Below are 230686 nucleotides of genomic sequence, written 5' to 3' on the forward strand. Positions count from 1 at the left end.
GGCTGGAAATCCAGCCTTTTGCGGCTTTTTCAATCGTATACTGCGTATAATCCGGCCAAGCGACAAGGTGTCCGTTATCGATGAGCACTTCCTCGCCGGGTTTTAAGTTAACCGCATGAATCGCCCCGTAAGAGGAAAGGAACACAGTGCCTCTACCGCTGATCTCTACGATGAAGAAGCCTTCGCCCGACATGAAGCCGCTCATCAGATTCTGCATTTTCGTGTTCACCTGGATACCGGAGGTGCCGGCAAGGAAGCCGTCCTTCTGCACATAAAGCTTGTATGAGCCATCTAGCTCGACAGCCTCAATGTCGCCGATCACAGCAGGGGCGAGCAGAACCTCACCTGATCCACGATTGGGGGTCAATTCTTGGAAGAAGAACTTCTCTCCGCTGAGCATGCGGCCGAGTCCCCTCATGATCCCGCCATCTACGGTTCCTTTGAGTTCGATATTCGGGGACATAGAGACCATCGCGCCGGCTTCTGCTTTAATGTTCTCACCAGCTTCAAGCTGCACGCGCAGCATAGGAAATGCGCCTTTATATAAAATTTCGTGTTTCATCGTAATCCTCCATTTTACTTATTTTTAGATGAACAAATGCCTTTATTTCTCTACGCCCCTTTGGGCCGTATGGTTGCATCCAAGCTGCGATTCGCATACACGAACACCGCGCAGATTAGCAAAATACTCATCGTGACATAGAACACGGAAGTGAAGCCGTACGCAGCTGCCAAATGACTGCCGAGCAGGGGGCCGATTAGATTGCCAAGGAATAGTGAGGACGTATTGAATCCATAAGCGGTGCCTTGAATCTCTGGGGCTGCAAGTTTCATGACCAGTGCGTTCAACGAAGGAATCATGCCACCGATGAACAGCCCGAGCAGGAATCTACCGACCAACAACATAGTGATATTCGTGGCAAAAGCCTGCGGGATAAAAGCGACTGCCGCCATAACGAGGGCAATGACCAGCGTCATGCGTTGACCGATTCGGTCACCTAGCCTTCCCAATGTAGGAGCTCCGAATAAATTGGCGATACCGGTAATTGCGACGATCAGTCCGGCAAAAAAAGCCAAGTGCGCCCCTGTGTATAAGGTCTTGGCATACACCGTTACGATCGGTTCGATGCTCATCATTCCGATCTGTGTGATCAGGGATGCGGCGAACACAGGCAATAAGGGGCGAAACAAACGCCACTGTGTCTTCTGTTTAACTTTTTTGTCAGAAGCGGGCTTCCGTTCCTCCTTGATGAACACCATCACGATAATACTGGCGCATAGCATGAGTCCGCCTGTGAAGAAGAACACATGGTGGTACCCGAGAAAGCTTGCCAGCACACCGCCAATTAAGGGGCCGATGAGTGTGCCTGCAATAGCGCCAGTTTGCAGCGTGCCTAGCGACTTCCCGGAATGCTCTCGCGGTGTCAGAGAGGCTTGCAACGAAACCGCCATCGAGATGAAGCCGGAGAAGAATCCGTTCAGCAACCTCAGCGATAATAGCTGCCAGGGTGATGTGACGATGCCCATGAGTGCTGTTACGATGGCCATACCAAATCCGGCGCGAAGCAGCATGATTTTGCGCCCACGTCGATCGGCAATGGCTCCCCATAGCGGCTGGGTCAAAAAGGAAGTGATGAATTGGGCAGCCACGATCCAGCCTGTCCAACGGACAATATCATCTAGATCATGAACCCCTAATTCCCCGATATAGAGAGGTAAGAACGGTAGAACCAAATTCATGCCACACGTTATGGAGAAGTTCGCGCCCCAGAGTATCCATAATGACTTTTTCCAATGTAAGGGGGTTGCCATGATGAGGACTCCTTATCCTTTTTTTCTCAGTATAGCATAAATGGATCGATCCCAAAGCATCTAGGTCCTTTGTGAAAACTGCTGCCGATAGCTGCGAGGCGACATTCCTTCCAGCTTGGTAAAGCTAGCTGCGAAATAAGCAGCCTGCTCAAAGCCAACCTCCTGAGCAATGTGTGCAATGGGCCGCTCCGTTTGCAAGAGTAAGAGCTTGGCCTGTGCCACTCTTACTTTCAGGAGATAAGTTACGGGTGAGCAGCCGTATTCTTTTTGCATACAGCGAGCGATATAGACAGGATGGAAATTGAGCTCATCGCCGAGTTGTTTAGCAGACACGGATTCGCGAAAGTGCTGCCGTAAGTACGAGGCCGCTTTCTCAGCGCAAGCTCTGGAGGCGGAGGCATGATCTGTCTCACCAGACGCGGCAAGCTGATGCAGGATTTCTTGGAATAGCTGCTGCTGAGCAAAACGAACATTGCCCACATGCGCACGAGGCTGCAGCTGCAAAAGCTGATCGAAGATCTCGTACATTTTCTCAGGGTACTGCAGCGTCGTAAATTGTGGAATACGCATCGTGAAGGGTTCCACGGCGAAAGCTTCTACCACGGCTTCCTCTGGAGCAGGATCCTCTAAGGAGACAGGGGTAACGACAGCAGGATTAATCAACTCCCATGCACCGCCTACATGAAAATGCAGCCAATAGGTGTGAGTTATCTCGGAGCATACCTGTGTCGCGAAGTGATAACGGTCAGGCCGCAAGATGACGGCTTGTCCTGCGCCAACCTCGAATCTGGCATCCTCCTCACCGATGTAGAAGCAGCCGGAAATGGTGATAAGAAGATCAAAGACTTGGATGTTGCTGCGACTAGGGTGCTGTCCTCCCTTTGGAATGGCGTTCAATCCACTCGTGATATAGTGGGGCAGGGGAGGGATCGTGATCTCTAGAAATGCCATGAAAGCCACCTGCTTAATCCAGAATGAAAGTTGGAATTGTATAAGTTTCAGTTGCGATGTTGATACATGAAATCAACTATAACAGCTATAATTTGAACTGACTACTAAGTTTCATTTTCATAATAAATAGAGAATCACACTGGATGGTGGCGTGTACATGAAGGCTGAGAGAAATAAATATTCGTTATGGTTTTTAGCATGGCCTATATTTGTAGAATTACTGCTGCAACTGCTTTTGGGAGCTGTTGATACACTTATGGTTAGCCGCGTTTCAGACGATGCTGTTGCGGTAGTTGGCTTGGCGAACCAGATCTTTCAAGCGGTTATGATTTTATTCATGACCGTGGCCAGCGGTGCAGGTATTCTCATTGCACAGAAAATCGGGGCCAATCAGCAGGAATCTGCACGAACAGTCGGGATTATGGCTGTTACGATAAGCGGACTCATTGGTGCAATTCTCAGTGTGATCCTGTACGTAGAGGCAGTTCCACTTGCGAGGCTGTTTCAATTAGAAGAGCGGTTAATCCCAATGGCACATACGTACATTTCAATTGTCGGCAGTGGCATGGTGTTGACGGCCTTAACAGCTACACTCAGCACAGCGATTCGAAATACAGGAAACACGAAGGGACCGATGATTATCGCGATCGGGATGAATGTGATCCATGTCGTATTGAATTACGCTTGGATCAATGGTGCTTTCGGATTTCCGCAGCTAGGCTTAACCGGGGTTGCGATTTCAACCTTACTGAGCCGATTAGTTGCGACTTGTTTGCTTCTCTATATGTTTGTTTCGATCTTTGAGCGAAGGATTAGATGGCGTGATCTGGGCGTTTTTAACCGAAAACTATTTAGTGAAATTATCCGAATTGGCTGGCCGCTCGGCGTCAATATGTCGTCTTGGGTGTTGTCGCAGCTCGCGATTTATAGCTTTTTGGCAACGATGGGTGCTGCAGCATTGGCAGCTAGAACGTATATGAATACACTTGAATCCATCTGTTTCATGTTAGGTTATTCGATTGCTTTATCCGCACAAATCCAGATTGCGCATCTATTCGGTTCTGGGCAAACGCAGGCGGCGTACAAAGCAGGTTACCGCGGTACGTGGATTGGGCTGGGCTTAGTTGGATGCAACAGCATTCTTCTTTTGATCATCGGAAAAAGCTTCTTAGGCTTCTTCAGTTCAGACAAAGCGATTATTGAGCTGGCCCTTTCTTGTTTAGTGCTAACAGCGATACTGCAGCCAGGCCGAATGATCAATATGGGCTTTGGTAATGCACTTAATGCGATTGGTGATACTCGTTTCAATATGGTGATTTCGCTGTTCTCGATGTGGGGTGTTGCTGCGGGTCTTTCTTATGTGTTGGGTTTGCATTACGGTTTAGGGTTAGCGGGCATTTACATAGCGATGATGTGCGACGAGTATCTTCGTGGTATTCTGGTGGCTATCCGCTGGCGGAGAAAGAAGTATTTGCGTTTGGCAGAAGGACGGACGAAAGGTATTGAAGTAGTAGGGCCGACTCCAAAAGTAGGCTACACAAGCCATCCATAATCTTGTCGGCAATCTAGTACAAAATCAACGAAGACCGTTGTTTGCTTAATTTGGTAGATCAAGAGGTATCGCTTGCACAATACCAATTTTCGATATTTATTAATGGGAACATAACTATCAGTTAACCATGGATTTCTTTCTGGAAAGCTTTCCAATGATTTTGCCGAAATTATAAAATCATTAATTAAATTTTGTGCGGCTGGTGCACTTACATTTGCTAAAAATCGGGCATGTGAAACCAGCATTTCACTTGCCCTATCGGAAATGATGACCGAGTATTGGTTATCTGCGTTTGCCATCTAATACCTCTTTAACAGCTATTTGCATAAGTGAGGCCACATCATCAATGGAAGCGCCTCGCTTCCCGGCAATTCGGTCCTCTTCCACAGCTACCAAATTTTCCCGCAGTCTTAGCATGCTTTCACGTCTGGCAAATGCGACAATATCCATGACGACCAAATCGCCTTCACCATTTTTAGTAAGATAGACAGGTTCCCCAGTTTCTTTACACATTTCAGAAATTTGATTATAGTTTTTTCTTATTGCTGCTGATGGTTTTATATACATAATCACACCTCATTCGTAGCAGTATTATACTTATATAATACCCTTATTATACTACGCAGTAACCTTGGATACTAGCTAATTCCATTGCAATTCAATGGAATTAGGCATTACAAGCATCTATCTCCTACCTTCGGTAAGTACGAAACCGAATATCCTGATTATAGTTGCCGAAGCCTTCCCCATACAGCGTCAACCCACCGACATGCTCGGCATGCTCGGGTACTTCTAATCGTAAGGTCCACTCGTTTCGTGAGATAGGAAGGTCTTGAATGGTAACGGTGGAAAGCAGTTGTCCATCGATAAATGTTCCCGCTTCGGTGATGCGAAGTACCTTCAACCAACCATATTGGTTCGTATAGTCCGACCACCAAGATGGCGTAAGAAGGCCGCGGCCAGCTCCGGAATCGCCAGGGCTCGTCCAATAGCCAAGCCGTGTATCATTGACATAAAAGTGAATATCGGACGGCCAATTGGCTGCGATACCTGGTGCTTCCGAGCCGATTTCAAGCGAGATTTCAATTTCCTCCAAAGTCTGACCTGGCAGCATATAGTTGGGAACGCGATATTCAACGAAGCCCTTGGCGAACCAAAGAATTTTGGCATGCATACGCTCGGGCTCGAAGAAAAATCGTGGGTCATCAAACTGACCAATCACTCGGTCAACTGAAGCTAAACCGCAAGTTGGATAGACCTCATAGCGAGTATAGTGACCTACAGGAACAGATACTTCATTGAATAATCGCTGCTGTTCGGTGGTCTGTGGAAGTTGAATGTCAATGCGCGATAGCGCTAATGTACAGATTTTGTGCGTACCACCTTGCTTACGAACGAGCTTCGTATGAATGAGGCCGCCATTTTCTAGCTTTTTGACATGCATCGTCACGATTGCACTACTGAGGGAAAGACGCTGCGCCAATTCCTTCACGTTCATCTCTTCTTCAGTCAATAATTCCAAAATATGCAGCCGCACATCGCTAGCCAATGCTTCATACAAAGGCAGCCATTTGCGGTCTGTTGTCGTTTGAATCATCCCATCTACGCCTTCTTTCGTATCCTCTGATTAACATAAATATGAATGCAACAAAAACGGGTGAAAGGTATTGATCTTCATCCTTTTTTATTGTTTAATATGAGCTATACATAACGTTTGTATTAACTGATTTGCATTTATATTAATTATACGATGAGGTGAGCAAAATGTCTATGAAAGCAAGCATGATTATTGACAAGGATTTCAAAGTAGGAGAAGTTGATCCACGGTTGTATGGTTCCTTTATTGAGCATTTGGGCCGTGCGGTGTATGGCGGGATTTATGAGCCCGGACATCCGCAAGCAGATGAACAGGGGTTTCGGGGAGATGTGCTGGAGTTAGTTAAAAGCCTGCATGTGCCGATTGTTCGTTATCCCGGCGGGAACTTTGTATCCGGTTACAATTGGGAGGATGGCATCGGACCTGTGGATCAGCGCAAAAGACGTCTTGATCTTGCTTGGCGCACGATTGAGCCGAATTTGATCGGCCTTAATGAATTTATGGACTGGTGCCGCAAAGCGAACACGGATGCCATGATGGCTGTGAATCTAGGAACTCGTGGTCCTGATGAGGCGAGGGACATTATGGAATACGCTAACATCACTGGCGGCACCTATTGGAGTGATTTGCGAATTTCCCATGGCTACCGCACACCGCATAACATCAAAACGTGGTGCTTAGGCAACGAAATGGATGGCCCGTGGCAAACCGGAAGCAAGACGGCGGTTGAATATGGCCGTATCGCCTGTGAAACAGCGAAAGTGATGAAGTGGGTCGATCCCTCAATCGAGCTGGTCGCTTGCGGCAGTTCTAGCTTAGTTATGCCTACCTTCCCTGATTGGGAAGCAACGGTTCTTGAGCATACCTATGATCATGTTGATTATATTTCGCTGCATCAGTACTATGGCAATCGTGATCAAGATTCAGCGAATTTCCTTGCGCAATCCCTAGGCATGGACCGCTTCATTCATACCGTGATTGCTACAGCTGACTACGTTCAGGCGAAAAAGCGCGGCAAGAAGAAGATCAATCTTTCCTTCGATGAATGGAATGTATGGTATCACTCGCATGATGCCGACCGTAAGATCGAGCCATGGTCCATTGCACCTCCGCAGTTGGAGGACATCTATAACCATGAAGATGCGCTTCTTGTAGGCTGTATGCTAATTTCCATGCTGAAACGTGCGGATCGTGTCAAAATGGCCTGCTTAGCCCAACTGGTTAATGTGATTGCGCCTATTATGACCGCGAGTGGCGGCGCCGCGTGGAAGCAAACGATTTATTATCCTTATTTGCATGCAAGTGTGTACGGTCGTGGAACAGTTCTCGTACCGCTCATTAAGTCACCGAAGTATGACACGAAGGACTACACGGACGTACCTTATCTGGAGGCTGTTGCTGTGCATAACGAGGAAGCATCGGAGTTGACTATATTCGCAGTGAATCGTCATTTGTCGGAAGCACTACCTTTAGAGATGGATCTTCGCAGCTTCGGCGGCTTCCAAATCAAGGAGCATATCGTATTGGAGCATGAGGACCTCAAGGCTTCGAATACCTTGGACGCGCAAGATCGTGTGAAACCACATTCCGCAGGGAATGCCACGATTTCTTCAAATGGACACATTGAGGCTGTTCTTGGTAAGGCTTCTTGGAATGTGATTCGTCTTAAGCTGGCGTAAAAATATCAAATAAATTCATATTAAAAGCCGCGAATTTGACCATAATAATGATATGAGAAGCCTTGATCGGTAGGAAAATCGAGGTTGTTCATGTGATGGTGCACGCGGCTCTTCTTTCTTTTCCAATCTACGCTCTGGTATGATGAGAGAAATGAGATTGAAGGAGTTTGCGCACATGAAAATGAGAATAGGTCTAGTTGGCGGCTTCTTGCTGGTCGCAGCATTTAGCTTAACTGCTTGTGGAGATAAACCATCGGCGACACCGAGTGCGAGTGTTTCTGCAAAGGTAGACGTTCCAAAGTTATATCAAAATTACTGTATCTCCTGTCATGGTAATCAATTACAAGGTGGACAAGGTCCCAATATTCAAAAAGTGGGAGAACGCCTCACCGAAGCTGAAATCGTAAAGCGGATACAAAAGGGTGGGGGCGGGATGCCGCCGTTTCAGGTCACGATGAAGGAAGAAGAATTGAAAGCACTCGCAGCTTGGTTAGCTGGGTTAAAGTAATTTACAGATACTGGAATTGTTAAGGTTATATTAAGGTTAGCTACATAATTCCTTCACAATTGACATTTACAATTAGGGGCATGAGGAGAGTGATGTAAGATGCACTTGAATTTGAAGCCCCGGAAGCGTCTTTCGAGTAAAAAGAGCTCAAGCCGTCTGGGAGCATCGATTTCACTAGTTTTATTTATGATCGGTTTACCGATTCTGTCTGTGGTAGGTATGGAATTTCTTGAACGTGGAAATCTAGCTGAAACCATGCAGTGGATTACAGCTAATCAACCATTATTTATGTTAAATGTAGGGTTAACCTTCTGTCTGTTGTCCTTCGTTTACGCCCTCGTAGGTTCCTTGGCAATCTCTGGATCAATCACGACCTTAATACTCGGTCTGATGGCAATTATCTCGTATATGAAAGTGAAAATGATCGGGGAGCCGTTCTTCCCTTGGGATATATTGCTGAACAAAGAGAGTATGGATATTGCTTCATTAGTTACCGGAAAAGCCGCATTAATTCGAATATGCGCTATAGCGGCTGTGATTCTCATCGTCCTTGCACTTAGATGGGTGATCCCGCGTGTTACACTACCTGTTATCGCTCGAATCGGTTTAGGGCTTTTTTCGCTCTATGCCTTGTATGCATTTGGGATCAAAACACCATTAGCTGGCAAAATTTTAGACAACGCAGGTGTTAGTGAAATTGTGTGGGATCAACAGCAAAACTATGCCAACAATGGTCTTACACTAGCATTCACACTGAATGTGAAAAACTCGATCGTTCAAAAGCCTGAAACATACAGTGAGCAAGCAATGGCTGCTGCAGCGGCCAATATTCAAAAGGCTGCGGCTACCGCCAATATTCAAGCGACTGCTGTGCAGCAGGATTCAGGCGTCCGTAAAGCGAAAGCTACCCTTGCTGACGGGAAACAGCCGAATGTCATTTTCGTAATGAGCGAAGCATTCTGGGATCCTACCCTACTAGAGAATGTAACGTTCAGCGAAGATCCGCTTCCGACCATCCACCGTTTGCAGAAGGAGTCAAGTTCCGGATATTTGCTTTCTCCACAGTATGGCGGCGGTACGAGCAACGTGGAATTTGAAGTATTGACGGGGAACTCCATGAGCTTCTTACCTGGTGGATCCATCCCGTATCAACAGTATATTTCGAAGCCAGTTCCAAGTTTGGCTAGTTATTTTGCGGATAAAGGGTACAAGAGCATGGGGATTCACTCTTATGAAGGCTGGTTCTGGGATCGGAATAACGTCTATAAGCAACTTGGTTTTGAATCCTTTAAGAGTAGTGAGCACTTCGACAATCCGGAAACGAAGGGTTACTTTATCTCCGATGCCGAGGTCGCCAGAAACGTGATTACTGAAGTAGATAAAACAGAAAATCCGATGTTTATCTATACCGTTACGATGCAGAATCATGGCCCGTATGATGATCCGCGTTATGGGGAAAATCAGTTCAAAGCCACAGGTAATCTTTCTGCGCAAGCCAAAAGCATTCTAGAAACGTATACGCAAGGTGCGCATGACGCGGATCAAAGCTTGCAAATGATGATTGATCATTTCAAGGATTCGGATGAACCGACGATGATCGTTTTCTATGGTGACCATTTGCCGATGCTTGGCATGGATTATCAGGTGTATAAAGAAGCAGGCTTTATCTCAACAAGTGATGCTAACAAATGGTCGTTGGATGAAATCAAAAAGATGCACAGCATCCCACTAGTGACATGGTCCAACTTCGATATCCCGAAGCAAGACATTCCGCTACTGAGTGATTCTTTCTTAGGGGCTCACGTTCTTGATATGCTTCATATGGAAAAGCCAGCGAATTTTGCTTTGAATGCCGAGTTGGCAAAACAAGTGCCAGGACTTCTTAGCAATTTGATTGTCGATCAAGATGGGCAGTTGCATGCAACAGCGCCGGAATCCGCGGCACCGCTCATCGCCGACTATCGGAACGTACAGTATGACTTGATGTTCGGTAAACAGTACCTGGCCGCTTATGTGGATCATGATTATTTGACCAAAGGTACGCAAACGAGCTACAATGCTGAGTTTGGTGTCCCTGGCGCTGCTCCTCAGTCTGAAGCTCAAGGCAGCCAGGAGGCAAAGCCGGCAAGTGCGCAGTAGTACAAATTGGATAATGGGCCGTCTCTCGATGTTATTGGGGGGCGGTTTTTGGTGTTTAGGCCAACCCCAACCCAACATTTGATTTACCCCCGCCTGACTTGGTGCGCGCGAAGCACTAACTGGAAAACCTCCATCTATTTTTGCGGAAAAGACCAGAAATAACAAAATAGATGGAAAACGTACAGTTAATATTCTTGATATCAGCCATTTCAGCGAAATCTAGCCAAATTAGCTGTAGGAAATCCAGTTAGTCTATCGAAAGTGAGAAAACTGGCTGAAATAGCTGGAGTTTTTACAGTTAAACATTAATTTGTTTTAAACATGCTCACCTCAACATTCTGCCACTCCACCAACAGTAATCGCTATCACTATCTTCCGCCAACCACCACAAACAAGCTAATTTGCTCCAAGATTATTACCTTATCGTATACGCTTACCCATGCTAGAAATAACTGTCCGACGATGATGAAGGTGACTTATCGGGGGGAGATTCAAGTGCCGGATAACTGGGAGCTGCCGTTTCGTGTGATCGCACAAGAATCGAACAGGCTGACGATCGCTTGCAACCGACAAGAACTGAAGGCGATGGACGTCCTGCGGATTGTGAGCAGTTGGGGCGATATGGATGATGTACATATGGAAGAACCGGAATTTGAAGAAGTCATTCAGAACGTGTATCTTTAAAAGAAAGAAATCACTTGGGAGTGGACTGAAACCATGGCGATAGGGAATGAAGAACGAGAGAAGGAAGCGCAGCGCGTCTCTGTGGTGCGATCTAATATTCAGCGACGGATTATAGAGCTGCGCCAAACGGTAGATGACCGCAGATCAGAAGCGACGGCTATTGGCCGTAGCTTCTGGGACGATATTTCCGTCAATGCAGACAATGACGATGATTTGATTGAAACGGCTGCGAGTATGGCTCAGCAGGAGCATGTGCTGCAGGGGCAGGAGCGCAGCTACCGACTAGCACAGGATGCACTTCGTAAACTGGAGCGTGTCGTCGATGCGCCCTATTTCAGCCGAATTGATTTTCAGGAGAAGGGCGAGCAGGAGCGGGAGAAAATCTATATCGGTTTAACTTCATTCATTGATAGTAAGACCGATGAGATTCTTATCTATGACTGGCGGGCGCCGATCGCCAGCTTGTTTTATGACTATCCGCCGGGCCCGGCGACCTACCGCACGCCAGAGATGGACGTTAGCGGCGAGCTATGGCTCAAGCGCCAATACATCATCAAGGCTGGCGAGCTGCAGGATGTGTTCGATACCGGCATCTCGATCGGTGATGAGATGCTGCAGAAGATGCTCAGCCGCAGCGCGGATGAGAAGATGAGCTCCATCGTGACGACGATTCAGCGTGAGCAGAATCAGATCATCCGCGATGATCATCACAAGGTGCTCGTCGTCCAAGGTGCGGCGGGCAGCGGCAAAACGTCCGTTGCGCTGCAGCGCATCGCGTATCTGCTTTATAAGTACCGGACGACACTTAGTGCCGATAATATGATCCTCTTTTCGCCGAATTCACTGTTCAGCGATTATGTTTCTCGCGTCCTGCCAGAGCTGGGAGAAGCGACCATGCAGCAAACGACCTTCCAAGATTATTTAACACATAAATTAACAGATACCGGACTGAAGCTAGAGGATCCGTATGATCAGCTTGAATTTATTTTGACAGGCACCGAACAGGATCCTTTGTACACTGCACGGTTACAGAGCATTACCTACAAGACCTCCGAGGCTTTCCTAAGTGTGATTGAAGCCTATGGGGATAAATTGAAAGAGGGCGGGATCCGATTCGTTGACTTGGCTGTGGGTAAGAAAGTGCTGATCACCGCTGATGAGCTGAGCGAACGCTTCTACGGTAAGCCTTCGATTCTCGCTATCGGTGAGCGCATGGAACAGCTGTCAGAATGGATACTTACGAAGCTAGACGTGTTTCAAGCGGATGTGCAGAAGCGATTTTATCGCAAGCTTGTGCGTGAGCCGAAATACATGGGCTCTGAGCCCGAAATGAAGAAAATGAGCAGAGTCAAAGCGCACAAAGCGATCACGCCGCTCCGCGAAAAAGCACAGAAATTAACCTATGTCGACGTGCTCGGCATGTACAAAGCCTTGTTTACGGATCCGAGCCTTCAACAAGAACTAGTGAGACTTGCTGGTCAACCCTTGCCTGAAGCATGGGCAACGATCAGTGATTTCACGGTGGAGGCGCTCACGCAAGGTCACTTGCGCTACGAGGATGCGACCCCGCTCGTGTATCTCAAAGGACTAGTGGAGGGGCAGCTGCGCGTGGGCACGATCCGCTACTGCCTCGTCGATGAAGCACAGGACTATTCACCGTTTCACTATGCTTATTTGAAAAAGATGTTCCCACGCGCCCGCTTTACACTGCTGGGTGATTGGAATCAAGGGATCTTCACGCACGCGAATGCGACTGTGAGCGAGCTTGTCAGTGCTGGCGGGGGTTCAGACTCCACGCAGCAAGAGCAGGCATACAGCTCGATTAGCGAGCTGATGGGGGAAGACGAGACGAAGACGATCCGTCTCGTCAAGAGTTACCGCTCAACACGCGAAATCACTGATTTCGCGTGTCAGGTCTTACCGGGCGGCGAACCGGTGGAACCGTTCAGCCGCAGCGGCGAAGAGCCGCGCTTGCTGCGCGCAGCAAGCGAGCAAGAGCTGATCCGCCTCGTCGCAGAGGCGGCGGCACTGAGACGCGACGGCGGCGCAAGCTCCGTCGCGATCATTTGCAAGACCGAGCGCGAGACGGAGTCTGCGCACGGGCGCTTGAAGCCGCTGCTGCCGGAGCTCGCGCGGATTAGCAAAGACACGCTGCACTACGAAGCAGGCGTGATGATCCTGCCGGCGTACCTCGCCAAAGGGCTTGAGTTCGACGCGGTTATTCTCTACGACGCCGGGGCAGCTGTCTACGCGGAGGCGAAGGAACGCAAGCTGTTTTACACGGCTTGCACCCGGGCACTTCACTACTTGGATGTCTGTTATCTAGGTGAATTAACCCCTTTTCTTCCCGATTTATAGACATCCGTCCATACCCATCCGCCCTGCCTAACATAGAATGTATGGAGCAACTCAGATCAGGTATAGCAGGCGGAAGGGGGAACTAACCATGTCAAACGTTGGACACTCCAGCACAGCAGTTGTACTGGTATTGTATATTTTGTTGGTTATTATATTGGCAACATTCTATTAATTTAATTGACCGCATAAGCCGCCTTCCGGCCCTTGGAAGGCGGCTTTATTGCGTCTTTGCGCATAATTTTCCAGAAGCGGGAGAACTTAACGATAGCCGTTATTGTATGTCCATCTCATATCAAAGTGGGAGAACCTTATGCCTGTAAATAAACAGATTACTACCATTCAATTATATGGGATCGTGATCATTTCCATTGCGATAACGAATCATGTTCTGCTCATCCCTGTTCTACTGCACTATGGGAAACGAGATTCCTGGTTAGGAGCCTCATTGGCCATTGTACCTATGCTTGTCTGGGCTTTCTTGATCCACTTCTTGGTAAAAAAAACCAAACAAGGTGACTTGATAGCATGGATCAGAATGAGGTTGGGGAAATGGGGGGCGTATCTCATTCAAACGTTCATTACTTTGATCTGTTTTACGCATGCCCTAGTCACGATAAAAGATGTCACCATGTGGACACACGTCACCTACTTGCCCAGAACCCCCCTTATTATAATTTCGTTTATGTTTATTCTATTTTGCTTTTTCGCAGCAAAAGAAGGTATTAAAGCGATTGCGATTGCATCAGGCCTCCTTTTACCAGCTGTTGTTGTTCTTGGTTACTTTGTGATGGGTGCGAATTTTCAATTCAAGGATTACACGCTGCTAACACCGCTTTTCACACACGGATATGGTCCGACACTCCAGTCTATGCTATTAACTTGCAGCGCTTCTTTTGAAATACTAAGTATTCTTATCATGCAGCATCATGTCCGAACGCGTATCCGATTACGAGGATTATTGATACTGACTACGTGTGTAATAGGGCTTACGATCGGTCCATTAACAGGAGCGATCGCCATATTCGGTCCCTTTGAGGCAGCGGACATAAGGTACCCAGCCTTTGAACAATGGCGGATGGTGTCCCTTGGGAAATATATTTCTCATCTAGATTTCTTATCTATTTTTCAATGGATTTCAGGTTCCTGCATGCGTACCTCGATATTGATGTTTATTAGTTTGGATATGATGAAGATTCAGAGAAAATCAACTAGAACCTACATTCTGATTGGAATAAGTCTAGGCTTATTTGCCATCTCGATGTATCCCATATCGGATAACCAAATGGTGGTTTGGCTGCAGAAATATTACTATACGTTAATGTTTGTAGTCGGCCTAGTTCTGCTGTTGTTTTTACTTGTAATTGCGATGCTGCCTATTCGGCGAAAGGAGCAGGATGCCTAAATGAATGAGCAAGATTTCCGTGAATGGTTTGCTCTTTCGGACGATGTTATTTTGAAAACATACCCTGTCATGCAAGGGGATCAAGCCCAGCGTGTCACCATGCTTTATTGTGAAGGCATGGTGAAAAAGGAGTTGATCGATGGTCTTGTGCTGCCGAAGCTTCAGGCTTTTATTAATAGTGATTTTTACCGAAATGAAGATGCCCTTGATGTTAGTTCAATGCTGCAATTAATAAAGTTAACGGGTAAACAACTCATAGAAGAAATGAAGATATCTGTGTATGCGGGTCAGCTGATCTTGTTTTTTGAAAAAACGCAAGAAATATACGCGATGGATATTGCCTCGCCTCCGAATCGAGCACCTGAAGAGTCAAGCACGGAAACATCGATTAAAGGACCACGGGACGGCTTCACGGAAGATGTGATCACGAATATCGCCTTAATCCGCAAACGATTGACGACACCTAGCTTGTGCTGTGAGAAAATAATATTGGGTCGAAGAAGCAACACGGTCGTTGCTTTATTGTATCTCTGCGATGTCATCAATGAGTCGGTCCTGCAAGAAGCAAAAGATCGTCTCCAATCGATTGATGTCGATGCGGTTATCAGCAGCTCACAGCTCGAGGATGCCTTATCTGGGCAAACGTATTCGATCTTTCCCTTGCTGAATTATACGGGAAGACCCGATTTTGTGGCAGATAGTCTGCTTCGCGGCCGATTTGCGATAATCGTGGATGGCTCCCCGATGGTTCTCGTTGCACCAGTCACGTTAACCTATATTTTGAACTCACCTGAAGATGTCCATAATCCCTTCTATTATGTCGCATTCGAGAGATTGCTGCGAATCATCGGTTTGCTTATATCGGTCTTGTTACCAGGACTCTGGATTTCGGTATCCAGCTTTAATTTGGACCAAATTCCGTATCAACTCGTAGCCACGATTTCCTCATCACGATTAGGCTTGCCTTTATCTGGCCCAATGGATTTTATTATCATGCTGACGTTATTTGAACTGTTCCGTGAAGCGGGCGCTCGATTGCCCAAGGTAGTAGGACAAACGGTTACCGTTGTAGGCGGGTTAATTGTCGGGGATGCGGCGATACGTTCTGGAATTACAAGCCCCACTACCTTGGTAGTTACTTCCCTGTCTACGATATCGATGTATACGTTAGTTAATCAATCTCTCGCAGGAACCATTACGGTGTTACGCATTGTTATTCTGCTGATTTCCACCATGTTCGGTATATACGGATTCATGATTTCGCTGATGGGCTTAGTTCTTTTGATGTCAACGCTAGAGTCATTTGGGGTACCTTATCTCTCACCGATTTCACCGCCATTCTTCGGGGAAATGACCACTTCCTTATTTTCGAAGGCTTGGAAGAAGCTTGCACGCAGGCCGATTGAGCTGGGCACGAAGGAAGATACAAGACAAGGCAGTGAATCTTCATGATGAAAATGTGGTTGAAATTAATGGCGGCCGCCTTCGTATTAACTAGCTTGACGGGCTGTTGGGATTTAAAAACGATTCAAGACACGAACTACATGACAGCGATTGGCTTTGATTATAAAGATGGGAAATACATCGTCTACGGGCAAATGCTGGATTTTGCAAGTGTGGCCAAACAAGGGGGAGGTCCATCCGCACAACTGCCGTTGATTTGGGTGGGTAAAGAAGAAGGTGTAACCGTTAGCGAGGCATTCAACAAGCTCTACCGAACGTCTCAGCAACGTGTATTCTGGGGGCATGTCGGTGCGTACTTGTTTTCCAAAAATGCGTTAAATCAAGGAATAAGCAAATTTACAGACGGAAACGTTCGCTATAGTGAAACGAGATTCACTCAGTGGTTTTATAGTACAGACGAGTCAATTGAGGACATTTTCTCCGTTATCCCCTTTTTCAATGTCTCTCCGATGAGTTCCATCTTAATGCAGCCAATAGATAGTTTTCGACAACGTTCTTACATTTCTCCGCATCGGCTGTTTTGGGTGGCTTCGAGATTGCGAGAGCCTGGGGAAACGGTGATGTTGCCGACATTGGACATCGTAGATGAAGTATGGAGGAAAAACAAAAAGCCAGATCCAAAACTAAGGGTGAATGGTGTTTACGCCCTGAATATGCACCGCAGTTTACAATGGTTTTCGGAGGAAGAATTTGTTGGTGCAAGGTGGTTGAATACATACACAATTCGTACCCCAATGGTTGTATATAGAGAGGGGAAAGCGGTTCACACCGTGCTTATTAAACCGAAGTCTCATATCAATATACGAGCGGATGGTGATAAACCCACTTTTGATGTGGAGGTTATAGCTCCGTCTACAATAGCTGAAGTATTCGAAGAGGTTGATGAGGCTGAGTTGAAAAAACTGGTTGCCAAACAAGTAAAGGAAGAAATTGAGCAGACATTTAAACTTGGCAAAAGCAGAGGAATTGATGTATATGAACTGGAGCATATCCTTTATAGGCATGATTTCGCCACATGGGCGAAACTCACCGCTTACGGTGAAAAGCCGCTGTCCGACTATGAGCTCGGTACCATTCATGTAAAACCCAGAATTCTCCACTCAGGCATGTTGAAAACGAATATAAAACAAACACAGTATTAGTAAGCAACGATTCAAAAGAAGCTACCCATCGCAGTTCAGGAGGGGAGCTTCTTTTTCATTTGAGTTCATTTTTAGCCAGTTTAGAAATATTTAAGAATTGTTTTAGGCCAGGTTAATAGGCGGTTTAGTGGCAATTAACTCTTGAGGGCTAAGATAGTCAATATGGAAGCGCAAGTAGCGCGGCCAAATTAGAGAAAGCGTATGGATTACGCGGAGGCAGGACGAGATGAATAAGAAGTTAGCGATGTTGGGTTTAGGTGTAGCAGTTGGCAGCATGATGCTAGTGACTTCCGTATATGCAGGTGTGGGAGAAGCTCCCGGATATGAAGCGTTCAAAACAGCGGTGAAACAAACAGCGACGATTAAGAACGTAACACGCCAAGTGAACGTGTCTTTACAGGACAATGGAGCTTCCTTGCTCCAAGTAAAGTCAACGATCAAAACCGCCGGAGCCGATCAAGTTGGAAGTGCACAAGTGAATGTGCTTAATGGCACGAATGAGCAGCAAACGATTCAATTCTACAGCCAAGATGGCAAGCAGATTATCAAAACAGCGGATTCTGATGTATACAAAGTCATCGAAGGTGACAATGCGCCAGCGAAGTTCAAAGGACATAACAAAGGCAACCATACCGCAGACCCAGAAGTCATCAGCGAAGTGGAAAATGTAGTGGATGCCCTGGTCGGCAACTTGAAAAATTATGTCACGATGGATGACGCAGCTGGTAACGGGAAGGAAATTCATTTCAAGCTTTCCGGCAGCCAGATTTCTCCGATTGTGAATACCGTGGGTTCACTTGTCATCAAACATGGCACGATGGTCAAAGATGAGCCAATGCCAACCAAAGCAAACACACTGGGCATCGACCTTGCCACATTGCGCAACAGCTTGCCGCAGCTTGCTTCCGATATTTCCATGGATGAAGTCGAAGTAAATGCGAGCGTGGATGGGGATGACCACATAACGAGTCAATCTGCACAAATTCATTTGTCTGGTAAAGATGAGCAAGGTGCTGAGCATGATGTTGTGCTGCGCATTGACATGACACTATCTAGCTTGAACTCGACAACGCCGGATACGATCGATTTGAACGGCAAGCAAGTGGAGAACGTGAAATTCGATGACATGTCAGGCCACAAAAAATGGGGCGAAAAGAACTAAGCACTAAGCTCTAAGAAACACCAAAGAGGAGCCGTCAACCTCGGTTGACCTCCTCATTCCCTTTTGAGAGGCGGAACGGCATGAAACACGTCGTTGAACTAAACAATGTAACGAAAATATTCAGGAACCTCCGCGGTATCCATCAAGTCAATATGACGGTGCAGCGTGGTGATATCTATGGTTTTTTTGGGCCAAACGGAGCGGGGAAAACAACCGTCATGAAGATCATGACAGGCCTATCTCAGGCGCAGCAAGGTCAGGTGAAGCTGTTCGGATACGATGTGAAAACGCAGTATGAGCAAGCGATGGCGAAGGTCGGCGTGTTGATCGAAACGGCAGAAGCCTACACCTACATGAGCGGCAGAAGAAATCTGGAGCAAGCAGCGCGGTTGTATCCAGGTGTGAGCAAGCAGCGAATAGACGAAGTGCTGGAGATCGTGGACTTAACCCCTTTTCAGCACGAAAAGGTAGCAGGTTACTCACTGGGCATGAAGCAAAGGCTCGGATTAGCGGCCGCGATGCTCTCAAAGCCAGAACTTCTCATTCTCGATGAACCAACGAACGGTCTCGACATTGAGGGCATGGTTCATATTCGAGAAATCATCCTGCGGTTAGCACGAGAAGAGCGGATCACGTTCTTAATCTCTTCCCACCTCATCCACGAAATGGAGCTGATGTGCAATCGCATTGGCATTATCCATCAAGGGAAGCTCGTCCGTGAGGGACTTGTCTCCGATTTGACCAAAGGCAGCCCATCCTTGGAAGCCGCTTATCTACGGGAAATTCAAGAAGTCAGGGGGCTTGCCGCTAATGCCTAGTATTTTGACAGCAAATGTCTGGAATGAGACGCTGAAACTAGCCTACAAAAAGAAAACCATCTTCTTCCTAGCGGTCACCTTGCTACTGCCCATTCTAGCAGGTATTCTGCTGTCGAGGTTCCAGAATGGTATCGGCATTGGCGCGATCGCGGCGAAGGATTTTCCCATAGTTATGTTGGGCTTGTTTACGACGATTTTCTTGCCTCTGTTCGTGTTCATGGGGGCTGCGGATGTGTTCTCTGGTGAGATGGGGGATCGCACGATGAAAAACATCCTGACCCGACCACTCTCCCGTTTTAAAGTATTCGCATCCAAACAGCTAGCGCTGGCTATCTATATTGCCCTCTATTTAGTCGTGGCGCTCGTTGCATCGATGCTCTCCGCTTTCTTATTTCAGCATTTCGGTGGGATCGGAACACTCGGCAATTGGTTGCTCGCCTACGGCGCTGCTTTCGTACCCCTGCTCGCATTGAGTATCGCCGCGGTATGTCTGGCACAATTTTTTGCGAGCAGCAGCTCGGCGCTGACGGTCAGTATCCTTCTATACTTGGCATTCAAAGTAGCGGCGTTCTTCCTCCCACAACTCGCAACTTACTCACCAACGGCGTACATGGATTGGCATATGCTATGGGTTGGCGGTTCGATGGTGACGAGTAAGATCTTCTCGATCTTTATGTTTTTGGCAGCGTGCAGTATACTATTTTTTACAGCAGGTTATTATTTGTTTGATAAAAAGGAGCTCTGAACCCGATGTCGATTCGCATACGGCTAGTCCTATCCTATATTGCCATGCTGCTTGTACCGCTTGTGCTCTTTGGGCTAGCCGTCATTCTGATCAGCATCGCCACCTTCGGGAGCTTGAAATCCGGCTTCCAAGTGGACTTTTCCCACGGCAATCCGATTAAGCGAGTCGTCGATCAGGAACTGGAGAATGTCGCCTATATGAAAGCGAAGACAGATACCGATCCGGATGCCTTTCTGAAAGAGGAATTTGTGAAGGAATTGGAGGAGCGATTCCATAAAATTAACATGGGTCTGATTATCCGTAAGGATCAAGCGATCACCTATAGCTCTCCTTATCTTAAGCAAGGGGAAGCAGGGGATACCGCAAAGCTACCAGCATTCGGTACGTCTTCAGGGAAATTCCAGCGCAATCAAGGTTCTCTGTGGATAACTAGACAACAGGATTTCTTATTTGCTGATAAAAGTAAAGGAACCGTTTTTATATTCTTGGACGGAGGCCCATTTCAGAAGTATTTGCACCAGTTCTCCAAATCTGTAGCTTTGACATTCTTGTTCATCCTTATCGCTACCAACGGCGTGCTGACTTATTTCGTATCGCGCAGCATTATTCGGCCCTTGCGAGCACTTAAACGTGCAGCAGAAGAGATTAAAGAGGGAAATCTAGACTTTCAGATTGTTCCGCACGGAAATGATGAACTTGGCGAGCTCAGTGTGGCATTTGAAGAAATGCGGCGTAAGCTCAAGAAATCCGTGGAGCTGCAGCTTCAATATGAGGAGAATCGCAAAGAGCTCATCTCGAATATTTCCCATGATTTGAAAACACCAGTCACTGCGATCAAAGGCTATGTCGAAGGCATCATGGATGGTGTTTCGAATTCGCCGGATAAGCTGGATAAATATATACGAACCATTTATAACAAAGCGGCGGATATGGATCGGCTGATTGATGAGCTATTTCTATTTTCCAAGTTGGATCTGGGGAAAGTGCCATTTCAATTCGAGACCGTCGATCTAGGAAACTACGTGCAGGATTGTGCGCAGGAATTGCAATTTGATATGGAGAAAAAAGGAGTCCAGTTTACACTTGCCGATCTGCCACAAGAGCCGATTCTGGTTACAGCAGATCGCGACAAGCTTAGACGCGTGCTTCTAAACATAATAGAGAATGCAGTTAAATACAGTGAAGAAGGCAACTGTCAGATAACGTTAAGCGTGTTGCGACAGGACGAATTCGCCGTTATTCAAATCAAGGATAATGGTCAGGGCATCTCGGAGGAGGCGCTTCCGCATATTTTTGATCGTTTCTACCGCGCAGATCCTTCACGCAATACGGCAACAGGAGGCAGCGGGCTAGGACTGGCAATTGCGAAGCAAATCATTGAAGAGCATAGTGGGCGAATTGGTGCGACAAGCGTGTTAGGGCTGGGCACTACCGTGTTTATGGCCTTACCACTCCATCAGGGGAAGGGAAGCGAAGCATGAGTCGGATTTTGATCGTAGAAGATGAACAAAGCATTGCCGAGCTAGAACGTGATTATTTGGAAATTAACGGGTACGAGGTTGATCTTGAAACGAGTGGTGAACGCGGACTTGAGCGGGCTCTGTCGATCGACTATGATCTCGTGATACTTGATCTTATGCTTCCGATAATGGATGGCTTTGAAATTTGCCGACGTATTCGGAGTGTGAAGGACATTCCAATCGTCATGGTTTCAGCTAAAAAGGAAGACATCGACAAGATACGCGGACTCGGCCTTGGAGCCGATGATTACATGATCAAACCGTTTAGCCCAAGTGAGCTGGTGGCTAGGGTTAAGGCTCATTTGGCCCGGTACGAACGGTTAATGGGACGTCGTGAGTCGAAGAATGATGAGGTTCGCATTCGCGGACTGATGATTGATAAAACTGCGCGGCGCGTGTTCGTGAATGATCGGGAAGTCATGTTCACGACCAAAGAATTCGATCTGCTGACTCATCTTGCCATGAATCCCAATCGGGTATACAGTAAGGAGCAATTGTTTGACCTGTTGTGGGGCATGGATGCCATGGGGGAGATTGCCACTGTGACGGTACATATCCGAAAGCTGCGAGAGAAAGTGGAGCAGGATCCTTCCAATCCACAATATATTGAAACCATATGGGGAGCAGGATATCGCTTCCGAATCTAACTAACTAAGCCTGGGGGAGTTGCCTAACTCTTCTCAGGCTTTTTGGTTTTCGGCATAAACATATTCCCATTTGACAAATGGTTATTTACATCGCCTCTTTGTTAAGATATTGTAAAGGTTACTTAACTAGGGGAGTCAACGATGATGGAATTTACTGTAGATTTGGATATTTTAATGAAACTTGGGATTTCCGCAATTTTTGGATTAATTATTGGATTGGAACGGGAAATTAGGAATAAACCGCTGGGACTGAAGACGTCGCTTGTCATTTGCTTAAGCAGCTGCTTATTAACAATCGTGTCTATCGAATCGGCCAATAAATATGCCGTAGCCGGACTACATGTCATGGATCCCATGAGGCTGGCGGCGCAAGTGGTGAGCGGAATCGGTTTTCTTGGCGCAGGTGTTATTCTTCGCAAGCACAATGATGTCATTATTGGTTTGACAACGGCTGCTATGATTTGGGGAGCTGCGGGCCTTGGAATTGCTGTTGGAGCTGGATTCTATGTTGAAGCCTTTTTCGGACTCATGCTCATTCTCGTCAGCGTAATCGTGTTGCCTTATTTTATTAAAAAAATGGGGCCAAGACCGCTGATCATGAAAGATCTGCGTGTGCGTCTGCTTGTTTCACATGATGGAAACTTAACGACGATTATCAAAGCGATTATTGCCAAAGGGTACAAAATGAAAAGCGTTCATATTAAAGAATTGAACCAAGAACTGCAGGAGCTAAACTTCATCGTTTATGTGGATCGGAAATATGCTTCTGAAGTATATGATGAGATGAAAAGTATGGAATACATCGAGATCGCCGAAGTAGAGACGTTGTAAAAAAGGTAGGGATCGGCGCGAGTAGGCCGATAGAGAAGGACCGTAGGTGGCGATTGAGCTGCCCTCCGGTCCTTTTTCTGCTATTCTTCATCATACTGGTGCTGTTCCGCTCCAATGGAATGAGTTAGGTCGATTTCCCGTATTGGCCGGGAGAAGTGTTGGTAATATTTTTAAACGTACGAATAAAATTGGCATAGTCATTAAAGCCTGACAAATGGCAGGCGTCAGAGACAGAATGTCCCGTGGATAATAACTGTTTAGCCTGAGCCACTCGTTTTAATAAAATATAACGATAAACGGTTCCGCCAGTTTGATGCTTGAACGTACGACTTAGATGGAACTTGTCCACGGATAACTCTTTGGCTATGTGATCTAAGGTTAATTCCTTAAGCAGATTCGTGTCGATGTAGTTCATCACAGATTGAATCAATGACGACGTGATACTTGGGATATGCACATTCGTTTCTCGGAAAACCTCATTGGTAAAAACAAGAATTTGCATCAAATAGGCGTAAGAAAGAACATCACTTCCATATTTAGTTTGACCCAGGACTTCACTTAATTTCGACACAAGGGATCGATAGGCTTCGATTTGCATCTCGCTAAGCTGGACAATATTGTTAAGGCCAGGTTTGCGATTTTGAAAGCAGGAAAGCAAATTCGTTTCGGATGAGCAAAAGGGCAGAACAATTTGCGGTTTAAAATGAAGTGTAATTCGCTCGTAGGGCTGCGACGAGAGATTGCGAATTTTATGGATCTCGTGATTGTTAATAACAACGAGACTGCCTTTTTGCAGCGGATAGCAGAATTGATCGATAAATAATTGAATATCACCATTCAAAAATAAAAATATTTCGTAATTTTCATGAAAGTGAAAGTCATTAATGGGAACGAAAGTAGAATTGGAATGATACGTCATTAAATCTTCTTCTAACATTTCATAATACTTTGAATCCGTCATCAACGTGTTCCTTTCCGGGAATTACCGCATTCTGTTGTTTACAATTACAATAATAATGCCGCGATACAATAATCGCAATATATCTCCCAATAATCGCAAAGAAATTGCATGGAATACGTAATAAACTGAAAGAAAAACGAAGAGAGTTGGGAGACGTATGCTGAAGGCAAGCGATCAACTATGGTTAGAGAGTGTCATTGATAAAATTACAACGAAAATGGACTGGGTTAGCGATAAATCGAGAAATAAGATTCCCTATACAACCATTAATGGCACACATGACAACCGTATTGAAGAGAATCCTAGGGGTTCGATCACAGACGGGATCAATTGGTGGACCAATGGGTTTTGGGGCGGCATGATGTGGCTCATGTATCATGAAACGGGTAATGAAACTTATAAGGAAATTGCCAATATCTCGGAAGATGCGTTGGATGAATGCTTCCGTCAATATTACGGGCTGCATCATGATGTTGGATTTATGTGGCTGCCAACCAGTGTAGCGAATTTTAAAGTAACGAGACAACCGGAATCACATAAGAGAGCCATGCATGCTGCGAACTTGCTTGCCGGGCGCTTTAATTTAGCTGGCGGTTTTATCCGGGCATGGAACGACAACGAAGGCGGAGATACAAGGGGCTGGGCCATCGTAGATTGTCTGATGAATCTCCCGCTTTTGTATTGGGCAAGCGAAGAAAGCAGAGATCCGCGGTTCAAACAAATTGCCATGAAGCATGCCGATACAGCGATGACCGCATTTATCAGACCAGACGGTTCCGTTAATCACATTGTTGAGTTTGATCCGTTTCATGGCGGTGTGGCAGCAACTTACGGAGGCCAAGGCTACGAAGTAGGTTCCTCTTGGACGCGAGGACAGACATGGGCTATGTATGGCTTTATCTCGAGCTATCTGCATACGCAGAAGGAAGAATATTTGCATACGGCAAAGCGTGTTGCGCATTATTTTATGGCCAATATTCCGGACAACGGCATCATTCCAATTGATTTCAGACAACCGAAAGAACCTGAGTACGAGGACTCCACGGCAGCAGCAATTGCAGCATGCGGGCTCATTGAAATTGCGAAGGTCGTTGGTGAGCACGAAAAAGATGTGTATATGAAAGCCGCATTGAAGCTGTTGAAAACATTAGATCAATCGCGTTGCGACTGGACAACAGACTCCGATTGTATATTGATGAATGGTTCGGCTGCGTATCACCATCCGGAACGACATACGGCAATCATCTATGGGGATTACTATTTTATGGAAGCTATTTTCAAATTAAAGGGAAATGATTTGTTTGTTTGGTAGGTAGGTTTGTTGGTAAACGGGCGGAATGGCGGAAAACCATCTCCAACCGTTTTTTCCTTTTTTACAACGATCAACGGTGCAACTATTCAAATTGGGGGGCGAATTATATGCAAGGACGGCTGAAAGGATGGAAACAGCTTGCGGCTGATCGGCGAAAAAGCGTGTTTCTTACGCTCATCATTTCTTATATGATCATTTTGCTGCTTCCCGTTACATTGGGAGGGTTTTTTTATACCCGGATTGAAGCGATCATGATTGAGAATGCCAACAGCTCCAATACTGCCATGCTGGAACAAGTGAAGCGGACGATTGACAGCCGGATGAAAGAAATCGATCAGTTGACGCAACAGATAGCGTTTCATCCGAAGCTTCTCAGAATGCTCGATCAAAGAGGGGACGGAGATGCCGAACAGAACCTAACTTCCTTTATCGATTTTATGGGTGACATGTCACGCTACAGTAAGGTCAACAGTTTCATTGCGGATTCGTACGTCTACTTCAACAATTCAGACATTGTTCTTTCTCCTAAAATGAAAACGGATTCACATACACTCTATCAAGGCATTTATAACTATCAAAACCTAACCTATGATCAGTATAAGAAGCAAATATTGCTTCCATACCATTCCCGCTTTTTTAATCCGTCCGAGGAAATGACGGATGGTCAGGGAAATAGCATCAGAATGATCACTTACGTGCAATCGCTTCCGATTGGCGAAAAGGAACACGTTGCCGGAGCTTTCGTTATTCTCATTAATGAAAAACAGATTACAGAAATGTTAGCCAACATACAAGGCATAGGGGATGAAACGGTGTTCATTCTTGACGCCGACGGAACGGTTTTGATGAGTACAGCCGAGAATGACCAGGAAAACGGTGAGATTATTTCATATTTGAAGAAATTGGACGGCGGGTTGTCAGGTAAGGGATCGCTGGAATATGCCGGAACAGGCCAGGTAAAGGGACAAGGGCAAGGGCTGGCATCAGACATGATGGTCGCGTATACAACCTCCAGCCAAAACGGATGGACGTATGTTTCCGTCGTTCATAAAGCTATTGTGTTATCGCAGGTCAATGCAATAAAAATGTGGGCGATCACGGTTGTGATGATCTGTCTCGCAGCAGGCGGAGTCGTGTGCTACTACATGGCCTACCGTCACTACAGACCGATCCGGGATCTTGTTCACGCTGTAGTTCGCGGTGGGGGAACGAATTCGACCGCAGCCTTTCCGAAAAATGAATTTGAACTCATCAAAGAGAAGGTTCACACGTTGTTCGAGAAGGAGAAGGATTTGGAAACGACGTTGTCCCGCCATGCGCTTGTTGTCCGCACGGAATTCCTTTCCCGTCTCATCCGCGGTCATGTCGATGCGGCGGCGCTTACAGAACAGGATCTTGATTTTATGAACGTTCATTTCGAATCCGGTCTGTTTGCTGTTTTATTGCTCGATATTGACGATTTCAGCGAATTTTCCCAGCAAAATACCGAACGTGAATGGGCGCTCATGCGTTTTATTTTGTCCAATGTGAGCGTTGAACTGCTTGAACATAAAAGCTATCTAATTGAAATGGAACGCGACCGAATAGCGATTCTTGTGAACTTGCCGACCGGCGATGGGTGCGATACGCGTATGGAAGCGTTCGTAGATAACTTGAAGGATATGATGGACAAGCGGTTCAAAACCAAACTCAGCATAAGCGTCAGCGATGTTCACGAGGGGATTGAACGTATACAGGAGTGCTACAATGAAGCCGTCTTTGCGATGGCCTACAAAATGATCAAAGGTCAAAATACGGTGCTGTACTATGAAGATGTGCAGAAATTCGGCCAGTCGACGTACTATTATCCGATGGAAATGGAAGTACAGCTCATGAATGTGGCCCGCAGCGGTGACTTCGTCAATGTCGAGAAAATACTAAACCGTATTTATGAAGTGAATTTCCAATCTGGCGGCATCACACCGGAGATGGGGAAATGTTTGTTTTTCGACATGTTTAGTTCAGTGCTTAAATTATTAGGATCTTTAAATATTGAACACAACCTGGTTTTCAACGATGAGAGTGATCCGGTCCGGATTATTTCCAAATGCGCTACCGCAGAACAAATGGTTGACCAAATCAAACGGTTGTACAAGCAGCTTTGCGAGGTAGTCCAAGAGGAGCGAACTGATCATGGCGAACAATTACACAGAAAAATGACGGACTACATGCAGGAACATTTTCACGACAGTATGTTGAGTCTTACCATGATGGCCGATCATTTCGGCATGAACGCCTCGTATCTTTCCGCTTTTTACAAAAATTACAGTGGGCGGAACGTCAGCGATGAGATGACGGAAATGCGCCTTAATGCTTGCAAACGCTTGTTGGCGGAGTCGACGCTGACTGTCTCGGAAATTGCCCAGCAAGTCGGGTATTCCAGCAACATCGGGTTGACCCGCGTGTTCAAAAAAGCTGAAGGAATCACCCCTGGACAGTATCGGTCAGCGATGAATCACGAATCCGGATAACCGACCCAAAAATTTGATAACAGCCAATCTATAAAACAGATAGCCTATCTCGAAAGCGCATTCTTTCTTCTCAAAGGCTTGCTTGCTATGTTGGAAACAGGCCGTAACCGGTCATACATCTTTTGGAATATGAAAAGGGAGGATCAGATATGCAGAACAATACAAGTAAAAAGAAATGGACTGCAATGCTGCTGATGGCATTGACAGTCAGCTCTTTGATGGCGGGATGCTCTGGCAACAATAACACCGCTGAGCCGAAGGATAGCTCGAACACAGATGGAAGCGGTAACAAGCAAAGTGCAACGGGAGGAAGCAAAAGCGATGTCGGTTACCCGGCACAAATGTCTTATTGGGCTCCTTTGGACGGAAACGTTGCGGCAACATTGAAAAACTACAACGATATAGGCATGTACAAGAAGCTGCAAGAGCTTACAGGCACGAAGGTAGAATTCAAGCATCCGAGCGCGGACTCTACTCAGGCATTGGAGCAATTCAACTTGATGCTGGCCTCCAAGAATTTACCCGATGTCATTGAATATACCTGGACGGAGGTTAGCGGCGGCCCCGAGAACGCCGTTCAAACCGGCACCATTCTCAAATTGAACGATTTGATCGATAAATACGCCCCTAACTTCAAAAAGTATTTGCAGGAACATCCGGATATCGCCAAAATGATCAAAACCGATACCGGCAGTATTTATTCGTTTCCGTTCATTCGCGGTGACAGCAAGCTGATGGTGTTCTACGGACCGATTTTCCGGAAAGATTGGCTGGATAAAGTCCACATGGACGCGCCGACGACAATCGATGAATGGGAGAAAGTGCTGATGGCCTTCCGAGATCAAGATCCGAACGGCAACGGTCAAAAAGACGAGATTCCGTTTTTACTCAAATACAATGAGGTTCGCGATGTCACTCGTAACTCTTTGATCGGAGCGTGGGGAATTGGCGCTCAGTTTTATCAGGTGGACGGCAAGGTGAAATATGGAGAAATTCAGCCGGAATTCAAACAATTTTTGACGACGATGCGCAAATGGTATAAAGAAGGCTTGATCGATCCGGATTTTGCTGCTACGGACGCCAAACTTATGGACGCGAAAGTGACGGGAAATAAGCTGGGGACGTTTTACGGTCTTAGCGGCGGCAACCTCGGAAACTACTTGGGGCTCATGAAGGACAAAAATCCGAGCTTTAATTTGGTCGCCGCTGCTCATCCGACATTGAAGAATGGCGCGACTCCGGTTCTGGGGCAAATGGATAAGCCGTACAAAGGTCTTGGCGCGGCGATTTCGGGCAAAGCGAAAGACCCGGAACAAATCGTTAAATGGCTAGATTACGCATACAGTGAGGAAGGTCATCTTCTGTACAATTTCGGGGTCGAAGGAAAAACGTACGACATGGTGAACGGTTATCCGACCTACACGAAGCTCATTACAGAAAATACGAACGGTTTATCCATGGTTCGGTCGATGGCGCAATGGATGCGCGCCAACTATAACGGCCCGTTCGTACAGGATAAGCGTTATGTCGAACAATATTACAATTTGGACCAGCAGAAAAATGCCCTTAATACGTGGAGCAAAGCAGAGAACGCGATTTTGATGCCGCCACTGACGTTGACGGCAGAAGAAAACAAGCGGTTTTCGTCCATTATGAACGACGTGAACACGTACGCCGGGGAAATGGGCTTGAAATTCATTATGGGGAATGAGCCACTCGATAACTTCGACAAGTTTGTTGATACCTTGAAAAAGTTCGGGATCGACGAAGCGGTTAAGATACAGCAAGCCGCCCTTGATCGTTACAAAGCAAGATAGCAGGCTTCGAAGGCGGCACCGGGAACAAGAAAAGTTCCCGGTGCCGATATTTTAGAACATGAATGGAAGGGGGCTCATTATGGCAAACACGCAAATAAAATCAGCAGCCAGGACGTCCGGTTTGCCGGCAATGGACCGTCCAAGCTTTGGCAAACGCGCGGTGAGCGACTTCAGAAAGAACAAAACGATTTACCTTATGCTTCTTCCTGTAGTCCTTTATTACCTTGTCTTTCATTATGCTCCTATGTACGGCTTGCAGATCGCCTTTAAAGACTACTCGCCAATGAAAGGTTTAACGGAGAGCCAATGGATCGGGTTCAATCATTTTAAAGAGTTTTTCGACAGTTTTTATTTTTGGCGACTGTTGCGAAATACGATACTGTTAAGCGTGTATAGCCTTATTATGGCTTTTCCAGCAGGCATCGTTTTAGCGCTTTTGTTGAATGAGATCAGGAGCCGTGCTTTTAAACGGGCCATCCAGACGATTACGTACATGCCGCATTTTATTTCACTTGTCGTTATCGTCGGCTTCATGGTTGATTTTTTGGAACGAAACGGTTTGATTAACAATTTGCTGACGTCTGTTTTTGGCATTGAACCGATTCCTTTTATGCGGCAGCCGGAATGGTTCCGTACGCTGTATATCTCTTCGGATATTTGGCAAAACGTCGGCTGGAGCTCGATTATTTTTCTGGCAGCGATCAGCAATATCGACCCTTCCTTATACGAAGCCTCAAAAATCGATGGAGCCAACCGCTGGAAGCAAACGTTGCATATTACGATTCCTGGCATGATGTCGACCGTGATTATTTTGCTCATCTTGCAAATTGGTCATTTCATGTCGGTTGGGATGGACAAAATTTTGCTCATGTACAACCCGGCGACTTATGAAACGGCCGATGTCATTCAAACTTACGTGTTCCGTAAAGGAATACTGGAAGCTGGTTACAGTTATAGCGCAGCGGTAGGGTTGTTTAATTCGGTAATTAGTTTCGTGTTACTCATAGTGGCCAACGCCATAGCAAGAAAAACGAGCGAAGCCAGGCTTTGGTAAACGAAGGAGGACATGATGAAAAGAAGCATCGGAGAACATACTTTTGACATAATCAATACTGTGCTGTTAATTTCGCTGTCGATCATAACCATTTATCCGCTTATTTACGTATTGTTTGCATCGCTTAGCGATCCCTCCTTTGTCGTGCAAAACAGGGGATTGCTGTTCTATCCGCACGGATTTACGACGAAAGCTTATCAATTAGTGTTTGAAAACCCCAATATTGGCAAGGCCTATCTGAATACGTTGTTTTACGTTGTGGTAGGGACAGCTATCAACATTTTACTCACATCACTCGGCGCATACGGCCTGTCCAGACAAAACGTCATGTGGAAAAGTACCATCATGTTCCTGATTGTATTCACGATGTTTTTTGATGGCGGCCTCATTCCGATGTACATGTTGGTCGACAATTTGGGGATGCTCGACACCCGCTGGGCGATCATCATTCCTTCGGCGGTTAGCGCGTTTAACTTGATCGTCATGCGCACGGCATTTCAGGCCGTTCCCGTCAGTCTGGAAGAGTCGGCGAGAATCGACGGGGCGAATGATTGGACGATACTGTTCCGCGTTGTGCTTCCGTTGTCTATGCCTGTCGTGGCTGTCATGATTTTGTTCTATGGGGTGTCCCATTGGAATGCCTGGTTTTCGGCGACGATTTATTTACAAACGCGTGAATTGCTTCCATTGCAAATTATTTTGCGGGAAATCCTGATCGCTAACGATACGAGCAACATGCTGACAGGCATTGACACGGGAGATAAAGCGATGGTTGGCGAAACGATCAAGTACGCGACCATTATTAGTTCAACCGTACCCATTTTGTTTTTGTACCCTTTCCTGCAAAAGTATTTCGTCAACGGCGTCATGATCGGGGCCGTGAAAGAGTAAACAGATAAAACGGGATTGGCTGCGTATCCATATGGTCTGCGGCTAATGCCATGTTGAAGGAGAAGAAACCATAGTGAATATACAAGCTTTGTTAAAGGAACCGATTTCCACACGAGAGCTTCTGGCAAATCTCCAGTCCAGATTAGAACCCATGAAATTGAAATCCGCTTACATTTCGGAACATATGCCTGAACTTGCGCGGGAAACGATAGCGAACGCCGAGGAAGCTTACAAGGGGATGATCATACTCCCAGGAACCGGAGGTGTACGCGAATTTGTCGGGAACCCGCCCTGCTGGCTGGAACGAAGGCATAATGATAATGAATTTCTCTGGCAGCTCAATCGGATGACGCATTGGCAAGAGATGTTAGAAGCTTATTCTTTAACGCGAGATGATAAATATGGGCGCAAAGTGATTGAGGAAATGCTGGATTGGATGGAAACAGTTGAAATCCATGAAGACATGGCGGACTATCCAGTCGGATATTTTTCGCAATGCCATCCATTGCGGGCCTTAGAGCTCGGCATTCGGTGCTATAAAACGTGGCCGTTGGTTCTTGAGCATTTAGGACATACCGATATGTTTACGGAGGAAGTGCTAGAGAAGTACCTAGTGGCTGTGTATAAACAAATAAAAATACTGCGCAAGGTGTCTCCGCTTCTATGGCCTAAGGCTGACCATAATCATTTTCTTATGGAATGTCTCGGTATTTTGACCACGGCGCTGTATTTCCCAGAGTTGAAGGAAGCTGAAGAATGGAAGTCTTTCGCAATCGATGGGATCGAAAGATGTGTTTCGGCGCAATTGACGGAAGACGGAGGCCAAATCGAAGGCTGCCCATCCTATCACAATGGCTGCATGTTTTGGTTTGGTCTGGCTGTTGTCCTTGCTAAGCGTTTCCATTTTCAATTCTCGGATCGGTATATGGAGCTGCTGCGCAAAAACATGGATTACTCCATTTATTCATTGCGTCCTACAGGAAAATGCGTCCCCATAGGAGATTCCTATGCGAATCATCTGGCTGTTCTGGGCGCGGTATACGGCTACATGGCATTAGATGATCCAATCTGGCTTGGACTTGCCGCCAATCTGATTGATTATCAGCTGATTGTTCAAGAGGCAAGCAAACATGTATGGCGTGCTTTGGATGTAAAGAAGCTGCATGATGATTTGCGTGCGCTGCAAGACAAGCAGGTTGAGTGCGTCAAATTGACGACGTTTTGGAATAGGACGCTTCATCAAGCGATTATCCGCAGCGGTTGGGACTCCAAGGCGCTGAGCTTTCTGTTTACGTGCAGAAGTCCGGTGCAGAACGAACATGCGCATATCGATTTGATGAGCTTTGACTTTACAGCGCTCGGCAAAAATATGGTTTGCGATCCGGGGTTCTTCTGCTTTCGGGATGATGAGGACCGAAGACAGTTTAAAAGCACTAACTTTCATTCTACGCTTCTCATTGATGAAAGGGACCACTTCGAATACCTGGGTTCATGGAAGTATGGACCGCAAAAGCCAGGGGGAATTTACAATGTGGAAGACAGAGGCTTTTATCAAGTCGCAAGTGCATATCATCTGAATTATGAGCCGGTCGTGCATCATCGCCATATCGCGCTTGTTGATGATCACATGCTAGTCATTGCGGATCAGGTTGAAGGACTGGATCAGCAAGATGTAGAGCGGTATTTTCATTTGGATTTTACGGAAGTAGAGGTGGGTTCAGATGCAATCATTGCCACAAGCGATATTGCGAACCTTGCGATCTATTCGTACCCAAGCGAGGAAGTCAATCTGCTGCCAGGAAGGCTGTCCGATGGCAATGATGTGGCCAGAGCAGCAACAAGAGTAAGGTTCCATGGTAAGCAGAGCGGCACGGCCACTTATCTAACGGTACTTGTCCCTTATAAAGGCGATCAAAGGCCTGTGCTAGATATCCGACTAACGGACGCTGGCTGCTATGAATTTAATTGTGGCGATAGCTATCAAGTGATTGTGAATGACAAGGATATGACGATTCGTAAAGTTAATTGATACAATGCTTAAATCTCACGGATTTTGGGAAAATGAGGTGTAAGTGACATGGAGGAAGTCCGTCTACTGCGTACAAATGAATTTAAGGCAGCCGTTCGCCTGTGCGATTCTGTCTTTCGCGATGCGGAGCAAGTTTCGATGGGCAAGGCGTATCCGAGTGTGTTTTCTCCCGGGTTAGGTCAGTCGTTCGGCTATTTTATTGGTGACCGACTAGTGTCCTTTGCCGGTCTTGTTCCTTCACAGATCCACATCGGGCCAGCTACCTTAAGCTTGTATTCGATTGGTTCCGTATGTTCCGATCCCGATTACACGGGCCGTGGGTATGCCGGAGTAGTTTTGAGAGCAATCAAGGAGCATTGCCTGCAGGCTGGAGCTGCACTTATTGTTGTTTCTGGAGCCGGTGGGATCTATGAACGGATGGGCTCTTGTCCTTTTGGCGATGTGGTAACCTATTGCATCGACGCAACGAGCAAAGACTCCTTACGGAAAATTGCTTCTGCGGAACACTTGCATTTTCGTGAGATGGCACCCTTCGATTGGTTCGAGATTGCCCGGATTGCAGGAGAACGTTCGGTTCGTTACGGGCAGAGCTTGTGGGATTTGGCCGCTTTGATCCATGCAGAACCATTGGCGAGCAACCGCAAGCTTCATCATAAAGTATGGGTAGCCACGGAGCAGGGGCGACTCCTCGGGTATGTAGTCGCATGTGTGCCATCGGCGTCTTATACGCAAACGCGAGGCCGTCCGACGATTATCGAGTGGGGAGGAAAGCCCGACATCGTGGCGGCGATCATTGCAAACGGGTGCGAAAGGGAGCAGTTAGAGGAGATGGAAATCGCCATACCATGGCATGAAAAGGAGCTAACTTTCATGTTCGAGAGTTCTGCCTGTGCGTATAAGCATTCCCGGATGAAAGGAACGGCGATGGTCGTTCATCCTGAAACATTAATCCGCCAGCTTGCTCCTTATTTACAGCAGCAAAACGACGGGGCTTTTCGGCACCTTCAGATAGCAACCCTGTCCGACGGAAGCAGCCAGTTGTCCTGGAAGGGACAGACTATCACTTGCAACGATAAGGAAATTTTGTCGCTGCTATTCGATCATGAGCCGAAGCTTAGTATGTCGGACAAAATCAAGTCAGAGATTCTAGAGCTTTTCCCCGTTCCGTTTCCAAGCACCTCCGGATTGAACTACGTCTGAATTCGGTTTGTTTATGTAGAAACCATAACTATCTAATAATCATCAAACTTAAAAGGACCGTCAGGGTGATTTCCCCTGACGGTTGTTGTCTAGATCGAAACGCCTAGGGATGCTGCAAATTTAAGTCCTAGCTCACGACAAAGTGCTTTTTCATCTTTGCTAGGGTTCAGTTCAACCTTTAGCCCGTCAAATACTTTCTCAGCGCCTAGCTCAGCTAGCTTCTCTTCGAGTGTATCCACCGCTTTGCCAAAATACGTGTAAGAGGAATCAGCAGAACCGAATACGCCGAACTTGCGTCCTTCCAGATTAATGTCATCCATTTCGTCGTAGAAATCTTCATATTCATCTGGTAGGTCGCCATCTCCCCACGTATAAGCTCCGAGCAGAATTCCTTCATACTTCTCGAGCTCACTAGCGTTTGTATCCATGACGTTTTTGAGAACAGGCTCAATCCCTGCCTCTTGAATGCCGGCTGCAATCGCCTCGGCGAGTTCTTCCGTATTTCCAGACATGCTTGCGTATACGATAATAATTTTGGACATGGTGGACCTCCTAATAGGGGATATAATTCCTTGATACAACCTGACGTCAAGCAGATAGAACAGGATTCTGTGCAAGCACGAGCAATCCATTAACTTCCACCATATTAGGTGATAATGATTATCATTGTCAACATAAAATTTTAATATCGACGTACTGTGAAACGGTACGACTATGTATTTAATCATGCTACAATAGAGATATGAGGGGGCTGCGCCATGGAAAATGTTCTACAGCATTTGAAAAACCTTGGCTTCACGGATTTGGAAGCGAAGTGTCTGCACGTACTAGCAGTGAGTGGCACGCAAACTGGCTATGAAATCGCCAAGGGGCTTGGCGTATCGCGTTCGAACGTATATGCAGCTTTACAAAAGCTCGCAGAAAAGGGTGCAGTGCTCACGAGTCATGGTGAACCAACCGTCTATCAAAGCGTGCCGATAGAGGAAATCGGCGAGCGAATGGAAGCGGAGCTGCAAGCCTCCATCCGCTATGTGAAAGAGCATCTGCCCAAGCAAGAGACGCATATGTCTGAGTATTTCAGCTTGGAGGGTGAAACCAAGGTTATCGAACGTATCCGTTCGGAGCTGCGGAAAGCGAAGGAGGAGGCGTTCTGTGATCTGTCTCCAGAGGAAGCGAAGCTGCTGAGGGACGACATACGCGAGGTGTCTGCACAGGGCGTGCGTGTCATCGTCATGCCAACGCGCGATGCGGGAACTGGTTTCTACCCATTTGCACGTAAACGGGGCGAGGGTCTGAAGGGGCAGCAGGGGCGTAAATTCGCGATACTTATTGATCGTAAACTGGCGATTATTGGCACACGCGGCGTCGAAGATCAGGCGGTTGCAATGATAACCGAGCATCCTGCGATGGTGGAGTTGCTGTATAATCATTTTTGCAGTAGTGTCGTGTTACAAGAGCTTCAGCAGGATATGGGTACGAAACTTGAGGATAAATACGGCAAAAATTTCAAAAAAATCATACAAAAACAGATAGATGGAAAAGTGCCTGAACCGAAGAAATCGGATGAGGGCAAAGTGGTTGCGCTTAAGCTCCATACGGGCCATGAGATCGCTGGAGAGTTCGGACATCTTGATGAGGGCGTATCTGGCGGAACGCTTTTGGGCGACGAGAGTGCTAGAGAAGATAATCCGGAGAAATTGGAACAAGGGAAGACTGAACAAGAACAGCAGGAGCAAGGAAAGTCTGGACAAGGGAAGCCTGAACAGGAAAAGCTGGAACAAGGAAAGTCTGGACAAGGGAAGAGGAAAAAGAAGAAATGATGGATCATGAAGTAGATCAACAACGGATACTACTCGCAGCGGAGACGCTCGTGAAGGAAAAGCTAGAGCGCGATAGCAGCGGCCACGATTGGTGGCATATTTATCGCGTGGTGCAGACGACGAAGCGTATAGCCGCCCAGGAGGGCGCTGATGGCTTCGTCTGCGAGCTTGCGGCGTTGCTTCACGACGTCGTCGACGAGAAGCTGAACGCCGACCCAGCCGCGGCGCAGCGCGAGCTGGAGGATTGGCTCGCCGCCAGCGGCACGCCGGCGGCGCAGGTGGAGCACGTGCTGGAGATTATCAGCACGATGTCCTTCAAGGGCGGCGCGCGGCCGCCGATGGCGACGCTGGAGGGCCAGGTCGTGCAGGATGCCGACCGGTTGGATGCCATTGGCGCGGTGGGCGTCTCGCGCGTGTTTGCCTATTCGGGCTGGAAAGGCCGCCCGATTCATGATCCTTCCGTCATCGCACGCGAGCAGATGACGGTGGAGGAGTATCGCGGGGGCAACGACACCGCGATTAATCACTTTTACGAGAAGCTCCTCAAGCTGAAGGAGCTTATGAATACGGCCTACGCGAGGGAGCTCGCGGAGGAGCGGCATCGCTTCATGGAGCTTTATCTGCAGCAGTTCTATGCGGAGTGGGAAGGCGAGCGATAAGATTGTAAGATTAGAATGCCCAAATATTATTATCAGCTGTCAGTGTCATGACTAAAAAAGCGTACTTTACAGATGGAGAAGCCTTGCTACACAAGGACTTCTCTTTTTTTACTTGAAGGAGTGTTTATCACAAGAATTGGTCATTGTCCGAAGGAGTCTGTTCTTAGTAGGATAAATGCATGACAAGTAACCAAAGGTGTACGAACCGGGATAACAGGAGGAATGATTATAGTTATGAGACGAATTAAAAAAAGTATAGCCATATTTCTCAGCATCGTCATAGCGATCAGTTGTTTTAACTTCGTGCAGCCGATTGCTCAAGCTGCTGACACAGACAATATGATTTTGAAAGGAGCAGGCTTTGAGCCTGACGAAATTAATCCAGCCGACACTACTGTTGTTTTTGTACAAGGTCGACCGATGACTGCTACGGTTGGGAAAGAGTGGAAACTTGGATTGAACCACGGCGCACCCAATTATGCCAGAGCTACCTATGATACAACCGAGAAAACGCAAGGAACCCAGTCCCTTCATGTGCAGTATGATAAATCCGCCGGCTATCTAGAGAAAATCACTGATTTGCCTGCGGTTGCAAACGGCAAATACACCATATCTGTGGATATCAAAACAGGCGCCAACACCGATAGTGTAATAGTGCGGACGGAGTTTGTGAAGAGTGACGGAACAGCTAGCAGCACGGTTGGTCGCACTGACCATTTTACAATAGGCGCCAATCAGGCCTGGCAAACCTATACGAAAACCTTCACAGCGCCAAACAACAACGACATCGCCGGTATTAAATTTCTTTTTGCAATAAGTAAGAAACAAACCACCCCTTGGAACACAGGCGAATTTTGGATGGACAATCTCGTGATTAAGCCTGTCCCAACGGCTGTTGATAATGTGAATTTGGATGTATCAGCCCTTACTTTGCTGACAGGAACCGAGCACCAGTTGAACGCCACGATCTCTCCTGCGAGCGCTTCTAACAAAGCAGTCACATGGTCTAGCTCCGATTCATCGATAATTTCGGTCGATGACAATGGCGTAGTGAAAGGTTTAGTAGATGGAACCGCAACAATTACAGCAGTTTCGGTTGGAAATCCAAGCAAGATAGCCACTTGCGTAATTACGGCTAGCAGTCATGTAACGGGGATTAGCCTTGACAGAACCGCCTCAACGATTCCGAAGGGCAAGAATCTAGTACTCAACGCTACCCGTATACCCTTCAATGCAACGGATCCAATCCTATGGTCGTCATCTGATGAAAGCGTTGCCATTGTGAGAGATGGCGTGGTTTTCAGCAAAGGTACGGGAACCGTAACGATCACGGCAACTTCAGGGGGGCATTCAGCCGATTGCCAGGTCACTGTTACCGCGTATACGGAGGATGAATTTGACCGTATGCGAAAACGGTGGTCGGATTACATTTTTTATATAGGCAATGACATCAACGATCCTGAAATCAAGGCCATAGTTAATGAAAGAGTAGCCAAAGGACAAATGTATTGGGAGAAAATGAACAAAAACGCCAACGCTTCCTCCCAGCTCTGGACAGATGCGGATATGGGCAACCTCACAAGAGAGTTCCAAACGTACTACAAATTTCTGTTAGACATGTCCGTGGCTTACGTGACGGAAGGATCGCCTCTCCAATATAATGCTGACTTGTATGGGGACATTATTTTTGGTTTGGATTGGATGGACAGTAACTTGTTCACGACGAGTCCAAAATGGGCGATATCCAACTGGTGGGAAAGAGATATCGGCATGCCTAAGGAAGTGAACAACATCGTAACGCTGCTCTACGATTACCTGCCGCAAGCGAAAATCGACAAGTATATGGCTAAGGTGAAAGTATTTTCACCGACAGCAGATACAGTTGTAACTGGTGGCAACGCTATCGCTGCCAATCGAGTAGACAAAAGTTTAATCGTTATGATGCACGGCATATTAACCAAAGATTCTCTTAGAATCAAAGAAGCCTCCAGCAAGTTGCTTAACGCGAACAGCCAGGTTCTTGAACTTGTTACAACCGGCACTGGCATTTATTATGACGGCTCATTCATTGAGCATAGCAACATCCCATACACGAACAGCTATGGTACCGAAAGCCTTCGCGGTATCAGCGAGATTTTGTATACGATCGGCGATTCGACTTATGGGCCTAACGAGGCCGACGTTAGTCGCGTATATGAGGCAGTCGATACTGCATATTTACCTCAGATGTACAAGGGAATGCTGTTGTATTCAACCTGGGGACGTTCAGCATCAAGGCAAACCAAAGCTGTTGGAGGAAAAAGCGCAAATTCACACGTCAAAGCACTGATTATGCTTGCCCAATCGATAAACGGTTCGTTGTCAACCCATTTTAAGGCTGTTGCCAAGGCGCATTTGCTTGCAAACCCGAAGCTGTTGGAAACGACAAGCCTGTTTGACAGACAATTATTTAAAAGTGTGCTGCAGGATGAGTCTATCGCCCCGGAAGCAGAAGCAACAGGCGCATATACCTTTAATCGTATGGCTCGTACAACAGTGAAGAGAGACGACTATCTGTTTGATTTGGCCATGTATAATTATCGGGTAGCGTCATTTGAAGCTGGCAATCAGGAAAATAGACGCGGTGTACATACATCCGATGGATTCACATATCTGTATAATAATGACATAATGCAATATGCGGAAAACTTCTGGGCAACCGTTGACTACAAGAGGCTGCCCGGGACTACGGTTGATACAAAGCCTATAGAGCATCTCGAGATTCTGGGAACAGGCGGAACTGGTTCCTCTGTCAACCCCAAGATCAGATGGGCAGGCGCATCAAAGCTGGATAATTATGCGGTGGCAGGAATGGCCTTAGATAAAACCGACCTCCAGGATAATACAAAAGGTACTAATGCCAAAGACATGGATTTGACAGCTAAAAAATCATGGTTTGTTTTTGACAATGAAATTGTTGCACTTGGCGCGGGAATTAACAGTTCTAAAGGCCGTGCTATAGAAACGATTGTAGAGAACAGAAGGCTTAATTCTTCAGGAAGCAATACCTTTGTAGTTGATGGGGAGACCAAATCTTCTGCATTAGACTATAGCGAAACTGTTGAAAATCCAAATTGGGCTTATCTGGAAGGAAGAGTCGAGGGCTCCGATATTGGTTATTACTTCCCAGACAGCTCCAATTTAAACGTATTAAGAGAATCACGTACGGAATCATGGAAGACTATAAACGATAACCCTTCCATGTTTTATGATGATACGCCTGTAACAGATAACTATTTGACCATGTATATTGATCATGGAACGAACCCTAGTGGTGCTTCCTATGAATATGCCATTCTTCCTGGTATGAATCCCCAAGAGGTGGCGGCATATTCGGAATCCCCGGGATTTGAAGTTCTGTCCAATACGGCGGATTTACAAGCGGTCAAGCATAAAGCTTTGGGTATTACGGCCCTTAACAGCTTTGTGCGGACTACAACAAGCGCTGGTGGTGTTACTGTCAGCGATGAAGCGTCTGTTATAGTTCGGGAGTATCCGGACAATACATTAAAAATAGCCGTGATGAACCCGACAGTGAATGGCAATAAAGAACTAACCGTCACTGTTGACCGTAAGGCTCTGGGCGTTATCGCCAAAGACGATAACATTACGGTTGAGCAGACAGACCCGCAAATTGTTATTAAAGTAAATCCGGAAATAAATGCGGCCAAGTTTCAAAACACGTGGACGATTCACTTGGCTGTCGCGCCGAAACCAGTGGAATCAGTAGTCTTGGACACAACCGACAAAGTAATGGGGGTTGGCGAGGCTGCGCAGTTGCATGCCGAAGTTCTACCTGCCGATGCTTCTGTTAAAACCCTGCTATGGGCGTCGGACAATGAAAATGTGGCAACTGTCAATGAAGATGGGCTTGTTACGGCTGTTGGAATCGGTTCAACAAATATTAGAGCAACATCGTCAGCCGACAACACCAAATATGCCGTCCGCCCGATCACGGTAACAGATTTGACGGCAGCCGTTATTCCTGAAAACGGCAAATTAACTGTAAGCTTTGGCGAATTGCCCACGGACATTTTGAAAAGCTCATTTAGCGGAACGTTTACGGTGACGAAGGATGGCATTGCAACGGAATCGCCATTGATTCTTCAAACGATGGTTGTTAATGAAGATAAAACCATTACGTTTGGTATTGACAGTGTTCTACCAGATCATATAAGCGATGCGGAGCTTCTGGTAAAAATAAAATATGCGTCAGGCGCGGAGAAAACGGCAAGTCTTACGGTAAACAGGATAATTGTGCCTGTTGCGCCGGTAGTACAGACAAAAGCAGCCAGTAATGTGACTGAGACTTCAGCGACGATCCAAATGGAAATCATTAGCTACGGCAGTAGTCCGATTACGGTTTATGGCGCGGTTTATGGAACTTCTGCGAATCCGGATGGCAGTGAGGGGAACGTTGCGATCAGCGGCACAAGCAGTCCACAGGTGCACGTGTTTGACCTTGTGAACTTAATGCCTGATACGACGTACTATTTCCGAGCCTTTGCCGCTAACGTTGTGGGAACGACCTATGGGAACGATGTGGCGTTCAGGACCGTAGCGTTCGATATTACACCTCCAACGGGAACGCTCAGCATTAACGGAGGAGCAGCAATAACAAGTTCAACATCGGTCACTTTGGCCGTAAACAGTTCCGATGGAGCAGGTTCCGGAAGCGTACAGATGCGTTTTTCCAATGACAACGCAACTTGGAGCTCCTGGGAGGCGGCAGCTGGAACGAAAGCGTGGTTGCTTGCATCGGGAGATGGCACAAAGACGATATACATGGAGTTGAAGGATGCGGCAGGTAATGTAACGGATGTTCCTATCACTGCTTCTATTCAATTGCAAATACCTGTATCGGAAAGCAGCGGTGATGATACAGTAACAGGTCCTCAGACTGAAACGATCCATGTCGGGGGCGGTAAAAACGATGACGGTTCTATCGTTCTAGCAGTCGTCATCAACCGTAAGCCGGATGCAAACGGACAGAAGCGCGATGAAGTCAATTTGACAGCTGAACAAGTGGCCGATACGATCGCTCAACTCGCAGCAACAGGCTCCAACTCCGCCAAAATTGTCATTTCCGATGAGAAGGACGAGGTTGCGGAATTGAATGTGAAGCTCCCCAAAGTGTCTACCGAGCAATTGGCCAAGGCAAACGTAGGGCTCGAAGTTGTTACGGGCAACGTGCGGATTGATATCCCTGGCAGCTCGCTGCAAGGGCTTGGCAATGATACCTACTTCCGCGTTGTACCGATCAAAAAGAAAGAAGAGCATGATGCAGTCGAGCAACGTGCAAAAACTGAGCAAGCCGTGCTCCTAATCGCAGAACTGGGCAGCGCCGAAGTGATCGGTCGTCCGATGACGATCGAAACGAATCTGCAGGGTCGCACAGTAACGCTGACCTTGCCGCTCGGCGACGTGGCGCTTAGCGATGAGCAGAAGAACGATCTCGGTATTTACATTGAGCATAGCGACGGCACGAAAGAATTCGTCCGAGGAGAGATTGTAAAGTTTGACCAAAACGGCGAACTCGGCATTCGCTTCGCAGTGAACAAATTTAGTACATTTACAATTGTGCATATGAAGGGTTGGAACGCTACTTCGGCAATGCCGGTCAAGCAGCGCAATGCTTATATGTCAGGTTATCCTGATGGCACATTTGGACCTGAACGAAGCATCACCCGAGCTGAAATGGCAACGATATTGGCCCGTGCATTCGATAAGTCGACAACGCAAGCAGGCATCGCCTACACGGACGTAGAATCGACACATTGGGCAAAGGAAGCGATTGATCAAGTGGCGAAAATGGGATTGATGTCAGGCTACTCGGATGGCAGCTTCAAATCAGAACAAACGATCACGCGCGCGGAGATGGCGAGCATCGCATCCAAGCTGTTGACGGTGAAGCCTGACGCAGCCGGTGGAAGCTTCGCAGACGTGGTCGATCATTGGGCGCAAGTGGCAATTCATCAAGTAAAGGCAGCGGGAATTATCAACGGTTATGCGGATGGCACGTTCCGTCCGGAGATGAGATTGACTCGTGCTGAAGCCGTAATCATGATCAACAAGCTGCTTGGTCAAGAGCCATTATCTGGCGCGGCAGCAAAATGGTCAGATGTAACGGAGCAGCACTGGGCGTTTAAAGATATACAAGCGGCTTCTGCTAATTAAGTAGTCTTATTTGTCAAACAGCATCCTCTCCTAGAAGGCAATCGCCGACTGGGAGGGGATTTTTTACCACATAAGAATTTATAAGTTTCCGATTCTCGGAAGAACAAATTCTTATTGGCGATAAAAACTACATTTAAAACGCGGTCGCGCATCCTCGAAGTACTTCGATAGAAGTTTTTCTCAATTCCAAGCAATGATGCTGCACAACATGCGACTTCTTTGCTAAACAGAGGTCAATCTTCACCCCATTTCCTCCCCCTCCAACCCGCTACCACGTTTCTTTCCAATATGTGATAAAATAAAAAGAATGATTCATCAACCTCACGAGGAAAGAGATGTTATGACGATGAAAAAAGAAGCAAAGTATATAGCAACGGTTTCACTTGGTGTAATGGGAGCGGGATTTCTGGCTACGCTGCCAACAGCCGTATCCTCCACGGTGTGGGGCACATTCCTGCAAGGCGGGTTCGAGGCAGGGGTTGTCGGCGGCTTGGCCGACTGGTTCGCAGTTAGCGCCCTTTTCCGTCATCCGCTAGGTATTCCCATCCCACACACAGCGCTGCTGCCGAACAATCGGGAGAAGATCACGAAGGCGCTCGTCTCCACGGTACAGAATGAACTGCTGTCCAAAGAAACCATTCGGGCGCGCCTGCAGCAAATCCGTTTCTTGGAGCGCGGCCTAGAGCTGGCAGACAAGCAGCTGGACAATGCGTCCTTGCACAAAGGGCTCACAGCGCTAGCGAAACAAGCGCTTCAAGCGATTGACCTAGAGAAATTAACCCCTCTCTTAGCAGAGGAAATTCATAAAGCGCTCCAAGACGTTGATACAAGCCGACTCGTACGCACCGTTGTGGACAGTATCGAAGATGGCGGCTACGACGGGAAAACGTTCGATTTCGTCCTAGATAAAGCGGCGGCATGGGCAATCAAATCGGACACGCGTGATCAGCTGGGAGCAATGGCGATCAAAGCATTTGAAGGTTTGCAGTCGAATGGCTTCATGGCTTTTGCCGTGAATGCGTTTATTGGTATGGTGAACGAGGAGAAAATTGGCGGTATTATCCAGAATTTCGTGCTCAGCTATATCGAACAAATGCGTACGAAAAACCATCCGCGCAGGGAATCTGTGCTTACGTTCATCCGTAACGAGCTCCACAAGTTAGAGCGTAATGCACAGTTGCTAGCAGAGCTAGAAAAACTGAAAACAAAGCTTCCTGAGTTGTTCGATCTGGATGAGAAGCTAGCGCAGTTACTCGCCAAACTGAAGGATAAAGCGGAAGCCTTCATCGATGAGCCGGACTTTGTTTCTCAGCATGTAGTGCCCATTATACGCAAAATGCTTTCATCCATTCGCGAGAATCCTGATATGCTGCACAAGGGTGAAGACTGGATTCAAGAGCAGATCGCGTCCTACGTGGAACAAAATCACAGTAAAATCGGGCAACTGGTGAAAGAGAACCTAGACAAACTCGACAACGAGAAGTTGACGGTGCTCATGGAAGAGAAGATCGGCAGCGATCTACAATGGATTCGGGTGAATGGTGCGATTTGCGGATTCATCATTGGGTTAGGCTTGGCAGGCTTGAAAATGTTATTCTAAGCGACAACGTGGGGGATGAGAGAGCTTGATCGAGATTAAGGGAGTCAGCAAGACGTTCGTTCAGCGCATCGGCGGGAGTTATAAAGCGTTGGATGACATCACATTGACGATAAATAAAGGGGAGTTCGTCTCCCTGCTCGGCCCATCAGGCTGTGGGAAATCGACGGTTTTGAACCTTGTCGCTGGCTTTGATACGCAGTCTGAAGGCACCATTCAGGTTAATGGGAAAAAGGTAACAGGCGCTGGGGCGGACCGTGTCGTCGTGTTTCAGGAGCATGGTCTTTTCCCATGGCTGACGGTGTTAGACAATGTGGCTTTTGGCCTTAGGCAGAAGGGAATCCCCAAGAAAGAGCGCCACGAGATGGCGATGGAGCAGATCAAATCTGTGCATCTAAGCCGCTTCGCGGATCGATATCCGCATGAGCTTTCAGGCGGGATGAAACAGCGGGCAGCGATTGCCCGAGCACTTGCGATGGACCCGGAAATTTTGCTGATGGACGAGCCTTTCGCGGCATTAGACGAGCAAACACGCCTTATTTTGCATAAGGAATTGGAAGAAATATGGATGCGTACGCGCAAAACGATTCTCTTCATTACCCACAATATTCGCGAAGCAGTCATCCTGTCGGATCGGGTTCTGGTGATGTCCACACGTCCTGGCACGATCAAGAAGGAGTTCTCTGTCAAAGCAGCGAGACCTCGCGACAGCGCAGATTCCGTGCTCCATCATATGGAGGCGTTGATTATGGACGCACTGGCGGATGAGCTGGAGAAAGTTGTGAGAGAGGAGACTGGCGATGAGTACAGCATTAAGAAGAACGATTTTTCTGGTACTGCTTCTGATAGCTTGGGAGGCGGGATATAGGATTTTCGGCTGGGGATGGAAATTCCCTTCGGTTTCGCAGACACTGCAAGCTTTCTATGACGGCATCGTGCATGGGGAGCTGCTGCAGGCTGCTGGAGCGAGTATGCTGCGGCTGCTCATTTCTTTTGCTTTGTCACTCGCGATAGGGACAACGCTAGGTTTTCTATTTGCTAGATATCGCTTGCTCGATGACACGTTAGGCTTCCTAGTCGTTTCTTTGCAGACAATTCCGAGTATTGCTTGGTTGCCTTTTGCTATTATTTGGTTCGGATTAAACGAAACCTCCGTTATTTTCATCACGACACTTGGGGCTACTTGGACGATGGCTTTGGCAAGCCGTACAGGGATCAAGAATATCCCGCCTATTTATTTGCGCGCCGCACAGACGATGGGGACGGGGAATGGCTTTAACCTGTTCCTTCAGGTTATGATTCCGGCTGCTTTCCCTCATTTGATCAACGGTGTACGTACAGCATGGGCATTTGCTTGGCGGGCTCTTGTTGCGGGTGAGTTGATTGCCAAGGGCGCGGGGTTAGGTCAGCTTTTACAAGATGGACGAAATCTCGGAGACACCTCGCTGATGCTCTGTATCGTCATTATTATCGCTGTGCTAGGCACGGTTTCAGACCATTTCTGCTTCAAAAAACTAGAAGATAAAGTGCTAGAGCGCTACGGCCTCGCTGGCTCCAAGTCGTAGGGGAGTGGGCGTGATGACGAGGCGCATCAAAGTACTTCTGCTGTTACTCTTCGCTATGACACTCCTGAGCGCTTGCGAGGAAAAGCTGACAGCATCCGGTAAGCCACAGGTCGTTCGAGTCGGTGTATTCAAAAATGTGACCCATGCCGCCGCCTACATCGCGCTGGAAAAAGGTTACTTTGCCCGCGAATGGGGCGACGAAGTGAAGATCGAAGTGACACCCTTCGATAACGGTTCCGATCTGTCCATCGCGATGGCGACGGGGGATATCGACGTAGGATTCGTAGGTCCAGGACCTGCGACAACTTTTTTCTTGAAAAGCGGTAATTTCCGCGTAGTCTCTGGATCCAATAACGGCGGTGCCGTGCTGGTTGCGAGATCGGACGCAGGCATCCAGACGACCGCAGACTTGCGAGATAAAACCATCGCGATCCCTGCCAAGGGGAATACGAATGAAATTTCGCTGCGTTTGCTGCTTCAGCAAGCAGGCATTTCGCTAGGCAGAGGCAAGGAGAACGCGCATCTCATCGTCCGCTCTCCAGCGGATACGCTGATCTCTTTCCGTCAGAAAGAAATCGATGCAGCCTTAGTCCCTGAGCCCTGGGGAACTCAGATTGAGAAGGCTGGGCTCGGTAAAGTTGTTGCCGATTGGCAGGCGATCCCGCCTAATAATGGCGACTATCCAACAGTTATTATGGTGGCCAGCGATACGTTTATCGCGAAGCATCGTGACATTGTGAAGGGCGCAATTAAAGCGAATCTGGACGGCATCGCGTTTATTCAAAACAGCCCTGACCAAGCTTACGATCTAATTAATAACCAGCTGAAGAAGTACAGCGGCAAGGGCATGGACAAAAGCTTGATTAAAGCCTCGCTTAGCCGCCTCAAGCTGACCACTGACGTTAATGTCAAAGTGATGGAAGAGATGGCAAAGGTGTCTATCGGCGCTAGATACATCAAAGGTATTAAGCCGGAGGAGCTGGATCTTAGCCGGTTTGTGGATCTCTCTATGCTGGCCGAAGTGAAAGCTGGGAAATGAGATCAGGGAAATGAGAAAGAGCTCGTCGCACCTGCCGTTAGGCGGATGAAGACGAGCTCTTTGTATATAATGCTGCTCTAATTTCCACCAGAAGCAGCCTGTTGCTCATTTTTCTGCTGCTTATGCGCTTTGGCATCGATGACCTTGCCGCCTCCGCTTTTATCATGTTGCACCGCAGCTGCATTCATCGCACTACTTCCCTGGAAGATGCCACCCTCCTCGATAATGAAGGACCGCACATCAATATTTCCAATCAAGACTCCAGAGCTTGTGACGATCAGCTTGCCCTTGGTATAAATGTTGCCTTTCACTTTGCCGGCTACGATCACATCGCGAGCGTGGATATTCGATTGAACGACAGCGTTCTCACCAATGGTGATGTCACCGGCACATTCAATGTCACCATTCATTTGACCCTCAATGCGGAGGCTGGCTTCGGACATTATTTTGCCTTCACAGATCGTACTGGCGCCAATTAGTGTGTCTGTACTTTTCGTATCGATTCGTTTCAATTTTGAGCTTCCAATCATTTACGTTCATCCTTTCGATCTGAAATGAGATAAGGTTTAGGGTCAATCTGAATACCGTTTTTATGAACTTCATAATGGAGATGGGAGCCCGTGCTGCGTCCAGTTGAACCAACGAGACCGATATGCTGACCTTTTGTTACAGATTCTCCGCGTTTTACCAATATTTTATTCAAATGCATATACTCCGTTTCAATGCCTCTGCCGTGATCAACAATAATATAGTTGCCAAGCTCGCCATCAAAGCCCACAGCAATAACTTTACCTGCGGCCGTTACGTAGACTGGATCATTGTATTCACCGTCGATATCATAACCTGTATGCATGGAGGGCCTGAATGTAAAAGGATCTATGCGGATGCCGAAGCCGGAGGTAATGCTGTGCGAAGCGATGGGCCATAGTGTAGGTGTAATACTGCGTAAGTGCTCAGCTTCTTTAATTTTGGCTTCGGATTCATTGAGATTGACGAGGAGTGCATTAATATCGCCAACTAATGAAAAAAGCCCTTGCTTCGTGTTGCTAACGAGGGTAGATACATCATCTGTAGTAATAGGTACATCGCTGCCGCCAACATCAACATTCGTTCCATTCACTGGCTTACTGTTCGGGGTGCTTGCTACTTTTTTGCTTGTCCCGTTTACGGTTTCTGGTTGACTCATGAGTTCTATCACATGATCTATTTTCTTAATTTCTTCTAGCTTTACCTTAAATTCATCGGCCTGCTGAGCGAGGTCAATCAAATCAATTTGCAGCTGCTCAATTTCACTTGTTTGATGTGTAATTTGATTAACTAACTGACGTTCTTGTCCATCGAAAGCTTGCTGCATGCTGTTTTGAGTTTGATGGGACAGGGTATTCATTAAGTAAATCGTCACAAAGAAACCGATCAGCACAAGCAGGATCACGCTAGGCACAATATACAGACTACTGTGCGGAAGCTTGAATCTTACGGTATGGCGGTTGGCACCCGGAATGATCATGAAGGTGAGTTCCTTTTTGCCCCAAATGAATTTCAACAGATCCTCCTCACTTTCCGTAACTATGTCCCCCTTCTTGTTTACGATTCTATTCTTCAGTAGGGTGAGTCATGCCTAATTTCTCGAAAATGGGGGAAGATGGTAAGGATGCAGTTCAACTTTTCCTTCCTAGGTAACGTCTATGAAATATCAACTACACATGCAAGTGAAGGGAGCGCGGATGATGTTAAAAAGAACACTGCTGCTGTTGGCAATAACAAGTATCGCCTTAACAGGATGTAAATCTTCTGGACAGGCGAGTGGTCAAGTGACCGTTTCAGAATCACCAATATCGAGTGCCGTGGCTACATCGGAGCCAACAACAAATCCTGCGACACCTGGCGCAGAGCCAACAACCGTGCCTACGAAAGGCAGCGATAGCACATCGCCGACTTTGATGAAAGGGGTAACTGCGTTAAGACTCGCGGATGCTCAAAAGGGCTGGATTGGCGGCAAAGGCTATATCGCTCATACCGATGACGGTGGCGCGAAGTGGAAGGTGCAATACACGGGCATTGGTGAGGTAGGGCAGCTATTTGCCTTGAATGATCAGGAAGCGTGGGCAACGGAGAAAGCAACGGGGAAGCTGTTTAGTACGCAGGATGGTGGAGCCAAATGGTCGACAGTCGGTACCGTTCCCAATCAAGCGTTTCTCCACTTCGTGTCGAAGCAGGAAGCTTTTAGCGGCAATGCACAGTCCGTAGATGGTGGTGTCAAATGGGCGAAGCTTCCAGTTCCTGAAGGTATCAAAGGGGATGCCTATTTTCATGATAATAAGAATGGCTGGGCTGTTCGACAAGCTCAAGATAAGGTCGAAGTGCTGCGTACGCAGGATGGCGGGCAAAATTGGAAATCTGTGATGTCTCGTCCAACCGTTGCGACATTAACAGGAACCGTCATTCGCTCTGCTGGCGCAGATGACGCGTGGATCGAGCTGATTGGGGAATCGGGGATGACACAAACCTCGTATTCGCTGTTTCACACGAAAGACGGCGGGAAGAGCTGGCAGACCGTGCTGGTGAACAGCACGGCAGGTGGAGGACCGGCCCCAGGATTCCCTATGGGGGATACGACGGGGCCGAAGAACACGGGCTCGAAGCCCGGCCCTCTCTACGTCGTGAACACCGACGTAGCGTTCATGGGCGGCAGCTGCCCGGCCTGCGACAAGCCGAACTCCGTCGGCTGGACGAAGGACGGTGGAAAGACCTGGGTGAACGGCACGGAGTCGTTCACGGGGTACGGCGAGCTGCTGCTCGGCATGGCAGACGCGAATAGCGGCTGGCTCATCACGAATGATAATGAGCAGCCGAGCGTCATGTACACCACCCGCAGCGGTGGTGTGAACTGGAACAAGGTGCATACGTTCGATGCACCTTAAACGAAATGCCACCGCGGCTGTCTTCGCGCGGTGGCATTTTTTTTAGTGCAGCTAGCTACTCTCCACACCCAACACACTCCACAGTACATGTCTATTCGTACGCCGCCATATCGCACCCCGGAACTCACTCAGCTACTCTCACACTCATCACACTCCGCACCACATGCCATAACATGCAGCACCAATCGCATCCCGCACCAGTAGTCTACTTGCACGATACATCATGCAACATATGTCTACTCGCACGTCACATCCCACCCCGGACCACACTCAGCTACTCTCCAAACCCATCGCAGCACGGACCACAGCCAGCTACTCTCCACGCCCATCCCACCCCGGACCACACCCAGGTACTCTCCAAACCACATCGCACCCGGAACTCACTCAGCTACTCCCACACTCATCACACTCCGCAGCACACCCAGCTACTCTCCAAACCCATCACTCCCCGAACCACCACCCAGCTACTCTCCACGCCACATCGCACCCCGAACCACACTCAGCTACTCTCCAAACCCATCGCACCACGGACCACAGCCAGCTACTCTCCACGCCCATCCCACCCCGGACCACACTCAGCTACTCTTCACGCCACAGCGCACCCCGGACCACACCCAGCTACTCTCCAGACCCATCGCACCTCGGACCACAGCCAGCTACTCTTCACGCCATATCGCACCCCGGACCACACCCAGCTACTCTCCAAACCCATCACACTTCGCACCATTTGCCATAACACGCACCACCTTCACCGTCAGCATACGACGACCCAAACTCACCGCCGCAACAGATTAAATGGATTTCCTCCATCTATTTCAGTCGGATTTTCGTGTTTTCAGCGATTAGATGGATTTCCTACAGTTAATTGAGCCGAAAGTAGTGGGAATGCTCGAATTCGATGAAATTAGCTGTAGTTTTTCCATCTAAATCCAATTTCGAATGAATTTTGAAGGAAATAGATGGAGGTTTTCCAGTTATTCGAGTGAGGATCGTGACTTCCCGCCAGCCAGCACTCCACAACGGAAGTTAGGATCTGCCGATCTGCTACTCACTCACTCACTCACTCACTCCACCACAACAAACCAACTCACTTCGTAGGCGTATCACTCCCGTTTCCATTCCCATTCCCGTTCGTTCCATTCGTATTCTTCCCATTGAAGAACGTCGATGTTAGATCTCGCAGCTTCTCCATGAACTTCCCGTAGCCGTAACCAGTCAGAAAAGCTATGCTGATACGCGCTGACATCGAGTCGCCAACTTCCAGCAGCATAATGCCGCTCGCGAATAGGATAATCGTGATAATGGCAGAGCCGAAGCACAGGATAGGCCGCATGAGGTACCAGTAGATCCACTGCGTGGTGAGCTCTTGATAATGCTCATGAAACATGCGCAAACCATATAGCGCACCACCGAGCGCTCCTGCAAAGCCGAAGCAAGCATACTCATGATAGAGGACGAAATCAACGCCCAGTATTTTGCGCTCAAAAGAACTGCTGCCAAGCACGGCCATCATCCACAGGCTGCCAACAAACCAGATCATTAAATAAGCAAAAATAGCTTGCTTGCCGAATCGGTGAATGGGATTCATAACAAAACACCGCCCTTACAATGGATACTACCATTGTATGAGCGGTGTTTTTGATGATGCCTGAATATAGGAACGCTTATCCGACTGCTCCAAGTACGCAATGATCGCTGTTGCACAGCTTTGATTTTCCTCATTCTGCTCTTCACGGATGTCCGTTCGCCGCTTCGCAAGCTCGGGATATTGCTCGAGCAGCAATTTAAACCAGTGGTCAATCATCGCGACGGAGGTGATGCGCTGTCCGTAGCCATTTTCCTGGAAATAGGTGCAATTTTTCTCTTCTTGCCCTGGAATCGGGCTATAGAACAGCATGGGAATACCTTTGGCCATTGCCTCTGTACAGGTCATCCCGCCTGGCTTCGTAATCAGTAAATCGGAGATATCCATCAGCTTGCTGATCTCGGTGGTATAGCCAATGAGATGGATGTTCGGCTGACGGAAGACGTCCTCCTCCAACAGCTGGAGACGTGCCTTCTCATTCGTGCCGAGACAGATCAACAGCTGAATATCCTTACTCCAGCTTGCTAAATAAGTCAGCATCTCTTCTTTTTCTTCTTTCTTAAAAACTCCCCAACCGCCGCCCATAACCATGACCGTAGGCATGGCTTTGAGTCCGAATTCCTGCCGAATATGCTCCTTGCTATGAGCTTTGCGGAAATTAGGATGAACCGGAATACCGGTAACCTCGATACGCTTGTCCTGAACGCCACAGTCCATGAGACGCTCTCTAACAAGGGGCGTGGATACCAAATATTTGTCTACCGCTGAGTCGATCCACGTCCCATGAACATCGTAATCGGTGATCACGGTGAAGAGGGGGACATTTAGTCCTGCACGTTTCAATCTAGAGACAATAATGCTTGGAAAGGGGTGCGTACAGACGATCAAATCGGGCTTCAACTGCTTAATAACGGTCTTCGTTCGTGAATAGAAGATGCGATGCAGCACGAGACTGGCTACACGACTCGGCCTTTTATCATAATGATTTCGATAGAGCATACCGTACAGTCTAGGTTGTGATGTTACCGTGCGGCGGTATGCCGAGAAGACCCAAGGTGCTAAGGTAGGATGCAAAAAAGCGCCAAGTTCAATCACGCGGGTAATCATGTCTGACGAGGATTGCCGAAGCTCGCCTGACAGCGCATGAGCAGCTTGTGTATGTCCTTTCCCGAAGCCCTCGGATAATAGCAAAATCCGTTTTTTACGCAAGGAACTCACCTTTCTTTGTAAATCATATCTATCCTAGGTGTGATCTGTTTTTTTCTTAGATGCATAGCATTTGCGACATACTGGAACGTAGCTTTCATTCCCGCCGATCTGGATCTGCTCACCATGGAAGATAGGAACGCCGTCTTTGCAACGCATGTTCATGATTGCCTTTTTATCACAATACCAACAAACGGTTTTAATTTCTTCGATCGTATCCGCCACAGCCAAAAGTGCATTGCTGCCTTCAAATAATTGTCCCATGAAATCAGCGCGAAGCCCGTAAGCGATAACGGGAATATCCAGTTCATCGACGACTTCAATCAACTGAGAGACTTGGGCTTTGTTCAAGAACTGAGCTTCGTCGACCAAAATGCAATTCGGACGCTCGGTCTGCGCTAAAGCGACCATATCCAAATGTTCGTCTACGACGATGGCACCTTTTTGCATACCGATACGGGAAGCGACTTTACCAACACCGAAGCGATCATCCATAACGGAAGTGAGGAGAAGCACCTTTTTGCCCTGTTCCTCATAATTATGAGCTACGCGTAAGACTTCAATCGATTTACCGCTATTCATTGTGCCATAACGAAAGTACAATTTTGCCAAGCTGGGACAGTCCCTTCTGCGGATGTTTATATGGTGAAAAAATAAGTTGCGGCCATGCTATCCAGTTCAGCCAGCTTCACAGCAGCTTGAAAGCTAACTTCAGAGGCGAGTTTTTCGCCAATTAGCGGTTGTTTTCTGTAAACCTTCCCAATCTTGACCTCGATGCTGCCTCGTACGGGTTCTTGGGTAATTTGAATGCGATGAGGCTCATACATGAGCACATGGATCGTTTCGCGAGCCGTTTCATTATTGCTCTGCAGCAACTCCTGAATCAACTCATGATCCATAAGTGCAGGGATTCGATCCTTCATACCTGGATTTGCCTCGCAATGGTGTGCTGTTGCTTTCGCTAGCAATGCATCCATAGCTAGAAACTGCGGGTGCAGGATAAGTCGATGTTCTTCAACAATCGCATCAATAAGTGCCGTGGCTGAAGCCTCATTCGCTTCTATGTAGGGTCCGCGTAAGCGAAGTCCTTTCACTACTTCCGAAGGTGGCAGCGTCTGACGACCCGCATAGTAGGTATCGCGCAGGAAGCTGTCCAAGTGATCGAGTCCAAGAACGGTGGATTTGTTCGTTAGTGGTGTTTCTTGTTTCAAAAGATCAATAATGGCCCGCGGCGAAATGCCGTGCTTGATCAGAATATCGGCGATGATGCCTTGCCCGATTAACTGTTCGGTTTGACGGTGATGATTATACCCAAGTGTCCGCTCAACCGCATGGGAGAAAGGCAGGTGCCCGATATCATGGAGCAATGCCGCAATGCGCAGATGAGGATCTTCTGGGCAAAAGTGAGCCATGAGTGACCAAACGCCAACCGTATGTTCGAATCGTGAATGTGTAAGTGGTGAAAATAGAGCTGATGCTCCGAAATGATGTAAAAACTTCAGGCGGCGTACCGGCTTTGAGCGGAAAAGCTCAATTTCAACCGGATGAGCTTCTAGCTGCCATTGATAAAGAGGCTCAGTAATCATGCCGTCCCCAAAAGTATGCTGTATACTCAAACAGAGCTCCTCCTAAGATGTGGGATCTGGATGTATGTTCTAGCGGTATTAGCTATCATAGCATGAAACATAGAAAGTTTGCTATCACATGCATACCCAGTCGTATTTATATAGGAAATGAGAACATTTATCGTGCCTATACAATATGATTCAACTGGCGATTCTATTAAATTGAAAACCTTTTCAATTTAAATATTTTTAAATTGAACTATAGGAAACCAAGTGTTAATATAATAGAAAAAATATTGAGAATATTTCCTCTACTTATTGCGGATGTAGTCGAAATAGGAAGTCTTACATTTTACCTTTTAGCACTTTAAAGCATGCGTCTAACAAAGTCCAGTGAAAAACGAGGGAAGAAAGGTTGCACAACATGACAATTAATGGATTACCTCCCAAACAGGGATTGTACGATCCGAGGAATGAGCATGATGCTTGTGGTATAGGCTTTGTTGCCAATATCAAGGGTGTCAAATCTCATGCCATCGTCAAGCAAGCGCTTCGTGTACTTTGTAATTTGGATCATCGCGGCGGGCAAGGTTGTGAACAGAATACGGGAGATGGCGCAGGCATTTTAATGCAAATTCCAGACGCGTATTTTCAATCCGCATGCGAACAAGAGAACATTAAACTTCCAATTTCCGGCAGTTATGGCGTAGGTATGGTGTATTTACCGCAAGAATTAGAGGCACGTCAAGCTTGTGAAAGTACCATTGAGCGAATAGTCAAACAAGAAGGACAACAATTTCTAGGATGGAGAACCGTTCCAACCAATAACAGTTCGTTGGGTGATTCTGCAATATCTGCTGAACCGTATGTTCGTCAGGTGTTTATTGGCCAAAGCGCAGATAGTGCGACGAATCTTGATTTTGAGCGCAAGCTGTATATTATTCGTAAGTTATCTGAAAACGCTATCAAAACATCCCATCCGGGATCGCAATTTTACTATTCTAGCTTATCTAGCAGGACGATTGTATATAAAGGGATGTTAACACCTGAGCAAGTGGATGCGTATTACGTGGAGTTGCAAGACGAGAAGGTAGAATCTGCCTTAGCGCTTGTTCACTCCCGTTTCAGTACCAATACATTCCCGAGCTGGGAACGTGCGCATCCGTACCGTTATTTGATTCACAATGGTGAGATCAATACACTTCGTGGTAACGTCAACTGGATGCATGCGCGTCAAGCGATGTGTGACTCTGAATTATTTGGTGAAGATTTTAAACGTATTCTTCCTGTTATTGATACCGATGGTTCCGATTCCCAAATGTTTGATAATACCCTAGAGTTCCTGATGCTTTCAGGTCGTTCATTGCCGCATGCCGCCATGATGATGGTACCCGAGCCTTGGTCCAAACATGAAGGTATGGATGATGATAAAAAGGCGTTCTACGAGTATCACAGCACCTTGATGGAGCCGTGGGATGGTCCTGCAGCGATTGCTTTCACAGATGGCAGTCAAATCGGAGCGATTCTCGATCGTAACGGATTGCGTCCTTCTCGTTATTATGTAACGACAGACGATTTCATCGTGCTTGCTTCTGAGGTTGGTGTGTTGGATATCGAGCCTGAGCGTATTTTGTACAAAGACCGTCTGAGACCGGGACGTATGCTGCTTGTCGATACTGTAGAAGGTCGCATCGTGACGGATGAAGAAATCAAGAGCGGCATCGCTAGCGAGCAGCCGTATCGGGATTGGTTGAATGAGCATCTCGTTTCTTTAGAGGATCTGGAAGAGGCGCCAATTGTACTTGGCTCTGATCATGATACGATTCTGCAGCGCCAGCAAGCTTTTGGCTATACCTTCGAACAATTGCGTAAGACCCTTGAGCCTATGGGCAAAACAGGTGTGGATCCGATCGGTTCCATGGGTACGGATGCGCCACTGGCAGTGCTGTCGGATCGTCCGCAGCTGCTTTATAACTATTTTAAACAATTATTCGCTCAAGTAACGAACCCGCCAATTGATGCGAACTTTGAAGAAATTATTACGGCGCAGGGCACCACGATTGGGCCAGAGCGCAACCTGATTAAGCCGGAGCCAGAGAGCTGCCGTCAAATTCGTTTGAAGTCGCCGTTCCTCTCCAACGATGAGTTGGCGAAGCTGCGTCATATTCAGCGTGATGGTTTCAAAACGGTCACGTTGCCGACGCTTTTCGAAGCCTCAGCAGGCACAGCGGGCCTCGAGAGTGCTATGCAGGCCTTGTACACGGCAGCAGATCAAGCCATTGTCGATGGAGCAACGTTGCTCATTCTGTCTGACCGTGGTGTAGATAGCGTAAACGCGCCGATTCCAGCACTTTTGGCAACATCGGGCTTACATCACCATTTGATCCGTCAAGGCACTCGGACGAAAGTCAGCTTGCTTGTCGAGTCTGGTGAGCCGCGTGAAGTGCACCATTTTGCACTATTGCTCGGCTATGGCGCAGGCGCGATCAACCCTTATCTGGCGTTAGAAACGCTTGATGACATGATTCAGCGCAAGCAGCTAGTTGGTGTTGATCATGAGAAAGCGATCTATAACTACATCAAAGCGGTGACGAAAGGTGTAGTCAAAGTGTTAGCGAAAATGGGTATTTCCACCATTCAGAGCTATCGTGGGGCGCAAATTTTTGAAGCGATTGGCTTGAGCCAAGAGCTGGTAGATAGCTACTTCACTTGGACGTATACGCCAGTGGGTGGTATCGGTATCGAAATGGTTGCGAAGGAAGCCTTGATGCGTCATAGTCGTGCTTTCTCTGAGCAAGAAGGACGCGACCGTGTGCTGGATACAGGCGGCGACTTGCAATGGCGCAGAGATGGGGAAGATCACATCTATACGCCAGAGACTGTGCATGCTCTGCAATCTGCTGTTCGCAGCAACAACTATGCCCAGTATAAATATTTCTCCAAGCTCGTCAAACGTGAAGACGAGAAATATATGGCTCTACGCGGACTGCTAAGCTTCAAAGCAGGACGCACACCGGTTCCGATCGAAGAGGTGGAACCGATCGAATCGATCTTCAAGCGCTTCAAGACGGGAGCCATGTCCTACGGCTCCATCTCCAAAGAAGCGCACGAAACGATCGCGATCGCGATGAACCGCATCGGCGGCAAGAGCAACACCGGCGAAGGCGGCGAGCATCCGGAGCGTTTCACGCCGGATGCGAACGGCGATCTTCGCCGCAGTGCCATCAAGCAGGTGGCGTCCGGCCGCTTCGGCGTCACGAGCCATTATCTCGTCAACGCTGACGAGATTCAGATCAAGATGGCGCAGGGCGCGAAGCCCGGTGAGGGCGGTCAGCTTCCGGGAACCAAGGTGTACCCTTGGGTAGCCGAGGTTCGCGGTGTTACGCCAGGCGTAGGCTTGATTTCGCCGCCGCCCCATCATGATATTTATTCGATCGAGGATCTCGCTGAGCTGATCCACGATCTCAAGAATGCCAACCCACGGGCACGGATCAGCGTGAAGCTGGTATCCGAGGTTGGTGTTGGCACGATCGCTGCCGGCGTAGCCAAAGGGAAAGCGGACGTTGTCCTCATCTCCGGCTACGACGGAGGCACAGGCGCGTCACCGCAGACGAGTATTCGTCACGCAGGACTGCCGTGGGAGCTCGGTCTGGCGGAGACGCATCAGACACTCGTGCTGAACAACCTGCGCAGCCGTATCGTCGTAGAGACGGATGGCAAGCTGATGACAGGGCGCGACGTTGTCGTAGCTGCCTTGCTCGGTGCCGAGGAGTTCGGCTTCGCAACGACTCCTTTAATTACTATCGGCTGCGTGATGATGCGCGTCTGCCACTTGGACACTTGTCCAGTTGGGGTCGCTACGCAAAATCCGGAGCTTCGCAAGAAATTTGCTGGAGATCCGCAGCATGTTGTGAATTTCATGACCTTCATCGCGGGCGATGTGCGCGAGATGATGGCGGAGCTTGGCTTCCGCACAATTGAAGAGATGGTTGGACGTACCGATATCTTGGAGTCCAAGCCAGCTGTCGAGCATTGGAAAGCCAAAGGCGTCGATCTTACGCCGCTGCTGCACCAACCGGATATGGGCGAAGATGTGGGTCGCTTCTGCCAAATGCAGCAAGATCACGGCTTGGATCGCTCCTTGGATATGACAAAGCTGCTTGATATTTGTGAGCCAGCGATTGAGCGCAAAGAGTATGTTCATGCGATTCTGCCAATTACGAACGTGAATCGCGTTGTCGGAACGATCGTGGGCAGCGAAGTCACGCGCCGTCACGGCGTAGATGGCTTGCCGCACGATACGATTCGTTTACATTTTGAAGGATCAGCAGGTCAAAGCTTTGGTGCTTTCGTACCGAAAGGGATCACACTCTCCCTCGAAGGAGATGCCAATGACTATGTAGGGAAAGGATTGTCCGGCGGTAAGCTGGCGATTTTTCCATCGAGTAAGTCGACTTTTGTACCAGAAGATAACGTGATTATCGGCAATACAGCCTTATATGGTGCTACAGATGGGGATGTTTACATCCGTGGTATCGCGGGCGAACGCTTCTGCGTAAGAAACAGTGGTGTGCGTGCCGTCGTTGAGGGTGTAGGAGATCATGGTTGTGAGTACATGACAGGTGGTCGAGTCGTTGTTCTTGGTCCAACAGGGCGTAACTTCGCAGCGGGTATGTCAGGCGGTATTGCCTACGTATTGGATGTGAATGGTGACTTCCAAAGCAAAGTGAATAAAGAGATGGTTTACCTGGAACAGCTGGAAGAAACGTATGAGATGAATGAATTGAAGACGATGATCCAGCATCATGCCACATTTACGGATAGCAGCGTTGCCCACCAGGTTATTCAGCACTGGGATGAGTACGTTTGGAAGTTCGTGAAGGTTATACCGAAGGACTACAAACGGATGTTTGATGCTATCGAGAAAGTGAAACGCTCCGGTCTAAGCCAACAAGAAGCGGTCATGGTTGCTTTCGAGGCGAATATGAGAGATGTTTCCCGTGTCGGTGGAAATTAACGAAACTCAGGAGGGATTAAACGTAAATGGGTAAACCAACCGGTTTTATAGAACACGCTCGTGAAGTGGCATCCGAAGCTTCTCCGCTGGTCCGAATCGGCCATTGGAAAGAGTTTGCGACACCACTAACGCAAGATAAATTACAGGTACAAGGCTCCCGTTGTATGGATTGTGGGATTCCTTTCTGTCATACAGGGGCATTGATCAGCGGCATGGCCGCTGGTTGCCCAGTGAACAACCTCATTCCGGAATGGAATGATCTCGTGTATCGCGGTCAATGGCGTGAAGCCTTGGATCGTCTGCACAAGACGAATAATTTCCCGGAATTTACGGGCCGTGTCTGTCCGGCGCCTTGTGAAGGCTCTTGTACCGTAGGCTTGAAGGATACGCCGGTTACGATCAAAAGCATTGAAAAAGCGATCATCGACAAAGGCTTCGATGAAGGCTGGATCAAGCCTGAACCGCCGGAAACGCGCACTGGGAAGAAGGTTGCGGTTGTGGGTTCAGGTCCTTCCGGACTTGCGGCAGCAGCGCAGTTGAACAAAGCTGGACATTGGGTTACCGTATTCGAACGGGCAGACCGCGTTGGCGGCTTGCTGATGTACGGTATCCCGAACATGAAGCTGGACAAAAAGTATGTCCAGCGTCGTGTAGATCTGCTTGAAGCCGAAGGCATTGCCTTCGTAACGGGTGCTCACGTCGGGGTGAACTACCCGATCGAGAAGCTGCAAGAGGAATTCGATGCGATCGTCCTGTGCGGCGGAGCTACGAAGGGACGCGATCTACCGATCGAGGGTCGCGAGCTCGGCGGCGTGCATCTGGCGATGGAATTCCTGAGCAAGAACACGAAGAGCTTGCTCGATTCCGAGCATGCGGATCGTGAATTCATTTCCGCCGAAGGCAAGGACGTGATCGTCATCGGTGGTGGTGACACAGGAACCGACTGCGTAGGAACTTCCATTCGTCACAAATGTAAGAGCGTGACGCAGTTTGAGATCATGCCGAAGTCACCGGAGACACGTCCAGCGAACAACCCTTGGCCGGAATGGCCAAAGGTGTTGAAAGTGGACTACGGTCAGCAAGAGGCGGCTGCGCTACAGGGCGAAGACCCGCGAACGTACTTAATCAACACGAAGAAATTCGTGGGGGATGAGACTGGCAACTTGAAAGAGCTGCACACGGTTCTGATCGAGTGGCAGAAGAACGAGAAGGGCGCGTTCGTACCTGTTGAAGTGCCTGGCAGCGAGAAGGTTTACCCAGCGCAGCTGGTGTTGATTGCGATGGGCTTCACGGGACCAGAAAACACCGTTTTGGATCAACTCGGCGTAGCCAAAGACGAGCGCTCCAACGCGAAAGCGGATTACGGGAAGTTCGCTACGAACGTAGACGGCGTTTTCGCTGCTGGCGACATGCGTCGTGGGCAAAGTCTCGTGGTATGGGCGATCAACGAAGGTCGTGCTGTAGCGCGTGAAGTGGATCGCTTCTTGATGGGATCGTCGAATTTGCCATAAGATTTGTTAGACTGCTTGCAGGTTGAGAGTTACCTGTAAGCAGTTTTTTGTCATCTAGTGGATACAGCGAGATGGTGCCCATCCGTTGGTTAGCCTCATTAGACTAATAAACGTGAACATTTCCGTAAACTCATGTACAATAGAAGAAAGAGCAGTCTAAGCATTGGCTGCAAGTTGGGCGGAAATGGAGGGAAGCGCATGAGGAAAGATGATCTTCTTACAGCTGAGGAGCTACAAGCATTAATGGTCGGGAATCAGGAGTATTCTGATGAGGTTGGGAGCGATGAGCCAGTCAGGGCACAGGATCTGCATTCTTTGCAAAAGACCGTCATGCTGCTTTCCAAGCAGGTAGAAGAGCTCCAAGCGCAACTTCATGAGCAGTTTGAACTCCAGAATAGACAGCAAGAGCAATTTCTGCGACTATGCAGGCACCAGCTTGAGAACAAACTGCATGAGCAATTGGTCAACACGATTGTTGTCCATCAGCATGCGGCGAATCAAGAAGATCAGATGGAGCTTCAACATACGCCAGTGATATCGGAGGAAGTCAGTCTCAGCGCTGGGCCAGTCCATGATTCGTCAACGGAAGATACGTCGCTCCCCTTTTCAAGAGTAAAGAGCTATAGTAAGATTCGAAAAAGAAAAAAGGGTTTTCTCGAAAAGCTTTTCGAATAGTCGTGTAACAGCAAAGACCGCTTCTTCAGTGATGAAGAGCGGTCTTTGTTTACATGCCAGTAAGGGTACTCTTCCAATTTGCAATAACTGGAAAACATACAGCTATTTACGATGAATTTCCTCGGAAATTCGATTTAACTGTAGAACATGTAGGTAAATCTGCCTGTTTTATTCAAATTGGGAGAAATAGTTGAAATTAACTGTACGTTATCCATCTATTCTACGTTTGATCGGGGAATTCCAAAAATTAACTGCATAAAATCCATCTACCCACCTGAAGCACAGTCAGCTACGGCGTTTCTCATAAAATTCCCCTCGATTAGAGAATCCCCTCATCATGCGCTTTTTTCGAAGCTTGAACCCGGTCTCGTACGTCCATTTTGGAGTAGATGTTGGAGATATAGTTTTTCACAGTCCCCTCGGACAAGAATAGCTTCTCGGCGATCTCACGATTATTGAGGCCATCGGCGATGCTGTGAAGGACCTGCAACTCACGTTCGCTGAGGCCATACGTCTCAATACGAACGCTGCTCTCTTCCTTATCTTCTGAGGAAGCCCCGCTTCCACCGTCACGCGCTTGCTGGACGAGCATTTTGGCAATATCATGCGGAATTAAGGTGCCGCCCTGATGAACCCATTTAATTCCTGCGGCAAGATCTTTGGGATGAATGGCTTTGAGCAAGTAGCCTTCAGCTCCTGCACTAAGTGCATCTACAACGTAGCCTATTTCCTGGAATGTGGTCAAAATAATGACACGTATATGCGGCCAGGTAGCTTTAATCTGACGTGTAGCCTCAACACCATCCATAACCGGCATATGAATATCCATTAGAACGACATCGGGTTGCACTTCTTCACTTAGTTTTACAGCGACATGCCCGTTTTCAGCTAAGCCGACAACCTCAATATCGGGGTCCATGCCCAGTACAATGTGTAAGCTTTCACGTATCAAATCCTGATCATCGACCAGGAGCAGTTTGAGCGGAGCTTGGTTTACAGTCATAGCAAATCCTCCTCACAGCTATTAAAAGGGGTTATAGGGTTTACGGTTTCTATGGTTTCTATGGTTTATAAGGTTTAAAAAGGTTAAACCGATTAAAACGTTGGAAAACGTTTGACAGGAATAAAACAATGGACAACAGTCCCTTGTTCAGGCAGGGAGCGTACTTGCAAAGTGCCTTGCAGCGCCGTTATCCGTTCTTGCATCGCGGCTATACCGAAGCCCATTTTCAATTGTTCGGAGCCAACACCATCATCTTCAATGCGTAGGGAGATTTGGTCATCGGCGTAGGTTAGTACAATTTCAATAGAAGCTGCTTTACCATGGCGCTTGGCATTCGTCAGTGATTCTTGTAAACAACGAATTAAGGAGAGCTTGGTTTGTTTGGGAATTTCGAACTCGTCACTAACTGTCGTGAAGTGAATCTGTGTGCCTGTATGCAAGGCAAATTCATTGGCAAGTCGTGACAGTTGCTGAGATAGCAGCAGATCGCCCTCTTGGGGGACCATCTGATGAATGCTGCGGCGCACTTCTTCTAGACCGCCTCTAGTTACATTGCGCAGGACGTCGAGCTTCTCCTTGGCTTTCTCGGGTGAAACCTCGATCAAATACGAGACGGCGTCCATGCCCATAATGACGGATGTGAACGTATGTCCTACCGTATCATGCAGCTCACGGGCCATCCGATTGCGCTCTTCAACTAAAGTAAGCTGCTCAATTTGATTCGCGTACTGCTCAAGGACGTTATTTTGCTCATGGATCAAATGGTACTGACGTTGGTTCTCACCTAGCAGCTTCTCGGTCTTCTCGTTAGAGGTAACGGCGCGTTGTAAGCTTAATCCGATGGCGAAGAAGAGAACAGCATTCAGGATAAAACTAAATAATTGTCCGACTCCCATGCCGCTATGTAGAAGGAAAAAGTAAGTCACCGGCATGCCTAACATGAAAATAGGAGCGGTCCACCACGCATTTTTTCGATCAGTGAGGAATCCAATGACCATAATTGGGCAATTAATGGTAAGTAAGGCGTCCTGCTTCATCCAAGCCAAATAAATTTGTAGGGGAATACCGGTTAGTAGAACAGCAATCGGATAGCATGTTGGATTGATATAGTGGGGTCGCCAGAATATAAAAGGAGCCCCATAAGAGAGTAATATGGCCAATATGGTCAACATGATGTGGGAAAATGGTTGTTCATAGATGTGAAGGCAGCTATACAGTAAACCAAGCAGTGCAGCGCCGGTCAAGACGATAAACAGTGACCACTCTACACCGTGCCACGGTCTTCTTTGGATCATAGATGAGCTCCTTTTACTAACAGTTCGTATCTTACCATTGTACATAAAATTAGGGAAAAGCCATAGTGAGCGCAGTCATATGACTGAAATATCACTAGGCATGACAGTCGAAGTAAGCTAGGATTGGATTATATTGGTTAAAAAAGAGAGGAGATGTCGAATGTCAGCATCACAAGAGGTTGGTACACCCATTGTACAGGTAGATCATATTTCCAAACGAATTGGTTCTAAGACCATCATTGATAAGCTCAGTTTCGATGTGCCGCGTGGCGAGGTGTTCGGATTTCTCGGGCCCAATGGCGCGGGTAAAACGACTACCATCCGTATGATGGTAGGACTGATGTCGATTTCGGAGGGGGATATCCGTGTTGGCGGGTATTCGATTCGCACGCATTTTGAACAAGCGATTCGTCATATTGGCGCGATTGTAGAAAATCCGGAAATGTATAAATTTTTAAGCGGCTACAAGAATTTGGTTCATTATGCCAGGATGATTCCAGGTATCGGTGAGGAGCGAATTGGGGAGGTGATCGATCTTGTCGGGATGACGAATCGCATTCATGACAAGGTGAAAACCTACTCGCTGGGCATGCGGCAACGACTAGGCATTGCGCAAGCGCTTCTGCATAAGCCGTCGGTTCTTATTTTGGACGAGCCGACCAACGGGTTGGACCCAGCTGGCATACGGGAGCTTCGAGATCATTTGCGTAAGCTTACCCGTGAGGAAGGGATTTCCGTTATTGTTTCTTCGCATCTGTTAGCGGAAATGGAACTGATGTGTGACCGCGTAGCCATCATTCAAAATGGGAAATTAGTTGATGTTAGACTTATCAAGGAATATGTTCAGGAGGATGGCAAACAGCGGGTCGTCTATGAGGTGGACGCGATTGAACAAGCCATGAAGTTAGCTTCTGCTCAAGGGTATCCCGTTGAAGTTATCGATGCGGAACTTGTTATGGATCTCGATAAACAAGAGATAGCTTTGTTGAATAAGCGGTTCGTAGAGGCAGGGATTTCCGTTTATGGCATCCGCAAAACATCGAAGTCGCTGGAAGATCAATTTTTAGAAATGACGGGAAGTGATCCTATTGCTTAATCTCATCAAGAATGAGCATATGAAGATTTATAGTCGACTTCGAACATGGATTCTTGTGGTCTTGCTAATTGTCATCGTCGTGCTCACTGGTGTGTTATCGCATTCCGATACGAACAACAATGATGATAGCTGGAAAACAAGGGCTTCCGAAACGATTGAACACAATAAGACAGAGCTTGCCAATCCGGATATTCCAGAGAATTTTAAGAAGCAGATGCGGGAACAAAGTGCGCTTCAGCAATACATGCTGGATCACAATTACCCACCGATTGATAACACGATTTGGGAAGGCATGCTCACTGCGTCTGGCTTGATTATTGTGGTTACGCTCTTCACAGTCATTATTGCTGGAGATATGGTAGCAGGGGAGTTTACTTGGGGAACCATCAAGCTGCTGCTCATTCGTCCTGCTAGCCGGTCGAAGATCTTATTGTCGAAGTATCTGACAACACTTATTTTTGCAGCCACGTTACTGGTCGTTTTGTTCATTACCGCTCTGATTGTGAATGGCTTCTCCTATGGGTTTGAGCGACTGAGTCTCCCTCATTTAATTGTGAATGCCGCAGGGCAGGTGCTGGAGAAAAACATGCTGTTCTATGTGTTTGCTAACTATGGACTTAAATTAATTGAGCTTGTGATGATCGTTACACTGGCCTTTATGATTTCCACGGTGTTTCGCAGTGCCTCACTTGCGATCGGCCTTAGTATTTTCATTATGTTCGCTGGCCAAATCATTACCTTGTTGTTCTTGCGGTATACGTGGGGCAAATACTTCCTATTCGCGAATACGGATCTCACTCCGTATCTAGAGGGACGGCCGCTAGCAGAGGGTATGACGTTAGGATTCTCCATCACCATGCTTGTGTGCTACTTTTTGTTATTCAACGTACTTTCCTGGGAAATATTCCGTAGACGTGACGTCGCGGCTTAGTGAAACAACTGCGATTGGTGGAGAGAGCCCAATTAACTGGAAAACGTACAGCTATTATTACTGTTTTTCGGTTCGGTAGTTGTTTAACTGGAAAATGTACAGCTAATTCGGCGAATTCGGGACAATTCTTAAGGAATGGACCGAAATAAAGGCATAAAATCCAGTTATTTCAATAAAATGAGCCAAAACAGCTAAATTAGCGACATAAAATCCATCTATTAGCTGAATAAGTCTATAAAGGCGAATCGATCAGGAACTCGTGGTCGTGCACATAGAGCCCAACACAGAAAAAGCCCCAATCCCACCAAGAAAGTGGAGTTGGGGCTTTTATGTGTTGTTGGGGCTAGCGGTGTAAGGACTTTCCAGTGTTGTTGTTGTTGTTGTTGTTGTTGTTGTTGTTGTTGTTTCGATCTTGGACTTCGATCTTTAAACATCAGTCTTGGAACTTCGCTCAGTCATTCATTTCTTAATATACGATTGGATAGCCTCTGGCACTTCGAGTAGCGAGGGCAACTGGTAAAACGCGCCCTGCGGTGTGACGTCGATCGTCCCATTATTAAATACCCAATCATCAGCAACGGGGATATGAATTGCATGGATACCCGCATGGAGCGCTGGCAGCACATCTGTTGTGATGGAATTGCCGATCATCCACGTGTGCTGTCGGTCGAATTGCTTTTCCTGCATCAATGTATTCATAAACTCACGTGTCTTATGCACAGTTACGAAGATACGATCCTGAAAAAATTGGTCAAGACCGACATCCTTGATTTTCTTCATTTGAATGGAAACATCTCCGCCTGTATACAGAAACAAGTTGTGACCAGCTTGTTGAAGGTTGTGAAGGGTTTCATTCATCAGTGGGTATGGCTCGACGGTGTAACTGTAGACCGTGTGACCTAGCTGCATGAGCCAGTCCACCTCTTTGGCACTTACAGGACGGTTGTAGTGCTGCGCGAACCATTGATACGTCTCAACGAACGATTGCGGAAACCGTTCCGGCATAAAGCCGTGAATTTGGATTCCAGCAAGGTCGATTTGTAATTGTTTTTGCCTAATGTCCTGCTTAGTTAGACCATGTCCTGAATACCAAGTAAGCATCAAATCTACGAATTGGTCAATGACAAAGTCAAAATATTTATTGCAATGCACCAACGTGTCATCTAGGTCAAATAGGATGGCTTGTTCTCTCATAGTTTCCGTGTCTCCTACATCAGTTAGAAATGAATTTCCAACTAGTATATCATGTGGAAAGCTTCTATCCTAGCAGTAAGGAATTACATGGCCACGGTGTTGCCTCTATACATATTGTCAGGAGCAGCAACAGGTCGGTTCCCAGTTTCAGTCTCATTGTTTGGTACAGGAACAGGCACGTCCGATTTCGTTTCCATTTTACTGCTGCCTTGGAAGACGCCGCCTTCTTCAATAATGAAAGAAGCTGCACTAATATTGCCATGAAGGGAGCCTGTAGAGGTAATGGTCAGCTTGCCTTTGGTTGTAATATTGCCTTGAACGCTTCCAGCTAGAACCACATCACGCGCAGAGATATTGGATTTCACGACGCCGTGTTCGCCAATAATGACGTCGCCAGCGCAGTCGATATCACCCGTAATTCCGCCCTCAATACGAATGCTCGCTTCTGATTTAATACGGCCTTCAAAGCTCGTTCCCTCACCTATCAGTGTATCGGTTGTATTTGGATTCATGAGGTTTTTTGATTTTTTGAACATGTTAGTTATCATCCTTTCGAATCGATTTGAGGTAAGGCTTGGGATCGACGCTTTCGCCGTTTTTGAGTACTTCATAGTGAAGATGTGCTCCTGTGCTTCGGCCCGTAGAACCGACTAAGCCGATCGTACCGCCTTTTTCTATAGAATCACCTTTGTTAACTAGAATTTTATTTAAATGCATGTACCAGGTGCGTAAGCCCTTGGAATGCTCAATCACAATGTTGTTGCCATGGTAAATGTCCTTACCTGTACTGATGACTTTACCAGCAGCGGTTGCATAGACGGGATCATTCTCATGAGCACCGAAATCAATGCCGGAATGATAACTAGGTATTTTGGTAAATGGATCGGATCGATAGCCGAAAGGGGAAGTAACAACCTTCGTGCTCGTTGGCCACAACGTTGGTGTGATGCGAAGCTGCTCCTGTTTGTCGGCCACTTTCTGCTTCGTTTGTACTAAATTCGTTTGCAACTCTTGTACTTCGCCATTCAGCGCAGTGAAGGAGGCAAGTGTATCTTGACCTAGCTTAAGAATGATATCTTGTGAGACAGGATTGGGGCTGCCACCTACACCTGTTGAAGGGGGAGACTCGCCGACTGTTGGCTGATTGGCATCTTTCTTAGCCTTGCCTTCGGATGAATTGCTTGCAACGGCGACATTACTTGGTTCGTGATCAATGCCAGCAATGGTTTTGAGATCACTCTCTAACTTTTTTACTTCCTCGACTTGGGTTTTCATCTGTTCAGCTTGCTGGGACAGTTGAATGACTTCGTTTTGCAATTGTTCGATGGCCTCATTCTTAGAAGTTAGGGTTGCACTCCATTGCTGGTTGGCACCACTTAGCTTCGATTGCAAGTCACTTGCCTGTTTCACGGTATGTGCATGCATAAAGTAAATCGTTATGGAAATCAGCATTAGCAAGGTAAAGCATGCTGCAGCGATATAGGCAGATAAATGGGAAATGCGAAATCTGACAACCGATTGCGTAGCATCTGGAATGATAACCAGCGTCAGTTTTTTGGGTTTCCACTTAAGCTTCATAAGGACTAAGTTGTCTCCTGTCATGGTTGAATTTGGTAAAGTGAAGTTCTGTACATCATTCGTCATATTTTGCTAAAAACCTGCCTTCCTACCTACTAGTCCTAGTAAAATGAGTCTAAAGTAGGAAGGAATCCTGTCGTATATGATCGAATTTACTAATACAATTACAGAAAGCTGTAGATTTGGAGTGGAGGCACACATGATTAAGCTTGCAGGTATTGACATAGGGAACGATAGTATTAAGCTGGTGCTAGATGGGTCTAGAGAACCACTAGTAATTCCGAATATCATAGCGCCGGGTTACGAAAGACACATTTTGCAAGAAGAAGATTCACCTTGGAAAGCATTGGATGTCGTTATTTATAGTCCAAGCCTTTCACAGCGGAATCAACGTTATTTCGTAGGGCAACTGGCCTTAGAGCACGAGGATAACCTAGAGCTAGAAGACACGGATAATAAAGCATTATCAGATCAATCCCTCATTGTAGCACTGACTGCACTTGCTTATCAGGGTCTCACGAATCAAGCAGCGGGCCCTGGCTACGGCAACGTTGACGAAGTTGAATACACATTGGGTACGGGTTTACCTGTTCGTTCTTTTCCGAAATATAGTCAAACATTTGAACATCGACTTCTAGGTGAGCACGAAGTGACATTCCTTTCCACTCCACAGTTCCATAATCGTAAAATAAAAGTTTCGATCCGCAAAGTAGCTGTCTCTATTGAAGGTGCGGCCGCCATGTTCCATATGGCAACACACGACAGCTTGCAGGTCAAAGACGAAGAAATATACAACGGCTGCATTGGCGTTTGTGAAATCGGTGCCTTGACGACAGATTTCCCTGTCATCAAACGCATGGCGATTGATAACCATTTTAGCCATGGTGAGCAGATCGGGATTGCAACGTATTTGGATGCGATTATTCGTGACGTTGAAGATGCCTACGGCCACTTGTTCCCAAGCCGAGCGAAGCTGGCGCAACGCGTGAAGAATCGTCAATTTACGATTCAGCTTCCAGGCGAAGGCCAAGTAGATATTCGGCCAATCGTAGATCTGCATTTCCGACGTGCCGCGGTACGCATGGTCGAAATGATTAAGAAGCGCTGGCGCAAATGCCCAGATATTCAATGCTTCTACGTGATTGGCGGCGGTGCAACTGCACTGAAGCCGTATATCCAAGACGCGGCAGGAGCAATGAAATTACGTTTCACCAATGATAGTGAATTCTTAAATGTTAACGGCTACTTGAAGGTCGCGAAAAGCCGTTTAAATCAATCTGTTCCTGTTTAACATGTAATCATATGAGGCACTCGCTTAGGCGGGTGCTTTTTCTATTGACGATAAGCATTCCTCCACAAATCAATTCACGGCTGCAACTTTACTTAGTTACTGCTTTCGGCTTGTTTCAGCTTGGTAAGTTCCATATAGGTGGTCAATGTCGTCAACAACAGCGTACTACCGAAGCCTATTGCACAAATCGAACCAATCATCGTAGATCTTTCGCCGAACATAAGGCCAATGAGAACAAATGCTACACAAAGGACCAAAACTAGATTTCCTCCCCATAACCATTGTGTATAGGACATTCGTTGGCTAAGTTTGCCTGAATTTTGTTCGGGATCCTCCTTTACATGTGTTCCTCCAGAGGGAGCGGGAAAAGCATCCGGATATTTCCTTTTTTTCCTATGCCCCGCGATAAGGAGGACGACCATGACGATAGGTTGGTAAGCCAAGACAATTACGGGTGAACTGAAATTGGAGAAACTGAGTAACTCGGTGGTGCTTTTAAAGGAAAGACAAGCACACAAACCTATTAACAGTGCGATAGGTTTGTTAATCATCGGGTAATTTCGATCATTGAAAATGGAGCTAATGCCGAGCAAAAGCGCTAAATAAATGGCGATTGTTTTACATGCAACGGTTGGATACCAGATCATGAGCATGATGAGATCAAGGCGATCTAGAAAATCTGTGACATGAATCGTTTGAACCAGATTAAAGCTAGGATAGGAGAAGTTTGCAGGCATCTTAGGGCCGAGTACGGCAATGATGGCAAATAAAACGAGTGTGAGTAGAAAAAAACCTAGCAGGGAGCCATGGCGAATAGCCGAACGAACATGATTTGCATTGGATAGCATATGTAGAAATGCGCCCAGAATGAAAACATCACCCGCGCTCCCGAGTGTTAGAGCGGAACTAGCTGTCCAGTGCTGAATCGGCATTGTCAGCACAGGCGTTGTTAGCCTCAAATAAAATTCGTTCGTTAAGAGCAACGGCATAATTGTAATCGTAACGACGAAGAGTGGGTAGAACAGGTCATTGACGCGTGCGATAACCTCTACACTCGTTTTACCAAAATACAAAAGCAACAAACAGTTTAGTAAGATTATAATTTCAAGTGGCGTTGTACTCAGTAAAAGGGTAGAACTAAATCTGGATACGGATGAAATATCACGAACGACAATTTGCCAGAAATGAAACAAAATGAGTAGATTCATAACTGTGCCCAGCCAAGGACCTAATAGTTCTTTGGAAATTTCAAAAATGTTCTTATAGGGAAACAGCTTCACCAAATAGCTAAAGAAGCCAGCAATTAGAAAGACATAGAGAATAGAAAGTAAATAGCTAAACCAAGCATCCATTTGATTGATGCGTATCAATTCGTTTTGCAACGTGAGAACGCCTCCGCTGGTGACAATGGAAGAAGCTAGCCAAGAGAGCTGCCGTTGGTTAATGATCCGTTTACTATCGATGAGGAACACCGCCTTTCATCTTAAATGCCAAGAACTCGTATGAACCAAGGAGAAACCACTTGCACGAAAAAATAGGAGGGCATTGGAATACTTACATGGATATATTTCAAGATGAGAAAAAGTAGGATTAAACCGATGGAAAGACCATAGGTTATTTGATTCCCAGTTCCCGTCGTCCGCAGCATCTTGCGATCGATAATGAAAGACCCGACCAAAATGATAAGAAAGCTGATAACAAAGATCCCATCCATCGTCTAAATCCCTCCTTTAGTCACATTGCGGCTAATCACACCTGTATCGGGAATGGAGGCTTTCACAACAATATTAAACTCAGCATCTTTAAAATAACGCTCCCAATCCTTCCCGAATTGTTCGTTCCACTTCTGCGGATGTGTTCGCCAAACAATGAGACCAAGTTGAGCCGAATCCGTGCCTTCCTTTTGCATCTGTTTAATCGTTGCGAGAACTGATAATTTGATTTGCTCTGCGAACTTTGTTTCTACGTTATGAAGGGTATTTGAATTGTACAAATCCTCATCAGTGAGGTCTTCCCTCACAGCACCACGAGCTTCTACGATAATGTCGAACATGACTTTGTCTTCCAGAAGCTTAGGTGATATCTCTGTCTTGCCGCCAACAATGGAGATGGAAATATTTTTGCCATCTTCCAAGGGGAATGTGAGTTGTTGCTCTTTTGCTTGATTTCGAAGCCACAAAAGCCCCGATGCTTCTTTCTTCTTATAAATGCCAACCATCTTATCCCCTTTGAACTGCCCATAACCAACGAATTGGATTTCATGGGATGGCTCTTTAGAGACTTGACCATCTCGAGGTTCCATGTAACTCATGATTGGATCACTGTTAAAGCTTAAGGACATCCCGACATCCTTCATTGTTGTAGGCATAGAACTGCGAGACTTCGCTAATTCACGAAGGACTTCAGCAGGAAAGCGCTCGAATTTCGGCTCCGTATTAAGGAGGTCATAGCCTTTGCCTTTGGTTACGATCAGGTAGCTTGTCATCCGATTCTCTGGTGAACGCGGAAGAACATCGAACAAGGAATTGATGCCAGCTTCCGCTAGCTTTTCACCAATGACGATCGTTCTGCGATGCGAGAGAAAGATGCGTCTTGCCATACGTGTTTGAAGCTTGCTGACTGCATCGCGGAAGGTGAGCCCGACCTCGGAATCAATGTAATAACTTTTCCCTCCAGCGGTGCCGCCACCTCCACCGCTAGCTCCACCCATGGAACCGGGGAGAGGGAACATATAAGTAACACGATATCTGCCGTCATCCTCCAAATCAGCCGATGAAGTAAGAACAAATGCGAGGTCATTGGTCTCTGTACGATCCCAACAACCAGTAAGAAGAGTCGTGGATAGTAGTAAAGTCGCCACTAGCCTAACAGTTTGTTTAGGATGAATCATTGGACTGTTCCTCCTTATTGGCTTTGTGTACGTGGTTGATGCTGCTGCCGTCTAAACCTCCCGCTTTCTTGATTTGTTTCGCAAGAGAATCGTCTTGACTGGTGTTATCTTGAATAGCCATAAACTCCGGACGCTTCCTCAATTGCCACCATGGTGCACGGATCAGGACATCCTTCATATCCGTAGCGGATAAAGGGCCGACAGGAGACAGATAAGGTACTCCGAATGAACGGAGATTCGCCATGTGCCCGATTAAAATCATTAAAGAGAAAAAGATGCCATAGAACCCAAATATGGCGGCAGCAATGAGAATAGGGAAACGCAGCATCCGAATAGCAATCGCACCGTTAAATCGTGGAATGGTAAAGGAAGCTATACCTGTAATCGAGACAACAATAACCATGGGTGCTGAAACGATTCCAGCTTGTACAGCAGCTTGGCCGACGACGAGGGCACCTAAGATCGAGACGGCGGAGCCAACCGCCTTAGGAAGACGTATGCCAGCTTCGCGTAGAGCTTCAAAGGTGATTTCCATGATGAAGGCTTCAACGACCGCCGGGAATGGGATGGCCTCTCGCGATGCAGCGACACTAAGCATTAGTGTTGTTGGTAGTAGTGCTTGATGGTACGTCGTTATCGCAACATAGAGTGCGGGCGTTGTTAACGACAGAAACATGAAGACATAACGAAGCATGCGTAAGAGTGAGCTGATCTGAAATCGCTCATAGTAGTCTTCGCTCGTTTGCATAATTTGAATGAATACAAAGGGCACGATGAGAGCGAAGGGCGTGCCGTCTGTAAGAATCGCAACTCTTCCTTGGAGCAAGGCGGAGGCGATTACGTCAGGACGTTCTGTATATTGCATTTGCGGGAATGGCGAATAGGCATCGTCCTGGATGAGTTCTTCAATCATGCCTGATTCCAAAATGGCATCAATTTTGATTTGCTCTAGTCGTTTGACGACCTCTTCGACTAACGAAGGCATTGCTAAGTTATCCAAATAGCAGATAACCAGGTTGGTATTGCTCTCTTTGCCTACACACATGGATTTCATCTTGAGTCGAGGTGTCTTGAGCTTACGCCGAATCATAGAAGTGTTCGTACGAATACTCTCTACGAAGCCTTCCTTTGGGCCGCGAACGACCGTTTCTGTCTCTGGTTCACCAACAGATCGCTTCTCTGTCCCACGGATGCCGAGCAGAATGGCTTTCGCGTTCCCCTCAACGAGCAGTGCAGCATCACCGCCGAGAACGGAAGTCAGCAAGTCACCATAATTGTCGGAAATCTGCGTTTGTGACACTGGCAGAATGACATTAGCAATTCGCTCAATCGAGGTTTCGCCGCCTCCGATCAGCATGAGTGACTTCATCGTATCGTTCAGAAGTTCCGTATTGGTCAGACCGTCTACGAAAAGCAGCAGTGCAGGGATATGGGGGTCAATTTCGAATTCCCTGACAACGACATCGGAGCATTCCTGAAACATGTCTTTAATAAATTTATGATTCTCATCGAGTAGCAGCGAGAGTTTAGTCTGTTTAAGATCTTCGATAAACGGAATAGCGAGAGCTTGATCCAAATCAGAAGGAAGATTACCTTCGTTGGAGGGGGCAGTTTTACGACTTTGCAGAATGCTTTTCATCAAATATTTAGGTGTTTTGGCCAAGCGAGAGGCACCTCCTGCCATGATCAAGTTGAAGAAATAAGAATGCGTAGATTATGTTCTGCGAAACAACAGGATTTTATTACGAAAGTTGGAAAATTTTATTTGTAAAGGTTTAGTTGGAAAGAAAAGGTATAGCTCAGAAGGACTTGGCAAAAGCTATCTCAGCATGCAGATGTAGGGATAGGAGCTGGTGTTGTTGTTATGGATCATTTTATTACTGTTGTTATTTATCTTTCAGGCAGCTACGATTTTAATTTGTGAATATAAAAGGCCTGCCAAGTCAATAGCGTGGCTGAGTATTCTGTTTATTTTCCCAATTATTGGGTTCATTATGTATTACTTCATCGCAAGGGAATATGCTCGGCGGAAGAAAGTTCATGGTCATAGCAGCGATAATTCGGATATGCAAAAGCTCCAGAGTGCTCCGTACACTGTCAGTCTAGACGCTCAAAAAGGCGGAGACAGCTTCCTGCTGGGTGAACAGCGACTGCGAGAATGGCTGCGTCATGTGCCACATGCACCGATTACAGGAATGAACCAGGTCGACGTGCTGACGAATGCCGACGTGACGTACGAAGCGATGCTTGAAGAGATAGGGAAGGCCCGGGATCATATTCACTTCGAATTTTATACGATTCGTGATGATGCGATTGGCAGGAGGTTTCAAGAAGCATTAATTACGAAAGCGAAGGCAGGGGTAGCTGTAAGGGTCATTTACGATGGTGTTGGGAGTCATGCGCTTTCTAAGGCTTACATTTCTTCATTGAAGCGTGCGGGGATTGCTGTGGAACCTTTCCTAAAGCCATTGATTGCCTTCTTTGATAAACGGTTGAATTATCGGAACCATCGCAAAATTGTGGTTGTTGATGGCCTGGTTGGTTTCGTTGGAGGAATTAATATTGGGAATGAGTACGTTGGCGGGGACCCTAAACTTGGTTTCTGGCGAGATACGCACGTCATGCTGCATGGGGACTCCGTATACGATTTACAGCGTACCTTTCTGACGGACTGGTATTTCGTTAGTGGGGAAAGAAGCTTGGGGGAGAAGCGTTACTATCCAGCTCATTCTGTACAGGAGTCTTCGATCGTTCAAGTCATTTCTAGTGGTCCTGATACCAGATGGGATGCCATTCAAGAAATGTATTTTGCGGGATTGATTGCAGCGAAGAAACGAATTTGGATTACAACGCCTTATTTCATTCCCGATCCGAGCATCATAATGGCCCTTAAATCTGCCGCAATTAGTGGTGTTGATGTATGTATCATTCTTCCATTTGAGGCGGATTCCGCAATTGTCCAATATGCGTCAAAGTCCTATCTACAGGAATTATTACAGGTAGGCGTTCGATTCTATTTGTATCGGAAAGGGTTTATTCATGCCAAAGTGATTATCGTGGATGACATCATGGCAACGGTAGGCACGGCGAACGTGGATATGCGCAGCTTTTTCAGTAACTTCGAATTGAATGCCGTGATGTTTGATGTGAAGGTAATTTCACGTTTGGAGAGAGATTTCGTGATGGATTTGGAGTCATCTACGGAAGTTATACGATCTGAATTTGAGATGAGGTCGCCTGGTGAAAAAAGAAAAGAGAGAATTGCGCGATTGTTATCTCCTTTATTTTGATGAAAAAGAGTAGTTCTAATTAGAACTACTCTTTTAATTTAGTTAGTATAGCATTCAAATTTTGAGGTGGAACACGGTCAATCAGGTCCCCATAGATTCGTAGTCGATTCATGATGGTTAGTTGATTGAACTCGCTAATGCTTGGACGAAGCTCTACTTCTTTCCAAAGCAAAGGAGTGGAAATCGTTGCGTCCTTTCTCGCACGCGGCGTATAAGGAGCAGATAGTGTTTTTCCATACCAATGCTGGAGGTAGTCGATATAGATCTTATCACCGCGATTTTTCTTGAAGCGCTCGATGGTAAACAGCTTCGGGTACATGTTAACCGTGTAGGTTGCGATGAAATGTCCAATTCTTCGGAGCTCTTCGAACGTATAGCCAGGTTGAATCGGAATGTAAATTTGTACGCCTGTTGCTCCAGAGGTTTTGGGAACCGACTGAATTCGCAGCGAATCAAGCACTTCACCGATGATAAGTGCAGCCTCCATGATGCGAGGTTCTTCCTCCAAGGTTGGGTCGATATCAATGAGCCATTCTGCAGGATTCGTCTTCCCGATGTAATGGAAGGAAGGATGAAATTCCAAGCAAGTCAGATTCCCGAGCCAAATGAGCGTAGATAACGAGTCTAAATTCACATAGTTGATGCCATCTAGCGGCGCTAGCTTAACGAAGCTTGGCACTGGATCGGGTGCATTTTTCTGATAAAAGGACTTGTCATCATACCCATGTGGAAATCGAATCGTTGTTAGATGGCGATTACGGCAGTAACGTAGGAGGTAGGGCGAGAGTTCACTTAATGTCGTCAGGTAATCCGCCTTCGTGATGCCTAAATCAGGCCATAGCGGCTTATTCGGATTCGTGATCGTCAACTCGTTGCCCTCCACGAGAAGCTTAGCTTTCTCTGCTTTGAATGCCATAGGCTTGGAATCGCTCCTTCTGAGCTTTTATTTACAATTATTTCCTATGCGAGTGGTTCTCAAACGGAGTCACACTAAAGCTGGACAGCAGATTAGGATATTACCTGCAACCACAGGTACAAACCGATTAACGTGATGAGTAAGGTGGGGATCGTCAGGATTACGCCAGCCTTCATATAACCGCCCCACGTAATTTTCACCCCTTTTTTGGCAAGCACATGGAGCCAGATCAGAGTGGCTAGTGAGCCAATAGGTGTCATTTTGGGCCCCAGATCGGTCCCGATGACATTGGCATAAATCAGGGCTTCTCGGAGGATGCCCTCAGTTTGTGTACCTTGAATGGCTAAAGCATCAATTAGCACAGTTGGCAAATTGTTCATGATGGAGGAGAGGATCGCCGCAAGGAATCCCATACCTATCGTGGCAACAAAAAGCCCTTCACCAGAAATGATGTCGATCAGTTCCCCTAGCGCATCCGTAAGTCCGACATTCTTGAGGCCGTAGACGACCACATACATTCCGATGGAGAAGATGACGACAGTCCATGGAGCTTCCTTCACAATCTGTTTGGTATCCATCACGGCGCTCGTTCTAGCAATAAGGAGGAAGCCGATAGCGGCAGCTCCAACGAGGAAGGAAACAGGAACGTGAATAAATCCACTGCCAATATAGGCGATTAATAGAATGCCGAGAATCCACCAGGACAAGCGGAACAGCCTCAGATCTTTAATCGCTTCCGAAGGGGGTCTCAGCTCCGCGATATCATAGCTTTCAGGAATTTGTTTGCGATAAAACAGGTAGAGAACCAGCAAGCTTGCGCCTAACGAGAACAGACTCGTTACGAACATCCGGCTTGCATAGGTAACGAAATCGATCCCGAAAAAATCCGCAGAAAGGATGTTTACCAAATTACTAATGACAAAGGGCAGTGACGTGGTGTCCGCGATAAAGCCGCTTGCCATAATAAACGGGAGAATGGCGGCATCGGGCAATTTCATAGCTCTGACCATAGCCAATACGATGGGCGTAAGGATCAAGGCCGCACCATCGTTCGCAAAAAAGGCGGAAACCGCTGCCCCGAGCAGGATCACGTAGACGAACATGCGCTTTCCATTTCCTTTGGCCAAACGCGCCATGTGGAGCGCGGACCATTCAAAGAAGCCGATCCCATCTAAGATAATAGAGATGATAATGATGCCGACAAAAGCGAGCGTTGCGTTCCACACGATGCCTGTAACTGTGGCGACATCTTGCAGCGAAACGACTTGGAAAGCGAGGGCAAGCAATGCTCCTGCTGATGCTGACCAACCAATGCTTAAGCCTTTCGGCTGCCAAATGACGAAGGTAATTGTAAGTAAAAAGATGATAATAGCTAAATAAATCATGAGATCCTCCAGATCGACTATTAAATAAACGACGATGTAAATATCTCAAATTTCTGGACTCCTGTATAGATAAAAATTAGTTACATGAAATATCTAACATACATATAAATATTGGCTAAGCCAACGGAGACAAGCATAAGTGGAAAACCATATTTCATAAAAGCAATAAATTTGATGGGGTGTCCTTCTTTTGCAGCCAAGCCAGCGACGATCAAGTTAGCACTTGCTCCGATAAGTGTTCCATTACCTCCAAGACAAGCGCCTAATGCCAAACTCCACCAAAGCGGTTCTAAATTCTCCACCCCCATCGTACCCATTTCCTGAATCATAGGGATCATTGTTGCCACAAAAGGGATGTTGTCTAGAAATGCTGAGGCGATTGCGCTGAGCCATAAGATTAACATAGACGTTGCAATAGGATGACCTCCCGTTAATTCTACGGCTCCAGCAGCTAATTTAGAAATTACTCCTGTTTCTACCAAACCCGACACCAAGACGAAAAGTCCAACAAAGAAAAAAATCGTTGACCATTCAACTTTGGTGAAAGCTTTTTCCATCGAATGTTCCCCCGTCAGTAGCAGTAATAGAAATGCCCCTGCTAAGGCTACTGTCGCGGATTCAAGGTGAAGCAGCTGGTGAAGAAAGAACCCGATGATCGTAATTCCTAGAATGGAAAGACTTTTGGTTAGCAGTTTACGGTCTGTAATGACTTCTTTTTCGTCAATTTGCATGATACTCATCTTTAGCTCAGGAGTAGTTTGTATGTGCTTGCGGAAAAGGATAATGAAGATCGGAATTGTGACCGCCATAATGATGACGACAACAGGTGCAAGATTATTTATAAAGGCCATGAAGGTTAGCTCTTTAACAGCACTCCCAATCATGATGTTGGGTGGGTCCCCGATAAGCGTTGCAGTACCGCCGATATTAGATGCCAGAATTTGCGTAATGAGGTACGGTACGGGATTAACACGCAATTGGCGTGTGATACTGAAGGTGACAGGTACCATGAGCAGTACGGTGGTGACATTATCAAGAAAAGCTGAGCCAATAGCTGTAATAAGTACGAGTGATACCAGAATTCGGACAGGATCACCCTTTGCCTTCTTTGCTGCTACTAATGCGATATAGGTAAATAATCCTGTTTCTGCCGTAATACTTACTATAATCATCATGCCAATTAGGAGTCCAAGAGTATTGAAATCAATATGATGCAGAGCGGAACCTTGATCAACAACACCAAGAACGACCATAAGGACTCCACCAATCATAGCCACGATGGTGCGATGTATTTTTTCGGTGATGATCATGCCATACGTAAGTAAAAAAATGCCAATTGCCAAGATTGCTTGCTGTTCCATAGTTCTAGATCCTCCTGAATATCGAATGTGTGTTTGTTTTTGGGCATAAAAAAAGAGCCCTACCAAGGACTCCTTATGTCGAAAAAGAACATAAGAAGCCCTTGGTGACAGGCTCCTCCATAACGCAACCAGTATAAGATTAGTTTATAAATATGACTAAGTGCACAACTGTAGACCGTAGTGCCTTAAATTTATACTGGTTTTTAAAGTGTGTCAAGCTTAATCGATCGCTTCAAGTAAACTAAGTCTGATTGAAGTTACACAAGCTTACATCCATATTCATAAAAGATTGTATGCTGGGGTGTCTCAATGTGTTGTTGTGGGTCCAAGCCATAAAGCTTACTTTGACAACAAGTTGGGGAGTTATCCAAACCGCTTCTTTCGACCTTTCGGGTTCATTGATGAAGGGACGCTCTTGCGTTGTTATGCTTTGAACCATATCGGTGACATGTTGCCAGTCTTTCACGGTAAGTTTGCCAGTACCCGCGTGGCCAATATACCATAACTGGCCCTGATCATCATATAAGCCTAACAAGAGGGAATTTACGATCTTGCCTCTATAGGTAACACCGCTTACGACAGCATAGAGATCCTTGAAAATTTTTTTCTTCAGCCATCGCTTATCCTTGCCGTTGATGACATAACTGCTTGTCAGGTCTTTAATCACAATGCCCTCTAATTCATGCTGTTTCACAATCGCAAATAGTGCTTCCATATCATCATGATTGGTGACGAGTTGGACGAGGTGGTTTGGTTTCATGATGGATGCTAACTTATTTTGTCTTTCTTTCAGGCTCAAATGCAGTAACCAATCTCCGTTTACATAGAGGATATCAAAGACCATGTAAGTGATAGAGACTTGCTGCATGGCTCGAGTCACTGTGCTGGATTTCCTGGCACTGTCACGTTTCATAATTTCATAAAAGGAGGGTTTACCATCGGATAGTGCGATAATCTCCCCATCCAAAATGACTGAATTTGCTGTACAGAACGCCTGGGGATTCGTTAACTCAGGGTATTGCAGGGTTCGATCATTGAGTCTTCGATTGATTAATTTGGTCGTACTTCCGTCGAAGTACAGCAGCATTCTTACCCCATCCCACTTGATTTGACTCGTAAAATGAGTGCCAACTGGCCAATCATCCGTGCTAACTGGCTCAAATGGGAGGATTGGTTTAAAATCCAACGGTCATAACCCCTTTACATTGTCGTTATCCTACCATTCTTCACCAATTTAGGTTCTTTCAAGCAAGATGACATGGGCGGTCTGTTAAAATGCCCCTGCATTGGCAGTAACTGAATAGCCGTGTGATTTTGAGAGCATAACAATACCTAAATGAATGTGAGAATGAAAGGGGAGTTTTGAATGAATCAACCTTTTCCTGAGGATCCGAGTATAGACAAGGAAGTATTCCATACCTTGGTGTCGACTGAACTCTCCTCGAATATCCTTCATTTGCAAACCGTATTTACAGCTTGTGATGATGTTATGTTCGCGTCGATGCATCTTGCGAGTGGCCTTCAAGCATCCGTCCTGTTTTTACGAGGAATGGTGAATGTAGAGTTGCTTGATGGTTATGTCCTCGAACCTCTTAAGCAAGCTAGTGCAGAAACCGTGGTATCCATGGACAAGGTGATGAACTGCATTTCGGTATCCCAATATAAAGTGCTGCGCATAATTGGTGATGTTATCGATAATGTGCTTGGAGGTAAGGCTGTTCTACTGTTAGACACGATCGAAGGGGCATTATCTATTGAGTTACCGCAATTTGAAGGTAGGGCAGTAGATGAGCCGTTAGCAGAGTCTGTCGTCCGTGGTCCACGCGAGGGCTTTGTAGAATCTTTAGTCGTGAATACGTCATTAATTCGAAAAAGGTTAAAGACACCCGCGTTGAAATTCGTTTCTTTCACTCTCGGCAATTATTCGAAGACAGATGTTACATTGGCCTACATGCAGGGGATTGCCAAGCCAGAAATCATAAGCAAGGTTTCAGAGAGAATCTCCCAAATTAAGCTAGATGGGGTACTTGAGAGTGGCTACATCGAGGAAATGATCGAGAGTAATATCTATTCACCCTTTCCCCAAGTACAAACAACGGAACGCCCTGATGTGGCTGTATCGAGTTTGTTAGAAGGCCGTGTTGTAATTATTACGGATAATACGCCCATTGCTCTCATTGCTCCAACTACTTTCTGGTCCCTCATGCAGTCACCTGAAGATTATTATCAACGCTTCCTGATTGGAAGTCTCATTCGTTGGCTTCGTTATACTTTTTTCCTTATTGCCATGTTGGCTCCGGCGATCTATGTGGCTGTGTTAACGTTTCATCATGAAATGGTTCCTACAACGCTGTTGCTTCGTGTTGCTAAATCTCGGGAGGAGATCCCTTTCCCTGCCTTGGTCGAAGCGTTGATTATGGAAGTTACTTTCGAAGCTTTGCGTGAAGCGGGAGTTCGTCTGCCTAGGCAAGTTGGTTCTGCCGTCAGTATTGTTGGCGCACTCGTCATTGGACAAGCAGCTATCCAAGCGGGCTTAGTATCTGCTCCTATGGTTATGGTTGTAGCCATTACGGGCATTTCTTCGTTTATGATGCCGCAATACTCGGCGGGGATCTCCTTACGAATCCTTCGTTTTCCAATCATGATTCTATCCGGTATCTTAGGCTTATTTGGCCTTATTCTGGGGCTGCTGTTAATCATTAGTCATCTGTGTATTCTCCGTTCTTTCGGTGTCCCATATTTGGCTCCATTTGCCCCCATTTATCCCAAAGGAATTAAAGATGTTTTGTTTCGTGCTCCCACCAGCAAAATGAATACACGTCCTGCCTTTTATGCTGACAACAATAATTTGAAAAGGCAGCCCGAGCATTCAGATGAACGGAATGAGAATTAAGCGGTTAGGAGGGGCTAGCTATGAGGTTATACGTATCCGTTCCTGTCATTTCACTATGTGTCCTGCTCTTAACAGGGTGTTGGGATCGTATTGAGGTGAACGATATGGCTTTTATCATAGCCGCTGGAGTCGACAAGATCACGAAGGATGAAATCGAAGTGACCGTTCAAGTCTTCATACCGAATCCTGCCGCTTCTGCGGGGGAAGGAGGTACCGGGCAAGGTAATGTGTACACGGTATCGACCAAAGGAAACTCGATGCCAGATGCGCTATCGGAATTGCAAAAGAAATTTCCGCGTTATTTCTCTTGGGGGCATGCCAAAGCTTACTTCTTTGGCGAAGAACTGGCTAGGAGTGGGATGTTTGATGATTTCGATTTCTTATTCAGGGATATTCAACCGCGGGAACAGGCTAATTTCTTTATGTGCAAAGGAACAGCTAGGGAACTGTTAGAAGCTCAGAATGACCCCAATACCTATGAAACCTTAATTAAACTTTCGCAGAAGCCATTGATTAAATCTGCAACTATGCATGATATAGAGGAATTATTAACTGGGGAATCCGGTGCCTTCCTACTGCCGGTTGCCAATAGGAGCAAATTAATCACGAATCAAACGAAGAAAACGATTCTGACCGTAGAAGGAATGTCGGTGATTAAGGAAGGGAAACTGGCTTGTTTTCTATCTAGCGATGAACAAATGGGCATTCGGTTGTTTATTCATGAAGATCTGGGCCGTAATATTACACTCACCGAACAAGAGGCGGGGGGAAAAGTCGTGATCAAAATCATTACGACAGATCTCCATCTGAAACCTTCGATTGAGAACGGTATTTGGAAAATGACCGTGCAATTGGACTTAGAAGCGGATGTCGTTCAAAATTCGACCGAGCTCCTCCTCGCTAACGGCTCTGACAATATGAGAAAGTTAGAAGCGCCATTCGATAAGAAGATCAAGGAGATTTTGAGAGATACGTTGCAACAGTTACAACATGATCAAAAGGCGGACGTACTCGGCTTTGCAAGGGCTTTTCATAAAAAATATCCACGGGAATGGAAGCAAGTCAAGGCGAATTGGAGTACCATCTTCCCAACGATGGACGTTCAGCTGGAAGTGAAAAGTACCATACAGAGACCAGGTATATCGAATTTTCCTTCCATGACCGGTCAGCAGAGATAGGTGGGGTTATCAATGAGTGATATGGCATTATCGAATCGGCAAATATTCTGGATGATGGTTAGCATGCAAATTATTATGACGATCCTGCTCACGATTGCTCCTGCAGCACAAATTGCTAAACAGGATGCGTGGATTTCCATTCTACTCGCGACAGTAGTAGGGATGCTCATTGCTTATATATGTGGCAAACTTAGTACGATGTTCCCTGGGTTGACCATAGTCGAGTATAATCGCATTCTACTGGGCAAATGGTTAGGTGGCTTAATTTCAGCCCTCTTCATCCTAGTGTGGCTTGTCATACTTACCGTGATTTTGAGACAATTCAGCTTATTCATTACAGGGACCATTATGCCGAAGACTCCCCTCTATGTCATTCAAATACCGATGCTTCTTGTCGTCTTGTACCCTACCTTGCATGGTGTAGGTGTGTTGGCACGTATTTGTGAAGTTACAGGGCCGATTATCTTACTCTGCGTGTTGGGTCCAATGTTTCTAAGTATTAATCAATTGAAATGGGATCGACTGCTTCCAATTTACTTAGATAATGACATGATGATCCTGATGAAAGGAGCGCTTCCGACAGCCGCGTTCTTAGGAGATTGCATTATGATTATGATGTTGATCGCTTTTGTGGATAAGCGGAAGAACACCGTTAGATATGCGATAAGCGGGGTTATGCTCACAGGTGTGCTTACGGTGCTATCGATAATCGTCAGCATCCTGATGTTCGGTCCTCATGTCGCTGCTGGTTATCCCTATCCGATGCTCATGATCGTCCGTTCCATATCCATTGGCGGTATTATTGAAAATCTGGATGCGATTGTCGTTACGATCTGGATCATGAGTATATTCACCAAACTGGCGCTGTATTTATTTGTAGCGAGTTATGGAACGTCACAACTGCTCGGCATCAGGAATTGGAAGATCGTCACCTGGATTACCGCTATCGTTGTGATGCTTTTAACCTTCATACCTGTGAATTATGAGGAGATTTCGATTATTTTTCCTCAGAAAATAGCTGCTCGTTTCATTTTTCCTATCTTTATGGTTGTATTGCCTGTGGTTCTGCTCATGCTGGCGCTGATGAGGAGTAGGAGGATGAAAATGGCTTCTCGGGGATGAGCTGTTTGGTGAGCAGAGAAGGTAGATGGGAATGGAGTGGAGTAGGGAGTGAGGGGGTAGTTAAGAAGTTAACTGGATTTTCTGATGTTAATTTGATCGAAAATGATGAATTTATGAACATAACTGGATTTCCTACAGCTAATTTCGGAGAAATGTAAGGAATTGATCCAAACAGCAAGAATTAACATCAGGAAATCCATCTAATTGAAAAATCGGGCGGATTTGATCGAAATTAGCTGTAGTTTTTACAGTTAACCCAACTCAACTTAACCAGCTCAACCTACCAAACCAACTCAACCAACTCAACCAACCTAACTCTCAACCCCTTCAGATCAAAAGAAGTGCCCTATCTTGGATGCCAAGATAGGGCACTTCTTAATATAGCTATCAAGTGACAGGCTCTTTGGCCTTTCGCGCTCGTGGCTTAGCCGCGGGCTTTTTCTCCGCTACTGTCGCCTCGGTCACGGAAGCGTCCGCGCCAAGCGTTATTTTGCCATCGGACGGTTTCGTCGCGTTCAAGCTGGCTTGAAGCGCAGCCATGAGGTCGATGACACTCGTTTTTTGCACCTCAGGCGCAGACTGAATCTCTTCACCTGCCACTTTATGCTCAATCGCATCCAGTAAGCGAGCGCGGTACTCGTCTTTATATTTTTCTGGTTCGAAAGGGGTGGAGAGCTGATTGATCAGCATTTTCGCCATCTCCATCTCCCGCTCATTCACGGTAACCTTCTCGGGAAGGTTAGGCACTTGCGAAATCGGACGAATTTCATCCGGATAGAAGATGGTTTCCATGGCAAGGCAGTTATCAATGACACGGATGGCGGCTAGCGAGCTTTTGGAGCGGATGGACACCTTGGCGATTCCGATTTTACCCGTTTGGCGCATGGAATCAAGCAGCAGCATATAGGCACCAGCGCCTGTATCGCCAGGGCCGAGGTAGTACGTCTTTTGAAAATAAACAGGGTCAATATCAGTTAAATTTACGAAGTCCAAAATCTTAATTTCCTTGTTCGCCTCGCCGGAGATTTCCTCCAGCTCATCTTTTTCAAAAAGAATAAAACGCCCGGGCTCAAACTCGTACCCTTTCGAAATTTCTTCCCACTCTACTTCCTTCTCGCAAGTCTGGCACTTTCGGACATAGGATAGCGGGGTAATACACGTTTTGTGAATATAGCGCATAGAGATATCTTTATCCTCTGTGGCCGAGAACATTTTAACAGGAACATGAACAAGCCCGAAGCTGATCGCGCCTTTCCACACGGTATGCATCGATGTAATTCCTCCCCAACATACATAATTGTACTAGTATTCTCTTGATACGTTACCTTTATACGGCAGTTATTTAAGAGAATGGTTAGAGGGGAGTTTGGAGAGTTTATAAATGCAACATGATAACCCAAATAGCGAACCTAAGGAGGGATTACGGATGGCATCAGAATCAAATCTGTCGCAAGACACGAACAATGAAGATAGGGACGATTGTTCTATGGACATTGATCGTATGATTAATGAGGGGCTTGGAGGCGGTAACGTCACCATGCAGGGTGGCTTAATTGAACACTCAACCACGGATACGATGGATTATCCGGAATCCGTACTGGATGAACCATGAATGTTCACCGTGCTCAGGAAATTTTAGCTGCAGATGAGAAAATTGAAGTGGATCTGAACGGTCTGGCTGTCTGGATTGACAGTGTAGACTCGGGGAAAGGCCTAGTCAAAGTACATGCGGAAGGCAATCCCGCAGATGCTCGGGTCGTCCCAGCTAGGGAGCTTGAAGAGGTACACTAAAGGTCCGCATGGGCAAACAAGCCTTCTCCGATAGGGTATCGGGGAGGGCTTTTTCTCAATTTCGTATGCCCTGAGGGGAGCTTTTCTCAACGACAGGTTGCTGTCACCTGCTAGCGAGGACTATAATAGAAAAAGCACGCGCACGCGGAAGAAAGGGATGAGATCATTGGCTCAATCCACATTTAAGTTTCATTCTGAGCATGAAGCAGATACGGATAAACTGGGAACCCTATTATCAACGTATCTACAGCCGGGAACGGTTTTTACATTAGACGGAGATTTGGGTGCTGGCAAAACGAGATTCTCGCAAGGATTCGCCAGAGCGATGGGGATTTCGGAGCATGTAAACTCACCTACATTTACCATTATCAAAGAATACGAGGGAGCTGGACTCCCCTTCTACCATATGGATATGTATCGCATTTCGCAAGAGGAAGCAGATGAGTTGGGATTAGAGGACTATTTCTATGGGGCAGGTGTTACCCTGATTGAATGGTCAAGTTTAATTGAGGATCTGCTGCCACCTGACAGGTTAAGTATTACGATCACCCAAGAGGTTGATCAAACCCGCGTATTTCACTTGATTCCGCACGGTTCGCCGTATGAGAGCTGGTGTGTACAGATGAAGGAGAACGGACATTTACATGACGGAACGGATAACTAATACGGGGCGATGCTTAGCGATCGATACCTCTACATCGGCAATGACAGTTGCTATATTGGAAAATGGACACATGCTCGGGGAAATTAGCTCCCATGCAGAAAGGAACCATTCTCTGGGATTGCTTCCCCACATTCAAGATTTGCTAGCTCGCTTAGGTATGAAGCCGCGAGATCTGCGCTCGGTTGCTGCCGGGCAGGGTCCAGGTTCGTATACAGGCGTGCGGATTGCTGTTTCTGTAGCCAAAACATTTGCATGGTCGTTAGGACTTGACTTGATCGGCGTCTCTAGTTTGGAAGCTATGGCTATTGGTGGTTCTGTACAGAACGACTATGAAGGAACTGGTTTAACATGGGTTGTTCCTCTGATGGATGGAAGGCGTAAGCAGGCTTTTACGGCGGTGTATGCGTATGAGGGGGCGACAGCTGTTACCGCTGTTCGAGAACCGGATGCGACTTGGCATGAAGTGTTGCCTGATGGTATACGAGTTATTGGCGCGTGGACGGAGCAGATTCTTTCGCAAGCTAGTCGTTTAGCGCCTGATCACATACTGTTCGTTGGTGAGACAGCAGGCTTTGCGGCTGAATTGGAGCAGTTTACGAAGGATTTTGCTGGTCATGTGAGCATTGTTCCCTATGGAATTGAAGCGGAGTATATTGGCCTGCTGGCTAATCCAAGATTAGCGCGGGGCGAGAAGGCAGACGTTCATTCGTTTGTACCGAATTACACAAGGCTGCCAGAAGCGGAAGCCAATCTGCTAGCTGGTCTGCAGACGAAGAAAGGGGAACAGTAATCATGGAACAGAGACAGCCGCATGCCATAGAAAATTCATTGGTATTCCGCTCGATGACCATGGAAGACATTCCTTTTATTGTCGAGATCGAGCAGGAAGCGTTCACGACACCTTGGACACGAGGTGCATTTGAGAACGAGCTGACGAACAACCAATTTGCACATTATATGATTATGGACATTGATGGGGAAGTCGCGGGTTATGGCGGCATGTGGCTCATTATGGAGGAAGCACATGTCACGAACATTGCTGTAAAAGATACGTATCGCGGTCGCAAGCTAGGAGAAAGACTCCTGCGTGAGTTGATGAAAACATCTGCATTCCTTGGTGCCATCCGCATCACCCTGGAAGTGAGAACTTCGAACTACGTGGCGCAAAATCTATACGAGAAACTAGGCTTCCGCTCCGTTGGTGTGCGTAGAGGCTATTATACAGATAATCGCGAGGACGCTGTCGTTATGTGGGCGGATCTGCCCAATCGTAGAAAGGATAGTCTCAAAGACTGAGGCTTTCAAATAGGTGAATAGTGTGAGTAGTGAACAAGAAGTAACAAAATCAGTGTATATTCTCGCCATTGAAACGAGTTGCGACGAGACTTCCGTGGCCATTGTAGAAAATGGGAAAATCATTCGCTCGAATGTGATTTCCAGCCAGATCGAAACGCATCAACGCTATGGCGGTGTTGTGCCGGAGGTGGCTTCCCGGAAGCATGTGGAGTCGATCACATGGATGCTGGAGGAAGCCGTCACAGAAGCGGGCGTCTCTCTCCACGAGCTCTCCGCCATTGCCGTAACCGAAGGCCCCGGATTGATCGGGGCCCTGCTTGTTGGCGTTGTCGCGGGCAAAGCGCTCGCTTGCGCCCTAGACCTCCCGCTGATTGGTGTCCACCATATCGCGGGACATATCTACGCCAACCAGCTCGTGCATGAGCTGGTGTATCCTTCGATTTCGCTCGTCGTGTCCGGCGGACACACCGAGCTCATTCTGCTCGAAGGCCCCGGCCAGTTCCGTATCATCGGACGTACGCGCGATGATGCGGCCGGCGAGGCCTACGATAAAATTGCCCGGGCAATGGGATTGCCTTACCCGGGCGGCCCGCACGTGGATCGGCTTGCTCAGGAAGCCGATTCCGAGATCAAAATGCCTCGCTCCTGGCTCGAGGCAGATTCCTACGACTTCAGCTTTAGCGGATTGAAATCCGCGGTGCTGAACGTCGTCAACCAAAGCAAGATGCGCGGCGAGACCGTTCAGGTCGCGCAGATTGCCAAGGGCTTCCAAGCATCCGTCATTGACGTGCTTGTGGAGAAGGCAAGTCGCGCCGTGAAGGAATACGGCGCGAAACAGCTTTTGCTCGCGGGCGGAGTCGCCGCGAACAAAGGGCTGCGCAGCAGGCTCGCCGAGCGCTGCGAGCAGCTGGGTGTGCCGTTGCTGGTGCCGCCGCACCGGCTCTGCACGGACAATGCGGCGATGATTGGCGCCGCCGCTTTCTTGAAGTGGGACAAGCAGGAGTTCGACTCCATGGAGTTGAAAGCCGAGCCTCAGCTCAAACTGGAAGAGTGGTAAATTTGTCGCACAGTCGCCTCCCTTGTGATTATTTCTGTGAGGGCGGGCGAAGGACTTCTTGATGTGATTAGTTAGAAAAAAAACGAACTAAATTAAATCTAGTAGACCCCGATGATGCTTTAATTCGATTTCACCGAACTATTTAGCCGAATTTCGGGGTATTAGCTGGTTTGTGGCATTTTAAGTGTGGGAAATCGAACTAATGTCGATAATCTCCTCCAACAGTCGCAAATAAGCAGGGAAAATCGGACTAAATCGGCTTCTGGGTAAATAGAGCATTTGAAATTTAGTTACTTCTGGAGTATTCGTAAAGGTAATCAAATAAAAATAATTTTCTGATAAGTGTATTGACTTTGAAAAAAGTGCATATTATAATCACAATCAATACTTTCAAACGCAACGAACGGGAATAGTAAGGCAAGATTAGTTTCGCTCAGAGAGCTGTGCATGTGGTGAGAGCACAGACGAAACGTCACCTGAACTCGCCCGGGAGCGGTAGGACTGATAAGGATGCCAAGGATCCAGCACCCAAGTAGGTCTTGACGGTTGACCCCCGTGATCAGGTACATGAGTGGTTTCGAGTGTAACAGCTCGGATCAATTAGAGTGGTACCGCGGAAGGTTCAAGCCTGTCGTCTCTTTTATAGAGATGGCAGGCTTTTTTGGTTGTTCTGAAACAAATGTAAGCTAGGCAAACACATATAATAACGCGATGAACAAGAGTAGTAAGGGCTCCATGTCTCTGGTACAGAAAGCTGCGGGTTGATGCGACGCAGACCGAGAACGCCCCGAACTCGCTTGGAAGCGGTCATCTTGATTGGCTGGCAACAGCTGTTAGGGATGAACGGATGACCTCCGTGATCGGGTGATGTAGCGAGCAGCTTGCTGGCTATATCTGAGGTGGGCTCTTAACGGAGTCAACAAGAGTGGTACCGCGCTGGGTGAAGACCCGTCGTCTCTTATGTGGAGATGACGGGTCTTTTTGTCGTCTGTGGAAAAGTGCGCTGCAGCCACTTTTTACATCTGATAGAATCCGTCGCATCACACCAACACTCGCTGTAACAGTGAAATTCGTGCTTACAGCGCAGAAAACCTATCACATCCGACCAATCCCACGCTGTAACGCTGAAAAACGCGCTTACAGTATCAAGTAGCTCACCAATTGCCCGAATTCACCGCTGTAACAGTGAAATTCACGCTTACAGCATCATAGTCGCTCAATATCTGATCCATACGCGACATAAACATCGCCTTCGGGCATACCTTAGGAGGAATTAACCATGGAAAACAACATAAATACTAATCGACGCATTCGCATTTTTGATACAACACTTCGTGATGGTGAGCAAGCGCCGGGCGCATCTCTCTACCCAGAGGAGAAAATCCGCATCGCGAGACAGCTTGCTCTGATGGGCATCGACACCATTGAGCCGGGCTTCCCGATCTCAAGTCCTGGCGATTTCCAGGCCGTGCAGCAGATTTCACGCGAGCTGCAAGGTGTTGAGATCTGCGGCTTCGCCCGCGCTGTCAAAGCCGACATTGATGCAGCGGTCAAAGCTACGCAGGACGCGGCATCCAGACGTATTCACATGTTCCTGTCCTCGTCGGACATCCACCTCGATTTCCAGCTGCGCAAATCGCGTCAGCAGGTTGTGGAGATGGCTCGTGCGATGGTCGGCTATGCGAAGCAATTCGTCGATCGGATCGAATTTTCGCCGATGGATGCGACGCGCACGGGAGATGAGTTCCTTTTTGAAGTGCTGGAAGCTGTCATCGCGGAAGGTGCGACTATTCTGAACATCCCTGACACAGTCGGCTATGCGCTTCCTGAAGAGTACGGCGCGATGTTCCGCAGAGTGCGCCAAAGTGTGAGAGGCGGTGATACGGTCGAGTATAGTGCCCACTGCCATAACGATCTTGGGCTTGCCGTTGCCAACAGCCTTGCGGCTATTGCGGCAGGTGTCACGCATGTGGAAGTAACGGTGAACGGTGTCGGCGAGCGTGCTGGCAACTGTTCGCTTGAGGAGCTAGTCATGGCGATTGAGACGCGGAAGCATTCGATGGGCGTGGAAACGGGCATCGTGACGAGTGAGATTTTTAACACATCCAAAATGGTCAGCCGTATTATGGGCTTCCCGATCGCGTACAACAAACCGATTGTCGGCCGGAATGCTTTCCAGCACGAAGCGGGCATCCATCAAGATGGACTTCTGAAGAACCGCAATACGTACGAAATTATGGATCCAGAAAAGCTGGGTATCCCACGCTCCATGATTATCCTTGGCAAGCACTCTGGCCGCCATGCACTGAAGCATCGAGTTGGCCAGTTTGGCATCGAGCTTACAGGCGAAGAACTGGATACACTTTATACGCGTTTCAAAGAAAAAGCTGATGAGCAGAAAATGGTCACGGACGACCAACTGATGGAGCTTGTAGGCAGCACGGTTGATGGGCAAATGGAGCCATTCACACTTTCACATATGCAGGTCATATCGAGCAGTGATCGCAATCGTGTAGCTTCTGTTTCGGTCAGAAATAATCAGACGGGTACAGAGAGTGTCTACTCCGGCACAGGGGAAGGCCCGATCGAAGCTATCGTACACTGTCTGCAACAAGCGATCCCGATGGATGTCGAGTTCTCTGATCTTGAGCTGCACTCGTTGTCCACAGGCGAGAAAGCGACTGGCGAAGCTGAGGTCACGATCTCCGTTGGCGGTCAAACTTACAAGAACACAGGGATCGACCAAGATGTCCTTGTTGCGGTAGCCAAGGCGTTCATATCGGCCTGCAATCAAGCCATTCGGATGCAAAATAGCGTGACGTCCGATGGAGGGGAGACGGTCATTACAGCTTCGTAATCGACAGATTCCGTCCGTCTTAGCTAAATTGTAAGAAAACTTAGATATATACACACCTTGTGAGCAAGGTTATGCACACCCCCTGTGTACAATGTGTATAACTTAAAGAAAACCCGAGAAATCAACCTTTTTAGAGGGTGTGTTAGAGGGATAACTTTTTCATAAAAAAATGTGGGTAATGTGGATAACTTTGTGGAAAAATAGTGAAAAGACTGATGGGGGGCGGAAAATGCCTCCCTTTTTCTGTGGATAACGTTGTGTATAACAAATTATGGCCCCATAAAGAACCGTTTAAATTATCGGAACAATTCGTCATTATTTTTTTGTGCATAAGAGGGAGCTAGGAAGTGAGGATGAACAGTTTCGGAGGAAGTTTTCAGGGAATTTCAAGACAAAGTAGTGGATATCTGCTGTTCCTGTGGGTAACTTTGAACATTTTGTGAACTTGTCCACAGGATGGCGTCCGAAATCCCCGAAAATCCGATCGAACAACAAAAAAGCCCACATCATTCGACGTGGACTCCTTCTTTTTAAGCCAATAAAACCTCCCATTCCTCATAGCAAGCTGCAAGTGAGCCCTTACGCTTGTCGACCTCAGCCGTTTTCTCCTGGACAAGCATATAGTCGTTGTACACAGCAGGATCAGCAAGCTCTGCCTCCAGAGCTGTCACTTCTTCTTCAAGTCGAGCAATATCCAGTTCTAGCTGTTCTAGCTTCCGCTGACGACTGCGTTCCTCACGCTTAGCCAACTTGTCCGCCTCGTAACTGCCACCACTAGCAGGCTCTGCTTTCACCGCAGCAACGGAAGATGAACTTCCGGCAGATTTCTTCTCCGCCTCTTTGGCCAGACGCTTCGCTTCCATTTCAGCAAGCTCCGCTTTTTTCTCCACATAGTCGTCATAGTTGCCGAGATAACTCGTTAAGCCATCCTTTTGCAAATCGAGCATGCTCTCTGCCATTTTATTAAGGAAATACCGGTCATGGGAGATGAATAACAGGGTGCCTTCGTAATCCATCAAAGCGGACTCCAACACTTCTTTACTATATAAATCAAGATGGTTGGTAGGCTCATCGAGAATCAATACATTGGCCTTCTGAAGCATGAGCTTAGCGAGCGAGACCCGTGCTTTTTCTCCACCGCTTAATGCCGCAATCTTTTTGAATACGTCTTCGCCGCTGAAAAGAAAACTGCCAAGCACCGTGCGAATACGCGCTTCTTCCAAATGGGGATACGTGTTCCACACTTCTTCCAACACGTTGTTGGACGGATTCAAACCTTTCTGCTCTTGATCGTAATAACCGATCGTGACACCAGCACCCCATTTGAACGTACCAGCGTCTTGTTTGTGGGCACCGATTAAGGTTTTGAGCAGGGTGGATTTCCCGACCCCGTTAGGTCCAATAAGCGCAGCGGTTTCAGAACGGCGAAGCTGGAACGAGACACCGTCGAGAAGACGATTTCGGCCATCATACGAAAGTGAAAGACGGTCTACTTGCAGGACTTCTTTCCCAGAGGTTTGCTCGATTTCGAAAGAGAAGGAGGCACGTTTCAAATCGCCCATCGGCTTATCCAAACGGTCCATTTTCTCTAACTGCTTACGACGTGACTGCGCTCTTTTGGTTGTTGAAGCACGCACAATGTTGCGCTGCACGAAATCCTCTAATTTCGAGATTTCTTCTTGCTGCTTTTCAAACTGTTTCAATTCAATTTCATAATTCGCCTCTTTAATCTCGATAAAACGGGAATAATTGCCCGTATACCGTTTGGATGCATGGCGTTCGATTTCATAAATAGACGTTACCAACGCATCAAGGAAATAACGGTCATGGGATACAACGAGAATAGCGCCAGGATAGCCGCGCAGATAGCCTTCGAGCCACGTCAATGTGGCGATGTCCAAATGGTTGGTAGGCTCATCGAGCATGAGCAGATCGGGTTCTTCCAGCAGCATTTTAGCCAAAGCCAATCTTGTTTTCTGCCCTCCGCTGAGGGTGTTGACCAGGGTCTCTGGTGCGAACTGTCCGAAGCCCATCCCATGCAAAATGCCGCGAATCTTGGCCTCAATTTCATAGCCGCCATGCTCACGAAACCATTCGGAGCGCAGCGCATACCGATTCATGGTGGTTTCATACTTTTTCTCATCGGAGATGAGGTTAGGGTCAGCCATCAAGGCTTCCAGTTCTCGGAGCTCGCGCTCTGTTTCCAATAATGAACTGAATACACTGAGCAGTTCATTCCAAATGGATTTGTCAGTGTTAAGTCCGCTGTTTTGCTTTAAATAGCCGATCTTGGTTTCCTTTGCTTTGAAAAGATCACCGCTATCATAGGACATCTCACCCGCGATGATTTGAAGAAGGGTAGACTTCCCAGCGCCGTTGACACCGACGAGTCCGATGCGTTCCCGATTTTCAATTTGAAGCGTTATATTAGAGAGTACGGAGCGTACCCCATAGCTTTTGGATATGTTAGAAACTTGTAATAGCATGTTGCTGCTACCTCCTGCGTTTTAGATACATATTAATGTAAGAACCTAGTTAAGTTGACCTTTAGTCGCTGTTTCAATCCCATCAAATCATTAGTATACACGAAGAATGAGGGCAACGCCTGCTTAATTTAGACAGGAAATATAGGCCATTCGGCGGGGTCTATGGTACGAGTATAGTTTTTTACTTTATTTATGTTAAAATGGGGGAAACCACTCCTCGCTAGGAAGGGCTGTAGCTTATGATGAACATCCGAGAGCGGAAAATAGAATTACGCAAGGAAATGGAAATACGACGTGCTTCGATTGTTGCCGAGATCCGGGATGAGAAGCAACAACTAATCAACCAAAGAATGGTGAAGCTATGTTCGGATAAGCTGTTTGAACAGGGGCAAATACCGTCCAATTCTCAGCCTACGCTGATGAGCTATATGCCATTTCGTTCTGAACCCGACGTTGCGCCATTAATGGAATGGTGCTGGCAGCAGGGAATTCGTGTGCTGATACCGAAAGTAGTGGCAGATACGAAAACGATGAACTTGCACATCATAAGCCGCTATGAGGACCTCGAAAGTGGTGCTTATGGGATTAGAGAGCCGCGGAGTGATGTTCCCATTGAACATGATTTGGGCACGATCTCCATGATTGTTGTACCAGGTTTAGCCTTTGATCTAGATTTTGGTCGCTTGGGTTACGGCGGCGGCTTTTATGATCGGTTTATGCAGTTATTCGCTGCGCGCGGTTTGAAAAGACCTTTTGCCGTTGCAGCTGCTTTCGATAATCAATTGATTCCTGCTGTTCCTTCTTCTTGGCATGATTTTCGAGTGGATGGCATCGTAACCGAAAGTAAGATGGTGTTCAAAACAGAAACCTAATATAGAGGTGATTGCAGTGCCCGATTCTTCACCATTGACGCATTTTAATGAGCAGGGAAGAGCGCGCATGGTCGACATATCGGATAAAGATGAGACGAAGCGCACGGCCACAGCTCGCTCTACCTTATTAATGAAGTCAGACACGCTTGATTTAATCCTCCAGGGTAAAATGAAAAAAGGCGACGTCCTCGCCGTGGCTCAAGTGGCTGGCATCATGGCCGCCAAGAAAACGTCAGACTGGATACCGATGTGCCATCCTATCGCTTTAACCGGGGTCGATATTCAGTTTACGAATAATGGCATCAATGAACTATACATAGAAGCAACTGTACGTACAACAGGTCCTACAGGGGTAGAAATGGAAGCCCTGACGGCTGTTTCTGCCGCGGCATTAACCGTGTATGACATGTGCAAAGCTGTAGAGAAAGATATGGTGATTAACTCGACCCTGCTTGTTATGAAAACAGGCGGTAAAAACGGGGATTTTCACAGGCAAGACATGAAAGCGTGAGGGGAGTAAGATCCAGCGCCAACATACCGTTAATCGGGTGAGGTTCTGCCTATCACGCAGGTTAGTGGGTTGATCTCATTCAGTGAACAAGGGAGAGGTGACGAAGGATGCACTGGAAAGTTGCGATTTTGACAGCCAGTGACCGCGGTTACCGAGGAGAACGAGAAGACACTAGCGCTCAGGTAATCCGCGAGCTGATTGAAGAGGAAATTCAAGGCGAAATCATCGAGTACCGGGTCGTTCCGGACGAGATGGACGAAATTATGGCTTCCTTAATAGAAATGACTGATTATTATCAAGCTGATTTAATTTTAACAACAGGTGGAACTGGTTTGGCTCCGCGAGATGTTACACCGGAAGCAACGCTCAATGTGATTGATCGTGTTGCACCTGGTTTTGCCGAAGCGATGCGCATGATCTCGATGCAAAAAACGAAGAAAGCGATGCTCTCACGAGCCGTCTCTGGCATTCGCGGACGCACGCTGATCATTAATTTGCCAGGCAGTCCGAAGGGTGTTCAAGAAAATCTGATGGCGATCATTGATCAGCTTCCTCATGCGCTTGGTATTCTAACAGGCAAAGAAGGCGATCACGGGTGAATGGGAAAATGAAGCGTGTAAGCTGCCTCATGATGAATTGCGGAGTAATAGGAACAAGTCAGAAGGTGACTCGTGATGAGTAAAGATACTTCCATGCTGCGCGAGGTCAAAGTGGAAGATGCAATCGGGATGATTCTTCCGCATGATCTCACGCAGATTTTGCCAGGCAAGTTCAAAGGCCGGCTGTTCCGCAAAGGTCATCAAGTGACGGAAGCGGATATTCCTGCCCTGCTCAGCATCGGCAAGGAACATATCTATGTGATGGAGCTGCAACCTGGCTATCTCCATGAGGATGAGGCTGCCTTGCGCATGGCCCGCGCCATTGCGGGAACAGATAAATGTTCGGATCTCAGACTTACTGAGCCGCATGAGGGCAAAGTGAACGTGAAGTCGGAGATTCACGGTTTGGTGAAAATCGATAAAGCGTTCGTGGACAGCGTGAACGCGATTGATGAGGTCATCATGTCGACGATTCGCAGCAACACGGTCGTTCAGGGCGGCGCTTCGCTGGTCGGTACGCGGGTGATCCCGCTGATCGTCGACGAAGCGAAGGTTGCAGAGGTCGAGCGGCTAGCCGCGGCTCGACGTGAGGAAGGCTTCACCTTGCTCGAGGTGAAGCCATTTCGCAAGCTGCGCGTCGGCGTGATTACGACGGGCAGCGAGGTCTTCAAGGGCCGAATTCAGGATAAATTCGGCCCGGTTGTGAAAGAGAAGGTCGCGCAGCTCGGCTCCGTGGTTGTGGACCAACGCTTCGTGTCGGATGACAGCGAAGCGATTGTGGGTGAGATCCACGCGCTGCAAGCGCTAGGCGTGGATCTGGTGCTGGTCACGGGCGGCATGTCCGTGGACCCGGATGATCGCACGCCTGGTGCGATCAAGGCGGCCGGCGCCCGCGTGGTCAGCTACGGCACGCCGATGCTGCCGGGCTCGATGCTGATGATCGCCTATCTAGGCGATCTGCCGATCATGGGCCTGCCGGGTTGTGTGATGCACGACCTGTACACGTCTTTTGATGTGCTGCTGCCGCGCATCTGCGCAGGCGAAGAAATCGTGCGTAGTGACATCACGGAGATGGGCTACGGCGGATTTTATCAATGTTAGAAGAGTATTCATAACGCAACACATAATGGAGATGAAGTCCATGTTTCAAAATATTGGTTTCACCGAGCTTTTATTGATCGCCGTCGTCGCGCTTGTCATATTCGGACCGCAGAAGCTGCCGGAGATCGGCAGAATGCTTGGTAAGACGTTAAGAGATTTCAAGCAAGCGACGAATGAACTCATGAGTGACGAGCCCAAAGCGCCATTAGCATCCAAAACACCAGTTGTACCTGACCCGGTCACACCTGTGGAGGTTGCTAGCGTGGTTGCAATCGATAAAGAGGCAATAGATTCTATTGAGCCATTACCTCAAGGGTCGATAAAGGCGCAAATTATGGCAGAACCAGCAGCCTCGTCTGAGGTGAAACCTGCGGTGACTTTCGTAACGAAAAAGTCCTCTGAGGTTGTTCATGTTATCGGTACGCCAGCTGAAGCTGCAGAGGCCATATCCTTGCCAATTTCGTCATCATCAGTTTCACAAGCAGACAGCGATGTGTTGTCCTCCGCTCCTGCACAAGCCTCGGCCCCTACCCCGGCGCCAGCGCAGCAGTCAGGCAATACAGGCAATTCCCGGCGATTACCGGATTAGTTTTTTTGTCACGCAGATTAAGAAGTGGTTCAGCCTGCAGGCTGTATGCACTAGATTAGGTAGGTGAGTCGGTTGAAGAACGAAGAAATGTCTCTTGTAGAGCACCTTGGCGAGCTTCGCAAGCGAATCATGTGGATATTAGTTGTTCTGGTCATTGGTATGGTGGGTGGGCTCGTAGCTGCTAAACCTATCATTCGGTATCTCAAAAGTATCCCGCCAGCAGATGGCATCGGTTGGAACGTGTTCTCCCCTTGGGATGCCTTGCGTTTGTATATGAATTTTGGGTTAGCTGTCGGTCTTCTTATCACATTACCCGTGATTCTTTACCATATATGGGCTTTCGTTAAGCCGGGCTTGCGGGAGACGGAGCAGAAGGCTTCGCTCCTCTACGTACCTTACGCATTTTTGCTCTTTTTGTTGGGATTATCCTTTGGGTATTGGGTTGTCTTTCCGATGGCGTTTTATTTTACTTCGTCGATTAGTAAGAGTTTAGAAATAACGGAGATGTACGGTGCTGCGCAGTATTTTACCTTCATGTTTAACATCGTTCTTCCGCTTGCGTGTGTGTTTGAGATGCCGATCGTGGTGATGTTTCTCACGAAGATTAAGCTGCTGAACCCGAAGCGCCTGCATAAGTTTAGAAGATATGCTTACATGCTGATGGTTATTCTTGCGACCGTTATTACGCCGCCAGATGCGATTTCAGCGATTTTAGTTGCGGTGCCGCTCATTATTCTATATGAATTCAGTGTCTTCATGTCGGGCTTCATTTATCGCAAACAGCTTGCGAAAGATGCCGCTTGGGAACTGGAGTTTGGTCCTAAATGAAGAAGTGCATGAACATAGTCTGCCTACATGGCGGGCTATTTTTTTTCATTCATAGAGGGAATATTTGGTTATCATTTGGGTAGAATGAGGGGGGTGTCCTAAAGAATGAAAAATGTGTAAAAGGACTTGCAAATTACTCCCAGAATGAGTATCATAAGAGGTGTTGTTAGCACTAAACACATTCGAGTGCTAATAACTAAGAAATATACCCAAGACAAATTTTCTAAAGGAGGCTATTTTTCCATGATCAGACCGTTAGGTGATCGAGTTATCATTGAAGCCGTTGCGAAAGAGGAGACTACAGCAAGTGGCATCGTGCTGCCAGATACAGCTAAAGAAAAACCACAAGAAGGTAAAGTTGTAGCCGTTGGCGCTGGCGCGTTGAAAGATGGCGTACGTGTTCCGCTTGAAGTAAGCGAAGGCGACCGCATCATTTTCTCCAAATACGCTGGAACTGAAGTGAAATACGAAGGCCGCGAACTGTTGATCTTGCGCGAAAGCGACATCCTCGCTGTATTAGCCTAAGTTAGAGCAGCATATAGATCGGCTTTACGTTAATAACAATTTATCTAGGTTTTTAATTAGAGGAGGTTTCCTATCGTGGCAAAAGAAATTAAGTTCAGTGAAGACGCACGCCGCGCGATGCTTCGCGGGGTAGATGCTTTGGCGAATGCCGTTAAAGTAACACTAGGTCCAAAAGGCCGTAACGTAGTTCTTGAGAAAAAATTTGGTAGCCCGTTGATCACTAACGATGGTGTTACAATTGCGAAAGAAATCGAACTTGAAGATGCTTTCGAAAACATGGGAGCACAACTTGTTAAAGAAGTTGCTACTAAAACTAACGATGTTGCTGGTGACGGTACAACAACTGCAACGGTTCTAGCACAAGCTATGATCCGTGAAGGTCTGAAAAACGTTACTGCAGGCGCTAACCCAATGGTTATCCGCAAAGGTATCGAGAAAGCTGTTAAAGCGGCTGTAGAAGAGCTTCAAGCTATCGCGAAGCCAATCGAAGGCAAACAGTCCATCGCACAAGTAGCGGCAATCTCTGCTGCTGACGAAGAAGTAGGCGAATTGATCGCTGAAGCTATGGAAAAAGTTGGTAAAGATGGTGTTATCACAGTTGAAGAATCCAAAGGCTTCTTGACGGAGCTTGAGGTTGTAGAAGGTATGCAATTCGACCGTGGGTACACATCCCCATACATGATCACTGATACGGATAAAATGGAAGCAGTTCTGGACAACCCGTACATCTTGATCACAGACAAAAAAATCTCGAACATCCAAGAAATCTTGCCTGTTCTTGAAAAAGTGGTTCAATCCGGTAAACAACTTCTGATCATTGCTGAAGATGTTGAAGGCGAAGCACAAGCAACTCTTGTTGTGAACAGACTTCGTGGCACATTCACTTGCGTAGCTGTTAAAGCTCCTGGTTTCGGTGACCGTCGTAAAGCGATGTTGGGTGATATCGCTGCTCTAACAGGTGGCCAAGTGATTACAGAAGAGCTTGGATTGGATCTGAAATCCACGACTCCTGACCAATTGGGGAGCGCTCGTCAAATCCGTGTTACCAAAGAAAACACAATCATCGTTGATGGTGCTGGTAACCCACAAGATATCAAGGCTCGCGTTACACAAATTCGTTCCCAATTGGAAGAAACAACTTCCGACTTCGATAAAGAAAAACTACAAGAGCGTTTGGCTAAACTTTCTGGCGGCGTAGCTGTTATCAAAGTTGGCGCAGCGACTGAAACTGAATTGAAAGAGCGCAAACTTCGCATCGAAGATGCTTTAAACGCGACTCGTGCAGCAGTTGAAGAAGGTATCGTTTCTGGTGGTGGTACTGCCCTAGTTAACGTATACAACGCAGTAGCGAAAGTAGTAGCAACTGGTGATGAGCAAACGGGTGTTAACATCATCCTTCGTTCCCTTGAAGAGCCAGTTCGCACAATCGCAGCTAACGCTGGTCAAGAAGGCTCCGTTATCGTTGAGCGCTTGAAAAACGAAAAAGTAGGCATCGGCTACAACGCAGCAACTGGACAATGGGTAAACATGTTCGAAGCTGGTATCGTTGACCCTGCGAAAGTAACACGTTCCGCACTTCAAAACGCAGCATCTGTTGCAGCTATGTTCTTGACAACAGAAGCGGTTATCGCTGATAAACCAGAAGCAAGCAAACCAGGTATGCCTGATATGGGCGGCATGGGTGGAATGGGCGGTATGATGTAAGAAGCTCTGACGAGCTTCTGCGCATGCAGAGAGAAAGACTCCTTCGGGGGTCTTTTTTTTTATTTTAATCACAATATTAGCATTAGCATATTAGAACGTATGTTCTATTTCAGTGAAATTAAAAAGCCCATAGGGCTACGAATGTTATCTGTTTTTTAACTTGTCTATTTCAATGGCGTGATCAACGAGTTGTTTATCGATGACATTAAAATGATGGGCGAATGTATGATGTTCTGTTACTAAATGTCTTTGAACTGCTTCTAGTTGCTTGACATCTTCTAGCGTTTCTAGGACTACTTGTCTAATTAGAGGAATGTCAGATACGAAAGCTTCTATTGAATTTAAGCGCTCATTCATTTGTTTTTGTTCCATTTTCATTTCTTTTATTTCTTCTAGAATTTGTATTAATAATTGCTCGTTCATAAATATATCATCCTTTCCTAATGTTTTTGTTTTAGTAAGTATACATCTTCCTCGGTTTTGGAAATCTTATCTCTTTGAAAGTCTAAGCGGTCATTGGTTGTGTGAATTGCTTCAAGGAGACGGTCATCAGATTCGATATTTTCGAGATGATGTGAGTCTAATGTTAGCTGAATACGGTCAATTTTTGTTTCTACGTTTTCTAGTCTCGTGTCGACGCCTTTTAGTCTTGTGTCCATGGTTTCTAGTTGCAACATTATTTTATGCAGTAATTCTTCCACATTCATCACCTCTTCTTAAGTTCACTTTAGCTTCCTGTCTAAATGTGACAAGCCCTGTTCATAATTATACAGCGTAATTCCCATACTGTGAACGATAACATAAATTCACTTTTGTTTACTCCCAGGTACTCGCCATACAGCCTGGCTCTTTTTCATTTGCTTGGACACCATGCCTGCTTGGCCCACGCGCATCAGCCCATTTATGGGAAAGATAGGCATTGGTACACTCTATGGACTAGGGTTAGGCGTATACTATCTCATACTAACAGAGGAGTTGACGCATTCATGGCTTTACAACCAAACCAAGGAAAACAATTTCAGTGTCCACCTGCTGACCCGATAATGACAGATCCAGAAAGAGTAGTTAGGGATTTCTACCACCCACAAAAGGTTCAAGTTATTCATCCAATCCAAATTGTAAATCGCCATCACTGTGTACCGGTCTATGAGCATGTGTATACGTGCAGCGAAACCGATGAGTATTGTGGAACGCACCCGCATCCGCACCAAGGCATGCTAAGGAAGTAACAGATAAGCACTTCTCGCTAAGAATCATTCGATGATTCTGGCGGGGGGTGTTTTTTTGTTAGGGGAGTTAATTATATAATAAGGGAAGGATGTTGATTGGGTAACGGGGGATAGACACATGCAAGAATTAGAAATTGATTGGCCGTTCTGGATAGAACGGATACGTCCTAAATTCGATAAAGTGATCATCGCGAGAGGTTGGGCTTATTTCAATGAAGGTGTTGTAAGGGATATTCAGGTTGAAGGAACCTCGATCATAAAAGCTAGAGTGGACGGAACCAAAAGATACAAGGTTACCTTGGATCTCAAGAGCTTCACAAAGAGTGGCTGTACGTGTCCATACGGTTATTACTGTAAGCATATGGCTGCGGTGTTGTTTGAAGTGGCGAAGCAAGCGGGATATGATCCGGAGGAATTTCGTTTTGGTAAAATGAAGATGGCGCAGGTGGATCAGAAAATTCCACAGAAATCTAAGTCTACGACTAGGCTGCCAGAGCCGACGGATAGCTGCGAAATGTGGCTGACTTATTTTCATAAACAATATGGCAATGCCAAGATTTACAATGCTTTCAGTCTTGAGGAAGTTTGTCTCCGAGCGTGGCGTGAGCTCAATAAGCTTGCTGATACGTGGGAGCCGACTATTCGAGGTGTGTATGATATTCAAGTGGCGCTATACGTCATACAGCTATGCGATACGATGGCGGGATCGAAAGCGATCACATATGATTTTTATCAAAATACGAACTATTATGTCAAACGTGTCTTGAAGCATGCCCATGAGCAGTTGGAAGCGATTCTTCACGTGCTAGATGTGAACAAGGCATTTAAGCAGTACGGTGGACATATGAAGGATTTATCGGCTTATTTGGCTGACATATGTGAGAATGGCTCAGGCTTGTACCTCTATGATTGGCTCGATTTGTATAAGCTGTTATGGTCCCAGTTATTTCAGGATAAGGACATGCTGGAGGCAGAAATGGCTAGGCTTAGGCAGGTGCTTGCGGATACGCGAGCGAGTCAACAAGCGCATCAAGTTGCTACTCTCGGTTCAATTCATTTGGATATTAGCCGAAGTGAGGATGAAAATGCCTGGGAACGAGCAGAAAATGGAATGTTTGAAATTGAGCCAGATTATTGGTTCGATTATTTGAATGGATTTGTTTTTGAGAGTCAGTGGGATCGTTTGTTGACGTGGTTGCGGTGGTTAAAACCGAAGATGGCGTGGAACGAGCGAGTATATGCGGATGAATTTTTGCATTACTGGCGTTTGGCAGCGGAACAGCGAGATGTTGAGAAAGAGCAGAGGGACGTCATGATTTCGCTTTTACCTGCTAGCTACGATCACTATGCCAAATTCCTACTGTCAAAAGGTGAATACCAGGAATGGGCAGATCTCTGTCTTCTTTTGGATCTACCTACGGTTCACATCGATGCAGCACAGCTCAAACTTGTCGAGAAAGCGAATGTTCGATACCTCCTGCCGATCTATCATCATGCGATTGAAGCATTTATTCAGGGGAAAAATCGTCCCGATTATATACAAGCTATAAAGCTGTTGAAGAAATTAGCGGCTGCTTATAAAAAGCTGAAGCTAACCCCTCGTTTCGAAGCGTACTTGGAGCAAATCGTGAAACAATACGCTCGGTATCGCGCCTTTACGGAGGAATTGCGGAAAGGAAATTTGATACCATGATGACTTTGGCACCGATTCATATGAGAATTCAAAGGCTGCCTTCGGGGAGTTTTGCCCTGTATGGAGAAACAGAGCAAGCGAACGCGGTTCCTGGATATATGCTGCGCAAGCTGCTTTTTGCCTGGCATGAGCGCTCATTCTATGGGACTGGGCTGGAAGTGACTCGGATTCCTTATGGGGATGCGATTGTGCTGTCTCCTGTTATGGCTTTGGATTATTTACGTGCACCAGGCGTGCTCTTACATAGCAGTTTAACATGGGAAGAGGGATTTACGGAGTTGCAAAAAGGAGCACACTTCCTAAGTGAGGCGATCGATGCTGGCTGGTATTTGCCGTCCTATGAGCTTTGGCGAGCGGGGAAAAATGGCTGGAAGTTTAATGTGCCGGTGGGACAGGCTGAGAGGTTTAGAGAGCTGTGCGATGGGGCTTTCCCGGAAAGCTTTTGGCAGAGCTGGTTTAGCCGAATCGTTGAAGAGCTGCTAGAGACTGATGCGGATTTCGAGCTAGCTCCGGTGTGGAATGGATTAGTTCAAGCGAATAGGCTGCTGCAAGTTAATGTCAGAGGGTTTGAGGCTTTGCTGTTGGAATCGTCTTGGATGAAGGAAGAGGACTGGCTCCTAGCGATTGGTTGGACTCATGAGGATGATGCGCCATATCGGATTTGTGTGCAGCTCGTTGAACCCTATGCTGAGACGTATGTTGACGGTACGACAACCGCTAAAGATAACGCAGCGGATTGGCGTTTGCGATTCATTGCACAGGATCGCAAGGATGCGAACCGATTCGTTGAGTTTAGTTCAACGGGGAATGTGCTAGTTGGTGAGATACCGATTGCTTGGCAATCAGATATTGCTGATAGTCTTCAGGAACAAACGAAACGTATTTTGCGGATGCTGCCAGAGCTAGAGAGTGCCTATCAACCAGGCAAAATCATCGAGCAATTGTCAGATGAAGGGGCGTGGACGTTCCTAACCGAATCCAGTCTACAGCTTGTGGCGGCGGGAATTTCAGTTTTTTTACCATCATGGTGGGAAGAGATTCAGAAGATGGGGCGTCCGCAGTTGAAGGCGAAGATCAAAAGCTCCGTGGGTTCTACGCGCAAAGCCATGTTTGGCATGGATCAAATCATGCAGTTTGATTGGCGTGTGGCGCTAGGCGGCATAGATTTGTCTGAGGAAGAATTTGGGCAGTTGGCATTGGAAAAGAAGCGTTTGATTTATATCCGAGGCAAATGGGTGCAACTGGATCCAGCGTATTTGGAGCAAATTCGAGATGCTATGAAGCAGGTTGAGAGGAAGAAAGGTCTGTCTTTCCGGGATGTTTTGGAAATGCATCTGTCTGAAGATGAGGAAGGTCGCGCGGAAGAGGGTGATGAGAGGGCTAAACCCTTGGAGGTCAAGGTAGAACTCAATAGTCATATGCGTGGCTTGATGAAACAGTTGAGTCAGACCAAGTCTATTCCACATGTGGGGAACATTGAGGGCTTGTGTGCTGAACTTAGGCCATATCAGGTGCAAGGGGTGTCGTGGCTCCTTTTCCTGCGTAATATGGGGCTAGGTGGCTGTCTGGCGGATGATATGGGGTTGGGGAAGACCATTCAGTTTATTGCTTATTTGTTGAAGGTGAGGGAGCAGGGGGAGACCGAGGTAAGATTGACGGGAGATTCAAGGTCAAAGTCAAAGTCAGATATCGGGTCAAGATCAATGTCAGATTTCAGATCGAAACCCTCATTGCTCATATGTCCGACCTCTGTGCTTGGTAACTGGCAGAAGGAGCTCGCGCGTTTCGCGCCGACTCTCCGAATTCAACTTCATTATGGTGCGCAGCGGGCAAAAGGAGAATCTTTCCAAGCATCGCTTGGTGATGCTGATTTGGTGATAACATCCTATACGCTCGCACAGCTGGATGAAGAGGAGCTGTCGAGTATAACATGGGATACGCTTTGTTTGGATGAGGCACAAAATATCAAGAATGCATATACGAAGCAATCGCAGGCCATTCGTAAGCTAGAAGCGGGTCAGCGTATTGCGTTGACGGGTACGCCGATTGAGAATCGATTGACCGAGTTGTGGTCGATTTTTGACTTTGTGAACCCGGGATACCTGGGGACGTTGACTCATTTTAACCGACAGTATGTAGGACCGATCGAGAAAAATGGGGATGGAGCGAAGGAATTGACGGGGCGCGTACAACGACTGATAAGGCCGTTCCTGCTGAGACGCCTGAAGAAGGATCCAGCGATTCAGCTGGATTTGCCGGATAAGTACGAGGGCAAGGCGTATGTGCGTCTTACCACAGAGCAAGGGGCGCTGTATGAGAATGTCGTGCAGAGCTTGATGGAGAGGATTGAGGACTCCAGTGGGATCGAGAAGAAGGGACTCATTCTTACTTCGCTAATGAAGTTGAAGCAGATCTGCGATCATCCTGGTTTGTTTTTGAAGGAGATTGGCGGAGCAGGTGCGAAAGCAGGCACAAGAGCAGGGGCGAAAACAGGCGCAAGAGCAGGTGCGAAAGCAAAAGAGGGGCGCGGCGCACTTGCCGCCGCGGCTGATGTGAGAACACGCTCAGCGAAGCTGGAGCGTTTGGTGGAAATGATAGACGAACTCAGGAGCGAAGGAGGCAGCTGCCTCATCTTCACCCAGTTCGTCGAGATGGGGCACCTGCTGCAGAATACGCTTGCGCAGGCGCTGGGAGAGCCCGTGCAGTTCTTGCACGGGGGGATTAGTGCAATGAAGCGCGACGCGATGATCGCGCGCTTCCAAGACGCGACGCTCCCCGCGGAGGAGCGATGTCACATCTTCATCCTCTCGCTGAAAGCAGGAGGAACGGGGTTGAACCTGACAGCCGCCAATCATGTGTTCCACTATGACCGCTGGTGGAATCCGGCCGTGGAGAATCAGGCCACGGACCGCGCTTTCCGCATCGGGCAAACGCGCAACGTGCAGGTGCACAAGTTTGTAACGCTCGGCACGCTCGAAGAGCGAATCGACGAGATGATCGAGCGTAAGCAAGGCCTCAGTGACCAAATCGTTGGCACCGCCGAGAACTGGGTCACGGAGATGTCAACAAGCGAGCTGCGGGAGCTTTTTGCATTACGGCGTGAGTGGATTGAGAAGTAGGCTATATAAAAAAAGCGCCACAGCGATGTGGCGCTTTTACTTATTTTGCTGGAAAAACAGCTGCAACAATGGTATCAACACTTTGCTTCTCTGCTGGATCCTTTGCGATGAGCTTGTTCATCAATGCCTGATCTGGCGTACCTTGCTTCTGCATTATAGCTAGATACCAGCGGATTATTAAACGATTCACTTGGTCATCCATATTCTCAGTTATATGTGGTTGAATCAGTGCGATAGCACCTTTATAATCACCGCGCATATAGCTAATTTGGCCAATGTTGAGTGCCATCGATGGAGTGACTGCGAATTCACGTCCTTGCATTTGTTCCTTTGGTAGGTTTTTCAAAGAATCAATGCGCGCAAGAACATCTTTATACGTGGCAAGAGCATTCTCTAATTTCGAGTTGAACTCTTGTGCGTTGCCTTTGGTATTGGCTTCTCCTGCAAGCTCAATATTCAGTGAGATGCTCTTCTCATACATATCCATATACCAAGGGTAGTTCGGAATTTGAGCGTTTGACCATTCCAAAGCCCCTTGTTTATTACCTTTGATGAGAAGCATGTTTAGCTGTTGCATGGCCACTACGCGGTTATGGGGCTCTTTTTTCAAAAGCTGACTCATTAAGTCTTGGGCTTGATTGAAAAATGGCTCACTCTTCGTAGGATCATTAGGATTTTCTTTCTGCATTTGATTATAAACTTGAAGCAAAAGTCCAATTCGACTCACTTGACCTGTTAACAAATAATCCGGATGTCCAGGATGCAACGAAATGGCTTTATCAAGAGGTTTTACAATCTGATTGTAATCCTTACTTGTTTTTATAACTTCAATAGATTGTTTGTAAGAACCATTCGCCGAAAGAAGCTGAGCAGAGATGAAGAACATCACTAGCGACAATACCGCGATACTTGCAGGGAAAATCTTGTGGATAACAGCTGATTTTGACTTTAACTGTAGCTCACCAGAGGAGCTGTTGCTCAACATCCCACCTAAAGCGAGGAAGAGAATCGCACCTAAGTACACGTAACTTAAATCAAAGTCGATCATACTGTGAACCAATAAGGAAATCATGATAATGAAAAATAGGAAGTGCAAATCTCGTTTTTCCTGAGAGCTTCTAATGTAGCTTCGGATATAGAACCAACCAACGGCAATGACAAATCCGATAAAAGCTAGGAAACCAAGCGCACCAGCTTCGACTAAATATTGTAGAGCAAAGTTATGAGCCTGACGACTCGTATACGGATTGTTTTGATATTTTTCATAAAGGGAAGCCCAAGCTCCGCCACCGGCACCTATGATCGGATAGTCTGACCATAGCTTTACAGCATCTTTATAAAATGTCCCACGCTCCAAAACGCTGTGCTGCTGGAAGTTGATATTCTCAACACGTGTTTTCACGTTATCAGGAAGAATGTTCTTAAATCCAGTGTCACTTAGGATAAGAGTGGCACCAACCACACCAATCAGGACAGCTGCGATCGGAAGAATAAATGTTGCATATTTCTTAGCATCAAATCGGGCTGTTATGCGCTCCAACCATGGCTCTCCAAAGCGTTGAATAGCGACGGACAGTCCAGCGAAAACTAAGGAAGCAAGTAGTAGAATCCACCAGCCATGCCAAGATTCTGAAGCGGTGAATTGTTTTTGTAGTCCAATGCCAATATCCGTAACTTTCTGTAAAATAACAAGGGAAGTAAGTAAGGCTAGTCCCAGTTGAACCAGTGCTAAGATTTGGCGACTCATTCGGAAAAAGAACATCATGATGAGGAATACCACTGGGATTACGACAATGGCTCCACGAGATAATGTAAGCCAAAAAGATATAATGGTTGGAATCAGTAAAAAAGCATGAATGAGAACTACGTACCATTTACGTGATTTTATGATGAAGAATAATGAACTAAGCGTTATCGTAATTAAGAAAGCTGCATACGTGTTAGCATACTGGAAGACCGAGGTGAGACGTAGTCCATTCGAGTCTGTCATGACTGCGTCACGATAAAGATTAGACGTTCCATCCATGAGTGCAAACCAACCGACAAGGTGACCTGCGAAAGTTTTGTTGCCTAACCAATAGAAAAGTCCGAATAACACGATGAAATATCCTGAGATCATGAATAGTTGGGAAACAATCGACACACCGAGCTTGTTTTTTGTCAAAAATACACCTAAAATGAAGAAAGTTGCATACAGCATTTGGATGTAAACCATATTTGTTGCCAAATAGTGAGATGCCGAATTCGACAAAGAAATAACATAAGTAAGCGGCATGATGAAGACGAGAATGGTAAGGAGATCTTTCTTTTCTTGAAGCTTAAACACAAATAACGCTAGAATCGCAACAAGTAAAAGGATGATGGAGGACCACACGGAAGCGGAGTAAATGCTTCGCTCAAACTCAAATGTACCGCCATTAAACAGCGCCCTTTGAAAAGGTGCCCAGAACATAAATAAGCCCGTAAACACAGCTAATACCCAAAAGATGACAGAGCTTTTATCCGTCGTAATTGTTCCATTCGATTTTGCACGCGAAGCCGCGTAGGCATTCTTACTTGCACTCATTCCAGATATCTCCTTCTTCGCTAAAGTTCGACTTTATTTTAGCATACTGGAAGAGGGTTTCCAAATAAAAAAGCGTCTCTAATTTAGAGACGCTCGATAGTTTACAAATATCCATGGGTTTTTAAATAACCAACTAGTTGTAATACAGAATTCTCAACAGACTGCTTATCTGTCTCAATAACCAATTCTGGATTTTTTGATATCTCGTATGGAGCGGAAACACCTGTGAATTCTTTAATTTGATCAGTTCGAGCTTTTTTATATAAGCCCTTTGGATCTCGGCGTTCACATTCTTCAATTGAGCATTTTACAAAGACTTCAATGAAATCATCCTGAGGAAACATCGAACGAACTAAATTTCTATCTTCAAGATAAGGTGAAATGAATGCTGTAATGGTGATTAGACCAGCATCAACAAATAATCTTGATACCTCGCCAATACGTCGAATGTTTTCCTTGCGATCTTCTGGAGTAAAACCAAGATCTCTATTCAAACCAAGTCTTACATTATCTCCATCAAGTACATATGATCGAACACTTTGGTTATGTAAATATTTATTTAGTTCATTAGCTAAAGTAGATTTTCCGGAAGCAGAAAGGCCAGTAAGCCAAATTACACAGCTTCTATGTTGTTGCAGAATTCTTCTTTCTTTCTGTGTAATTTTTGGTTGGTGCCAAAAAATATGAGATTTTGATTCATCCACTAATTGTCACTTCTTTTCTTTAATGTAAGGATTTTAATGTTAGTCAAAGCGTTATTGATTATTCATTTTATCATATATGTTTAAGATTTCGCCAATTTAGGACATATGCAACTAGGATGTTTAAATTAAAAATACTTTGGTATCCCAAAAAGATTAAATGGAGAAATTAGAAAGGTGAAGTATGGAGAAAATTATAGCACAATATATTACACGTCTAAAAACCTTTAAAAAGTACTACTATTTACTTACAATTCTTGTGAAGAAGGATCTGAAGAAAAAATACAAAGGATCTTTTTTAGGAATACTATGGAGTCTTTTGAACCCTTTACTTAACATGATTGTAATTACAATAGTTTTCTCAGAGTTGTTTCATAGTGATGTTAAGAATTTTCCTGTTTATTTGTTAAGCGGATTATTATTATTTGGATTTTTTTCGTCTAGTACTACCGCATCAATGTTATCAGTAATATCAGCATCTCATTTAATTAATAAAGTCTATATTCCTAAATATATTATTACATTATCAAGTATTATTTCGAATTTCATTTTCTTTTTAATTTCACTTATTGATTTAGTCATTATTATGATGGCAACCAAAGTTACAATAACCATAAATCTTATTTATGCACCAATCTATCTAATTTTATTTTTCGTTTTTTGTTGTGGGATCAGTCTTATTCTTGCAACAATAACAGTGTTTTTCAGAGATGTCGAGCATATTTATGGAGTTCTAACAACTGTTTTGATGTATTCCTCAGCAGTATTCTACCCATCAGAAATTATACCTGATAAATATCATTTTCTGTTGACTTTTAATCCGGTATATTATTTCATTCTAGGATTTCGAACTGTTATATATTCAGGTGATTCATTAGATCCATACAATATGTTGCTCTGTCTAATTTTTGCAGTTATTAGTATGATAGTTGGAATAATAGTATTTGAAAAAAATCAAGATAAATTCATTCTATATATGTAGGAAGGGTATAAATGAGAACTGTGGACATTGATGTTGAGAATGTAACAATGAGGTTTAGGCTTTCAAATGAGAAAATAGATAATTTAAAGGAGTATTTTTTAAGAGTCATAAAGAAAAATATCAGGTATACCGAGTTTAGCGCCCTGAATTCCATTAGTTTTAAAATTTATAATGGAGAACGTGTTGGGATTATAGGTCATAACGGCGCAGGGAAAAGTACGTTATTAAAGATTATTTCTGGTGTAATGAAACCTACAGTGGGGAAAATAACTGTTAATGGTGACATTGCCCCACTCTTAGAGTTAGGTGCGGGATTTGATCCAGAGTTTTCAGGTGCAGAAAATATTTATTTGAATGGTGCTATACTTGGGAGCACGAAGGAATATTTAGATAGTAAGTTTAATGAGATTGTGGAATTTTCTGAACTTGGAACTTTTATTAACACACCTGTGAAAAATTATTCATCTGGTATGAGAGCTAGACTTGGCTTTTCAATAGCAACTCAGGTAGACGCGAGAATACTTATCGTAGATGAAATTCTTGGAGTCGGTGATGAACAGTTTAAAAAGAAAAGTTCTGATAAAATGATGGAAATGATGCAAAAGGGAAAAACAATCATTCTTGTTTCCCATAATATTAATGAGATAAAAAGTCTAACCGACAAAGTCATTTGGCTTCATAAAGGTGAAGTTAAAGAAATAGGTGAGACTAAGTTGGTGTGCAGTAAATACGAATCATTTATGAATAATAATACCTAAAATTGATTGTGGGTAAAGGCAATTAACTTGTTTAACTGTGAAAGGAGGAATATTAATATGAAGAAAATTTATATTCATATAGGGATGCCTAAAACCGGTAGCAGTGCTATTCAAGCATTTCTAGCATTAAATTATGAAAATCTATTGAAGAGGCATGTACACTTCCCTAACCCACCATCCTTTTCACAGGCATTTCAAACAAGTAGTGGCAATGCAGATGTATTGTATGAATTGTTTATAAATAATGAACTTATTGAAATAGAAAGATTTATTGAATCCTTGGGACATGAAGATAAAGTGATTTTATCGTCTGAAAGATTATTTGAAGTATTACAATTGTATCCAACTCGTTTTTTTTCAGTTCTTAACAGGTATAATTTTAAAATAATTTGTTATGTTAGAAGACATGATAACTTAATTTCAAGTTATTATAATCAAAGAGTAAAAAATCATGACGAAGTTAATCGTTCAACTGTACTAGAGTATGTCAAATTAAATAGTCATTTCTATGAGGTCTTATCCGAAAGTTTAAAATATACTTCCTCTGAGAGATTTATTATTCGTCCATATGAGAAGCAACAATTCTGTGGCGGGAATATTTATTCTGATTTTTTGAATTGTATAGATATAGAAGTAGAGGGAGATTTTATTTTTCCAGAAAAAATTGTGAATCCTTCTTTGGGATGGGACGCTCTTGAGTTTAGAAGACACCTTAATATGTTAAGAATCGATCACGATAATATAACCAATAAACTTGCAATCAATGCTTTATTAGCTAAATATACGGTAGAGCATAACATGGGAAGGCCTTTTCAAGAGAATAGTATATTTTCACCAACAGAAAGATATGAAATCATTAACTCTTTTAGTGAAAAATATGAGTGTATTGCAAGAACTTTTTTGGGTCGTGAGAATGGAAAATTGTTTTATGATGATATTCCTGATATAGATAGTCCATGGCAGCAAAATGAAGAATTATCATTCGAAAAATCTTTTGAAATATGTAAATATCTTTTGAATCATAAGGATAAAATTAATGTGGAAGAAGAGTTAATGCATATAATGCTGAGAGGCACAGTTGATAGAGTCTTAAGTGATGAAGATCATTTAAGTCATCTTGATTTTGAAAATATGGCATTTATTTATACATTAATCACTAAACCTACGGCATTGTCCAAGGATATATCAATCCTACAAAGAAAGTTAGATTTCTGGTATATAGAAGCTAGTGGTTTAGATCCACATTTTACATTGCCAAATTTTAATGCAAAGAGCAATGATGGTGAAATATCAGTAAAGATAGGCATAACTTCATCAGTAAGTGCTGTAATTGAGTTGTTCTATATATCTGACAATGTGACTTTTGACAGTAAGCATTGTATTAGCAGGAATTTGAAGAAGGGTTATAATGAAGTAATAATAAATATAAATGAGAGATCTGCCATAAAATCACTTAGACTAGACCCTGGAAATGTTGAGGGGGTATATTTGTTGCATCAGTTCGAAGTGAAAGTGAAAAAGTTGAAAGAGATGTGAGTTACAGAAATAATAAAAGAACATCTTAATAATTGTAATAATAACGAAGATAAACCAATAGTTGACGAAATTTTCGATCCGTTTAAGGAGATTAAAGATATTTTAACAACAATGTCTAATCAAATCAGTCAACTTAATATTGAAAATAAAGAGTTAAGTTTTCTAATTCCCTCAAATCTAGAAAAAGTAGAAAATATCAAAAAAATGGAAAATGAAATTCGGGATATGGAGATTACACATAATAATCAATTGAATGAAAAGGATCGAATCATTGCTCAAAAAAAAGATTTACTAGAATCAATTATAGATTCAAAAGGTTGGAGGATCCTCGAAAGATTGCGAAGAATCCGAAAATTTATATATAGATAGTGTGACAAGTAATTCTTTTATTCTTTTGGATTACAAAGAAATTAAAAATTTGGCTGGAGTTGTTCTATGTTAAAATATGATCAAGAAATCGATATGTCAGTCGAAACTTCAGCTACACTAATACTGAGTCATATAACACCTGGATCTAAGGTACTTGAATTCGGTCCTTCCACTGGCTATATGACTAGATATATGAAAGAACGATTAAATTGCACAATTTATTGTGTTGAAGTTGACGTCGAAGCTGCAGAAATATCAGGTAAATATTGCGATAAAATGATAATTGCAGATCTGGATGATCTGAGATGGGGAAGCGAGCTTGAAGGTGAGTTTTTTGATCATATCGTTTTTGCAGATGTACTTGAACATTTGAGGGATCCTAGTAAAGTACTTAAGCAAGCGGTTTCTCTTATGATGAAAAATGGAACTATATTGACCTCTATCCCAAATATAGCGCATAATGCCATAATTATGGAATTATTACAAGGGAATTTTGATTATCGTTCATTGGGGTTATTAGATGATACACATATTCGTTTCTTTACTAAGAAAAGTATATTAAAGTTACTTGATGAATCAGCTCTAATGCCGATTATTTGGAAAGCTACAATTTTCCTCCCAGAACATACTGAATTTGAGCAAAAATATAGTTCTTTTCCATTAGAAGTTCAAAATGTACTGAAGAATCATGAAGATGGTCATGTTTATCAGTATGTCACTGTATCCAAAAAAGTGGAGGATGTTTTAGGTGATAAAAGAATTGATGAAGATCTAGTTATAAAAAACAAACCTAATCTTGGCGTAATGCAAGTTTTTTGGGAAAGTGATGGCGAGTTTAATGAGTTGAATTCTATTCTTGTTCCATTAGAATACACAGAAGAATTTTATAAATACGAAATTTCATTACCTGAACAAGTGAAAAAAGGACGTCTACGAATTGACCCTATAACCAGACCAGCTTATGTAGAAATCGATAGTATTGAAATATATGATCAGAACAATGCAATAAAGGTAGCGTCATATAGCGAGAATAATCGGTTTGAGGGTTTACTTGCAGGTAAAGATATAGTGCAAATAGATTCGACTTCGGCTTATAAAATTATTAGTATCGATAATGATCCCCAACTGTATCTAGAAGGAATAACTGAAATAACAATAGAAAGCTCACTAAAGTTACAAATAACAATGCGTTTTTTCGAAAACATAGCGGAGAAATTATCCCAAGAAATCAATAAGACGAATCAAGAATTAATGGATAAAAATGAATTATTAGTTCGATCACATGAGCAACTTGATCAACAATCAGAACAATTGATTTTACAAGAAAGACAAATAATTGAAAATCAACAGGATTTGCTTCAAATAAATAATGAATTATTGGACCAAAAAAAGATGTTAGTTATTCAGATCGAGGAAACTGCTGGCTTAAATCAGCAAATTTCTGATATAAATAGGGAAATATTAGAGCTTAATAAAGATTTATTAAAAGCTAAAGCTGAAATAGATGCTTTTGAGTCATCATTATCGTGGAGGCTAACAGCTCCCCTTCGTCGTGTGAAAAGATTGATATTCAAAGGATAATTAGTTTATATATTGTTAAATATATCAAGAGGGTGAGCATAATTAAAACTGCAGTATTTACAATCGTATCGAAAAACTATCTGTCCTTTGCAAGAACATTACTTAGTTCTGCTAAAAATCATCATCCTGAATGGGAGCAATACTTACTGTTGGTCGATGAAATCGAAGGACAATTTAATCCTGAATTAGAAGCTTTTAATGTAGTTACAATGTCTGAGATAAACTTACCGGATTTGAATAAATTTATTTTCCGTTACAACATTCTTGAACTCAACACTGCTGTAAAGCCTTGGATGTTTAGTTGGTTATTTAATGATAAAGGTTTTGACCATGTTATTTATATTGATCCAGATATTTATTTATATGATCGGTTAACCGAAGTGGAAAATGCATTAAATAAAGGGCAGTTATTAGTGCTTACTCCACATCTCACTGGATTTCTTGATGATAATAAACGACCAACAGAGACGCAAATTTTACAAGCCGGTACGTACAATTTAGGTTTTCTTGCAGTTTCTCGCCATCAAGATACTAACCGTTTTCTAGAATGGTGGCAAAGTAAATTAGAATTTGATTGTGTAGTGGATATACCTAATGGCCTATTCGTTGATCAAAAGTGGATGGACTTGATTCCAGGCTTTTTTGAGGATGTTATGATACTTCATCATCCTGGATACAATGTAGCTTATTGGAATTTAAAGCACAGAGTTGTAACTAAAACAGATAATAATTTTCAAATAAATGGGCAGCGTTTAGTGTTTTTCCACTTTAGCGGAGTTAACCCAAGTGATCCAACTGCGCTGTCAAAGCATCAAGATAGGTATACTTTAAAAAATGTTGGAACCGCGGCAATATTAGTTGAAGAATATGCATCTAATGTGATGAAACACGGACATGAACAAACAAAAAAATGGAACTATTTTTATAATAAATTTAATGATGATGTAAAAATAAATGATTTTCTTCGGATTGCCTATAGAAATAATGAAAAGATACAAAGAATTTGTGGTAATAACCCATTCCAAAGTTCCAGTTTTTTTCTGACTACACAGTATAGAGAACAAGATGGTAAAACTAACTTACCTCTTATTACACATATCATGTATACACTTTGGTTATCCAGAAACGATTTGAAAAATGTTTTTTCAGATATATTGGGTAAGGATCGTTTATCTTTTTGCCATTGGTTTATAGATAGTGCAGAGAGAGAATATGGCTTCACAAATGATTATATTGACCCAGTAAAAAACTCGCTAGCTTTTGTAGAAAATGATAATAATCAAATCAAAACGAATAGTGAATCGGAAAACTTAAATACTCATCGAGTATCGTTTGCTAGAAAAATATACAGTTTAGCGATTTGGGCTAAGCCACTTTTAATTAAAATAGTTCCGACTTCTAGTAAAGAGAAGTTGAAAAAATTAAAGGAACAATTACAAAGGAAAGCTTATCCGCCATTTGTAACTAATCTAAATAATACGGATAGGAATCAAACAGCAGAAGTACTTAGTCAAGGTATTAATTTGATTGGGTACTCACGGTCACAAACAGGTGTTGGTGAATCATGTAGGTTAGCTGCACAATCTTTAAATGCTGCAAATGTTCCATTCGGAATAATAAATTATAATGTGGGGAATCCAGCTAGTAATACAGATAACACATGGGTAAATAAGGAGATTGAATCATCACAATATAATGTGAATGTGTTTCATATCAACGCAGATCAAATGCCTGTTGCATATGCGCATTTGGGTTCTGAAGTATTTGAAAATAGATATAATATTGGTTATTGGCATTGGGAGTTGCCTGACTTTCCAGAAGAATGGAAATCTAGTTTCCAATTCGTTAATGAAATTTGGGTACCATCTCAATTTATTATGGACTGCATTTCAAAAAAATCTCCTGTACCAGTTGTCAAAATACCACATGGTATCTCGTTAAATGTGCCAATCGGCATTGGCCGAGAGAGTTTCAAACTTCCAGAAAAACAATTTCTTTTTTTGACAATGTATGATGCATATAGCTATCAAGAAAGAAAAAATCCGAATGCAGTAATAGATGTGTTTAAGAAAAGTTTTGATCAAAACGATGCAACTGTAGGGCTTGTTATAAAAGTGAATCACTCTAAGGATCACCCTGAAGAGTTGAAGTTTCTAGAAGAAAAAATAAAGGGGTATAAAAATATCTATATTCTTGCAGAAACAATGAGCAGGGAAAAAGTTAATGCACTCATTAACTCCACTGATTGTTTTGTATCTTTACATCGCTCTGAAGGTTTTGGATTAGGTCTAGCGGAAGCTATGTATTTAGGAAAACCTGTGGTAGGAACTAATTGGTCAGCAAATATTGATTTTATGAACGTGAAAAATTCTTGTGTTGTTGATTTCGAGTTAGTTCAACTGGGAAAAGATTATGGTCCATATAAAGCATATCAAAGCTGGGCTAATCCTGATTTAGATCATGCAGTATATTATATGAGAAGATTGGTCTCAGATCCTGAATATTATCAACAGATCGCTTCTCTAGGGCAACAAACTATAAAAAATGATTTTTCTCCAGAAGCAGTAGGTAAGCAGGCGGAAGATAGACTGAGGCAACTTGGATTGTTATAATCTCATAAAATTAGAGGTGTTTATAAAATGAAAACTGCTTTAATAACAGGAATTACTGGACAAGATGGTGCTTATTTAGCTCAATTATTATTGGAAAAAGGATATAAAGTATGTGGTCTTGCACCTAGAAGAAGTACTAATGTTAATTGGAGATTGCAATATTTAGGCATTGAGAATGAAGTCGAACTACTGGATGGTGATATAACAGATATATCATCCATTACTAGATCTATCAATAAGGTAAAGCCTACTGAATTTTATAACTTAGCTGCACAAAGCTTTGTTGGAAGTTCATGGGAACAGCCAATTACCACATCACAAGTTACAGGCATGGGTGTATTGAATGCTTTAGAAGCCATTAGGCAAAATGATACAACTATAAAATTTTATCAAGCCTCTACAAGCGAAATGTTCGGTTTAATACAGGAAGATAAGCAATCAGAAAGTACGCCATTCTATCCAAGAAGTCCTTATGGTGTAGCCAAGCTTTATGGTCATTGGATGACAGTAAATTATAGAGAAAGTTTTAATATGTTTTGTAGTAGTGGGATATTATTCAATCATGAATCTCCTCTAAGAGGAATTGAGTTCGTAACAAGAAAAGTCACAGATGCTGTGGCTAGAATAAAGCTGGGCAAGCAAAATGAGCTGAGATTAGGCAATATCGATTCGAAAAGAGATTGGGGCTTTGCTGGCGACTATGTAAAAGCAATGTGGCTTATGCTGCAACAAGATACCCCAGATGATTATGTAGTTGCTACAGGTGAGACTACAACAGTCAGGGACATGTGCAAAATTGCATTTGAACATGTGGGATTACACTATGAAAACTATGTGGTTATTGATCCAAAGTTTTACAGACCCGCTGAAGTTGATATTCTTCTTGGAGACCCCTCAAAAGCAAAGAAGAACTTAGGATGGGAAGCTTCAACGAAGCTTGATTCTCTTATCAAAATGATGGTTGAAGCAGATTTGAAAAGGGTAGAAATGGAGCAATAAATAGAGGGGCATGAAGAGTAATGAGAGTATTAGTAACGGGTGCAAATGGATTTGTTGGAAGGCATCTTATTCATGCATTAGTAAAAAGAGAGCACGAAGTATTCGCTGGAACTCGTAGCAAAGAGGTAATATTTGGCGGGCAAATAATGTCAGGACTCTTAGATATATTAGATGTAGATTCATTATCAAGTATCATATCGAAATTTAAGCCTGACGTTATTGTACATCTTGCAGCTCAATCAATGGTTAAAGAAGCATGGAAACAACCTGAGTATACGTTAAGAACTAATGTAATAGGTACAATTAATTTACTAGAAGCAATTCGAATACTATCACCTGAAACTAAGTTAATTAGTATTGGATCAAGTGAAGAATATGGATTGAGTAGTAAATATGAGAGTATACTAACGGAAAATGTTCCATGCCTTCCTCAAAATCCATATGCTACGAGTAAACACGCCGCGGGTCAATTAGCAATGCAATTTGCGAATAAAGAGAATTTAAATGTAATACATGTGAGACCTTTTAATCATTTTGGGCCAGGTCAAAAAGAAGGCTTTGTCATTAGTGATTTTGCATCACAAATAATAAAGATTGAAAAAAATCTTTCATCTACTAAGTTAAGGGTAGGAAATCTGGAGGCAAAAAGGGATTTTACTCATGTTGCTGATGTTGTTAGAGCATATATTATGTTGTTAGAGCAAAATGTGGCTAACGGATATTATAATGTATGTTCTGGCATCCCCAGAAAAATAGATGATATATTAAAAACGTTAATTTCAATGTCTAGTAAATCAATTGAAATTGAGCTGGATCCTAATAAATTAGTCCCATCAGAAGTACCATCTTTTGCGGGCTCATACGAGAAAATAAAAGAAGCAGTGGGATGGACACCAAAGATTGACATATCTGACGGCATTCATGAGACTTTGGAATGGTGGCGCACAAACAAGGATTAGGGTGAAAACAACTATGAGATTAGTATTACTTTCAGGGGGTTCTGGGAAAAGACTATGGCCTCTCTCTAATGATTCTCGATCCAAGCAATTTCTTAAATTGCTTGAAAGTGAAACCGCTAAAGAAGAATCAATGATTCAAAGAGTTTGGAAACAAATAAAAAGGGTTGAATTAGATGATAAAACAATAATTGCAACCAACAAGTCACAGTATGATATGATTCTGAATCAGTTGAACGAAAAAGTAGAGATTGTCATAGAACCAGAGAGAAGAGATACCTTTCCTGCCATTGCACTATCTGCTACCTATTTATTTTCTGTTCAAAATGTTGACCTAGATGAAATTGTTTGTGTACTACCAGTTGACCCCTATGTCGATGATACTTTCTTTTTGAAAATTAAAGAAACACAGGATGTATTAGAGAAGACAAATGCAGATATGGCATTAATTGGAGTACATCCAACGTTTCCAGCTGAAAGTTATGGTTATATTGTTCCTGCTCAGAATAATTCGGAAAGTGGATTTGTTAAGGTTAGTCATTTCAAAGAAAAACCAAAGAAACAAGAAGCAGAAATATTAATTGCAAATTCAGCGCTGTGGAATTGCGGCGTTTTTGCATTTAAATTGAGATATTTAATTAATTTTATGGAAAGAAACAATCTACCAACAAATTATAAAGAATTATTACATGTTTATAATGAACTTCCAAAGATAAGCTTTGATTACATGGTAGTCGAAAAAACAGAGCGGATAGTAGCAATTCCTTATTGTGGGTCATGGAAAGATTTGGGCACATGGGACTCATTAACAGGTGAAATGGCAACAAATATTCTTGGCAAAGGATTAATAAGCGAAGATTCCAAGGATTCACATATTATCAATGAATTAGGTATTCCTATTGCGATAGTAGGATTATCGAGTATTGTAGTTGCAGCAAGTCCCGATGGTATATTAATAAGTGACAAAAGCAAAAGTCCTCATATAAAAGATTTAGTTAATAATTTTGAAAATCGACCTATGTACGAAGAACGAAGATGGGGATGGTATAGAGTACTGGATTATACAAAAGATGATAGTTGCACAGAAATTTTGACTAGAAGAATCTGTGTTAATGAAGGTAAAAATCTTAGCTATCAATTTCATTCAAAACGATCTGAAATCTGGAATATTATTAGCGGAACTGGTGAAGTGGTGATTAATGGAAGACTTTCAAAAATTAATTCTGGTGACATTATTAAAATAGAAAGTGAAACGAATCATGCCCTCAAAGCAATCACAGAATTAGAGTTTATTGAAATTCAAAGAGGTACTCAATTAATTGAGGAAGATGTTATGCGCATATGCAATGATTGGGATGAAATTCTGTCAAAACATTTAAATAATCCATTCTAATGGAATTTTTTGCATGGGTTATATATTATTTAAGTTAGGTGAAAGCGATGGTATTTAGTAGTCCAATATTTATTTTTTTATTTTTGCCTGTTGTTATATTAGTATACTATTTTATAAATGTGCAGTTTCGAAACTTATTATTACTAATTGCAAGTCTATTTTTTTATGCATGGGGAGAACCTAAAGTAGTTTTCTTAATGATATTTTCAATATTACTTAATTATTCTTTTGGAATTCTGATAGAACATTATAACAAAAGATTAAAAATTTCAAGAATTATTGTAGCAATTGCAATTATATCTAATCTATCCTTTTTAATTTATTATAAATACATAAATTTCATATTGGATAATTTCAACAATTTATTAATCGGTTTTGAAGCTCAACCCATAGTAATAGATAAAGTTTCGTTACCAATAGGAATTTCTTTTTTTACTTTTCATGTAATTTCATACATTATTGATGCTTATAAAGGTAAAACACCAATTCAAAAAAATCCTCTTTTACTTGGACTTTATGTCTCTTTTTTTCCACAACTTGTTGCAGGGCCAATAGTACGATATCACGATATTGCAGAACAACTAACAAAACGTACCGTCGATTTAAATGGTATTGCCTATGGTACGCAAAGATTCGTGTTAGGTTTGGGTAAGAAAGTTCTGATTTCCAATCCGCTTGCTCAGGTTGCAGATCAGATATTCTCTTCTAATACGAATGAGTTAACTTCACCTATTGCATGGTTAGGTATCATTTGTTATACTTTACAACTTTATTTCGATTTCTCTGGATATTCTGATATGGCAATTGGGTTAGGGAGAATTTTCGGGTTCAAATTTCTAGAAAACTTTAATTATCCATATATTTCAAAGTCAATTCAAGAATTTTGGAGAAGATGGCATATTTCTCTTTCTACATGGTTTAGGGATTATTTATATATTCCATTAGGTGGGAATAGAGTCAAAAAATCCAGATTTTATTTTAACTTATTAATTGTTTGGTTAGCAACTGGAATATGGCATGGAGCAAGTTGGAATTTTATTATTTGGGGATTATTTCATGGGTTATTTATTATTATAGAAAGAGTACCTGCTATAAAAAAAGTTCTTGGCGCACTTTGGTCGCCATTTCAACATATTTATGCACTATTGATAGTAATTATTGGATGGGTTTTCTTCAGAGCAGAAGATCTAAATTACGCCATAGAATATTTAAGATCAATGTTTATGTTACAAACGCCGGAAGTCGTAAGTCAGTATGCATCAATGTATTTAAATAATGAAGTATACTTGGCTTTGCTTTTTGGAATCGTTGGATCTACTCCAATAATTAAGAGCTATTCAAAGTTATATGATCTTACGATATTGAAGTTGAATAGTAACAATAATAAAACTTTCAAATACACATTGGGCTATCTAATGCATGCAGTGAAGTTAATTGGTTTAGTTTTAATATTTATTTTCACAATAGCATCATTAGCAAGTAATACATATAATCCGTTTATTTATTTTAGATTTTAAAATTGAAGCTAAATAGTTAGGATTGAGAAAATGACTAGAGGGTACAAGTACAATATAATATTATGTTTATTTTTTTTCGTGCTATGCTTTATCTCAATTTTCTATGTATACAATAATTTTGTATCTGACAATATTAAAGTGAATTTAATAATAGAGATAAAGACAGAGACCGATGACGCATATCAAGTTTTTTATGATACTGGAAAAGGTTTCAATGAAACTGAGTCTGTACCTCAATTAGTAACAAAATCCCCTGAATTTCAAAGAATTGAATTCCCATTACCTGTAACAAATATTAATAGTTTAAGATTAGATTTTGGTTCAAAAATAACACAAATTCAAATGAATGAAATATATCTTCAGTCAAAAACAAATATAATAAATATTACTTCAAAATTTGATTCGAAAAATGATATAGGTCAGTACATCATTCAAGATCAGAAAACAACTGAGATTAATACTATAGGGAATGATGCTTTTATTTACACAAAAAATATTTCTGATATATTTCAAAATATAAATAAACAACCAAATTATTATTTTGATTGTTTATTTATTTCTATCTTCCTTACAATAGTATTCTTTTTCTTTATAAAAGTTAATACGGTAAAAATCAAGGAATTTACTAATTATATAATAAAAAACATAAAACCAAGTATAACAATTGCCTTTTTTATTTTAATACTATTCATTCTTTTTTTCAGCAATTTTATTCCTAAAAATCAAGTAATATCGAATATTGAAAATAGAATATTGACTTCGAAACCAAAGTTCGACATTCATAATATTAATATATTTCCTAACGAATTTGAGAAGTATTTTAATGATAATTTTGCATTGCGCAATCAACTATTGAAAATTAACAATTATACAAAAGTGAAGTTTTTGCATATTTCTCCAAATCCATTAGTAGTTGTTGGGAAAAATGACTGGTTATTTTATACAGGGAATAAAGCTCCTGAATCAATGGATGATTATAAGGGAGTAGTTCGTTTTTCTGATGATGAATTATGGACGATTAAGAATAATCTTGAAGAAAGGAAGGAATGGCTAAATCAAAAAGGCATAACTTATTTATTTTGTATTGCGCCCAATAAACAAACTATTTATCCAGAATATTTACCAAGTAACATAAAGAAAATAAATATTGAAACAAGAATGGATCAACTTGTTGATTTTTTAAATCAATATTCAAATATTGATGTACTTGATTTGCGAAAAGTATTAATTGAAAATAAAGGAAAAGATATGCTTTATTTTAAAACGGACACTCACTGGAATGAATATGGAGCATACTTGGGATATCAGGAAATTTTAAAACGGTTAAGTAATATTTATCCGAATATGCAACCTATACAGATTTCCACTTTTACTCTTACTAAGAGCAATGGTTCTGGCGGAGACCTGGCAAATATGTTGGTTATGAAAAATCAATTTAATGATGACTATATTCATTTATCACCTCAATATAAAACTTTTGCAAAAGATATAAAAGTAAAGACAAATTTATATCCAAACCCTGAAAGCCTTGTAACCAAGCAAACAAATGACTTAAGCCTACCTAATTTGCTTATGTTTCGAGATTCCTTTTCAACTTCATTAATTCCATTGTTATCAGAGCATTTCAATAAAAGTATTTATATTTGGGATCATAAACTTGATGCTAAAATTATTGAGATGGATAAGCCCAATATCGTAATTGAGGAAATTGTTGAAAGACTTATTCCTTCATTATTAATTCCAAACCTAAACGAATTTAAATAAATATGTCGATTTCGATTTATTCTGATAAAAGAACGCAAAATATTAATGAGGGTGGAATATATGGATAGCGGGAAGAGGCTAGATTTTCTTGAAATTTTACGTGTGCTTGCGGTTCTATTTGTTATTTGGGATCATATGGTTGCAAATTGGTTAGATAGAAACAAACAGGTTTGGTTACCACTTAACATTATTCGGGAATACGTAACAAAACCTTTAGCAATAATTCAGGATTTCGGTTTCCTAGGTGTAGTAATATTTTTCCTAATAAGCGGATACATTATCTCTTATGTAATGCAAAAAGAAGGTAGGTTATCTTTTTTAGTAAAGAGGATATTTCGTATCTATCCACCATTAATTTTTTCAATAATAATTATTGTTATATTTTATAAACTACAAGCTCATTTTACAAACCAAGTTATTGATATTAGTCAATTTTCCATATCAAAAATTTTGATTTCAATGACACTTATTAACTATCTTTTTATTGAACAGAACGCAACGAATGGAGTAGCTTGGACTTTAGTAATAGAAATGCTATTTTACATTTTATGTTTTATTATACTTCCATTAATTCAGAAGTATCCAAAGTTAGCAATTTCAACGTTAACATTGATACCATTTATTGTAATATTTGAGAGTAAAAATTTTGGTGCAAACTTTTTTTTGTTTTCTGCTTCTATTGCATATCTTCCATATCTTGTACTTGGTCAAATATTATATTTTGTATATACCAAAAGAATATCAATAGTTGTTTTTTTGATTTTTTCTGTAGTAAATTATATTGTAATAATTTATGGAATAAGAAAAATCCATAATAGCTTTTACGATTTCAGCAGCTCCTACGGAGTATCTTTTGTATATGCTTATTTAATCTTTGTTCTAGCTGTAATGCTACAGAGAAAGATATACTCTATAAAGATCACAGATTTTTTAGCTAAACTTAGCTATTCTTTATATCTAAATCATGGAGTTTTGGGAAGTTTTTTAATTACACTTTGTTATCCATATATCGGGTTTAGTGGGGCAATAACTGTTTCTTTTGTTTGCATTATTATCCTATGCTGTATCCTGTGGAAATTTGTTGAAGAGCCATCTAGACACATAGCTAGGAAATTGTTAAATGTATATGTCAATCAAAAATGAGGAGACTCTGGTATTAACACCCTTCTCAGTATTTTTTCTTCCTTTCGAGATTCCGTACAATTCGTGCTTTCTCTTCAGGATGAACTTTTTTCGGCTGTCTTGTCATACTTTTTATCTTAATTATTTGAGATGGAAGCAAAATTATTAAACAAGTAAGCCTTCTAATAATAAGCGATGTTAAGTGAAGAATAATAATTTAGTAGTTTGAGGAATGAATAATTATATTATAATAGAATAAAAAGTTGATATAGGGAGAGCAAGCGGCAATGATTATGAGAAACCGAACAAATTTATTTCTAATAGTATGCATTTTTATAATCAGCGTATGCATAAGATTCTATTTGAGTCACTTCACTGCTTCCCCTATTGTTTTTGGTGATGAGCTGCTTTGGAGTAGATTAGCAGAATCTCTTCATAATAATTTTAATACTGATTTCAGAGGCAACCATTTTATTTCCCAGAATATATTTTATCCCTTAATAATATCAGTAGCGTACTTCCTTGAAGATTCCGCTTTGATTTATGCAGTAATTAAATTAATTAATTGTATTTTGATGTCCGCTGTCGTATTTCCTATCTTCTTTCTTACAAGGAGGATTTTTGACAATAAATGGTTGGTTTTTATTTTAGTAATCGCTTCTATTTCAATACCTGACATGTTCCAAACCGCACTCATCATGCAAGAACCACTATTTTATCTTGTTATTACAACTACGTTCTATTTTATTTATAGGGAATTTGAAGATCCTGGTAAGTTTTTATCTATTAAATGGAGTATTTTCATTACACTTTTATTGTATTTATGTAATTTTACTAAAGCTACAGGCCTCTCAATTTTTTTGAGCTATATAATTTACTTGAGTTTAAGTTATATTCTATTCAAACATATTAATTTAAAACAATTGTTATTTAAGTACATATTCGTAATAATTAGTTTTGCTTTCTTTTATTTCTTAATGAATTTTCTTGTTAAATTTATTAATGGATTTCCTGAAATAAGTGATCTTTATTCAGGATTATTTTATTTTCAACTTAACTTGGATTTTTTCATAAAAGTCACAACAGGTTTGTTCTTAATTTCATTTTATACCATATTAGCATTTATGATCATGCCAGTGATTGTTACAATAGCGGGTATCTCTAAAAAGAATTCCGCAATCAATCAATTAAATATTTTTATCATACTAAATACTTTTATAACAATTATTATTATTGATTCTATGCTGTTTGTTCGTGAAACTTCTAATTTCATGGAGACAAGAATACATGTGCGATACTTATTTGTCTATTTCATTTATTATTTAATAGTCAGTACTTATCATTTATATAATAAAAACAAAAAAATAATCAATCTCACTCTTATAGTTACAAGTTCAATTATTGCTATTTTATCATCAGCTATACTTGAAAAGTATAAACTTGTATATCCTATGCTTTATGTTGATGCAATGATGCTCGCTTCTTTTAATTTTTACTATAAATACGATATTGTTAAGATACTTTTTAATATTAGTATCATTGGAAGTCTTACAATTTTTGTTTACTGGTTGTGTAAGAAAAAATTTAAACAAACTCTAATTTTTACTTTCGTGGTTGTCTTCATGATATCCTTGTACAATAGTTTTTGTATGTATACATTGTATTCAAGAAATTATTATAATATTGGAAGCGGCTTCGGTAGTAGTGAGTTAAAAAAAGAAATCGTCTCAATCAACAATTATTTGAAAGAGCAGGATAAGGTGAAAAATATTAAGGTATTACTCATGCCGATTACTGAAGTTAAATTGAATGGTGGTGACACTTTTCGAATTGATAGTTTAGAAAGTATGCTTAATGTGAGATACAGTGTATTGGCTTTTGAAGAAAGTATCAATGAATCGTTCAAAAATGGAGTATTCAATATTGAAAATTTTTTTCCGATTGGGTATAAATACACTAACTCTACTAAAGAACGATTTGGGAAAATTGATTACGTTATTACAACGGTTGATAATGTAATCTTTGATGGTTTAATCCCAGTATCAATTGATGGTGTAGGTAAATACTATAAAATTTATAAAGTAAACGATGAAAGAGGAATATTTAGAGTTTCTCAAATGATTATTGATAGACATAAAGATATGTGGACCAATGGATTAACTAAAGTACGAGTTTATTCAGATAAACAAGATATTAATTTAGAATTTAATTTAAATGCCCAGGCAAACCCAGTTGATCCTAAGCTAATAATTACAGATAGTACAAATCACGAAGAGATTACGATAGTGAAACGATTAGGCAGTACTTATAACTTCAGTGCACATAAAAAAATAGAAGATCCATATTTTGAAATTACATTGAAAAGCACAGACGTCTTTATTCCTAGTAAAGTAATTCCTAATTCTTTGGATCCTAGACAACTGTCATTCAGATTGCTGGATATTAAAATAATAAACTGAAGGATTGAAGAGGTGGGTTGCTATATGCGTGTAGTAGTCACAGGTGGATGTGGTTTCATTGGTTCTCATATTGTTGAACGATTAATCAAAGAGAAACATGAAGTGCTAGTGATTGATAATTTATCAACAGGAAAAATTGAAAATATTAATCTTAATGAGGTCATTTTTCATCAGATCGATATTCTTGACCAAAATCTTAATGATATATTTCATCAATTTAAACCCCGAATTGTGTATCATCTTGCCGCTCAGATTGATATACAAAAATCAATGAAAGATCCTAAATTTGACGCTGACAGTAACATTAAAGGAACTATTTCACTATTAGAATGTTGTAGAAATGTTGGAGTACGAAAAATTATATATGCTTCATCAGCTGCAATATATGGGAATCCATTATACTTACCTATAGATGAGAAACATTCTAAAATACCTTTGTCATTCTATGGATTATCAAAATTTACTCCTGAAAGTTATATTAAATTATTCTCAGAACTACACGACTTGAAATATACTATTCTTCGTTATGCGAATGTATATGGTGAACGACAAGATTATAAGGGGGAAGGAGGGGTTGTTTCCATTTTTTTGAATAAAATATTGAAAAATGAAGCTCCGTACATAAATGGCGATGGGGAACAGTCTAGGGATTTTATTTATGTTAAAGATATTGCTGAAGCAAATTTAGCCGTTATGGATGCTGGAGATAATGAAATATACAATATAAGTACCAATATTCCTACCAAAATTAATACTTTATATCAGAATATTATATTGAGCTGTGCTAGAACACATATTATGCCAATTTATAAAGAGTCAAGAAAAGGAGATATTTTGGATAGTTATTTAGATAATCAAAAAATAAAAACTCATTTAGGTTGGGAACCTAAATATACGTTAATTGATGGGATAAAGGAAACTTTGAGAAATCAAAGGAGTAATAATCTACTTTAGAAGAGGGGATAAAATTGAAAGAAACTTTAATGATTATACCTGCTTATAATGAAGAGTTGAATATATCAAAAGTTATTATGGAAGTTAAAAATGACCTTAATTTTGTAGATATTTTAATAGTTAATGATTGTTCAACAGACAACACATTAGATATCTTAAAAAATACTGAAGGAATTCAGTTTATTTCTTTACCCGTAAATTTGGGTTACTCTGGTGCACTACAAACAGGATTTAAATATGCAGTTGAAAACGAATACAATACAGTAATCCAATTCGATGGTGATGGTCAACACATTGCATCAGAAGCAAAGAAACTTATTAATTTATTGAATCAAGAAAAAGCAGATATTATCATTGGTTCTCGATTTAAAGAAAGATCATCGTATGAACATAGTTTTTTTAGAAGACTAGGTACAAATATATTTAAAAGTATAATTAAGAAATCTTGTAATATTGAAATCTCAGATCCTACTTCAGGATTTCAAGTATTGAATAAATCCGTTATAAAAAAGTACGCTCAAATGAACAATTATCCCGAATATCCTGATGCAAACTTAATTATTGAAATGTTATTACAAAAATATAAAATAACAGAATACCAGGTGAATATGAGAAATAGAGAATTTGGTGAGAGCATGCATAGTGGAATATTAAAACCTATGAAGTATATGATTAAAATGATCTATGCAATTATTCTTATTCTATTTCAAGGGAAAAGAATCATTAGCTCACAAAAATAGAGTGTGTACTGCTAGGAGAGATAGTTATGATAACGCATTTATTTTTTGCAATGTTAGGTATTTTGTTAATTCTCTACGTTTTTAATAAAGTAAGAAAAAAATTGTTTTCTGAGAAGGAAAGTATATTTTGGATGACTGGTTCATTAATTGTTTTTTTACTATCGATTTTCCCAAAAACAATTGACTTTTTCTCTAACTTATTAGAAATAAATTATCCACCATCTTTATTATTTCTTATCGCAATGATTTTCACATTATTCCTTCTTTTTAGACAAAGTCAACAAATTTCTATTTTGAATGAAAAATTCAAGGAAATTGTTCAATACAATGCTATTCTAGAAAAAAAAGTTAGAGATTTGTCAAAAAAGTTAAATGAAATTAAGAGGGATGTCTGATCAATTGATGATTTTATTTGTTACTTTCCTTCAAGACAAGTATGATTAGAGGAGTTAGTAGTTATGAACAAATTATCAAAAAAAGAATTTTGGGATAGTGAATGGGAGCACGAAAAAAGAAATGACTATAAATCATTTGTTTTTGGAGATTTTTTAAGTAAGTTAATTCCCAAAGGTGGTAGCTTTGTAGAAATTGGATGTGCTCCTGGATCTATAATGGCTTATTTTTATCATAAATTAAATTTTGATGTTACTGGAGTTGACTATTCTAGTGTCTCCAAGATTGAAGAGAACCTAAAACATTATGATGTTGAAAAATTTCAATTATACGAAGCGGATTTTACTGAATTAAAGCTTGATAAGAAATATACTGTTGTTTCATCGTTTGGTTTTGTAGAACATTTCTATGACTACGATTCAATTATACAAAAACACATGGATTTAGTAGAGGATAAGGGATATTTAGTAATTGAGCTACCGAATATTAGATACTTTAATTGGTTAATCTACAGAATTGTAAATCCAGAGCTTTTAAGTATTCACAATTTAAAAATTATGAATTTAAAAGAGTTACCAAGAAAAATAAAAGAAAGTAATGAGTATGAGATCTTATATTGCAATTATTACAAAAGTTGTTTTTTATTTTTTAATGACCAGAATTCACAACTTTTATCTAGACCATTGTTAAGGTTGATTTTTTCGAAATTGAAAGAAATATTAATTAAGTTTCGTCTAGATAATATCTCAAATAGATATTTTTCTCCATATATAATACTTGTTGCAAAAAAAATGAAATAAGGGTTGGTTATGATTGAACTTGAAAATAATTATTCTCACATTAATAAATATAACATTGCTTGCCACTGGACAAATTTTATGGAAAATAGGATTAAAGAATACTGAATTAACATTAAAAAATGTATTAGGGTTATTTTCTTCTCCACTTATATTAAGTGGACTTATTTTGTACGGTGTTGCGACGATAGTTTGGTTTAAAATTTTATCAATTGGTAAATTAAGTGTGGTGTATCCATTACAAAGTATATCTTATGCTATTGTAATAATTTTGGCTTGGATAATCTTTAAAGAAGAAGTGACTTTGACCCGTTGGATTGGATGTGTAGTTATTCTTATAGGGATATATTTAATTTCAATGGAAAAATAAGAAATAAGGATGGTTAATTATGAAAGGCATTATTCTTGCTGGTGGAACAGGCTCACGCCTATTTCCTCTAACCAAAGTAACAAATAAACATTTACTTCCGGTCGGTAAATATCCAATGATTTTTCACGCTGTGGCCAAGCTTAAACAAGCAGATATTTTGGATATTCTCATAGTCACCGGGAAGGAACATATGGGTGATGTTGTTAACCTTCTCGGCAGCGGACGAGAAATGGGAGTAACCTTCACTTATAAAGTTCAAGATGAAGCTGGGGGAATTGCACAAGCACTAGACCTAGCTGAGCACTTCGTAGGCAATGATCAAATGGTTGTCATTCTCGGAGATAACGTGTTCGAAGAAAGTATCGTACCTTTTGTGACCAATTTTAGAAATCAACGTCATGGAGCTAAAATCCTCATTCAAGAGGTTCAAGACCCTCAACGTTATGGCGTGTCAGAATTAGAGGGGGACAAGATTGTTTCGATCGAAGAGAAGCCGAAGCAGCCGAAAAGCAGTTTTGCAGTTACAGGCATTTATATGTATGATAGTTCTGTTTTTAAAATTGTAAAATCGCTTAGACCATCGGATCGTGGCGAACTTGAGATTACAGATGTGAACAACGCATATATCAAAAAGAATGAGCTAACTTATGATATCCTTCAAGGCTGGTGGACAGATGCCGGTACGCATGCTTCTTTAGCAAAAGCAAATGAATTGGCCAAAGAACTGTTGTTTGGAGAAGAGTTTGGGAAACTAAAATTGTAAGAGGTGTTGATTCGAATGAATATCATAAAAACGAAGTTAGAAGGGCTAGTTCTTATCGAACCAGATGTCTTTGGTGACAATCGGGGCTTTTTTATGGAGAGCTATAGCAGCTCGAAGTTTGCAGATATTGGTGTGGATCATCTGTTTATTCAAGATAATCACTCCTTATCCGTTGAAGCCGGTGTGTTGCGTGGACTTCACTATCAGTTAAATCCCAAAGCTCAAACAAAGCTCGTTCGTGTAGCAGCTGGAGCCATTTACGATGTAGTCGTTGATATTCGCAAGAATTCCCTTACGTTCGGGCAATGGGTAGGTGTCATTTTAAGTGAAGCTAATAAGCGCCAGTTACTCGTTCCTCAAGGCTTTGCCCATGGTTTCTGCACGATTGTACCGAATACGCAGGTCCTGTATAAAGTAGACGAGTATTACTCGCCTGAGCAGGATCGCGGCATTATTTGGAATGATCCTGCCTTAGGAATTGATTGGCCAACCTCGAATCCGATTCTATCGGATAAGGATAAAAAGCATCCATTACTTAAAGATGCGGAAATTAACTTTTAAAATAGGAGTCTTACTTACATGAAAATTCTTGTAACCGGCGGGGCCGGATTTATCGGCAGCAACTTCGTGCAATATATCCTGGAGCGCTATCCTAAATATGAAATTATCAACTTGGATGCACTGACCTATGCAGGAAATTTAGAGAATTTGACTTCGATTCAAGACAATAGCCACTATACCTTCATAAAAGGGGACATTACGAATCCTGAACTCGTGAACAGTTTGTTCGATAAGGGAATCGATACGATTGTTCATTTCGCCGCGGAGTCGCATGTGGATCGCAGTATTCTCGAACCTGATATTTTCGTCAAAACAAATGTACTAGGAACGCAGGTTTTGCTGGAAGCTGCCCGTAAGCATACGGTTAAAAAATTTATTCATGTCTCGACAGATGAAGTATATGGATCTCTCGGTGAGACGGGGCTTTTCACGGAGGAAACGCCTATAGCACCGAATAGTCCCTATTCGGCAAGCAAAGCGGGATCTGATCTTCTAGTGCGTTCTTATCATGAGACGTTTGGACTCAATATCAACATTACTCGCTGCTCCAATAATTACGGTCCTTACCAATTTCCTGAAAAGTTAATTCCATTGATGATTGCGAATGCCTTGAGTGACAAGGCTCTGCCTGTGTATGGTGATGGTCTTAATATTAGAGATTGGCTTTATGTTGAGGATCACTGTAGTGCGATTGATTTGGTCCTACATAATGGGGTCAGTGGTGAGGTTTATAATATCGGTGGAAATAATGAGCGAACCAATATTCAAATTATCCAAACGATTCTTCGTGAGCTTGGAAAGCCTGAGTCTCTGATGCATTTCGTCAAAGATCGTCCGGGTCATGATCGTCGATATGGGATTGATGCCACGAAAATTACGAATGAACTTGGTTGGAAGCCGAAGCATTATTTTGAGACGGGTATTCAAGCGACGATTCGTTGGTATTTGGACAATCAAGCCTGGTGGAAACGAATTCAGACAGGTGAATATCAAAAGTATTTTTATGAGCAATACGGGTCACGGTTAGGTGAACATTCATGAGGATTGTAGTAACTGGCGCAAATGGACAGCTTGGGAAAGATGTTATTAAGCTGCTAGAAGCTCAGCATGAGGTTCATGGGTTAGGACGAGCGGATCTCGATATTACGGATGAGGGGCATTGTCTGGAGGTAATCGAGCAGTTACAACCTGAGGTTATTATTCATAGTGCTGCTTATACAGCTGTTGATCTTGCGGAGACAAATGAATTGGAAACCTTCCGAGTTAATTCGGATGGAACCAAGAATCTCGCTATAGCCGCTGAGAGTATAGGAGCTAAGTTCGTATACATCAGTACGGATTATGTCTTTGATGGGAAGTCTTCACAAGCCTATCGGGAAGATGATCCCACGAATCCTCAAAGTGTATATGGCAAGTCCAAAAGAGCTGGAGAACTTTATGTTCAATCCCTTTCTTCCAAGTATTTTATTGTAAGAACATCTTGGGTGTATGGACTGTACGGTAAGAACTTTGTGAAAACGATGTTAGAATTAGCTAAAACGCGTGATTCTTTAAAAGTTGTAAGTGATCAATTTGGATCACCAACGTACACAGTCGATCTTGCCTTGTTTCTTGAGCAATTGATTCAAACAGATTGTTACGGCATTTATCATGCTTCTAACGCAGGTGTTTGTTCTTGGTATGAGTTTGCATGTACCATTTTTGAAGAGGCAGGGGTAAAGTTGAAAGTAGAGTCATGTACAACAGAAGAATTCCCTAGACCTGCTCCAAGACCACGGAATTCCGCGATGGAACATGCAGCGATTCGAGCAAATGGTTTTGAAGATTTGCGTCATTGGGGAAAAGGGCTTAAGGCTTTTTTAAGAGAATTAGAAGAGAATAATTAAACAAGCACGATTTTTAACCGCAATTCAACATGGAAAGTAACCCATGTTGAATTTAGCGGTTTTTCTGCTTCTCATACTGGTTGTGGTTCGACCCTGGTAATAAGCATTGAAATTATGTTCAACATATGAAAGAGAAAGTGATATATTAGATGTTAATAAGGCGGTGTGAATGTGAAGACATTATATGTACATATTGGTATGCCAAGTACGGATACGACTTTGATCCAAGAGTTTCTGTCTATGAATCAAGAAACGCTTAAGAAGAATGATATTTTCTATCCAGTTGATGAAAATAAAAGCTACGTGATTTGGAATCAACACATGCCTCTAGTAACAGCGATCACCGGGGAGAATATTCCTACTTACACAGACAGAAAAAAATATATAAGTGAAAATATTTTGGAGGAATTTATTAGTGATATAGATATTACCATTGAGAACAATGTGATTATTTCTAGCGAGGGTTTTTCTTCATTATTTGAAAAAAAACATATCGTAGCTCTGAAAAAAAAATTCAATAAGTACAATGTGAAAATAATTGTGTATGTAAGAAGACAAGATGATTTCATAATTTCTAATTTTCAACATGCTGTTAGAGAAGGAAGGCATTTTGATTTTAGTTTAGAGCAAATTGCTGAAATTGAAAATGCAAAATATTATCATATTATTCGTGCATGGATAAGAGTCTTCGGCGAAAAAAATGTTTATATAAGAATTTTCAATGAGAATGAATTTTTTAGGAACGATTTATATTCAGATTTTATGAACATACTTGGAGTAAATTTACAATATACGAAGGTGGAAGTACCTCGAAAACATCAAAATCAATCAATTTCTTATGAAAAAGCATTATTTCTAAAAATGTTATCAAGTTACTTGGCAGCAATAGATGATATAGATAATGAGAAAAGATTAAACCATCAGGAGATTCGAAAAGTAATAATTAATAGTAGTTCAGATGATGTTGGGGACATAAAGAATTTCTTATCTTTTAGTGAGAGATTGGAAATAATTAAAATTTTTTCGAGGGATAATGCGAAATTAGCAAAAAAATATTTGAAAAGAAAAAATGGAGAGCTTTTTAATGTAGGCTCAGTTAATCCAATAGAAGAATTTAAATATAAAAAAGATTTACCAGATGAAGAGTTCATAGAAAAATTAGTGATTTTAGCTGAGGAGATGTTTAACAAGCAAAAAATGAGGGATGAAATTTATTTGAGATTAATTGGTTCTATAAGAGATTCTATAGAACTAACTTCAGAGGAAATTGAATTTAACTATAAATTTATTCAGGAAAATAATTTGTTTGACAGAGATTTCTATTTAGATACTTATGCTGACATTAAACAAACTGGTATTGATCCATTAATGCATTACATTAAATGGGGCTGGCATGAAGGACGAAATCCAAGTAATGAATTCAACACAAGAGAATACGTTATCGAAAATATAGAGTTAATTGATCAGCATGTAAATCCATTAGTACATAATAAAATGAATTCCTAGAGGTTTAAGGAGAGTAGGGAATGAAAACAATTTTTATTCATATTGGGTTGAGTAAAACGGGCACAACTTCATTACAGAACTTTTTGACAGTAAATCACTCAAAGTTATTGCAACATAATATTTTTTACCCTATTGATAGTCAAAAAAAATATGTTCAATGGAATCAACATGTGGGCTTGATTCCTTCACTTACCCAAGAAAAGTTAATATTCTTTAGTGACGATGATAATTATGTAAAAGGTGAAGCATTAGATGAGTTTTTAGACGATATCAAAAAAATCGAACAGGATAATATTCTAATTTCAAGTGAATTTTTTCTTCGCCTTTACAATGATTCCTCAATTGATTTGCTACAAAACAGTTTGAAAAATTATAATACCAAGATTATTTTATATGTAAGAAGGCAAGATGAATTTTATCTTTCCACACGCAGTGAACGTGCGAAAGTAGGGTTCCCCCATAGGATTAGCGTAACCAATTGTATATCCGATACTTGTCTCAACGATTCAGTTTTTTTGGAAGCTGCAAATTATTATAAGTTGATAAATAGATGGGCAAAAGCATTTGGTAAGGAAAACATGATAGTTAGAATTTTTGAAAAGGAGAAACTTTATAAAAATGATTTATTTTCGGACTTCCTTCATATTTTTGGAATTGAAATGGATGGGAATTTTGAGATCACTAATAACTTAAATGAATCGCTATCTTTAGAGAAAGTAAGATTTCTCCAGGAATTATCTCATTATCTCGTTTCATACAGTAATGTAAATAATAAAAAAAGGTTCGTTCATCAAGATATAAGAAATTTTATAATACAATCTGTTGATTTGTTTGAAAAAGGGAAATTGAGTGAATTTTTTTCAGATGGTGAGAAACAGCAAATTGTTAACTACTTTGAAGAAGGAAATAAATTGCTTGCAAAGGAATACTTGCAAAACGAAACAGGTGAACTTTTTAGTAAGATAACGGCTCATACGAAGCCCCTTCATAGTAATACTAAAATGTCGAATGATGAAACAATAAAGGCTTTAATTAAGCTAGTAGAAAAATTTCATTGGAATATTAAACAAACAGAACAAATGTACGATAGGCTTATGTTGTCAATAAGAAATCAAGGTTTATTAGCCAAAGAAAGAATAGATTTTGAGTATGAATTTATTAAACAAAATAGTTTACTAGAGATTGAATATTATTTGAATGAATATAAGGATGTTCTAGTAACAGGCTTAGACCCCATTTTGCATTATATTCAGTATGGATGGTTTGAGGGTAAAAATCCAAGTAGTAATTTCAACACTAGGGAATATGTAATGAATAATTTGGGGATTTTAGACGAAAGTATAAACCCGTTGGTCCATAGCTTTAGGAATAGTTAGTTATTCGAATAGAACTGAAAGATAAGAAAATAAGTTTTAATAAATATGGCCCACACTATGTCCAATCTATTATTTTGACAGTATAATCTTACTGAGTTGTAATTATATTTTATTTAGTAAATGGCGTTTCTTATAGGAACTCCAGAAGGAGTGCAATGAAAAAAATTGGGATCTGTGTAGCAATTACCGGTTCAATGACTAGAAAGGAAACAATGCCTGGGCTTCCTGTTACTGTGGATGAAATTATTAATTGTGCGTATGAATGTTCCGTTGCAGGGGCTGCGATGGTTCATATCCATGTTCGCGATAAGAATGAACGTCCATCGTTGGATGCTTCGTTATACAAGGAAGTGTTGACCGGAATTCGCGAAAAATGTGATATCTTGGTGTGCATATCTACCTCAAATCATCTTGTCGATATATCCGATAAAGAACGAATCAGATTAATGGAATTAAAACCAGATTTAGCGTCAATAGAAGTAACTTCTGTCAAACGACCTGATGGTGGAATTAAAAACTCAAAAAAGTTTGTGAGAGATATTCTTCAAGCGATGGATGAATATGAAGTAAAGCCTGAATTTGAGATATTTAATCCGAAAATGTTAAAAGAACTAATGCGACTGGTTGAGCTTGGTCTCGTTGAAAACAACGCTCTTATTCAATTTATCATAGGTTCAACCGGCGGGATGAAATCTGACTATAACAATATTCAATGGATTCTCGACTCGGTTCCAAAAGGTTTTAATTGGTCTGCAGCCGGTATTGCAGGAATGCAGTTACCGGTTAATTTTATTTCCATTTTAAATGGCTGCGATGTGATTCGAACCGGAATGGAAGACAATCGTTTCTTTTTAAAAGGGATACCTGTAAAGAATAATATAGAATTTGTAAACCGAGCGGCAGTAATGATTCAAATGTTAGGTTGTGAAGTTGCTGATTCTTTTGAAATGGCAAAAATACTGGGAGTAAAGGAACGGAAAAATGATTAAAATTGCACAACCACAGATTGGTCAAGAGGAGATAGATGCAGTAAGCGCAGTATTGAGAAGTGGTCAATTGGCTAGTGGAGAGAATGTCGCACTATTTCAAAAAGAGTTTTCAGAGTATCTAAACCAGGGTTTCTGTATTGCTGCTTCCTCTGGAACAACAGCCTTAGAAATAGCCCTCAGAGCACTTGGAATCAAAGAGGGAGACAAAATAATTACCACAGCTTTCTCATTTATCGCGACAGCCAATGTGATTATACACGCAGGGGCGACTCCGATTTTTGCAGATATTGATGAAAGAACTATGAATATCTCTTCTGATAGTATTGAACAGATTCTTCAGGAGCAAGAAGGCGTTAAAGCAATATTAATTGTCCATTTATTCGGTCAGAGTTGCGATATGGATCAAATACAGGGAATTGCAAACAGGTACCAGTTGCTGCTTGTTGAGGATTGTGCTCAAGCTCATGGGGCAGAATGGAAAGGACGTAAGTTGGGTACATTCGGGGATGCTAGTGCATTCAGTTTTTACCCGACTAAAAATATGACAACCGCAGAAGGCGGTATGGTGGTATTTAAGAATAAAAATGCAGCTGTATTTGCAAATCAACTTATTCAGCATGGTATTAAAGCAAGGAATCAATTTGAATTCATAGGATATAATTATCGTTTGTCTGAGATTTCAGCGGCAATTGGTCTATGTCAACTAAAAAAACTGGATCGATTTAATTCTGCTAGACGAGATAATGCTGCTCTCTATGATGAGAATATCGATAATTTTTATATCATCAAGCCACAAGAGGTTCTGGGAGCAATGCATGTCTATAATCAATATACATTACGTATTTTAAATGGTATGCGGGATGCTTTTATAGCTCACATGGAAAAAGAAGGAGTTAGCACTTCGATTTATTACCCCTATACAATTCCCGAGCAAGCTTGTTACAGAGCAACTGATTTATTAGAGAAAGATTACAACAGAAGACTTGGGGTTTCTAACCGGATAAAACATGAGGTCGTCTCAATTCCTATTCATCCGGGATTAACCTCTTTTGAAGTTGAGCGGATTATTACTGCTATCAATAGGTTCTAAATAGGATAGTTATAAGAAACTAGGTGAAATATTGAAGATCGGTTTAATTGGTTTTGGGAAATGGGGCCCAAATATTGCAAAGGAAATATCATTACATAATTCCTTAGAGCTTGCTGCTATTTGTGATGTTAATAACCTTCGACTACTAGATGCTGAAAAACTCTATATGAAGAACAATGATATTTTTTTTACGACAGATTACCATAAGTTATTTTGCGACCAGATTGACACAATTGTTGTTTCTGTAGGGATGGAAGACAGTTTTGGGATCGCAAAAAATGTTTTGCTTGCGAACAAACACTTGTTTATCGAAAAACCATTTACGTTGACATGTGAACATGCTGAGGAACTTCAAAATATCGCAGTCCAACGTGGACTCACGATTCATATTGATCATCTCATGATTTATCATTCAGCAATAATTAAAATTAAGTCCATTTTAGTAGAGTCTAATTCAATATTAACTTTTGAAGCAACCAGAGTGACTACTGGTAAATCTAAAGGGCTTGCTGAGTTGCTTTGGGATTTGGCTGTTCATGACTTAGCAGTACTGGACTATTTGTTGAACGGTCGAGAGCTAGAACTTCTTTATGTTGAGTATCTTGCAGATGAAGTTGTTTTAACACTGACCAGCAATTCGTTTATTGGACGGATCAAGGTTGGACACAACGCGGTGGTCAAAGAACGATACTCAAAAATAAGTATTTCTGATAAGGAAATCCATTTTGATGAATTGGATGATAGAAAGATTTTCACTATTTACGATAAAAATAGGAATGAATTTCTGAGCAACCCTGTCCATGTAACCTATGATGGCCCCAGCGCATTGACAACTAGTTTATCTCATTTTATTAACTGTATACATCATCATAGAAAATCAATGTCAGGCCCAGAACAAGCAATTAGAGGGATTCAAGTAATTGAAAAGGCAGTAAAGTTTTTGAAAATGGAGGTGGTTAACGAATGATTCATGAAAGTGCATTTATTGGTCGAAATGTAATGATTGGTGAGAATGTAAGCATCGGGGAATATTCAATTATCGGTGATAATGTAAGTATTGGTGATGGGGTTATCGTATGTAGTCATACAAAAATTCATCCAAATACCTCAATAAGCAGCGGAACTTATATAGGAAGTTTTTGTTCTATTGGTGCCCTGCCAAATCTTAAAGGTTTTGATCAATCAATCGAATCAGGACTAATTATTGGCTCAAATAATATCATTAATGATCATACTGTCATTGCTAGGTCAAAAAATTCGAATAGCAATACATGTATAGGTAACAACAATCATATCGGTCACGGCGCATATTTGGGTCATGATACTATTATTGGATATTCAACTACATTATCTGCACATGTGCGAATTTCGGGTCACACCCAGATCGATGATTTTGCCCATATTGGAATGTCAGCATTTACACATCAGTTTTCTAAAGTGGGAAAATATGCAATGGTAGGTGCTATGGCAAAGGTGGTTAGAGATATTCCCCCATATTTTCTGGTCGATGGCAATCCAGCAATGATAAAAAAAGTAAATAAAATAGGGTTAGAGAGACAGGGCTTCACAGTTGAACAGATCAATCAATTGGAGAGCATTTTAAATACATTTGCAAAGAGCTCTTACCCTTCTTTCTCTGATGAAGATCAAGCGAAATTGATGAGACTGTTTCAAGAAAGTGTTACTTTCTCAAGTTTGATGCAATTTATTGATGAATCGCAAAGAGGGTGTATGAAAATTGATACAAAGTGGGGTAACTGAAAAAATATTAAATCAATTAAAATATAAGGATTGCGTAATTTCATTTTGTCATGATGATTACCGAAAGATTACCTCAGGTTCACAAAAATATGTTTTAGAGTTGCAACAAATGATGAATGATCGCAATATTTCTTGCGTTGCTTTAATCACTGCAAGTAATTATGATGCTGATAAGATCGAACCAAAAAATCTTATTATTGAAGTTGTCATTGATAATGAAACAGTTTGTTATTTAACTGCATGGCAAGTAGGCTACTACTTTGGATCCCTCATTACGGCAAACAAGATTAATCTCCTAAGTATTATTATCAATAGTTTATTTAGAATGAATATTGCGATGATTGACGAGATTATCAGCAGAATTAATGAAAAACATAATATTGCTGTTCTTCATATTTTGCACGATTATTACTCCATTTGTCGAAATATTTTTTTGTTTTATAATGATGAGGAATTCTGCGGTCCCGCACCCATTGGTTCTCCGCGTTGTAAAACCTGTCGTCATGGCGAGAACCGCGAAGAGCATCACGCATCTATAAATAATCTGTTTATTAAGCATAACGTTACTATTGTAGCACCATCTGAAAATGGAAAACGCATTTTTCTACGAATATTCCAGCATCTAGAGCAGAGTGTTCGTGTGGTTCCTCATCAGAATGTTATACATTTGAAAAGTTTAATCTCCTCTTATCCATTATCAAATAAGAAAATACGGGTTGCATTTCTGGGTTATCCTCTCAAGAACAAGGGTTGGGATGCTTGGTTAAAAATAAATGATATCCCCAATAGATCGGACTATGAATTCTATCATTTTACTGTAATTAATCAATCATTGCCGGGGACTATTTTTATTGACACGAGTTTTCACAATGGTGCTAACCAAGACACTACCTCAAGGCTGATTGAACATAAAATTGATGTAGTTCTATTATGGTCAAATTGGTTTGGTAATTATAATTACACCTATTATGAAAGTCTGGAGGCTAACTGTTTTGTTATCACCTACAAAGACAGTGGAAACATTGCAGATCAGGTAAAACATTTTAGAAATGGACTAGTTTTGGATTCTGAGCAAGAACTAGTTGAACTGTTTAACACTAATGAAAAACTAAAAGAATGTATTGATAATTACAAAAAGATTAATGACCTATATCGCGTTGTTGTAAATAACCAGTTAGCTGACGAGCTTTTGGATAAAAGGCTTTTCTTGAGTACTGAAATGCAGAGCTTCGAAGAACAGATGAATAATGATTTTGAGCAAACCATTGATAGTTTAATCCAAGGTAAACTTGAATTGCAACAGGAACTGCAGAATCAACAATGGGAAAAGCAAGAATTGCAAACCGAACGGCAAGTTCTGCAACAAGAACTGCAAGATCAGCAACGGGAACTTCAAGAATTGCGACAGAAACTACATGAATATGAAGAGAACTATTCTCATTTAGAACTGCGCTCAAAAGAAGTTGAAAAAAATCATAGTGAAAATTTAGTATATACACTGCATATAAAGAGTCACTTTGAAGAATTGGAAGGATATAATCACTTAGTTGTCAAAAGATTAAATCAATTGGAAAACGAAGGTTCTCTAAAAACGTTCCTAAGGTCATTTTATAAGTTTTTTCCTCAAAGTATAAAGCTAAAATTAAAGAATCTTTTCATTAAGATGTAAGGAAATTAATAGTAGTATTCCAAAATTTGCTTTCTTAAAACAGTAAAGCTGTCATTATGCATCGAAGCATAGTGGTGGCTTTTTTAATTTGCGATTCTTTTTAGAAAATGTCGTTTTGTTTCGATTGCCGATTTCGTATAATGGATAAGAAGAGGAGGCTGATTTAGTTTGGAAGCCAGTAACAAACGGACAGTCAGTGTCCATATTGTCACTTATAACAGCGCTGAATATATCGAGGATTGTTTGGAAGCAGTACTGGGACAGTCCCATCCAATTGACCAAATCATTGTCATAGATAATGCATCCAAGGATCATACACTTCATTCGCTGACAAAATGGCAAGATAGATGCACGATTATTCGAAACGAGCAGAACAATGGCTTCGCCGGAGCTCACAATCAAGCGATTCGGATGACGGAAACGGATTATTGTTTAATCCTCAATCCAGATGTTGTCCTTGAACCGGATTATGTTCTTAACATATTCCTTGCACTCCAGAATCACCATCAAGCAGGCAGTGCAACAGGTAAATTACTTTTCAAAGCAGCACCTCATCAGATTGACAGTACTGGACTCATCATCAACAAAGCGCGAAGAGCTTTCGACCGCGGCGCACATCAGACGAGCAACCTATTTAAACACCCGGAAGAAGTCTTCGGTGTCTCCGGCGCCGCGGCTATGTACTCACGCGAAATGATTGACGACATTAGCCTGAATGGCGAATTTTTCGATGAGGACTTCTTTGCATATAAAGAAGACGTAGATGTGGCATGGCGTGCGCAATTACTAGGCTGGAAAGCACTATATGAGCCAACAGCAATCGCCTATCATGAACGAGGCTGGAAAGAGGGCGGCAGGAGCAGCAAACCGCTTTTTGTTAGAAGATTATCCTTTATCAATCGCTATAAAATGATGGTGAAGAACGACAATATTAAATCCATGATGAAACACATTATTCCACTGTTGGTGTATGAATGCCTTAGTCTTGTATATGCTCTCATCCGTGAACCTAAATTATTAGGAGCTTGGATGGATTTTTATCGCAAGTACCCGGAGTTGAGCAACAAGAGAAGCTTAATTCGTTCGAAACAAAGACAAGCATCGTCCTTAATGAATAAATGGTTTATATAATGAATACCTAAGATTAGCAGACGCTAGTCTTATTTTTTTAGGCGAAAATTAATATTCCCGTGCTATACTAAGGATAATCAATCAAAAAATGAGGTCATCACTTGGATTTATCCATTATCATCGTGAACTACAAAACGAAGGATCTAACGCTAGCCTGCATTGAATCGGTTTTTTCGTCAACTACATCATACAAATACGAGATCATTCTTATTGATAACGCATCTAACGATGGCACTATTCAATCTTTGAATGAGCAGTACCCTCAGGTAGTCACTATCGGCAATACAGAGAACGTAGGTTTCTCAAAAGCCAACAACCAAGGCATTCGCATATCCAAAGGTCGTTACGTCTTGCTTTTAAACTCCGATACAATCGTGCAACTGGATACTCTAGACGTGATGCTGCAATTCATGGACGAGAACCCTATTGTAGGGGCTAGCGGCTGTAAAATCGTGCTACCGGACGGTTCACTCGATAAAGCTTGCAAACGTGGCTTCCCAACGCCCTCAGCGTCTTTCTACTATGCATTTGGATTTGCCAAGCTATTTCCGGAAATCCATAGATTTAATCAATATCAGCTTGGTTATTTAGATGCTGACCAACAATATCCCATCGATTCATTAGTCGGAGCATTCATGCTTGTACGCCGCGAGACGATAGAGCATGTCGGTATGCTGGATGAGGAATTTTTTATGTATGGTGAAGATATTGATTGGTGTTATAGAATCAAGGAAGCGGGTTGGGTGAATTATTATTACCCACGTACGCAGATTGTTCATCACAAAGGGGCAAGCAGTCGAAGAAAGCCGTACAAGATTATATATGAGTTTCATAGAGCCATGTATCTCTTTCACAAAAAGCATTATATGCGTAAATACGCGATGATTACAAATGGTTTCGTGTACGCTGGAATTGCATTCAAGTTCTTTTTGACTTTATTAAAAAATAAACTAATTAGGTGAAATGATGACTATTACGACTACTAAAATCGTTAAAGAAAAAGACTTTCACAATGAAGTTTTTGGCGGAAATAACGATGCCCGAGAAAAAGCGAATGAAAAGTATTACTCTATCACACAAGCCATTATTAACTATTATTCGGACTTGCTGCTTGCACATTGTGCCAATAAAGACGTATTAGAATACGGTTGTGGTTTAAGCAGTTATTCTTATTTCCTAGTTAGAAACGGCGCTGCATCAGCTAAGGGAATAGACATTTCAGATGTTGCTATTCAACAGGCGAATGCAAGAGCGCGAGAAGAGGGCCTACAAGACAAGATGGATTTCTTAGTTATGGATGCTGAAAATCTTGAATTTGCCAATGATACCTTTGATTTAATTTGTGGAAATGGTATTATTCATCACTTGGATTTACATAAAGCTTATCGAGAGCTTTCAAGAACGATAAAACCCGATGGTACGGTTGTTTTCTCCGAACCTTTAGGACATAATCCACTCATTAATTTGTTTCGGAAGTTGACTCCAGGGATTCGGACAGAAGATGAGCACCCATTGCTCATGAAAGATATTGAGTTAGCGAAAACCTATTTTGATTCAGTGGAATTGAAATATTTCTACTTAGCAACCCTAGCATTAAGTCCTTTTCGTAAATTTCCTGCATTTTCTTCCTTAGTTAAATTCGCTGATCGATTCGACAATATGTTGTTCCGTGCGCTTCCTTTTATCAGAAAACATGCTTGGATGGCTGTTATTGTTCTCAAAAAACCTAAGCTATAGTACATCGTTATCCATTGTTTCGAGGAGGTGAATGAAATGATTCGGAAAAACGAGAAGTTTTTAACCCAAATTTATGCATTAGCTGACTTTATCACAATTCAATTGGTATTTCTGTTGGCATGGTGGTTGAAGTTCAAAAGCGGTTTTATCCCGCATGAGGTGCCTTTACCTATTGGAGAATATGCAATTTGGAGTTTAGTTTACGGGGCTATCGCGGTTGGAATTGGATTTAATATCACGTTGTATTCGCCGAAAAGGAAGAAGAAGTTCGCGGAAGAATCTATTAGGATTTTTCAAGTGCATATCATCAGTATTTTTGTACTTTTAAGCTTGCTCTTCTTTTTCAAAGCGGTTCATATTTCTAGAACGTACTTGGCGATTTATTTTATTGGCAGTGTTTGTTTCATTTCAATTTATCGTTATTTGGTGAAATTAGGCCTGAAGCGACTAAGAAAGAAGGGCTATAATAAGCAATTCATTTTGATTCTTGGTGCAGGGACGCTAGGGCGGCGCTTTTATGCGAATTTGAAACAACATCCTGAACTCGGGTTTGAGGTAATCGGATTCCTGGATGACTATACCGACCAGCATGAAAATAAATATAAGAATTACAAACCAATTATCGGGACTATTGATGAGCTGGAAGAAACACTTCAAAATGTAATGATTGATGAAGTTATCATTGCACTGCCGTTGGAGGCACATCTGAAGTTCGGTAAGATCATAAGCATTTGTGAAAAATCCGGTGTTCGGACGATGATTATCCCTGATTTTTTTGACATTCTGCCATCTAAGCCTCACTTTGATAATTTTGCGGGAATGCCCTTAATTAATGTTCGGGATATTCCACTTGATGAAATGTCTAATCGTACGTTAAAAAGAGGCTTTGATATTCTGTTCTCACTAACAGCGATCCTTATTATTTTTCCTTTATTGCTAATTATCGCAATAGCCATCAAACTCACCTCCGATGGCCCCATCATCTTCAAGCAAGAGAGAGTTGGTCTGAACCGCAGACGCTTTATGATGTACAAGTTTCGCAGTATGAAGAACCTTGGAGACAAGGCTTCAAACACCGAGTGGACAGTAGAAAATGACCCGCGACGAACGAAGGTTGGAACATTCTTGCGTAAAACGAGTCTCGATGAGCTTCCGCAGTTCTTCAATGTGCTATTCGGGCATATGAGTGTGGTTGGTCCAAGGCCGGAGCGTCCTTATTTCGTGGAACAATTTAAGGAAGAAGTACCGAAGTATATGGTGAAGCATCACATTAGGCCTGGGATTACGGGTTGGGCGCAGAGCAACGGCTTGCGCGGGGATACATCGATCGAGGAACGGATTAAACATGATATTTTTTACATCGAAAATTGGACTTTTTTATTTGATATTAAAATTATTTGGAGAACTGTTGTTAAAGGCTTTATTAATAAAAATGCCTATTAAACTAAAATATATTGAAACGACCGCATGATTCGCCAACATTTTCCCCATACTAGTGCATATACTGAGTAGGCGGGGAGGTTTTGGGTATGATTGATCATGAAGACGCTTATCAGGATGAACATCTGTCGATCGGCAAGGGATTGATTGTCGGTGTGGTCTTCGGTTCCCTGATTTGGGCAGGTATAATTGCAGGTATCGTATATATATGGTAAATGCATCTCATACAAGGAAAAGGCTGCTGGGGCTGTAAAGCTCTTGGTGGCCTTTTTACGCTTGCATAGAGCCCAGACGATAAGGAAGAGGTCACTTGTCTATAAACGGTTGTCTGAGGCTTTCTACGACTCTCCTGCATATGCTAGTCAATGAGGTGAGAGGACGTATGAAGATAACGCCAACAGCTTTAGCTGGGCTTGTTATTATTGAACCTGAGGTCCATGCGGACCATCGGGGATTTTTCATGGAAAGTTATCATGCGGCAAAGCTTGCCGTACAGTGGATTACGATAGATTTTGTGCAAGATAATCATTCACTTTCGGAAGAGATAGGCGTGCTGCGCGGGCTGCATTATCAATTGAACCCACAAGCGCAAACGAAGTTAGTGCGAGTAGTCGCGGGCTCGATCTACGATGTGGCTGTAGATATTCGTCCAAGCTCCCCTACATTTGGTCAGTGGGTGGGTGTTACCCTTAGCGCCGACAATAAGCGTCAGTTGTTAGTTCCACAGGGCTTTGCACACGGCTTCTGTACATTAGAGCCGAAGACGCAAGTGCTGTACAAGGTGGATGCTTATTATTCGCCGCAGCATGACCGCGGGATACGGTGGAATGATCCGGCAATCGGCATAGTTTGGCCGACGACGTCACCGATTTTATCAGCGAAGGATGAGAAGCATCCTGTATTGAGGGATGCGGAGATTAATGTATAAGAGAATGCTAGGATTGAAATGAAAAGCTGCATGGGCTATTTTCTTTAGCCGATGCAGCTTTTTTTATCTATTTAGGTGATGGCATTCGATGGTTTGGAAGAACGTAAAATTGTTGCGCTTTTGAGTCCTTTAACGAACGGACTTTCAGCAAATCGATAGGTCATATAACAAAGGGGAACGGTCATCCCCACAATTATGAGATCTGTGAAAAGGAAGCCAAGATTATCAACGATATGAGTCGCAACACTTAACTTCATTAAAACTGAAATAAATAAGAGATGTGTTAGTAAAATTGTGTATGAGGCATCTCCAAGCTTGCTCAATCTCTTCACCCAATTTGGCAATTGAAGTTGTTCAGGAACAGAAGTTGCGCCTAATAGTATTAATGAAGAAGGAATGATAAATAACAGGTAATTGTGGTAAGGGATGAGAAGGTACTTGTTATTTATCCATATCAACAAAAAGCAAAGGGTGCCTATTAGTATCAAGAGTTTGTAGTATTTACTTTTATGATGTTTAGCCCATTTGGCCAGTAAACAGCCAGTAATAAATTCTAAATTAATTTCACTAAAAAGGAAATTTAGATAGACATGCCGATCAATATCAGCACTTATCAGAGGTACATTAAGAAAATGGCAGAGTGTTATGGCCGTCCAAATGGAAACCAAGAGGTATGCAGGCTTTTTCCCTAGAGTCATTAGAAGACTGAACACTAAGTAAAATAATACAAAATAACTTAACGACCACGCAACAGGCAATACTGGACCATGAGTTTGAGGGAGCAGTAGAAATGAATTGATGATAGTATTTATATGGGTTTCATATCCGTAACCAAAGCTCGGAACAAGAAAATAGACGGGCAGCACAACAAGTGTAATTAACCAGTAGAAGGGATAAATGCGTATAAGGCGATTCGTTAAATAGGGAAAAACGGTTGTTTTAGTTCCTATTTTATTTCCATATGTAAGGTACAGTAGAAAACCAGTAAGCAAGAAAAAGAAATCTACGCCCCCTGAACGTTCGAGTGTGCCGACCCCTAGAAAGTCAAATTGGAAGTATTTGAATGACATAGCCGAAGTATGAAACAGAAGCACTAAATTTGCTGCAGCTCCTCGCGATGCTTGTAGAGCGATTCTGTGATTATTAATCAAAAATAACTCCTCCGGTTCATGGATAGGATTCCTACCAACTATCCTGCCAGAAGAGTGTGAATAAATTATGTATACAACCTGAAAGGTAGCTTAATTGATTAATAATTCTTCTACCAATGCTTTTTCACGGCCAAGCCCCAACTCGTCTGCATAATCGAACAAGTCCCCTCATATGCATGTACTATGTTGATGTTAATCATGAGTGAGGGGATGATCGAATGCGCCGGGTCACATGGATGGTAGCAGTGGTAATGTGCGTAGCATTGGTTCTCGCAGGATGCGGGATGGGTAAAAAGGATGCAGGATCTATCGTAAAGGACTTGGATCATGTGATGGGCAAGTCGAGCAGCTATCAAGCTTCAGGCAGCATGATTCTAAATACAGGGCAGCAGCCGCAGGAGTATCAGGTTGAAGTGGCGTTCTCACCTGAGCATTTCTACCGGATTTCCCTGACGAATGCCACGAAGGATGTTACTCAAATCGTTTTGCGTAATGAAGAAGGCGTGTTTGTCTTGACGCCGCATTTGAAGAAGAGCTTCCGCTTCCAAAGTGATTGGCCAGAGAATCAAGGTCAAGTGTATCTGTTCCAATCTTTAGCGAAAAGCATCATTGCGGATAATGACCGTCAATTTACGACGGACAAGGATGCCTACGTTTTCGATGTTGCCGCGAATTACCAAAATGAGCAACTATCTCGCCAGAAAATCTGGCTGAATAAGAAAACTCTCGCACCTGCGCAAGTGCAAGTGTCAGATGCGAATCAAAATGTGTTGGTGCAAGTGAATTTCACGAATTTTGAATTCGATACGAAGTTCGATAAGGATTATTTCCAAATGGAGCGCAACATGACTAGCTGGAATTTACAGCAAACAATGCCTACGTCAGCAGACGTTGCGGTGACTGATGCGGATCACCCGGCAGCAACTGGGGACAAATCACTAACGGACAAAAATCTGTCCGCGACAGGTGGTCAATCCGATCAATCCAAAGCCACAGGCACTACGGCGAAACCAGATGCGACGAAAACCGCACCAGCAGCTGCCAAAGCCCAAAGTATTGGTATTGTTGAGCCGTACTATTTGCCTAAGGATGTTGTGAAGCAGGACATCAGTGATATGAAGTTTGGTGAGGATGCCGCTGTACTTTTACGATATAAAGGGAAATACAACTTCAATTTGATTGAGGTTAGACCTCAAGCCAAATCGGTTTCATTGCCACCAGGAGACATCGTTGATCTCGGATTCACGGTTGGTGTGATCACAGGGAATGGCTCGAAGGATGAGCCTAGAACGCTGACTTGGACGAACGATGGTGTTGAATTCCGGATGTTTACGGGCGATATGCCAGTGAATGAAATGATTCAAGTTGCGATGGCAACGGATGGACAGTCCGGGAAATAAGTTCGATTTTATTTTAAAATTTTAATTAATAAGAGAAGGCTCTGCATCCTAGTGGTGCAGGGTTTTTTCTCACGTATTACATAAGAATTCGGAAAAAAATTTACAAGAAGATTTAACCAACCCCCACGAACGGTCGTTTTTTTGGTATAATGCAACTTTGGAGCGAATAGATAATTGGAGTGTTTAAGATGAATACAATTGATAATTTAACTTGGGAAGAGCAGCAGTTGTTCTGGGAAAATGAGACGAAGGCTTTCGCGACGTTCCTGAATGATGAGGGGAAGTTGAAGCAAGAAACGGCTAGCAAACACGTGGATCGCATGGGATTTGTGATGACCGAATATTTCGTGCGTTATGGAATCAGTTATGAGGATGTACAAGGTGAGACGATTGTTGATTTTGCAGGCCGGTTCTTAATCAGCCATGTACTTACAACAAAAGAATCCGATATCGGTGCTTATGTGACTTCTTTCAAAAAGTGGATTCAATTCCTACAGGTAACATCTAGAATTTCAAAAGAACAATACGCTTCACTGAATGAAGTATGTAAGTATAAAACTTATTTCGAAGAGCGATTCGAGCAGTACATGGAAGCAGATAATGACTATGCGCTGGAACGTTGGCTGAACTCGAATGATATAGAAGCCTATATTGAGGAACATACGCCTCCATCCAAGCGCAAGCTGAAACCACTTGTAGTTGACCAGAAGCTGCTTCAGTTATGGATGGATGGGCGGACACCTGTACCACAAATCGTTCAGGAATTCAGAGCTTTTCTTGAGACCGTACAGACCGGGAAGAACATCAAGTTGTCCGCTGCGCGCAAACATTTGCCGCGGAAATTCTGGAGCGAGTTCGATGAGCAACTGAATCTGCAGCTTTTCCGTAAACCGACATTGAATCAAGACCAAGAGCCGGTGTACCAATTCTTTTTCTATGCAGCGGTAGTGCTAGGACTGGCGGCAGAAGAAACGCAACTTACGGTAAATGCGAAGCAATTAGCCTTTTACTTGGCGCTTACAGAGCAGGAACAAGCCGCTGTTCTCTTGGATACACTTTGGAATCGAGTGAACTGGGGAATTCTCGAGGAAGTGAACGAAGGTGGTCGTCCAGAAGATATTCAAGCCTGGAGAAGAGCCATCGCAAGTGTGTTAGCCAGCTGGCCAGTTGGACTTGAGCATAATGTGAAAAAAGAATGGGATAAGCATCGACAATCCGGGATTTTGTTAGATACAAGTGCTGATGTGTTTTTACATGCAGTAGCTACCATATTGGTTCGTTTCGGTGTGATAGAGGCACAATTCTTACCAGACTCAGAAATGAAGTATGGGTTTCAGCGAAAACCAGTCGTCATGACGGTTCTTGAGCCTGGAAACCGCGTCTTCCGTTATTTTGTAAACGAGGCAGCCTATGTGCTAAATAATACGCCTATGATTGCTGCCGAACCTAAAATCGGACGTAACGAACCATGCCCATGCGGCAGCAGCAAGAAATATAAAAAATGTTGTTTGTAACAGGATAGAAGAGGTGAACGCTGGTGGATGCTTTTTATCGGCCCACGTGGGTGGAAATATCGTTAGATGCACTGCGAAGCAACATTGAACAATTTCAGAAAGTACTGCCTGCAGGGATGAAGCAGATGGCAGTCGTTAAAGCGGATGCTTACGGACACGGGGCTGTAGAAGTATCCAAAGAAGTTCTCGCCGCGGGTGTGGATTATTTGGGTGTGGCGTTCTTTGATGAAGCACTTGAGCTCCGAAATGCAGGGATTACTGCGCCTATTCTTGTGCTCGGGTATACGCCGCCAGAAGGGATTAACCGCGCACGGGATTTGGACGTGACGATTGCGGTATACAGCCGTGATGTACTGGAGGCCTTGCGAGAGCAAAGTCGTAAACAAGAGAACGCATCGCAGAAGAAATTAAAAATTCATATCAAATTAGATACTGGCATGGGGCGACTCGGCTTGCATACGGAAGCAGATGCGATTCCCTTTATAGAGGAAGCCTTATTGCTGCCGAATGTAGATGTAGAAGGACTGTTTACACATTATGCCAATGCAGATGAAGTTGATAAAAGCTATACGCTAGAGCAATACGGCAGATTCGAGCGGATTGTGAGCTATTTTACGGATAAAGGGGAAACGTTCCCTTATATTCACGCGGGAAATAGCGCGGCAGCCATTGATTTGCCAGGCTTAACCTATTCGATGGTGCGCCTCGGAATTTCGATGTATGGTCTGTATCCTTCTAAGGATGTGGATCAAACGAAAATTGAGCTAAAGCCAGTCCTGAGTCTCAAAACAGGGATTGTACATCTCAAAACGCTGCCTGCGGGTTCAGGTGTTAGCTATGGAACGATTTATCACACCAAGGGTGATGAGCAAATCGGGACCTTGCCGATCGGCTACGCGGATGGATACTCTCGTATGCTTTCGGGTAAAGCGGAGGTGCTGGTTCGTGGCAAAAGAGTTCCAATCGTAGGCAGAATCTGCATGGATCAAAGTATGATCAATGTATCCGATGTGCCTGATGTAAGTGCACTTGATGAGGTTGTCCTCATCGGTGAGCAAGGCGAAGAACGAATTACCGCGGAAGATGTGGCCGATCAGCTTGGGACGATTAATTATGAAATCATATGTATGATTTCACACCGTGTTGCGCGCGTATATGTGCGTAATGGGGAGCGGGTTGAGGCTTTAAATCCTCTCATGCGACACCGTTATTAGGGCGGGATGAAGTCCTGCATGAATTTACCATGTAAATTATGCAGGCATTGGAGAGGATTTTCAGAATAGGGTATAGAATACTATGTATTAACAATCTTATATCTTTAGGTGTAACATAATTGATATACCGGAGGCATATATTCTATTGTATAATTTGGTTTTTGGAATGACATACTGGTAATATTGTCTTTGTATCGTTTCTGGGGGTGCGAGAGTGTGAGCAATGCGCATAATACGAAAAGGATCATGATTAGCTTGCCTGACAATCTGTTGCAAGAAGTGGACGGAATTGTTGAGAAGGAAAACTCCAATCGGAGTGAATTCATTCGTCAGGCAATGAAGCTGTATTTAATTGAACGCAAAAAGCGCAGTCTACGCGAATCCATGCAGCGTGGGTATATGGAAATGGCGAAAATAAATCTCAGCATGGCATCTGAAGCTTTTCAAGCGGAGGAAGAAGCGGACGGTACGCTTGATCGCTTAGTTAGCGGGGTGTAAGACGTGATTGTGAAACGTGGCGATGTATTTTTCGCAGATCTTTCGCCGGTCGTAGGATCGGAGCAGGGAGGAGTCCGTCCTGTTCTAGTGATCCAAAATGATATCGGCAACCGCTTTAGCCCCACTGTGATTGTTGCAGCGATTACAGCGCAAATCCAAAAGGCAAAGCTTCCCACGCATGTGGAAATCGACGCGGAGACGCACGGTTTCGATCGAGATTCGGTCATTCTGCTTGAGCAAATCAGAACAATCGACAAGCAAAGATTGACGGACAAAATTACGCATTTAGATGAAGAAACGATGCGAAAGGTTGACGACGCTTTGCAAATTAGTGTGGGACTGATAGAATTTTGAATATGGTCTGGAACGGACGAGGGCGATAGGTACCCTCGTTTTTTGGTTTGTACATACATATACATACGATCAATAGAAAAGAGGTATGACTGTGGCAAATGTGGAGACGGAAGGCCAAGTAACGGGGAACGAAGGAAAACCAAAAGCAAGTGAGTTTGAGGAACCGAAGGCGAAGATACAGATTCCTGCGGAGAAGAAAGCGGAGATTCAGGAACGAATCCTGAAGCAAATCTCCGCTGAGCTACAGTTGCCAAGCGGCAAAGTGAAGACGACGATGGAGCTGCTGGACGAGGGCAATACGATCCCGTTTATCGCGCGTTATCGGAAAGAGATGACGGGTGAGCTCGACGAGAATCAGTTGCGGGATATCGAGGAGCGTCTGCAGTATTTGCGTAATCTCGAGGATCGCAAAATCGAGGTTGTTCGTCTGATCGACGAGCAAGGCAAGCTGACGGACGAGCTGCGCACATCGATTGAGAAAGCTGTGAAGCTGCAGGAGATCGAGGATCTCTACAGGCCTTACCGCCAGAAGCGGAAAACGAGAGCTAGCGTTGCGAAGGAACGCGGTTTGGAGCCGCTTGCGGCGTGGATTTGGAAGCAGCCTCGTCAAGGCTCGCTGGAGCAAGAGGCTTCGCGTTATATTAACGCGGACAAGCAGGTTGGAAGCGCCGCAGAGGCGATTCAAGGCGCGATGGATATCCTAGCGGAGAATATCGCGGATGATGCGAAAATACGGGCCTGGGTGCGTCGGTTCACGCAGGATAACGGCATTATGCGGACAGAGGCTAAAGATGCGAAGGCAGAATCAGTCTATGAGATGTACTATGCCTATCAAGAGCCTGTGAAGCGCCTGCCGCCTCACCGTATTCTCGCGATTAATCGCGGGGAGCGGGAAGAGATTCTGAAGGTTGGACTAGATGTTCAACCGGATAAAATACACGATTACATGTTGCGTCAAATCGTGAGGGGTGATTCCGTGGTGCGGGATGTACTTCGGACGATTGTCGAAGACGCTTATAAAAGGCTGCTTGCCCCGTCCGTTGAGCGCGAAGTGCGCGGTGAAATGACAGAAGCGGGCGAGGAGCAGGCGATTAAGATTTTCGCGGAAAATCTGCGCAATCTCTTGCTGCAAGCGCCAATTAAGGGCCATGTGGTGCTCGGTGTTGATCCGGCTTACCGGACAGGCTGTAAGCTGGCCGTCATCGACGACACCGGTAAAATGCTTGAAATCGCCGTCACCTACCCAACTCCACCCAATAATAAGGTGGCGGAAGCGAAGGCGAAGTTCAGGCAGTTGATCAGCACATACAGCGTGGAGCTGATTGTGATCGGGAATGGGACAGCGTCCCGTGAAACGGAGCAGTTCGTTGCGGAGCTGATCGGTGAGATCAAGGAGCGGAAGCTCAAGTACTTGATCGTCAGCGAAGCGGGGGCGAGCGTGTACTCGGCGTCGAAGCTGGCGCAGACGGAGTTCCCTGAGCTTGACGTGGCCGAGCGCAGCGCGATTTCGATCGCGCGGAGGCTGCAGGACCCGCTCGCGGAGCTTGTAAAAATCGAGCCGAAAGCGATCGGCGTCGGTCAGTACCAACATGACGTTTCGCAGAAACGTCTGGACGAGAACTTGAAGGCCGTCGTAGAATCGGCCGTTAACCATGTCGGGGTGGACTTGAACACGGCGTCCCCGTCCTTGCTTTCTTACGTGTCGGGGGTCAATGCGACACTTGCGAAGAACATCGTGAAGTATCGCGAGGAGAACGGCAAGTTCAGCTCCCGCCAGGAGCTGTCGAAGGTTCCGCGCCTGGGCGCGAAATCCTTCGAGCAGTGTGTCGGGTTCATGCGGATTGCGGGCGGCCGGAACCCGCTCGATAACACCCCGATCCATCCGGAGTCTTACGACGTGGTGGATCGGTTGTTCAAGGAGCTGCGCATCGAGCTCGCGCAGCTGGGCTCTCAGCAGCTGCTAGCGCTGCTGCAGACGCTGGAGCCAGAGGAGCTGGCTCCTAAGCTTGGCGTCGGTGTCCCGACGATGCGGGACATCCTAGACAGCCTGCAGCGGCCTGGGCGGGATCCGCGGGACGAAGTCCCCGCGCCGATCTTCCGCACAGACGTGCTGCAGTTGGAGGACCTTGTACCGGGCATGGAATTGACCGGCACGGTGCGTAACGTCATCGACTTCGGCGCCTTCGTCGATATCGGCATTAAAAACGATGGGCTGGTGCACATCTCCCAGCTCAAGAACGGCTTCGTGAAACATCCGATGGATGTGGTTTCCGTCGGAGACATTGTCCAAGTATGGGTACTCAACGTGGACCAGAAAAAAGGTCGCGTAGGCTTAACGATGAAGAAACCGCAATAGTAGGTTGATGATAGCAGTTGATTATGGCAGTTGGGAGTACGCTCCCAACTGCTTTTTTGCTTGTGTTAGATATTTAACTGGATTTCCTCCATCTAAATTCCCTGCTCACCCCCACATTTACTGATTTAACTGGATTTCATGTAGCTAATTTCCGCGTATTTCATCAAATTCGCCCATTTGAGTCGAAATAGATGGAGGTTTTCCAGCTAATCTCTGAAATAGGCCGGATTCTCTAAAATTAACTGTAGGTTATACAGGTATTTGCTAGAAGTCGAATTTGATTGTTTGCATCCCCTACTTCTGCCCAGCTCCCACCTCCTTCACCGAGTAAGTCATCGTATACCGCTGCCCAGCGACTAGGGAAAGCATTCCTTCCATGGAAAGACGGATGAGCCACTCAGCAGCGATACGAATGTTCACATTGCACTCGGCTGCGACTTCTTGAAGCCGAATTTTGCCGTTACGTCGACTAGCGATCTGGAGGATAAACTGCTTTCGAAGCTCCCACACGTCCGCCTCAAGCTCAGCGATAGTGTGGGGATGTGGTTTACTGCTAGAAACGAGCCTTCTTTCTTCCAAAGGGATAACGTTGTTTCGATTTCCAGTCTTTTGCACTATGTCTTTTTGATTTCCAGTCTTTAGCACTTGATCGACTCTTTTCCCAGTCTGTTGCACTTGGTTCTTTCTCTTCACGTTATTTTGCACTTGATCTATTCTCTTCTCACTCTCTTGCTCCCGGCCTACTCGCTCCCCTTCCTGCAACACTTGAAACCGATCCTCCAATCCCTTTTTCCAAAACAACCTACGATGCTTCTCGCGCATTCTGCGCAGCCACTGGCTACTATTTGTCTGCATGTAAATAAGCCCCCTTTTTCAAAATAAATACGCAAAAAAAGCACAAACGAACGGCAGATAAATCTGCAAGCTCGAGTGTGCTTCACTCAGGTATGTATAGTTGTATTTACTTTTTGTTACATTTATTTACAGTATAGAGGGCACATTTCAAATATGCAACTATTTTTTCTTGTTCTGCATCTCATCATGTTCATACCTTTTATCGTGTGTTTACTCTTTCTATCTGGGTTCTATGTACCCAATGGCAAAAAAGCCAGCACTTGTGGACAAGTACTAGCTTTCTCATTAAAATTTACGTTTACTCGGTCCGTCCGTCGATTGGCTGTCAGGCCACTCCTCTTGTGAGCGGCGAGTGCGGTAAAAGTACCAGCTATCGTTCAATAATCGAATTTGTCTGCGGTTTTTGTTCTGGAAGGCACGCATTAATTGATTACAAAGCCATTGCGGCATATGCCCATCCCCTTCTTCGCCATGTACTTATAGCATATGAAGAATGAAGGTATTGGGTGCAGGTCCCTTTATTTTAGAGCTCAAATTCCTCTTCGTACCACTGCTCAAGCTGAGCTTGCAGCGCACGAATTTCGGTCAACAACGAGATCAGCGGATACGATTTCTCTTGGATACCAGCGAACGTTTTCTCCAAACCATTGATATAATCCAAACCTTGGATGAGTGTATACGTGGTACCGATCAACTCCAAGTCGTCACACTCCGCAATGACGCGTGGAAGCTGTGGCACATGGTCTGCGGTTAATTTCTCTAATTCTTTGTGCAAACGTTGGTTCAAAGCCGTTAATTGATAGGAATAGGAGGAAGGCATTTCGACGAATTCCAGTTGTTGGTCAAGCTTCAATATCGCATATCGCATTTGTGGCATGAGGTGGTTCAAATCCTTTCTGTATAGAGCGTTCGTTCTTCTTTTCTACTTGACAGTATAGCCGTACATACGGTACAAATTCAAGTAAGAACTTGTCTTTAGCCGTGCTAGTGACTTGTCATTGGGAGTGTTCGTAGATGGAAGATCAAGAGCTGCAGCAATGGATCGAGCAGATTTCTATGGAATCGTTTGGTAGACCCTTCGTTCACCAGGCGCGTTTTAACCGAAGATTGCGATCGACGGGTGGACGTTATTTTATGAAATCACATGATATTGAGATTAGTTGGAGCCAGTGGGAGACCTATGGGCGGGATGAAATCGAGAAGATTATCAAGCACGAGCTCTGCCATTATCATTTACATATTTTGAAGCGAGGCTATCAGCATCGGGATCAGGATTTCAAAACCTTGCTTGCTCAAGTCGGAGGTACCCGATATTGCCAATCCTTACCGCGGCCCCGGGCGATACAACCCTATAAATATAGGATAGAGTGCGTGAATTGCAAGACGGAGTATTATCGGAAACGTAAAATGGATGTCCGTAAATTTGCCTGTGGAAATTGCAGGGGAAAATTGAAATCGTATACACTTGACTTAATAGCGCCTTCATAATAAAATAATACTTGTTCATTCCCTGATAGCTCAGTTGGTAGAGCACTCGACTGTTAATCGAGTTGTCACAGGTTCGAGTCCTGTTCGGGGAGCCATATATGGAGAGATACCCAAGTGGCTATAAGGGGACCCTCTGCTAAGGGGTTAGACTGCGTAAGTGGTGCGAGGGTTCGAATCCCTCTCTCTCCGTCAAGAAATAAGTCCAATGGCATTCATGCCGTTGGGCTTATTTTTGCTCATCCGAATCTCAACCAATTCTAACAATTTTCTAATAAATGTTAAACGTTTGTCCTCTATAGTGAATAAAAAAAGCTTCACGATGGGGGAACTACCGGTGACTACATTTTTCTCGATACGTTTGCGTCTTATCTTATTGCTATTAATTCCTTCTCTGTTGTATTTAGGTTCAAGCGTATATCTCCTAGAGGTAAACAAGTCCAATACGGATACGCTGACCTCCTCCTTGTATGAGACGACGGAGAAGAGTGTGTCACTTATATTGAATGCGGACAGGGATATGTATCAAGCCATGAACGCTTATCAGTTGTTAGTGTCGGGCACCTTAACTGCTGAAGAGAAAACGAACCAGTTGAAGCTGCTGAAAGATAATATTGAACAAACGAATACAAGGGTTGGACAGGCCGTTACTATTTTAAAAGCAAAGGAATTACTGCAAACGGCACATGCGGAGACGAAAGTGACCATAGAGCAAAGTGCATCGAGCTTCCAAACTTCCTTTGACCAGTGGGTCAAAGAAGCGAATGCCGTCATTCAAGCGGGGAGTGTTGGCAAAGGCGTTTTGAATGAACCGAAGCTGATGGCCACCTTTGAGAAGGGACGCGAAGGGCTGAATGCTATTGGTGAAATTCTAGACGTGCATGCTAAACAGAGCATTGACGATATTAAGCAGGAGAATAACGCAACAGCCAAAGGTGTTTACATCGGTGTGGCAGTTATCATCTTCATTTTGTTTGGAGCTGGCGGATTCGTGATCAGGAAGATCATGTCAGTGATTCGTAGGATTATAACCATTACGGGCGGGGTTGCTGCAGGAGATTTGCGTCATGAGGCTCAATTGACGTATTCCAAGGATGAGCTGGGGCAGATTTCAGAATCGGTAGATCATATGGTTGCCAAAATGAGAGGATTGATCGGCACGATTGCTCACAATACGCAATTCGTACACGACGCTTCCGTAGAGCTGTCGGACAGCTCCAAAGAGTCTGCTCACGCTGCTGAACATGTCGCTTCGAATATTCAAGAAATGACGCAGGAAGTCGAAGTGCAAGCAAGAAGCAGTGAAGAAACGAGCCGAGCTATTGAGGAAATGGCGATTGGGATTCAACGTGTAGCAGAAAACTCAAGCGTTATGGCGGATCACTCCTCACTAACCTCCCAGCATGCAACACTCGGCAATGAGCTGCTCTCGAAGCTGCAACATCAGATCGTGAATATGCTAAGTTCGGTTGAACAGCTGTCTATGACGGTACAGTCGCTAACACGTAAATCGGATGAGATTGGGCAAATCGCCTCGAGCATCACGAGCTTCGCGAACCAGACCAATCTCTTGTCGCTGAATGCGTCTATTGAGGCAGCTAGAGCAGGTGAGCATGGCAAAGGGTTCAATGTCGTCGCCCAAGAAATCCGCAAACTGGCCTCACAATCCATCGAATCCGCCGACGGCATCAACCAGTTGATCCACGAGACGAGAGTCGAGATTGCTAGTGTATCCCAGTCGATGAATGCGACGAAGCAGGAAGCGAGCACCGGCTCACAAATGATGCAAGAAGTGAACCAGAGCTTCGAAACGATCATGCAATCTGTGACACATATCGTCACGCAGATTCATGAGACATCAGCCATAACAGAGCAAATGTCGGCTAGCTCGGAAGAAATTTCGGCGACGATGGACCAGTCAGCGTCAAGCTCGTCCCACATTCTGACGAGATCTCAGACGGTGGCAGCAGCCACAGAGGAACAGCTTGCCATGATGCAGAATATTGCTGCTGCGTCGGAACAGCTGAAGTCCGTCGTGGATACATTAAACGAGTCTGTGTCCTATTTTAAAATCAAATAGTGAGTTGAAAGGAGGAGTTCTCATGGTTTATGCAGCATGGGCATGCGGGCTCCTCACTTGTAAGCTTCAACTAGTTTTATTACCAATAATTAGGCTTGTCAAAGAGCCGGGAATCCTTTATAATAACACTTGTCGTCCATAACGGGCTGAATTGTTCAATGACGATGTTATGGCCCGTTGGTCAAGTGGTTAAGACACCTCCCTTTCACGGAGGTAACAGGGGTTCGAGTCCCCTACGGGTCATTGTTTTATTCTCTCATGCGGTCGTGGTGGAACGGCAGACACACCATCTTGAGGGGGTGGCGCTCACAAGGCGTGGGGGTTCAAATCCCCCCGACCGCATCCCAGTTTTACATGTAGGAAACCCTTACTTCGGTAAGGGTTTTTTCTGTTTTATGGTTTGCTTTTTAATATCTCGACCGCATGTTCCCTCGCTAAGAGGGATATTTGTCGATTGTGAGATAGCAATTATTCATTATCTCCTGTGAGTCCCTCAGCAAAAAGGTTGAAAAATGTTCAACCTTATATAGATTGAAAATTATGAATACAATAGATACATATTAATGAAAACCCTTACATCATGAGGAGGAGGATTGTACGTATGAGAATGATTTACTTAGATATTGATTCGCTTCGTCCGGATCATATGAGTTGTTATGGCTACAAGAGGCAGACGACTCCGAATATCGATAAAATTGCATCGGAAGGGGTTAGATTCAACAGCTGCTATACGGCTTCATCGCCCTGTGTTCCATCAAGAGCGAGTTTTATGTCAGGTCGATTCGGTATTAACCATGGGGCATTGACACATTGGGGACCTGGCGGAGAGTTCCAATATCCAGATGGAGATGGACACAGCGAAGAGGTTCCGTTCTTTACAAGGTATCTGCGCAACGCTGGCTATAAAACAGTTACCTTCTCTACGTTTGGCGATCGGCATCATGCATGGTGGTACTTCGCAGGTTGGAACGAGGTGCATACGCACTCATTGAAGGAAGGCAACGAGAACGCTGATGAAGTAAATGGTGCCGTAATCCCATGGTTGAAACAACACGGCAAAGAAGAGAATTACTTCCTCCATATCCAATACTGGGACCCCCACACGTTCTACACGTACCCCATCGAGTACATGGAACGTTGGAAGGATGAACCGCTTAAAGAATTTCCGGATGAAGCGACGATCGCGAGTCAACAGCAAGACAGTTTCCCGCGTTCTGCTCAGTTCCTTCACTGGGGCAATAAATTTCCGGCAACAATGCCTGCACAAATTACGAACCGTGCTGATTTGAAGCATGCCATTGATGGTTATGACGGTGGCATCAGTTACATGGATAAGTATGTGGGTGAACTCTTGGATACGCTGAGAGAGCTCGGCATCGAAGATGATGTGTGCTTCATTATCAGTGCTGACCATGCAGAATCTATGGGTGAGCAAGGGATCTATCTCGAGCACGCAAGTGCTACAGAGGCTGTTCATCATATCCCTCTCATCATTAAAGTTCCTGGCGTTACTCAGCCTGGACAAGTTATTGATGGGTTCGTTTATAATGTTGACGTAATTGCCACTATAACGGATATGGTCGGATTGCAAATACCCGTGGGTTGGGATGGCAAGTCGTTTCTGTCTACATTGAAAGGTGAGCACTGGCAAGGCCGTGATTATTTGGTTATGGATCACGCGCTATATGTATGCCAGCGAGCTGTGCGTGATGAGAAATGGTACTTCATCCGTACGTATCATCCAGGTCTATACCTGCATTTTGATGAAGTGACCTTGTATGACATGGTGAATGATCCAAACCAATTGCGGAACGTGGCTGCTGACTATCCAGAGATTGTAAGAGAAATGGATCACAGGCTCTCGTCTTGGCAGCATGAACAGTCGCGGAAGCCGGGTTATAAAGTAGATCCGATGCAAAAGGTGCTGGAAACCGGTCCATGGAAATACCTAAAACCAGAGGACTGGGTGCGCAGATTAGAGAAGGCTGGATGGCAAAGTGAAGCTAATATAATCAGAAACCAATATAAGAGTGAGGCCTTGCAACCTGCCTATGACGGGTAGCTGTTGAATCAACTTAGAAGGAGTATACTACTATGAATAAGATTCCAAAATGGCTGCTAACGATTATCTCCATCGTTGCCGGGCTTGTCGTATGGTACCTGCTCTCTGCAATACCAAGTGTTGGAGCGATCATAACGACCCCTATTAGAGTATTGAAAACATTTCAAGCTGAAGTTGCCAGCGGTCGTATGTTAACGAATGTGTGGGCGAGCCTGCTGCGTGTACTCGGCGGTTTCTCGCTGGGATTGATCGTTGCGATTCCGGTTGCATTTGTCATGGCTTGGTATGCTATTGCTCGTGCAATTGTGGACCCTTGGATCCAATTTTTCCGTACAATTCCGCCAATTGCCCTAATCCCTCTCGTTATCGTATCGCAAGGTGTAGGGGAATCTGCGAAAATCAGTGTGATTTTTGTTTCAACTTTCTTGGTTATGGTGATCTCCATTTTTCAGGGAGTTCGGAATGTGGACCCCACGCTCATACGAGCAGCTAGAGTGCTAGGTGCCACAGATAAACATATTTTCCTAGAAGTGATTGTTCCTGCCTCATTTCCTTATATTCTTGTTGGTGTAAGACTCGGGCTTGCTGCGGCATGGACGACCTTAGTCGCGGCAGAGCTGACAGGAGCTAACAAAGGGCTTGGCAATATGATTATGGAAGCGAGTTTGTATTTCCGCATGGATGTTGTTATTTTAGGAATCATCGTCATAGGCATTATTGGACTTTCAATGGATAAATTCGTTCTCTTCTTGGAAAGGAGGCTGACAGGATGGCAGGAACTGCGGCAGGGATGATTCAAGGGAATGTGCAACGCGGCTCAGCGTCTAGCAAGATTGAGATTCGCGGACTCTCCAAGGTATACAATGGACGTAATGGCGAGACAATAGCCCTTCAAAATACAGACCTTTCTATTATGGAAAATGAATTCGTTTGTGTCGTAGGCCCGAGCGGTTGCGGCAAAACGACGTTGCTAAACATTATTGGCGGCTTAGAGGAAGCGACATCCGGCTCAGTCAAAGTCGATGGTGTAGAAGTCAAAGGTCCAGGTAAGGAGCGCGGCGTGGTGTTTCAGCAGTACGCGTTGTTCCCTTGGAAAACTGTACTGAAGAATATCGAGTTTGGTTTGAAACTGCGTGGATTAAACAAGCAGGAACGCCTTGAGCGGGCAGAGCATTATTTGGAACTGGTTGGATTGAAAGACTTTGCCCATGCGTATCCGAAGGAGCTGTCAGGCGGAATGAAGCAGCGTGTAGCTATCGCTAGAGCTTATGCTGTTGAGCCTGAAGTACTGCTCATGGATGAGCCATTTGGGGCACTGGATGCTCAAACAAGAGCGCAGCTGCAGGAAGAACTGCTTAAGACTTGGCAGAAGGAAAAGAAAACTTGTTTTTTCATTACGCACGATGTGGAAGAAGCCGTCATTTTGGCACAGCGAGTCATTATAATGAGCGCTAGACCTGGGCGTATTAAAGAAATTATTGATGTAGATATCCCTTACCCGCGAGATCAGTCAACAAAACTGGATGAACGCTTCGTTCGGATCAAGAATGAAATTTGGTCTAAAGTTTACCAAGAATATTTAGAGGTATCTAAATAAGGGACTTATTCGTAGAAAGCTGAAAATACAGAAGACATAGGGAGGGTATTATCATGGTTAGTACAATTAAATCGTTGCCAAAGCTTTCTGTTACTGCAGCATTATTCAGTGTCGTTCTTCTTCTAAGCGCTTGCGGTTCGAGCGGCGGCTCCTCAGCTGCACAGACATCTAGCCCGCAAGGTTCATCGCCAGTCACTACACCGGTTCAAGCGAAGACTGAAGCGAAAGTACTGACCATTAATTTTGGATATATTCCGGATATGGGCGGGGCGGCTCCAGTAGCAATTGGAGAAGAGAAAGGTTTCTTCAAAGAGGAAGGCATCAAATTGAATGCGATTAAATTTCTAAGCGGGCCTCCCGAGTTTCAAGCTATGGCCTCTGGCGATGTAGACATTGCCTATATCGGACCTGGCGCTGCGTTCTTGTCTGCCCAAGGTCAAGGAAATATTATCGGACTTATCTCACTAGGAAAGAGCGATATGGTTTTTGCAACGAAGAAATCAGGGGTTCAAGATTGGAAAGGTCTTAAAGGAAAAACAGTGGGTGTACCGAAAGGGACCTCAGGTGAAATGGTTCTTAATTTAGGACTCGAAAAAGCGGGACTGAAACCAAGTGATGTGAATATCGTCAATATGGATGTCGCAGGTGCGGTTACAGCTTATGTGGCAGGTAAAGTCGATGCCGTAGCCATTTGGTCTCCTTATACGGTAGAAATTGAAAAGCAGATCGGCAAAGAAAATATGATCAAGCTAGGCGATAACAGCAGCTTCTTCCCCGACTACAGTTTCCCGGCCAGCTGGGTTGTGAGTCCGAAATTTCTAAAAGAAAAGCCTGAGCTTGTAGAGAAATTTATGAAAGCCATGAACAAAACAACAGATTACAAAATCAGTCACATTGATGAAGCGGTCAAACTGACTGCGGCATATACACAAGTGCCAGAAGATAGTCTTAAGCAAGAATTGGACTCCCGTGAGTGGATCGACAGCAAGAAGCAAGCTGAGGTGTTTAAGGATGGCTCGGCCAAGAAGTGGTTCGACAACTTGCAAAAACTGTTTGTTGATAATGGTAAGTTAACAAGTGTTGTTCCATCGGAAAACTTCTTGACGACGGGTCCAGCAATCAAAGCCGTTCAGCCATAAAAGAGAATAAGCATAAAGCAAGAGGAGGGCTTCATAGCCCTCCTCTTGCTTTATGTATGAATGGCGTTATGTTTAGCTCGCGAAGCATAGCCGTCACTTCTTTCGTCCGCTTTTTGTTGAACTTTTTTAAAATCATATTAATTTGCGATTTGATCGTCGAAAGTTCAACTTGACGCTCTTTAGCAATTTCAGTAATTTTCATCTCTTTGAGCAATAGTTCCAGAATCGACAGTTCAGAAGGGGTCATCTGAGAGATAATCAGGGTGGCCATCAGCAGAGTTTCCTGATTTCGCCTTATGCGAGAAAATTCATTTTTGATTTTATAGGCGAACTCAGGACGTACTTGTACATTTCCAGCATACGACGATCGAATACTCTGAATAATGGCGGTGCTTGAGCTTGTTTTGAGCACATAATCGACTGCCCCTGTTTCGAAAGCACTGAATACCGTTTCGTCGTCCTCATGAACGGTAAGGAAAATGATGCGTACCTGTGGGTACTGGTCGAGAACCTTTTGGGCCGTAATGATCCCATCATGCTTCATGTCCATCTCGATATCCATCAAAATAATGTCAGGTGCGCCAACTTGATTCAACAATTGCAGCACTTCCTTGCCACTTGCGGCTTGCCCAATGACGGTTAAATCCTCTTCTTCAGTAATCAAGCTGCAGAAGTGCTCTCTCAAAACATCCAGATCCTCAGCAACGATGATTCGAATATTTGCTGCCATGTTCATCAACCTTTCTCTTATTTTGTTTTCAATACATATAAAGGAATAATCAGTTGGAATGTACTGCCTGAACCTAGCTTACTTTCTAGGTGAATCCGTCCATAATGGCCTAGCACAATGTGTTTTACGTAAGACAAACCAACGCCCCAATTTTTATTTGTATTTTTGTTCGTATAGAAAGGATCGAAGATATGCTCCTGCAAATGCTCGGGAATACCTGAGCCGTTATCGGCAATTTTCAAAATAACCCAATTATCCTCCACATAAACAATCATTCGAATGAGCCCTGACTGGTCAGCTTCAATGGCTTCAATGGCATTCATCAGCAGGTTGTAGATGACTTCAGACATATGCTCAGAATCGGCTAATATCATCGGATCTGCCCCCAGTGATTCACATTCAATCTCGATATTGGAAGGGATATTTGGCATTCGATCGAGGGTGTACTGAATGAGCGCTTGAATGGAATGAGGCTTCAATTGTAGATGGCTTGTTTTAAAAGATTTATATAATTGATCAAGTCGGCCTAACGTTTGATTGACGATTTCATCGGCTTTCGTCAGATTCTTTTCTAAGGATTTACGGTCATCATGCCCAGCCTGTACACTTTGATTGGCTTGCTTAATGAGTAAGTCAATCATAATTAATTGGTTTTTTAAAGCATGAGTGAAAACTTGAGCCCCCATGTTGGCAATATTAAGCTTTCGCTCCAACAATAGATCCTCTTTGCCCATTTTCATTTCGATCTCCGTGTATTGCCAGATTGAAATAATGCTGAATAACGATAACACACCGGTTAATCCTATACTCACATACCACTCTAGAAGCGTAAGAGGCGGGTTAAAGTTGGAAAAATCGGAGTATAGTACGTAAAATGTACGGACATCGAAAACCTGTAAAGGACCCATGAAGCCAAGGTAAAAATAGAACAAAACAAGCGAAAATACACCCAATATAACGAACTTGCTTTGTCGTTTCACCCAAGGGATGGTGACGCGCCTATATTTCCATATGAGTACATAAATAGCTGCTGAGACAAACAAAACGAGCCAACCACGCGTAACCCAGCCAATGATATAGGTGTGTTTACGATCCATGGAAGTAAGCACCCATTTGTAGATGATCGGATCATAGAAAATGAGATTGGCGAGAGACGGCAGGAGAGTAAAGACATAAATACTCCACATGCGTTTGGTGGGTTTATAAGCCATGAATGAAATGGACAGGCCGATTAAGCTGAAAACAAATAACGAGCGCCCCGCCGTAAGCATTCGGCTGATCCCTTCGATTTTTATCGGTGCGTTAAGCAGGAGATTCCGAATCGAATCGTTAAAAAACAAAACAATATTAATGCGGTAGTAGAACCCGCCGTATTTGGCTATGAATAGAATCAACCCAAACATGCTCAAAAACCAGCCTACGAGTACGAAACCCATCCAATAGGCGGAAGGATTACGTGCTTTGGCTATAAATAGTGTAATGGCAGCAACCATAAGTAAAATAAGCAGAATTGTCATAGCATCACCTGATCGTTTAATTCTAGGTCGCAGTGCTTGTCCCTGTAGTGTTTAGGCGCTGTTCCGTAAAACAAAGTGAAGGCTCGTGTAAATGCGAACAAATCGCTATATCCGAGCGAGAGCGCGATTTCTGTAATGGAGTAAGTGGACTCGAGCAGCTGTCGCCGAGCTTCTCTCATACGGAGCCGTTGTAAATAATTAGAGGGATTTGTATTCATATGTTTGCTGAATGCTTTCGAGAAGTGTGAACGAGATATACCCAGCCAATCGGATACTTGCTCTACTGTAATTCCTTCAGCAAAATGGACGTCCATGTATGATTTTCCGCGTTCGAGCCAAGTAGGCAGTGAATGACTTGAACTTGAATCGTTAGAGGATGATGAAACAACCAAAAGGTGAAGGAATTCCATCAATCTACCGGCTAGCAGCAAAGGTTGATCCAATTGTTGAGCGAGCAGCTCACGGATGGTATCTAGGATAGCAATCAGCTCCCGTGTGACCCCGTTATGCATATAAGGATGCACGGCGGATAGCTGGGTATGTTGAAGCTGAGCGGCTGCAAGCGGTCCATGGAATGCGATCCATGCCATTTGAAGTTCAGTCCCGCTAGGGTTAATTTCGTACTCATAGGTTTCATCCGGATGCATGCAGAACAAATCGCCCCTCTTTAGAACAACCTTATCCTCACGAAAGCTAAGTTGAAGCTCGCCGCTCAAAATAAGATGAAGACTGTAATAGGTAAAATGGCGCGGTCCCACTCTGTAGGTTGATTTGGCGCGATTGCGCCCAGAAGTCAACACCCAAATACCAATCTGCCTCTCTAACGCAGATGGGATATGAGGTATCATTTCATAGAACTCTGCCCCGTTTTCTTGCCATGCCAATCCGAGTTCCTCCTTTTCATGTGATCACACAAATAGATAAATGCAATTATTACATTATAGCATGTTAATAAGATTATTTGTGTTATAAAATAAATGAAAACACACAATTAGAGGAGGATGTTATGAAGCGTCCCAATATCTTATTGATCACCAGTGATCAACAGCATTGGCATACACTAGGCGCGTTTAACTCGGAAATACACACGCCTAATTTAGACCGATTAACCTTCGAGGGGACAACTTTCAATCGAGCGTACTGCCCGAATCCTACCTGTACACCTACAAGAGCTTCCATTATTACCGGCATGTATCCAAGCCAGCATGGCGCATGGACGTTAGGAACCAAATTATTAGAGGATCGCCATACGGTAGGAGAAGACTTCTTAGCTACCGGTTATCGTACTGCCTTAGTAGGCAAGGCACACTTTCAGCCGCTTAGAAGCACCGAGGAGTTTCCTTCCTTAGAAGCTGTCCCACTTCTACAGGACTTGGACTATTGGAAGCAATTTAACGAAACCTTCTATGGCTTCGATCATGTGGAGTTGGCACGTAATCACACGAATGAATTTCTAGTGGGACAGCATTATGCGATTTGGATGGAAGAGCAGGGCTGCAGTAACTGGCGCGATTATTTCCTTGCTCCAACTGGCACACTGGATCCTTCTATCAAACATAAATGGCCGATTCCAGAAAAGTATCATTATAATACTTGGATAGCAGAAAGAAGCAACAAGCTGATGGAGGAATTTACAGAGAAGGAAGAGCCGTTCTTCCTTTGGGCTAGTTTCTTCGACCCTCATCCGGATTATTTGGTACCTGAGCCGTGGGATACGATGTATGATCCCAATACACTTACTCTTCCTAAGGTCGTGCCAGGCGAACATGATAATAATCCGCCGCATTTTCGTATGACGCAGGAGGCACAGCCAGATTTCACAGCCTGGAAGGAAACCGGTCATGCGATCCACGGCTATCATTCCCACCAAGTGTACGATGAAGCCGAGCAGCGTCAGAACATGGCTACCTACTACGGGATGATCAGCAAGATGGATGCTTACATTGGGCGCATTCTTGACAAGGTTGATGAACTAGGTATAGCTGAGGATACCTTGATTGTATTTACAACCGATCATGGACACTTTTTTGGTCAGCATGGGCTTCATTTCAAAGGTGGATTTCACTATGAGGATGTCATTAAGTTGCCGTTTATTGTTCGATATCCGGGTAAAGTTCCTGCTGGACGCCAATCAGAGGCATTTCAGTCTTTGGTCGATCTGGCGCCGACCTTCTTAAGTATAGCTGGCCTGCCGATTGCGAGAACGATGACAGGCGTAAATCAAAGCCAGGTATGGTTTGGGAAACAACATGCGGCACGTGACCATATCCTGTGTGAATTCCGACATGAGCCTACCACGATTCATCAAAAAACGTATGTCAATGAAAGATACAAAATTACAGTATATTATAATCAAACCTATGGGGAGATATTCGATCTGAAGGAGGATCCTCAAGAACTGCATAACCGATGGGACGACCCCGAGTATGTACACGTAAAGAGCGATCTACTTCTGAAATTTACATGGGCGGAGCTGGGAAAAGAAGCGCTTCCGATGCCTCGCATATGGCATGCCTAAATTGTTATGTTTAGGAAGTATAGACCAGTTCCTATTTGGGGGAAGTGGTCTATTTTTTTGTTTCAAGCTGGGGCTGTCGCTTGTTACAAAGATTCATAAAATAGCAGGATTGTGCAGGAAGTTAGCTATTGTCTGCATTAAATTTCTTCTATTTTCACGTTATAATAAGGAACGAAAAGAAATGTAAGCGCAATCAATTAACGGATAATCTATACGATCGGTGGAGGTGAAACGGGAAGTACGCAGATGTCCCGAGGCAAAGTGAATGTAGATCTATATTGACTACCTGGAGGTTGTAGAAATGTTTAAACATGCTAAGCAACTGATTAAAGCAACTTGCTTCATTACATTAAGCTCACTCCTCATTTCTTCTTTCGGTATCCAGGCACCTTCCGCACACGCAGCGGTTGCAAGGCAAATGGAGAAATTAGACCGCGGTCTAGTGGCAGTTAAGGTCAGCACAGGCGTCCTCGTCAGTTGGCGACTTCTCGGTACGGAGGCAGCGAGCACGTCGTTCAACGTCTATCGCAATGGCGTTAAGCTCAATGCTTCACCGATCACGACAAGCACGAATTATCAAGATAATTCGGGTACAACGAGCTCCAGTTACACGGTCAAAGCCGTTGTTGGCGGCGTGGAGCAGACCGCATCAGCTGCAGCTACGCCATGGGCGAACAACTATTTGGATGTGCCGATACAGAAACCTGCGGGCGGCACGACACCAGACGGTGTCAGCTACACCTATACCGCGAATGATGCAAGTGTTGGTGATGTGGACGGAGACGGCCAATATGAAATCATTTTGAAATGGGATCCAACGAATTCCAAAGATAATTCACAGGATGGCTATACGGGTGAAGTGTTCGTCGATGCTTATAAACTGAATGGTACACGGTTATGGCGGATCAGTATGGGTAAAAATATTCGGGCTGGCGCTCACTATACGCAATTCATGGTCTACGATTTAGATGGAGATGGCAAAGCGGAAATCGCCATGAAAACAGCCGATGGAACGAAAGACGGCACTGGTGTAGTCATTGGTAGCTCAACCGTGGATTATCGAAACAGTGTGGGTAGAGTACTGAGTGGGCCAGAATTTTTAACGATCTTTGAAGGAGCGACAGGAAAGGCATTAACTTCGACGAGCTATGAGCCAGCACGCGGCACAGTCGGCGATTGGGGCGATACGTACGGCAACCGGGTAGATCGCTTCTTAGCGACGGTCGCCTATCTGGATGGGCAGAAACCCAGCATCGTCATGGCACGCGGCTATTACACAAGAACGGTTCTAGTAGCATACAATTGGCGTGGTGGAACACTATCCAAGTTATGGACATTTGACAGCAACACCTCAGGCAATTCGGCCTATGCAGGGCAAGGGAATCACAACTTAACAGCCGCCGACGTTGACGGTGATGGCAAGGATGAAATCGTCTATGGTGCGATGACGATTGATGATAACGGAGCTAAGAAATACAACACAGCGTTGGGTCATGGAGATGCCCTTCATGTCGGCGATTTGGATCCGAACAGTGCGGGACTTGAAGTATTCAAAGTGATGGAAAGCACTAGCGCTACCTATGGAGCAGCCGTGTGGAATGCGGGAACTGGCGCCATCAAGTGGGGAGTGAATACAGGCGCTGATACGGGAAGAGGCATGTCGGCTGATATTGACCCACGGTATGCTGGGGAAGAAGTATGGGCAAGCAACGGTGTCGGGCTATACCAAATCAATGGTACCAAAATCAGCTCCACGACCCCTTCATCCATTAATTTTGGTATCTGGTGGGATGGCGATGTGTCCCGTGAGCTTCTTGATCACAATTGGGATGGCACGAATGGGGTTGGTCGCATTGATAAATGGAACTACACAGCTCTCAATACAACGACTTTATTAACCGCAACAGGAACCAATTCGAATAACTACACGAAAGGGAATCCAAGCTTGCAAGCCGATCTATTAGGTGATTGGCGTGAAGAGGTCATTTGGCGGAAATCGGACAGCACAGCTTTACGCATCTATGCAACGCCGTATGAAACAACGACACGCCTGTGGACTTTAATGCATGATCCGCTTTACCGTCTGGATATCGCTTGGCAAAATGTCGCTTACAACCAACCGCCTCACACGAGTTACTATCTCGGAACAGGCATGGCCACACCAACGCAGCCGAATATCTATACCACGCCATAAAGTGAGAATGAGAGAATCGTACGGGTCAGTCCGGCGCTTCTTTTTATTCCATTCTTAGCTGTTGAATACGCTTTCTACATACAGCAGGGGATGTCCCATAGAAAGCAGAAAACTGGCGAGAGAAATAAAAGGGATGATTGAATCCGACTTCCTCCGCAATTTCGGCCATCGTTAGTGAAGTCGTTTCTATGAGCTTTCTAGCTTGGCGAAGTCGAATTTTATTTAACATGTCCATGACGGATTCACCGGTCTGTCTTTTAAAGAGATGGGCGAACCTAGAAGGGGATAAGTTAACCAACGCAGCTAGTTCAGCAACCGTATATGGTTGATTATAATGTTGTGTAATCAGCGCTAACGTACGCGCTATGCGTGAATCGAGCGGATATTCGGGTTGCATGGCACTTTTGGACAGGAGAAGGAGGATTTTTTCTAGTGCATTGATAGCGAATCTTTCGGAGTAGAAATCTGTTTCATCATTGTATTGAATTAATTCGTTAAAAGCGCTAAATACCTGAAGCGACTCATTTTCAGAATGAAAGCGAGCTAATCGTATGCCCTTAATCGCCTCTGGCAGCTGTAAAAGCGGTAACCATTCTTCCTTCGGGACAAAATGACACCAATAAAACTCCCATAGCGTATTCTCTGGCGTTCCGTAAAAATGGGGGGTGCCTGGTGTGATTAAAGTAACCTCATCCTGCTGGCATTCGAAAGTCTCTTTACCGTTGTTAAATAAACCTGTCCCTTTCAATGTTAAGGTCAGATAATAATCTTTCGTACCGTTGGACCGTTTAACTTTGTAACCAAAGGACTGACGATAATGGCCGGAAATCAGCCTTCCAGGAATCGTAGTTAAATTCTCAGTGGCAGAAAAAGACATGAACTCAGTCATAATAGGATCGCCCCCATTACCCATTTAGTTACTAGTATATAGGATTTTATGGAAAAATAAATCGTTGTAGGATACAGTGTGATAAAACTGCAAAAATTGATCTTACATTTGCTAACCCTTACAATGGAATTATTCGTTTGGTAAATATTCTGGAGGTGTAGGAATGGGAGATCAAGCAGGAATTCAACCGTTTATTTTGGATATGGATGTTAATGGGAATCCATTCACTGTACACGCGGCATTACTTTGGGACGAGCAGGAAGTCATTCTCGTGGATACGGGTATCCCAGGCCAGTTAGGACTTATTCGCGAGCAACTTGCCGCAGCGTCATTTCCTTTTGAAAAGCTGACGAAAATCATCATTACGCACCAGGACATGGATCACATTGGCAGCCTGCCAGAGCTGGTGGGCGCTGCAGAGGGACGGATCGAAGTGCTAGCGCACGAACTAGGTAAACCTTATATTCAAGGTGAAGTGCCCTTGGTTAAACGCAAGATTTTGGCTACGCCAACTAAAGTAGATGTAACGCTTCAGGATGGGGACGTACTCCCTTATGGCGGAGGCATTCAAGTTGTTTTTACGCCTGGACATACGCCAGATCATATCAGTCTGTATCACCTAGGCAGCAAAACATTAATTGCCGGGGATGCGCTTACGTCACAAGATGGAGTGCTAATGCCCCCGAATCCTCAATTCACGCCGGACATGCCGTTAGCGCTCGAATCGGTAGCAAAGTTGCTGGACTATGACATTGAAACTGTCATCACTTATCATGGTGGCGTTTGTACGGACAATATTAAGGAGCGTCTCGCTGAAATTGCGCAAGGCCAGGCATAAGGAGCGTCCTATGGATCCCACAGTCAAACAAGCTTTAGACACAACTCTTCATAACTGGCAGACCATGACCTCCTATCAAAGCGATGAGAAAGAAGCTGTGGCCGATCAATTCCAATCTTCGTTCTATGTATTTATTGATACCGTCCGTGATTGGGTACTCCGTCAAGATCCCATGCCTCTAAGCCTGGATGATATGCTTGAAATCGAGATGATCCAAGATATTTTCGACCTACTGCCTGCTCCCTTGCATTTGAATTTGGAAACGGAACTAGAATTAATTCTGGATCGTGTAGAACGAGTGGATGAGGATAAATACGATTGATGTAAGACTCAACCCCATGTCATGTATGGAGTTGGGTCTTTTCTCATTGGAGACGAAATCCATTGTTTTCTATCTCCCCTTGGTGGTAAAGTGATTGCAAGACAATCATGATCTCACGGGCACATCACTTATAAGGGATTGAGAAACCATGAAGCTGATCATTATTGAAGATGAGCAGGATATCTTGCAAGGTATGGCCGAGGCTGTGGCTGCGATTGCCGCGCACGAATTAGAGATTTTCACCGTTACGAATTCGGAAGAGGCTACTGAACTGATTAGACGTCATAAACCGGAAATCATTATTTCCGATATTGTCCTGCCGCAGCAGTCGGGGATTGAGATGCTTCAAGCGATTCAATTGCCAGACTATCATCCCAAGATCATTATGGTAAGCGGTTACAGTGACTTCCAATACGCACAGCGCAGCATGCAGCTTGGTGCGATGGATTATTTGTTAAAGCCATTTTCGAAAGAGGATTTTAGCACGAAAATCAAGCAGGTTGTCGAGATGATTGAAGGTGAACGAAGGAATGACCAGTACATCTCGGGGCAAATGAAGCAGGCGGAGCTTGGGAAGAAGCTGCTCCAGAATAAATTCTTGCTAAGCTTATGTATGACCCCAACGGTCTTGCAGGAGCATATCTTCCACCGTTTGCAAATGTGGGAGCTCACATGGCTGGCTAGTGCTAATTTCTCTGTGATTGCCTTGGGTATTGTGCGACAAGATCGGCTAAGCCCAGTAGATAAGCAAGCGGAGTTAGAAAACTTTGCCGTCGGGAACATTACGGAGGAACTCATTGAGGGTTTTCAGCCGTCTGTCGTGTTCCCGAATATCCATCACAATTGGATACTAATTGCGCCTAGTGAAGTCATCGAGTCATTGGTGGAGGCGATCCAATCCCACGTATGGCAGTATCAAAAGTTAACATTAGGCTTCGGGATCAGTGAAGAGCAGTTCTCGTTCCAGAGTATTTCGACCGCGTACCAGCAAGCCTTGAAAGCATTGAAGATGGTCTATATGACCCCAGGCCATAACGTTCATACGTATGCGGAGGAGCTTCAGTCAGACCAGGAGCCGAGTCGATTGTCTTTTGAATTAGCTGCGAGTGGCATGCTGCAGGGCGATTTGGACCAAATAAGCAAGACGGTCGATCACATCGTTGGTTATTACGTCTCCGCACAGGAAGTGAAGGACTATCAGGACGTTTCGAAGAAATGTCTGGAATGGATTTTGAATTTGCATAGTGTGCTGCGGGATAAATATGCGGTTCCGGTGAATCAAATTCCGATGTCATTGTGGGAAGATCTCGAGCAGTGCGAACAATTGGAACAATTAAAAGCGCTTATGCTGACGTACTTAACGGGTGTAGCAAAGCGAGTGGCCAGCAGTCATTCCAATGCCATTATTGAAAAGGCTAAGAACCTGTTGGACACGCAGTATGCGCAGCACATCACGTTACAGAGCGTCGCGGATCAATTAGCGATCCATCCCGTCTGGCTCAGTCAGTTATTTAAGAAGGAGACGGGTACGAACTTTTTGGATTATATGACTGAGCTGCGCATTGAGCAATCGAAGAAACTGCTGCGCGACAGTCAGTTGAAAATATATGAGATCGCCGAGCAAGTGGGATATCAGGATTTGCAGTATTTCGGCAAGCTGTTTAAAAAGCGAACAGGGCAGACCCCGAAGGAGTTTCGATACGGCAAATGAACTTATTTCAAAAGCTGCTGCTGCCCTTGATGGTTGCCATTTTTATCCCTGTCGTGCTGCTGGGCTACTTGTCCTATGAGCGTTCGAAAATGCAGGTTGAGGACGTCACGTCTGCCTTCCTGCAGGATAATCTCCAGCATAATACGGAGAAGGTGAATGAGTTTCTGACGGAGCTCGATACGGCAGGGTTCCGTGTCATTGCCTCCTCGAAGCTGCAGAGCATGCTGCAGAATCCGCCGCCGCAGGATTTTTTTCAAGAAGCGGAATTCATCAGTGAGATGAAAGGGATCACAGAGGAGCTTCGCGGGTCCTATGAGTTGTTCATTTTGCCGAATCATTATGAGAACTATCCGAACTATATGAATAGCCATTCGTCTTTCGGGTTGGAGCTGACAAGAGAGCGCATCGCGAAATCCTTCGAGTTAGGCGGGAAAGCCTATTGGGCCTTCGAGACCGGACAAGGAGGAGCGTCCAAAGATCTCTATTACATCCGGGCGATTCGCACGCTTACTGATTTTCAGAATGCCGGTGTGATGGTGTTCAAAATATCGAATACGTGGATGGCTACACAGCTAATTACGCCTTCACAATACCCGCACTTCCGGTTGCTGCTCGCGGATGGGCAGGCGAATATCCTTGCTTCTAATTTACCGGTGAAACCGGAAGAGTCGTTTTCGTTGCCAACTGTTCCTCTTCAAGGTCAGAATAGTACGTTTGAAACCGAGGAGATGCAAGGGAAATCCTATTATGTAGCTTCTCAAGCCATAGCGGATAGCGGGAAGGATCTGTGGAGCTTGATTGCTACCATTCCAGTATCTGACTTAACCGTTCGAATTGATGGGATTAAGGCATTTACCTTCTGGATGTTCGTTGGGAGTCTGTTTATTATCTTCGTTATGCTATTCTTCATTGTTCGCCAGTTCACCACACCGATCCAAGAGGTTGTCAGGCATATGCGGCAGGTTCAGCTTGGGCGACTGCTCTATTTCACGAAATTCGCTACGAAGAAGGACGAAATCGGGCAAATGGTTCGTGGTTTTAACTCGATGATTCAAGGGATGGAAAGTCTGCTGCAGACGACCAGAGAGATAGAATCCGAGAAGCAGCAGCTTCAGCAGCGCATGTTGATTAACCAAATCAATCCCCACTTCCTCTATAACACGCTCGATTCGATTAAATGGAAAGCAGAGTCGGCGCATGAGAAAACCATTGGAGACATGGTGACGACGCTAGCCAATATGCTTCGTTTCAGCATGAATGAGGAGAACGAATGGACAACCATTGAGCGAGAACTGGAGCATGTGAGAAACTATCTGAACATTGAGCTCATGCGCAATAATCAGGCCTTTCAGGTCCTATTCGATGTTCAACCTTCGTTACTCCATCTGAAAATCTTAAAGCTGCTCGTTCAACCGCTCTTAGAAAATGCTGTCCGACACGGCATGAATAAATTAACGGAACGCAAAGGTAAGATCCTGGTGACGGTGTACCAAGAAGAGGCAGATCTCATCATCCTCGTTGAGGATAATGGGAATGGCTGCGAAGCCGATCAACTAGAGTCTTATAAATGGACATCTCCCGTCCAAGGAGCTACGGAAGGCGGTATCGGGCTGTACAATGTGCACCGAAGATTACAACTGCACTATGGCCCCCATTATGGCGTAGAGGTAGAGAACCGTGTACCACATGGGTTTAAAGCAACGTTGCGCCATCCGATTCTGGAATCAAATGAGTAATTAACAGAAAGCGAGGGAATGTAGCCTTGCTTTTTTTGCCTTAAAAATGTCATGTGTTTCTTTAATTCTGCCCTGTTACCCCCTATCTGGAAAAAGCTTATCATGAATCTATCGGGAGGCAAGGTTAACTCAGCCAGATAGAAAGCGGGGACACAGCGATGCAGAGAACATCGACACTTACAAGAAAGCTTAGCGTCATTTGGTCATTTCGTGTTTTATACGCCATGCTGCTTCCAGGCTTGATTTATTACGCGGTATATCGCTATAGTCCAATGTTTGGCGCTATGATCGCGTTTAAGAATTTCAATGTCATGCTTGGGGTATTCGACAGTCCATGGGCAAGCCCGTGGTACGCACATTTCAAAACGTTTTATGATTCACCGTACTTCTTCACTTTACTAAGGAACACTTTCCTTATCAGCATTTATAAGCTGCTGTTCGGTATGGTGCCGGGAATCGCCTTAGCTATTTTGTTAAGTGAAGTCAGGGCTCGCTTCTTCAAAAGATTCGTGCAAACGGTCACGTATTTACCGCATTTTCTGTCCTGGATCATCATTTACGGGATTGCGGCAGCGTTCCTCTCGGAAACGGATGGGCTGGTCAATCTGTGGGTGAAGAATGTCGGCGGGGACGCGATTTCGTTCCTAACTTCGACGACATGGTTTCGTACGATTCTCGTCGCATCGGATGTCTGGAAGGATATCGGTTGGACGGCCATCATTTATTTGGCAGCCATTACGAGCATTGATCCGACCCTGTATGAAGCGGCACGCATCGACGGCTCAGGAAGAATTCGTATGATTTGGCATGTGACCCTTCCGGGTATACGCCATGTCATCATCCTGCTCCTCATTCTGAAGCTTGGACAGATTCTTGATGCTGGTTTCGACCAAATTTATATTATGTACAATGTGCAGGTGTATGAGGTTGCCGACATTATCGATACGTGGGTATTCCGTACAGGTCTAGAAGAGTTGAATTTTAGCTTAGCTGCAGCAGTTGGATTGTTTAAATCCGTTGTCGGTTTCGTGCTGGTCATCACAGCGAATCGCATAGCTAGACGTTGGGGGGAAGGCGTATGGTAAAAAGTAAACAAGAGGTCTGGTTCGATGTCCTTGTCTATCTGATCCTTGCCCTTCTCGTCGTATCTGTCATATTTCCGCTCATGTACGTGCTATCCGTGTCGTTGACGCCGCTTAGTGAAGTACTCAAAAATGGCGGCTTCGTAGCATTCCCGAGAAAATTAACATTAGAAGCCTACTCGGCTTTCATCCACGATCCTACGATACCTAGAGCGTATGGAGTTACGATCTTCATTACGGTTGTGGGAACATTGCTGAATTTGCTAGTCACAACGATGATGGCTTATCCGCTTAGTAAGAGTAGGTTACCTGGAAGAAACATCCTCCTGTTCTTGGTTGCCTTCACGCTTCTATTCAATGGCGGTGTCGTGCCGACCTATCTAATTGTCAAAGCGACGGGGTTAATTAATTCCGTCTGGTCGTTAATTATTCCAAGCCTGGTCTGGTCTTTTAACTTATTGATTATGAAAACATTTTTCGAAAATCTCCCGGAAAGTCTCGATGAGGCTGCCCGAATCGACGGTGCTGGTGAGCTGCGGATACTTTGGACCATTGTGCTCCCGCTCTCGTTGCCCATTATTGCGACAATCGGTCTCTTCTATGCGGTTGGTCACTGGAATGAATTTTTCCAAGCGATCATGTATGTCAATGATACGAGTAAGTACCCGCTCCAAGTCGTCTTAAAGACAATCTTGATTAACTCGATGCTGCCGCCTATGGATATAGAGAGTGTACTACCTACGCAATCCTTGCAAATGGCTGCGGTTGTTCTATCTGCGGTACCGATCATCATCGTGTATCCGTTCATCCAGAAGTATTTTACACAAGGCGTTCTGCTTGGCGGTATTAAAGGGTAATGGGATTCTAAGTAGATGAGAGGGGATTTACAGATGAAGAAAATGTTCGCAGTAGCCGTATCAACGATGTTAATTGGTTGTGTTGTGGTAACGGGGTGTTCGTCGAAATCCGAAAGCGGTCAAGAGAAAAGCACAGCACCAAGCACGACAGCGGCCGCAGGTCCGGTGAAAATTAATTTGTTCATAGGCGGATCCAACTATCCGGGAATGGCTGACGACTTCATTTTGAGCAAACTGAATAAAGATTTAAATATGGATTTGCAATTTAACGTCGGTGCGACAGACTATGATCAACAGTTGAATGTGAAAATCGCCGGGGGCTCTACACCTGATATTTTCTCCGTATCCAAGGTGCAGCTCGCTAACTATGTGAAGCAGGGGATTCTGCTGGATTTGACCCCCTATATGGATAAAATGCCGAATATCAAAGCGAAGCTGAAGGATGTTGATTTGAATAAAGGCAAGGTAGATGGCAAGCAATATGCGATTGCGAAACGTGCCTATCTGCCGATGTCGAGTTATTGGGTTCGCCAAGACTGGCTGGATAAACTGGGCTTACAGTCTCCGAAAACGTTGGATGAATTGAAGGCTGTAGCGAAGGCTTTTACAGAGCGCGATCCCGATGGCAATGGCAAAAAAGATACGTACGGCATTACGGGAATTGGCATTGGAACACCAGATGCTGTGAATACGCCAAGTACATTTGACCCTGTATTCTCCGCATTCGGCGTGGCTTCTCCAGGGCAGTTCATGATTAAGGACAATAAAGTTGTGTATTCCACGACACAGCCGGAAACGAAGCAAGCATTATCCTACATTAAGGACATGATTAGCGAGGGCTTGGTCGATCCAGAGTTTATGACGAACAAAGGGCTTAAGCATCAGGAGAAAGCTTTTAAAGGTCAAGCAGGCATTCTATATATCAACTGGGGCGAAATGACCAAGGACGATTATATTGCGCAGTACAAAGCTGTGAATCCAGCAGCAAATTGGGTACAGATGGATGCGTTAACAGGTCCAGGAGGTAAGTACCAAGGTTATTTTGATATCAGTGCTACAGGTGGACGGTTTGCTGTGTCCAAGGAGGTCGCGAAGGATCCTGCGAAGCTGAATAAAATCTTAGAATACTTCAACTATATCGCAGATGGCCCGGGCTATTTAACAACGATGTACGGCATCGAAGGTACGCATTATAAAATGGAGAACAACATCCCTGTCGTGACGGACAGCTCCAAAACAGGCTTCGCCTTCAATCACCAACTGACAGGGCGAGATGAGAAGAATTACTTGAAAGCGAAATTCATGAAGCAGCTGCCGTTTATTGATTTTGCTGAGAAACAACCGCGCATTGAAACGTATACAGAGCTTATTCCAAATCCGGAGGGCGTATCGATTAGTGATAAAAATCGCTTCGAGAGCGAAGAGATTACGAAGTTTATTTTCGGGAAAAGTCCATTAGACAGCTTTGATGCTTTCACGAAAACATTAGAGACGAACTATCAACTATCGAAATATGTGGAGCAAGGCAACTTGGTACTGAAGCCACTGGGCTATATCAAGTAGGATATTAAGGCATTATGCAGGGCTGGAGCAAGGCTGTCGGTTAGCTTTCGCTTCAGTCTTTTTACTTATTATGGATGAATAAGGAGTCGGTACAGATGCATACAGGCGAAATGATTTGGGAAGAAGCGAAATCGGTTCCGGTGATTGAAGATGTGGATATTTGTGTGCTGGGTGGAAGCTGCACGGGAGTCTTTGCCGCAGTACGCGCAGCAAGATTAGGTGCACGTGTAGTTATCGTGGAGAAGCAAAACAATTTCGGCGGCGTGGCAACCTCTGGGCTCGTCAACATCTGGCATAGCTTTTATGACACGGAGTTTAAGCAGCAAATTATTGGTGGTTTGACGCAAGAGACCGTGGAACGATTGGATCGGCGAGGGGCCGTAGCGGAAGAGAAGAAAAGCCATTCTGTCGGCTATGTACTGAATACGGAAGAGCTGAAAATCGAATTGGATGAGCTCATCACAGAATCGGGGGTGGGGCCCTATTTGCATACGATGTTCGTAGCGCCCGTTCTTACCGATGGTAAATTAACGGCTATCCTCGTGGAAAACAAGTCCGGTAGAGGTGCTATTAAAGCGAAGATCTTCATCGATGCAACGGGGGACGGTGATTTGTGTGCGCGATTGATGCTGCCACTGACGAATGAGGATCATCGGCAGCCGCCTACGACTTGTGCAAAAATCGGGGGATGGGGCTCTGGCCCAGGGTTCAATGATGTCACAGGGTTTAATTCGTTAAAAGGTTTGGATTTAAATGATGCGCTCATTCAGCATCAAGCTGAATTCGACTTGCCCGAGGGCTTCGGTTGGGGACGCTTCGTGCCAGGTAGTAAGGATGTCTACATGTACGCTGGAACAAGAGTGTACGATGCGGACTGCAAGGATGGGCTCTCTTTGACGAAGAGCGAAATGGAGGGAAGAAGACAGGTCAGAGCGATCATGGATATGGTGCGCAAATATGGGCCTGACAATAAGCTGACGCTGCTCTCGCTCCCCTCATACATTGGCATTCGAGAAACAAGGCATATCCATTGCCAATATCGACTGACTGGCGATGATGTGCTGCATGGTGTCCGCTTTGAGGATGCCATTGCCAACGGCAGTTATCGCGTAGATATTCATCATGATGATAAACCAGGGATTACCTTTCAGTATTTGGATGGCGAGCAGGCGTATGTGCGTCCAGGCTATCCGGTTGTCAAAGGGAGATGGCGGGAGAAAACGGATCACGATCCTACTTTTTATCAGATACCATACCGCTGCTTAGTTCCTGGAAGCTATGATAATTTGCTGACCTGCGGTCGGATGATTGATGTAGATCAAGTCGCTTATGGCGCAGTACGTGTGATGGTGAACATGAATCAGACTGGCGAAGCAGCAGGCGTTGCGGCTTATCTAGCGCTTCGTGAAGGTATCCGTGTTGGCAACGTGAATACGGAGGACCTTCGTTCGACGCTGCGAGAGGGGGGATCTATTATTTTGTAAGTAAGGTCGGCTATTTGTACTACCATTATGAGAGGGGATGTTCCATGGTTAAGGGGAAAGGACGACGTATTTGGTCTATCAGTTTTATGTTGTTGATGGTGTTTACGATTATGAGTACCTACGTCCCTCAAAAAGCATTTGCAACAGATGAGTTCGACACGATGCGGGCTAAGTGGAAAACGATGCTGACGGGGGGAACCTCCTATTCCCCTACGAATGCGGATATTAGCCCGAAAATCGCGTCAATTACAGCAACAGCACAAGATTATTGGACACGTTTGAACAAAACACCTGACGGTACGACGAACTATCTGTGGAGCGATTTGACAGCTGGCACGCATACGTCTAGTCAAGTAACATCAGGGTTTCGCCGCATTAAGGATATGGCCTTGGCTACACAGACTTATGGCTCTCCGCTTTATGGGAATACACAGCTTATCTCGGATATCATCATGGCGCTGGATTGGATGAATACGTGGAGATACAGCGATACGAAAGCATCCTACGATAACTGGTGGGATTGGCAAATTGGCGCGCCGATGGCGCTGAATGATTGTGTCGTTCTCCTTTATGATTCGCTAAGCAGTGCCCAAATTACGAATTACATGAATGCCATTAACAAATATATACCTGCTGTGAATAAAACGGGAGCAAATCTATCATGGCAAGCGACAGCCATTATGGTCAGAGCGGTAATTATTAAAGATAGCGCGAAATTAATTGCCGCTCGGGGCTGGTTAACCACACTTTTCCCAAACGTTACAACGAGTGACGGATTCTATGAGGATGGTTCCTTCGTGCAACATAATGTTTTTGCCTATACGGGGGGTTATGGGGCTAATCTGCTTGTAGATACCGCTAACTTGATGTATTTGTTAAAGGGTACCACGTATGAAATTACGAATGCGAACCAGTCGAATGTCTACCAATGGATATATAAGTCCTATCAGCCGCTCTTGTATAAAGGCGCTATGATGGACATGGTCAGAGGCAGGGAAATCGTCAGATATACGTCACAGGATCGTGAAGCGGGACACTACATTATGCAAGGGATTATTCGGTTATCTCAAATTGCGCCTACTGCTGATGCTAGTAGACTCAATAGTATGATTAAGTACTGGATAGAAGCCGAAAATCAAAGTACGACTTTAAATAAGTTCTATGCTGATGCTTCAATTAACATGATTGTCCTGGGACAAGCGATTATGAGTGACTCTGCGGTTGTGTCTGCAAGTGAACTTGTACACTATCAGCAATTATCCGCAATGGCTCGGTCGGTTCAGCTGCGCCCAGGTTACGGATTCGGGATTGCCATGTTTTCCAATAAAATTTCGAGCTATGAATCGATTAACAGTGAAAATGGAAAAGGTTGGTATACAGGCGCAGGCGCAACTTATCTATATAATAACGACCTCAACCAGTTTAGCGAAGACTTCTGGCCAACGGTTAACTTCTATCGATTACCGGGGACAACCGTCACTTCGGCAACGTATGCGGTAAGTCAATATAATGCAAAGAATTGGGTTGGCGGAACAGATCTTCTCCATGTATATGGTGTTACGGGCATGGATATGGGCATGACCACGGCTACGCCAAGCACATTAAATGCGAAGAAATCCTGGTTTATGTTTGATGATGAAATCGTAGCGTTAGGTGCGGGGATTACGAGCACCGATGCTAAGTCAACTGAAACAATTGTGGAGAATCGTAAAATTAACAGTGCAGGCTCCAATGCCTTGACGGTCAATGGGACGGCGCAATCCACTACGTTGGGATGGTCGCAATCGCTGTCTGGTGTGAGTACCATTCATCTAGCGGGCAATGTGCCAGGTTCGGATATCGGGTATTATTTTCCGACGGCACCTGCCATTCAAGCTAAGCGTGAAGCAAGAATCGGCAATTGGAAACAGATCAAATCGACAGGAATCACTTCGGGTACTAACATCACCAGAAACTATCTAACGATGTGGTTCGATCATGGTGGATACGCGACGGATCAAACGTATCAGTATGTTATTTTGCCGAATAAGACTAGTGCAGAGGTAACCAGTTATGCCAACAATCCGAACATTACCGTCTTGGAGAACTCGGCTAGTGCGCAAGCGGTGAAAGAGAATACGTTGAATATCGTAGGCGTGAATTTCTGGAACGATGCTGTATCGACGGTTGGTGGGATTACCTCGAACAAGAAAGCTTCCGTCATGACGAAGGAAACCTCAGGTGAGCTGGACGTATCCATTTCTGATCCGACGCAAGCAAATACGGGCAGCATTCAAGTTGAAATTAATAAGGCCGCATCGGGAACCATTCTTGCAGATGCCGGAATTACCGTAACGCAGCTGAGCCCAACGATTAAATTTACCGTGAACGTGAATGGGGCCAAGGGGAAGGCGTTCAAAGCTAAGTTCAGTTTGGCACCCGTTGCTGCAACCGTCATCGTGGATGATGCCGATAGTACGGGCGTTACACTAGCTGGAAGTTGGTCAATTGGCACGAATCTGACCAATAAATATGGCGCGAGCTACTTGCATGACGGTAACACTTATCATGGATTAAAGAGTGCTGCCTTCACGCCGACGTTAACGGCAGCAGGAACATACAAGGTGTATATGTGGTGGCCTTCCCACACCAATAGGGCAACGAATGCCCAGGTGGATATCCTTCATGCCGGTGTAACTTCGACGGTAACCATTGATGAGCAGCAGAATGGCGGACAGTGGAATTTGCTGGGGACGTATACGTTTGATGCAGGTACGTCGGGTAATGTGAAGGTACGCAACGATGGTGCGAATGGCTATGTGACAGCGGATGCGGTTAAATTTGAGCCGGTTCCTTAATGGGGGGAGAAGGAAGAAGCCGAGAGGCTTCTTTTTTCTTGGTCGCGATCAGGCGGGGCTGATGCGCATCACTTGCGGAGCCCGCGTAAGTCGAAAAAATCGACTTAGAGGGCTCGAAAGGCCGGTCAGCGCTCGCCTAAGTCGAAAAAATCGACTTAGAGAGCTCTGAAGGCCGGTCAGCGCTCGCCTAAGTCGAAAAAATCGACTTAGAGGGCTCCAAAGGCTGAACAGCGCCTGCGTAAGTCGAAAAAATCGACTTAGAGAGTTCCGAAGGCCCCGCAGCGCGTGTGTAAGTCGAAAAAATCGACTAAAATCGACTTAGAGAGCTCCGAAGGCCCCGCAGCGCATGTGTTAGTCGAAAAAATCGACTTACTCGCTCTTGCGACGCATCGCTGCGTCGCGTTTCCCCTTAAACCCGACTAAAACACTCAGTCCAAGGGGTTATATAGGCATTTAGCAAATATTAAAATATAACATAATCATTTAGAGAAAAGCAATATTATTTTCGAGAAAAGACTTGATAAAATCATTCAAATGGGTTAATCTTCTAATTGTTGGAAAACAATTAAGATAGAGAGAGGAGTGGAACGAATGGAAATGATGAGCATGAAAATGATGATGTCCATGTGCATGGAAGAAATGATGTGCAAAATGAACAACATGAAGATGATGATGGATTGCATGCAAGGTATGGAAATGGCAGACATGATGGATATGGATATGATGATGTCCAAAATGCAGTCTTGCGATGAGATGATGACGATGATGATGGGCATGATGCGTGAAATGAAACAAACCGCTGTGTAAGATTCGTCCTTAGGCAAGGAGTTATCGAACACACACGGTTATCATTGGATTCATACGATGAAATTTGTATGGCAAGTACATATCAATCTGCAAATTGATGCGTACCGTAAGATGCAATTCTGCAGAGCAGATGACTGCATGCATGGAAATGACGAATAGACATGAACTGATGTCCGGTAGAGCGGTAATCCGCATACGGGATTTTTTGCATTTTCTAGCTATGGTAAGTTGCGTTTAACTGTCTGCCAATTTCGATCCGTTGTAGTTTTAGTCCCCAAACTTCCTCGATTAACCGAGAAGAGACATAGGTGTCTTCTGTTTCCCTCAATTGTCGATAGAGCTCAAGCATCTTCTTATTGACGGCATCAAATCGGAGCCATAGCTGGCTTATTTGATATTCAAGTGTTGTTTGTTGCATATATAAGGCTGATTTACTCAGCGTTTGTATAATTTCGTTTTGCCATTGGGTGTCCCCGATTTGCTTCGCATAATTCAACAAATCCAGATAATCATCTTTCCAGCGTTGCTCTAGTTTCACGGTTTCTAACATGGCGTTTACCTCATTCCGTCGTTATACCTAGTATTATACTCGGAATAAACGGGATTGCAAGTAGGAAATTCATTTAATCCATAAGTTAGTAAAATCGCAGCGCGAACCTAAGCAATAAATCCACTATTCCGATGTTTTTCCAGCTACTATGTCTCTCTCCATCACCGAAGAACACTCGCCGCAATCGATGAAATAAAGGATTGGCAGAGAGATGAAATGTAAGCTTGGAGAGCTTATTTGTGATATTTTTAATATTTTCTATTGGTTGTAATTTCTAAAAAAGTGGTTGTAAATCTTTAATTAAAACCACGCTATCACATGTATTATAATTAGTAGCGCTTTCATTAAGGAGGCGAAATTTATAAAAGGGGCATACCTGATGAGTATTAGATCTATCTCAACACCCGTTCAATTGAAGAACGTGATAATCCAGGATGACTTCTGGTCCCCTTATATTTCATTGATTCGCGATGTTGTCGTACCTTACCAATGGGAGGCGCTTAATGATCGAATCGAAGGCAACGAGCCGAGTCATGCCATCCGAAATTTCAGAATCGCTGCCGGATTGGAGCAAGGCGACTTCTACGGCATGGTGTTCCAAGATAGCGACGTAGCCAAGTGGCTCGAAGCCGTTGGTTATTTGTTGGAGCAAATGCCGGATTCCGATCTGGAAAAGATTGCGGACGAAGTCGTCGATCTAATCGCTAAGGCGCAGCATGCGGACGGGTATGTAAATACTTATTTTACACTCAAAGAAACGGCAGGCAGATGGACGAATCTCGCGGAGTGCCACGAGCTCTACTGCGCGGGTCATCTGATCGAAGCGGCGGTCGCCTATGAGAAGGCAACGGGGAAGGGCAAGATTCTGGAAGTAGCTTGCAAACTGGCCGACTGCATCGATGCGACTTTTGGGCCAGAGGATGGAAAGATCAAAGGTTATGACGGGCACCAAGAGATCGAGCTAGCGCTAATGAAGCTCTACAGAGCCACCTCCAACGATCGTTATATGAAGCTGGCGAAGTTCTTCTTGGACGAGAGAGGGCAGAGTCCCCACTTCTACGATTTAGAGTTCGATCGCCGGAATGGCGAGACTCATTTCCAAGCGCTGAAGATGGCCAAAGACAAATTTTACAGCCAAGCGCACGTTCCGATTCGCATGCAGCAGACGGCCGAAGGTCACGCGGTGCGTGTCGTATACATGTGCACGGGTATGGCCGACGTTGCAGCAGCGACTGGAGACGAGGAGTTGTTAAAGGCATGCCGGGCACTCTGGCATAACATCGTGAACAAGCGGATGTACATTACGGGATCGATCGGCTCGATGTCTTATGGCGAGTCATTCACGCTCGATTACGATTTGCCGAATGATACGGCTTACGCCGAGACGTGCGCTTCGATCGGGCTCATCTTCTTCGCCCAGCGCATGCTTCAGATCGAACCTAGAAGCGAGTACGCGGACGTCTTGGAGAGAGCGCTCTATAACACCGTTATCGGCGGAATGTCTCGCGATGGACAGCACTTCTTCTACGTGAATCCATTGGAAGTTTGGCCTGAAGCGAGCGGTAAGAATCAGAATTTCGATCACGTGAAGATGCAAAGGCAGCGATGGTTCGGTTGCGCGTGTTGCCCGCCTAATATCGCTAGGTTGCTCGCCTCTCTCGGCAGCTATATCTACTCGTTCCATGGGCATGCCCTTTATGCTCACTTATATATTGGAAGTCAAGTCACGGTGGAGGTAGATGGGAGCGCCGTTCAGCTTATCCAGCATTCCGAGTTGCCTTGGAACGGTAACATCAGTTTCGAGCTGAAGATGGATGGGCCCAAAGTCTTCTCCTTGGCTCTTCGGATACCAAGCTGGTGTGCGTCTTGGGATGTCCGTGTTAACGGGCAACCAGTAGCGGAATCCGCTACGCGCCTGTTGAACGGTTATTTGCATCTCGAACGGAAATGGAACGCCGGTGATATCGTCCATTTGGATCTACCAATGAACGTTAGTCCGATGAAAGGCAATCCGGAAATTCGAGAGACCGTAGGTATGGTCGCCATCCAGCGAGGACCGATGGTGTACTGCCTGGAGGAAGCCGACAATGGCAAAGGGCTGCATAAGCTGATCATCCATCCGGGCTTCGAAGATCAAGTTAGCTTCGATAGCAGCTTGTTAGGCGGACTGCTTACCATCGACTTAACCGCTTATCGGATTCAAAACGAGGGCTGGAAGGATCAACTGTACCGCGTGAAGGACGAGGATCACTTAGAAGCGACTACGGCCCGATTTATCCCTTACTTTGCTTGGGCGAACCGGGGGAGCGGCGAAATGAGAGTGTGGATTAGAGAAAATACGGTTTTACCCTCATGAGGTGCAAGGATAGATCACGCTTGTTAACTCTGGTCAAGGAGGGAAGGGTGCAATCGACAATATAACAGTCTTAATAGTCAGATGAAATATTCCCTGCCAACGCGGGAGGAATCAAGGAGTGACGGCGAATTATATATGATGGAGGGGTTAATATGAAAACAATGAAAAAAGGATTCATGGTTAGCGTATCAATGGTCTTGATCTTAAGCATGATGGCTGGATGCTCCACGAATAACGATAAACCAAGCGCATCGCCAATCGGAGAAGCAGCTACAAAAGCACCAGAGAAGACGGCAGCTCCTTCCACGGAGAAGGTTAAAATTACCTATTCGATGTGGGGAAGTGAGGCTGAAGGAAGCACAACCCAGGCAGCGGCGGATAAGTTTAATGCTTCTCAAAACAGAATCGAAGTCAAAGTGCAAGCGATTCCTTGGGAAAACTACATGACCAAACTGAATACGCAGGCAACGGCAGGTCAATTACCAGATACGGGAATATTGAAGGAGGATGGCGTTATCCAGTGGTCCTCCGATGGTATGTTGAATGATGTAAGTGCCATGTACTCGGGAAGTGACAGCAAGCCGCTGGATAGCCTAGCTTACAAATATCAAGGCAAAACCGTAGCCTATGCCGCTGCGAATGAAATCTTGCTCCTTTATTACAACAAAGACATGTTCGACAAAGCGAAAGTACCTTATCCGCCATCCGCACTCGATAAAGCATGGACATGGGATGAATTCGTAGCAACGGCCAAAAAGCTGACGGTCGATAAGAATGGCAAACATGCTGACGAGGCAGGATTTAATCCGCAGAGCATCGTTCAGTATGGTGCATCCGTTGAAAATCTGGCATGGCAGTTGGAAGCCTGGGTGCTCAGCAATGGCGGCGGTTTCTATTCGGCTGACGGTACATCAGTGCGAATCGGGGAAGACGCCAGTATCGAAGCGATTCAGAAAGTCGCGGATCTGTACTTGAAAGACCATGTTGCCCCGTTGTCTGTTGGACAGACCGATGATGGCATTCAGCGTACCATTATCGCAGGAACGGTTGCCATGGCCACGAACGGCCAGTGGAACATAGGAACTAGCTTGAATGCAGCTAAGGATGCAGGACTGAAATATGGCGTAGCCGTGTTACCTTACTTAAAGGAAAAGGTTACCCTCAACACGGGTGGTGCCAATGTCGTATTCTCTCAGACCAAGCATCCGAAAGAAGCTATGGAATGGCTCAAATGGTACACGGCAGAAGAAAACAACTGGGGACTCATCTCATCGGGTATTTGGATGCCAACACTGAAAAAGTGGTATACGGATGAAACGCTTACCCATAAATGGGTCGACAATAAGAACTTCCCTCCGTACAACGAATACAAGTCCGCTGTAGTCGATTATGCGCAATCCTCAGCCGCGAGACCCGCTTCTTGGTTCTACACGAATCATACGACGGACTTTAACACCTTGTTGGGATCGACTTTGGGAGATGTTTGGACAGGAAAAACTTCCGCCAAGGACGCTATTTCCAAAAATCTCGAAGCTTTAAAAGCAGCCAATAAAGGTAAAAAATAACGTATAGGAAGGATGATCGCCATGAACAACCGCCAAAAACAAGCAAGCGGCGGTCATCCTTCACATACGAGGTGGGGGGCAAGATATGGAAACTGTTAATAAACCTCAGCAACGCCGTTCCCGCTTTCATTCCAGCGAGGCAAGAGTTGCTTACATATGCTTGATTCCGGCAATACTCGGACTAATCTTCCTGACCTATTTGCCTCTTCTTGGCGTGTTGGGCATTAGTATGACGAATTGGACAGGGCTAAAAAACCCTGAATTCGTCGGTTTCAGCAATTATATTACGCTATTTACTACCGATCCTTATATAAAAGATTCAATTATCGCAACGCTTTACTTCGCATTTTTATCCGTAGCCGGAAGCATGATTTATTCACTTTTCATCGCGATGTTGTTGAACCGTAAAATTCCGGCAAGAGGTTTCTTCAGAGCTGTATTCTATGTCCCTTTCGTTTTGCCTGCTGCGGCTATATACGTAGGATGGTCCTGGCTTTACGAGGCGAATTTTGGTTTCTTCAACTACCTCCTTTCCGAAATCGGATTGAACAAAGTTCTCTTTATCGCCGATTCCAATTACGTAATCCCATCTCTTTCATTGATTGCGGTCTGGCTGTCGGGGAATTTAATCGTTATTTTTTTGGCAGGTCTTCAGAGCGTTCCGAACGTCTATCATGAAGCGGCTGAAATGGATGGTGCAAACGGATGGCAACGCTTCCTTCATGTCACCTTGCCTTGTATGACGCCGATCATCTTTTACAACCTGTTGCTGAGCCTGATTGCTAATCTACAAGTCGTTACGCCGGCCCTTGCTCTGACGAATGGCGGTCCTGGCAACTCTTCCCGATTCATGACTTATCTCATGTATGATCAGGCATTCGTCAATTACAAGCTGGGCTATGCGTGCGCGACGACCTTTATTATTTTCGCCATTCTTGCCGCTTTTACTGCCGTTTTGTTTAAGACGTCGAAACGGTGGATCTTTTCCGAAGGAGACGACGATAAATGAGCGAAGTCGCATACGCCAGATTTAAGAGCAAGAAGCGCAGTGAACGAACGATAAACGTACTTACGCTTATAGTCGTCATCGTATTTGCCCTCATCGTGCTATTCCCGATCTGGTGGATATTCCGAACGTCACTGATGACGAATCCCGAGATCTACAAATATCCGCCGTCTCTCATACCGAAGAATTGGTTGTTTTCCAATTATGAAAAAACATTGAATATATTTAAATTTTGGAAATATTTGTGGAATACGATGATCATTATTGTTCCTTCCTGTTTGGGGGGAACGTTCACGGCCACCTTGTGCGGATATGCATTTGCGAGGTTGCGCTTTAGAGGCAAACAATTGATCTGGATCCTTTGCGTCGGCTCAATGCTCTTGCCTGCCATGGTTACGCTGATTCCCCTGTACATTGGATGGACACGGGGGTTGGGGCTCCATGACAGCTATCTGCCATTGATTTTGCCCTATTTTTGCGGCGGCGGCGCTTTTAATATCTTTTTGATCAGGCAGTTCATTCTCTCCATACCGAGAGAACTCGACCAAGCGGCAACGATAGACGGCGCCGGGTACTTCCGGATTTTGTTCAGCATTATTATGCCGGCGATCAAGCCCGCTATGATCGTCGTCGCCTTGTTTATTTTCATCGGATTATGGAATGATTTGCTCCAACAGATGATTTACATTAATTCGAGCGATAAATTCACCATAGCGTTGGGACTTACCAATTTTAAAGGTCAATTAAAGCAAGATTGGTCGTTGACGATGGCAGCCACGTGCTTGTCCTTTGCTCCAGGCGTTATTTTCTACCTAATTGGTCAAAGGTATTTTGTAGAAGGAATCACGCTGACTGGTTTGAAAAGTTAATCCGAAGAGCCCCTTGAAGGATAACCCTTTAGGGGGTTTTTTAGGTTGATATTTTTAAATAAATCTACGGGGACATTAGTTCATATAGTGTAAAAATAGGTTGTGAAACTTAAAGTAAATCGCACAAATTTTAGATATGATAGGAAATGTAAGCGTTACAAAATTTAACAAATGATAGGGGGTGTGCCCCAAAGGATGACAGCACGATACAGCCAGGATCGAAGCCTAATGGTAAGATGAATCCCCGCTAGATGTCGAAGAAATCTAAGATGAGAAGAGAGGCTATTTAATGAAGCAAATACTTAGTAAGTATTGGAGTATGATGTCAAAGTCACAACGTATGCAACTGTTTGCAGCTTCAACATTTACTGCAGCAGCCATTCTGTTGGTACCGCAACTCGCTTCAGCCAATACCATTACGAATAGTAATTTTACGGTTCAGACGGGTACGAATGGCGAAATTACTTCTCTACAAATTGGTGGGGATACGTATCCAACCAACTATGTCATGAATGCAACGAATGCACCAAATCAGAATACAGCGGATCATCAATGGGTTGGAGAGCTTATGTTTACTTATAAGCTTGGAACAGGAGCCTGGACGCAGGCGCTTTCGAGTAAATCGGCGGATGGCAGAACGACTTCCCAAACGGGCAATACCGTCAATATTACGTATCAAAATTCAACCAACAGTGCAGGTATAAAAAACTTCAAAGTGGATGAATCGTATTCCCTCGTGAGTGACTATTTGAAATGGCAAATTACCGTTACGAATACGAGCACGCAAACTTTGGAAATCGGTGATTTCGGCCTCCCGCTTCCCTTCAACGAATTTTTCACTGCCGGCAATAATGATGAGATCTATGAAACACGCGTCATTACACATGCCTTTATCGGTAACAATAGTTCATATATTGTAGCGCAGCGCCCTAGCGGTATTGGTCCTTCCCTCCTCATGGTACCTGATACGACGACGGGAGCGGGACTTGAGTATCAAGACAATTGGCGTGTTGAGGAGCATCCAGGCAGCATGTGGGCTGCTGATCAAGGCGGCTATGCGAAGGGGCTGAATGTGTACTATATCCACTCTAATGTGATTAAAAGCAATGGTCGCGGCTATTTGCCCAACACGAGTCTGACGTTAGCACCAGGGGCAAGTAAAACGTACGCCTTCAAATTTTTTAAAGCTGCCGATGAGTATGCTGTTCAAGACAGGCTATATAGCGAAGGTATGGTCGATTTCAATGTGGTTCCTGGCATGATTGTGCCAACGAATCAGACGGCTAAGTTTGATTTGCACACGTCCAAAGCGATTACTGCCGTTACGGCACAATACCCGTCAGAGACGACAATTACTTCTTTAGGTACGACAGGAACGGATCACAAATTATATCAGATGACCATGACTCATTTGGGACAGAACAATATTACGGTTACGTACGGCTCAGGCGAGAAAACAGTTCTTCAATTCTATGCCATTGAGCCTATTGATGCGGCATTACAGCGGCATTCGACGTTCATGGTGAACAATCAACAATGGAATGTACCAGGGGATATTCGTGATAAAGTGTTCGACGACTGGATGATGCAGACCAAGGCCAAGCGAAACAATTTCGCAGGATACTGGGGCTGGGGAGATGACTGGGGGCTTACACATGGTCAATTCCTTGCCGAGAAAAATGCGATTACCCCTATCGCTTCCGAAGTAACAGCGGTTGATAACTATTTGGAAACGGCCGTATGGACGAATTTGATGAATGGTCATCATACCGATTATCTTGTTCCAGACTTTCTAATGGCACAGCCGAACACAACGCCAACCTATCGGGGCTATGCGTATCCGCACATCTACAATACGTACTTCAGTATGTATAAAATTGCAAAGCTTTACCCGAATCTTGTGACCTACAAGAATCCCAAAAATACGTATTTGCTTCGCGCATATAATGTGTTCAAAGCTTTGTATGACGGACCTGTTGCCTACAACTGGTCAACGGGCTTAATGGGTGAATTGACGACACCGGACATTATTAAAGCACTTCAAGATGAGGGCTATACCACACAAGCGAACGATATCATTAGCAAAATGGCAACGAAATACAGCAATTTTTCAGCAAATTCCTATCCGTACGGATCAGAATACAGCTATGACAATACAGGGGAAGAATCGGTCTACATGCTGGCCAAAATGAATAACAACACTACCATCAAAGGTAAAATCAATGCCAAAACGAGAGCAGCACGTGGTCATATGCCAGTGTGGTACTACTACACGGATCCTGTAACCATTACGGGGGACAACTGGTGGAATTTCCAATACAGTACGTCTCTTGCAGGGTATGCGATGGATGACTGGATACGTACGAACTCCACAACGCCTGAAAGGGAACAGCGGTTATCCTATGCGGCCAAAATAGCGAATATAAGTGCGATTAATTCCGGTCAAATTAGTAGTGATGCAGCGAACATCGGGGCTGTTTCTTGGACGTATCAAGCAAGTAAAGGAAATAACGGCGCTCTTGGACTTGACGGCGGTCCGCTATTTAATGGCTGGCGCGGGATGAGTGGAGAGGCTGATCTGGGGCTGTTCGGCGCTTTGAAAATTCTAAGTGCGGATATTGCAGTTGATCCCATCTTTGGCTTATATGGCTATGGGGCGGACGTTACCTTGAGCAGTGGGAAATATACGATCACGCCGAAGGATGGCTTGTTCAAACGATTGAATCTCATTACAGAGAAATTGTCCATGGAGCTTGAGCGCGACCAATATACATCAGCAATCGTGGCAACGGCTAAGAATGATGTCAACTTTACTTTGAAGAATTCAACGACAACAGCAGCGCACGTTACGAAAGTTACCTTCACTGGTCTTGCGGCTGGTACGTATAATGTGCTTGTCAACAATGTACAAACGGGTACTGTGACAGCGACGACAAGTGCGAAAACGATTGTTAATCTTAGCATTGGCACGAATGCTACGTACGATGTGAAACTGCAAGTAGGCACACCTTCAGGGCCTCAAGACGTTGCACCGCAAGGAACAGCGACGACCTCATTCGTGTCAACTTGGGAAAGCCTTGCAGGGCTGAACGATGGTTATGCGCCAACAAGTTCAAATGATAGAGGACATCTTGTATACGGTAACTGGAATAATCCAGGAACGACACAATGGGTGCAATACGATTTTGCATCAGCTAAAACATTATCTAGTACTGCGATCTATTGGTTTGATGATGATCAAGGCATCGATCTGCCAGCTTCCTATACCATCCAATATTGGAATGGGACAGCATGGGTCAACGTAGCAAGTCCATCAGGACTAGGGGTTGTCGCTAATCAATACAACACGACGACATTTACGCCTGTTTCTACAACCAAAATCCGTGTCAACATAACAGCCAAAGCAACCACATCAACAGGAATTGAATCGTGGAGAGTATTCGGAACATAATTCATTCCATTTCGTAGAAGCTGCCTCTCGGATCTTCTTAGATCTGAAGGGCAGCTTTCCGATAACCGATCATCAGGAGGAAGAGAGATATGACGACCGTGTTAAAAGCGAGCATGAAATTGGATAAAGATTTTCGAATTGCTGAAGTCGATGAGCGCATTTACGGATCTTTCATTGAGCATCTGGGGCGTGCTGTTTATGGCGGCATTTATGAGCCAGGGCATCCGGCAGCAGATGAACATGGCTTTAGGCAGGATGTTCGTGCGATGATCGATGAAATTGGTGTCCCTATCGTTCGTTATCCAGGAGGCAACTTCGTCTCAGGATACAACTGGGAGGATGGTGTCGGACCGATTAGTGGTAGACCTGCCAAGCTGGAGTTGGCATGGCGTGTACTAGAACCGAATTTATTTGGCACCAATGAATTTCTAGCATGGACCAAACAAGTCAAAGCACAAGCGATGATGGCAGTTAACTTAGGAACTAGAGGGATTGATGATGCCAGAAACTTAGTGGAATATTGCAATCATCCTGCGGGATCATATTGGAGCAATTTAAGAATTGCCCACGGTTATCCAGAGGCTTACGGGATTAAGACGTGGTGTTTAGGCAATGAGATGGATGGGCCCTGGCAAATTGGTGCCAAAACGGCAGATGATTATGGTCGATTGGCGAATGAAACAGCGAAAGCGATGAAATTCGTTGATCCGACGATCGAGTTGGTGGTATGCGGAAGTTCTTTCCGAAGTATGCCAACTTATGTGGAGTGGGAAGCCACCGTGCTGGACCATACGTATGATAATGTTGACTATCTATCCTTACATACGTACTATGGAAACGCAGATAATGACACCGCTAATTACTTGGCCAAATCGCTGGATATGACAGCCTTTATACAAGAGATCATTGCGGTGTGTGATTATATAAAAGCCAAAAAAAGAAGTATAAAAACGATGATGCTTTCTTTCGATGAATGGAATGTATGGTTTCATACCTTGGAGTCAGACAAGAAGATGGAACCGTGGCAATTTGCGCCTCCACAGCTTGAAGATGTATATACGTTGGAGGACGCATTAATGGTAGGCACAATGCTGATCACACTATTAAAACATGCGGATCGCGTGAAAATTGCCTGCTTAGCGCAGTTAGTGAATGTCATAGCCCCTATTATGACGCAAACGGGAGGACCTGCTTGGCGCCAAACGATTTTTTATCCGTATATGCACGCTTCTGTTTATGGGAGAGGAACCGTGCTGCATTCGTTCATAGATGCTCCTAAATATGATACGAAGGACTATACGGATGTCCCTTATCTGGATGCGGTTGCTGTTCATCAGGAAGAAAAAGACGAACTTACGATATTTGCAATCAATAAAAGTCTAGATTCCTCATTAGTTGTTTCTTGCGACTTGCGCAGCTTTGAGGGATACCGAGTGTTGGAACATATTGTATTGGAAAATAAAGATGAGAAAGCCGTGAACACGATGAATCATCCTAATCGAGTGACTCCGCATAGCGATGGGGATGCTGCCATTGATGACGATATGCTGATCGGAACGTTGCCAAAGTTATCTTGGAATGTGATACGTCTGCGCAAGTAAAACAAGTAGCCAGTAACCTTGAGATATCTAGGTTGCTGGCTATTTATTTAAGTAATCGAAGTTACCCTTCAGACTGCCAGATGAATAGATGGAAAATGTACAGTTAAATATTGGAATTTTGAGATCAAACACCGAGTAGATGGAAAACATACAGTTAATTTTGCGCGTTTTACGCGATCTGAACAAAAAAGGCAGTTTTAACTACATAATTTACAGTTAAATTGAATTTTCGAGGAAATTCCTCGAAAATAGCTGTATATTTTCCAGTTAATCAAATGTGTGAATGACAAGACCACGCCAAACCTACAAATGAACTCGATGACCAACAACGTCTTACGGCGAGATCCCGTGTTCGCGTTTCATGCGGGGCATGATGGTCATGAATGACCTGTATAGTTTTTGCGGAAATTTAAAGGAGAGATTCCTTCTTTGGTTGAGAAGCAGTGTGAGAAGTAGGAGGCGTGTTGAAAGCCACTCTCTTCTGCAACTCTCGCCATGGTCCAATTCGTCTGAATCAGCAACTTCTTGGATTGTTCGATACGAAATTGAAGCAGATAATCGTTGGGTGTCATCCCGAACACCTTCAACATGCATTTGGCAATGTAGTTAGGATGATAATTAAGATGCTCTTGCAAGAGGGCATTGGATATTTTTTTCGTATAATTTTGGCGAATAAACAGCTCCACTTTCTCAGCTAAATGAAACGCAGTCATGTCGGTTGTTGAAATTAATTCACGGTTAATATGCTGCATAAACAATTGAAAGGTATTCTGTTTCCTCCAATTGCGTTGGGAGCGCGATTCCTGTTCCAAATCGAAGAAGTATTCTAGAATTTCTAAGGCTTTGTGATTCAGTTTCATATATTTGGGGATAAATATGGAATTCACTTCTGCATGATTTAGGAAAGCCTTCTGTTTGTGGTCCTCAATGAGAGCATTCTGATTCTCTAAACACGCATCCATATCCATGTACTCATCCCAAGCGCCATACGTATGGAAATGGATCCAAAGGATTTCAGCTTCTTGCTCACAAGGAGCCGTTCCGAAATGCGAGAGATCGGGTCTTAGAATGATGGCATCATTAGGCTGAAGTGTCCATTCATTCGTACCTTCCCCGATGAATATAGTCCCTTTCTTAACGACGATGAGGTCGAAGGCACCGATGTTTGTCCTACTTATATGACTCTCCCCAATTTCATAGTAAGCGCTTCCGCAATCTAAGAAATAAGGAATCGGTGGAGCAATGAAGTGAAGAACGGTTGGTTTCATGGCCTACCTCGTTAAGATCGAATTTATATCCAACAGTTGTGATGGATATGCTTATTTATATTTTACGTGATGTGCCCTGCGAAAGAAAGTGATTTTGGCGAAATATAGCGGGATTATGAGTCTTTTTACAGAGGGACACGCTCAATTGGGATAAACCCCACTTGACATCTCCATTTAATATGTCATAATGATAATATCAAATCGACATTAAAGTCGTGAAAGCAGGTGCCACAATGGACACGAACGAGAAAGAGTCGAACTACTCTTCCCAGAAGTATCGGACACCGGACGGTGCACCGAGTGATATTGTCATTTTCACAATTACCTCAACAGAAAAGAATACAACTAAAAAGGCGCTGCCTATTAGGGAACTAAAGGTTCTACTCATTCAAAGAAAACAATGGCCATTCGAGGGACAATGGGCTTTACCTGGCGGGTTTTGCCAAGAGTCGGAGAGTATGTATGATTGCGCGAAACGAGAATTGCAGGAAGAGACCGGCATCGCGGATGTTCATATGGAGTATTTAAACGTCTATAGCGAACCAGGACGTGACCCGAGAGGATGGATTATCTCTCACGCTTTCTGTGCTTTAGTTCATGAGAAATTGTTGGCAGAAAGACGTGCCGACACAGACGCCTCGGATGTGCAACTATTTACGATGGAGGAAGCACTAAAGTTAGAGTTAGCTTTTGATCATAGGCAGATATTGACGGATGCCTTGCATCAGATTCAGAAAAAGATGCTAACGACAACCATTGCTAAGGAATTTCTTCCCGAAGAATTCACGATTGGTGAGCTGTATCAAGTGATTCAAACGGTTGTGCCGCATTTTGAGGAAAGCAACTTTATTCGTAAAATTACGTCTACGCAAAGCCGCAAAGGCATTATTGAAGAAGCGGTGGATCGTAACGGAGAGCTGAAGCTTTCCAATCGCTACTCGCAGAGAGCCGCACAGCTCTATCGCTTTACGGATCTGACGCCGCAGCTGTCGATTTACAGCTAGGCGGTTCTCTTTTACCTTTTGATAATGTCATAATGATAGTATTGATCGACTGTAATTAAAAATTAAGGAGGCGTTACGTATGAGAAAAGCATGGTCATTCTTGGCACTATTCGTCTGTATGGTCGCCATTGCGATCTACACCTCATCAACAGCAATCGAAATCGTCGCGACGACGACAGGATTGTTGTGCGTATGGTTAACAGCGAAGGAGCATATATGGTCTTGGCCAGTTGGACTGGTCAATGTGGGTTGCTTCTTCGTGATGTTCTGGGAAGCGAAACTATATGCGGATACGATGCTGCAGGTGTTCTTTTTCATCTTAAGCGTGTATGGTTGGATCATGTGGCTGACGAAAAGAGAAGGTTCCAAGGTGCGTCCGACTAGAAAAATTACATCACAACTCACGTTCATCTTAAGTGTACTTTTGGTAGTGATGACCCTGCTCTGGGGCTACGTCCTGCACACATATACGGATGCCTCGATTCCCTATGCGGATGCTTTCATTGCTACGTTAAGTCTCATAGCTCAGTATCTACTTTCGTCAAAAGTGCTAGAGAATTGGCTCATCTGGATTGTCGTCGACGTGATGTCGGTAGCGATGTATGCTTACAAAGATTTGTATGCTGTTGCCTTCCTATACCTTATTTTCTTGTTTATCGCTATTGCTGGCTATGTTGGATGGAAACGGGCGTTGCACTTGGTAGATCGGAGGGAACTCACATGTCACAACACCGAACAGGCTTAACACTTGGGAAGTTTGCACCACTGCACGCAGGACATCAATTTATGATCGAGACTGCGATCCGGGAGATGGATGAAGTGATCGTTGTCATCTACGATTGTCCCGAAACGACGGATATCCCTTTGCGTGTGCGATCCAATTGGATTCGTACCCTCTATCCGCAGGTACATGTGATCGAAGCTTGGGACGGTTCTAATGAAATAGGCGATACGCCTGAGATTAAAAGGATGCATGAGGCTTATATTTTGCAGAAGCTTGCGGGGCGGAAGATCACACATTTTTACTCCAGTGAGTTTTATGGTGAACATATGAGCGCGGCTTTGGGGGCGGAGAATCGCCAAGTGGATCCAGATCGGAACACGTTTCCGGTTTCGGGCACGCAAGTGAGGGGGAACCCTTTTGACAATAGAAAGTTTCTGAGTCCGGTTGTTTATAAAGATCTAATTGCTAAAGTCGTATTTCTTGGCGCACCATCGACAGGGAAATCCACACTTACCGCTCACATGGCGAAACAGATGAATACAGCTTGGATGGTGGAGTACGGACGGGAATATTGGGAGAAGCACCAGGTAGATCGCAGATTATCGTTAGCGCAGCTGGAGGAGATCGCAGAGGGGCATTTGGAAAGAGAGGAGCTTCTGATGAAGGAGGCGCGAGATGTGCTCTTCGTGGATACCAATGCGATTACAACGTATATGTTTTCTCATTATTATCACGGTAAGGCTACGCAACGTTTGACTGAACTGGCAACGGATGCAGCGTCGCGGTATGATCTTGTGTTTGTGTGCGATACGGATATTCCATATGCAGATACTTGGGATCGTTCGGGGGAGGTTCAGCGGTTTGTGTTCCAGAAGCAGATCATCGCTGATCTCAAAATGAGACAAATCCCTTATATCCTATTACAAGGAACTCTCGAGGAGCGAGCGGAAAGAGTCTGGAAAATTTTGCGATCATATCAGAAATATCAAAGCTTGAGTGAATGTATATTGAAGCAAATAGGTCATGGTGCTGGGAAGGAGTAATGGATATGAACAAACAAGACGTATTGAATAAAATCAAAGGCGGGCTCTACGGCGTCGCGATCGGTGATGCGTTAGGCGGCACAACCGAGTTCATGAGTGTCCGGGAAATCCAAGCGAGATATGGGTATTTGACGGAGATTATTGGCGGGGGCGCTTGGCGTTTAGAGCCTGGTGAGGTGACGGACGACACGATGATGACGTTGTGTGTGGCGGAGGGGATTTTGGCGAATCCCAAGGATCCCCTAGATGCCATTGGTGTTGAGTTTATGAAATGGTATCAGACGAGGCCGAAAGATATCGGTAATATTATCAGGCATACGTTTGAAAATGTGGAGGAGAGTTGGTTCGAGGCTGCTTACGTCACTCATATCGATATGGGCCAAAGTGCAGGAAATGGTTCGCTCATGCGCTGTCTGCCAGTTGCTTTGGCGTACACGGACTGGAAAGATATCGAGAAAATTTCCCATATGCAATCGAAAATGACTCACTATGACGAAAGGTGCAATGAAGCTTGCATCCTCTATAATCGCATGGCTTTTCGTCTGTTGCACGGAGAAGAGATGAAAACCGTGATCCAGCAGGAGCTGATCGGAACGGAGTATGAAAGTATTCTAACATCCGAACCCAATTGCGAAGCTAACGGCTTCGTTGTACATACGCTACGATGGGTGCTCCATATTTTGCTTGGAGCTTCCAACTTTAGCGAAGTTGTTCAGAGGGCGGCTAATTTAGGAGGAGACTCGGACACAATAGGTGCCATTGCCGGTGGGTTGGCTGGTATATATTATGGCTATGAGGGGATTCCGGCTACGTATGCCGAGAAGATCCTGATTAGGGAGCGGTTGGATGAGTTAGCAGTGAGATTGGTTGGGTTGAGGGCGTGTCAGAGTCAGTGAATACGAGAATAACTAACGGACAAAGTGAAAGCACCTGAAAACGGTCGCGCTCACGCTGTCCGTTTTTTCAACATGTAGGCACATGCATCGGCGATTGCCAAAAGGCACCCTGGCAAAGCGAATAACTGGATTTTCTGCAGCTAATTCATGCGAATTCACAGCATTTTGCAAACTAACTGGATTTCCTCCCGTTATTTCAGGCTGATTTCACCAAACGGGACATTTCGAGCAAAATTAAATGTAGAAAATCCAGTTAAACTCCCCAAAGACTAGTTTTTCCCGGAAATAGATGTAGGATATCCAGTTAATCCCCGAAAGTTACTCTACTTAATATCTTGTAAGAAATTCTAGAAATCACAGAAATTTATCACACAGGCGGATGCTATTATACAAATATAAATAAAGACGAGGTGATGATATGCAAGCAAAACTGGCAACGGACGCCCTTCCCACCCCGAAAAAGCGGGATTCATGGATAAGAACGATAAGCAGATATAAAGTGATGTATGCGCTCTTATTTCCGGCATTAGTGTACTTTGCCGTATTCAAATATATTCCTATGGCAGGAATCATTATTGCTTTTAAAAACTATAACCTCGCCTTGGGACTATGGGATAGCCCGTGGGTGGGATTGAAAAATTTCAAAGATTTTATCAATGGCGTTTATTTCTGGGACATTATGAGAAATACGATTATCATATCGCTGTATAAGCTATTGTTCGGTTTCTCTGCTCCTATCGTACTTGCTTTGCTTCTCAATGAAGTGTATACCCAATGGTTTAAGAAAATCGTGCAAACGATCACGTATTTGCCCCATTTTCTGTCATGGGTCATTGTTTATGGACTGATGGTGGCGTTATTAGCACCAGGGGATGGACTTTTTAACATGATTTTTAAGGAAAATGGGATTCAGCCTATTTCCTTTCTAACGGAACCTGCCTGGGGTAGACTGCTGATCATCCTATCTGAAATATGGAAGGATATTGGCTGGGGAGCGATATTATACCTTGCCGCATTAGCGGGCATTGATCCAAGTTTATATGAAGCAGCTCGAATTGATGGGGCTTCCAAGTCGAGACAGCTATGGCATGTCACATTACCCGGCATTCGAGGCGTCATTATTCTGATGCTGATCCTGAAATTAAGTCATATTCTGGACGCTGGTTTTGACCAGATATTCATGTTTGCGAATAGTTTTAACCAAGAGAAAATCGACATTATCGACACATGGGTATACCGTGAAGGGTTGGAGCGTCTGAAGATTGGTTTGGCTACGGCTGTGGGATTGTTTAAAGCTATCATCGGATTTGCTTTAGTTTTGGCTGCGAACAAGATTGCCAAAAAATTCGATGGGCAAATTTGGTGAGGTGGTTTTATACATGATTAATTTGACAGTCGGGGAAAAAATATGGCAAGTAGTCGTCTATTCTATTCTTATTATACTAGCCCTACTTTGCTTACTTCCCTTTTTGTATGTGGTTGCTGTTTCAGTGACGCCGGAATCGGAAGTCGTAAGAAAAGGAATTGTGATTATTCCAGAAACCTATACGTTCCTAGCCTATAAAGAAGTGTTCATTTCTCATGGTATAGGGCAGGCGTATAAAATTACGTTGTTTCGAACGATCGTGGGCACGGCACTTAATGTGCTTTTTACGGTACTAGCTGCTTATCCGTTATCCAAAAAATATTTGCCAGGGCGCAGCACGTTTTTAATATTCATTGTGTTTACGATGATGTTCAGTGGAGGATTAATTCCAACTTATTTGTTAATTCGCTCTCTCGGCTTGCTAAACAGTCCGTGGGTACTTATTATTCCAACTCTCATTAGTGCATTTAATCTAGTGATCATTAAAGGATTTTTCGAGCAATTGCCTGCTGAGATCGAGGAGTCGGCGAGGGTCGACGGCGCAAGTGAACTTCAAGCGCTTTGGAGGATCATTTTACCACTCTCTATGCCCGTGCTTGCTACGATTTCCTTATTTTACGCCGTGGGGCATTGGAACAGTTATTTCGATGCCATTGTTTACTTGAATGATGCGAACTTAATGCCGCTTCAAGTTGTCTTGCGCAACATTCTGCTTAACATTGCATCAGAAAGCGCTGAATCGATGGCCAATTCCGGAACGGTTAGCAAATTCGCTGTGCAAATGGCTGCTGTCGTCGTGACGACGGTTCCGATCTTAATCGTGTATCCATTTATGCAAAAGCATTTTACCAAAGGTGTGCTTATGGGATCGATTAAAGGTTAAAAGGAAATTCCTACCTAGGTTGTTACGGGGACACCGTGATAATATATATACAAGCAAAAGGAGAGGTCAATATGGAACGTAAAAAGATTACATTTACTGTTCTGGCTGCTGTCGTAGGGCTGGGAACGCTATTGTCAGCATGTGGGAACCAAGAAGAAGTTAAGCCTGCAGCTTCGAGCAGCCCTCAAACCGAGGCTAACAAGTTTGCGACCAAAATGAAAATCTCGATGTTTAACCAAGGGACTTTCAATGCTGCTGCTCCGATACCTCCACGTGAAGAAGATATTCAACGCCAAATGTTGGAAAAGGCGATGAACATCGATTTGGATATGACGATTCCTCAAGCTGGGCAGGCAACAACCAAACTGAATACGTTGATTGCAGGAGGAGATATTCCCGATTTGCTCTTCTTGAAGAGTCGATCCGATCTCGCACAATATTATGACCAAGGTGTGCTTGCGGATCTGACGCCATACTTGGATCAATTTCCCGAATTGAAGAAGCGTTTTGCTAAAGACTCCTGGGAGGCGACGTCCTATCTGGGCAAAACGATTGGAGTTCCAGGTTATGATAATGTAAACGGTATCAGTCGAAGCTACTTTATCCGGAACGATTGGTTAAAAAAGCTAGGCATGAAAGTGCCGACAACCCCTGACGAGTTGTTCGAAGTGATGAAAGCCTTTACGGAGAAAGACCCTGATGGAAACGGCAAGAATGATACGTACGGATTCATTGGCGGTATGAATAAAGAAGGCAATCTGCAAACTTACGGCTTCGATAGCTTGATGTGGATGTTTGGCGTCAATCCTCCCTCCGCCATTGATGTGAAAGATAACAAACCGGTGTACTTATTTATTGATCCGAAAATGAAGGAAGCGCTCGGTTACATCAATAAAATGATGACAGCGAAAGTTGTGGATCCAGATTGGGTGACGATGAATACGCCTGATTTGTTGGACCAAAAGTTATTTAAAGGTAAAGTTGGCTTTATGATCAGAGATGCCCGCAGACTAGAACCGGATTATCAACAGAAAATGAAAGAAATCGGCGGAGAAGTACCGGAATGGATCGTTATTCCTCCAATGAAAGGGCCATACGGCGATCAAATCGTAGAGAGAAAATCGTTCCAAGGCAATTCATGGGCCATTTCCAAGAAAGCGGATAAGGACAAAATCATTCGAATCCTGTCTATGCTGGAATATATGTTTACGGACAAAGAAGCCTACCCGAATTTCGCATACGGAATTAAAGGAATTCATTGGGATGTCGTAGACGGCAAGATAAAAAATAAAAACTCTGAATTATCCAAAGAAGTGAAAGAAAAGTACCTATGGGTTGATCATTATAGAATGCCGCGTCGTGGCGATGATGCCGAGTACTTCAGCTTCCAGAATCCGAAGACGGCAGAAGCTTTCACGAACAATCAGCAATATGTAGGTCTTACTTTGCCTGGGAATTTGTTGACGGCAGACCCGAGCGATACTTTGGCAGCAGACCGCACACGTTTCATTAATGAAAGCTTAGTCAAATTTATGTCTGGGAAAGACCCGCTTACCAACTGGGACACTTTCCTCAAAACATTGGATACCAAGTTTGACATGCAGAAATATAAAGATACAGCCGTTAAGCAATTTAAAGAAGCAGGTCTAATCAAGTAATAGACGAAGAGAGTGGCGATAAATCGCCCCTCTCTTTGTTGTCATATGCTAATCTCAGTTTAATCCAGATTTAAAAGGAAGATGACCGATGCGAAGAAGAATCAGCTTGCCTATAAAACTATTTATGATTGTGTTTGCGTTCGTGTTAAGCTGCATCATATTGATAAGCCAATTGTCCTATCGCTATGTCCAGAAGGAAATTAGAACCAACGACATTTATTACACGAACCAAATATTGGACAAAGTTGACCAGTATCTAACGGTTAATTTTTCTTCCTTCCAGACGATCTTGTTCTCGGTCGAAACTTCGGTGAAAGCAAACATTGCCAATACGGAAGTGATTAAAAAGCAATTAAGAGAGCTCTATGAACTCAACAGCAATTACGTGAGTAACATTTACTTGATCAATAGTGATTTATCTATTCTAGGCGGAAGTACGACTACGCGAATTTTCGATGAACCTTTATCGGACAGAAAACCTTTATTTGATGCGGCCGACAAGAACAAACGGACTACATTTGTCAGTGATCCTTATAAATCGAAGTATTCCGGTTGGACCGTTACGATGGTGCGATATCTGAACGGCACTCCGACTCCTATGGCCATTGCTGTAGATTTGGATCTAAATGCGATTGAAGAAACTTTGTTTAAGATTAATAAAAAAGAACGAATGAATCTAGCTTTGATTACCACATCGGGTAAAATTATTGCTGGATTTTCGGAAAATAGAGGACCTCTAAGTATTCAAGATCATACGTTTTCAATTGGGGACATGTCGGCAGAGCAAATTCTGGATACGACGGGAACAAGCCTACAACTCCATACCAAAGATGGCTTACCGGTCTCCATTCTGAAGAAACCGACGGAGAAATTCAATTGGTTCCTCATCTCGATGAATGATGAATCTCGCATGGAAGCTGCGTTGTCCAGATTGGAAAACTATTATCTCGGACTTCTCGTTGCAGGCTTGCTACTAAGTTTGTTCATTTCCTTCTTTATTGCCAAATATATAAGGAATCCGCTCTATGCACTCAAAACAAAAATGAAGAGGGTAGAGCAAGGCGATTTGACAACGACAGTTACCATTAACCGAAACGATGAATTCGGTGATCTTTCTCTAGCTTTCGACCGTATGCTGCAGCAAATTGTGGAACTGATACGGCGAGCAGAGCTTCATAATGAACTGGAGCGGAAACTGGAAATCCAAGTGCTGCAATCTCAAATAAATCCTCATTTTCTCTATAATACGCTTGGATCAATCAGTAATGTCATACGTCTTGGACAAATTGAGAAAGTAGATGTGGTCATAGGGTCTCTCATTGCCATATTGGAATACGGGATCGCCGACGCTTCGGAGAAGGTTTCACTACGTCAGGAGTTGCGCAATGTATCGGACTATATCGCGATCCAGAATATCCGTTATAATAGGCACTTTCATCTGATTGAGCATATCGAAGAGGGGTTAATGGATTTTCCGGTTTTTCGTATGCTGCTGCAGCCCATTGTGGAAAATAGTATCTTCCATGGCTATAACGGCGGTGGAATCGAAGGCTCGATTACGATTCATGCGTACAGGAAGGGCGGCTTCGTCATGGTCGAAGTCATTGATCAAGGCGAAGGCATTCCAGCTGATCGCATACCGCATATTTTAATCGCAGACCCGAGTGATCTGGAAGTAAAAAGGAAAAGAATTGGGTTAAACAATATTCATGGTCGAATAAGACTTCACTATGGGGAGCAGTTCGGGCTCCAAATTATAAGCACGCCTCAGGAGATGACCTGTGTTCGCGCTGTATTCCCAGTAGGTTCGTTTAAAGGAGATGTATGACGGTGAGAGACTACACCTGCTTCATTGTTGACGATGAAGATCTAATCATTCAACGCTTGGAATTATATTTTAGCGAGCTCTCCCATAAGGAAACACGATTCCATTTAGTTGGGAAAGCGAATAATGGGCAGAAGGGGATCGAGGAGATTTTAAAGCTCAAACCAGACATCGTCATCTCCGATATCGTGATGCCGCGAATGGATGGGATTGCCATGATTGAGCAGTTAAAGCTGGAGCTGCCTCAGACCCAATTCATTCTTTTGACTGCCTATTCGACGTTTGAATATGCACAGCGAGCTATCCATGCCAACGTCATGGAGTACATTGTTAAGGTTCCCTTGAATGAAGCAGATTTGGATCGAGCTTTGGGTAAGGCAGCTGGCATTTTGGATGAGGTTAAGAAAAAAGAAGAGGAATTTCAATCTTTAAACGTGTCCGTTCTTGAAAATAAATATAGGGTTCGCAAGCAATTTTTTAACGAACTGATTAGAGGCGAAATACCTTCTCATCGCGTATCGAATTTTGCCAATCGTATGGAGTCCCAGTTCTTTCAAGCCAACTACTGTTGCTTTATTGTTGAAATGAATCTGTATGAAAGTTTCCGAAATGAATATTCAGCGGTTGATCAAAACATTTTAAAATATGCGATTACGAATGTCATTGAAGAAACTGTGATGAATAGTGGCAGGGGTGTAGCTACGGATCTATCCGATAATCGTTTTATTGGCTTTCTTTCGTGGGAACATAATCGCAGTGAAATGGATACGGAATTTGCTTGCCAGGAATTAGGAAGTCAGATCGTCACTCATTTGCAGCAGTATTTGAATCAAAGAGTGTCCGTAGCTTTTGGCGGTCCGCATAGAGGTTGGGAATCTATCAAACAAGCTTACACGGAAGCTCAAAATGTGAGTGAGGATTTCTATTATCATGCAGAAAAAGTAGTCAAAACACCCGCGCATCGGTTCCATTACCGGAATGACAAAAGAGAGGAATTCCAGCAAAAACTGGCTGATTTTCTAGTAGGGGTGCAAAGACAAGTTTCCAAAGAAGAACTGGAGAAAGAATTTGTGGTGTTAAACCAATTTGCTACGGATCATAAAATCCATAGGTCCATCATGGCACCTATGCTTCGAGACTTGTACAGAGACATCATTATGAAATTTAAATCGGGGAACACGTCGACCACGGATATAGCCGAGTTTCCTATAGAATTTATGGCATTTCGTGAGCAACTTGCCTATATTAGTGACTTCACATTCCAATATGTACACGCCGGTCAACTTTTACATCGGGCAGAAATCATGAGAGCCATGCGCTTTATTGAGAAAAATCTGAAACAGCGTTTAACCTTGGAGGCTATTGCTGAGGATGTAAACTTAGCGCCATCGTATTTTAGCAGCCTATTTAAGAAAACAATGAACGAAGGTGTAATCAGCTACATCAATCGTAAAAAAATCCAACTGGCGCTCGAACTGTTAAATGTGCAAGATTATTCGTTATTGGAACTGTGTGAGGAAGTGGGCATTGTCAATGAAGGATATTTCTGCAAACTATTTAAAGAATATACGGGTGACACACCTAAGCAATATCGGATCAAAATGACTCGGTATGAATCTAAATAAAATATGATTTTTTCTTGAAATCATGTAAATAAACGGCGAACAAAAGGCTTACCATGATAGATGTATCTAATCATGGAGGTTATCAAAATGGAGCTTATTAAAGCGGATGTAACCGTCGTAGGCGGAGGTATTGCTGGGCTATGCGCTGCGATTGCTGCTGCTCGTCAAGGGCTGCAAGTGTCGCTTATTAATGATCGGCCAGTTCTTGGGGGAAATGCCAGCAGCGAGGTTAGGGTTCATATCAATGGATCGGCCTATCTTGGCAAAAGTCCATCCTATTATGCACGTGAGGGCGGATTGATAGAAGAGCTCAAATTGAAGATTTTCCACTATAATCCGTTATATAACAAAAAGCTTATGCTTTCGCTTTCAGATACGGTCTTGTTGGATATGGTTTATGCTGAGCCTAACATTTCGCTATTTCTGAATACGTGCGTGCATGAAACGGGCATGGAGAATGGCAGAATCAAATGGGTGGAGGGCCTCCAATTGGCTTCCGAAAAGAAATTCCGTTTTGAAAGCCGAACCTACATCGATTGCTCCGGAGACGGGGTTGTCGGATTTCAGGCAGGTGCGAACTTCCGATGGGGGAGAGAAGCGAAGCATGAATACAAGGAAGACTTGGCTCCAGAAGTGGCCGACCATTACACGATGGGAGACACGATCCTTTTCCAAGCACGCAACGTAGAATATTCGGTTCCTTACAGGAGGCCGGGCTTTGCGTATGATATTACGAAGTTGCCCTTTTTTGAAAGTATCAAAAAAGGTTTGAACCATCGGGCTTTTCCAAGGAAAATCAACGGACTTGGCGGCTTGTGGTGGCTAGAATACGGCGGTCATATGGATGTTATTGCAAATAATGAAGACATCGCATTGGAACTGCGGAAATTGGTTTACGGGATATGGGATTATATCAAAAATAGCGGCGAATTTGATGATGTGGACAATCTCATCTTGGATTATGTTTGCCCAATTCCGGGAAAACGGGAATCGAGGCGCTTTATTGGGAATCACATGTTGTCTCAGACCGATCTTACAGAAAAGCCGCATTTCGATGATGCTGTATCCGTCGGTGGATGGTATATGGATTTACATGCTGCGAAGGGCATCTACGATGAGGGACCGGCTACAGCCTGGAATTTCGTGCCTGGCTTATACAATATTCCTTTTCGGAGTTTGTTCTCCCAAAATGTCCCTAACCTCATGTTCGCTGGTCGCAATATAAGTGCTACGCATGTTGCTTTCGGATCGACAAGGGTAATGGCAACCTGCGGTTGTATGGGGCAGGCGGTTGGAACGGCGGCTTCGCTATGTCTGAAATATGAAGTAGACCCCGCAGACCTCGTCAAAGCGCATATGGGAGAGCTGCAGTCGCTACTGCTTCGAGACGGGCAAACGATTGTAGGGTTGAAAGAGGAATTGGATCCTTACTTCGCTGATGGATTAAGCGTAAGTGCCTCGTCTCAGCGCAGCTATGAGAATCTTGATCCAACCGAAGCGATCCCCTTGGAGCAAGGGTTATGTTTGGTTGTGCCGATCGAGACATCCGTGGCGGAAAGCGTACGGGTCAAAATTAAAAATAGCTCCGAGCATACGGAAACGTTGCATGTGAAGTTGTTTGGCGGGGATCGGAAGGAAAACTATATTCCCACCAGCCAGTTGAAAAACTATAGCTTAGCTATTGCTGCGGGTCATGACGACTGGATTACGCTGGACTTGGGCTTGGAGAAGCCGGCAGACGATAAAATTTACATCGTGCTGGAAGGTACGGAGAGCCTTGCCGTATACGGTAATGAAGAGAAACTGACAGGAGCGGTTAGCTTCCATTATAGGCCGGAAGAGCCGTCTAAGCTAAAGAAATTCAATAAGAGCATTTGCTTCAAGGACCTACTGCCATCGCAGAATATGTATAAACCCGAGAATGTCGTCAACGGCTATTCCAGACCCTATGGTCTGCCGAACGGCTGGATTTCCGAACGTACGGAAGGACAGGAGTGGTTGGAACTTAGTTTTGCAAGTCCTAAAAACTTGGACGAAATCCATTTTGTTTTCAACTCACAGCTGGATTTGGAACATTTCGACGATCCGATCGAGCCGCTTATCCAAGATTATGATGTGACCTTGACCTCAGAAGATGGAACCGAGAGTGAAATCAGTATCCGTGGCAATTATCACACGTTAAATAAACATAAGGTGGATGCAAAGGGTGTTACCCGAATCCGGATTCATTTCAGCGCAACTTACGGTTCGCCTTATCATGAAGTGTTTGCTGTAAAATTGTTTGCTCCTAAAAACGATAAGTAGGGTCAGGTGAAGTCGCGATGCAGGAATTATTCCCTCGAAGAGGGTTACCTAATGTCATTCAAAAGTTGGAAAATGGGGAAACGGTGACAATCGTCTATTTTGGCGGCAGTAATACGCGTTCTGCAGGATATCGGGTCATGACGGCGGACTGGCTTCGTGAGCAATATCCTGAAGCGGATATCCGCAGTGTGAATGCAGGCATTGACGGAACTGGCTCGGATTTGGGCTGTGCCCGTTTGGAGACGGATGTGCTGCGTCATCAGCCTGATCTCGTGTTTGTTGAGTTTGTCGGTAACGATGGCGGAGTGCCCGAGTCGAAGGCGCGGATCGAAGGGATCGTCCGTCAAATCCGCAAGCGGAACCTGTTTACCGATATCCTATTCGTTTATACGGTGAAAGAGCGAGACGTGGTAGGATTTCAGGCTGGGGAATACCAGAAGGGAGCCCTCATGCAAGAGGAAGTAGCCGACTATTATGGTATTCCTTCGATTCATCTGGGCGTAGCGGTTAGTCAATTGGTGACGGAGGGCAAGCTCGTTTTCACCTCAAAGGCAGGAGAGTCCATTCCTGGGGCTATTGTTTTTACGCATGATGCAATCCATCCGATCATTCCCGAAGGACACCAGATTTATACGGATGCGATCACTCGGTCATTTGAGCGGATTCGTGAACTGGGGGTTAGTTCGGGAAGCGTTGAACATAACCTGCCTCAAGCCACCTTGGTCCCGTCCAATCCGTGGGAGTACGCATCGATGCAGCCGCTGGATGGTCTTGCCCATTTATCGGCAGGATGGTCTTATGTGACGCCCGATGATTTTGAACTAGCCCGCAAGTATGATTGGTTGTTCCCCGGCCTATGGCGAGCAGTCGATCCTGGAGAGGCGATCACGGTGCAGTTCGAAGGCACGCACATCGGGCTGTTCGATATCGGAGGACCTGATTCCGGTAGATTGAAGGTGACGGTGGATGGCGGGGAGCCCTTCCTTGTCGACCGATTCACATCCTACAACGATCACAATCGAAATCAGTTTGTTTACTTGCCAGAGCTTCCGAATGGAAGACATACGGTTCGCTTCGAAATCGATAACGAGAAGACAGACAAAGCGGCTGTGTTTGAAGCATCCGGCAACGAGCGAAGCAAGCAGCATGTTGGGGAGCATCCGGATTGGTATGATCAAACGGTGATCCAGCTTGGGAAGTTGTTGTTGGTGCAGCCGCCCGTATAATGGATAGGAGAGGCTTTGCTTCTTGGAAAACCTACATGGTAACTGACTGCTGCCCAGCAGTCTATTACCATGTAGGTTTTTACCTTTTTGCGCAGGGGGGGGGGATCCTAGATGCCTTATTTTGCTGAAGTCGGCTGGAATCGAATCCGAAGGGAACGTAGATGCGCTAATTGGATGAATTGAAGCCATTTATCGTGTTTTTCGGCAAAATAGGGCATTGTAGTTCCTCTTCGATTATGATTTCGCCTATTTATTCGCAATTAGGACATCCTAGTTCCCTTTCGAGGGAGGACGTATGCATTTGGGACAGTCTCATCTTTCTAATTGGCGATAAAAGTAACATCTAAAACGCGGTTGCTCCTCCTCAAAGTACTGCAATAGAAGCTTTTTCACTTAAAATCTTATAAGAAATTCTAGAAATCGAAGAAATTTCACAGTTAGGTTACATGCTATGCTACAAAAGACGAAGGCGATTACCAGAAGGAGACGATAAATCGCTTCGTAACGATCTTTCTAACAAAGGGGGGTATTATTGTTTGTGTTTGAAAGCGCTGTCAATATATGGAGAGGATGTGAGTGATATGTTAAAAAGGAAGCTGCTTTTAATCGTTTTAATGATGACAATGATAGTGCCATTGAACTTATTCGGAGTAAGCCCCGCTAATGCGGAGTCCTTACCGAATAAGACGATCATCATCGATGATGGGAGCATCACGATTGATGGTGTTGTGACACCTGATGCGGATAACATGAATAACGGATACTCGGCTCCGAATTGGACCACAAGTACAGGTGTGAAGGGGTATGATAACTCCAGTTCGAAATATACAAGTACGGTAGGCAGAACCATAACGTGGAATCCACGATTGGACGCAGGAACGGCGCGAATATCGTTTTACAAGCTGGATTGGGCGGATAAAGCAGATAGCAATGTGAAAATCGAAATCGTTCATAATGGCACGACGGACGTTCAATTTATAGATTTGAGACCTTCATTCGGAGCGGCTGTGGGTTGGGTTGATTTGGGGGAGTACTATTTTTCCGGGATTGGCGAAGAATTCGTTAAATTGACCCGGTCTACCAGCAGCACCAGCACGATACTTACGCGCGCGGATGCGGTTAAATTCGAAGGGAATATTCAGCAAAAAGAGCCCCATAAGACGATTATTATTGATAATGGAAGCATCACGACGGATGGTGTCGTCACCGTGGATGTGGACAACAAGAATAACGGATACTCAGCTCCTTATTGGAGCACGAGCACAGGGGTGAAAGGGTATAATAATTCCAGTTCCAACTATACAGATGCTGTAGGAAGAAGTATTACATGGAATCCGCGATTGGAAGCAGGGACGGCGAAAATATCGTTCTACAAGCTGGATTGGGCGGATAAAGCAGATAGTAATGTGAAAATCGAGATTGTTCACAATGGGATTACGGATGTCATGTTTATGGATCTAAGGCCCTCATCAGGACCATCCGTCGGTTGGGTTGATTTGGGGAGCTATTATTTCAGTGGTGCTGATACGGAGTTTGTCAGGCTGACACGAACACAACCTACGACCGGAACAATCATTACGCGTGCGGATGCAGTTAAGTTCGAAGGGAATATCCGGCAGCAAGCGCCACCTTTGCCTCCGCTGCGCAGCCGCACATTGGCGAATCTCCATTATACGGAAAAAGGCAGCATTGAAAACGCAAACTATAAGGCGACTTTCTACGAAGCTGCTTGGGATGGCGGCAAATCCATCGTTCGTGATCTGTTCTACAAGGACACGGGGACAGGGAACTGGGTTCCAATGAATACGGTGCCGGAAAGACTTGAAGAACAATGGGTCTTATTGGATGGGAATGCGGGAAGTCGAACCAATTACTACGATACGATGAACAAACGCTGGATTACATTCGACGGGATCCATTTCCCTGATAGCCATACGGCCGTATTAACCGATTCTTTGCATGGAAGCGATTACGATTTAGAAGTAAATTGGTCCTTGGCAGGGGACAAACCGGACGTTTCCTTTGCTTTTACACCTCGCCGGAACGGGAATTATGTGATTGGCTATCAATCTTTCACAACAGAGCTAGTCTCTGGCATCAATGAAGTGTTAAGTGGTTTCAGGTCGCATGCCAAAATGGTAGGATCAGTTGAATCAACTAGCTTGAGGGAGTTAAGTGCTCCGATGAGTCTAGTTGAGAAGAATGATGGAGCTGGGAATGCGATATCGTATGGCATATTTGCACCATCTGAGGAGCTTCCGGTCGAGTTTGAACCGACGGGGGGCGTTTCCCAGCAACGGCTTGGCATGAGTTTGGTCAATAATGAAGGCAGCGTGCAGCCGATCCTTTATGCGCCACAACTAGGAACTTATTCACAAATGACCGCGGAAAGCACCTATCAATTTCATATGGGGTTAATCGCTCAGAAAAGCAAACTGTATGAAGCCTACGAGGATATTCTCCGCACTGAATACGACTATTCGGCATACCGAGAAAATGTCGCGGAGCAGTCACTTACTGACGCGATGTTTAATATGATCGATCTGCTCAAGATCGAACCGCAGGGGGATGACTCTGTTAATTATGTCCCATCACCAAGCGGGTGGTGGAACCGGGCCAAGGGCTTCATTGATATCGAGAACGAGGATAGCGTTCGAACAACATCGAATGCGGCTCTTCTGGGGGCTTATTATTTGACTGGGGACGACCAGCTTTACAATACGAGGGCGTTGCCGTTAATTCAGTACGGGGTATCGCGAAATGGTATCGGTTGGTCGCCGACACAGAAGCCCGTATACAGCGTACCATCGTTATGGAAAATGGCTACCTTGCCATTCGACGTTTCAAGCGTTGCCGCTGTCAATCAATTGCTAGGTACTTCGGCAGGCATTGGGGCGCTAGGGCAGGAAGAGTATCTTGTGCGAGATCCGGATCAGAAAGATCGGGGGCCTGTCATTCAGCCTCTTATGATGTATCGTATGACAGGTGATGCGCAGTACTTGCAGGCTGCCAAGGATGCAGCCGACAGCTATATCGCTCAAAATATCGATACGCCTGCATCCGTAAACGTGAGTAAAAATGAGTTTATTTATTATTATGGCAAGCTGTGGATGGAGATCTTGGAGCTGTACGAGGAAACGCAAGATCCCAAATATTTGAATGCCGCGTACAAGGAAGCCAAACAGTACGCCACTATGTTCGTTGCTCGTCCGGTTCCTGAAGGCACCGTTACAATTCCACAGCCAGAGACATATAATTACGCGGAATCGTTCCATTGGCCGGAAAGTGGCAAATACGCCTATCCTAGGAGCAAGCTCCCTGAAGATGTAGCCGGGGGCGTACAAGCGGATAGTTGGCTTGTTTCACCTAATGGGTTGACGTTTGAAGCGGGAAGCACAACCGGCTATTATCGGATGAATGCGCAGGAGGCGCCATTCATGATGAGATTGTCGCTCTATACTGGCGATAAATTATTGCAGGATATCGCGCATAATGCGGTCATCGGACGCTACTCCAACTATCCAGGGTATTATTATAAAGGCTTCGCGGTTAGTCAACTCCAACCGGATTTCCCTCTGGAAGGTCCAAGCGGGGCAACATCCATCTATTATCACCATATGCCAGCGCAACTCGGGCAAACGATGGATTATCTCATCAGCGAACAATCGCTGAAATCGAATGGAAGTATTACCTTCCCTTCCGTATTTGAAACTAATTTCTTATGGTTCAAATATCATCTCTATGGGAATAAGCCAGGACAATTTTACGGTAATTCCAACGTGTGGCTCTGGATGCCCAAAGGAATTATCGAGACCAACCATCCGCAATTGAACTGGATAACGGGAGAAAGCGGAAATAAATTCTACATCAGTTTAAGTAACGAATCGACGACTGAGGTACAGACTCCGATCGAATTGAATGCGCAAATGATCGGGTTCAACTCAGCACAAGATTATAATGTAACCATCATCCGCGATAACGGGACACCAGAGCAATCGGTGATGAGTGGCGGCATCATTCAGGCCACGGTTTCAGGCAAGGGAATAACGGCTATCATTGTGGAGGGACTGGACATTGATGTGCCGCTACATCAGGTTAGAACTGCTGATCCATCGGATGCGAGCTATTTCTTCGATGTCCACAGTCCAATCGATGCTGTTAAAGGCATGCTCATCGTCAAGCCCGACCAAACGTCCTACGATGCTTATGTGGAGGCAAAAACGACAAAGCCAGCGACGATCCATTACTCCTTGGATGGCGGGGCCACGTACACGACTGTTCCAGATACGATCTATCCGATGGAGTGGTCGATACGGGTAAATGATTTGTCCCAAACATTCACCTATTATGTGGAATCGGACGGAAAACAGACCCGCAAGCGGACGCTATATCTGCCAGATCACGTAGCAGTAACGCCAGTCCAACCAGAGTGGCAGGAGGAAGCATCCATTATTGTAGATAATACAGAGGCGGATACAGAAGGCGTCTGGATACGAGATACCACGGCCAATGACTACTACTACGATAACTATGTGTATGCGAAATCGACTGCGGGAACAGCAACAAGCACAATGAAATGGCGACCTGACCTGCCAGAAAGCGTCACATATAATGTGTATTACAAGCTCCCTCAAATAACTGCCACTAGCGAAAATTGGGCAACCAACGCCTCCTTTACCGTTTATTATAGCGGGGGCTCCGAGACGGTTACCGTTGATCAGTCCATAGCCAATGGGACGTGGGTATTCCTAGGAGCCTATCCTTTTGCAGCAGGGGATAGTGGGTATGTCGAATTAACGAATAAAGCCAACAAGTCACGGGTAGTTGCCGATGCCATGATGTGGGTGGACCCTAATCGAACGCTCCAATTGGAGTCGGTGGTTATCCAGTCGGATCGGGACGAATTACAGATGACGCAGGCTGCTCAACTGAGTGTAACCGGCTATTTGGACAACGGATTGATCGGTGATTTGACCCAGGCCAATGTGCAGTATTTCGTTGACAGAACCGATCTGGCTGCAGTGGACAGTAACGGTTTGGTGACCCTTCAAAACCTAGATGGCGTAACGGATCACATCGAAGTGTGGGCCACGGTAACGATGGACGGAGTGACTTTAACTACACCAAATTTGACCATAGCGATTAGGGATCTGACGATAATCGTCGACAGTACGAATACGTCCGGGTTATACACGACAGTAGGGTCTTGGAGCCAAAGTAATTTAGCCGGCTACAAAATTGGAGTGAAGTCCCGTTACTCTACTGTTCAAGGTTCATCGGCGACATGGAAGGCCCAATTCCCAGAGGGGAGATATGCGGTCTATATCTACAAGCTCGTCCATACAACGGCAAACGATAATCATGTCAAAGTCGAAGTGAAGCATCAGTCGGTCACCGAGGTGACCTATATGGATGCGACAGTTGGCTCATCGGGTTGGGTTAATCTTGGCACGTTCGACTTTTCAGGAGACGGCAGCGAGTATGTTCGTTTAACTAGGGACACTCCGACTACAGTAGATCCACCAACCCTTCCTGCGGATATGATTTATACGAGGGCTGATGCCGTCAAGTTTGAACGGCAATCCTTCAGTCAGGCATTGCATGCGAACGAGGTGCCAGGTAAACCGATACTATCGAATAATAGTGGTTATGCGTCAGGCTTATATGATGGCAATTATGAGGTTATGATGAATATGTGGTGGGGAAACAATGGCTCACTGTATAAGTTGTACGAGAATGGCCAATTGATTCAAACGAAGTCATTGACCGATGCATCACCAGCAGCCCAGACTTCCATTATTCCAATTCAAGGTAAGCCAAACGGAACCTATGTGTATACATGTGTATTATCGAATTTGTATGGAACGACTTCATGTGATCCACATACCGTCATCGTGAGTGATGCGAATCCCGGCAAACCTGTGTTGTCCAGTGACAACTGGGATCAAGATGGGAACTATAACATTACTGCTAATATGTGGTGGGGAACGAATGCGTTAGCGTATCGATTATACGAAAACGGCGTTCTTATCGATACGCAAGCTCTATCTTCACACACACCAAATGCGCAATCAGCAACTACACAAATATCGGGGAAAGCTCCTGGCAATTATCAGTATCGTGGCGAGTTTATAAATGGAAGTGGAACAACGGTGAGTGATGTTATACAAATTGTTGTAAAATAATCCTAAGAGCTGAGTGGATGAGAACGATCCATTCGGCTCTTTTGCATGTCCACGCAAAGACTCCGCATTGTGGGGTTATTTGGGAGGAGCATGAATCCGGGTCTAGAATTTCTCCAGTTATGTGCAGTATATATAAAGTTTAAGGGGGGGATTGTAGAAAAGGGCGGTGCTATAATGGCGTTACCAATACAAAGAAGGGGGCAATACCCATGAATACTAGCGTGAAGCATTGGATTTCCTCGTTGGGTCAACGAGGACTTCTGCCAGAAAATGGAATAAAGGAGGTCGGAGGGGATGACTGATTTACCCTTAAAGTCTGACATCATTCCGGCTGTAGGTGTGAGAGCCCTAAACCCCTTTCGACTCTTTTGGAGAAAGTATGGCGCCGCGTACCTCATGCTGCTGATTCCTGTTTGCTGCTTTGTTATTTTTTCCCTATACCCTATTGCTTGGGCAGTTAAATACGTTTTTTATTACTATGATGGAGTTAGGCCGGAGCGGTTTACGGGGCTGGCAAATTTCCGAGGACTGATGGATGATCAAATTTACTGGTCTAGCCTCTGGAAGCAGGCTCTTTTCTCCCTGAAAATCATCCTTGAGCTTCCTCTGGCCTTTATGCTGGCTCTGTTCCTCAGTTCACAAATGAAAGGAAAAAATGTGTTTCGGGCCATGTTTGTTATGCCTTACATTCTGCCGGCCTCAACGATGGCCTTGGTGGTTTATATCCTGCTGAACCCGTATAACGGGGGGCTTAATCAGCTGCTGCTCGCGTTAAACCTGATCGATCAACCCATTGCCTTCCTGTCAGGCGGGTGGACAGCTTTTGTTAGCGGGATGGTTTTAGACGCCTGGCAGAATTTCGGGATCAATATGCTGCTTTTACTTGTAGGTCTGACCAGCATTCCGAAGGATGTCTATGAAAGCGCTGATATCGACGGAGCTACGGGGTGGACCAGAGTACGTTATATCTCCCTTCCAATGATGGGGCGGATTCTGCAGATGATTTTGTTCCTGTCTATTCTAGGGACACTCAAGTCGATGGGCCCCTTTCTCGTCCTTACGGATGGTGGACCGAACTATGCTACCGAGCTGACCTTCTTGTATATTTTTCATCAGTTTTTCGGAGGAGATACAGGCACCAATTATGGCTACGGGGCAACAGTGGCGGTGTTTACCGCACTTATCCTGGTCGTGATATCGATAGGCTATTTCAAGTTGACTAAGAAAATGGATTATCATAATTAAGGAGGACAGCAAAGTGAAACATCTGTTAAAGTGGTTAAAGTATGTAATTTTGTCTGTCGTCGCCATCCTAACATTGATTCCGGTGCTTTACGTCTTGTTTTATTCCTTCAAATCCAATCAGGAATTGATTACAGGTGGCGGCTTGCTACCTCGGAAGTGGATATTCTCCAACTATTCGGAGGTATGGGAGGAGCTGAATTTCTCCCTGTATTTCTATAACTCGGTGGTTTTTGCTACGGTTAGCTCTGGGCTGAGTGTGTTTATGGGGGCGATGTCTGGGTATGTTTTTGCCAGAACCCAATTCCCTGGAAAACGACTACTCTCTCTGTTGGTCATCGGGGTGATGTTCGTCAGCCTAGGTCCGATGACTCTGTTTCCAAAGTTCAAGCTCGCCGTGGATTGGGGATTGACGAACAGTATTTTTACGATCCCACTTGCTGCCTTGTATGGTTTGGGGGCTAGTGTTTTCCTGTACGAAGGCTTCGTTAAATCGCTCGGGAAGGAGATGGATGAGGCGGCAATTGTTGATGGTGCATCCTATTTCAAGCGTTTTTATCGACTGACACTGCCGTTGATGGCTCCGATTACCGCTACTTTTTTCCTGTTGGAATTTATTGCGGAATGGAACACTTATATTTTTCCTTTAGTCATGAGTATCGGTAATCCGGATACCAAAACACTGACTGTAGGTGTGGTTGAACTGCGGAATATGGGTTCTGGAGCAGCAGCCTGGAACTTGTTGCTGGCGGGCTCGATGATTTCGGTTATTCCCGTACTTGTCGTATTTATTGTTTTAAACCGGCAAATTGTAGGTGGACTTGCGCAAGGTGCTGTGAAGGGTTGACAGATCGGAGGATGCAGCATGTATAAAGTGTTGATTGTGGATGATGAGCATTTTATTCGGGAAAGACTAGTCACAATTATTCCTTGGGAAGAATACGATCTCGTGGTTGCCAGTGTAGCAGAGGATGGAGAGAGTGCCCTGGAGAAAATCCGGGCCGATTCTCCGGATATTGTTATTACAGACATCAGAATGCCGGACATGACAGGACTAGAGATGATAGCCCGGGCTGAGGCCTATCGGCCGAATACCCAGTTTATCATTCTCAGTGCTTACAGTGAATTCGATTATGCCCGCAGGGCACTCCAGTTGGGTGTAACGGATTATCTTCTCAAGCCAACGAAGCCTGAAGAATTACTGCAGGTTCTTCTTAAGCAGGTGGATAGGCTGGAGCAACTGAAGGTGCTAAGAGAACGTGACCGCCGCAATCGCTATTATGAGGAATCCATCCGCTCCCAGTATATTCAAGAGCTCATATTAGGAGATCAACCTGGCTATGAGTGGAAAGAGGAGTGTGTTCAGGTAGGGTTGAAATGGCTGCTAGATGGCGAGTTGAGACTGCACCTGATTACGTTGGATGGGGCTGATCAACACGGTCATATAGAGACTGCTAAGATTGACCAGTTTGCCGTGCAGAATGTCATGTTCGAGCTTATAGCCGAATACGAGGCTATTTGCCCGATTCGCCTTTCCTTCGGTAAATGGCTGCTGGTTACGGGAGGCATCAGCTCTCAAGAGGAGCTCCTCGTCTTTGCCTGGCGATTATACGATTGTATAGACCGATTCACCAAAAAGAAAGTACACATTATGATTTCAGAGCCTGGACAAAGTCCGCTCCAACTGTCGAGATTATTTTGGGAAACAGAGAAAATGATGGAATATATGGGGGCGAATCCGGAGGAGCCGGTTCGCTTTCTTTTGCCGTCTCGAGACGAAATGGCCTATGTGCAATGGACGAAGCCTATGGCGGAGCTCATCGGGTGGATGCTGCAGGGGGATACAGACCGAGTGATAGAGTGGCTCAACCAACTGGCTCCTGCCTTTGTGGAATGGGATCTGAATGCGGCTCAGCGTTGGTGCTTTGAATGGCTGTCCACGATCCGGGAGCATGCTGGGGCCCAGGGTGAAGGACTTTTGCCGAGTACAGATGACTTAAGGATGCGCATCTCCGGTCATTCGAAAATCAAGGAACTTCTGTATTTCTTTACCCATGAGATCCATCATTTGCTCCGTCAGCGGCATGGCAAGGGCCTTCATCGGTTGATTCGTCTTGCCCTGGAGCGGATTGGCAGGGAATACGAACAGGATCTCCAATTGACCACCATTGCCGAGGATTTAGGCCTTTCCCCGGTTTACTTAAGTGAGCTGTTCAAGCAGCAAACGGGAGTCACCTTCCGTGTACACCTGCTTCGGGCCCGCATGGGCGCAGCCATTAGGCTGCTGAAAGATCCCACGCTTAAGGTTTATGAGGTGTCCTATAAAGTCGGGTACAGCAAGGTAGAGCATTTTGTGAAGTTGTTCAAAAGGGAATATGGTATGACACCCTCGGAGTATCGGGGGGCTCTAGTATGAAGAAACGCCGCCCGCCTTTTCGTCGGTTTCACCAAAAGCTGTTCTTGCTTATGCTCGCATTGGCGCTCCTCCCACTTCTGGTTGTCGGCCTTGTTAATATCCTTGTGACCTCCAATTTATTTACCCGGCAATTGGAAGAAAGCGCGGACTTGATCCTGTCCCGCACAGCTGCCCCTCTAGGGCAGCTATATCAGGAATTCCAAACAGCAGAGGGGCTGTTTCTTCAGGATGAAGAGCTGATGCAGGCTTTTGCAAATCCGCAAGCTCCTATTCTCAGGCAGGTAGAGGTGGCCAACCGGCTATCTCAGTACCTTACCAATATCAAGTATATTAACGCGGACTTTCGCGTTTCCTTTCTCTTGCCTCGAAATCACTATCTTTCCAGCTACGGCCTTCCTGTAAAAAATGATCCCGCACGTATTGAGAGCTTTTCCCTGGATAAACGAACACTTGAACACGTTTACTGGCTAACTGACGATAAAACAGCGGGGGAATTCACCTGGGTCGTTCCTTTAGGAAGTGTTGCCGCTCAGCAATTGCACGGTTGTCTGCTGATTACCATCCCGTACAGCTCCATGAGCGCAATGCTGGAGGGGCCGCAGCATCTTGGCCAAAGCCAATATCTTATTGTTGATGCCGGGAATGGAAGATTAATCCGTTCTCCGGGAACGGTGGAGAATGCGGATCTCCAGTCGAGAATCCTTCATCTTCCTGAAGAGAAGAGTATGGACAAGTCGGAATACAGATTTACAGAAGGGGACAGCTATTTTTCCATAAGAACGATTGGGGCGGAATGGATGCTGCTCGGCATTGTACCACGGCATCAAGTGCTGCTGCCGCTCTATAAGGTATATCAATGGACCATCGTCCTGGTGGGGCTATTGCTGTTGGGTATGACGCTGCTCTCCATCAGGCTGGCACGGAATTTCTCCCGGCCGATTGAACGGTTGGCCTCGCTGGTTGTCCGAAAGAAAAGCGAGGGAGCCAACATGCACATCCCGCCTTTGGTGCGTGCGGATGAAATCGGCGTCCTCTATGACGGGATTCGTGAACTGTTAATGGAAATCCGTCAGGAGCAGGTGCTGAAGAAGGAGTACCGACTGAGGCTGTTGCAGTATCAGATTAACCCGCATTTTCTCTACAACAGCCTGGATACCATCCAGTGGAAAGCGCTGGAGCACAAGGATCGGGAGCTCACTAATATGATTGAATATCTAAGCGGCTTTCTTCGAGGAGGCCTGGATCAGATCGATGTCGTAACCGTTGAGCAGGAGCTAAGGCACCTGAATAATTATATTGGCATGCAGCAAATCCGCTACAAGGGGCAGTTTACGATTGCCATCCAGATCCCTGAGGAATTCATGCAGCAGGAGATTGTGAAAATCTCGCTTCAGCCGCTGGTGGAGAACGCCATCATGTACGGAATGAGCCGCCAGGCGGGTGGAAGTCTTATCAAAGTTGAAGGCTGGCGCGTAGCAGAGGATGCTTTTTGCATTAGTGTCTTTGATGATGGACAAGTTCTGGACGAGGAGCGGGTACAGCGGCTGCTCAGCGAGCAGGTTCCCGATCCGGACTCCTTTGGCATCCGTAATGTTCATGAGCGGATCCGTCTCTATTTTGGTGAAGATAGTGGCCTGCGGATGAAGAAGTTGGAGCAGGGAAAATGCTTTGAGCTGCTGCTTCCCTTTGTGGAAAGGCTTCCATAATCGCGGCTGGTTTGTCAGTAAATACGAGTTTTGAGGGGTTAACTGCGGGTGGATTCCTTTCTATAATGAGGGTGTAATTCAAATCAAGATGAGGGGTTGAAGCAATTGAGTAGAAGTAAATGGGGAAGCCGCAGTTTGATTTCGATAGCTGCCGTGGCGCTGGCTTTGTCTGCCGGGTGCTCGTCAGGTACAAACAATGGCAAGGATGCTAGCAGTACCGCGGGGATAGAGAAAGAAAAGCCTAAGGAAAAAGTGACGATCAAGGTTTGGACCAACACGCGGCATGATCTTGAGGTTCGTGAGGGCTTAATCAAAAAGTTCAATGAAACGAATCCTGACAATATCCAGATTGACTATAAGGTTTACTCGGACAACTATAACGAGCAGTTGAAGCTTGCGCTGAATGCGGGCAAACTTCCGGATATTGCTTATTATACTCCCGATCTGTCCACTGCGGATTATCCACTGGATTTGAATCCCTTGATCACACCGGAAATTCGCAAACGCTTTGATAAATCCGCTCTTACAGCTCCACCAACCTCCAAGAATGGTGAACTGGACCGTGTCTTTGAAAACGTCACCACTTTTAAATTAGTTTACAATAAGGATTTGTTCAAAGCATCCGGACTTGATCCAGAGAAACCTCCAACGACCTGGCAGGAAATGCAGCAATATGCGAAACAGATAACAGCCAGTGGAGGCGGCAAGAAGTTCGGTCTCGGTCTGCCGATCAAGCAGTCGGCATTTTGGCGGTATTATGTGACTTATCCGGCAGTTGTTTCGGGAGACATTTATGGCAGGGATGGCTGGAATGCCGTAACTGGAAAATATGACTTTTCGCCTTTTGCTAAATATGTGAAGTGGTGGATTGATGTGAATAAGGAAGGCAGCGTCTTTCCTGGCGTAGGCAATTATGACAACGATATGATTCGCGCCCAGTTTTCCGAGGGCAATATCGGCATGCTGTCTGCCGCAACCTGGGATATCGGGGTATTCAACGATCAGTTTCCAGCAAAAATCGACTGGGCCGTGGCAGACTTCCCTACTTGGGGAGGGAAAGTTCTGGGTGGTCCTGCCTACGAGACAGCGGGCGGATTCAGCATCAACAAAAAAACGGAGCATCTTAAAGAAGCAGAGAAGGTATGGGAATTCATGATCTCCGATGAAATGTTTGTGACGCTGGCCAAAAAGGGTCTCGGTTCCTTTACAAACCTTGCCGCTCAGGAAAAATCGATTCAACCAGTGGATCGCAAGGGATCAGCAGGTTTTGTCATCAACGGGAAGTCAACGAATTATCCGGTGGCGCCACTGCTGGATTATTCCGTTTTAAACCCTCCACTTAAAGTGGGCTCAATCGATGTCAAAAAAGCGGCTGTTGTAAATGACGTCATGTCGGAGCTGTTTATCAAGGGCAAGGAGCTTCCGGAAATTGAGAAGGGACTGCAAGAGCTGGGAGATGCGTTCAACAAACTGACAACTGCTAATGTGGAAGCGAAAACGGTGGATTTAAACAAGTATCTGCAGCCGGATTTCAAGCCGCTGAAGTAACGGCTGATAGCAGCGATTAACGTTACCGGAACTATACTTCGGTGAAAAGCTTATCTTTCGCACCCCCCAGATCACTTTGCATAGCAAACAGCTCTGGGGGGGTGTTATCTATCTAGTGCAAGAGGCGGCGATTCAGTCCATGAGCGGTCAGAAGTGGATAGAGCAAGCTATAGAAATTTATAATTAGGAACATCCAAACAAGAAATAGAGTGAATGCAAATCATCACGAGATCCAAAGAATCTCGCGATGATTTTAGACTAAAAATAAATATGACATGTTTCTTAGGGGTGTGGAGATGAAAATTACTGGCGTGAATACGTTTGTCGTCGATTGTTACCGGACAAACTTCGTATTCGTCAAAATTTACACAGATGAAGGTATTTCAGGGGTTGGCGAAGCAACGCTGGAGTATAAAGAGAATGCTGTAACTGGGGCAATAGAAGATATAAAACGTTACCTAATCGGTAAAAGCCCGCTTAATATCGAAGCGCACTATCACAATATATATCGTGATGCCTACTGGCGGGGTGGAGCCGTTCTGATGTCTGCGCTTAGTGCAGTGGAAATGGCATTGTGGGACATTAACGGTAAATCACTGGGCGTTCCAGTTCACAGGCTGCTTGGGGGCAAGGTTCACGATAAGGTGAAGGTGTATGCCAATGGATGGTTTGCCGGCGCCACTTGCGTAGAGGATTTTGGTGTAAAAGCCAAGGAAGCGATGCAGCAAGGATTCAAGGGGTTGAAGTGGGATCCGTTCGGCAAAGCGTACATGACCCTCTCGAATGAGGAAATGGATAACGCTATTGAATGCATTGGCGTTGTGAGAGATGCCGTTGGTTATGATATGGATTTGTTCATTGAAGGGCATGGCCGTTTTAACGTACCTACAGCGATCAAGATCGCGAAGGAGATTGAAACTTTTAAGCCAGTGTGGTTTGAAGAACCAGTTCCACCAGATAATTTGGATGCCATGGTAGATGTGAGACGAAAATCTCCGGTGGCCATCGCAGGCGGGGAAAGATTGTTTACCCGGCATGCGTTCAACGAAGTGTTCAAGCGAAGAGCGCTTGACTATGTGCAGCCAGATATCAGCCATGCTGGCGGCATTATGGAATGCCGCAAAATTGCTGCAATGGCGGAGGCGAACTATATTCCATTCGCCCCGCACAATCCAAGCGGCCCCGTAGCTAACGCAGCTACACTGCAATTGGCTGCCTGCACACCTAACTTTTTCTATCTGGAAATTATGGCAAGTGATGTGCCTTGGCGCAAAGAGATAACGGACGAAAAGCTGCATTTCGAGGATGGCTACATGACAATCCCGGATAAACCGGGGCTAGGCATTGAGCTGTATGAAGACTCAGCCATTAAATATCCTTTTGTCCCGCACGATTTAAGGCATTATAACGGGCAACTTATTCAAATTCGACCACCGGCTGCCGAGCATTACTTTTAAATCATTCTAGAAACCGAGGTGAAGCATCGTTATGTTTGATTTATCTGGCAAAGTGGTCATGGTAACGGGGTCATCGCAAGGTCTCGGACGCGGGATGATCTTAGGAATGGCTGAAGCGGGAGCTAATGTGATTATTAACGCTCTGGAGATCACGGAAAGCGTACTTCAACTTGTTGAGCAGGTCAAGGCGATGGGGCGGGATGCGATTGTG

185 protein-coding genes, 4 tRNA genes and 1 other annotated feature (2 of these 190 running past the window's edge) are annotated in these 230686 nt (G+C 44.3%); of the genes, 146 read left to right on the forward strand and 43 right to left on the reverse strand.

Going from position 1 to position 230686, the window contains the following annotated elements; genetic code table 11:
* The 3 genes in view from GC096_RS19165 to GC096_RS19175 are tightly spaced (at most 60 nt apart) and all read right to left on the reverse strand, a layout consistent with a single transcriptional unit that may run on beyond the window.
* Positions 1–562: the 5' portion of a TIGR00266 family protein gene (locus GC096_RS19165; protein ID WP_171632407.1), read on the reverse strand. It extends 116 nt beyond the left edge of the window; the window shows 562 of its 678 coding nt (coding positions 1–562); it begins with the start codon at positions 560–562; its stop codon lies off the left edge, out of view.
* Positions 563–612: 50 nt separating this feature from the next.
* Positions 613–1812, reverse strand: a complete 1200-nt coding sequence (locus GC096_RS19170) for an MFS transporter (protein WP_171632408.1) — start codon at positions 1810–1812, stop codon at positions 613–615.
* A 60-nt stretch (positions 1813–1872) separates the two neighbouring features.
* Positions 1873–2763 (reverse strand): helix-turn-helix transcriptional regulator, encoded by an 891-nt coding sequence (locus GC096_RS19175; protein ID WP_171632410.1) that lies wholly within the window; start codon positions 2761–2763, stop codon positions 1873–1875.
* A 157-nt stretch (positions 2764–2920) separates the two neighbouring features.
* Between GC096_RS19175 and GC096_RS19180 the strand changes: the two genes are divergently transcribed.
* Positions 2921–4315: an MATE family efflux transporter gene (locus GC096_RS19180; protein WP_171632411.1), complete on the forward strand. Its 1395-nt coding sequence runs from the start codon at positions 2921–2923 to the stop codon at positions 4313–4315.
* On the opposite strand, the gene GC096_RS19185 is transcribed toward GC096_RS19180, so the two are convergent.
* The 3 genes from GC096_RS19185 to GC096_RS19195 form a co-directional block, all read right to left on the reverse strand.
* Positions 4297–4614: a type II toxin-antitoxin system RelE/ParE family toxin gene (locus GC096_RS19185; protein ID WP_171632413.1), complete on the reverse strand. Its 318-nt coding sequence runs from the start codon at positions 4612–4614 to the stop codon at positions 4297–4299. The genes GC096_RS19180 and GC096_RS19185 overlap by 19 nt on opposite strands.
* A complete protein-coding gene (locus GC096_RS19190) occupies positions 4598–4882 on the reverse strand; it encodes a type II toxin-antitoxin system Phd/YefM family antitoxin (protein ID WP_171632415.1) in 285 nt (94 codons plus the stop codon). The genes GC096_RS19185 and GC096_RS19190 overlap by 17 nt, the downstream gene beginning before the upstream one ends.
* Before the next feature lie 124 nt (positions 4883–5006).
* Complete coding sequence (locus GC096_RS19195; RefSeq protein ID WP_171632417.1) at positions 5007–5912, reverse strand: ArsR/SmtB family transcription factor; 906 nt, start codon at positions 5910–5912, stop codon at positions 5007–5009.
* A gap of 167 nt (positions 5913–6079) precedes the next feature.
* Between GC096_RS19195 and arfA (GC096_RS19200) the strand changes: the two genes are divergently transcribed.
* The 14 genes from arfA (GC096_RS19200) to GC096_RS19265 all read left to right on the forward strand — a co-directional run bounded on the left by arfA (GC096_RS19200) (position 6080) and on the right by GC096_RS19265 (position 23011).
* Positions 6080–7591: an arabinosylfuranosidase ArfA gene (arfA, locus tag GC096_RS19200; RefSeq protein ID WP_171632418.1), complete on the forward strand. Its 1512-nt coding sequence runs from the start codon at positions 6080–6082 to the stop codon at positions 7589–7591.
* A 175-nt stretch (positions 7592–7766) separates the two neighbouring features.
* Positions 7767–8099 (forward strand): c-type cytochrome, encoded by a 333-nt coding sequence (locus GC096_RS19205; protein WP_171632420.1) that lies wholly within the window; start codon positions 7767–7769, stop codon positions 8097–8099.
* A 99-nt stretch (positions 8100–8198) separates the two neighbouring features.
* Positions 8199–10238, forward strand: coding sequence for an LTA synthase family protein (locus tag GC096_RS19210; protein WP_171632422.1), 2040 nt, complete (start codon positions 8199–8201; stop codon positions 10236–10238).
* A gap of 495 nt (positions 10239–10733) precedes the next feature.
* Positions 10734–10922 (forward strand): hypothetical protein, encoded by a 189-nt coding sequence (locus GC096_RS19215; RefSeq protein WP_171632423.1) that lies wholly within the window; start codon positions 10734–10736, stop codon positions 10920–10922.
* 33 nt (positions 10923–10955) lie between these two features.
* Positions 10956–13280 carry an RNA polymerase recycling motor HelD gene (helD, locus tag GC096_RS19220; protein WP_171632424.1) on the forward strand — a complete coding sequence of 775 codons (2325 nt, stop codon included), beginning with the start codon at positions 10956–10958 and terminating at the stop codon, positions 13278–13280.
* 310 nt (positions 13281–13590) lie between these two features.
* Positions 13591–14682 (forward strand): GerAB/ArcD/ProY family transporter, encoded by a 1092-nt coding sequence (locus GC096_RS19225; RefSeq protein ID WP_171632425.1) that lies wholly within the window; start codon positions 13591–13593, stop codon positions 14680–14682.
* Positions 14683–16134, forward strand: coding sequence for a spore germination protein (locus GC096_RS19230; RefSeq protein ID WP_171632426.1), 1452 nt, complete (start codon positions 14683–14685; stop codon positions 16132–16134).
* Positions 16131–17288 carry a Ger(x)C family spore germination protein gene (locus GC096_RS19235; RefSeq protein WP_171632427.1) on the forward strand — a complete coding sequence of 386 codons (1158 nt, stop codon included), beginning with the start codon at positions 16131–16133 and terminating at the stop codon, positions 17286–17288. Before GC096_RS19230 ends, GC096_RS19235 begins: the two co-directional genes overlap by 4 nt.
* 226 nt (positions 17289–17514) lie before the next feature.
* The gene (locus tag GC096_RS19240) at positions 17515–18450 is read left to right on the forward strand and encodes a hypothetical protein (RefSeq protein ID WP_171632428.1); all 936 of its coding nucleotides are present in this window, start codon (positions 17515–17517) and stop codon (positions 18448–18450) included.
* Between the two features lie 80 nt (positions 18451–18530).
* Positions 18531–19268: an ABC transporter ATP-binding protein gene (locus GC096_RS19245; protein ID WP_171632429.1), complete on the forward strand. Its 738-nt coding sequence runs from the start codon at positions 18531–18533 to the stop codon at positions 19266–19268.
* Positions 19261–20013 (forward strand): DUF2705 family protein, encoded by a 753-nt coding sequence (locus tag GC096_RS19250; RefSeq protein ID WP_171632430.1) that lies wholly within the window; start codon positions 19261–19263, stop codon positions 20011–20013. The genes GC096_RS19245 and GC096_RS19250 overlap by 8 nt, the downstream gene beginning before the upstream one ends.
* A 5-nt stretch (positions 20014–20018) precedes the next feature.
* Complete coding sequence (locus GC096_RS19255; protein ID WP_171632431.1) at positions 20019–21494, forward strand: sensor histidine kinase; 1476 nt, start codon at positions 20019–20021, stop codon at positions 21492–21494.
* Positions 21491–22180, forward strand: a complete 690-nt coding sequence (locus GC096_RS19260) for a response regulator transcription factor (RefSeq protein WP_171632432.1) — start codon at positions 21491–21493, stop codon at positions 22178–22180. The genes GC096_RS19255 and GC096_RS19260 overlap by 4 nt, the downstream gene beginning before the upstream one ends.
* A gap of 144 nt (positions 22181–22324) precedes the next feature.
* Positions 22325–23011, forward strand: a complete 687-nt coding sequence (locus tag GC096_RS19265) for an MgtC/SapB family protein (RefSeq protein ID WP_171632680.1) — start codon at positions 22325–22327, stop codon at positions 23009–23011.
* 124 nt (positions 23012–23135) lie between these two features.
* Here the strand turns inward: GC096_RS19265 and GC096_RS19270 are convergent, their stop codons facing one another.
* Positions 23136–23972 carry an AraC family transcriptional regulator gene (locus tag GC096_RS19270; RefSeq protein WP_171632433.1) on the reverse strand — a complete coding sequence of 279 codons (837 nt, stop codon included), beginning with the start codon at positions 23970–23972 and terminating at the stop codon, positions 23136–23138.
* 157 nt (positions 23973–24129) lie between these two features.
* Between GC096_RS19270 and GC096_RS19275 the strand changes: the two genes are divergently transcribed.
* The 7 genes from GC096_RS19275 (at position 24130) to GC096_RS19305 (ending at position 34785) form a co-directional block, all read left to right on the forward strand.
* Complete coding sequence (locus tag GC096_RS19275; protein ID WP_171632435.1) at positions 24130–25284, forward strand: glycoside hydrolase family protein; 1155 nt, start codon at positions 24130–24132, stop codon at positions 25282–25284.
* A 107-nt stretch (positions 25285–25391) separates the two neighbouring features.
* Positions 25392–27794, forward strand: a complete 2403-nt coding sequence (locus GC096_RS19280) for an AraC family transcriptional regulator (RefSeq protein ID WP_171632437.1) — start codon at positions 25392–25394, stop codon at positions 27792–27794.
* A 149-nt stretch (positions 27795–27943) separates the two neighbouring features.
* Complete coding sequence (locus tag GC096_RS19285) at positions 27944–29611, forward strand: extracellular solute-binding protein (protein WP_171632439.1); 1668 nt, start codon at positions 27944–27946, stop codon at positions 29609–29611.
* Between the two features lie 130 nt (positions 29612–29741).
* Entirely contained in the window at positions 29742–30665 is a 924-nt protein-coding gene (locus GC096_RS19290; RefSeq protein ID WP_171632681.1) for an ABC transporter permease, read from the forward strand.
* Between the two features lie 12 nt (positions 30666–30677).
* On the forward strand, positions 30678–31556 hold the full coding sequence (locus GC096_RS19295) for a carbohydrate ABC transporter permease (protein WP_171632440.1): 879 nt from the start codon (positions 30678–30680) through the stop codon (positions 31554–31556).
* A 73-nt stretch (positions 31557–31629) separates the two neighbouring features.
* On the forward strand, positions 31630–33585 hold the full coding sequence (locus tag GC096_RS19300; protein ID WP_171632442.1) for an alginate lyase family protein: 1956 nt from the start codon (positions 31630–31632) through the stop codon (positions 33583–33585).
* Positions 33586–33633: 48 nt separating this feature from the next.
* Positions 33634–34785 (forward strand): GNAT family N-acetyltransferase, encoded by a 1152-nt coding sequence (locus GC096_RS19305; protein ID WP_171632443.1) that lies wholly within the window; start codon positions 33634–33636, stop codon positions 34783–34785.
* 89 nt (positions 34786–34874) lie between these two features.
* Here GC096_RS19305 and GC096_RS19310 read toward each other — a convergent pair whose 3' ends face one another.
* Positions 34875–35327 carry a flavodoxin gene (locus GC096_RS19310; protein ID WP_171632445.1) on the reverse strand — a complete coding sequence of 151 codons (453 nt, stop codon included), beginning with the start codon at positions 35325–35327 and terminating at the stop codon, positions 34875–34877.
* Between the two features lie 216 nt (positions 35328–35543).
* On the opposite strand from GC096_RS19310, the gene GC096_RS19315 reads away from it, so the two are divergent.
* The 7 genes from GC096_RS19315 (at position 35544) to GC096_RS19345 (ending at position 47681) form a co-directional block, all read left to right on the forward strand.
* Positions 35544–36605 (forward strand): TrmB family transcriptional regulator, encoded by a 1062-nt coding sequence (locus GC096_RS19315; protein WP_171632447.1) that lies wholly within the window; start codon positions 35544–35546, stop codon positions 36603–36605.
* Positions 36602–37264, forward strand: coding sequence for an HD domain-containing protein (locus tag GC096_RS19320; RefSeq protein ID WP_171632448.1), 663 nt, complete (start codon positions 36602–36604; stop codon positions 37262–37264). The genes GC096_RS19315 and GC096_RS19320 overlap by 4 nt, the downstream gene beginning before the upstream one ends.
* A 234-nt stretch (positions 37265–37498) precedes the next feature.
* A complete protein-coding gene (locus tag GC096_RS19325; protein WP_171632450.1) occupies positions 37499–43480 on the forward strand; it encodes a polysaccharide lyase family 8 super-sandwich domain-containing protein in 5982 nt (1993 codons plus the stop codon).
* Positions 43481–43820: 340 nt separating this feature from the next.
* Positions 43821–45080: a DUF445 domain-containing protein gene (locus tag GC096_RS19330; RefSeq protein ID WP_171632452.1), complete on the forward strand. Its 1260-nt coding sequence runs from the start codon at positions 43821–43823 to the stop codon at positions 45078–45080.
* Positions 45081–45105: 25 nt separating this feature from the next.
* Positions 45106–45945 carry an ABC transporter ATP-binding protein gene (locus GC096_RS19335; protein WP_171632454.1) on the forward strand — a complete coding sequence of 280 codons (840 nt, stop codon included), beginning with the start codon at positions 45106–45108 and terminating at the stop codon, positions 45943–45945.
* Complete coding sequence (locus GC096_RS19340; protein WP_171632455.1) at positions 45878–46642, forward strand: ABC transporter permease; 765 nt, start codon at positions 45878–45880, stop codon at positions 46640–46642. Before GC096_RS19335 ends, GC096_RS19340 begins: the two co-directional genes overlap by 68 nt.
* A 13-nt stretch (positions 46643–46655) precedes the next feature.
* A complete protein-coding gene (locus GC096_RS19345; protein WP_171632457.1) occupies positions 46656–47681 on the forward strand; it encodes an ABC transporter substrate-binding protein in 1026 nt (341 codons plus the stop codon).
* Positions 47682–47758: 77 nt separating this feature from the next.
* Here GC096_RS19345 and GC096_RS19350 read toward each other — a convergent pair whose 3' ends face one another.
* Positions 47759–48211 (reverse strand): bactofilin family protein, encoded by a 453-nt coding sequence (locus GC096_RS19350; RefSeq protein WP_171632458.1) that lies wholly within the window; start codon positions 48209–48211, stop codon positions 47759–47761.
* Positions 48208–49224: a M23 family metallopeptidase gene (locus GC096_RS19355; RefSeq protein WP_246302836.1), complete on the reverse strand. Its 1017-nt coding sequence runs from the start codon at positions 49222–49224 to the stop codon at positions 48208–48210. Before GC096_RS19355 ends, GC096_RS19350 begins: the two co-directional genes overlap by 4 nt.
* 181 nt (positions 49225–49405) lie before the next feature.
* Between GC096_RS19355 and GC096_RS19360 the strand changes: the two genes are divergently transcribed.
* Entirely contained in the window at positions 49406–50602 is a 1197-nt protein-coding gene (locus GC096_RS19360) for a WD40/YVTN/BNR-like repeat-containing protein (protein WP_246302837.1), read from the forward strand.
* Positions 50603–51689: 1087 nt separating this feature from the next.
* Here the strand turns inward: GC096_RS19360 and GC096_RS19365 are convergent.
* The 4 genes from GC096_RS19365 to GC096_RS19380 are packed head-to-tail and all read right to left on the reverse strand — an operon-like array spanning position 51690 to position 55009.
* Complete coding sequence (locus tag GC096_RS19365) at positions 51690–52190, reverse strand: hypothetical protein (protein ID WP_171632460.1); 501 nt, start codon at positions 52188–52190, stop codon at positions 51690–51692.
* A 27-nt stretch (positions 52191–52217) separates the two neighbouring features.
* Complete coding sequence (locus GC096_RS19370) at positions 52218–53396, reverse strand: MGDG synthase family glycosyltransferase (protein WP_171632462.1); 1179 nt, start codon at positions 53394–53396, stop codon at positions 52218–52220.
* A 33-nt stretch (positions 53397–53429) separates the two neighbouring features.
* Positions 53430–54005 carry a thymidine kinase gene (locus GC096_RS19375; protein WP_056608434.1) on the reverse strand — a complete coding sequence of 192 codons (576 nt, stop codon included), beginning with the start codon at positions 54003–54005 and terminating at the stop codon, positions 53430–53432.
* Positions 54006–54031: 26 nt separating this feature from the next.
* Positions 54032–55009, reverse strand: coding sequence for an HD domain-containing protein (locus GC096_RS19380; RefSeq protein WP_171632464.1), 978 nt, complete (start codon positions 55007–55009; stop codon positions 54032–54034).
* Positions 55010–55382: 373 nt separating this feature from the next.
* Between GC096_RS19380 and gltB the strand changes: the two genes are divergently transcribed.
* The 3 genes from gltB (at position 55383) to GC096_RS19395 (ending at position 62161) form a co-directional block, all read left to right on the forward strand.
* Positions 55383–59975, forward strand: a complete 4593-nt coding sequence (gene gltB, locus GC096_RS19385; protein WP_171632466.1) for a glutamate synthase large subunit — start codon at positions 55383–55385, stop codon at positions 59973–59975.
* Positions 59976–60001: 26 nt separating this feature from the next.
* The gene (locus GC096_RS19390; protein WP_171632467.1) at positions 60002–61486 is read left to right on the forward strand and encodes a glutamate synthase subunit beta; all 1485 of its coding nucleotides are present in this window, start codon (positions 60002–60004) and stop codon (positions 61484–61486) included.
* A gap of 198 nt (positions 61487–61684) precedes the next feature.
* Positions 61685–62161, forward strand: coding sequence for a hypothetical protein (locus tag GC096_RS19395; protein WP_171632469.1), 477 nt, complete (start codon positions 61685–61687; stop codon positions 62159–62161).
* A 319-nt stretch (positions 62162–62480) separates the two neighbouring features.
* Here the strand turns inward: GC096_RS19395 and GC096_RS19400 are convergent, their stop codons facing one another.
* Both GC096_RS19400 and GC096_RS19405 read right to left on the reverse strand, forming a co-directional pair.
* Complete coding sequence (locus GC096_RS19400) at positions 62481–63164, reverse strand: response regulator (protein WP_171632470.1); 684 nt, start codon at positions 63162–63164, stop codon at positions 62481–62483.
* A 92-nt stretch (positions 63165–63256) separates the two neighbouring features.
* Entirely contained in the window at positions 63257–64459 is a 1203-nt protein-coding gene (locus GC096_RS19405; protein WP_171632472.1) for a sensor histidine kinase, read from the reverse strand.
* 160 nt (positions 64460–64619) lie between these two features.
* On the opposite strand from GC096_RS19405, the gene GC096_RS19410 reads away from it, so the two are divergent.
* The gene (locus tag GC096_RS19410) at positions 64620–65555 is read left to right on the forward strand and encodes an ABC transporter ATP-binding protein (RefSeq protein ID WP_171632474.1); all 936 of its coding nucleotides are present in this window, start codon (positions 64620–64622) and stop codon (positions 65553–65555) included.
* Positions 65548–66486, forward strand: coding sequence for an ABC transporter permease (locus GC096_RS19415; RefSeq protein WP_171632475.1), 939 nt, complete (start codon positions 65548–65550; stop codon positions 66484–66486). The genes GC096_RS19410 and GC096_RS19415 overlap by 8 nt, the downstream gene beginning before the upstream one ends.
* A 459-nt stretch (positions 66487–66945) precedes the next feature.
* Here GC096_RS19415 and GC096_RS19420 read toward each other — a convergent pair whose 3' ends face one another.
* From GC096_RS19420 to GC096_RS19430, 3 genes are all read right to left on the reverse strand, one after another.
* Entirely contained in the window at positions 66946–67680 is a 735-nt protein-coding gene (locus GC096_RS19420) for an HAD family hydrolase (protein WP_171632477.1), read from the reverse strand.
* Between the two features lie 83 nt (positions 67681–67763).
* Complete coding sequence (locus tag GC096_RS19425) at positions 67764–68216, reverse strand: bactofilin family protein (protein WP_171632478.1); 453 nt, start codon at positions 68214–68216, stop codon at positions 67764–67766.
* A gap of 1 nt (position 68217) precedes the next feature.
* Complete coding sequence (locus GC096_RS19430) at positions 68218–69258, reverse strand: M23 family metallopeptidase (protein WP_171632480.1); 1041 nt, start codon at positions 69256–69258, stop codon at positions 68218–68220.
* Between the two features lie 199 nt (positions 69259–69457).
* Here GC096_RS19430 and GC096_RS19435 point away from each other — a divergent pair, with 199 nt between their 5' ends.
* On the forward strand, positions 69458–70549 hold the full coding sequence (locus tag GC096_RS19435) for a ParM/StbA family protein (protein ID WP_171632481.1): 1092 nt from the start codon (positions 69458–69460) through the stop codon (positions 70547–70549).
* Between the two features lie 92 nt (positions 70550–70641).
* On the opposite strand, the gene GC096_RS19440 is transcribed toward GC096_RS19435, so the two are convergent.
* From GC096_RS19440 to GC096_RS19455, 4 genes are read right to left on the reverse strand one after another with little or no spacing between them, the layout of a single operon-like run.
* Positions 70642–72021, reverse strand: a complete 1380-nt coding sequence (locus GC096_RS19440) for a GerAB/ArcD/ProY family transporter (RefSeq protein WP_171632483.1) — start codon at positions 72019–72021, stop codon at positions 70642–70644.
* An 11-nt stretch (positions 72022–72032) separates the two neighbouring features.
* Positions 72033–72263, reverse strand: coding sequence for a hypothetical protein (locus GC096_RS19445; RefSeq protein WP_171632484.1), 231 nt, complete (start codon positions 72261–72263; stop codon positions 72033–72035).
* Positions 72264–72266: 3 nt separating this feature from the next.
* Positions 72267–73439 (reverse strand): Ger(x)C family spore germination protein, encoded by a 1173-nt coding sequence (locus tag GC096_RS19450; RefSeq protein ID WP_171632486.1) that lies wholly within the window; start codon positions 73437–73439, stop codon positions 72267–72269.
* Positions 73426–74922, reverse strand: coding sequence for a spore germination protein (locus GC096_RS19455; RefSeq protein WP_376769510.1), 1497 nt, complete (start codon positions 74920–74922; stop codon positions 73426–73428). The genes GC096_RS19450 and GC096_RS19455 overlap by 14 nt, the downstream gene beginning before the upstream one ends.
* A 376-nt stretch (positions 74923–75298) precedes the next feature.
* Here GC096_RS19455 and cls point away from each other — a divergent pair, with 376 nt between their 5' ends.
* The gene (cls, locus tag GC096_RS19460) at positions 75299–76729 is read left to right on the forward strand and encodes a cardiolipin synthase (protein WP_171632487.1); all 1431 of its coding nucleotides are present in this window, start codon (positions 75299–75301) and stop codon (positions 76727–76729) included.
* Between the two features lie 25 nt (positions 76730–76754).
* Here cls and ligD read toward each other — a convergent pair whose 3' ends face one another.
* The 4 genes from ligD to GC096_RS19480 form a co-directional block, all read right to left on the reverse strand.
* Entirely contained in the window at positions 76755–77645 is an 891-nt protein-coding gene (gene ligD / locus GC096_RS19465) for a non-homologous end-joining DNA ligase (protein WP_171632489.1), read from the reverse strand.
* Positions 77646–77737: 92 nt separating this feature from the next.
* The gene (locus GC096_RS19470; RefSeq protein ID WP_216626180.1) at positions 77738–79030 is read right to left on the reverse strand and encodes an arsenic transporter; all 1293 of its coding nucleotides are present in this window, start codon (positions 79028–79030) and stop codon (positions 77738–77740) included.
* 80 nt (positions 79031–79110) lie between these two features.
* Positions 79111–80391, reverse strand: a complete 1281-nt coding sequence (locus GC096_RS19475; protein WP_171632491.1) for an ArsB/NhaD family transporter — start codon at positions 80389–80391, stop codon at positions 79111–79113.
* 241 nt (positions 80392–80632) lie between these two features.
* On the reverse strand, positions 80633–81577 hold the full coding sequence (locus tag GC096_RS19480; RefSeq protein WP_171632492.1) for an ATP-dependent DNA ligase: 945 nt from the start codon (positions 81575–81577) through the stop codon (positions 80633–80635).
* Positions 81578–81757: 180 nt separating this feature from the next.
* Between GC096_RS19480 and GC096_RS19485 the strand changes: the two genes are divergently transcribed.
* From GC096_RS19485 to GC096_RS19495, 3 genes are read left to right on the forward strand one after another with little or no spacing between them, the layout of a single operon-like run.
* Entirely contained in the window at positions 81758–83284 is a 1527-nt protein-coding gene (locus GC096_RS19485; protein ID WP_171632494.1) for a spore germination protein, read from the forward strand.
* A 20-nt stretch (positions 83285–83304) separates the two neighbouring features.
* Complete coding sequence (locus tag GC096_RS19490) at positions 83305–84462, forward strand: Ger(x)C family spore germination protein (RefSeq protein WP_171632495.1); 1158 nt, start codon at positions 83305–83307, stop codon at positions 84460–84462.
* Between the two features lie 12 nt (positions 84463–84474).
* Complete coding sequence (locus tag GC096_RS19495; protein ID WP_171632497.1) at positions 84475–85584, forward strand: GerAB/ArcD/ProY family transporter; 1110 nt, start codon at positions 84475–84477, stop codon at positions 85582–85584.
* Between the two features lie 387 nt (positions 85585–85971).
* Here GC096_RS19495 and ku read toward each other — a convergent pair whose 3' ends face one another.
* The gene (gene ku, locus GC096_RS19500) at positions 85972–86853 is read right to left on the reverse strand and encodes a non-homologous end joining protein Ku (protein ID WP_171632499.1); all 882 of its coding nucleotides are present in this window, start codon (positions 86851–86853) and stop codon (positions 85972–85974) included.
* 157 nt (positions 86854–87010) lie between these two features.
* On the opposite strand from ku, the gene GC096_RS19505 reads away from it, so the two are divergent.
* The 7 genes from GC096_RS19505 to GC096_RS19535 all read left to right on the forward strand — a co-directional run bounded on the left by GC096_RS19505 (position 87011) and on the right by GC096_RS19535 (position 93249).
* The gene (locus GC096_RS19505) at positions 87011–87196 is read left to right on the forward strand and encodes a hypothetical protein (protein ID WP_171632501.1); all 186 of its coding nucleotides are present in this window, start codon (positions 87011–87013) and stop codon (positions 87194–87196) included.
* Positions 87193–87375: an H-type small acid-soluble spore protein gene (locus GC096_RS19510; protein WP_056608515.1), complete on the forward strand. Its 183-nt coding sequence runs from the start codon at positions 87193–87195 to the stop codon at positions 87373–87375. The genes GC096_RS19505 and GC096_RS19510 overlap by 4 nt, the downstream gene beginning before the upstream one ends.
* 157 nt (positions 87376–87532) lie before the next feature.
* Positions 87533–88039 (forward strand): tRNA (adenosine(37)-N6)-threonylcarbamoyltransferase complex ATPase subunit type 1 TsaE, encoded by a 507-nt coding sequence (gene tsaE, locus GC096_RS19515; protein ID WP_171632506.1) that lies wholly within the window; start codon positions 87533–87535, stop codon positions 88037–88039.
* Positions 88020–88829 (forward strand): tRNA (adenosine(37)-N6)-threonylcarbamoyltransferase complex dimerization subunit type 1 TsaB, encoded by an 810-nt coding sequence (tsaB, locus tag GC096_RS19520; protein WP_171632508.1) that lies wholly within the window; start codon positions 88020–88022, stop codon positions 88827–88829. Before tsaE ends, tsaB begins: the two co-directional genes overlap by 20 nt.
* 2 nt (positions 88830–88831) lie before the next feature.
* Positions 88832–89335, forward strand: a complete 504-nt coding sequence (gene rimI / locus GC096_RS19525; protein ID WP_171632509.1) for a ribosomal protein S18-alanine N-acetyltransferase — start codon at positions 88832–88834, stop codon at positions 89333–89335.
* 22 nt (positions 89336–89357) lie between these two features.
* Positions 89358–90392: a tRNA (adenosine(37)-N6)-threonylcarbamoyltransferase complex transferase subunit TsaD gene (tsaD, locus tag GC096_RS19530; RefSeq protein WP_312886307.1), complete on the forward strand. Its 1035-nt coding sequence runs from the start codon at positions 89358–89360 to the stop codon at positions 90390–90392.
* A 390-nt stretch (positions 90393–90782) separates the two neighbouring features.
* Positions 90783–91034, forward strand: a binding site (T-box leader).
* 637 nt (positions 91035–91671) lie between these two features.
* On the forward strand, positions 91672–93249 hold the full coding sequence (locus tag GC096_RS19535; protein WP_171632512.1) for a 2-isopropylmalate synthase: 1578 nt from the start codon (positions 91672–91674) through the stop codon (positions 93247–93249).
* A 530-nt stretch (positions 93250–93779) separates the two neighbouring features.
* Here GC096_RS19535 and GC096_RS19540 read toward each other — a convergent pair.
* Entirely contained in the window at positions 93780–95735 is a 1956-nt protein-coding gene (locus GC096_RS19540) for an ABC-F family ATP-binding cassette domain-containing protein (RefSeq protein ID WP_171632513.1), read from the reverse strand.
* Between the two features lie 239 nt (positions 95736–95974).
* Between GC096_RS19540 and GC096_RS19545 the strand changes: the two genes are divergently transcribed.
* The 8 genes from GC096_RS19545 to groL all read left to right on the forward strand — a co-directional run bounded on the left by GC096_RS19545 (position 95975) and on the right by groL (position 102464).
* On the forward strand, positions 95975–96607 hold the full coding sequence (locus GC096_RS19545) for a 5-formyltetrahydrofolate cyclo-ligase (RefSeq protein WP_171632515.1): 633 nt from the start codon (positions 95975–95977) through the stop codon (positions 96605–96607).
* Positions 96608–96623: 16 nt separating this feature from the next.
* Positions 96624–97118 (forward strand): cyclic pyranopterin monophosphate synthase MoaC, encoded by a 495-nt coding sequence (moaC, locus tag GC096_RS19550; protein ID WP_312886308.1) that lies wholly within the window; start codon positions 96624–96626, stop codon positions 97116–97118.
* A 107-nt stretch (positions 97119–97225) separates the two neighbouring features.
* Positions 97226–97717: a MogA/MoaB family molybdenum cofactor biosynthesis protein gene (locus GC096_RS19555; RefSeq protein WP_056608535.1), complete on the forward strand. Its 492-nt coding sequence runs from the start codon at positions 97226–97228 to the stop codon at positions 97715–97717.
* Between the two features lie 75 nt (positions 97718–97792).
* Complete coding sequence (locus GC096_RS19560) at positions 97793–98818, forward strand: molybdopterin-binding protein (RefSeq protein ID WP_246302839.1); 1026 nt, start codon at positions 97793–97795, stop codon at positions 98816–98818.
* A 40-nt stretch (positions 98819–98858) separates the two neighbouring features.
* Positions 98859–99407: a twin-arginine translocase TatA/TatE family subunit gene (locus GC096_RS39115; RefSeq protein WP_171632518.1), complete on the forward strand. Its 549-nt coding sequence runs from the start codon at positions 98859–98861 to the stop codon at positions 99405–99407.
* Positions 99408–99494: 87 nt separating this feature from the next.
* Positions 99495–100235, forward strand: a complete 741-nt coding sequence (gene tatC, locus GC096_RS19570; protein WP_171632689.1) for a twin-arginine translocase subunit TatC — start codon at positions 99495–99497, stop codon at positions 100233–100235.
* A 243-nt stretch (positions 100236–100478) separates the two neighbouring features.
* Entirely contained in the window at positions 100479–100760 is a 282-nt protein-coding gene (gene groES, locus GC096_RS19575) for a co-chaperone GroES (RefSeq protein WP_028553854.1), read from the forward strand.
* 75 nt (positions 100761–100835) lie between these two features.
* Positions 100836–102464, forward strand: coding sequence for a chaperonin GroEL (gene groL, locus GC096_RS19580; RefSeq protein ID WP_056608544.1), 1629 nt, complete (start codon positions 100836–100838; stop codon positions 102462–102464).
* 144 nt (positions 102465–102608) lie between these two features.
* Here groL and GC096_RS19585 read toward each other — a convergent pair whose 3' ends face one another.
* Positions 102609–102887: a hypothetical protein gene (locus tag GC096_RS19585; protein WP_171632519.1), complete on the reverse strand. Its 279-nt coding sequence runs from the start codon at positions 102885–102887 to the stop codon at positions 102609–102611.
* Positions 102888–102904: 17 nt separating this feature from the next.
* On the reverse strand, positions 102905–103165 hold the full coding sequence (locus GC096_RS19590; protein ID WP_171632521.1) for a hypothetical protein: 261 nt from the start codon (positions 103163–103165) through the stop codon (positions 102905–102907).
* Positions 103166–103450: 285 nt separating this feature from the next.
* On the opposite strand from GC096_RS19590, the gene GC096_RS19595 reads away from it, so the two are divergent.
* From GC096_RS19595 to GC096_RS19605, 3 genes are all read left to right on the forward strand, one after another.
* Positions 103451–103693, forward strand: coding sequence for a hypothetical protein (locus GC096_RS19595; RefSeq protein WP_171632523.1), 243 nt, complete (start codon positions 103451–103453; stop codon positions 103691–103693).
* A gap of 118 nt (positions 103694–103811) precedes the next feature.
* Complete coding sequence (locus GC096_RS19600) at positions 103812–105386, forward strand: SWIM zinc finger family protein (RefSeq protein ID WP_171632524.1); 1575 nt, start codon at positions 103812–103814, stop codon at positions 105384–105386.
* Positions 105383–108505 (forward strand): DEAD/DEAH box helicase, encoded by a 3123-nt coding sequence (locus tag GC096_RS19605; protein ID WP_246302840.1) that lies wholly within the window; start codon positions 105383–105385, stop codon positions 108503–108505. Before GC096_RS19600 ends, GC096_RS19605 begins: the two co-directional genes overlap by 4 nt.
* Before the next feature lie 40 nt (positions 108506–108545).
* On the opposite strand, the gene GC096_RS19610 is transcribed toward GC096_RS19605, so the two are convergent.
* Positions 108546–111071 carry an O-antigen ligase family protein gene (locus GC096_RS19610; RefSeq protein ID WP_171632526.1) on the reverse strand — a complete coding sequence of 842 codons (2526 nt, stop codon included), beginning with the start codon at positions 111069–111071 and terminating at the stop codon, positions 108546–108548.
* Positions 111072–111172: 101 nt separating this feature from the next.
* Entirely contained in the window at positions 111173–111775 is a 603-nt protein-coding gene (gene cysC, locus GC096_RS19615; RefSeq protein ID WP_171632528.1) for an adenylyl-sulfate kinase, read from the reverse strand.
* Positions 111776–111956: 181 nt separating this feature from the next.
* On the opposite strand from cysC, the gene GC096_RS39570 reads away from it, so the two are divergent.
* The 35 genes from GC096_RS39570 to rfbC (GC096_RS19785) all read left to right on the forward strand — a co-directional run bounded on the left by GC096_RS39570 (position 111957) and on the right by rfbC (GC096_RS19785) (position 149911).
* Entirely contained in the window at positions 111957–112754 is a 798-nt protein-coding gene (locus GC096_RS39570; protein ID WP_171632530.1) for an ABC transporter permease, read from the forward strand.
* A gap of 11 nt (positions 112755–112765) precedes the next feature.
* Positions 112766–113512: an ABC transporter ATP-binding protein gene (locus GC096_RS19625; RefSeq protein WP_171632532.1), complete on the forward strand. Its 747-nt coding sequence runs from the start codon at positions 112766–112768 to the stop codon at positions 113510–113512.
* 57 nt (positions 113513–113569) lie between these two features.
* Positions 113570–115048 (forward strand): hypothetical protein, encoded by a 1479-nt coding sequence (locus tag GC096_RS19630; protein ID WP_171632533.1) that lies wholly within the window; start codon positions 113570–113572, stop codon positions 115046–115048.
* A gap of 111 nt (positions 115049–115159) precedes the next feature.
* Positions 115160–115417, forward strand: a complete 258-nt coding sequence (locus tag GC096_RS19635) for a hypothetical protein (protein ID WP_171632535.1) — start codon at positions 115160–115162, stop codon at positions 115415–115417.
* A gap of 66 nt (positions 115418–115483) precedes the next feature.
* Positions 115484–116998, forward strand: coding sequence for a class I SAM-dependent methyltransferase (locus GC096_RS19640; protein ID WP_171632536.1), 1515 nt, complete (start codon positions 115484–115486; stop codon positions 116996–116998).
* 32 nt (positions 116999–117030) lie between these two features.
* Entirely contained in the window at positions 117031–119610 is a 2580-nt protein-coding gene (locus GC096_RS39360) for a glycosyltransferase family 4 protein (RefSeq protein ID WP_312886309.1), read from the forward strand.
* A gap of 27 nt (positions 119611–119637) precedes the next feature.
* Positions 119638–120609: a GDP-mannose 4,6-dehydratase gene (gmd, locus tag GC096_RS19650; protein ID WP_171632538.1), complete on the forward strand. Its 972-nt coding sequence runs from the start codon at positions 119638–119640 to the stop codon at positions 120607–120609.
* Between the two features lie 20 nt (positions 120610–120629).
* Positions 120630–121568 carry a GDP-mannose 4,6-dehydratase gene (locus GC096_RS19655; RefSeq protein ID WP_171632539.1) on the forward strand — a complete coding sequence of 313 codons (939 nt, stop codon included), beginning with the start codon at positions 120630–120632 and terminating at the stop codon, positions 121566–121568.
* Positions 121569–121581: 13 nt separating this feature from the next.
* Positions 121582–122958 carry a sugar phosphate nucleotidyltransferase gene (locus GC096_RS19660; RefSeq protein ID WP_171632541.1) on the forward strand — a complete coding sequence of 459 codons (1377 nt, stop codon included), beginning with the start codon at positions 121582–121584 and terminating at the stop codon, positions 122956–122958.
* 47 nt (positions 122959–123005) lie between these two features.
* A complete protein-coding gene (locus tag GC096_RS19665) occupies positions 123006–124475 on the forward strand; it encodes an MBOAT family O-acyltransferase (RefSeq protein ID WP_171632542.1) in 1470 nt (489 codons plus the stop codon).
* Positions 124476–124505: 30 nt separating this feature from the next.
* Positions 124506–126239, forward strand: coding sequence for an alginate O-acetyltransferase AlgX-related protein (locus tag GC096_RS19670; RefSeq protein ID WP_171632544.1), 1734 nt, complete (start codon positions 124506–124508; stop codon positions 126237–126239).
* A 60-nt stretch (positions 126240–126299) separates the two neighbouring features.
* Entirely contained in the window at positions 126300–127382 is a 1083-nt protein-coding gene (locus GC096_RS19675; protein WP_171632545.1) for an acyltransferase family protein, read from the forward strand.
* Between the two features lie 266 nt (positions 127383–127648).
* Positions 127649–129820, forward strand: coding sequence for a hypothetical protein (locus tag GC096_RS19680; RefSeq protein ID WP_171632547.1), 2172 nt, complete (start codon positions 127649–127651; stop codon positions 129818–129820).
* Positions 129821–129844: 24 nt separating this feature from the next.
* Positions 129845–130774: an NAD-dependent epimerase/dehydratase family protein gene (locus GC096_RS19685; RefSeq protein ID WP_171632548.1), complete on the forward strand. Its 930-nt coding sequence runs from the start codon at positions 129845–129847 to the stop codon at positions 130772–130774.
* A 14-nt stretch (positions 130775–130788) separates the two neighbouring features.
* The gene (locus tag GC096_RS19690; protein ID WP_171632550.1) at positions 130789–131514 is read left to right on the forward strand and encodes a glycosyltransferase family 2 protein; all 726 of its coding nucleotides are present in this window, start codon (positions 130789–130791) and stop codon (positions 131512–131514) included.
* 26 nt (positions 131515–131540) lie between these two features.
* Positions 131541–131909, forward strand: coding sequence for a DUF2304 domain-containing protein (locus GC096_RS19695; protein ID WP_171632552.1), 369 nt, complete (start codon positions 131541–131543; stop codon positions 131907–131909).
* A gap of 63 nt (positions 131910–131972) precedes the next feature.
* The gene (locus GC096_RS19700; protein ID WP_171632554.1) at positions 131973–132707 is read left to right on the forward strand and encodes a class I SAM-dependent methyltransferase; all 735 of its coding nucleotides are present in this window, start codon (positions 131973–131975) and stop codon (positions 132705–132707) included.
* Between the two features lie 13 nt (positions 132708–132720).
* Positions 132721–133074: an EamA family transporter gene (locus GC096_RS19705; protein WP_246302841.1), complete on the forward strand. Its 354-nt coding sequence runs from the start codon at positions 132721–132723 to the stop codon at positions 133072–133074.
* A 19-nt stretch (positions 133075–133093) separates the two neighbouring features.
* Positions 133094–133837 carry a sugar phosphate nucleotidyltransferase gene (locus tag GC096_RS19710; RefSeq protein ID WP_171632556.1) on the forward strand — a complete coding sequence of 248 codons (744 nt, stop codon included), beginning with the start codon at positions 133094–133096 and terminating at the stop codon, positions 133835–133837.
* A gap of 15 nt (positions 133838–133852) precedes the next feature.
* Positions 133853–134398, forward strand: coding sequence for a dTDP-4-dehydrorhamnose 3,5-epimerase (rfbC, locus tag GC096_RS19715; protein WP_171632557.1), 546 nt, complete (start codon positions 133853–133855; stop codon positions 134396–134398).
* Between the two features lie 18 nt (positions 134399–134416).
* Positions 134417–135439: a dTDP-glucose 4,6-dehydratase gene (rfbB, locus tag GC096_RS19720; RefSeq protein WP_171632559.1), complete on the forward strand. Its 1023-nt coding sequence runs from the start codon at positions 134417–134419 to the stop codon at positions 135437–135439.
* Entirely contained in the window at positions 135436–136284 is an 849-nt protein-coding gene (rfbD, locus tag GC096_RS19725) for a dTDP-4-dehydrorhamnose reductase (RefSeq protein ID WP_171632560.1), read from the forward strand. The genes rfbB and rfbD overlap by 4 nt, the downstream gene beginning before the upstream one ends.
* Positions 136285–136455: 171 nt before the next feature.
* Entirely contained in the window at positions 136456–137790 is a 1335-nt protein-coding gene (locus GC096_RS19730) for a hypothetical protein (RefSeq protein WP_171632562.1), read from the forward strand.
* A gap of 20 nt (positions 137791–137810) precedes the next feature.
* Positions 137811–139166, forward strand: a complete 1356-nt coding sequence (locus tag GC096_RS19735; RefSeq protein WP_171632564.1) for a hypothetical protein — start codon at positions 137811–137813, stop codon at positions 139164–139166.
* Positions 139167–139321: 155 nt separating this feature from the next.
* Positions 139322–140155 (forward strand): beta-keto acid cleavage family enzyme, encoded by an 834-nt coding sequence (locus GC096_RS19740; protein ID WP_171632565.1) that lies wholly within the window; start codon positions 139322–139324, stop codon positions 140153–140155.
* Positions 140148–141245, forward strand: coding sequence for a DegT/DnrJ/EryC1/StrS family aminotransferase (locus tag GC096_RS19745; protein ID WP_171632567.1), 1098 nt, complete (start codon positions 140148–140150; stop codon positions 141243–141245). The genes GC096_RS19740 and GC096_RS19745 overlap by 8 nt, the downstream gene beginning before the upstream one ends.
* Positions 141246–141276: 31 nt before the next feature.
* Positions 141277–142212: a Gfo/Idh/MocA family protein gene (locus tag GC096_RS19750; protein WP_171632569.1), complete on the forward strand. Its 936-nt coding sequence runs from the start codon at positions 141277–141279 to the stop codon at positions 142210–142212.
* Positions 142209–143006, forward strand: a complete 798-nt coding sequence (locus GC096_RS19755; protein WP_171632571.1) for an LbetaH domain-containing protein — start codon at positions 142209–142211, stop codon at positions 143004–143006. Before GC096_RS19750 ends, GC096_RS19755 begins: the two co-directional genes overlap by 4 nt.
* Complete coding sequence (locus GC096_RS19760; protein WP_171632572.1) at positions 142984–144675, forward strand: coiled-coil domain-containing protein; 1692 nt, start codon at positions 142984–142986, stop codon at positions 144673–144675. Before GC096_RS19755 ends, GC096_RS19760 begins: the two co-directional genes overlap by 23 nt.
* A gap of 168 nt (positions 144676–144843) precedes the next feature.
* Positions 144844–145806, forward strand: coding sequence for a glycosyltransferase family 2 protein (locus GC096_RS19765; protein WP_171632573.1), 963 nt, complete (start codon positions 144844–144846; stop codon positions 145804–145806).
* Between the two features lie 101 nt (positions 145807–145907).
* Positions 145908–146768, forward strand: coding sequence for a glycosyltransferase family 2 protein (locus GC096_RS19770; RefSeq protein ID WP_171632575.1), 861 nt, complete (start codon positions 145908–145910; stop codon positions 146766–146768).
* A 1-nt stretch (position 146769) separates the two neighbouring features.
* Complete coding sequence (locus GC096_RS19775; RefSeq protein ID WP_171632576.1) at positions 146770–147543, forward strand: class I SAM-dependent methyltransferase; 774 nt, start codon at positions 146770–146772, stop codon at positions 147541–147543.
* A 36-nt stretch (positions 147544–147579) separates the two neighbouring features.
* Positions 147580–148986 carry an undecaprenyl-phosphate glucose phosphotransferase gene (locus GC096_RS19780; RefSeq protein ID WP_171632578.1) on the forward strand — a complete coding sequence of 469 codons (1407 nt, stop codon included), beginning with the start codon at positions 147580–147582 and terminating at the stop codon, positions 148984–148986.
* 86 nt (positions 148987–149072) lie between these two features.
* Positions 149073–149198 (forward strand): hypothetical protein, encoded by a 126-nt coding sequence (locus GC096_RS39120; RefSeq protein ID WP_281366821.1) that lies wholly within the window; start codon positions 149073–149075, stop codon positions 149196–149198.
* Between the two features lie 167 nt (positions 149199–149365).
* Positions 149366–149911: a dTDP-4-dehydrorhamnose 3,5-epimerase gene (rfbC, locus tag GC096_RS19785; RefSeq protein ID WP_171632579.1), complete on the forward strand. Its 546-nt coding sequence runs from the start codon at positions 149366–149368 to the stop codon at positions 149909–149911.
* Between the two features lie 71 nt (positions 149912–149982).
* Here the strand turns inward: rfbC (GC096_RS19785) and GC096_RS19790 are convergent, their stop codons facing one another.
* Entirely contained in the window at positions 149983–151062 is a 1080-nt protein-coding gene (locus GC096_RS19790; RefSeq protein WP_171632581.1) for an acyltransferase family protein, read from the reverse strand.
* A 218-nt stretch (positions 151063–151280) separates the two neighbouring features.
* On the opposite strand from GC096_RS19790, the gene GC096_RS19795 reads away from it, so the two are divergent.
* The 6 genes from GC096_RS19795 (at position 151281) to GC096_RS19820 (ending at position 158398) form a co-directional block, all read left to right on the forward strand.
* A complete protein-coding gene (locus tag GC096_RS19795) occupies positions 151281–152462 on the forward strand; it encodes a LolA family protein (RefSeq protein ID WP_171632582.1) in 1182 nt (393 codons plus the stop codon).
* Positions 152463–152650: 188 nt separating this feature from the next.
* On the forward strand, positions 152651–153976 hold the full coding sequence (locus GC096_RS39125; protein ID WP_281366822.1) for a YecA family protein: 1326 nt from the start codon (positions 152651–152653) through the stop codon (positions 153974–153976).
* Positions 153977–153999: 23 nt separating this feature from the next.
* A complete protein-coding gene (alr, locus tag GC096_RS19805) occupies positions 154000–155190 on the forward strand; it encodes an alanine racemase (RefSeq protein WP_171632584.1) in 1191 nt (396 codons plus the stop codon).
* 216 nt (positions 155191–155406) lie between these two features.
* Positions 155407–155688: a CopG family ribbon-helix-helix protein gene (locus GC096_RS19810; RefSeq protein ID WP_028553892.1), complete on the forward strand. Its 282-nt coding sequence runs from the start codon at positions 155407–155409 to the stop codon at positions 155686–155688.
* Between the two features lie 3 nt (positions 155689–155691).
* Positions 155692–156042, forward strand: a complete 351-nt coding sequence (locus GC096_RS19815; RefSeq protein ID WP_028553893.1) for a type II toxin-antitoxin system PemK/MazF family toxin — start codon at positions 155692–155694, stop codon at positions 156040–156042.
* A 175-nt stretch (positions 156043–156217) separates the two neighbouring features.
* Positions 156218–158398: a Tex family protein gene (locus tag GC096_RS19820; protein ID WP_312886311.1), complete on the forward strand. Its 2181-nt coding sequence runs from the start codon at positions 156218–156220 to the stop codon at positions 158396–158398.
* A gap of 294 nt (positions 158399–158692) precedes the next feature.
* On the opposite strand, the gene GC096_RS19825 is transcribed toward GC096_RS19820, so the two are convergent.
* The 3 genes from GC096_RS19825 to GC096_RS19835 form a co-directional block, all read right to left on the reverse strand.
* Positions 158693–159253: a hypothetical protein gene (locus GC096_RS19825; RefSeq protein ID WP_171632587.1), complete on the reverse strand. Its 561-nt coding sequence runs from the start codon at positions 159251–159253 to the stop codon at positions 158693–158695.
* A 285-nt stretch (positions 159254–159538) separates the two neighbouring features.
* Positions 159539–159703: a cortex morphogenetic protein CmpA gene (gene cmpA, locus GC096_RS19830; protein WP_141692697.1), complete on the reverse strand. Its 165-nt coding sequence runs from the start codon at positions 159701–159703 to the stop codon at positions 159539–159541.
* 73 nt (positions 159704–159776) lie between these two features.
* Positions 159777–160130 carry a hydrolase/acyltransferase gene (locus tag GC096_RS19835; protein ID WP_171632588.1) on the reverse strand — a complete coding sequence of 118 codons (354 nt, stop codon included), beginning with the start codon at positions 160128–160130 and terminating at the stop codon, positions 159777–159779.
* A gap of 137 nt (positions 160131–160267) precedes the next feature.
* Between GC096_RS19835 and GC096_RS19840 the strand changes: the two genes are divergently transcribed.
* The 10 genes from GC096_RS19840 to GC096_RS19885 all read left to right on the forward strand — a co-directional run bounded on the left by GC096_RS19840 (position 160268) and on the right by GC096_RS19885 (position 167616).
* On the forward strand, positions 160268–160741 hold the full coding sequence (locus GC096_RS19840) for a SprT family protein (protein ID WP_171632590.1): 474 nt from the start codon (positions 160268–160270) through the stop codon (positions 160739–160741).
* A gap of 19 nt (positions 160742–160760) precedes the next feature.
* Positions 160761–160836, forward strand: a tRNA-Asn gene (locus GC096_RS19845).
* A gap of 5 nt (positions 160837–160841) precedes the next feature.
* Positions 160842–160930 (forward strand) — tRNA-Ser (locus GC096_RS19850).
* Between the two features lie 145 nt (positions 160931–161075).
* Positions 161076–162818 carry a methyl-accepting chemotaxis protein gene (locus tag GC096_RS38775; RefSeq protein WP_171632591.1) on the forward strand — a complete coding sequence of 581 codons (1743 nt, stop codon included), beginning with the start codon at positions 161076–161078 and terminating at the stop codon, positions 162816–162818.
* 171 nt (positions 162819–162989) lie between these two features.
* Positions 162990–163061, forward strand: a tRNA-Glu gene (locus tag GC096_RS19860).
* Positions 163062–163078: 17 nt separating this feature from the next.
* Positions 163079–163160 (forward strand) — tRNA-Leu (locus GC096_RS19865).
* Positions 163161–163419: 259 nt separating this feature from the next.
* On the forward strand, positions 163420–164880 hold the full coding sequence (locus GC096_RS19870) for a sulfatase family protein (protein ID WP_171632593.1): 1461 nt from the start codon (positions 163420–163422) through the stop codon (positions 164878–164880).
* 32 nt (positions 164881–164912) lie between these two features.
* On the forward strand, positions 164913–165674 hold the full coding sequence (locus GC096_RS19875; protein WP_171632594.1) for an ABC transporter permease: 762 nt from the start codon (positions 164913–164915) through the stop codon (positions 165672–165674).
* The gene (locus tag GC096_RS19880) at positions 165650–166477 is read left to right on the forward strand and encodes an ABC transporter ATP-binding protein (RefSeq protein WP_246302842.1); all 828 of its coding nucleotides are present in this window, start codon (positions 165650–165652) and stop codon (positions 166475–166477) included. The genes GC096_RS19875 and GC096_RS19880 overlap by 25 nt, the downstream gene beginning before the upstream one ends.
* Positions 166478–166530: 53 nt before the next feature.
* Positions 166531–167616: an ABC transporter substrate-binding protein gene (locus GC096_RS19885; RefSeq protein ID WP_171632596.1), complete on the forward strand. Its 1086-nt coding sequence runs from the start codon at positions 166531–166533 to the stop codon at positions 167614–167616.
* Positions 167617–167647: 31 nt separating this feature from the next.
* Here GC096_RS19885 and GC096_RS19890 read toward each other — a convergent pair whose 3' ends face one another.
* From GC096_RS19890 to GC096_RS19900, 3 genes are read right to left on the reverse strand one after another with little or no spacing between them, the layout of a single operon-like run.
* Positions 167648–168352 (reverse strand): response regulator, encoded by a 705-nt coding sequence (locus GC096_RS19890; protein ID WP_171632597.1) that lies wholly within the window; start codon positions 168350–168352, stop codon positions 167648–167650.
* Between the two features lie 11 nt (positions 168353–168363).
* Positions 168364–169863: a sensor histidine kinase gene (locus GC096_RS19895; protein WP_171632599.1), complete on the reverse strand. Its 1500-nt coding sequence runs from the start codon at positions 169861–169863 to the stop codon at positions 168364–168366.
* Complete coding sequence (locus tag GC096_RS19900; protein ID WP_171632600.1) at positions 169860–170747, reverse strand: helix-turn-helix transcriptional regulator; 888 nt, start codon at positions 170745–170747, stop codon at positions 169860–169862. Before GC096_RS19900 ends, GC096_RS19895 begins: the two co-directional genes overlap by 4 nt.
* Before the next feature lie 122 nt (positions 170748–170869).
* Between GC096_RS19900 and GC096_RS19905 the strand changes: the two genes are divergently transcribed.
* Both GC096_RS19905 and GC096_RS19910 read left to right on the forward strand, forming a co-directional pair.
* On the forward strand, positions 170870–172381 hold the full coding sequence (locus tag GC096_RS19905) for a sulfatase family protein (protein ID WP_171632602.1): 1512 nt from the start codon (positions 170870–170872) through the stop codon (positions 172379–172381).
* A gap of 301 nt (positions 172382–172682) precedes the next feature.
* Positions 172683–174575, forward strand: a complete 1893-nt coding sequence (locus tag GC096_RS19910; RefSeq protein WP_171632604.1) for a rhamnogalacturonan lyase — start codon at positions 172683–172685, stop codon at positions 174573–174575.
* Between the two features lie 43 nt (positions 174576–174618).
* Here the strand turns inward: GC096_RS19910 and GC096_RS19915 are convergent, their stop codons facing one another.
* The gene (locus GC096_RS19915; protein WP_171632605.1) at positions 174619–175464 is read right to left on the reverse strand and encodes a helix-turn-helix domain-containing protein; all 846 of its coding nucleotides are present in this window, start codon (positions 175462–175464) and stop codon (positions 174619–174621) included.
* Positions 175465–175627: 163 nt separating this feature from the next.
* Here GC096_RS19915 and GC096_RS19920 point away from each other — a divergent pair, with 163 nt between their 5' ends.
* The 10 genes from GC096_RS19920 to GC096_RS19965 all read left to right on the forward strand — a co-directional run bounded on the left by GC096_RS19920 (position 175628) and on the right by GC096_RS19965 (position 188701).
* The gene (locus GC096_RS19920) at positions 175628–176302 is read left to right on the forward strand and encodes an MBL fold metallo-hydrolase (protein ID WP_171632606.1); all 675 of its coding nucleotides are present in this window, start codon (positions 175628–175630) and stop codon (positions 176300–176302) included.
* Positions 176303–176312: 10 nt separating this feature from the next.
* A complete protein-coding gene (locus GC096_RS19925; protein ID WP_171632608.1) occupies positions 176313–176624 on the forward strand; it encodes a hypothetical protein in 312 nt (103 codons plus the stop codon).
* 148 nt (positions 176625–176772) lie between these two features.
* Positions 176773–178335, forward strand: coding sequence for a response regulator (locus GC096_RS19930; protein WP_171632610.1), 1563 nt, complete (start codon positions 176773–176775; stop codon positions 178333–178335).
* A complete protein-coding gene (locus tag GC096_RS19935) occupies positions 178332–180071 on the forward strand; it encodes a sensor histidine kinase (protein WP_171632611.1) in 1740 nt (579 codons plus the stop codon). The genes GC096_RS19930 and GC096_RS19935 overlap by 4 nt, the downstream gene beginning before the upstream one ends.
* Positions 180072–180229: 158 nt before the next feature.
* On the forward strand, positions 180230–181156 hold the full coding sequence (locus GC096_RS19940; RefSeq protein ID WP_171632613.1) for an ABC transporter permease: 927 nt from the start codon (positions 180230–180232) through the stop codon (positions 181154–181156).
* A complete protein-coding gene (locus tag GC096_RS19945; protein ID WP_171632614.1) occupies positions 181150–182010 on the forward strand; it encodes a carbohydrate ABC transporter permease in 861 nt (286 codons plus the stop codon). The genes GC096_RS19940 and GC096_RS19945 overlap by 7 nt, the downstream gene beginning before the upstream one ends.
* A gap of 33 nt (positions 182011–182043) precedes the next feature.
* The gene (locus GC096_RS19950; RefSeq protein WP_171632616.1) at positions 182044–183573 is read left to right on the forward strand and encodes an extracellular solute-binding protein; all 1530 of its coding nucleotides are present in this window, start codon (positions 182044–182046) and stop codon (positions 183571–183573) included.
* Between the two features lie 95 nt (positions 183574–183668).
* A complete protein-coding gene (locus GC096_RS19955) occupies positions 183669–185057 on the forward strand; it encodes an FAD-dependent oxidoreductase (protein ID WP_216626183.1) in 1389 nt (462 codons plus the stop codon).
* A 44-nt stretch (positions 185058–185101) separates the two neighbouring features.
* Entirely contained in the window at positions 185102–187894 is a 2793-nt protein-coding gene (locus GC096_RS19960) for a polysaccharide lyase family 8 super-sandwich domain-containing protein (RefSeq protein WP_171632618.1), read from the forward strand.
* A 591-nt stretch (positions 187895–188485) separates the two neighbouring features.
* Positions 188486–188701 carry a hypothetical protein gene (locus GC096_RS19965; protein WP_056608664.1) on the forward strand — a complete coding sequence of 72 codons (216 nt, stop codon included), beginning with the start codon at positions 188486–188488 and terminating at the stop codon, positions 188699–188701.
* Between the two features lie 214 nt (positions 188702–188915).
* On the opposite strand, the gene GC096_RS19970 is transcribed toward GC096_RS19965, so the two are convergent.
* Positions 188916–189251, reverse strand: a complete 336-nt coding sequence (locus GC096_RS19970; RefSeq protein WP_171632619.1) for a hypothetical protein — start codon at positions 189249–189251, stop codon at positions 188916–188918.
* 379 nt (positions 189252–189630) lie between these two features.
* Here GC096_RS19970 and GC096_RS19975 point away from each other — a divergent pair, with 379 nt between their 5' ends.
* From GC096_RS19975 to arfA (GC096_RS20000), 6 genes are all read left to right on the forward strand, one after another.
* Positions 189631–191607, forward strand: coding sequence for a glycoside hydrolase family 127 protein (locus tag GC096_RS19975; protein ID WP_171632621.1), 1977 nt, complete (start codon positions 189631–189633; stop codon positions 191605–191607).
* A gap of 152 nt (positions 191608–191759) precedes the next feature.
* Entirely contained in the window at positions 191760–193172 is a 1413-nt protein-coding gene (locus GC096_RS19980) for an ABC transporter substrate-binding protein (protein WP_171632622.1), read from the forward strand.
* A gap of 85 nt (positions 193173–193257) precedes the next feature.
* Entirely contained in the window at positions 193258–194181 is a 924-nt protein-coding gene (locus GC096_RS19985; RefSeq protein WP_171632623.1) for a carbohydrate ABC transporter permease, read from the forward strand.
* On the forward strand, positions 194178–195047 hold the full coding sequence (locus GC096_RS19990; protein WP_171632624.1) for a carbohydrate ABC transporter permease: 870 nt from the start codon (positions 194178–194180) through the stop codon (positions 195045–195047). The genes GC096_RS19985 and GC096_RS19990 overlap by 4 nt, the downstream gene beginning before the upstream one ends.
* 319 nt (positions 195048–195366) lie before the next feature.
* Positions 195367–198498 (forward strand): DUF5695 domain-containing protein, encoded by a 3132-nt coding sequence (locus GC096_RS19995; protein ID WP_446686385.1) that lies wholly within the window; start codon positions 195367–195369, stop codon positions 198496–198498.
* A gap of 89 nt (positions 198499–198587) precedes the next feature.
* On the forward strand, positions 198588–200099 hold the full coding sequence (gene arfA, locus GC096_RS20000) for an arabinosylfuranosidase ArfA (RefSeq protein ID WP_171632626.1): 1512 nt from the start codon (positions 198588–198590) through the stop codon (positions 200097–200099).
* A 377-nt stretch (positions 200100–200476) separates the two neighbouring features.
* On the opposite strand, the gene GC096_RS20005 is transcribed toward arfA (GC096_RS20000), so the two are convergent.
* Positions 200477–201367: an AraC family transcriptional regulator gene (locus GC096_RS20005; RefSeq protein ID WP_171632628.1), complete on the reverse strand. Its 891-nt coding sequence runs from the start codon at positions 201365–201367 to the stop codon at positions 200477–200479.
* Positions 201368–201600: 233 nt separating this feature from the next.
* On the opposite strand from GC096_RS20005, the gene GC096_RS20010 reads away from it, so the two are divergent.
* The 19 genes from GC096_RS20010 to GC096_RS20100 form a co-directional block, all read left to right on the forward strand.
* Positions 201601–202371, forward strand: coding sequence for an NUDIX domain-containing protein (locus GC096_RS20010; RefSeq protein ID WP_171632629.1), 771 nt, complete (start codon positions 201601–201603; stop codon positions 202369–202371).
* Positions 202372–202450: 79 nt separating this feature from the next.
* A complete protein-coding gene (gene pnuC, locus GC096_RS20015; protein WP_171632631.1) occupies positions 202451–203116 on the forward strand; it encodes a nicotinamide riboside transporter PnuC in 666 nt (221 codons plus the stop codon).
* A complete protein-coding gene (locus GC096_RS20020; RefSeq protein ID WP_171632632.1) occupies positions 203092–204138 on the forward strand; it encodes an AAA family ATPase in 1047 nt (348 codons plus the stop codon). The genes pnuC and GC096_RS20020 overlap by 25 nt, the downstream gene beginning before the upstream one ends.
* Positions 204139–204143: 5 nt before the next feature.
* Entirely contained in the window at positions 204144–205034 is an 891-nt protein-coding gene (locus GC096_RS20025) for an ADP-ribosylglycohydrolase family protein (RefSeq protein ID WP_376769509.1), read from the forward strand.
* 418 nt (positions 205035–205452) lie between these two features.
* Positions 205453–206400, forward strand: a complete 948-nt coding sequence (locus GC096_RS20030; protein WP_171632635.1) for an ABC transporter permease — start codon at positions 205453–205455, stop codon at positions 206398–206400.
* Positions 206401–206413: 13 nt separating this feature from the next.
* Positions 206414–207283 (forward strand): carbohydrate ABC transporter permease, encoded by an 870-nt coding sequence (locus tag GC096_RS20035; protein WP_171632637.1) that lies wholly within the window; start codon positions 206414–206416, stop codon positions 207281–207283.
* A 71-nt stretch (positions 207284–207354) separates the two neighbouring features.
* Positions 207355–208941, forward strand: coding sequence for an extracellular solute-binding protein (locus tag GC096_RS20040; protein ID WP_171632638.1), 1587 nt, complete (start codon positions 207355–207357; stop codon positions 208939–208941).
* Between the two features lie 88 nt (positions 208942–209029).
* Complete coding sequence (locus GC096_RS20045; RefSeq protein WP_171632639.1) at positions 209030–210769, forward strand: sensor histidine kinase; 1740 nt, start codon at positions 209030–209032, stop codon at positions 210767–210769.
* Positions 210766–212391, forward strand: a complete 1626-nt coding sequence (locus GC096_RS20050; RefSeq protein ID WP_171632641.1) for a response regulator — start codon at positions 210766–210768, stop codon at positions 212389–212391. Before GC096_RS20045 ends, GC096_RS20050 begins: the two co-directional genes overlap by 4 nt.
* An 87-nt stretch (positions 212392–212478) precedes the next feature.
* Complete coding sequence (locus GC096_RS20055; RefSeq protein WP_171632643.1) at positions 212479–214695, forward strand: FAD-dependent oxidoreductase; 2217 nt, start codon at positions 212479–212481, stop codon at positions 214693–214695.
* Positions 214696–214712: 17 nt separating this feature from the next.
* Positions 214713–215921 (forward strand): SGNH/GDSL hydrolase family protein, encoded by a 1209-nt coding sequence (locus GC096_RS20060; RefSeq protein ID WP_171632644.1) that lies wholly within the window; start codon positions 214713–214715, stop codon positions 215919–215921.
* Between the two features lie 581 nt (positions 215922–216502).
* Entirely contained in the window at positions 216503–222106 is a 5604-nt protein-coding gene (locus GC096_RS20065) for a golvesin C-terminal-like domain-containing protein (protein ID WP_171632646.1), read from the forward strand.
* A 294-nt stretch (positions 222107–222400) separates the two neighbouring features.
* Entirely contained in the window at positions 222401–223351 is a 951-nt protein-coding gene (locus GC096_RS20070; protein WP_171632648.1) for a carbohydrate ABC transporter permease, read from the forward strand.
* 13 nt (positions 223352–223364) lie between these two features.
* Positions 223365–224195: a carbohydrate ABC transporter permease gene (locus tag GC096_RS20075; protein ID WP_056608742.1), complete on the forward strand. Its 831-nt coding sequence runs from the start codon at positions 223365–223367 to the stop codon at positions 224193–224195.
* A gap of 18 nt (positions 224196–224213) precedes the next feature.
* Positions 224214–225764, forward strand: coding sequence for a response regulator transcription factor (locus GC096_RS20080; RefSeq protein ID WP_171632650.1), 1551 nt, complete (start codon positions 224214–224216; stop codon positions 225762–225764).
* On the forward strand, positions 225761–227470 hold the full coding sequence (locus GC096_RS20085) for a sensor histidine kinase (RefSeq protein ID WP_171632651.1): 1710 nt from the start codon (positions 225761–225763) through the stop codon (positions 227468–227470). The genes GC096_RS20080 and GC096_RS20085 overlap by 4 nt, the downstream gene beginning before the upstream one ends.
* Positions 227471–227575: 105 nt before the next feature.
* Positions 227576–229018 (forward strand): ABC transporter substrate-binding protein, encoded by a 1443-nt coding sequence (locus tag GC096_RS20090; protein WP_171632653.1) that lies wholly within the window; start codon positions 227576–227578, stop codon positions 229016–229018.
* 296 nt (positions 229019–229314) lie between these two features.
* The gene (dgoD, locus tag GC096_RS20095) at positions 229315–230475 is read left to right on the forward strand and encodes a galactonate dehydratase (protein WP_171632654.1); all 1161 of its coding nucleotides are present in this window, start codon (positions 229315–229317) and stop codon (positions 230473–230475) included.
* Between the two features lie 31 nt (positions 230476–230506).
* Positions 230507–230686 carry the start of an SDR family NAD(P)-dependent oxidoreductase gene (locus GC096_RS20100; protein ID WP_171632655.1) on the forward strand. 573 nt of this gene lie beyond the right edge of the window, so only the first 180 of its 753 coding nucleotides appear in the window; it begins with the start codon at positions 230507–230509; its stop codon lies off the right edge, out of view.

This window comes from Paenibacillus plantarum, assembly GCF_013141695.1.
Classification (GTDB): domain Bacteria; phylum Bacillota; class Bacilli; order Paenibacillales; family NBRC-103111; genus Paenibacillus_E; species Paenibacillus_E plantarum.

Excerpts from the sequence above, each read along its gene's own strand:
- GC096_RS19170 (WP_171632408.1), bottom strand. The coding sequence starts at position 1,812 with ATGGCAACCCCCTTACATTGGAAAAAGTCATTATGGATACTCTGGGGC.
- GC096_RS19175 (WP_171632410.1), bottom strand. The coding sequence starts at position 2,763 with ATGGCATTTCTAGAGATCACGATCCCTCCCCTGCCCCACTATATCACG.
- GC096_RS19180 (WP_171632411.1), top strand. The coding sequence starts at position 2,921 with ATGAAGGCTGAGAGAAATAAATATTCGTTATGGTTTTTAGCATGGCCT.
- GC096_RS19185 (WP_171632413.1), bottom strand. The coding sequence starts at position 4,614 with ATGGCAAACGCAGATAACCAATACTCGGTCATCATTTCCGATAGGGCA.
- GC096_RS19190 (WP_171632415.1), bottom strand. The coding sequence starts at position 4,882 with ATGTATATAAAACCATCAGCAGCAATAAGAAAAAACTATAATCAAATT.
- GC096_RS19195 (WP_171632417.1), bottom strand. The coding sequence starts at position 5,912 with ATGATTCAAACGACAACAGACCGCAAATGGCTGCCTTTGTATGAAGCA.
- arfA (WP_171632418.1), top strand. The coding sequence starts at position 6,080 with ATGTCTATGAAAGCAAGCATGATTATTGACAAGGATTTCAAAGTAGGA.
- GC096_RS19205 (WP_171632420.1), top strand. The coding sequence starts at position 7,767 with ATGAAAATGAGAATAGGTCTAGTTGGCGGCTTCTTGCTGGTCGCAGCA.
- GC096_RS19210 (WP_171632422.1), top strand. The coding sequence starts at position 8,199 with ATGCACTTGAATTTGAAGCCCCGGAAGCGTCTTTCGAGTAAAAAGAGC.
- helD (WP_171632424.1), top strand. The coding sequence starts at position 10,956 with ATGGCGATAGGGAATGAAGAACGAGAGAAGGAAGCGCAGCGCGTCTCT.
- GC096_RS19225 (WP_171632425.1), top strand. The coding sequence starts at position 13,591 with ATGCCTGTAAATAAACAGATTACTACCATTCAATTATATGGGATCGTG.
- GC096_RS19230 (WP_171632426.1), top strand. The coding sequence starts at position 14,683 with ATGAATGAGCAAGATTTCCGTGAATGGTTTGCTCTTTCGGACGATGTT.
- GC096_RS19235 (WP_171632427.1), top strand. The coding sequence starts at position 16,131 with ATGATGAAAATGTGGTTGAAATTAATGGCGGCCGCCTTCGTATTAACT.
- GC096_RS19240 (WP_171632428.1), top strand. The coding sequence starts at position 17,515 with ATGAATAAGAAGTTAGCGATGTTGGGTTTAGGTGTAGCAGTTGGCAGC.
- GC096_RS19245 (WP_171632429.1), top strand. The coding sequence starts at position 18,531 with ATGAAACACGTCGTTGAACTAAACAATGTAACGAAAATATTCAGGAAC.
- GC096_RS19250 (WP_171632430.1), top strand. The coding sequence starts at position 19,261 with ATGCCTAGTATTTTGACAGCAAATGTCTGGAATGAGACGCTGAAACTA.
- GC096_RS19255 (WP_171632431.1), top strand. The coding sequence starts at position 20,019 with ATGTCGATTCGCATACGGCTAGTCCTATCCTATATTGCCATGCTGCTT.
- GC096_RS19260 (WP_171632432.1), top strand. The coding sequence starts at position 21,491 with ATGAGTCGGATTTTGATCGTAGAAGATGAACAAAGCATTGCCGAGCTA.
- GC096_RS19265 (WP_171632680.1), top strand. The coding sequence starts at position 22,325 with ATGGAATTTACTGTAGATTTGGATATTTTAATGAAACTTGGGATTTCC.
- GC096_RS19270 (WP_171632433.1), bottom strand. The coding sequence starts at position 23,972 with ATGACGGATTCAAAGTATTATGAAATGTTAGAAGAAGATTTAATGACG.
- GC096_RS19275 (WP_171632435.1), top strand. The coding sequence starts at position 24,130 with ATGCTGAAGGCAAGCGATCAACTATGGTTAGAGAGTGTCATTGATAAA.
- GC096_RS19280 (WP_171632437.1), top strand. The coding sequence starts at position 25,392 with ATGCAAGGACGGCTGAAAGGATGGAAACAGCTTGCGGCTGATCGGCGA.
- GC096_RS19285 (WP_171632439.1), top strand. The coding sequence starts at position 27,944 with ATGCAGAACAATACAAGTAAAAAGAAATGGACTGCAATGCTGCTGATG.
- GC096_RS19290 (WP_171632681.1), top strand. The coding sequence starts at position 29,742 with ATGGACCGTCCAAGCTTTGGCAAACGCGCGGTGAGCGACTTCAGAAAG.
- GC096_RS19295 (WP_171632440.1), top strand. The coding sequence starts at position 30,678 with ATGATGAAAAGAAGCATCGGAGAACATACTTTTGACATAATCAATACT.
- GC096_RS19305 (WP_171632443.1), top strand. The coding sequence starts at position 33,634 with ATGGAGGAAGTCCGTCTACTGCGTACAAATGAATTTAAGGCAGCCGTT.
- GC096_RS19310 (WP_171632445.1), bottom strand. The coding sequence starts at position 35,327 with ATGTCCAAAATTATTATCGTATACGCAAGCATGTCTGGAAATACGGAA.
- GC096_RS19315 (WP_171632447.1), top strand. The coding sequence starts at position 35,544 with ATGGAAAATGTTCTACAGCATTTGAAAAACCTTGGCTTCACGGATTTG.
- GC096_RS19320 (WP_171632448.1), top strand. The coding sequence starts at position 36,602 with ATGATGGATCATGAAGTAGATCAACAACGGATACTACTCGCAGCGGAG.
- GC096_RS19325 (WP_171632450.1), top strand. The coding sequence starts at position 37,499 with ATGAGACGAATTAAAAAAAGTATAGCCATATTTCTCAGCATCGTCATA.
- GC096_RS19330 (WP_171632452.1), top strand. The coding sequence starts at position 43,821 with ATGACGATGAAAAAAGAAGCAAAGTATATAGCAACGGTTTCACTTGGT.
- GC096_RS19340 (WP_171632455.1), top strand. The coding sequence starts at position 45,878 with ATGAGTACAGCATTAAGAAGAACGATTTTTCTGGTACTGCTTCTGATA.
- GC096_RS19345 (WP_171632457.1), top strand. The coding sequence starts at position 46,656 with ATGACGAGGCGCATCAAAGTACTTCTGCTGTTACTCTTCGCTATGACA.
- GC096_RS19350 (WP_171632458.1), bottom strand. The coding sequence starts at position 48,211 with ATGATTGGAAGCTCAAAATTGAAACGAATCGATACGAAAAGTACAGAC.
- GC096_RS19360 (WP_246302837.1), top strand. The coding sequence starts at position 49,406 with ATGATGTTAAAAAGAACACTGCTGCTGTTGGCAATAACAAGTATCGCC.
- GC096_RS19365 (WP_171632460.1), bottom strand. The coding sequence starts at position 52,190 with ATGAATCCCATTCACCGATTCGGCAAGCAAGCTATTTTTGCTTATTTA.
- gltB (WP_171632466.1), top strand. The coding sequence starts at position 55,383 with ATGACAATTAATGGATTACCTCCCAAACAGGGATTGTACGATCCGAGG.
- GC096_RS19390 (WP_171632467.1), top strand. The coding sequence starts at position 60,002 with ATGGGTAAACCAACCGGTTTTATAGAACACGCTCGTGAAGTGGCATCC.
- GC096_RS19395 (WP_171632469.1), top strand. The coding sequence starts at position 61,685 with ATGAGGAAAGATGATCTTCTTACAGCTGAGGAGCTACAAGCATTAATG.
- GC096_RS19400 (WP_171632470.1), bottom strand. The coding sequence starts at position 63,164 with ATGACTGTAAACCAAGCTCCGCTCAAACTGCTCCTGGTCGATGATCAG.
- GC096_RS19405 (WP_171632472.1), bottom strand. The coding sequence starts at position 64,459 with ATGATCCAAAGAAGACCGTGGCACGGTGTAGAGTGGTCACTGTTTATC.
- GC096_RS19410 (WP_171632474.1), top strand. The coding sequence starts at position 64,620 with ATGTCAGCATCACAAGAGGTTGGTACACCCATTGTACAGGTAGATCAT.
- GC096_RS19420 (WP_171632477.1), bottom strand. The coding sequence starts at position 67,680 with ATGAGAGAACAAGCCATCCTATTTGACCTAGATGACACGTTGGTGCAT.
- GC096_RS19425 (WP_171632478.1), bottom strand. The coding sequence starts at position 68,216 with ATGTTCAAAAAATCAAAAAACCTCATGAATCCAAATACAACCGATACA.
- GC096_RS19430 (WP_171632480.1), bottom strand. The coding sequence starts at position 69,258 with ATGAAGCTTAAGTGGAAACCCAAAAAACTGACGCTGGTTATCATTCCA.
- GC096_RS19435 (WP_171632481.1), top strand. The coding sequence starts at position 69,458 with ATGATTAAGCTTGCAGGTATTGACATAGGGAACGATAGTATTAAGCTG.
- GC096_RS19445 (WP_171632484.1), bottom strand. The coding sequence starts at position 72,263 with ATGGATGGGATCTTTGTTATCAGCTTTCTTATCATTTTGGTCGGGTCT.
- GC096_RS19450 (WP_171632486.1), bottom strand. The coding sequence starts at position 73,439 with ATGATTCATCCTAAACAAACTGTTAGGCTAGTGGCGACTTTACTACTA.
- GC096_RS19455 (WP_376769510.1), bottom strand. The coding sequence starts at position 74,922 with ATGTTTCAGGAATGCTCCGATGTCGTTGTCAGGGAATTCGAAATTGAC.
- ligD (WP_171632489.1), bottom strand. The coding sequence starts at position 77,645 with ATGGCATTCAAAGCAGAGAAAGCTAAGCTTCTCGTGGAGGGCAACGAG.
- GC096_RS19470 (WP_216626180.1), bottom strand. The coding sequence starts at position 79,030 with ATGATTTATTTAGCTATTATCATCTTTTTACTTACAATTACCTTCGTC.
- GC096_RS19475 (WP_171632491.1), bottom strand. The coding sequence starts at position 80,391 with ATGGAACAGCAAGCAATCTTGGCAATTGGCATTTTTTTACTTACGTAT.
- GC096_RS19485 (WP_171632494.1), top strand. The coding sequence starts at position 81,758 with ATGAATCAACCTTTTCCTGAGGATCCGAGTATAGACAAGGAAGTATTC.
- GC096_RS19490 (WP_171632495.1), top strand. The coding sequence starts at position 83,305 with ATGAGGTTATACGTATCCGTTCCTGTCATTTCACTATGTGTCCTGCTC.
- GC096_RS19495 (WP_171632497.1), top strand. The coding sequence starts at position 84,475 with ATGAGTGATATGGCATTATCGAATCGGCAAATATTCTGGATGATGGTT.
- ku (WP_171632499.1), bottom strand. The coding sequence starts at position 86,853 with ATGCATACCGTGTGGAAAGGCGCGATCAGCTTCGGGCTTGTTCATGTT.
- GC096_RS19505 (WP_171632501.1), top strand. The coding sequence starts at position 87,011 with ATGGCATCAGAATCAAATCTGTCGCAAGACACGAACAATGAAGATAGG.
- GC096_RS19510 (WP_056608515.1), top strand. The coding sequence starts at position 87,193 with ATGAATGTTCACCGTGCTCAGGAAATTTTAGCTGCAGATGAGAAAATT.
- tsaE (WP_171632506.1), top strand. The coding sequence starts at position 87,533 with ATGAGATCATTGGCTCAATCCACATTTAAGTTTCATTCTGAGCATGAA.
- tsaB (WP_171632508.1), top strand. The coding sequence starts at position 88,020 with ATGACGGAACGGATAACTAATACGGGGCGATGCTTAGCGATCGATACC.
- rimI (WP_171632509.1), top strand. The coding sequence starts at position 88,832 with ATGGAACAGAGACAGCCGCATGCCATAGAAAATTCATTGGTATTCCGC.
- GC096_RS19535 (WP_171632512.1), top strand. The coding sequence starts at position 91,672 with ATGGAAAACAACATAAATACTAATCGACGCATTCGCATTTTTGATACA.
- GC096_RS19540 (WP_171632513.1), bottom strand. The coding sequence starts at position 95,735 with ATGCTATTACAAGTTTCTAACATATCCAAAAGCTATGGGGTACGCTCC.
- GC096_RS19545 (WP_171632515.1), top strand. The coding sequence starts at position 95,975 with ATGATGAACATCCGAGAGCGGAAAATAGAATTACGCAAGGAAATGGAA.
- GC096_RS19555 (WP_056608535.1), top strand. The coding sequence starts at position 97,226 with ATGCACTGGAAAGTTGCGATTTTGACAGCCAGTGACCGCGGTTACCGA.
- GC096_RS19560 (WP_246302839.1), top strand. The coding sequence starts at position 97,793 with ATGAGTAAAGATACTTCCATGCTGCGCGAGGTCAAAGTGGAAGATGCA.
- GC096_RS39115 (WP_171632518.1), top strand. The coding sequence starts at position 98,859 with ATGTTTCAAAATATTGGTTTCACCGAGCTTTTATTGATCGCCGTCGTC.
- tatC (WP_171632689.1), top strand. The coding sequence starts at position 99,495 with ATGTCTCTTGTAGAGCACCTTGGCGAGCTTCGCAAGCGAATCATGTGG.
- groES (WP_028553854.1), top strand. The coding sequence starts at position 100,479 with ATGATCAGACCGTTAGGTGATCGAGTTATCATTGAAGCCGTTGCGAAA.
- GC096_RS19585 (WP_171632519.1), bottom strand. The coding sequence starts at position 102,887 with ATGAACGAGCAATTATTAATACAAATTCTAGAAGAAATAAAAGAAATG.
- GC096_RS19595 (WP_171632523.1), top strand. The coding sequence starts at position 103,451 with ATGGCTTTACAACCAAACCAAGGAAAACAATTTCAGTGTCCACCTGCT.
- GC096_RS19600 (WP_171632524.1), top strand. The coding sequence starts at position 103,812 with ATGCAAGAATTAGAAATTGATTGGCCGTTCTGGATAGAACGGATACGT.
- GC096_RS19605 (WP_246302840.1), top strand. The coding sequence starts at position 105,383 with ATGATGACTTTGGCACCGATTCATATGAGAATTCAAAGGCTGCCTTCG.
- GC096_RS19610 (WP_171632526.1), bottom strand. The coding sequence starts at position 111,071 with ATGAGTGCAAGTAAGAATGCCTACGCGGCTTCGCGTGCAAAATCGAAT.
- GC096_RS39570 (WP_171632530.1), top strand. The coding sequence starts at position 111,957 with ATGGAGAAAATTATAGCACAATATATTACACGTCTAAAAACCTTTAAA.
- GC096_RS19625 (WP_171632532.1), top strand. The coding sequence starts at position 112,766 with ATGAGAACTGTGGACATTGATGTTGAGAATGTAACAATGAGGTTTAGG.
- GC096_RS19630 (WP_171632533.1), top strand. The coding sequence starts at position 113,570 with ATGAAGAAAATTTATATTCATATAGGGATGCCTAAAACCGGTAGCAGT.
- GC096_RS19635 (WP_171632535.1), top strand. The coding sequence starts at position 115,160 with ATGTCTAATCAAATCAGTCAACTTAATATTGAAAATAAAGAGTTAAGT.
- GC096_RS19640 (WP_171632536.1), top strand. The coding sequence starts at position 115,484 with ATGTTAAAATATGATCAAGAAATCGATATGTCAGTCGAAACTTCAGCT.
- gmd (WP_171632538.1), top strand. The coding sequence starts at position 119,638 with ATGAAAACTGCTTTAATAACAGGAATTACTGGACAAGATGGTGCTTAT.
- GC096_RS19655 (WP_171632539.1), top strand. The coding sequence starts at position 120,630 with ATGAGAGTATTAGTAACGGGTGCAAATGGATTTGTTGGAAGGCATCTT.
- GC096_RS19660 (WP_171632541.1), top strand. The coding sequence starts at position 121,582 with ATGAGATTAGTATTACTTTCAGGGGGTTCTGGGAAAAGACTATGGCCT.
- GC096_RS19665 (WP_171632542.1), top strand. The coding sequence starts at position 123,006 with ATGGTATTTAGTAGTCCAATATTTATTTTTTTATTTTTGCCTGTTGTT.
- GC096_RS19670 (WP_171632544.1), top strand. The coding sequence starts at position 124,506 with ATGACTAGAGGGTACAAGTACAATATAATATTATGTTTATTTTTTTTC.
- GC096_RS19675 (WP_171632545.1), top strand. The coding sequence starts at position 126,300 with ATGGATAGCGGGAAGAGGCTAGATTTTCTTGAAATTTTACGTGTGCTT.
- GC096_RS19680 (WP_171632547.1), top strand. The coding sequence starts at position 127,649 with ATGATTATGAGAAACCGAACAAATTTATTTCTAATAGTATGCATTTTT.
- GC096_RS19685 (WP_171632548.1), top strand. The coding sequence starts at position 129,845 with ATGCGTGTAGTAGTCACAGGTGGATGTGGTTTCATTGGTTCTCATATT.
- GC096_RS19695 (WP_171632552.1), top strand. The coding sequence starts at position 131,541 with ATGATAACGCATTTATTTTTTGCAATGTTAGGTATTTTGTTAATTCTC.
- GC096_RS19700 (WP_171632554.1), top strand. The coding sequence starts at position 131,973 with ATGAACAAATTATCAAAAAAAGAATTTTGGGATAGTGAATGGGAGCAC.
- GC096_RS19710 (WP_171632556.1), top strand. The coding sequence starts at position 133,094 with ATGAAAGGCATTATTCTTGCTGGTGGAACAGGCTCACGCCTATTTCCT.
- rfbC (WP_171632557.1), top strand. The coding sequence starts at position 133,853 with ATGAATATCATAAAAACGAAGTTAGAAGGGCTAGTTCTTATCGAACCA.
- rfbB (WP_171632559.1), top strand. The coding sequence starts at position 134,417 with ATGAAAATTCTTGTAACCGGCGGGGCCGGATTTATCGGCAGCAACTTC.
- rfbD (WP_171632560.1), top strand. The coding sequence starts at position 135,436 with ATGAGGATTGTAGTAACTGGCGCAAATGGACAGCTTGGGAAAGATGTT.
- GC096_RS19735 (WP_171632564.1), top strand. The coding sequence starts at position 137,811 with ATGAAAACAATTTTTATTCATATTGGGTTGAGTAAAACGGGCACAACT.
- GC096_RS19740 (WP_171632565.1), top strand. The coding sequence starts at position 139,322 with ATGAAAAAAATTGGGATCTGTGTAGCAATTACCGGTTCAATGACTAGA.
- GC096_RS19745 (WP_171632567.1), top strand. The coding sequence starts at position 140,148 with ATGATTAAAATTGCACAACCACAGATTGGTCAAGAGGAGATAGATGCA.
- GC096_RS19755 (WP_171632571.1), top strand. The coding sequence starts at position 142,209 with ATGATTCATGAAAGTGCATTTATTGGTCGAAATGTAATGATTGGTGAG.
- GC096_RS19775 (WP_171632576.1), top strand. The coding sequence starts at position 146,770 with ATGATGACTATTACGACTACTAAAATCGTTAAAGAAAAAGACTTTCAC.
- GC096_RS19780 (WP_171632578.1), top strand. The coding sequence starts at position 147,580 with ATGATTCGGAAAAACGAGAAGTTTTTAACCCAAATTTATGCATTAGCT.
- GC096_RS39120 (WP_281366821.1), top strand. The coding sequence starts at position 149,073 with ATGATTGATCATGAAGACGCTTATCAGGATGAACATCTGTCGATCGGC.
- rfbC (WP_171632579.1), top strand. The coding sequence starts at position 149,366 with ATGAAGATAACGCCAACAGCTTTAGCTGGGCTTGTTATTATTGAACCT.
- GC096_RS19795 (WP_171632582.1), top strand. The coding sequence starts at position 151,281 with ATGCGCCGGGTCACATGGATGGTAGCAGTGGTAATGTGCGTAGCATTG.
- GC096_RS39125 (WP_281366822.1), top strand. The coding sequence starts at position 152,651 with ATGAATACAATTGATAATTTAACTTGGGAAGAGCAGCAGTTGTTCTGG.
- GC096_RS19825 (WP_171632587.1), bottom strand. The coding sequence starts at position 159,253 with ATGCAGACAAATAGTAGCCAGTGGCTGCGCAGAATGCGCGAGAAGCAT.
- cmpA (WP_141692697.1), bottom strand. The coding sequence starts at position 159,703 with ATGCCGCAATGGCTTTGTAATCAATTAATGCGTGCCTTCCAGAACAAA.
- GC096_RS19835 (WP_171632588.1), bottom strand. The coding sequence starts at position 160,130 with ATGCCACAAATGCGATATGCGATATTGAAGCTTGACCAACAACTGGAA.
- GC096_RS19840 (WP_171632590.1), top strand. The coding sequence starts at position 160,268 with ATGGAAGATCAAGAGCTGCAGCAATGGATCGAGCAGATTTCTATGGAA.
- GC096_RS19870 (WP_171632593.1), top strand. The coding sequence starts at position 163,420 with ATGAGAATGATTTACTTAGATATTGATTCGCTTCGTCCGGATCATATG.
- GC096_RS19875 (WP_171632594.1), top strand. The coding sequence starts at position 164,913 with ATGAATAAGATTCCAAAATGGCTGCTAACGATTATCTCCATCGTTGCC.
- GC096_RS19880 (WP_246302842.1), top strand. The coding sequence starts at position 165,650 with ATGGCAGGAACTGCGGCAGGGATGATTCAAGGGAATGTGCAACGCGGC.
- GC096_RS19885 (WP_171632596.1), top strand. The coding sequence starts at position 166,531 with ATGGTTAGTACAATTAAATCGTTGCCAAAGCTTTCTGTTACTGCAGCA.
- GC096_RS19890 (WP_171632597.1), bottom strand. The coding sequence starts at position 168,352 with ATGAACATGGCAGCAAATATTCGAATCATCGTTGCTGAGGATCTGGAT.
- GC096_RS19895 (WP_171632599.1), bottom strand. The coding sequence starts at position 169,863 with ATGACAATTCTGCTTATTTTACTTATGGTTGCTGCCATTACACTATTT.
- GC096_RS19905 (WP_171632602.1), top strand. The coding sequence starts at position 170,870 with ATGAAGCGTCCCAATATCTTATTGATCACCAGTGATCAACAGCATTGG.
- GC096_RS19910 (WP_171632604.1), top strand. The coding sequence starts at position 172,683 with ATGTTTAAACATGCTAAGCAACTGATTAAAGCAACTTGCTTCATTACA.
- GC096_RS19915 (WP_171632605.1), bottom strand. The coding sequence starts at position 175,464 with ATGACTGAGTTCATGTCTTTTTCTGCCACTGAGAATTTAACTACGATT.
- GC096_RS19920 (WP_171632606.1), top strand. The coding sequence starts at position 175,628 with ATGGGAGATCAAGCAGGAATTCAACCGTTTATTTTGGATATGGATGTT.
- GC096_RS19925 (WP_171632608.1), top strand. The coding sequence starts at position 176,313 with ATGGATCCCACAGTCAAACAAGCTTTAGACACAACTCTTCATAACTGG.
- GC096_RS19930 (WP_171632610.1), top strand. The coding sequence starts at position 176,773 with ATGAAGCTGATCATTATTGAAGATGAGCAGGATATCTTGCAAGGTATG.
- GC096_RS19935 (WP_171632611.1), top strand. The coding sequence starts at position 178,332 with ATGAACTTATTTCAAAAGCTGCTGCTGCCCTTGATGGTTGCCATTTTT.
- GC096_RS19940 (WP_171632613.1), top strand. The coding sequence starts at position 180,230 with ATGCAGAGAACATCGACACTTACAAGAAAGCTTAGCGTCATTTGGTCA.
- GC096_RS19945 (WP_171632614.1), top strand. The coding sequence starts at position 181,150 with ATGGTAAAAAGTAAACAAGAGGTCTGGTTCGATGTCCTTGTCTATCTG.
- GC096_RS19950 (WP_171632616.1), top strand. The coding sequence starts at position 182,044 with ATGAAGAAAATGTTCGCAGTAGCCGTATCAACGATGTTAATTGGTTGT.
- GC096_RS19955 (WP_216626183.1), top strand. The coding sequence starts at position 183,669 with ATGCATACAGGCGAAATGATTTGGGAAGAAGCGAAATCGGTTCCGGTG.
- GC096_RS19960 (WP_171632618.1), top strand. The coding sequence starts at position 185,102 with ATGGTTAAGGGGAAAGGACGACGTATTTGGTCTATCAGTTTTATGTTG.
- GC096_RS19965 (WP_056608664.1), top strand. The coding sequence starts at position 188,486 with ATGGAAATGATGAGCATGAAAATGATGATGTCCATGTGCATGGAAGAA.
- GC096_RS19970 (WP_171632619.1), bottom strand. The coding sequence starts at position 189,251 with ATGTTAGAAACCGTGAAACTAGAGCAACGCTGGAAAGATGATTATCTG.
- GC096_RS19975 (WP_171632621.1), top strand. The coding sequence starts at position 189,631 with ATGAGTATTAGATCTATCTCAACACCCGTTCAATTGAAGAACGTGATA.
- GC096_RS19980 (WP_171632622.1), top strand. The coding sequence starts at position 191,760 with ATGAAAACAATGAAAAAAGGATTCATGGTTAGCGTATCAATGGTCTTG.
- GC096_RS19985 (WP_171632623.1), top strand. The coding sequence starts at position 193,258 with ATGGAAACTGTTAATAAACCTCAGCAACGCCGTTCCCGCTTTCATTCC.
- GC096_RS19990 (WP_171632624.1), top strand. The coding sequence starts at position 194,178 with ATGAGCGAAGTCGCATACGCCAGATTTAAGAGCAAGAAGCGCAGTGAA.
- GC096_RS19995 (WP_446686385.1), top strand. The coding sequence starts at position 195,367 with ATGATGTCAAAGTCACAACGTATGCAACTGTTTGCAGCTTCAACATTT.
- arfA (WP_171632626.1), top strand. The coding sequence starts at position 198,588 with ATGACGACCGTGTTAAAAGCGAGCATGAAATTGGATAAAGATTTTCGA.
- GC096_RS20005 (WP_171632628.1), bottom strand. The coding sequence starts at position 201,367 with ATGAAACCAACCGTTCTTCACTTCATTGCTCCACCGATTCCTTATTTC.
- GC096_RS20010 (WP_171632629.1), top strand. The coding sequence starts at position 201,601 with ATGGACACGAACGAGAAAGAGTCGAACTACTCTTCCCAGAAGTATCGG.
- pnuC (WP_171632631.1), top strand. The coding sequence starts at position 202,451 with ATGAGAAAAGCATGGTCATTCTTGGCACTATTCGTCTGTATGGTCGCC.
- GC096_RS20020 (WP_171632632.1), top strand. The coding sequence starts at position 203,092 with ATGTCACAACACCGAACAGGCTTAACACTTGGGAAGTTTGCACCACTG.
- GC096_RS20025 (WP_376769509.1), top strand. The coding sequence starts at position 204,144 with ATGAACAAACAAGACGTATTGAATAAAATCAAAGGCGGGCTCTACGGC.
- GC096_RS20030 (WP_171632635.1), top strand. The coding sequence starts at position 205,453 with ATGCAAGCAAAACTGGCAACGGACGCCCTTCCCACCCCGAAAAAGCGG.
- GC096_RS20035 (WP_171632637.1), top strand. The coding sequence starts at position 206,414 with ATGATTAATTTGACAGTCGGGGAAAAAATATGGCAAGTAGTCGTCTAT.
- GC096_RS20040 (WP_171632638.1), top strand. The coding sequence starts at position 207,355 with ATGGAACGTAAAAAGATTACATTTACTGTTCTGGCTGCTGTCGTAGGG.
- GC096_RS20045 (WP_171632639.1), top strand. The coding sequence starts at position 209,030 with ATGCGAAGAAGAATCAGCTTGCCTATAAAACTATTTATGATTGTGTTT.
- GC096_RS20050 (WP_171632641.1), top strand. The coding sequence starts at position 210,766 with ATGACGGTGAGAGACTACACCTGCTTCATTGTTGACGATGAAGATCTA.
- GC096_RS20055 (WP_171632643.1), top strand. The coding sequence starts at position 212,479 with ATGGAGCTTATTAAAGCGGATGTAACCGTCGTAGGCGGAGGTATTGCT.
- GC096_RS20060 (WP_171632644.1), top strand. The coding sequence starts at position 214,713 with ATGCAGGAATTATTCCCTCGAAGAGGGTTACCTAATGTCATTCAAAAG.
- GC096_RS20065 (WP_171632646.1), top strand. The coding sequence starts at position 216,503 with ATGTTAAAAAGGAAGCTGCTTTTAATCGTTTTAATGATGACAATGATA.
- GC096_RS20070 (WP_171632648.1), top strand. The coding sequence starts at position 222,401 with ATGACTGATTTACCCTTAAAGTCTGACATCATTCCGGCTGTAGGTGTG.
- GC096_RS20080 (WP_171632650.1), top strand. The coding sequence starts at position 224,214 with ATGTATAAAGTGTTGATTGTGGATGATGAGCATTTTATTCGGGAAAGA.
- GC096_RS20085 (WP_171632651.1), top strand. The coding sequence starts at position 225,761 with ATGAAGAAACGCCGCCCGCCTTTTCGTCGGTTTCACCAAAAGCTGTTC.
- dgoD (WP_171632654.1), top strand. The coding sequence starts at position 229,315 with ATGAAAATTACTGGCGTGAATACGTTTGTCGTCGATTGTTACCGGACA.